200 protein-coding genes, 2 other RNA genes, 2 pseudogenes and 1 riboswitch (2 of these 205 running past the window's edge) are annotated in these 228,046 nt (G+C 64.1%); of the genes and pseudogenes, 118 read left to right on the top strand and 86 right to left on the bottom strand.

Translation table 11 applies throughout. From position 1 onward, the window contains the following. The 3 genes from BHMPCIPO_RS13955 to BHMPCIPO_RS13945 all read left to right on the top strand — a co-directional run. On the top strand, positions 1–930 hold the 3' end of the coding sequence (locus BHMPCIPO_RS13955) for a GcvT family protein (protein WP_173517305.1). 1,518 nt of this gene lie to the left of the window's left edge; 930 of the gene's 2,448 nt are visible here — the last part of the coding sequence; its start codon lies beyond the left edge, outside the window; it ends in the stop codon at positions 928–930. Continuing rightward, complete coding sequence (locus BHMPCIPO_RS13950) at positions 927–3,374, top strand: GcvT family protein (protein ID WP_173517304.1); 2,448 nt, start codon at positions 927–929, stop codon at positions 3,372–3,374. Before BHMPCIPO_RS13955 ends, BHMPCIPO_RS13950 begins: the two co-directional genes overlap by 4 nt. A 252-nt stretch (positions 3,375–3,626) precedes the next feature. Continuing rightward, positions 3,627–5,171 (top strand): trimethylamine methyltransferase family protein, encoded by a 1,545-nt coding sequence (locus BHMPCIPO_RS13945; RefSeq protein ID WP_173517303.1) that lies wholly within the window; start codon positions 3,627–3,629, stop codon positions 5,169–5,171. 50 nt (positions 5,172–5,221) lie between these two features. On the opposite strand, the gene BHMPCIPO_RS13940 is transcribed toward BHMPCIPO_RS13945, so the two are convergent. After that, a complete protein-coding gene (locus tag BHMPCIPO_RS13940) occupies positions 5,222–5,665 on the bottom strand; it encodes an Lrp/AsnC family transcriptional regulator (protein WP_246304317.1) in 444 nt (147 codons plus the stop codon). Between the two features lie 114 nt (positions 5,666–5,779). Here BHMPCIPO_RS13940 and BHMPCIPO_RS13935 point away from each other — a divergent pair, with 114 nt between their 5' ends. After that, positions 5,780–6,364 carry a cysteine hydrolase family protein gene (locus BHMPCIPO_RS13935; RefSeq protein ID WP_173517302.1) on the top strand — a complete coding sequence of 195 codons (585 nt, stop codon included), beginning with the start codon at positions 5,780–5,782 and terminating at the stop codon, positions 6,362–6,364. 118 nt (positions 6,365–6,482) lie between these two features. Here the strand turns inward: BHMPCIPO_RS13935 and BHMPCIPO_RS13930 are convergent, their stop codons facing one another. From BHMPCIPO_RS13930 to BHMPCIPO_RS13885, 10 genes are all read right to left on the bottom strand, one after another. Continuing rightward, a complete protein-coding gene (locus BHMPCIPO_RS13930) occupies positions 6,483–7,007 on the bottom strand; it encodes a hypothetical protein (RefSeq protein WP_173517301.1) in 525 nt (174 codons plus the stop codon). A 219-nt stretch (positions 7,008–7,226) separates the two neighbouring features. Further along, positions 7,227–8,327 (bottom strand): ABC transporter substrate-binding protein, encoded by a 1,101-nt coding sequence (locus BHMPCIPO_RS13925; protein WP_173518172.1) that lies wholly within the window; start codon positions 8,325–8,327, stop codon positions 7,227–7,229. 41 nt (positions 8,328–8,368) lie between these two features. Next, positions 8,369–9,124, bottom strand: coding sequence for a siderophore-iron reductase FhuF (gene fhuF, locus BHMPCIPO_RS13920; protein WP_173517300.1), 756 nt, complete (start codon positions 9,122–9,124; stop codon positions 8,369–8,371). A 240-nt stretch (positions 9,125–9,364) separates the two neighbouring features. After that, on the bottom strand, positions 9,365–9,859 hold the full coding sequence (locus BHMPCIPO_RS13915) for an ester cyclase (protein ID WP_173517299.1): 495 nt from the start codon (positions 9,857–9,859) through the stop codon (positions 9,365–9,367). Between the two features lie 51 nt (positions 9,860–9,910). After that, entirely contained in the window at positions 9,911–11,338 is a 1,428-nt protein-coding gene (locus tag BHMPCIPO_RS13910) for a gamma-aminobutyraldehyde dehydrogenase (protein WP_173517298.1), read from the bottom strand. Between the two features lie 25 nt (positions 11,339–11,363). After that, on the bottom strand, positions 11,364–12,179 hold the full coding sequence (locus BHMPCIPO_RS13905; RefSeq protein ID WP_173517297.1) for an ABC transporter permease: 816 nt from the start codon (positions 12,177–12,179) through the stop codon (positions 11,364–11,366). Then, entirely contained in the window at positions 12,169–13,119 is a 951-nt protein-coding gene (locus tag BHMPCIPO_RS13900) for an ABC transporter permease (protein WP_173517296.1), read from the bottom strand. Before BHMPCIPO_RS13900 ends, BHMPCIPO_RS13905 begins: the two co-directional genes overlap by 11 nt. Then, positions 13,116–14,114, bottom strand: coding sequence for an ABC transporter ATP-binding protein (locus BHMPCIPO_RS13895; RefSeq protein WP_173517295.1), 999 nt, complete (start codon positions 14,112–14,114; stop codon positions 13,116–13,118). The genes BHMPCIPO_RS13900 and BHMPCIPO_RS13895 overlap by 4 nt, the downstream gene beginning before the upstream one ends. Positions 14,115–14,306: 192 nt before the next feature. Further along, positions 14,307–15,467 (bottom strand): ABC transporter substrate-binding protein, encoded by a 1,161-nt coding sequence (locus BHMPCIPO_RS13890; protein WP_173517294.1) that lies wholly within the window; start codon positions 15,465–15,467, stop codon positions 14,307–14,309. A 160-nt stretch (positions 15,468–15,627) separates the two neighbouring features. Beyond that, positions 15,628–16,536, bottom strand: coding sequence for a LysR family transcriptional regulator (locus BHMPCIPO_RS13885; RefSeq protein ID WP_173518171.1), 909 nt, complete (start codon positions 16,534–16,536; stop codon positions 15,628–15,630). A gap of 176 nt (positions 16,537–16,712) precedes the next feature. Between BHMPCIPO_RS13885 and BHMPCIPO_RS13880 the strand changes: the two genes are divergently transcribed. After that, positions 16,713–17,612, top strand: coding sequence for an alpha/beta hydrolase (locus tag BHMPCIPO_RS13880; RefSeq protein WP_210266570.1), 900 nt, complete (start codon positions 16,713–16,715; stop codon positions 17,610–17,612). Positions 17,613–17,666: 54 nt separating this feature from the next. On the opposite strand, the gene msrA is transcribed toward BHMPCIPO_RS13880, so the two are convergent. Next, on the bottom strand, positions 17,667–18,386 hold the full coding sequence (gene msrA, locus BHMPCIPO_RS13875; RefSeq protein WP_376741640.1) for a peptide-methionine (S)-S-oxide reductase MsrA: 720 nt from the start codon (positions 18,384–18,386) through the stop codon (positions 17,667–17,669). 157 nt (positions 18,387–18,543) lie between these two features. Between msrA and BHMPCIPO_RS13870 the strand changes: the two genes are divergently transcribed. Then, complete coding sequence (locus BHMPCIPO_RS13870) at positions 18,544–18,945, top strand: ACT domain-containing protein (protein ID WP_173517292.1); 402 nt, start codon at positions 18,544–18,546, stop codon at positions 18,943–18,945. A gap of 31 nt (positions 18,946–18,976) precedes the next feature. Here BHMPCIPO_RS13870 and BHMPCIPO_RS13865 read toward each other — a convergent pair whose 3' ends face one another. The 7 genes from BHMPCIPO_RS13865 to BHMPCIPO_RS13835 form a co-directional block, all read right to left on the bottom strand. Continuing rightward, positions 18,977–19,396 (bottom strand): GFA family protein, encoded by a 420-nt coding sequence (locus BHMPCIPO_RS13865; RefSeq protein ID WP_173517291.1) that lies wholly within the window; start codon positions 19,394–19,396, stop codon positions 18,977–18,979. A 97-nt stretch (positions 19,397–19,493) separates the two neighbouring features. Next, on the bottom strand, positions 19,494–19,649 hold the full coding sequence (locus BHMPCIPO_RS13860; RefSeq protein WP_173517290.1) for a hypothetical protein: 156 nt from the start codon (positions 19,647–19,649) through the stop codon (positions 19,494–19,496). After that, the gene (locus BHMPCIPO_RS13855) at positions 19,633–20,097 is read right to left on the bottom strand and encodes an SRPBCC domain-containing protein (protein ID WP_173517289.1); all 465 of its coding nucleotides are present in this window, start codon (positions 20,095–20,097) and stop codon (positions 19,633–19,635) included. Before BHMPCIPO_RS13855 ends, BHMPCIPO_RS13860 begins: the two co-directional genes overlap by 17 nt. 156 nt (positions 20,098–20,253) lie before the next feature. Further along, on the bottom strand, positions 20,254–20,838 hold the full coding sequence (locus BHMPCIPO_RS13850) for a TetR/AcrR family transcriptional regulator (protein ID WP_173517288.1): 585 nt from the start codon (positions 20,836–20,838) through the stop codon (positions 20,254–20,256). Beyond that, positions 20,835–21,329: an HPP family protein gene (locus BHMPCIPO_RS13845; protein ID WP_173517287.1), complete on the bottom strand. Its 495-nt coding sequence runs from the start codon at positions 21,327–21,329 to the stop codon at positions 20,835–20,837. Before BHMPCIPO_RS13845 ends, BHMPCIPO_RS13850 begins: the two co-directional genes overlap by 4 nt. Positions 21,330–21,448: 119 nt before the next feature. After that, positions 21,449–23,443, bottom strand: a complete 1,995-nt coding sequence (locus tag BHMPCIPO_RS13840) for a CocE/NonD family hydrolase (RefSeq protein ID WP_173517286.1) — start codon at positions 23,441–23,443, stop codon at positions 21,449–21,451. A gap of 135 nt (positions 23,444–23,578) precedes the next feature. Then, a complete protein-coding gene (locus tag BHMPCIPO_RS13835) occupies positions 23,579–25,183 on the bottom strand; it encodes an ABC transporter substrate-binding protein (RefSeq protein ID WP_173517285.1) in 1,605 nt (534 codons plus the stop codon). Positions 25,184–25,455: 272 nt separating this feature from the next. Between BHMPCIPO_RS13835 and BHMPCIPO_RS13830 the strand changes: the two genes are divergently transcribed. Both BHMPCIPO_RS13830 and BHMPCIPO_RS13825 read left to right on the top strand, forming a co-directional pair. Next, positions 25,456–26,241 carry a helix-turn-helix domain-containing protein gene (locus tag BHMPCIPO_RS13830; protein WP_376741660.1) on the top strand — a complete coding sequence of 262 codons (786 nt, stop codon included), beginning with the start codon at positions 25,456–25,458 and terminating at the stop codon, positions 26,239–26,241. Positions 26,242–26,298: 57 nt separating this feature from the next. Then, positions 26,299–26,640, top strand: a complete 342-nt coding sequence (locus tag BHMPCIPO_RS13825) for a PAAR domain-containing protein (protein WP_173517283.1) — start codon at positions 26,299–26,301, stop codon at positions 26,638–26,640. A 59-nt stretch (positions 26,641–26,699) separates the two neighbouring features. Here the strand turns inward: BHMPCIPO_RS13825 and BHMPCIPO_RS13820 are convergent, their stop codons facing one another. Further along, positions 26,700–28,130, bottom strand: coding sequence for a LuxR C-terminal-related transcriptional regulator (locus tag BHMPCIPO_RS13820; RefSeq protein WP_173517282.1), 1,431 nt, complete (start codon positions 28,128–28,130; stop codon positions 26,700–26,702). 151 nt (positions 28,131–28,281) lie between these two features. Between BHMPCIPO_RS13820 and BHMPCIPO_RS13815 the strand changes: the two genes are divergently transcribed. Next, entirely contained in the window at positions 28,282–28,539 is a 258-nt protein-coding gene (locus BHMPCIPO_RS13815; RefSeq protein WP_173517281.1) for a DUF1127 domain-containing protein, read from the top strand. A 138-nt stretch (positions 28,540–28,677) separates the two neighbouring features. Here BHMPCIPO_RS13815 and BHMPCIPO_RS13810 read toward each other — a convergent pair whose 3' ends face one another. The 9 genes from BHMPCIPO_RS13810 to bcoG all read right to left on the bottom strand — a co-directional run bounded on the left by BHMPCIPO_RS13810 (position 28,678) and on the right by bcoG (position 41,282). Beyond that, positions 28,678–30,309, bottom strand: coding sequence for an ABC transporter ATP-binding protein (locus BHMPCIPO_RS13810; protein ID WP_173517280.1), 1,632 nt, complete (start codon positions 30,307–30,309; stop codon positions 28,678–28,680). Beyond that, a complete protein-coding gene (locus BHMPCIPO_RS13805; RefSeq protein ID WP_173517279.1) occupies positions 30,302–31,129 on the bottom strand; it encodes an ABC transporter permease in 828 nt (275 codons plus the stop codon). Before BHMPCIPO_RS13805 ends, BHMPCIPO_RS13810 begins: the two co-directional genes overlap by 8 nt. Beyond that, positions 31,126–32,238 (bottom strand): ABC transporter permease, encoded by a 1,113-nt coding sequence (locus tag BHMPCIPO_RS13800; RefSeq protein ID WP_173518169.1) that lies wholly within the window; start codon positions 32,236–32,238, stop codon positions 31,126–31,128. The genes BHMPCIPO_RS13805 and BHMPCIPO_RS13800 overlap by 4 nt, the downstream gene beginning before the upstream one ends. After that, entirely contained in the window at positions 32,238–33,827 is a 1,590-nt protein-coding gene (locus BHMPCIPO_RS13795; RefSeq protein WP_173517278.1) for an ABC transporter substrate-binding protein, read from the bottom strand. The genes BHMPCIPO_RS13800 and BHMPCIPO_RS13795 overlap by 1 nt, the downstream gene beginning before the upstream one ends. A 377-nt stretch (positions 33,828–34,204) precedes the next feature. Further along, positions 34,205–34,987, bottom strand: coding sequence for a carnitinyl-CoA dehydratase (locus tag BHMPCIPO_RS13790; RefSeq protein ID WP_173517277.1), 783 nt, complete (start codon positions 34,985–34,987; stop codon positions 34,205–34,207). A gap of 5 nt (positions 34,988–34,992) precedes the next feature. Further along, the gene (locus tag BHMPCIPO_RS13785; RefSeq protein ID WP_173517276.1) at positions 34,993–37,050 is read right to left on the bottom strand and encodes an acetate--CoA ligase family protein; all 2,058 of its coding nucleotides are present in this window, start codon (positions 37,048–37,050) and stop codon (positions 34,993–34,995) included. Between the two features lie 321 nt (positions 37,051–37,371). After that, the gene (locus tag BHMPCIPO_RS13780; RefSeq protein WP_173517275.1) at positions 37,372–38,532 is read right to left on the bottom strand and encodes an acyl-CoA dehydrogenase family protein; all 1,161 of its coding nucleotides are present in this window, start codon (positions 38,530–38,532) and stop codon (positions 37,372–37,374) included. Between the two features lie 140 nt (positions 38,533–38,672). Then, entirely contained in the window at positions 38,673–40,166 is a 1,494-nt protein-coding gene (locus tag BHMPCIPO_RS13775; RefSeq protein WP_173517274.1) for a carnitine 3-dehydrogenase, read from the bottom strand. Positions 40,167–40,379: 213 nt separating this feature from the next. Next, positions 40,380–41,282, bottom strand: coding sequence for a 3-dehydrocarnitine:acetyl-CoA trimethylamine transferase BcoG (bcoG, locus tag BHMPCIPO_RS13770; protein WP_173517273.1), 903 nt, complete (start codon positions 41,280–41,282; stop codon positions 40,380–40,382). A 108-nt stretch (positions 41,283–41,390) separates the two neighbouring features. Here bcoG and BHMPCIPO_RS13765 point away from each other — a divergent pair, with 108 nt between their 5' ends. Further along, positions 41,391–42,362, top strand: coding sequence for a GlxA family transcriptional regulator (locus tag BHMPCIPO_RS13765; RefSeq protein WP_173517272.1), 972 nt, complete (start codon positions 41,391–41,393; stop codon positions 42,360–42,362). 48 nt (positions 42,363–42,410) lie between these two features. On the opposite strand, the gene BHMPCIPO_RS13760 is transcribed toward BHMPCIPO_RS13765, so the two are convergent. Then, a complete protein-coding gene (locus BHMPCIPO_RS13760) occupies positions 42,411–43,643 on the bottom strand; it encodes a LysR family transcriptional regulator (RefSeq protein WP_173517271.1) in 1,233 nt (410 codons plus the stop codon). Positions 43,644–43,923: 280 nt separating this feature from the next. Between BHMPCIPO_RS13760 and BHMPCIPO_RS13755 the strand changes: the two genes are divergently transcribed. From BHMPCIPO_RS13755 to BHMPCIPO_RS13725, 7 genes are all read left to right on the top strand, one after another. After that, the gene (locus tag BHMPCIPO_RS13755; RefSeq protein ID WP_173517270.1) at positions 43,924–45,462 is read left to right on the top strand and encodes an aromatic amino acid lyase; all 1,539 of its coding nucleotides are present in this window, start codon (positions 43,924–43,926) and stop codon (positions 45,460–45,462) included. 29 nt (positions 45,463–45,491) lie between these two features. After that, positions 45,492–46,868, top strand: coding sequence for a hydantoin-5-propionate amidohydrolase (gene ertD, locus BHMPCIPO_RS13750; RefSeq protein ID WP_173517269.1), 1,377 nt, complete (start codon positions 45,492–45,494; stop codon positions 46,866–46,868). Further along, positions 46,868–48,151 carry a Zn-dependent hydrolase gene (locus tag BHMPCIPO_RS13745; RefSeq protein WP_173517268.1) on the top strand — a complete coding sequence of 428 codons (1,284 nt, stop codon included), beginning with the start codon at positions 46,868–46,870 and terminating at the stop codon, positions 48,149–48,151. The genes ertD and BHMPCIPO_RS13745 overlap by 1 nt, the downstream gene beginning before the upstream one ends. 1 nt (position 48,152) lies before the next feature. Continuing rightward, complete coding sequence (ertC, locus tag BHMPCIPO_RS13740) at positions 48,153–49,247, top strand: thiohydantoin desulfurase (RefSeq protein ID WP_173517267.1); 1,095 nt, start codon at positions 48,153–48,155, stop codon at positions 49,245–49,247. A gap of 12 nt (positions 49,248–49,259) precedes the next feature. After that, the gene (locus BHMPCIPO_RS13735; protein WP_173517266.1) at positions 49,260–49,589 is read left to right on the top strand and encodes a TfoX/Sxy family protein; all 330 of its coding nucleotides are present in this window, start codon (positions 49,260–49,262) and stop codon (positions 49,587–49,589) included. Positions 49,590–49,849: 260 nt separating this feature from the next. Next, positions 49,850–51,508 (top strand): thiourocanate hydratase, encoded by a 1,659-nt coding sequence (ertB, locus tag BHMPCIPO_RS13730; protein ID WP_173517265.1) that lies wholly within the window; start codon positions 49,850–49,852, stop codon positions 51,506–51,508. A 317-nt stretch (positions 51,509–51,825) separates the two neighbouring features. Beyond that, positions 51,826–52,632 carry a class I SAM-dependent methyltransferase gene (locus BHMPCIPO_RS13725; protein ID WP_173517264.1) on the top strand — a complete coding sequence of 269 codons (807 nt, stop codon included), beginning with the start codon at positions 51,826–51,828 and terminating at the stop codon, positions 52,630–52,632. Between the two features lie 228 nt (positions 52,633–52,860). On the opposite strand, the gene BHMPCIPO_RS13720 is transcribed toward BHMPCIPO_RS13725, so the two are convergent. From BHMPCIPO_RS13720 to BHMPCIPO_RS13700, 5 genes are all read right to left on the bottom strand, one after another. After that, positions 52,861–53,622: an SDR family NAD(P)-dependent oxidoreductase gene (locus BHMPCIPO_RS13720; protein ID WP_173517263.1), complete on the bottom strand. Its 762-nt coding sequence runs from the start codon at positions 53,620–53,622 to the stop codon at positions 52,861–52,863. A 4-nt stretch (positions 53,623–53,626) separates the two neighbouring features. Next, the gene (locus tag BHMPCIPO_RS13715) at positions 53,627–54,445 is read right to left on the bottom strand and encodes an ABC transporter permease (protein ID WP_173517262.1); all 819 of its coding nucleotides are present in this window, start codon (positions 54,443–54,445) and stop codon (positions 53,627–53,629) included. After that, complete coding sequence (locus BHMPCIPO_RS13710) at positions 54,445–55,311, bottom strand: ABC transporter permease (protein WP_173517261.1); 867 nt, start codon at positions 55,309–55,311, stop codon at positions 54,445–54,447. The genes BHMPCIPO_RS13715 and BHMPCIPO_RS13710 overlap by 1 nt, the downstream gene beginning before the upstream one ends. 275 nt (positions 55,312–55,586) lie before the next feature. After that, positions 55,587–56,747: a polyamine ABC transporter substrate-binding protein gene (locus BHMPCIPO_RS13705; RefSeq protein WP_173517260.1), complete on the bottom strand. Its 1,161-nt coding sequence runs from the start codon at positions 56,745–56,747 to the stop codon at positions 55,587–55,589. 66 nt (positions 56,748–56,813) lie between these two features. Further along, positions 56,814–57,896 (bottom strand): ABC transporter ATP-binding protein, encoded by a 1,083-nt coding sequence (locus tag BHMPCIPO_RS13700; protein ID WP_173517259.1) that lies wholly within the window; start codon positions 57,894–57,896, stop codon positions 56,814–56,816. 220 nt (positions 57,897–58,116) lie between these two features. Between BHMPCIPO_RS13700 and BHMPCIPO_RS13695 the strand changes: the two genes are divergently transcribed. The 19 genes from BHMPCIPO_RS13695 (at position 58,117) to BHMPCIPO_RS13605 (ending at position 78,623) form a co-directional block, all read left to right on the top strand. Next, positions 58,117–58,887 (top strand): helix-turn-helix transcriptional regulator, encoded by a 771-nt coding sequence (locus tag BHMPCIPO_RS13695; RefSeq protein ID WP_376741659.1) that lies wholly within the window; start codon positions 58,117–58,119, stop codon positions 58,885–58,887. A gap of 292 nt (positions 58,888–59,179) precedes the next feature. Then, positions 59,180–60,148, top strand: a complete 969-nt coding sequence (locus tag BHMPCIPO_RS13690; protein ID WP_173517257.1) for a sugar-binding transcriptional regulator — start codon at positions 59,180–59,182, stop codon at positions 60,146–60,148. A 121-nt stretch (positions 60,149–60,269) separates the two neighbouring features. After that, complete coding sequence (locus BHMPCIPO_RS13685; RefSeq protein ID WP_173517256.1) at positions 60,270–61,712, top strand: extracellular solute-binding protein; 1,443 nt, start codon at positions 60,270–60,272, stop codon at positions 61,710–61,712. Positions 61,713–61,946: 234 nt separating this feature from the next. Next, the gene (locus BHMPCIPO_RS13680; RefSeq protein ID WP_173517255.1) at positions 61,947–62,870 is read left to right on the top strand and encodes a carbohydrate ABC transporter permease; all 924 of its coding nucleotides are present in this window, start codon (positions 61,947–61,949) and stop codon (positions 62,868–62,870) included. Between the two features lie 10 nt (positions 62,871–62,880). Next, positions 62,881–63,738 (top strand): carbohydrate ABC transporter permease, encoded by an 858-nt coding sequence (locus tag BHMPCIPO_RS13675; RefSeq protein ID WP_173517254.1) that lies wholly within the window; start codon positions 62,881–62,883, stop codon positions 63,736–63,738. A 4-nt stretch (positions 63,739–63,742) separates the two neighbouring features. Then, positions 63,743–64,861, top strand: a complete 1,119-nt coding sequence (locus BHMPCIPO_RS13670) for an ABC transporter ATP-binding protein (protein WP_173517253.1) — start codon at positions 63,743–63,745, stop codon at positions 64,859–64,861. Beyond that, entirely contained in the window at positions 64,858–65,982 is a 1,125-nt protein-coding gene (locus BHMPCIPO_RS13665) for an ABC transporter ATP-binding protein (protein ID WP_173517252.1), read from the top strand. Before BHMPCIPO_RS13670 ends, BHMPCIPO_RS13665 begins: the two co-directional genes overlap by 4 nt. Beyond that, positions 65,982–67,559: an FGGY-family carbohydrate kinase gene (locus BHMPCIPO_RS13660; protein ID WP_173517251.1), complete on the top strand. Its 1,578-nt coding sequence runs from the start codon at positions 65,982–65,984 to the stop codon at positions 67,557–67,559. The genes BHMPCIPO_RS13665 and BHMPCIPO_RS13660 overlap by 1 nt, the downstream gene beginning before the upstream one ends. Beyond that, complete coding sequence (locus BHMPCIPO_RS13655; protein ID WP_173517250.1) at positions 67,556–68,593, top strand: 2-hydroxyacid dehydrogenase; 1,038 nt, start codon at positions 67,556–67,558, stop codon at positions 68,591–68,593. The genes BHMPCIPO_RS13660 and BHMPCIPO_RS13655 overlap by 4 nt, the downstream gene beginning before the upstream one ends. A gap of 67 nt (positions 68,594–68,660) precedes the next feature. Next, complete coding sequence (locus BHMPCIPO_RS13650; RefSeq protein ID WP_173517249.1) at positions 68,661–69,323, top strand: class II aldolase/adducin family protein; 663 nt, start codon at positions 68,661–68,663, stop codon at positions 69,321–69,323. Between the two features lie 31 nt (positions 69,324–69,354). Then, positions 69,355–70,869: a glycerol-3-phosphate dehydrogenase gene (locus BHMPCIPO_RS13645; RefSeq protein ID WP_312033031.1), complete on the top strand. Its 1,515-nt coding sequence runs from the start codon at positions 69,355–69,357 to the stop codon at positions 70,867–70,869. A gap of 12 nt (positions 70,870–70,881) precedes the next feature. Further along, the gene (locus BHMPCIPO_RS13640; protein ID WP_173517247.1) at positions 70,882–71,934 is read left to right on the top strand and encodes a class II aldolase/adducin family protein; all 1,053 of its coding nucleotides are present in this window, start codon (positions 70,882–70,884) and stop codon (positions 71,932–71,934) included. Beyond that, complete coding sequence (locus BHMPCIPO_RS13635; protein WP_173517246.1) at positions 71,931–73,217, top strand: FGGY-family carbohydrate kinase; 1,287 nt, start codon at positions 71,931–71,933, stop codon at positions 73,215–73,217. The genes BHMPCIPO_RS13640 and BHMPCIPO_RS13635 overlap by 4 nt, the downstream gene beginning before the upstream one ends. Then, positions 73,214–74,059, top strand: coding sequence for a TIGR01459 family HAD-type hydrolase (locus tag BHMPCIPO_RS13630; RefSeq protein ID WP_173517245.1), 846 nt, complete (start codon positions 73,214–73,216; stop codon positions 74,057–74,059). Before BHMPCIPO_RS13635 ends, BHMPCIPO_RS13630 begins: the two co-directional genes overlap by 4 nt. A 12-nt stretch (positions 74,060–74,071) precedes the next feature. Then, entirely contained in the window at positions 74,072–75,010 is a 939-nt protein-coding gene (locus tag BHMPCIPO_RS13625; protein WP_173517244.1) for a sugar phosphate isomerase/epimerase family protein, read from the top strand. 100 nt (positions 75,011–75,110) lie between these two features. Next, positions 75,111–75,890 carry a DeoR/GlpR family DNA-binding transcription regulator gene (locus BHMPCIPO_RS13620; protein WP_173517243.1) on the top strand — a complete coding sequence of 260 codons (780 nt, stop codon included), beginning with the start codon at positions 75,111–75,113 and terminating at the stop codon, positions 75,888–75,890. Continuing rightward, complete coding sequence (locus BHMPCIPO_RS13615; protein ID WP_173517242.1) at positions 75,887–76,654, top strand: triose-phosphate isomerase; 768 nt, start codon at positions 75,887–75,889, stop codon at positions 76,652–76,654. Before BHMPCIPO_RS13620 ends, BHMPCIPO_RS13615 begins: the two co-directional genes overlap by 4 nt. A gap of 42 nt (positions 76,655–76,696) precedes the next feature. Next, positions 76,697–77,140 (top strand): D-erythrulose-4-phosphate isomerase, encoded by a 444-nt coding sequence (derI, locus tag BHMPCIPO_RS13610; RefSeq protein ID WP_173517241.1) that lies wholly within the window; start codon positions 76,697–76,699, stop codon positions 77,138–77,140. A 214-nt stretch (positions 77,141–77,354) separates the two neighbouring features. After that, positions 77,355–78,623 (top strand): low temperature requirement protein A, encoded by a 1,269-nt coding sequence (locus tag BHMPCIPO_RS13605; RefSeq protein ID WP_173517240.1) that lies wholly within the window; start codon positions 77,355–77,357, stop codon positions 78,621–78,623. Positions 78,624–79,062: 439 nt separating this feature from the next. On the opposite strand, the gene BHMPCIPO_RS13600 is transcribed toward BHMPCIPO_RS13605, so the two are convergent. The 6 genes from BHMPCIPO_RS13600 to BHMPCIPO_RS13575 form a co-directional block, all read right to left on the bottom strand. Further along, positions 79,063–79,536 carry a 6,7-dimethyl-8-ribityllumazine synthase gene (locus BHMPCIPO_RS13600; protein WP_173517239.1) on the bottom strand — a complete coding sequence of 158 codons (474 nt, stop codon included), beginning with the start codon at positions 79,534–79,536 and terminating at the stop codon, positions 79,063–79,065. A 90-nt stretch (positions 79,537–79,626) separates the two neighbouring features. Then, positions 79,627–79,776: riboswitch (FMN riboswitch) on the bottom strand. A gap of 123 nt (positions 79,777–79,899) precedes the next feature. Continuing rightward, the gene (locus tag BHMPCIPO_RS13595; RefSeq protein WP_173517238.1) at positions 79,900–80,961 is read right to left on the bottom strand and encodes an ABC transporter ATP-binding protein; all 1,062 of its coding nucleotides are present in this window, start codon (positions 80,959–80,961) and stop codon (positions 79,900–79,902) included. Between the two features lie 11 nt (positions 80,962–80,972). Then, the gene (locus BHMPCIPO_RS13590) at positions 80,973–81,755 is read right to left on the bottom strand and encodes an ABC transporter permease (RefSeq protein WP_173517237.1); all 783 of its coding nucleotides are present in this window, start codon (positions 81,753–81,755) and stop codon (positions 80,973–80,975) included. Beyond that, on the bottom strand, positions 81,752–82,633 hold the full coding sequence (locus BHMPCIPO_RS13585) for an ABC transporter permease (RefSeq protein WP_173517236.1): 882 nt from the start codon (positions 82,631–82,633) through the stop codon (positions 81,752–81,754). Before BHMPCIPO_RS13585 ends, BHMPCIPO_RS13590 begins: the two co-directional genes overlap by 4 nt. 129 nt (positions 82,634–82,762) lie before the next feature. Then, positions 82,763–83,869 carry an ABC transporter substrate-binding protein gene (locus BHMPCIPO_RS13580; RefSeq protein ID WP_173517235.1) on the bottom strand — a complete coding sequence of 369 codons (1,107 nt, stop codon included), beginning with the start codon at positions 83,867–83,869 and terminating at the stop codon, positions 82,763–82,765. A 313-nt stretch (positions 83,870–84,182) separates the two neighbouring features. Beyond that, complete coding sequence (locus tag BHMPCIPO_RS13575; protein ID WP_173517234.1) at positions 84,183–85,061, bottom strand: MurR/RpiR family transcriptional regulator; 879 nt, start codon at positions 85,059–85,061, stop codon at positions 84,183–84,185. Between the two features lie 175 nt (positions 85,062–85,236). On the opposite strand from BHMPCIPO_RS13575, the gene BHMPCIPO_RS13570 reads away from it, so the two are divergent. The 8 genes from BHMPCIPO_RS13570 to BHMPCIPO_RS13535 all read left to right on the top strand — a co-directional run bounded on the left by BHMPCIPO_RS13570 (position 85,237) and on the right by BHMPCIPO_RS13535 (position 95,886). Next, positions 85,237–86,010, top strand: a complete 774-nt coding sequence (locus BHMPCIPO_RS13570) for an N-formylglutamate amidohydrolase (RefSeq protein ID WP_173518168.1) — start codon at positions 85,237–85,239, stop codon at positions 86,008–86,010. Positions 86,011–86,123: 113 nt separating this feature from the next. Beyond that, positions 86,124–87,677, top strand: coding sequence for an amino acid permease (locus BHMPCIPO_RS13565; RefSeq protein WP_173517233.1), 1,554 nt, complete (start codon positions 86,124–86,126; stop codon positions 87,675–87,677). A 187-nt stretch (positions 87,678–87,864) separates the two neighbouring features. Then, positions 87,865–89,229 (top strand): glutamine synthetase family protein, encoded by a 1,365-nt coding sequence (locus tag BHMPCIPO_RS13560; protein WP_173517232.1) that lies wholly within the window; start codon positions 87,865–87,867, stop codon positions 89,227–89,229. A gap of 205 nt (positions 89,230–89,434) precedes the next feature. Then, on the top strand, positions 89,435–90,820 hold the full coding sequence (locus BHMPCIPO_RS13555) for an aldehyde dehydrogenase family protein (RefSeq protein WP_173517231.1): 1,386 nt from the start codon (positions 89,435–89,437) through the stop codon (positions 90,818–90,820). Further along, on the top strand, positions 90,817–91,962 hold the full coding sequence (locus BHMPCIPO_RS13550; protein WP_173517230.1) for an iron-containing alcohol dehydrogenase: 1,146 nt from the start codon (positions 90,817–90,819) through the stop codon (positions 91,960–91,962). Before BHMPCIPO_RS13555 ends, BHMPCIPO_RS13550 begins: the two co-directional genes overlap by 4 nt. 339 nt (positions 91,963–92,301) lie before the next feature. After that, positions 92,302–93,048: an AAA family ATPase gene (locus BHMPCIPO_RS13545; RefSeq protein WP_173517229.1), complete on the top strand. Its 747-nt coding sequence runs from the start codon at positions 92,302–92,304 to the stop codon at positions 93,046–93,048. A gap of 185 nt (positions 93,049–93,233) precedes the next feature. Then, on the top strand, positions 93,234–93,953 hold the full coding sequence (locus tag BHMPCIPO_RS13540) for a ParA family protein (protein ID WP_173517228.1): 720 nt from the start codon (positions 93,234–93,236) through the stop codon (positions 93,951–93,953). 412 nt (positions 93,954–94,365) lie between these two features. After that, positions 94,366–95,886, top strand: coding sequence for a globin-coupled sensor protein (locus tag BHMPCIPO_RS13535; protein ID WP_173517227.1), 1,521 nt, complete (start codon positions 94,366–94,368; stop codon positions 95,884–95,886). Between the two features lie 192 nt (positions 95,887–96,078). On the opposite strand, the gene BHMPCIPO_RS13530 is transcribed toward BHMPCIPO_RS13535, so the two are convergent. From BHMPCIPO_RS13530 to BHMPCIPO_RS13520, 4 genes are all read right to left on the bottom strand, one after another. Beyond that, positions 96,079–96,609, bottom strand: coding sequence for a dihydrofolate reductase family protein (locus BHMPCIPO_RS13530; protein WP_173517226.1), 531 nt, complete (start codon positions 96,607–96,609; stop codon positions 96,079–96,081). A gap of 223 nt (positions 96,610–96,832) precedes the next feature. Next, a complete protein-coding gene (locus tag BHMPCIPO_RS33660) occupies positions 96,833–97,222 on the bottom strand; it encodes a cupin domain-containing protein (RefSeq protein ID WP_312033030.1) in 390 nt (129 codons plus the stop codon). A gap of 90 nt (positions 97,223–97,312) precedes the next feature. Then, complete coding sequence (locus BHMPCIPO_RS13525) at positions 97,313–98,602, bottom strand: NAD(P)/FAD-dependent oxidoreductase (protein ID WP_173517225.1); 1,290 nt, start codon at positions 98,600–98,602, stop codon at positions 97,313–97,315. A 489-nt stretch (positions 98,603–99,091) separates the two neighbouring features. Continuing rightward, positions 99,092–100,519 (bottom strand): L,D-transpeptidase family protein, encoded by a 1,428-nt coding sequence (locus tag BHMPCIPO_RS13520; protein ID WP_173517224.1) that lies wholly within the window; start codon positions 100,517–100,519, stop codon positions 99,092–99,094. Positions 100,520–100,686: 167 nt separating this feature from the next. On the opposite strand from BHMPCIPO_RS13520, the gene BHMPCIPO_RS13515 reads away from it, so the two are divergent. The 3 genes from BHMPCIPO_RS13515 (at position 100,687) to BHMPCIPO_RS13505 (ending at position 103,051) form a co-directional block, all read left to right on the top strand. After that, positions 100,687–101,529, top strand: coding sequence for a DUF4432 family protein (locus tag BHMPCIPO_RS13515; protein WP_376741658.1), 843 nt, complete (start codon positions 100,687–100,689; stop codon positions 101,527–101,529). 201 nt (positions 101,530–101,730) lie between these two features. Beyond that, positions 101,731–102,069: a protein tyrosine phosphatase family protein gene (locus BHMPCIPO_RS13510; RefSeq protein WP_173517222.1), complete on the top strand. Its 339-nt coding sequence runs from the start codon at positions 101,731–101,733 to the stop codon at positions 102,067–102,069. Between the two features lie 91 nt (positions 102,070–102,160). Beyond that, positions 102,161–103,051, top strand: a complete 891-nt coding sequence (locus tag BHMPCIPO_RS13505) for an endo alpha-1,4 polygalactosaminidase (RefSeq protein ID WP_173517221.1) — start codon at positions 102,161–102,163, stop codon at positions 103,049–103,051. Here BHMPCIPO_RS13505 and BHMPCIPO_RS13500 read toward each other — a convergent pair. Genes BHMPCIPO_RS13500 through BHMPCIPO_RS13490 form a run of 3 tightly spaced genes read right to left on the bottom strand, consistent with a single transcriptional unit; the run spans position 103,048 to position 106,625 of the window. Then, positions 103,048–104,694, bottom strand: coding sequence for a thiamine pyrophosphate-binding protein (locus tag BHMPCIPO_RS13500; RefSeq protein WP_173517220.1), 1,647 nt, complete (start codon positions 104,692–104,694; stop codon positions 103,048–103,050). The two genes, BHMPCIPO_RS13505 and BHMPCIPO_RS13500, sit on opposite strands and share 4 nt — an antisense overlap. Before the next feature lie 30 nt (positions 104,695–104,724). Beyond that, a complete protein-coding gene (locus BHMPCIPO_RS13495) occupies positions 104,725–105,678 on the bottom strand; it encodes a DMT family transporter (RefSeq protein WP_173517219.1) in 954 nt (317 codons plus the stop codon). Positions 105,679–105,689: 11 nt separating this feature from the next. Continuing rightward, positions 105,690–106,625 carry an alpha/beta fold hydrolase gene (locus BHMPCIPO_RS13490; RefSeq protein WP_173517218.1) on the bottom strand — a complete coding sequence of 312 codons (936 nt, stop codon included), beginning with the start codon at positions 106,623–106,625 and terminating at the stop codon, positions 105,690–105,692. A 185-nt stretch (positions 106,626–106,810) separates the two neighbouring features. Here BHMPCIPO_RS13490 and BHMPCIPO_RS13485 point away from each other — a divergent pair, with 185 nt between their 5' ends. The 4 genes from BHMPCIPO_RS13485 to metF all read left to right on the top strand — a co-directional run bounded on the left by BHMPCIPO_RS13485 (position 106,811) and on the right by metF (position 111,603). Continuing rightward, positions 106,811–107,593: a ribonuclease T2 gene (locus tag BHMPCIPO_RS13485; protein WP_246304316.1), complete on the top strand. Its 783-nt coding sequence runs from the start codon at positions 106,811–106,813 to the stop codon at positions 107,591–107,593. A 162-nt stretch (positions 107,594–107,755) separates the two neighbouring features. Then, complete coding sequence (gene ettA / locus BHMPCIPO_RS13480; RefSeq protein ID WP_173517217.1) at positions 107,756–109,405, top strand: energy-dependent translational throttle protein EttA; 1,650 nt, start codon at positions 107,756–107,758, stop codon at positions 109,403–109,405. Positions 109,406–109,630: 225 nt separating this feature from the next. Next, positions 109,631–110,650, top strand: coding sequence for an ArsR/SmtB family transcription factor (locus BHMPCIPO_RS13475; protein WP_173517216.1), 1,020 nt, complete (start codon positions 109,631–109,633; stop codon positions 110,648–110,650). A gap of 2 nt (positions 110,651–110,652) precedes the next feature. Continuing rightward, the gene (gene metF, locus BHMPCIPO_RS13470; RefSeq protein ID WP_173517215.1) at positions 110,653–111,603 is read left to right on the top strand and encodes a methylenetetrahydrofolate reductase [NAD(P)H]; all 951 of its coding nucleotides are present in this window, start codon (positions 110,653–110,655) and stop codon (positions 111,601–111,603) included. Positions 111,604–111,689: 86 nt separating this feature from the next. Here the strand turns inward: metF and BHMPCIPO_RS13465 are convergent, their stop codons facing one another. The 6 genes from BHMPCIPO_RS13465 to BHMPCIPO_RS13440 form a co-directional block, all read right to left on the bottom strand. Further along, positions 111,690–111,845: a hypothetical protein gene (locus tag BHMPCIPO_RS13465; protein WP_173514882.1), complete on the bottom strand. Its 156-nt coding sequence runs from the start codon at positions 111,843–111,845 to the stop codon at positions 111,690–111,692. A gap of 453 nt (positions 111,846–112,298) precedes the next feature. After that, positions 112,299–113,237, bottom strand: a complete 939-nt coding sequence (locus tag BHMPCIPO_RS13460; RefSeq protein WP_173518166.1) for a DMT family transporter — start codon at positions 113,235–113,237, stop codon at positions 112,299–112,301. Between the two features lie 295 nt (positions 113,238–113,532). After that, positions 113,533–114,762, bottom strand: a complete 1,230-nt coding sequence (locus BHMPCIPO_RS13455) for a lytic murein transglycosylase (RefSeq protein WP_173517214.1) — start codon at positions 114,760–114,762, stop codon at positions 113,533–113,535. A gap of 196 nt (positions 114,763–114,958) precedes the next feature. Further along, positions 114,959–115,744 (bottom strand): glycoside hydrolase family 25 protein, encoded by a 786-nt coding sequence (locus tag BHMPCIPO_RS13450; protein ID WP_173517213.1) that lies wholly within the window; start codon positions 115,742–115,744, stop codon positions 114,959–114,961. Positions 115,745–115,981: 237 nt separating this feature from the next. Then, positions 115,982–116,650 carry a class I SAM-dependent methyltransferase gene (locus BHMPCIPO_RS13445; RefSeq protein ID WP_246304315.1) on the bottom strand — a complete coding sequence of 223 codons (669 nt, stop codon included), beginning with the start codon at positions 116,648–116,650 and terminating at the stop codon, positions 115,982–115,984. 4 nt (positions 116,651–116,654) lie between these two features. Continuing rightward, positions 116,655–117,905: a BtaA family protein gene (locus tag BHMPCIPO_RS13440; protein WP_173517211.1), complete on the bottom strand. Its 1,251-nt coding sequence runs from the start codon at positions 117,903–117,905 to the stop codon at positions 116,655–116,657. A gap of 176 nt (positions 117,906–118,081) precedes the next feature. Between BHMPCIPO_RS13440 and BHMPCIPO_RS13435 the strand changes: the two genes are divergently transcribed. Then, the gene (locus BHMPCIPO_RS13435; protein ID WP_173517210.1) at positions 118,082–119,632 is read left to right on the top strand and encodes a putative bifunctional diguanylate cyclase/phosphodiesterase; all 1,551 of its coding nucleotides are present in this window, start codon (positions 118,082–118,084) and stop codon (positions 119,630–119,632) included. 262 nt (positions 119,633–119,894) lie between these two features. Further along, positions 119,895–121,250 (top strand): serine hydrolase domain-containing protein, encoded by a 1,356-nt coding sequence (locus BHMPCIPO_RS13430; RefSeq protein WP_173517209.1) that lies wholly within the window; start codon positions 119,895–119,897, stop codon positions 121,248–121,250. A 43-nt stretch (positions 121,251–121,293) separates the two neighbouring features. Here the strand turns inward: BHMPCIPO_RS13430 and BHMPCIPO_RS13425 are convergent, their stop codons facing one another. From BHMPCIPO_RS13425 to BHMPCIPO_RS13415, 3 genes and pseudogenes are all read right to left on the bottom strand, one after another. Then, on the bottom strand, positions 121,294–122,343 hold the full coding sequence (locus BHMPCIPO_RS13425) for a lytic transglycosylase domain-containing protein (protein WP_173517208.1): 1,050 nt from the start codon (positions 122,341–122,343) through the stop codon (positions 121,294–121,296). Positions 122,344–122,460: 117 nt separating this feature from the next. After that, positions 122,461–122,916: pseudogene (locus tag BHMPCIPO_RS13420) on the bottom strand (LysE family translocator); the annotation flags it as partial. Between the two features lie 157 nt (positions 122,917–123,073). Then, positions 123,074–124,288: a pyrophosphate--fructose-6-phosphate 1-phosphotransferase gene (locus BHMPCIPO_RS13415; RefSeq protein ID WP_173517207.1), complete on the bottom strand. Its 1,215-nt coding sequence runs from the start codon at positions 124,286–124,288 to the stop codon at positions 123,074–123,076. Between the two features lie 429 nt (positions 124,289–124,717). Here BHMPCIPO_RS13415 and BHMPCIPO_RS13410 point away from each other — a divergent pair, with 429 nt between their 5' ends. The 17 genes from BHMPCIPO_RS13410 (at position 124,718) to murB (ending at position 143,582) form a co-directional block, all read left to right on the top strand. Continuing rightward, the gene (locus tag BHMPCIPO_RS13410) at positions 124,718–125,425 is read left to right on the top strand and encodes a J domain-containing protein (RefSeq protein WP_173517206.1); all 708 of its coding nucleotides are present in this window, start codon (positions 124,718–124,720) and stop codon (positions 125,423–125,425) included. Beyond that, entirely contained in the window at positions 125,422–126,186 is a 765-nt protein-coding gene (locus BHMPCIPO_RS13405) for an N-acetylmuramoyl-L-alanine amidase (protein WP_173517205.1), read from the top strand. Before BHMPCIPO_RS13410 ends, BHMPCIPO_RS13405 begins: the two co-directional genes overlap by 4 nt. 224 nt (positions 126,187–126,410) lie before the next feature. Further along, positions 126,411–126,938, top strand: coding sequence for a lytic transglycosylase domain-containing protein (locus BHMPCIPO_RS13400; protein ID WP_173517204.1), 528 nt, complete (start codon positions 126,411–126,413; stop codon positions 126,936–126,938). 193 nt (positions 126,939–127,131) lie between these two features. Then, positions 127,132–128,322 (top strand): NAD(P)/FAD-dependent oxidoreductase, encoded by a 1,191-nt coding sequence (locus BHMPCIPO_RS13395; RefSeq protein WP_173517203.1) that lies wholly within the window; start codon positions 127,132–127,134, stop codon positions 128,320–128,322. 137 nt (positions 128,323–128,459) lie between these two features. Beyond that, an RNA gene (rnpB, locus tag BHMPCIPO_RS13390) (RNase P RNA component class A) lies at positions 128,460–128,860 on the top strand. 594 nt (positions 128,861–129,454) lie between these two features. Further along, positions 129,455–129,895, top strand: coding sequence for a division/cell wall cluster transcriptional repressor MraZ (gene mraZ / locus BHMPCIPO_RS13385; protein WP_173517202.1), 441 nt, complete (start codon positions 129,455–129,457; stop codon positions 129,893–129,895). A gap of 14 nt (positions 129,896–129,909) precedes the next feature. Further along, the gene (gene rsmH / locus BHMPCIPO_RS13380; protein WP_173517201.1) at positions 129,910–130,935 is read left to right on the top strand and encodes a 16S rRNA (cytosine(1402)-N(4))-methyltransferase RsmH; all 1,026 of its coding nucleotides are present in this window, start codon (positions 129,910–129,912) and stop codon (positions 130,933–130,935) included. A gap of 6 nt (positions 130,936–130,941) precedes the next feature. After that, positions 130,942–131,328: a cell division protein FtsL gene (ftsL, locus tag BHMPCIPO_RS13375; protein WP_173517200.1), complete on the top strand. Its 387-nt coding sequence runs from the start codon at positions 130,942–130,944 to the stop codon at positions 131,326–131,328. After that, entirely contained in the window at positions 131,328–133,076 is a 1,749-nt protein-coding gene (locus BHMPCIPO_RS13370) for a peptidoglycan D,D-transpeptidase FtsI family protein (RefSeq protein WP_173517199.1), read from the top strand. The genes ftsL and BHMPCIPO_RS13370 overlap by 1 nt, the downstream gene beginning before the upstream one ends. Positions 133,077–133,142: 66 nt before the next feature. Next, complete coding sequence (locus tag BHMPCIPO_RS13365) at positions 133,143–134,606, top strand: UDP-N-acetylmuramoyl-L-alanyl-D-glutamate--2,6-diaminopimelate ligase (RefSeq protein ID WP_173517198.1); 1,464 nt, start codon at positions 133,143–133,145, stop codon at positions 134,604–134,606. Between the two features lies 1 nt (position 134,607). Further along, entirely contained in the window at positions 134,608–136,047 is a 1,440-nt protein-coding gene (locus BHMPCIPO_RS13360) for a UDP-N-acetylmuramoylalanyl-D-glutamyl-2,6-diaminopimelate--D-alanyl-D-alanine ligase (RefSeq protein WP_173517197.1), read from the top strand. Positions 136,048–136,313: 266 nt separating this feature from the next. Then, a complete protein-coding gene (gene mraY / locus BHMPCIPO_RS13355) occupies positions 136,314–137,414 on the top strand; it encodes a phospho-N-acetylmuramoyl-pentapeptide-transferase (RefSeq protein WP_173517196.1) in 1,101 nt (366 codons plus the stop codon). 7 nt (positions 137,415–137,421) lie between these two features. After that, a complete protein-coding gene (gene murD, locus BHMPCIPO_RS13350; protein ID WP_173517195.1) occupies positions 137,422–138,813 on the top strand; it encodes a UDP-N-acetylmuramoyl-L-alanine--D-glutamate ligase in 1,392 nt (463 codons plus the stop codon). 103 nt (positions 138,814–138,916) lie between these two features. After that, positions 138,917–140,071, top strand: coding sequence for a putative lipid II flippase FtsW (gene ftsW, locus BHMPCIPO_RS13345; protein ID WP_173517194.1), 1,155 nt, complete (start codon positions 138,917–138,919; stop codon positions 140,069–140,071). Positions 140,072–140,074: 3 nt separating this feature from the next. Then, positions 140,075–141,199, top strand: coding sequence for an undecaprenyldiphospho-muramoylpentapeptide beta-N-acetylglucosaminyltransferase (gene murG / locus BHMPCIPO_RS13340; RefSeq protein WP_173517193.1), 1,125 nt, complete (start codon positions 140,075–140,077; stop codon positions 141,197–141,199). Beyond that, a complete protein-coding gene (gene murC / locus BHMPCIPO_RS13335; protein WP_173517192.1) occupies positions 141,196–142,605 on the top strand; it encodes a UDP-N-acetylmuramate--L-alanine ligase in 1,410 nt (469 codons plus the stop codon). Before murG ends, murC begins: the two co-directional genes overlap by 4 nt. Positions 142,606–142,607: 2 nt before the next feature. Continuing rightward, the gene (gene murB, locus BHMPCIPO_RS13330; protein ID WP_173517191.1) at positions 142,608–143,582 is read left to right on the top strand and encodes a UDP-N-acetylmuramate dehydrogenase; all 975 of its coding nucleotides are present in this window, start codon (positions 142,608–142,610) and stop codon (positions 143,580–143,582) included. Positions 143,583–143,672: 90 nt separating this feature from the next. On the opposite strand, the gene BHMPCIPO_RS13325 is transcribed toward murB, so the two are convergent. After that, complete coding sequence (locus BHMPCIPO_RS13325) at positions 143,673–144,983, bottom strand: MFS transporter (protein WP_173517190.1); 1,311 nt, start codon at positions 144,981–144,983, stop codon at positions 143,673–143,675. Between the two features lie 368 nt (positions 144,984–145,351). On the opposite strand from BHMPCIPO_RS13325, the gene aqpZ reads away from it, so the two are divergent. The 9 genes from aqpZ (at position 145,352) to ligA (ending at position 157,693) form a co-directional block, all read left to right on the top strand. Then, positions 145,352–146,038 carry an aquaporin Z gene (gene aqpZ, locus BHMPCIPO_RS13320; protein ID WP_173517189.1) on the top strand — a complete coding sequence of 229 codons (687 nt, stop codon included), beginning with the start codon at positions 145,352–145,354 and terminating at the stop codon, positions 146,036–146,038. A gap of 306 nt (positions 146,039–146,344) precedes the next feature. Continuing rightward, positions 146,345–147,271, top strand: coding sequence for a D-alanine--D-alanine ligase (locus BHMPCIPO_RS13315; protein ID WP_173517188.1), 927 nt, complete (start codon positions 146,345–146,347; stop codon positions 147,269–147,271). Next, positions 147,259–148,209, top strand: a complete 951-nt coding sequence (gene ftsQ / locus BHMPCIPO_RS13310) for a cell division protein FtsQ (RefSeq protein ID WP_173517187.1) — start codon at positions 147,259–147,261, stop codon at positions 148,207–148,209. The genes BHMPCIPO_RS13315 and ftsQ overlap by 13 nt, the downstream gene beginning before the upstream one ends. Beyond that, the gene (gene ftsA / locus BHMPCIPO_RS13305; RefSeq protein ID WP_173517186.1) at positions 148,206–149,537 is read left to right on the top strand and encodes a cell division protein FtsA; all 1,332 of its coding nucleotides are present in this window, start codon (positions 148,206–148,208) and stop codon (positions 149,535–149,537) included. The genes ftsQ and ftsA overlap by 4 nt, the downstream gene beginning before the upstream one ends. Before the next feature lie 106 nt (positions 149,538–149,643). Next, entirely contained in the window at positions 149,644–151,428 is a 1,785-nt protein-coding gene (ftsZ, locus tag BHMPCIPO_RS13300; protein WP_173517185.1) for a cell division protein FtsZ, read from the top strand. A 334-nt stretch (positions 151,429–151,762) separates the two neighbouring features. Then, a complete protein-coding gene (lpxC, locus tag BHMPCIPO_RS13295) occupies positions 151,763–152,716 on the top strand; it encodes a UDP-3-O-acyl-N-acetylglucosamine deacetylase (protein WP_173517184.1) in 954 nt (317 codons plus the stop codon). A 173-nt stretch (positions 152,717–152,889) separates the two neighbouring features. Then, positions 152,890–153,756, top strand: a complete 867-nt coding sequence (locus BHMPCIPO_RS13290) for an outer membrane protein assembly factor BamD (RefSeq protein ID WP_173517183.1) — start codon at positions 152,890–152,892, stop codon at positions 153,754–153,756. 37 nt (positions 153,757–153,793) lie between these two features. Next, positions 153,794–155,467, top strand: coding sequence for a DNA repair protein RecN (gene recN / locus BHMPCIPO_RS13285; protein ID WP_173517182.1), 1,674 nt, complete (start codon positions 153,794–153,796; stop codon positions 155,465–155,467). Positions 155,468–155,539: 72 nt separating this feature from the next. Next, positions 155,540–157,693, top strand: coding sequence for an NAD-dependent DNA ligase LigA (gene ligA / locus BHMPCIPO_RS13280; protein ID WP_173517181.1), 2,154 nt, complete (start codon positions 155,540–155,542; stop codon positions 157,691–157,693). Positions 157,694–157,841: 148 nt separating this feature from the next. Here the strand turns inward: ligA and BHMPCIPO_RS13275 are convergent, their stop codons facing one another. Continuing rightward, on the bottom strand, positions 157,842–158,249 hold the full coding sequence (locus tag BHMPCIPO_RS13275) for a VOC family protein (RefSeq protein ID WP_173517180.1): 408 nt from the start codon (positions 158,247–158,249) through the stop codon (positions 157,842–157,844). A gap of 235 nt (positions 158,250–158,484) precedes the next feature. Next, complete coding sequence (locus BHMPCIPO_RS13270; protein WP_173517179.1) at positions 158,485–159,414, bottom strand: LysR family transcriptional regulator; 930 nt, start codon at positions 159,412–159,414, stop codon at positions 158,485–158,487. Between the two features lie 110 nt (positions 159,415–159,524). On the opposite strand from BHMPCIPO_RS13270, the gene BHMPCIPO_RS13265 reads away from it, so the two are divergent. The 8 genes from BHMPCIPO_RS13265 to BHMPCIPO_RS13230 all read left to right on the top strand — a co-directional run bounded on the left by BHMPCIPO_RS13265 (position 159,525) and on the right by BHMPCIPO_RS13230 (position 165,082). Then, on the top strand, positions 159,525–160,274 hold the full coding sequence (locus BHMPCIPO_RS13265; protein ID WP_173517178.1) for a 3-oxoacyl-ACP reductase family protein: 750 nt from the start codon (positions 159,525–159,527) through the stop codon (positions 160,272–160,274). 122 nt (positions 160,275–160,396) lie between these two features. Further along, a complete protein-coding gene (locus BHMPCIPO_RS13260; RefSeq protein ID WP_173517177.1) occupies positions 160,397–160,996 on the top strand; it encodes an NADPH-dependent F420 reductase in 600 nt (199 codons plus the stop codon). Between the two features lie 77 nt (positions 160,997–161,073). Continuing rightward, entirely contained in the window at positions 161,074–161,457 is a 384-nt protein-coding gene (locus tag BHMPCIPO_RS13255; RefSeq protein WP_173517176.1) for a VOC family protein, read from the top strand. 256 nt (positions 161,458–161,713) lie between these two features. After that, positions 161,714–162,589, top strand: a complete 876-nt coding sequence (gene panC / locus BHMPCIPO_RS13250; protein ID WP_173517175.1) for a pantoate--beta-alanine ligase — start codon at positions 161,714–161,716, stop codon at positions 162,587–162,589. Between the two features lies 1 nt (position 162,590). After that, entirely contained in the window at positions 162,591–163,412 is an 822-nt protein-coding gene (panB, locus tag BHMPCIPO_RS13245; protein WP_173517174.1) for a 3-methyl-2-oxobutanoate hydroxymethyltransferase, read from the top strand. Positions 163,413–163,625: 213 nt separating this feature from the next. After that, complete coding sequence (locus tag BHMPCIPO_RS13240; protein WP_173517173.1) at positions 163,626–164,342, top strand: AzlC family ABC transporter permease; 717 nt, start codon at positions 163,626–163,628, stop codon at positions 164,340–164,342. A 2-nt stretch (positions 164,343–164,344) separates the two neighbouring features. Then, a complete protein-coding gene (locus BHMPCIPO_RS13235; protein ID WP_173517172.1) occupies positions 164,345–164,659 on the top strand; it encodes a branched-chain amino acid transport AzlD family protein in 315 nt (104 codons plus the stop codon). Positions 164,660–164,842: 183 nt separating this feature from the next. Then, entirely contained in the window at positions 164,843–165,082 is a 240-nt protein-coding gene (locus tag BHMPCIPO_RS13230) for a PA2433 domain-containing protein (RefSeq protein ID WP_173517171.1), read from the top strand. A 243-nt stretch (positions 165,083–165,325) separates the two neighbouring features. Here the strand turns inward: BHMPCIPO_RS13230 and BHMPCIPO_RS13225 are convergent, their stop codons facing one another. The 4 genes from BHMPCIPO_RS13225 to BHMPCIPO_RS13210 all read right to left on the bottom strand — a co-directional run bounded on the left by BHMPCIPO_RS13225 (position 165,326) and on the right by BHMPCIPO_RS13210 (position 170,032). Further along, the gene (locus BHMPCIPO_RS13225) at positions 165,326–167,161 is read right to left on the bottom strand and encodes an aminopeptidase P family protein (RefSeq protein ID WP_173517170.1); all 1,836 of its coding nucleotides are present in this window, start codon (positions 167,159–167,161) and stop codon (positions 165,326–165,328) included. Between the two features lie 750 nt (positions 167,162–167,911). Then, a complete protein-coding gene (locus tag BHMPCIPO_RS13220) occupies positions 167,912–168,787 on the bottom strand; it encodes a 50S ribosomal protein L11 methyltransferase (RefSeq protein ID WP_173517169.1) in 876 nt (291 codons plus the stop codon). A gap of 174 nt (positions 168,788–168,961) precedes the next feature. Further along, entirely contained in the window at positions 168,962–169,561 is a 600-nt protein-coding gene (locus BHMPCIPO_RS13215; protein WP_173517168.1) for an SCO family protein, read from the bottom strand. Positions 169,562–169,873: 312 nt separating this feature from the next. Then, entirely contained in the window at positions 169,874–170,032 is a 159-nt protein-coding gene (locus BHMPCIPO_RS13210; RefSeq protein WP_173517167.1) for a hypothetical protein, read from the bottom strand. Between the two features lie 363 nt (positions 170,033–170,395). Here BHMPCIPO_RS13210 and BHMPCIPO_RS13205 point away from each other — a divergent pair, with 363 nt between their 5' ends. The 3 genes from BHMPCIPO_RS13205 to BHMPCIPO_RS13195 all read left to right on the top strand — a co-directional run bounded on the left by BHMPCIPO_RS13205 (position 170,396) and on the right by BHMPCIPO_RS13195 (position 173,611). Further along, complete coding sequence (locus BHMPCIPO_RS13205) at positions 170,396–172,498, top strand: methyl-accepting chemotaxis protein (protein WP_173517166.1); 2,103 nt, start codon at positions 170,396–170,398, stop codon at positions 172,496–172,498. Positions 172,499–172,500: 2 nt separating this feature from the next. After that, positions 172,501–172,965, top strand: a complete 465-nt coding sequence (locus BHMPCIPO_RS13200) for a chemotaxis protein CheW (RefSeq protein WP_113540693.1) — start codon at positions 172,501–172,503, stop codon at positions 172,963–172,965. Between the two features lie 346 nt (positions 172,966–173,311). Further along, positions 173,312–173,611, top strand: a complete 300-nt coding sequence (locus BHMPCIPO_RS13195; protein WP_173517165.1) for a hypothetical protein — start codon at positions 173,312–173,314, stop codon at positions 173,609–173,611. 138 nt (positions 173,612–173,749) lie between these two features. Here BHMPCIPO_RS13195 and BHMPCIPO_RS13190 read toward each other — a convergent pair whose 3' ends face one another. Further along, complete coding sequence (locus BHMPCIPO_RS13190; RefSeq protein WP_173517164.1) at positions 173,750–174,247, bottom strand: CreA family protein; 498 nt, start codon at positions 174,245–174,247, stop codon at positions 173,750–173,752. Between the two features lie 164 nt (positions 174,248–174,411). Next, complete coding sequence (locus BHMPCIPO_RS13185) at positions 174,412–175,656, bottom strand: GGDEF domain-containing protein (RefSeq protein WP_173517163.1); 1,245 nt, start codon at positions 175,654–175,656, stop codon at positions 174,412–174,414. A gap of 399 nt (positions 175,657–176,055) precedes the next feature. Here BHMPCIPO_RS13185 and BHMPCIPO_RS13180 point away from each other — a divergent pair, with 399 nt between their 5' ends. From BHMPCIPO_RS13180 to BHMPCIPO_RS13170, 3 genes are all read left to right on the top strand, one after another. Beyond that, positions 176,056–176,724, top strand: a complete 669-nt coding sequence (locus BHMPCIPO_RS13180; protein WP_312033029.1) for a phosphoribosyltransferase — start codon at positions 176,056–176,058, stop codon at positions 176,722–176,724. A gap of 170 nt (positions 176,725–176,894) precedes the next feature. Continuing rightward, complete coding sequence (locus BHMPCIPO_RS13175; protein ID WP_173517161.1) at positions 176,895–177,530, top strand: cysteine hydrolase family protein; 636 nt, start codon at positions 176,895–176,897, stop codon at positions 177,528–177,530. A gap of 41 nt (positions 177,531–177,571) precedes the next feature. Beyond that, on the top strand, positions 177,572–178,033 hold the full coding sequence (locus tag BHMPCIPO_RS13170; RefSeq protein ID WP_173517160.1) for a GNAT family N-acetyltransferase: 462 nt from the start codon (positions 177,572–177,574) through the stop codon (positions 178,031–178,033). 26 nt (positions 178,034–178,059) lie between these two features. Here BHMPCIPO_RS13170 and BHMPCIPO_RS13165 read toward each other — a convergent pair whose 3' ends face one another. Then, on the bottom strand, positions 178,060–179,310 hold the full coding sequence (locus BHMPCIPO_RS13165) for an adenylate/guanylate cyclase domain-containing protein (protein WP_173517159.1): 1,251 nt from the start codon (positions 179,308–179,310) through the stop codon (positions 178,060–178,062). Between the two features lie 514 nt (positions 179,311–179,824). Between BHMPCIPO_RS13165 and BHMPCIPO_RS13160 the strand changes: the two genes are divergently transcribed. Further along, complete coding sequence (locus tag BHMPCIPO_RS13160; RefSeq protein WP_173517158.1) at positions 179,825–180,181, top strand: aldehyde dehydrogenase family protein; 357 nt, start codon at positions 179,825–179,827, stop codon at positions 180,179–180,181. A gap of 55 nt (positions 180,182–180,236) precedes the next feature. On the opposite strand, the gene BHMPCIPO_RS13155 is transcribed toward BHMPCIPO_RS13160, so the two are convergent. From BHMPCIPO_RS13155 to BHMPCIPO_RS13145, 3 genes are all read right to left on the bottom strand, one after another. Then, positions 180,237–182,834 carry an ATP-dependent helicase gene (locus BHMPCIPO_RS13155; protein ID WP_173518164.1) on the bottom strand — a complete coding sequence of 866 codons (2,598 nt, stop codon included), beginning with the start codon at positions 182,832–182,834 and terminating at the stop codon, positions 180,237–180,239. A gap of 187 nt (positions 182,835–183,021) precedes the next feature. Then, positions 183,022–183,429 carry a carboxymuconolactone decarboxylase family protein gene (locus BHMPCIPO_RS13150; protein ID WP_173517157.1) on the bottom strand — a complete coding sequence of 136 codons (408 nt, stop codon included), beginning with the start codon at positions 183,427–183,429 and terminating at the stop codon, positions 183,022–183,024. Positions 183,430–183,487: 58 nt separating this feature from the next. Next, the gene (locus tag BHMPCIPO_RS13145) at positions 183,488–184,309 is read right to left on the bottom strand and encodes a cyclase family protein (RefSeq protein WP_173517156.1); all 822 of its coding nucleotides are present in this window, start codon (positions 184,307–184,309) and stop codon (positions 183,488–183,490) included. Between the two features lie 308 nt (positions 184,310–184,617). Between BHMPCIPO_RS13145 and BHMPCIPO_RS13140 the strand changes: the two genes are divergently transcribed. Together BHMPCIPO_RS13140 and BHMPCIPO_RS13135 are read left to right on the top strand one after the other, a co-directional pair. Then, positions 184,618–185,799: an efflux RND transporter periplasmic adaptor subunit gene (locus BHMPCIPO_RS13140; protein WP_173517155.1), complete on the top strand. Its 1,182-nt coding sequence runs from the start codon at positions 184,618–184,620 to the stop codon at positions 185,797–185,799. Continuing rightward, positions 185,796–188,933, top strand: coding sequence for an efflux RND transporter permease subunit (locus BHMPCIPO_RS13135; protein WP_173517154.1), 3,138 nt, complete (start codon positions 185,796–185,798; stop codon positions 188,931–188,933). The genes BHMPCIPO_RS13140 and BHMPCIPO_RS13135 overlap by 4 nt, the downstream gene beginning before the upstream one ends. Positions 188,934–189,028: 95 nt before the next feature. Here BHMPCIPO_RS13135 and BHMPCIPO_RS13130 read toward each other — a convergent pair whose 3' ends face one another. After that, positions 189,029–189,463: an anthrone oxygenase family protein gene (locus BHMPCIPO_RS13130; RefSeq protein WP_173517153.1), complete on the bottom strand. Its 435-nt coding sequence runs from the start codon at positions 189,461–189,463 to the stop codon at positions 189,029–189,031. Positions 189,464–189,977: 514 nt separating this feature from the next. Here BHMPCIPO_RS13130 and BHMPCIPO_RS13125 point away from each other — a divergent pair. The 3 genes from BHMPCIPO_RS13125 to BHMPCIPO_RS13115 all read left to right on the top strand — a co-directional run bounded on the left by BHMPCIPO_RS13125 (position 189,978) and on the right by BHMPCIPO_RS13115 (position 197,055). Continuing rightward, positions 189,978–191,384 (top strand): FAD-binding oxidoreductase, encoded by a 1,407-nt coding sequence (locus BHMPCIPO_RS13125; protein WP_173517152.1) that lies wholly within the window; start codon positions 189,978–189,980, stop codon positions 191,382–191,384. 207 nt (positions 191,385–191,591) lie between these two features. Further along, complete coding sequence (locus tag BHMPCIPO_RS13120) at positions 191,592–195,347, top strand: AsmA family protein (protein ID WP_173517151.1); 3,756 nt, start codon at positions 191,592–191,594, stop codon at positions 195,345–195,347. Between the two features lie 370 nt (positions 195,348–195,717). Then, positions 195,718–197,055 (top strand): TadE/TadG family type IV pilus assembly protein, encoded by a 1,338-nt coding sequence (locus tag BHMPCIPO_RS13115; protein WP_173517150.1) that lies wholly within the window; start codon positions 195,718–195,720, stop codon positions 197,053–197,055. Between the two features lie 80 nt (positions 197,056–197,135). Here the strand turns inward: BHMPCIPO_RS13115 and BHMPCIPO_RS13110 are convergent, their stop codons facing one another. The 5 genes from BHMPCIPO_RS13110 to ssrA form a co-directional block, all read right to left on the bottom strand. Beyond that, positions 197,136–197,924 (bottom strand): hypothetical protein, encoded by a 789-nt coding sequence (locus BHMPCIPO_RS13110; protein WP_173517149.1) that lies wholly within the window; start codon positions 197,922–197,924, stop codon positions 197,136–197,138. A 174-nt stretch (positions 197,925–198,098) separates the two neighbouring features. Then, complete coding sequence (locus tag BHMPCIPO_RS13105) at positions 198,099–198,335, bottom strand: ribbon-helix-helix domain-containing protein (RefSeq protein ID WP_173517148.1); 237 nt, start codon at positions 198,333–198,335, stop codon at positions 198,099–198,101. Positions 198,336–198,554: 219 nt separating this feature from the next. Next, positions 198,555–198,767 carry a DUF4169 family protein gene (locus BHMPCIPO_RS13100; RefSeq protein WP_173517147.1) on the bottom strand — a complete coding sequence of 71 codons (213 nt, stop codon included), beginning with the start codon at positions 198,765–198,767 and terminating at the stop codon, positions 198,555–198,557. Positions 198,768–198,888: 121 nt separating this feature from the next. After that, positions 198,889–199,401, bottom strand: a complete 513-nt coding sequence (locus tag BHMPCIPO_RS13095; RefSeq protein ID WP_173517146.1) for an SspB family protein — start codon at positions 199,399–199,401, stop codon at positions 198,889–198,891. A gap of 134 nt (positions 199,402–199,535) precedes the next feature. Next, positions 199,536–199,895: a transfer-messenger RNA gene (gene ssrA, locus BHMPCIPO_RS13090) on the bottom strand. Between the two features lie 144 nt (positions 199,896–200,039). Here ssrA and BHMPCIPO_RS13085 point away from each other — a divergent pair. Next, entirely contained in the window at positions 200,040–200,348 is a 309-nt protein-coding gene (locus BHMPCIPO_RS13085) for a DUF2853 family protein (RefSeq protein WP_173517145.1), read from the top strand. Between the two features lie 70 nt (positions 200,349–200,418). On the opposite strand, the gene BHMPCIPO_RS13080 is transcribed toward BHMPCIPO_RS13085, so the two are convergent. Then, a complete protein-coding gene (locus BHMPCIPO_RS13080) occupies positions 200,419–200,862 on the bottom strand; it encodes a DUF2267 domain-containing protein (RefSeq protein ID WP_173518163.1) in 444 nt (147 codons plus the stop codon). A 331-nt stretch (positions 200,863–201,193) separates the two neighbouring features. On the opposite strand from BHMPCIPO_RS13080, the gene BHMPCIPO_RS13075 reads away from it, so the two are divergent. From BHMPCIPO_RS13075 to BHMPCIPO_RS13045, 7 genes are all read left to right on the top strand, one after another. Further along, positions 201,194–201,988 carry a thymidylate synthase gene (locus BHMPCIPO_RS13075; protein WP_173517144.1) on the top strand — a complete coding sequence of 265 codons (795 nt, stop codon included), beginning with the start codon at positions 201,194–201,196 and terminating at the stop codon, positions 201,986–201,988. Between the two features lie 159 nt (positions 201,989–202,147). Further along, a complete protein-coding gene (locus tag BHMPCIPO_RS13070) occupies positions 202,148–202,753 on the top strand; it encodes a glutathione S-transferase (RefSeq protein WP_173517143.1) in 606 nt (201 codons plus the stop codon). Next, positions 202,746–203,282 (top strand): dihydrofolate reductase, encoded by a 537-nt coding sequence (locus BHMPCIPO_RS13065; protein WP_173517142.1) that lies wholly within the window; start codon positions 202,746–202,748, stop codon positions 203,280–203,282. Before BHMPCIPO_RS13070 ends, BHMPCIPO_RS13065 begins: the two co-directional genes overlap by 8 nt. Before the next feature lie 155 nt (positions 203,283–203,437). Beyond that, positions 203,438–204,541 (top strand): FtsH protease activity modulator HflK, encoded by a 1,104-nt coding sequence (gene hflK / locus BHMPCIPO_RS13060; RefSeq protein WP_173517141.1) that lies wholly within the window; start codon positions 203,438–203,440, stop codon positions 204,539–204,541. Continuing rightward, the gene (gene hflC / locus BHMPCIPO_RS13055; protein WP_173517140.1) at positions 204,538–205,461 is read left to right on the top strand and encodes a protease modulator HflC; all 924 of its coding nucleotides are present in this window, start codon (positions 204,538–204,540) and stop codon (positions 205,459–205,461) included. Before hflK ends, hflC begins: the two co-directional genes overlap by 4 nt. 7 nt (positions 205,462–205,468) lie before the next feature. After that, positions 205,469–205,654, top strand: coding sequence for a DUF2065 domain-containing protein (locus tag BHMPCIPO_RS13050; protein ID WP_173517139.1), 186 nt, complete (start codon positions 205,469–205,471; stop codon positions 205,652–205,654). 6 nt (positions 205,655–205,660) lie between these two features. Then, positions 205,661–206,047 carry an ACT domain-containing protein gene (locus BHMPCIPO_RS13045; RefSeq protein WP_173517138.1) on the top strand — a complete coding sequence of 129 codons (387 nt, stop codon included), beginning with the start codon at positions 205,661–205,663 and terminating at the stop codon, positions 206,045–206,047. Positions 206,048–206,161: 114 nt separating this feature from the next. Here the strand turns inward: BHMPCIPO_RS13045 and BHMPCIPO_RS13040 are convergent, their stop codons facing one another. Then, positions 206,162–207,439, bottom strand: coding sequence for an MgtC/SapB family protein (locus tag BHMPCIPO_RS13040; RefSeq protein ID WP_173517137.1), 1,278 nt, complete (start codon positions 207,437–207,439; stop codon positions 206,162–206,164). Positions 207,440–207,885: 446 nt separating this feature from the next. Here BHMPCIPO_RS13040 and BHMPCIPO_RS13035 point away from each other — a divergent pair, with 446 nt between their 5' ends. Both BHMPCIPO_RS13035 and BHMPCIPO_RS13030 read left to right on the top strand, forming a co-directional pair. Next, the gene (locus BHMPCIPO_RS13035; protein ID WP_246304314.1) at positions 207,886–209,409 is read left to right on the top strand and encodes a DegQ family serine endoprotease; all 1,524 of its coding nucleotides are present in this window, start codon (positions 207,886–207,888) and stop codon (positions 209,407–209,409) included. A gap of 596 nt (positions 209,410–210,005) precedes the next feature. After that, positions 210,006–210,908 (top strand): LysR substrate-binding domain-containing protein, encoded by a 903-nt coding sequence (locus tag BHMPCIPO_RS13030; protein ID WP_173517136.1) that lies wholly within the window; start codon positions 210,006–210,008, stop codon positions 210,906–210,908. Between the two features lie 218 nt (positions 210,909–211,126). On the opposite strand, the gene BHMPCIPO_RS13025 is transcribed toward BHMPCIPO_RS13030, so the two are convergent. Continuing rightward, positions 211,127–211,693: a GNAT family N-acetyltransferase gene (locus BHMPCIPO_RS13025; protein WP_173517135.1), complete on the bottom strand. Its 567-nt coding sequence runs from the start codon at positions 211,691–211,693 to the stop codon at positions 211,127–211,129. After that, positions 211,690–212,577 carry a phosphoserine phosphatase SerB gene (gene serB / locus BHMPCIPO_RS13020; RefSeq protein ID WP_173517134.1) on the bottom strand — a complete coding sequence of 296 codons (888 nt, stop codon included), beginning with the start codon at positions 212,575–212,577 and terminating at the stop codon, positions 211,690–211,692. Before serB ends, BHMPCIPO_RS13025 begins: the two co-directional genes overlap by 4 nt. On the opposite strand from serB, the gene miaA reads away from it, so the two are divergent. Continuing rightward, positions 212,576–213,487 carry a tRNA (adenosine(37)-N6)-dimethylallyltransferase MiaA gene (gene miaA / locus BHMPCIPO_RS13015; RefSeq protein WP_173517133.1) on the top strand — a complete coding sequence of 304 codons (912 nt, stop codon included), beginning with the start codon at positions 212,576–212,578 and terminating at the stop codon, positions 213,485–213,487. The genes serB and miaA overlap by 2 nt on opposite strands. A 22-nt stretch (positions 213,488–213,509) precedes the next feature. On the opposite strand, the gene BHMPCIPO_RS13010 is transcribed toward miaA, so the two are convergent. Together BHMPCIPO_RS13010 and BHMPCIPO_RS13005 are read right to left on the bottom strand one after the other, a co-directional pair. Then, positions 213,510–213,911 carry a VOC family protein gene (locus BHMPCIPO_RS13010; protein ID WP_173517132.1) on the bottom strand — a complete coding sequence of 134 codons (402 nt, stop codon included), beginning with the start codon at positions 213,909–213,911 and terminating at the stop codon, positions 213,510–213,512. A gap of 348 nt (positions 213,912–214,259) precedes the next feature. Then, positions 214,260–216,332 (bottom strand): ATP-binding protein, encoded by a 2,073-nt coding sequence (locus BHMPCIPO_RS13005; RefSeq protein WP_173517131.1) that lies wholly within the window; start codon positions 216,330–216,332, stop codon positions 214,260–214,262. Positions 216,333–216,680: 348 nt separating this feature from the next. Here BHMPCIPO_RS13005 and cax point away from each other — a divergent pair, with 348 nt between their 5' ends. After that, entirely contained in the window at positions 216,681–217,781 is a 1,101-nt protein-coding gene (cax, locus tag BHMPCIPO_RS13000; protein WP_173517130.1) for a calcium/proton exchanger, read from the top strand. Positions 217,782–217,803: 22 nt separating this feature from the next. Here the strand turns inward: cax and BHMPCIPO_RS12995 are convergent, their stop codons facing one another. Next, on the bottom strand, positions 217,804–219,537 hold the full coding sequence (locus tag BHMPCIPO_RS12995) for an adenylate/guanylate cyclase domain-containing protein (protein WP_173517129.1): 1,734 nt from the start codon (positions 219,535–219,537) through the stop codon (positions 217,804–217,806). 98 nt (positions 219,538–219,635) lie between these two features. Here BHMPCIPO_RS12995 and BHMPCIPO_RS12990 point away from each other — a divergent pair. Next, positions 219,636–219,779, top strand: a pseudogene (locus tag BHMPCIPO_RS12990) (alkene reductase); the annotation flags it as partial. Positions 219,780–219,848: 69 nt separating this feature from the next. Here BHMPCIPO_RS12990 and BHMPCIPO_RS12985 read toward each other — a convergent pair. Together BHMPCIPO_RS12985 and BHMPCIPO_RS33460 are read right to left on the bottom strand one after the other, a co-directional pair. After that, a complete protein-coding gene (locus tag BHMPCIPO_RS12985; RefSeq protein WP_173517128.1) occupies positions 219,849–221,048 on the bottom strand; it encodes an NAD-dependent formate dehydrogenase in 1,200 nt (399 codons plus the stop codon). Between the two features lie 47 nt (positions 221,049–221,095). After that, positions 221,096–221,224: a hypothetical protein gene (locus tag BHMPCIPO_RS33460; RefSeq protein WP_282439034.1), complete on the bottom strand. Its 129-nt coding sequence runs from the start codon at positions 221,222–221,224 to the stop codon at positions 221,096–221,098. Positions 221,225–221,607: 383 nt separating this feature from the next. On the opposite strand from BHMPCIPO_RS33460, the gene BHMPCIPO_RS12980 reads away from it, so the two are divergent. The 3 genes from BHMPCIPO_RS12980 to BHMPCIPO_RS12970 all read left to right on the top strand — a co-directional run bounded on the left by BHMPCIPO_RS12980 (position 221,608) and on the right by BHMPCIPO_RS12970 (position 225,306). Then, entirely contained in the window at positions 221,608–223,386 is a 1,779-nt protein-coding gene (locus BHMPCIPO_RS12980; protein ID WP_173517127.1) for an acetolactate synthase 3 large subunit, read from the top strand. Positions 223,387–223,407: 21 nt separating this feature from the next. Beyond that, a complete protein-coding gene (ilvN, locus tag BHMPCIPO_RS12975) occupies positions 223,408–223,980 on the top strand; it encodes an acetolactate synthase small subunit (protein ID WP_173517126.1) in 573 nt (190 codons plus the stop codon). Between the two features lie 303 nt (positions 223,981–224,283). After that, the gene (locus BHMPCIPO_RS12970; protein ID WP_246304312.1) at positions 224,284–225,306 is read left to right on the top strand and encodes an NADP-dependent oxidoreductase; all 1,023 of its coding nucleotides are present in this window, start codon (positions 224,284–224,286) and stop codon (positions 225,304–225,306) included. A gap of 22 nt (positions 225,307–225,328) precedes the next feature. On the opposite strand, the gene BHMPCIPO_RS12965 is transcribed toward BHMPCIPO_RS12970, so the two are convergent. After that, a complete protein-coding gene (locus tag BHMPCIPO_RS12965; protein ID WP_173517125.1) occupies positions 225,329–226,174 on the bottom strand; it encodes an aldo/keto reductase in 846 nt (281 codons plus the stop codon). A 239-nt stretch (positions 226,175–226,413) separates the two neighbouring features. Here BHMPCIPO_RS12965 and BHMPCIPO_RS12960 point away from each other — a divergent pair, with 239 nt between their 5' ends. The 3 genes from BHMPCIPO_RS12960 to nthB form a co-directional block, all read left to right on the top strand. Continuing rightward, on the top strand, positions 226,414–227,007 hold the full coding sequence (locus tag BHMPCIPO_RS12960; protein ID WP_173517124.1) for a LysE family translocator: 594 nt from the start codon (positions 226,414–226,416) through the stop codon (positions 227,005–227,007). A gap of 196 nt (positions 227,008–227,203) precedes the next feature. After that, positions 227,204–227,842, top strand: a complete 639-nt coding sequence (gene nthA / locus BHMPCIPO_RS12955) for a nitrile hydratase subunit alpha (RefSeq protein WP_173517123.1) — start codon at positions 227,204–227,206, stop codon at positions 227,840–227,842. Then, positions 227,839–228,046, top strand: the beginning of a protein-coding gene (gene nthB / locus BHMPCIPO_RS12950; RefSeq protein WP_173517122.1) for a nitrile hydratase subunit beta. It continues 452 nt past the right edge of the window; only the first 208 of its 660 coding nucleotides appear in the window; its start codon is at positions 227,839–227,841; its stop codon lies off the right edge, out of view. The genes nthA and nthB overlap by 4 nt, the downstream gene beginning before the upstream one ends.

The raw sequence follows: 228,046 nt of genomic DNA, 5'->3' as shown, positions 1-228,046 counted from the left end.
GAGGGGGCGACCGCCTGGCTTTCGAGCCTCATCACCGGTCGCGTGCCGAAGCCCGGGCGCATCGGTCTTGCCTATTTCGCCGACGACAAGGGCCGGATCGTCACCGAGATGTCTGTGATGATGATCGACGAGGACTTCTTCTTCCTGATCACCGCGGCGACGGCGCAATGGCATGATTTCGAGTGGCTGATGAAGCACCGACCGGCCAATGCCGCCTTCGCCATCGACGACGTGACGAAGTCCTTCTCCTGCCAGATCCTCACCGGCCCGAAGTCGCGCGCCATCCTCGCCGAAGTCAGCGACGCCGATCTTGCCAAGGGCTGGCTCACGCATCAGACGGCTGAGATCGCCGGGCGCTATTGCCAGCTCGTGCGCGTCTCCTTCGCCGGCGAACTCGGTTGGGAGATCCATACGAAGGTGGAGGATACGGCCCCGATCTTCGACGAGGTGTGGGCGGCCGGGCGGAAACACGGGCTCAGGCCCTTCGGCATGGAGGCGCTCGACAGCCTGCGCATCGAGAAGGGCTACCGTGCCTGGAAGGGGGATCTTTCGACCGACTACACCGTCCTGCAGGGCGGGCTCGAGCGTTTCGTCGACTGGTCGAAGCCGGGCTTCAAGGGCAAGGCGGCGCTGGAGCGCGAGAAACAGCAGGGGGTTTCCAAACGCTTCGTGATGTTGACGGTTGCCGCCGACGGCTGCGATGCGCCTTACATGTCGACGCTCTGGTCCGACGGCCAGGTGGTCGGCGAGACCACCTCCGGCAACTGGGGGTACCGCGTTGGCAAGTCGATCGCGCTCGGCATGCTGCGCGCCGATCTCGCCGTGCCCGGTACGGAGATCGAGGTCGAGATCTTCGGCGACCGTTTCAAGGCGACGGTCGAGGCGGATCAGCCGCTCTGGGATCCCTCCAACGAAAGACTGCGCGCATGACGAAGCCCATTCCCTCGAAAGCTCGTGCGGTCATCATCGGCGGCGGCGTTTCCGGCTGCTCGGTCGCCTATCATCTGGCCAAGCTCGGCTGGACCGACGTGGTGCTCTTGGAGCGCAAGCAACTGACCTCGGGCACGACCTGGCATGCGGCCGGCCTGATCGGCCAGCTTCGCGCCTCGCAGAACATGACGCGGCTGGCGAAATACTCGGCCGACCTCTACGTCAAGCTCGAGGCCGAAACCGGCATTTCCACCGGCATGCGCCAGAACGGTTCGATCACCGTGGCGCTGACGGAGGAACGCAAGGAGGAGATCTATCGCCAGGCCTCGCTGGCGCGCGCCTTCAATGTCGATGTGCGCCAGATCACGCCCGACGAGGTGAAGGCGATGTATCCGCACCTCAATACGTCTGATGTGAAGGCGGCGGTGCATCTGCCGCTCGACGGCCAGTGCGACCCGGCCAACATTGCCATGGCGCTGGCCAAGGGTGCCCGCCAGAACGGCGCGACCATCATCGAAGGCGTCAAGGTGACGTCCGTTCTGAAGAAGGATGGCCGGGTGACCGGCGTTACCTGCGAGCAGAACGGCGAGACCTATACGATCGAGACCGATCATGTCGTCAACTGCGCCGGCATGTGGGGACGGGAGTTCGCGCGGCAATCGGGCGTCACGGTGCCGCTGCACGCCTGCGAGCATTTCTACATCGTCACCGAGGCGATCCCGAACCTCACGCGCCTGCCGGTGCTGCGCGTGCCGGACGAGTGCACCTATTACAAGGAGGATGCCGGCAAGATGCTGGTCGGTGCCTTTGAGCTGAAGGCCAAGCCGTGGGGCATGGAGGGCATCCGCGAAGACTTCTGCTTCGACCAGTTGCCTGACGATTTCGACCACTTCGCGCCGATTCTGGAGATGGCGGTCAACCGCATGCCGATGCTGGAAACGGCGGGCATCCATACCTTCTTCAACGGCCCGGAGAGCTTCACCCCCGACGACCGCTACTATCTCGGCGAGGCACCTGAGGTGAAGGGCTACTGGGTGGCGGCCGGCTACAATTCGATTGGCATCGTTTCCTCCGGCGGCGCCGGCATGGCGCTGGCTGAATGGATGAACGACGGCGAGCCGCCCTTCGATCTCTGGGAGGTGGATATCCGCCGGGCGCAGCCATTCCAGAAGAACCGCGCTTACCTTAGGGATCGGATCTCGGAAACGCTCGGCCTGCTCTATGCCGACCATTTCCCCTATCGCCAGATGGCGACGGCCCGCGGCGTGCGGCGTTCGCCGCTGCATGAGCACCTGAAGGCCCGCGGTGCCGTCTTCGGCGAAGTGGCCGGCTGGGAGCGGGCCAACTGGTTTGCGAAAGAAGGCCAGGAGCGCGAGTACCGATATTCGTGGAAACGGCAGAACTGGTTCGAGAACCAGAAGGCCGAGCATCTCGCCGTTCGCAATGGCGTCGGCCTATTCGACATGACCTCCTTCGGCAAGATCCGGGTGGAGGGGCGCGATGCGCTTTCGTTCCTGCAGCGGCTCTGCGCCAACGAGATGAATGTCGAGCCCGGCCGGATCGTCTATACCCAGATGCTGAACGCCCGCGGCGGCATCGAGAGCGACCTGACGGTGACGCGCCTTTCGGAAACCGCCTTCCTGCTGGTCGTGCCCGGCGCCACCTTGCAGCGCGACCTTGCCTGGCTGCGCAAGCATCTCACTGATGAGTTCGTGGTGATCACCGATGTCAGCGCCGGCGAAAGCGTGCTCTGCGTCATGGGGCCGAAGGCGCGCGAACTGATGCAGAAGGTCAGCCCCAACGATTTCGGGAATGCCGCCCATCCCTTCGGCACGGCGCGCGAGATCGAGGTCGGCATGGGGCTGGCCCGGGCGCACCGCGTCACCTATGTCGGCGAACTCGGTTGGGAGCTCTATGTCTCGACCGACCAGACGGCGCATGTCTTCGAGGCGCTGGAAGCGGCGGGCGAGGGGCTGGGGCTGAAGCTCTGCGGTATCCATACGCTGGATAGCTGCCGGATCGAGAAGGCCTTCCGCCATTTCGGTCACGACATCACCGACGAGGATCATGTGCTCGAGGCCGGGCTCGGCTTCGCGGTCAAAGCCGACAAGGGTGATTTCATCGGCCGCGAAGCGGTGCTCGCCAAGCACAATCGCGGGCTGTCGCGGCGGCTGGTGCAGTTCCGGCTGGCCGATCCGGAGCCGCTTCTTTTTCACAACGAGGCGATCGTTCGCGACGGCAAGATCGTCGGCACGATCACCTCAGGCAACTACGGCCACCACCTCGGCGGCGCGATCGGCCTCGGCTACGTGCCTTCGGAAGGCGAGAGCGCAGACGACGTGCTCGGTTCGCGCTTCGAGATCGAGATCGCCGGAACGCGGGTGAAGGCGGAGGCGTCGCTGAAACCGATGTACGACCCGCGGGCGGAACGGGTGCGGATGTAGGACGAGAGTTTGTGGCTGCCCTCATCCGGCCTGCCGACCACCTTCTCCCCGCGGGCGGGGAGAAGGAGACGCGGGGTCGGCCGCCCACCCGGACGGCAAGGCGGCAATCTGAATGAATAACGGGCTCTTTCCCTGAGTGGTGAAGAGGGGATGAGCGGGAGCGGCAAATCGCTTCTCCCCGTCAAAACGGGGAGAAGGTGCCGGCAGGCGGATGAGGGGCGAAAAACACACCCGCCCCATTGGGAGATGATGATGGCTGACGATTGCGCAGTTGTGGCTTCGAGACGGTCCGGGGGGCGGGCGGCGCGGGTGGCGCTGCGCGCCGCGCCACTTGCCGAAAACATCCGGCCGGTTCGTCCTGGTCTTTCCGGCGGCCAGTACAAGCCACTGACGGAAGCCGGCGTGAGACGCATCCATGAGGCAGCCCTCGACGCGCTGGAGCAGATCGGCCTTGCCAATGCACCGAAATCGGGCATCGAGATCATGACCGGCGCCGGCGCCATCCTCGGCGATGACGGGCGCATCCGCTTTCCGCGCGCGCTGGTCGAGGACATGCTTTCGATCGCCGCGCGCGACATCACGCTCTATGCCCGCGACCCGAAGCAGGATCTCGAGCTCAGTGGCACGCGCGTCTATTACGGCACGGCGGGTGCGGCGGTGCATATCGTCGACGTCGAGAAGCGCGAGTATCGGGAATCCACCGCCAAGGACCTGTTGAACGCGGCGCAACTCGTGCATCACCTCGACAACGTGCACTTCTTCCAGCGCGCCATGGTTTGCCGGGATGTGGCCGACAACTTCCTGATGGACGTCAACACGCTCTATGCCTGCTGCGCCGGAACGACGAAACATGTCGGCACGAGTTTCTCCGATCCATCGCATGTCGATGGCTGCTTCGATCTCATTCACATGATCGCCGGCGGCGAGGACAAATGGCGGGCGCGGCCCTTCGTTTCCAACTCGAACTGCTTCGTCGTTCCGCCGATGAAGTTCGCGGAGGAAAGCTGCATCACCATGGAGAAGTGCATCCGCGCCGGCATGCCAATCCTGCTGCTCTCGGCCGGCCAGGCGGGGGCCACCGCACCGGCGCCGCTTGCGACCGCGATCGTGCAGGCGGTCGCCGAATGCCTGGCGGGCGTCGTCTATGTCAATGCCATGGCGCCGGGGCACCCGGCGGTCTTCGGCACCTGGCCTTTCGTCTCGGACTTGCGCACCGGGGCGATGTCCGGCGGCTCCGGCGAACAGGCGCTGCTGACGGCCGGCTGCGCGCAGATGCACCAGTTCTACCGCCTGCCGGGCGGGGCTGCCGCCGGCATTGCCGACGCGAAGCTGCCGGACATGCAGGCCGGCTGGGAGCAGGCGATCTCCAACGTCATGGCCGGGCTCTCGGGCCTCAACATGGTCTATGAGGCCGTCGGCATGCATGCCTCGCTGCTCGGCTTCTGCCTTGAGTCGCTCGTTCTCGGCGACGACCTGCTCGGCCAGGTCCAGCGCTGCATCCGCGGCATCGACGTGACGGAGGATTCGGTCTCGCTCGACACCATGCGCTCGGTGTGCCTCGATGGCCCCGGGCATTATCTCGGCCATCCGCAGACGCTCGGGCTGATGCAGACGGAATACATCTATCCGGCCGTCGCCGACCGCACGAGCCCGAAGGAATGGGTGGAGATCGGCCGACCGGATCTGGTGGCAAAGGCGATCGAGAAGAAGAACCGCATTCTGGCGGAAGCCGCACCCTCGGTGATCGCGCCGGAGATCGACCTGATGATCCGGGAGAAGTTCCAGATCTACTGCTGAGCTTCGTCGAGGGGCCCAATCCTCGCTCCGGTTCCGGCGGAGGGGGTCGCCTAATCCCGCCGGTCGAAATGGGTCCGGAGCGCCACGTGCGTCTGCACCGTGGCGACGCCCGGGATCAAGGAGATTTGCCGGCGGATCGTGTCGAGGTCGCCGTTCGTGGCGCATTCGACGAGCACCATCAGGTCGGTGGCGCCGGCGAGCGACCAGCAGGTGACGACAGGCGGCATGGCGGAAAGATGCGGCACGATATGGTCGCAGTTCTTGCCGGACTGGAACGAGATGGCGACCAGCGCCCTGACCGTCGGGTTCTTGTCCTCGACGCCGAGGCGGATCGTGTAGCCGGCGACGACGCCCTTGGCTTCGAGCCGCCGCAGACGCTCGTGCACGCCGCTGCGCGAGAGGCCGGCGTGACGGGCGAGCGCTACCAGGCTCTGGCGCGAATCCTGGCGAAGCGCTGCCAGCAGCAGCCGATCCTTGTCGTCGAGTTCCGTCAAATTGTATCTCCTTTTGCGCCAAGTCCGGACAATTGTCCGGTGTGGCGCCATCTTGTCCAGTGAAACCGGACGATAGGACAGATAGCTTCCTTCTCGCAACGAAGGAGCTTTGCCATGAAAATACCAGTCGTGCCCGACAATGCTGTGCTGCTGCCGATCGACATGCAACAGGCTTTTGACAGTGCCCCCTGGCCGCGCCGCTGGAACGCCGATATCGACCGGAACGGTCTCACCCTGCTTGCCGCCTGGCGCGCGGCCGGCCGGCCGGTGATCCATGTCCGCCACGACAGCGTCATGCCAGGCTCGACGCTTGGATCCGGTGCAGCCGGCAATGCCTTCAGGCCCGGCTTCGAGCCACAGGCCGGCGAACCGCTCGTCACCAAGAGCGTCAACGCGGCCTTCATCGGTACCGATCTCGACCTCAGGCTTCGACGTCTCGGCGTCGATACAGTCGTTACCTTCGGCATTTCGACCGACATGTGTGTCTCCACCTCGGTGCGCGTCGGCGCCAATCTCGGTTACCGCATGATCCTCGTCGAGGATGCGTGCGACTGCTTCGATCAGCCGGATGGAGACGGAACGATCATCGCTGCCCGGGACATCCACCGGGCCCATGTCGCGACCCTGCGCGCCGAGTTCGCCGAGGTGACGTCGACGGTTGCCTTCGTCGAAGCCTTACGCCGTGCGGACGCCGCCTAGAATATCCCACTCTCCTGTCGAAATCGCCGAGCGCGCGCTGTTCACAAGCGATTCCTGATAAAATCTGAAAGTGGTTTCCGCCGGAATTGTGTCGCATTCCGGGCACCGGAACCGCTGTTCACCGGTTTGTGCCGCGGACCTCGACGATCTCGGTCGTCCATTTCGGCGCCGTCAGGCTCTGGCCTTCGCGGTTCGGAAAGGTGAGGAAGGTCTCGAATGGCCGACTCTGGCCGGCCGGCACCCGGGCGAGAATCAGGGCCGCATCGTCGCCGATCGTCTGGCAGGCGTCGCCAGGGCAATCTTCCAGCGTGACGGAGAGACGGAAATATTCGAGCAGGATCCGACCCTTGTTCGTCACTGTACCGCGCAGCCGGAAGCTTCGTTCCGGCTGGCTTTGTTCGAAGGTCAATCCATCCAGTGCAATGTCGGCGGCGGTAAGGCTCGCGGGCTGTGCCGTCTGGGTCGGCTCGGGTGCTACGGGCTTGCGGTCCTCGCGATCGCCGAACCAGATGATGAAGGCGACGAGCAGGCCGACTGCCACGGCAACCGAGAGGATCGGTTCCGCCCATTGGCGAAAACGGCTGAAGCGCGTTGCCAGATACACAACGACAAGACCCAGCGGTAACGCGATCAACCAAAGCATCCAGATCCTCCTCACCGCATCATTCCTTGAATCGGGTTCGATGCAAGAGGGAAACCATGCCGCCGATCAAAGCGTTAGACGGCCTTTCCCTGATGAGGCAAGGCCGTGACGACACTTATATAGGGTGCCCGACGGCTGACGACACGCGACTATAGGCAGCAGCCGCCGGTTCCGGTGAACCAGGGATGGGTCATGTTTCGGCTGAGGACAGAGCCGAAGCTAGTCCGCCGGCTTCAGATCCACCCAGTAGCTGCCCTCGAATGGCACCGCGGCGAAACGTTCGTTGATTTCGTCAAGGCTCTTCTTCGGGTCGAGATCGCCGAAGAGGTCCGGCCGGATCCAGGTGGCGAAGGCCTCGGCGGCGACGATGTTGAGCGGGATGGCGTTGAAGAAGTTCCAAAGTCCGTGAACGCGCTTTTCCTGCACGGCGCGGATGCTCGCGAGCGCCGGCGCTTCGATGGTGCGGGCGAGCGTCTCACGCGCCTCGTCTTCGCTGACTCCGGGGCCGATCGACAGCGTGCCGTATTTGCCGCCGGGCGAGGAGGTGGCGATGTAGATATCAGGGTTTGCCGCCATGATCGCCTCGGCGTTGACCGTGCCGCCCGGCCGCGGCAGCACGCCTTCGGCGATGTTGCGGCCGCCGGCCATCGTCAGGAACTCGCCGAGGCCGCCGGTGCCATAGGCCCAGCAGCAGCGGTCGGCCTGGGGGAAGGCGTCCATCAGCACCAGCGGGCGCGGCTCCGGCTTGGCGGCGATGCGTGACCGGATCAGCGCCAGCTTGTCCTCGTAGAACCGGGCGAAGGCTTCGGCCTGTTCCTCCCGCTCGAAGATCTGGCCGAGAAGGCGCATCATGCGCGGCGTGCCGGTCAGCGCGTCGTTGTTGAAGTCGACGACGATCACCGGCACGCCGATGCCGGTCAGGTATTCGATGGCGCGCTTGCCGGACTCGGTATCAGATTGCCAGTTGTTGAGCAGCGCGAGATCGGCCTTCACCGTCAGCAGCGTTTCGAAGGAGAGGCCCGGGCCGGTGCCGTCGTCGATCTGCGGCACGTCGGCGATCGCGGGGAACTTCCGCCGGAAGCTCTCGTAGATCTCCGGATTGTCGCCCTTCATGTCGCCGGACCAGCCGGCGAGCAGGCTGACGGGATCCGGATGGATCAGCGACAGGGCGACGAGATTGAAGCCGCTGCCGAGCAGGATCGCCTTCGGCCTTGCCGGTATGGTCACCTCGCGACCGACCGCATCGGTGACGGTCATCGGCCATGGGCCTTCGGCGCGGGCCGCGGTCGCGAGCGCCAGAGCGGCAACGAGAACGAGCATGAGCCGCCGGGCGGCCGGGAGAATGCAACGATGAAGCAAGCCTATTGGTTCCTTTGGCTGGGGAGGGCGCAGAGGCTGCCGCAGCTGGGGACCCCGGGCAGCAGGTAGCGCAGGCAGCAGATCTTGCGGCGGCAGACGCGGGCGCCGTCTTCCTCCTCGTGGCGCAGGCAATCGAAGAAGGGATTGGGCGAACCGTCGGGCATCGACCTGTTGCCGATCAACGCGTCGGCCTGGGCGCTCAGCGGCTCGATTCCGGAAGCGCGCAGCGCATAGTCGATATAGACGAGCGCATTGTTCCAGGCGAGTTTCGGGGCGATGCCGCCGACAGACTTGAGATAGCCGACCACCTCGCGCAAATGCCCGTGCATCAGGGGGCCAAGGGTGGCGAAAACGTCGGCGTCGTCAACCTCTTGCCAATTGCCAGATGTCGCGACGCCGAAGGTCCGGGGCAGGCCATCCTCTGCGAGCGCCATCTTCATTTCGTCGAAAGCGACGGGCAGCACCTGATGGTCGAGTACGCGTGCCACCAGATAGGGGATGGTGAGGCTCGAGAAATAATAGAGCGACCACATGGAGGCGACGGCGCGCCGGTCGCTGGCTCCGGATTTTTCCGTGTAGACGTCGAGCGCTCTGTCGAAGGCGCCGGAGGCGAAGAAGTCCGGCAGCGCCATGCCGTCGGAGAGCTCGTCCGAGAGCACCATCTTCTCGTTGCACCAGGCATGGGTGCCGGCAAAGGCCGCCGACAGTGCCTTGGGACCTCCGGTCGCGACGACCGGTTCGCAAACGCCAGCCGTCATGGCGTCATCCGCGCACGGGTAGGCCCGATCGGAAACACAGCCGTGAAAGAACGCCGTCCTGCAAGCATGCGACACCTTCTGAGCGCAGTCAGATACTCATAAGGTGATCGTGTTACTCAAGATTTTTCCCGGCGCAAGTCATTTATGAGTTTTATAATCATGATTTGTCGGCAAAGATGCGAGACGCCGCAAGCCGGAGCTTGCGGCGGTCGAGGCGTCGAGACGCAGGCCAAGCGCCGCCTATTGCATCAAGCCGAGCTGTTTGTAGAAGCCGAGCGCGTCGTAATAGTCGCTTTGCCCGGCGATCTTGCCACCCTTGACGGTAAAGACCGAGGCTCCGGTGATCTTGAAGCTCTTGCCGGTTCCCTTCGTGCCGTCGCTCCAAGCGCCGGTGTTGGTGCCGGAGAACTCCCATTCGAAGGATACCTTGTCGCCGGCGGCGATGGGGTCGCCCTTCATGGTCCAGACTGCATCTGGGACCGCGTTCAGGAAATTGTCGATGACGCTGGTCTTGGCGGCATCTTTCCCAGTCACCGGCTTGCCGACGGACGCGTCGTAATAGGTCACGTCGTCGGCGAAATAGGAGGCTGCCTTGCCCGAGTCATGGGCGTTCCAGGCCGCGACATAGGCCGCGACCACATCCGGCGGCGCGTCGGCGGCAAGGGCCGCCGGCGTGAGCACGAGGGCACTGAGGCCGAGGGCCCCAGCGGCAGCAAGCAATTGACGACGGTACATGGCAAACTCCTCCCGATTTTTCCGTTTGCATGCGATGTCCGACCACAGGTTTCAGCCGTGGTTGATCATGATGTGGCGAACGGCGGTGTAGTCCTCGAGCGCGTAGACCGACATGTCCTTGCCGTAGCCCGACTGCTTGACGCCGCCATGCGGCATCTCGTTGGTCAGCATGAAGTGGGTGTTGATCCAGGTGCAGCCATATTGCAGGCGCGAGGCGGCCTTCATCGCCTTGGAGATGTCCTTGGTCCAGACGGAGGACGCGAGGCCGTAATCGCTGTCGTTCGCCCAGCCGATCGCATCGTCCTTGCCGGTGAAGCGGGTGACCGAGACGACCGGGCCGAAGACTTCGCGCCGGACGATCTCGTCCTCCTGGGTTGCGCCAGCGACCACGGTCGGCTGGAAGAAGAAGCCGTCCGAGCTGCCGGCGCTGCCGCCGGTGGTGATCTCGATATGCTTCTGGTCGGCGGCGCGCTCGACGAAGCTTGCGACACGATCGCGCTGGCGGCGCGAGATCAGCGGGCCGATCTCGTTTTCCGTGTCGTCGGCGAGGTTGTAGCGGATGGTCGAGACGGCCGAGGTGAGATCGGCGACCAGCTTCTCGTAGATGCCGGCCTCGGCATAGATGCGGCAGGCGGCGGTGCAATCCTGGCCGGCATTGTAGTAGCCGAAGGTGCGGATGCCATTGACGACGGCTTCGAGGTCGGCGTCGTCATAGACGATGACCGGGGCCTTGCCGCCGAGCTCCAGATGGGTGCGCTTGACGGTCTTGGCCGCCGCTGCCAGCACCTTCTTGCCGGTGGCGATGTCGCCGGTGATCGAAACCATCGAGATCTTCGGATGGTTGATCAGCGCATTGCCGACGGTCTCGCCGCGGCCGGTAACCACGTTGACGACGCCTTCAGGCAGGATATCGGCGAGGATGCGCGCGAGCTTCAGCGCCGTCAGCGGCGTCTGTTCGGAAGGCTTGAAGACGACCGTGTTGCCGCCGGCGATCGCCGGCGCCAGCTTCCAGGCCATCATCATCAGCGGATAGTTCCAGGGCGCGATCGAGCCGACGATACCGATCGGGTCGCGGCGGATCATCGAGGTGTGGCCGGGCAGATATTCGCCTGCGGTCGGTGCGTGCAGGTTGCGCACGGCGCCGGCGAAGAAGCGCCAGCAGTCGACGATCGCCGGCAGTTCATCGTTCTTCACGGCGTTGATCGGCTTGCCGCAGTTCAGCGCTTCGAGCGCCGCAAAGCCGTCGGCCTCCTTCTCGATCGCATCGGCGATCTTCAGGAGATAGTTGGAGCGCTCGGCCGGTGTCGTCTGCGACCAGGCGGTGAAGGCGCTTTCGGCGGCGTCGACGGCCGCCTCGACCTGAGTGTGCGAGGCTTCGGGCAGGTCGACGATCTTGCCGCCCGTCCGCGGGTTCAGGATATGCTCCTCGGCCTCGGTGCCGGCCACGAAGCGCGATCCGATCAGCAGTTGGGTGTCCATGTCTGTTCTCCCTTGATAGTCGAGTTCATTTGCCGGCGCCGGCGATCTGGTCGCCGTCGCGGGTGAGGTAGTAGGCGCCGAGGATCGGCAGGAAGGTGACGAGCACCACGACCATGGCGACGACATTGGTCACCGGCCGCTGGCGCGGGCGGATCAGCTCTTCGAGCATCCAGATCGGCAGGGTCGATTGCTGCCCGGCGGTGAAGGTGGTGACGATCACCTCATCGAAGGACAGCGCGAAGGCGAGCATGCCGCCGGCGAGTAGCGCCGTGCCGATGTTCGGCAGGATGATGTAGCGGAAGGTCTGGAAACCGTCGGCGCCGAGATCCATCGAGGCTTCGATCAGCGAGCCGGAAATCCGCCGGAAGCGGGCAACCGCATTGTTGTAGACAACGACGATGCAGAAGGTCGCGTGGCCGAGCACGATGGTCCAGAAGGAGAAGGGGATATCGGCCATCGAGAAGGCGGAGCGGAGCGCGATGCCGGTGATGATACCGGGCAGCGCGATCGGCAGGATGACGAGCAGCGAGATCGTCTCCCGACCGAAGAAGCGCGTCTGGCTGACGGCGGCGGCGCAGAGCGTGCCGAGCACAAGCGCCATGGCGGTGGCGATCGAGGCGACCTTCACCGAGAGGGTCAGTGCCGCCCAGACATCGGGCCTGTTCCAGGCAACCGCGAGCCATTGCGCCGTCAGTCCCGGCGGCGGGAACTGGTAGCTCTTCTCCTCGGTCGTAAACGCATAGAGGAAGATCAGGAGGATCGGCAGGTGCAGGAAGGCGAGGCCGGCGGCGGCCGCGATCTTCAGGCCCATTGGCGAGCGGTTCAAGCGATCAGAGCGCATCGAAGGCCCCCATGCGTTTGGCCATGAAGAGGTAGGCGCCCATGATGACGATCGGCACGACGGTAAAGGCGGCGGCGAGCGGGATGTTGCCGGCCGTGCCCTGCTGGGCATAGACGGCCTGGCCGATGAACAGGCGTGACGAGCCGACGATCTGCGGGATGATGTAGTCGCCGAGCGTCAGCGAAAACGTGAAGATCGATCCGGCGACGATGCCCGGCAGCGCCAGGGGAAAGAGTACGAAGCGGAAGGTCTGCGCCGGCGTGCCGCCGAGGTCGGAGGAGGCCTCGATCAGGTTGCCCGGCACGCGTTCCAGCGCTGCCTGGATCGGCAGGATCATGAAGGGCAGCCAGACATAGACGAAGACGATGAAGGTGCCGGTATAGCTGACCGAGAGCGAGTTGCCGCCGACGACGGGCAGCGACAGCCAGCCGTCGAGCAGCCAGATGAGGTGCAGCTTCTCGAAGATCCAGGTGAGAATGCCTTCCTTGGCGAGGATCAGCTTCCAAGCATAGATCTTGACCAGATAGCTCGACCAGAGCGGCAGCATGACGCCGAGATAGAAGAGCACCTTCCATTTTCCCTGCGCATAGCGGGCCGCATAATAAGCAATCGGGAAAGCGATGACGGCGGAAGCGACGGTCACGGTCGCGGCCATCAGCACGGTGCGCAGGATGATGTCGAGATTGGTTTCGCTGAGGAGCTGGCGATAGGTCGAAAGCGTGAACTCGTAATTGATCAGGCCGGAGAAATCGTCGATCGAGAAGAAGCTCTGCAGCAGGAGCGCAAAGAGCGAGCCGAGATAGACGATGCCGAGCCAGAGCAGCGGCGGGGCGAGCAGCACCGTCAGCAGCAGATGTGGGTGGCGCCAGAAGAAGTCCGACAGGCGGCTGGCAGGGCCGCGGCGTTCAGGCAGCACGAGGGGTTCGGCAAAGGCGGTCATGCGTCCTCCATCGGGTGCAGCTCGTTAGCGGCGAAGCTGATGGTGACGGGGCTGCCGACCGCAGGCACGGCGAGCGCCGCAGGGCTGGCGACGGCAACACGGGCGCCGTCGACATCGACGACGACGCGGTTGACGGCGCCGAGGAAGCTATGGGCGGAGACGGTGCCGGAGAGGCTGAGCGCGCCGTCAGCGGGTGCGGCGATGGCGATCGCCTCCGGGCGGAGGCTCGCAAAGGGCGTCTTCAGCCCCAGCCGCTGGCAGAGCTTTGGCGGCAGCACGTTGGAGGAGCCGACGAAATCGGCAACGAACCGCGTCTTCGGCTGCTTGTAGACGTCTTCCGGGCGGCCGAGCTGCTGGATGCGGCCATCGTTGAAGACGGCGATGCGATCGGCCATCGACAGCGCTTCGCCCTGGTCGTGGGTGACGAAGACGAAGGTGATGCCGAGCGACTTCTGCAGGCTCTTCAATTCCTCCTGCATCTGCTCGCGGAGCTTCAGGTCGAGCGCGCCGAGCGGCTCGTCGAGCAGCAACACCTTGGGCTTGTTGACGAGCGCGCGGGCGAGCGCCACGCGCTGGCGCTGGCCGCCGGAAAGCTGGCCGGGGCGGCGGGTGCCGTAACCCGGCAGCTTGACCATGGCGAGCGCGTCCTCGGCGGCCTTGCGGCGTTCCTCGCGGTTAACACCCTTGACCATCAGCCCATAGGCGACGTTGTCGAGAATCGAGAGATGCGGGAAGAGGGCATAGTCCTGGAAGACCGTGTTGACGCTGCGGCGATAGGGCGGCACGCCCTCGGCCGTTTCGCCGAAGATCTCGATATGGCCGCCGGTCGGCTGCTCGAAGCCGGCCATCAGGCGGAGACACGTCGTCTTGCCCGAGCCGGAGGGGCCGAGCATGGCGAAGAACTCGCCCTCGGCGATTTCGAGGTTCACGCCATCGACGGCGCGCACGGCGCCGAAGTGGCGGGAAACATTGTCGAAGAGAACGGCGGTGGTCATTGAGATACTCCGGAAGGTGTGCCCCTCATCCGCCCTGCCGGGAACCTTCTCCCCGCATGCGGGGCGAAGGAGACTCGTGGCGGGCGTCTTGCCTCAGAGGTTACGCCCAAGGCTTGGCCGGGGCGTTCCCTCTCCCCGCATGCGGGGAGAGGGCCAGGGTGAGGGGCGATGCTTGCGATATGTCGCGACGGCTCAGCGGCCGCCGATTACGCCGATATAGTCGGAGACCCAGCGGTGATAGGGCACGCATTCGCCCTGGCTTGCGCACTTCGTCACCGGCGTCTTCCAGAACTTGACCTTCTCGAAGTCGTCGTAGCCATTGGTCTTGCAGCCGGCATCGGTCAGGAGTTCGTTGCCCTTGCAGGCCGCACCGACCGACGGGTTGGCGCCGAACCAGGCGGAGACGTCACCCTGGACCTTCGGCGACAGCGAGTGCTCCATCCACATATAGGCGCAGTTCGGATGCTGGCTCTCGGCATGCAGCATGGTGGTATCCGCCCACCCGGTCACGCCTTCTTCCGGAATGGTCGAGGCGATCGGCAGCTTCTCGGCTTCCATCAGGTTCACCTGGAACGGCCAGGAGCCGGAAGCGACGACGCCTTCGTTCTTGAAGTCGTCGATCTGGATCATCGCGTCGTGCCAGTAGCGGCCGACGAGGGTGCGCTGGGTGCGAAGCAGATCGAGGGCCGCCTTGTACTGGTCCTCGTTGAGCTCGTAGGGATCCTTGATGCCGAGTTCCGGCTTGTGCTTCATCAGGTAGTTGGCGGCGTCCGCAACATGGATCGGGCCGTCATAGGCCTGGACGCGGCCCTTGTTGGACTTGCCGTCGGGAAGTGTCATTTCCTCGAAGACGACGTTCCAGCTCTTCGGCGCTTCGCCCTTGAAGGCGTCCTTGTTGTACATCAGCACGTTCGGGCCCCAGACATAGGGCACGCCGTAGTGGACGCCGTTGACCGTGTGCCAGGGCGCATTCTGCATGCGCTCGTCGATCGTCTTCCAGCTCGGGATGAGATCGGTGTTGATCGGCTGGACGCGCTTGCCGGCGACGAGGCGGAGCGACGCGTCGCCCGAGGCGGTGACGAGGTCGAAGCCACCTTCGTTCATCAGCGCCACCATTTCATCCGAGGTCGCTGCCGTCTTGACGCTGACCTTGCAGCCCGTCTGCTTTTCGAAATTTGTGACCCAGTCGTAGTTCTTGTCGGTCTCGCCGCGCTCGATGTAGCCGGCCCAGGCGACGATGGAGAGTTCGCCTTCCCCCTTGCCAAGTTCCTTCAGCGGCTCCTGCGCGAAGGCCGGGGCGACAAGGCCGAGCGTCAGGGTCAATGCCGTGCAGGATTTGAGCATCTGCTTCATCTGAATTCTCCCAGTTTTGAGCCGCGTTTTGCGGCTTCGTTCCCAGGATGAAGCGTGCCTTGGTTTCACCGTATTCGCAAATTCATTAATCAGAATGCCGCTTTCGGATTTTCCGATAGAATCTCATCAGGGGCGCTCGAAACCAAGCAGGAACAGCGGGTTACCGGGGACGGGCGCTTCTGAGCGCCTCGGCGATGCCGACGAAATCACGCGCCGATTGCGGCAGGCTGGAGCCCTTGCGCCAGACCATGCCGACCTGCACCACCGGGAGCGCGCCCGAGACGTCGCGGCTTTCGATGCGGTCGCCTTCCAGCGACCAGGGGCGGTAGACGAGATCGGGCAGCAGCGCGATACCGGCGCCGGTCGCGACTAGGCTGCGCACCGCTTCCACCGAACGGGTGCGGAAGGCCACATGCGGGCGGGCGCCGAGTGCCGTCAGGAGCTTGCCGGTATTCTCCTCGATTTCATCGACCGTCAGCATGATCAGCGGCTCCCTGGCGATATCGCCGACGGAGATGATGTCGGCGCTGACCAGCGGATGGCCGATCGGCAGCCACAGGCGATAGGGCGAGGTTTCGAGGATTTCCGCCTGCAGCGCCATGCGGTCGCGCAGGTTGGAGATGACCATGACGGCGACATCGAGCTCGCCGCCGATCAGGAGATGTTCGAGATAGGAGCCGTTGTCCTCGATGGCGCTGACCTCTACGCCGGGGCAGGCGCGGCGATAGCGGGCGAGCAGATCGGAAAGCACATAACCGGCAACGAGCGAGGTGACGCCGAGATTGAGCTTGCCGCCGGTCTCCTCCCGGCTCTCGGAAAAGCTGCGCCTGGCGTCCGAGACATTGGCGAGGATCTTGGTGGCGTGGCGCAGGAACTGGTGGCCATTGTGGGTGATCGACAGGCCGCGCGGATGCCGATCGAAGAGCTCGACGCCGAGATCGCCTTCGAGCTCCTTGATCGCCTCGGTGATCGAGGATTGCGAGATCGAAAGGTTCTGCGCCGCGCGGGTGATCGAACCCTGTTCGGCGACGGCGACGAAATACTGCAACTGTCGAAACGTGAAGGCCATGGCGCGAGTTAATAGCTGCGGGGCGGCGCTGGCAAGCGGCGAAACGTAAGCGGATCGACTGGTCATTTTTTCCAGCCATGTCGGTTTTCGGACAGGGAGCGGGGGCGGCGGTGATAAGCTTGCGCGCAAGAGCGGGATCAGTGGAGGATGACGTGGACCAGGCGACCAAGCGGCCGATGCCGACGGAGGAGGGGATACTCGCCTTTCACCGCCGCTGCGAGGACTTCTATCCCGCCGACGCGGTCGATGCCTCGATCGAGCAGCAGCGCAAATGGTATGATGCGCTCTGCGCCGAATTCGATGCGCTGAGCCCGGGCGGTCTCACCCGCGAGGACACGCTCGTCGACGGCCGCATCCCGATCCGGCGCTACCGCCCGGCGACGGTCTCGGCCGAGACGCGCATCTATTACATTCACGGCGGCGGCTTCGTCGTCGGCTCGCTCGACAGCCACGATGCGATCTGCGCCGAGCTTGCGGATTTTGCTCGGGCCGAGCTGGTGTCGGTCGACTACCGCCTGGCGCCGGAGCATGTCTGGCCCGCCGCTTTCGACGATTGCTACGCGGTGCTGAAGGAATTGCTGTCCGACGGCCGCCCGGTTGTCGTTGCCGGCGACAGCGCCGGCGGCAATCTCACGGCAGGCATCGTGCTCAAGGCTCGGGCGGAAGGGCTCACCGGCATCGTCGGCCAGGTGCTGATCTATCCGGGGCTCGGCGGCGATCTGATCTCCGGCTCCTATGTGGAAATGGCCGAGGCGCCGGGGCTGACGACCGCCGACACGATCTACTATCGCAAGATCCTGCAGGCGCCCGCCGACAATCCGTTCGCCGCGCCCTTGGAGGAACAGGATCTCTCGGGCTTGCCACCCGCCTATATCACCGGTGCCTTCTTCGACCCCTTGCGCGACGACGCCCGCATCTATGCCGGGCGCCTCGCCGCGGCGGGCGTGAACGTGACCTTCCGCGAAGAGCCGCAGATGATCCATGCCTGGCTCAGGGCGCGGCACATGAGCGAGGGCGCGCGCGAAGGGTTCCGGCGGCTGGCCGAGGGGGTTGCGGTTCTCGTCGGTACCCGCTGACGCCGCGATCTGGTACGACGCATTTGCGGCCGCTACACGGTTCTTGTGGAATGCTCAGCTCTTCGCCTTGAACACCAGCGCCGGATCTGCCCGGAAGGCCTGTGGGAAGAGCGCCCGCAGGTTCTCGATCTTGGGCAGGTCGTTATAGACGATGTAGGGATGCGTCGGGTTCCGCGTCAGGAAGTCCTGGTGATAGTCCTCGGCGGCGTAGAAGCCCTTGAACGGCGTGACCTCCGTGACGATCCTTGCCGGGAACGCGCCTGACTTGGCGAGCTCGGCAATATAGGCATCGGCGATGTGCTTCTGCTCGGCGGTAACGGTGAAGACGGCCGATCGATACTGGGTGCCATGATCGGGCCCCTGATAGTTGAGCTGCGTCGGATTGTGGGCGACGGAGAAGAAGACCTGTAGCAGCCGCCCATAGGTCACCTCACGCGGGTCGTAGGTCACTTCCACCGATTCCGCGTGGCCGGTCTTGCCGCCGCTCACCGTCTCGTAATCGGCGGTCTCGCGGCTGCCGCCGGAATAGCCGGAGACAGCGTTTCTGACGCCTTTGACATGCTGGAAGACGCCCTGCACGCCCCAGAAGCAGCCGCCGGCGAAGACGGCGATCTCCGTCGTTCCGGAGATCTTCTCATCGAGCGAGGGCGGCGGGATGACCACGGCCGGTTCCTGGGCGGCGGCGATCGGCGCCGACGCCAGCAGCGCGGCGAAGGCGGCAGCCCGCATTACGAGTCCGCGAGAGATGTGTCTCGATTGACTGTAAGTCACCATTTTCATCTTCTCCGCCACCTGGTTTCCGCTTCCGGCGCTTGATGACCTCATGTTTTCACGGGAATGACAATGGTCAAATCGCGATCGCGTGCTTCACGCCAACGTGACGATCCGCTACCAGTTCATTCGAAGAAGCGGTTCGATACAGGGGAACGTCATGGCCGGAGAAACGGATCTCGCGAAGCTGCTGGCGACGATGAGCCCGGTGCTGTTTCCGCAGACCTACGTCTATTGCACGGTCGCCTATCGCGATGTTGCGCGCTATCAGGCGCTGGAGCCGCTGGCCACCTATCGCGAGGATGAAGGGTTGACGCTGGTGCTTGCCCGCAGCGATGCGGACGAGGCGGGGCTCGACTACGGTCCGCTGCTTCGGCGCATCACGCTCAACGTGCATTCGGCGCTGGAAGCCGTCGGCCTGACTGCGGCCGTCTCGGCGGCGCTGACGCGCGAAGGCATCAGCGCCAACGTGATCGCGGCCTATTATCATGATCATATCTTCGTGCCGGAGGCGGATGCGGAGCGGGCGCTCGCGGCGTTGCGCGCACTCACGATCGCCTGATGTCCCTGCGCCTGTTTCGAGACGGGCACCGTCACATGAAGCGCGTGTCGGCCGGCGGTTTGAAATAGTCGTCGGCACGGCCGTTCTCGTAGATCAGTGGCGCTTCGCCGAGTTCCGCGTCGCTGACGCCATCCAGGCAGGCGACGTTGACCGCGTAGAAATGCCCGAGGAAATCCTCGAGATAGCCGCGCGAGAAAGGCCTGACGCCGCAACGGCTGCAGAAATAGTGATCGACGTCGCCCTCGCGCCAGTTGGAGTTTTCGGCGCGATAGGTCGAGAGCCTGTCCTTGCCGGCGGTGATCTCGAATTCCTCTCGAAGGGCAAACGCTTTCTGCATCCGTGTCTTGGCGCAGAAGGAGCAATTGCAGCGGCGGATGCCCTCGGCGAGATCGAGCTGGCACGCGAAGGTGACGGCGCCGCAATGGCAGCTGCCGCGATAGAGCTTTTTCATCACTTCCTCCCTGAGGTTGGGCGTACGGCCTCGTTCGCCGGCTGGGTGGCCGGCGCCGGTGGGCGCAGCATTGCTTTCGTATCGATGCCGCGGCGCGTTATCCGACGTTGCCCGATGGCGTCGCCTTATCGACGAGCGCCAGGTCGCCGCCCGTGTCGCCATCGCCCGCCTTGGCCAGCCCGATCCATTCGCACCGGGTTGCCTTCAGGCCGAGCCCGCTTGCGTCTTGCGCGATCTCAGATGTGTTCGACATAGTCCCTGAGCCTGTCGAGGCACTCGCCCCAGCCTTCCTGGTGCGAGTCGCGCTCTTCGACGGTCTCGAATGGTGTTTGCTGGAAGACCAGCCGGGTCTTGCCGCCGATATCGGCAAAGGAAACGGTAACGAGCGTATCGCTGCCGGGCTCGCCCTCTTCGTCCCATGCGAAGGTGAAGACGAGCTTCTCCGGCTCCCGCACTTCGCGATAGACACCGCCCATCCAGTAGTCGCGGCCTTCGGGCGAGCGGATGCAGGCGCGCCATGCGCCGCCCGGACGGAAGTCCAAGTTGACCGAATGCGGGGTGAAATCACGCGGTCCCCACCAGCGCAGCATGTGCTCGGGCGTCGACCAGACCTTGAAGACGAGGCTCGCAGGCGCTTCGAAGTCGCGCACGATTTCCAGGCCGATTTCCTTGCGTCTTGCGTTCGCGGTCGCCGCTGGCATGAATCCTCCTCGCTGGGCGCCCCAATGCACCCAGTCTTTAACCTTAGAGTTATTTAACTTATCGGTTAATATGCGGGCACGGAGGCGTTTGTCAAGGCAGGCTCAAGCGGCGATCTGATTTTTGTCAATTGATGCGAACGGGCGATACGCGGGCGGCTACCCGCTCGTATCTCGCTTTTCACGATAAGGCAGGCACCGGGTCTGCAGCCGAGCGAGCACTCGGCCGAAAGCTCCGGGGTCGTCGAGACTTCGAGCGAGGATCAGCGCACCCTGAATGCCGCCGATGATCTCCTCGGCAAGCGCTGCGCACTCGGCCCTAGGGGTGCCGTTGCGCTCGAGCGTGACGGCGAGGTCGGCGCGCCAGTCGGAGAAATAGCCGTTGAGTTCGCGCGCGAAGCGGTCATGGGCGCCGCTGGCCGCGATCACTCCCATCAGGCAGAGCCTGCGGCCCTGGCGGAAGTAGCTATCGACCGCGGCAAACATCACCTCCAGCGCCTGCTCGGCATTTTCCGTGTTGCGCAGCGCGTCGAAGATGTGGGTGCGGAACCAGGCGGCGATGTCGCCAAGCACGGCTTCGGCCATCTCCTCCTTCCCGCGGGGGAAGAAGTGGTAGAGGCTGCCTTTGCCGAGGCCGGTCTTCTCGGTGATCAGGCTGAGGCTCGCGCCGTCATAACCATGCTCGCGGAAGATCTCGGCCAGCATGGCGATGACGTCCCGGCGTTCGGCGACAACGCGGCTCATGCCGGTTTCCTCACCAGCGGATATTCGACCTTGGCGAAGCGGTGGAACAGCGCGCCGACGGCGACGAGGATCAGCGAGCCGGTCAGCACCGGGAAGAGCAGGAACTCGAAACCGGGATCGGCCGAGAAGACGACGAGGGGATTGGCGCCGGCCGGCGGGTGGGTGATGCGCAGCGCCGCCATCAGCGCGATCGCCGCGCCGACGGCGATCGCCACCGCCCACCATTCGTTGGGGGAGACAGTCCTCAGAACGAGACCGACGAGGGTGGCGACGAAATGGCCGCCGACGACGTTGGCCGGCTGCGACAGCGGGCTGGCGGCGACGGAGAAGATCAGCACGCAGCTCGCCCCGAACGGCGCCATCAGCAGGGGATGGCCGACGAGATTGGTGAGCGCGCCGACGGCGGCGATGGCAACAAGGCCGCCGATGCCGGCGATCAGGCCGCGGGAGATGTGAACGGGAGGCTGATGACGAAAGAAGAAACGACGCATGATTATACCGATCAGTAAATTGTTTACCGATCGGTACAATGCTTTTGCGGTGGTGTCAAGCAGGCGGCTGGAAACCGGACGCGGCGGCGACCCACCGCACGCCTCTTCCCCTGCGCGTTCTACATGAGATCGCGGCGGATCCGCTTCTTGAAGTGCTTCTCGAAGATCTGGGTCCCGCCCTCATAGGCGACGACCTCGGCTTCTGTAATCCATTCGCTCTCCGTGCAATGGAGCGTCGAAGTCGAAACCGTCCGCACCGACCAGCCCTCACGCCTGGCGACGCAGGTCCAGGTCGAGGTTCCGATCATCGACAGCGGATCGTCAGGCGCGATCGACCAGGTTTCGTCGCGGATGTCCTGGGTGGCGAGGCCCGTATCCGGATGTTCGGAAAGGCCGGTGTCCTCGTAGATCCGGTAGTGCGTCATGCCGTGGGTCATGTCGCGCTCGACCGTCCGGCTGGTGCTGCCGCGCGTCAGTTCGCGGTACTTCGGCAGCGGGTCCGGGTTTGCCGGCTCGGGCACGACAATCTCCTTGTGTGCACCGAGCAGGGGCAGCGCCAGCGACAGGCTTGATGTATCGATCGTCAGGCCCGGATCCGTGGGCGATGGCAGGATCAACGGCCAATAGGAGGTGGAGAGCGACACGCGAATACGGTTGCCGGCGCGGAAGCGATAGCCGCAGGCGTCGAGCACCAGCGTGATCCGCGTCTTGCGGCCCGGCTCCATCGGCCGCGGCTGGGCGTTGCCGTCGCGATGCGCCAGGTTGAGCACGCCGAAGGCGACGCGGGTCGCGGCTCCATCCGGATGCACATCGACGAGGCGGACGGCGAGATTGGCGGTTGCCGCCTGGCAGGTGACCTCGACCGTCAGCGTCGGCTGACCGAGATAGTCGGCGGCTTCGAGCAGCGGTGCCGTCTCGAAGGTGAGCGAACCGGCATCGTCGATGCGCTGGTCGCCGGCCATTTCGGCGTCGGGCTTCAGCGTGAAATATTCGCCGGAGGCCGTGCCGGTATCGAGCGGCGATTTCAGGTAGATCTCGCCGATGCCGGTGCCGCCGGCCGAAGGCGTCAGCCGGCCGTCATGGGCGATGCCGAAAAGCTGCATTTCCGGAGACGCCCAGGCATTCTTCGCCACCCAGCGGCCGGGATCGCTGTCGCGCCTGAGCGACGGGCGCGGACCGTCGAGAAGATAGGCGCGCACCTGCGGCCCATCCTCGGCGCCGTTCTTCTCGTCGCGCAGCCAGCGGTTCCACCAGCGGATCGCCTCGCCATGGAAATCGGCGCGCGGCTTCGGGAAGGCGAAATGCGGATACTTGTGTACCCAGGGGCCGATCAGCGCCTTCGCCTTGTCGCCGAGACCCTCGACCGCCTTCAGCGGCGTGTTGCGGTAGCCGTCGGCCCAGCCGGCAATGACGAGCGCCGGGATCTCGACGCTTCCGAAATCGTCCGAAATCGAGCCGTGCTGCCAGAAGGCGTCGCGGCGCTGGTGTTCCAGCCATTCCTCCATGAAGAAGGGCTCGTTCTCCAGCCGCTCCAGCCACATTTCCTTCCAGCGGTCGCCGACGATTGCGGGGTCCGGCGAGCGCGACTGGTAGCCGAGCATGGTCGCTGCCCAGGAAAGCTGGGCCGAGAGGTGGCAGCCGTTCTTGTAGTGGATATCGTCGTTGTAACGGTCGACCGTCGAGGCGATGGAGATGACGGCCTTCAGCGCCGGCGGCTTGAGGGCGGCGACCTGCAGGCAATTGAAGCCGCCCCAGGAGATGCCCATCATGCCGACCTTGCCGTTGGACCAGGGCTGCGCGGCGATCCATTCGATGATCTCGCAGCCGTCGGCAAGTTCGCGCGGCGTATATTCGCCGTCGATGACACCATCGCTTTCGCCGCAGCCGCGGATATCGACGCGCACCCCGGCAATGCCGGCGGCCGCGAAGACCGGATAGGTGGATTCGTCGCGCAGGCTCGTGCCGCCCTGTTTGCGATAGGGCAGGTATTCAAGCACGGCCGGTACCGGATCGGCTTCGGCGCCGGCGGGCATCCAGATGCGGGCGGCGAGCCGGGTGCCGTCCTTCAGCCGGATCCATTCGTTCTCGATCAAGGTGAATTCACGTTCGGACATGTCGTTCTAACTATCTCTTCGTTCGTTCTCTCGGGCAATTCGGGACGCGAAAGCGCGCCCCATTTTCACTGGAATTGCTCCATTGCTTTTCGCAATTCCTGACGCGAAACCGCGTTGCACTTTCGCTGGAATTGCTTAGCTGTCGAACCAGACGCGGCTGGCGACGTAACCGTTGGAAAGATCGTTGCCGATGTCATCGACGAAGCCCTTCAGCGAGGCCGAGGCGGCGTTCACATAGTCGTTGAAGACGGGCAGGATCAGGCCGCCTTCGTCGCGCACCGTCATCGCCATGGTGCGGTACATCTCCTTGCGCCTGGTCTCGTCGAGCTCGGAGCGGGCCTGGAGCAGGAGCTTGTCGAAATCCGCGCGCTTGAAGCGCGTGTCGTTCCATTCGGCAGTCGAGAGATACGAGGTGGAATAGCGCGCATCCTGTGTCGGCCGGCCGCCCCAATAGGAGGCGCAGAAGGGCTGGACGTTCCAGACGTTCGTCCAGTAGCCGTCCTCCGGTTCGCGGCGCACTTCGATTTCGATGCCGGCCTTCTTGGCACTTTCCTGGAAGAGGACCGCAGCATCGGCAGCGCCGGGGAAGGCGGCGTCGGAGGTGCGCAGAAGGATCGGCCGGTCGTGGCCGGACTTCTTGAAGTGGAAGGCGGCCTTGTCGGGGTCATAGGCCCGCTGCTCGATGCCTTCGGGCGCCAGCGCGTAGTTGCCGTTGACGGGATAGTCGTTGCCGAGCGTGCCGAAGCCGCCGAGAACCCGGTCGAGGATCGCCTGGCGGTCGACCGCATATTTCAGCGCAAGCCTCAGATCGTTGTTGTCGAAGGGGGCGGTGTCGCAATGCATCAGGAAGCTGTAGAAGCCCTTGCCGGCGGTGCGCAGGATCTCGACGCGCGGCGCCCGCTTCAGGAGAGGCACGGTCTTCGGGTCGATGTTGTTGATGAAGTGGACCTGGCCCGAGGAAAGCGCCGCGATGCGCGCCGTCGTGTCGTTCATCACGATGATCTCGACCGAATCGACGAAGCCGCGGTCGGAGCGCCAGTCATCGGCGTTCTTCTCGAAGGTGGCGCGCAGTCCGGCCTCGTAGCTTGAAAGCTTGTAAGGACCGGTGCCGATCGGCGAGGCCGGATTGTCGACGCCGCCCTTCGGCTGGATGATCAGGTGATAGTCGGTCAGCAGCAGCGGCAGGTCGGCATTGCCTTCGGTCAGCGTCAGCACCAGTGCGCCGGCCTTTTCCTCGATCGTCTTGATCGAGCGCATCAGCCCGAGGGCGCCGGACTTCGAGCCTTCGTCCGCATGGCGCTTCAGCGTGGCGACGACGTCGGCCACGGTCAGCTTGCTGCCGTCATGGAAGCTGACATCGCTGCGGATCTTGAAGGTCCACTCGGACGCATCGGCCGAGGGCTCCCAGGATTCGGCAAGTGCCGGCAGCGGCGCGCCGGTCTTCGGATCGGATTCGACCAGCGTGTCGCCCCAGAGGTGACCGATGACGAAGGAGACCGAACCGCTATAGGCGGCGGGGTCGAGCGAATCGGTGGTGGCACCGCCCTTGAGACCGAGCTTCAGGTGGCCGCCGCGCTTCGGCTCCTCGGCACGCGCGTCCTTGGCCGTCAGCGTGCCGCCAAGTCCGGCCGCAAGGCCAAGCACGGCGGTGCCGGCCAGAAAGCCGCGCCGGCTGATGCCAGCCGCGGCAAGGCCAGCCGGGACAAGAAGGCCGTCGGGTCGCTTCGTGAAGTCGGTCATTTCCAGGTTCCCTTTTTGTATGATGTTTCTCCCGCATGTCCCTTCAATCGTCGCCGATGGAAGGGAAAAACATGCAGCAGATCAAGGTGCTGCAGCGATCTACGCGCGTTTCAAGACGCGTGGCGCTGTGGGGAAAACCTAGCGCCTGCGGGGTCGTGCACAATTTCGCGACTTGACGCTGATTTACGCTCTTTTACGCTATCTCTCGACTGCTCCGGGCCGCAGCGGCCGGCGCGACGGGAGCATATGTTTGGGGGAGTGGCGTGCAGGACATCGAAATCTTCTCGGCCAATCTGCGTTTTGCCTGCGCAACCAGGCGTTCGATTTCGCAGATCTGCCGCGAGATCGGCATCAACCGGCAGCAATTCAACCGCTATATCGGCGGCGAGGCGCGGCCGTCGCCGCACAATGTCGCGCGCATCGCCCGCTTCTTCGGGCTTGCCGCCGAAGACTTTTCGCTTACCCCGAAACAGTTCGAGGCCCGGATGGTGCGGCCAGACCGTGATCGCTCGGATGCCGGCCTGCTGCTCGAAGGTTTTCCGGGCGATATCGTCGGTCTCCGGCGTCACATCGGCTACTATCAGACCTATCACGTCTCGCCGTCCTGGCCGGGGCTCGTCGTCTGCTCCTCGGCCCGGATCTACGAGGAGGCGGGCTCGATCCGGGTGAAGTCGATCGAGCGCATCCGCGATCCGATAAACGAGATCCAGCAATTCTCGAAATATGTGGGGCTCGTCACCTTCTGGCGAAACCGCATCTTCATCGCCGAGCGCAGCATCGGGCGGGAGCCGATGCTGGCGCAGACGATCCTTCTTCCGTTCGAAGTGCACCAGCGGGTCTATCTGCGCGGCACCACCATGGGGGTCTCCTGGCGCAAGGAGAACCTGCCCTATGCCTCGCGCATGATCTGGCGCTCTCTCGGCCAGCAGCCGGACCTGCGCCAGATGCTCTCGCGTTGCGGCGTGCTTTCCTTCGGCTCGCGCCATATGCCCCAGACCGTCCGCGCCTTTCTCGATACGCCCGATGCCGAGCTCTTGACCGTGCCCACCGAATATTGAGGCGGGGGCGCGGCCTTGTGATAGGTTTCGCCGACGCGGATCCATGGAGGAGGGATCATGAAATCTGCAGTGGCCGTCATCGCCTGCCTTTCGTCCGCTCTGCCGGCTCCGTCGGCGATGGCCGAGGAGGCGCGGGCGCCGATCCCGTCCTGTGCGCTTTCGGGCGCCTCCAGCGTCATGATCGGCGGCCAGCCGGCGCTTAGGCTCTCCGACGTCGCCAATTGCCCGCCGGAACTTTACGAGGTGGTGCCGAGCATCATGATCGAGGGCCAGCCGGTCGTGCATTTCCGCGCCGGAAGCGGCGCCACGGGCGATTGCTCGGCAAAGGGCGAGGCGACGGTGACCTTTGAAGGCGAGGCGGCGCAACGCCTGGGCGATGTCGACTGCCGGCAGAGGTAACGGAGCACACAGTTGCCAGAGCCGAGCGGCGGCGTGCGTTCAGTTGAACGCACGGCGTTCTAGTCGAACATCGCCAGCCGGGATCCTTCCTGAACTGCTTGCAGCGCCGGAGGGTTGGTGACCGGATAGCCGGCGATGAACCGTTCGACCGAGAAAAGCGGGAACTCGGTCTTAAGCCTCAGCGCGGTGCTCGCCGCTTCGGATGATTGCCCGACAAAAGCCTGGGCCATCGCCTGGAACATGAGGGTATTCGGCGATTCCTGTGAACTGTGTTCCAGCGCCGAAAGGCTCTCCGCGTGGCGTCCGGTGACGAAGAGGGCGCGGCCGAGCATGCCGTAATACCAGGGCGGCGCCAGGGGATTGAGGGACAGCGCCTTCTCGATCAGCGCCATCGCTTCGTCCGGGTCTCCAGCCACCAAAGCCTTGCTTCCGGCCAGCAGCGCCAGCGTGTCGGCACTGTGTTTGCCGTGCTGGAGCGCCATTGCCTGGGCGTCGGCCGCGCCTTTGAGATCGCCCAGGCATGCCTTGAGATCGCCAAGGCAGGTGTGGGCGAAGGGGTTCGTCGGATCGAGCCGCAGGGCCTGTTCTATCGCCGATCGCCAGTTCCCGATGGTCGTGGCTAGGTCGACGCCATAGCCGTTGCAGGCCTGGACGGAATAGGCGTAGGCCAGTTCGATCCAGGCCCTTACCCGTGCGGGGTCCAACTGGAGCGACCGCGTGAGAAGCTCAATTGCCGCGGCGTTTCCCTCCGCGCTGAACCGGTTGAGCTGCTCGACGCCGAGAAGATAATAATCGTAGGAGTGCAGGTTCGAGCGTGTCTTCTTGCGGCTGGCGCTACGTACGAGCGCGGCCAGCTTGCCGAAGCATCCTGCCAGCGCGTTGACAACGCTCTCGGTCAAATTGTCCTGAAGCGCGAGTATGTCTCCGATCGGCCGGTCATAGCGTTCGCTCCAGAGCGTCAGACCGGAGCGCGTTTCCGAGAGCTGGATCGTCAGCCGCACCTGCCGGTCGTCTGCGCGCACCTGGCCCGTCACCGCGTAGGTCGCGCCGACGGCCTGGACGTGGTCATCGTAGTTCTCTGGATGGTTGCCAAGCAGCTTCATGGTGTGAAAGCCGATGACGGGCAGGTCCGCATAGCGTGCGAGATCAACGCAGATATCCGACGAAAGGCCATCGGCAAACCGACGCCAGCGCTGCTCCTCGTTGAGGCTTTCGATCGGGAACAGGGCGAGCACCGGTGGTCCTTGCTCCGTCGCAGCCGCGGTCGTTCCCTCCGCTGGCCGGGCTATCTCCGACGCCAGCTCGATCTTGTTGCGAACGCCGAGCTTGCCGTAGATCGCCGCGAGATGGCTGCGCACGGTCGAGGGCGCAATGCAGAGCGCTTCGCCGATCTGGCGATAGGTCAGGCCGGCGGCAAAGCGTTCGGCAACCGCACGCTCGCGATCCGACAGGACCGCAGGCACAAAACGAGGCGTCAGGATGCGGGCCATACCTGCCTCCTCCTTGCCGTTCTACCGGTTCGTTCTGCTGCGGCTCCAGCAAAATACTACAAATGCTGGAAGCAAAACACCGCACATGTGCGATTGCCGCATAGCTCTATGAGGCTAGAGTTTGCGCTGAACATCACGTGGGAGGACGACCATGAGCAAGCTTCTGTCAGGCATGTCCGACTTCTACCACGCCGTATCCGAGGACGTCGAGCAGACGTCCGAGCCCGGCGACGGCCGCATCGCCAAGTGGTTTCACCCGAAGCGTCTCTTTGCCATGTGGGACGATCGCCAGCACTACCGCGATCAGCTTGCCCAAATGGCGGCCGATGCGCCGGAGCTGATCGATGACATCGGCCTGACAGAAAAGCAGGTCGATGTGGAGATCAAGAAGCATTTCTGGGAGCATTGACGCGAGCCCACGCGAAGCGTGAATGCGCCCGTCGCGTCGAGACGCGGCATTGGGGGCAGGGAAGCCGAACGCCTGTGCGCGGGCGGCTTCCCTTCAAGTTGCGCTCCACGACGGGCACGCATGTTTTCCGGCGCCGCGTCAGTTTCCGGCGCTTTCCATCCTTCGCGTCTTCAGGACGCGCTCCAACCAGCCGATCTCCATCTCCGGAACCGACTTCAAAAGCAGGTCGGTATAGTCGTCGAAGGGTGGCGACAGCACTTTCGACTTCGGCCCGAAGCGTACGAGGCGGCCGCGGTGCATGACCGCAACGCTGTCGGCGATCGCCCGGACGATGGCGATGTCGTGGGTGATGAAGACATAGGAAACAGCGGTTTCCTCCTGAAGCTTCAAGAGCAGGTTCAGGATGCCTTCGGCCACAAGCGGATCGAGAGCCGAGGTTGGCTCGTCGCAGAGGATGAGCTCCGGTTTGGCGGCCAAGGCGCGAGCGATAGCCACGCGCTGCTTCTGCCCGCCGGAAAGTTCGGCCGGATAGCGATCGAGGAAGCGACTGCCCATCTCGATCTGGTCCAAGAGCTCCTTGACCCGCTCCGTCTTCTTCTGGCCGCGCATGCCGAAATAGAAGGAGAGCGGCCGGCCGACGATGTCGCGCACCGTCTGGCGCGGGTTCATCGCCGTGTCGGCCATCTGGTAGATCATCTGGATGCGCCGGAGCTCGTCATTGCTGCGGCCCTTCAGGGCGCGCGGCAGTTCCTTGCCCTCGAAGGAGATGCGCCCCTCGGTCGGCGGCAAGAGGCCGGTGATGACGCGGGCAAGGGTGGATTTGCCCGAGCCGCTTTCGCCGACGATCGCCAGCGTCTGCCCTTTCGGCAGGTGCATCGAGACATCGTGCAGCACCTTGAAGCCATTGGCATAGCCGGCGCTGATATGCTCGATCTTCAACTGCGCTCCGGTCTGGTCGGTTGCCTCGTCGCGCTTGGTTTGCCGCACGCTGACGAGCGCACGGGTGTAGTCTTCCCGCGGCGCCTCGATCACCTGTTTGGTCGTGCCGTATTCGACGGTCTTGCCGTGTCGCAGCACCATGATGTCGTCGGAGATCTGGGCGACCACCGCGAGATCGTGGGTGATGTAGAGCGCGGCCGTATGCGTCTCCTCGATCGCGTGCTTGATTGCTGCCAGAACGTCGATCTGGGTCGTGACGTCGAGTGCGGTCGTCGGCTCGTCGAAGACGATCAGTTCCGGATTGGGGCAGAGCGCCATGGCGGTCATGGCGCGCTGGAGCTGGCCGCCGGAGACCTGGTGCGGATAGCGGTCGCCGAAGGTTTCCGGATTGGGCAGGCCCAGCACCCGGAAGAGATAGAGCGCCCGCTTCTTTGCCTCCTCACGGCTCATGATGCCGTGGCGGAGCGACGCCTCGATCACCTGGTCGCCGAGCCGGTGGGCCGGGTTGAAGGCGGCGGCGGCCGATTGCGCGACGTAGCAGACGCGGGCGCCGCGGATCGAACGGATGCCGTTCTTTTCGAGCGTCAGGATGTCCTGGCCTTCGAGCAGGACCTGGCCGCCGGTGATACGCACGCCGCCGCGGCCATAGGCGAGCGCCGAAAGGCCGATCGTCGACTTGCCGGCGCCGGATTCGCCGATGAGGCCCAGCACCTTGCCCTTCGCGACATCGAAGGACACGCCCTCGACGAGGGTGACGACCTTGGGCGGTTCGCCCGGCGGGTAGCTGGTCGCTTCGATCTTGAGGTTCTTGACGGAGAGCAGTTCAGGCATCGCCGCGTCCTCCCTTGAGGCTGGAGGTTCGTTTCATCAGCCAGTCGACCACGAGGTTGACGCAGATCGCGAGCGTGGCGATCGCTGCCCCCGGGATCAGCGCCGCCGAGATGCCGAAGATGATGCCGTCCTTGTTGTCCTTGACCATGCCGCCCCAGTCGGCGGCCGGCGGCTGGATGCCGAGGCCGAGGAAGGAGAGGGTGGAGAGGAACAGGATCGAGAACGCGAAGCGCAGGCCGAACTCGGCCAAGAGCGGCGACAGCGTGTTCGGCAGGATCTCGCGGAAGATGATCCAGAGCGAGCCTTCGCCGCGCAGCCTTGCGGCCTCGACGAACTCCATGACCGCGACATCGAGCGCAACGGCACGGCCGATGCGGAAGACGCGGGTGGAATCGAGCACCGCCATGACGAGGATCAGGATCCACAGATGCTGCGGCAGCACGGCGAGCACGACGAGGGCGAAGATCAGCGTCGGGATCGCCATCATCAGGTCGTTGAAGCGGGAGAAGAGCTGATCGGTGAAACCGCCGACGACGGCCGCCGTAAAGCTCAGGAGCATGCCCAGCGAGAAGGAGAGCACGGTTGCTGCCAGCGCCACGAAGATGGTGGTGCGGGCGCCGTAGATCAGACGCGAGAGCAGGTCGCGGCCGAGATTGTCGGTGCCGAGCAGGAAGTCGCCGCCGGCGGGAAGCCAGATGTCGCCGACCACGTCGCGCTCGCCGAAGGGGGCTATGAGCGGTGCGAAGACGGCACAGAAGATCGCAATCGCGATGCCGGCGATGCCGATCCAGGCGCTCAAGGGGATGGATCTCAGGTTCATCGCGGGTGCCTCAGTCTCGGATTGGCGATGATGGCGAGAATGTCGGCCGCCATGTTGAGGAAGATGTAGAAGGCCGCGAAGATCAGGCCGCAGGCCTGGACGACCGGCATGTCGCGCACGGTCACCGCATCCACCATGTATTGCCCCATGCCGGGATAGACGAAGACGACTTCGACCACGACCACGCCGACGACGAGATAGGCGAGGTTGAGCGCGATGACGTTGATGACGGGCGCCACCGCATTGGGGGCTGCGTGCCGCGCGATGATGCGGAACATGCTGAGCCCCTTCAACTCCGCCGTCTCGACATAGGCCGACGACATGACGTTGAGGATCGCCGCCCGGGTCATGCGCATCATATGGGCGAGCACGACGAGAACGAGGGTCGCGACGGGAAGCGCGATCGCCGAAAGCCGTTCGGTGAAGCTCATGCTGTCATAGACGGTCGCGGGGAAGGTCGCGATGCCGAATTTGACGGCGAAGAACATGATCAGCAAATAGCCGACGAAGAACTCCGGCAGCGAGATGGCCGCGAGCGAGATGACGTTGATGATCTTGTCGGGCAGCCTGTTGCGGAACTGCACCGCCAGCATGCCGAGACCAACGGCAAGCGGCACGGATATGAGTGCTGCAAAAAAGGCGAGGAACAGCGAGTTGCCGAGGCGCTTGGAGATTTGTTCGCCGACCGAGTTCTTGCTCGCCCAGGAGGTGCCGAAATCGCCCTGGATCGCGCCGCCGAGCCAGGAGACGTAGCGCTCGGTCCAGGGCTTGTCGAGGCCAAGGTCCTTGCGGATGTTTTCGACCGCCTGCGGCGTTGCCGACTGGCCGAGATAGGTGGTGGCGAAGTCGCCGGGAAGCGCCTCGATGCCGCCGAAGATCATCAGCGATACGGCGAAGAGCAGGCCGACGCTCAAGCCGAGGCGCTGCAGGATCAGCGCCGCGAGAGGGCGGCGGAAGGTGAAGCGCCGCCAGAAGGTGCCGGCGATTTCACCATTGGCGGCAGGGTTGGGTTTTGCTGGTACTCCGGTAGGTTCGGCAGACCGCGGATGCGATGCATCCGCGGTCCCATCCGTCGGAACCGGACCAGTGAGCGGTCCGCTTTCCATCATCATGCGTCCAGCCACACTCGGGTCGCGACATAGCCGTTCGACATGTCGTTGCCGATATCGTGCACGTAGCCCTTCACCTGCTTGGTGGCGGCGTTCACGAAGTCGTTGAACATCGGCAGGATCAGGCCGCCTTCGTCGCGCACCATCATCGCCATGGTGCGATACATCTCCTTGCGCTTGGCTTCGTCGAGCTCGGAGCGGGCCTCGAGCAGGATCTTGTCGAAATCCGCACGCATGAAGCGGGTGTCGTTCCAGTCGGCAGTCGACAGATAGGCGGTCGAGTACATCTGGTCCTGGGTCGGACGGCCGCCCCAGTAGGAGGTCGAGAAGGGCTGCACGTTCCAGACGTTCGTCCAATAGCCGTCGCCCGGCTCGCGCTTGACCTCGATCTCGATGCCCGCCTTCTTGGCGCTTTCCTGGTAGAGCACGGCCGCGTCGACCGCGCCCGGGAAGGCGACGTCGGAGGTGCGCAGAAGAACCGGGCCACTGTGGCCGGACTTCTTGTAGTGGAAGGCCGCCTTGTCCGGGTCATAGGCGCGCTGCTCGATGCCCTCGGGGAAGAGGGCATAGGTCTCGTTGATCGGGAAGTCGTTGCCGACCTTGCCGTAGCCGCCGAGAATGCGCTCAACCATGGTCTCGCGGTCCATCGCGTATTTCAACGCCATGCGCAGGTCGTTGTTGTCGAACGGCGCGGTGTTGCAATGCATGATGAACACGTAATGGCCGCGGCCCGACGTGTTGAGGATCTCGACCGTCGGCGCCCTCTTCAACAGGTTGACCGTCTTCGGATCGACACGGTTGATGAAGTGCACCTGGCCGGAGGAGAGCGCGGCGATGCGGGCGGTCGCATCGTTCATGGCGATCAGTTCCACCGAATCCACATAGCCGCGGTCGGTGCGCCAATCGTCGGCGTTGCGCTCGAAGGTAGCGCGAACGCCGGGTTCGAAGCTCGACACCTTGTAGGGGCCGGTGCCGATCATCGCGTCGGGATTGTCGATGCCGCCATTCGGCTGGATGATGAGGTGATAGTCGGAAAGCAAGAGCGGCATGTCGGCGTTGCCTTCCGTCAGCGTCAACACGAGCTTGTCGCCGTCCGCCTTGATTTCCTTGATCGATTTCATCACGCCGAGGGCACCGGACTCCGATTTGTCGTCGGTGTGACGCTGCAGTGTCTTGATGACGTCGTCGACCGTCAGTTCCTTGCCATCATGGAACTTGACGCCTTTGCGGATCGTGAACGTCCAGGTCGACGCGTCGGCCGATGGCTCCCAGGATTCGGCAAGCGCCGGCACCGGCGCGCCTGTTGTCGGATGGCTTTCGACGAGCATGTCGCCCCAGTTGCGGCCGACGACGAACATGAATTGCGACAGCGCCTTGGCCGGGTCCTTCGAGTCCGTGGCGGCCGCGCCTTCGAGGCCGAGCTTCAGATGGCCGCCGCGCTTCGGCTCCTGCGCCGCCGCACTGGTCGCAAACAGCGTGCCTGCCGTCGAGGCGAGAATGCCGGCAGCAGCCGCGCGGCCGAGAAACTCGCGCCGGTTCATCTTGCCGAGCATGACCTGTCGTGTGAGGTAATCCTTGTAATCGCTCATTCCCCTGTTCCCTTCTCTGTCGGCATTCGCCGTTCGTTGTGGTTGGTTAGAGATTGCTGCGTACAGCCATTGTATCGATGGCTTCGGATCGGCCCAAAGCGGCCGCTTCTTGTTCTTTCGGTGGCTTGTTCTCCTTCCCTCGGCCGGGGCGTCCTTCGTTCAGATCGATAAGCGTAATCTCTGGAACACTTCTTGTAACGCCCTAAATTACAATTTATTTCCATAAGCTTGGCTTATGGATGCGTGTTTCGCGGCGCGCGGTCTCGTCCGCGCGTCCTGCCACGTCATCCTGCCGGTCCCCCGGCTCTGTTTCCTGCGCCGCCATGCCTGGCGGAGTCTGTTCAAAGCGGCGGAAAACCGCGCACATTCATCCGCCTTCAGCGGCCCTTCCAGACCGGGTCGCGCTTCTCGGCGAAGGCACGCACGCCTTCCAGCTGGTCTTCACTCGAATAGAGGATGTCGACCGTCTTGAACTGCCGTTTGGTGATCTTGTTCATGGTCGTCTGGAAGGCCTCGCCTTCGGCGTTGCGGACCACTTCCTTGATCGCGGCGTAAACCAGCGGCGGTCCGCTTTCGAGCAGGCGGGCGAGCTCCCAGGCGCGTTCCATAAGCTTGCTCAATGGCAGGATCTCGTTGACGAAGCCCCAGCGGTGGGCCTCGGCCGCATCGAGCCAGCGGCCGGTCAAGAGCATGTCCATGGCGATGTGGTAGGGGATGCGCTTCGGCAGCTTGATCGAGGCGGCATCGGCGACGGTGCCGGAGCGGATCTCGGGAAGCGCGAAGGTCGTGTGCTCGGCAGCAAGGATCATGTCGGTCGAAAGCGCGATCTCGAGGCCGCCGCCGCAGCAGATGCCGTTGATCGCGGCAATGATCGGCTTGTTGAGGTCGCGCAGCTCCTGCATGCCGCCGAAACCGCCGACGCCATAGTCGCCGTCGACCGCGTCACCGGCGGCGGCAGCCTTCAGGTCCCATCCCGGACAGAAGAATTTTTCGCCCGCCCCGGTGATGATCGCGACGCGCAAGTTGTCGTCGTCGCGGAAGTCGCGGAAGATCTCGCCCATCACCCGGCTGGTCGCAAGGTCGATGGCATTGGCCTTTGGCCGGTCGATGGTGACTTCGAGAATGCCGCCTTCGCGGCGTGTGCGGATCGGTCCGGTCATGCGCGTCATTTCCTCCGGCGGATCAGGGCGTCGGCGGCAACGGCACCTTGGCCGTTCGGCAACACCATCAATGGATTGATATCGAGTTCTTCGAGCTTGGAGGCGTTTGAAACGACATAGGATGCCGCTGCGGCGACAGCCTCGGTCAGGGCGGCGAAATCAGCGGTCGGGCCGCCGCGATAGCCGTCCAGGAGCTTGCGGATCTTCAGCCCTCCGATCGCCTCGCGGATCGCTTCCGGCGTCGTCGGCAGCGTCAGGATGGCGGAATCGTCGAGCAATTCCACCAGGATGCCTCCGGCGCCGATCGTCAGCACGGGGCCGGCGACGGGGTCGCGCATGGCGCCGATGATGAGTTCGGCGACGGGCTTGCCCACCATCTTCTCGACGAGATAGCCCGATGCGACACCGGCCATGGTGCTTGCCGCCGCAAGGACCTCCTGGCGACTTGCGAGGTTGAGCTTCACCGCTCCTGCTTCGGTCTTGTGGGCGACGCCGAGGCCCTTGAGCACGACGGGGAAACCAAGGGTTTCGGCAGCCGCTGCGGCCTCCTCGGCGGTCGCGGCCGTCTTGCCCTCGGGTACCTTCAGACCCGAAGCGGCAAGCTCCACCTTGGCCTCGTGTTCACTGAGCGTGATCGCGTCCCCGGCGGCGACACCGCTGCCATCGAGCAGGCGGGGCGAGGCGGGTTTCTTCCAGGCGGCGCCGATGTCGGCGGCCGTCTCGATCGCATCCAGCGCCTCCTCGATACCGAAGAAGGGCACGATGCCCGCCTTCATCAGGAAAAGCGCCGTCGCCTCGGGCATGTTCTCGCCGAGGCTGGCGACGATGCCGGCGCGCGCACCGGTCGTTCTTGCCGCCTCGATCACCGCTTGGCAGGTGGTTTCCCAGTCGGCGGCGTCGCAGCGGTCGAGCCGCGGGAAATCGAGCACGACGAGGTTGATCGCGTAGCCGCCCTTCATCATGGCGGCAAACGCAGTCGCCTGTTTCTCGCGGTTGCCCCAGACGAAGGTGTGGTAGTCGAGCGGGTTGGCGATCGTCACCATCTCGCCGAGCGCGTCCTTGAGCGGCTTGCGCTGCTCGTCGCGCAGAGGTCGGTAGTTCACCCGGTAGCGCTCGCCGGCGTCTGCCATCAGGGAGGCCTCGCCGCCGGAGCAGCTCATCGAGGAGATGTCGTTGCTTTCAAGGGGGCCGGCCACATGCAGCAGCTTCAGCGTTTCCAAGAGCGCCGGCAGCGTGTCGACGCGGCCGATGCCAAGGCGGGCAAGCAGGGCTGAGGAGACGCGGTCGTTGCCGGCAAGCGAGGCGGTGTGCGAGACCGTCGCAAGCTGGGCGGCTTCGGATTTGCCGACCTTGAGTGTCACGACCGGCTTGCCGAGTTCGCGCGCCCGCGTCGCCAGGCGTTCGAGCGCTGCGACGCTGTCGAAGCCTTCGATATGCAGGCCGACGGCGGTGACGCGCGGGTCTTCCAGCACGGCGCAGGCGATGTCGGAAAGCCCGGTCTGCGCCTGGTTGCCCGCGGTCATGACATAGGCGAGCGGCAGGCCGCGCGTCTGCATCGAGATGTTGCAGGCGATGTTGGAGGATTGCGTCAGGATGGCGACGCCCTTTTCGACGCGCAGCATGCCGTGCTGGTCCGGCCAGAGCAGGGCGCCATCGAGCATGTTGATGAAGCCGTAGCAATTGGGCCCGACGATCGGCATGTCGCCGGCAGCCGCGACCAGCGCCTCCTGCAGGTCGTTGCCGTCGTCGAGTTCGCTTGCCGCCTCACGGAACCCGGAGGCATAGCATACGGCGCCGCCGGCGCCGCGGGCGGCGAGATCGCGGATGATGTCGATCGTCAGTTGCCGGTTGACGCCGACGAAGGAGGCATCCGGCGCTGCGGGCAATTCCGCCACGGAGCGGTAGCACTTGCGACCGAGGATATCGGTCTCGCGCGGGTGCACCGGCCAGATCTCGCCGGAAAAACCCATCTTGTCGCATTGTTCGATAACGCGCCGGGCTTCCTTGCCGCCGAAGACGGCGATGGTGCGCGGGCGGATCAGGCGGTCGAGGGAGCGCGTCATGCGGCGGCTCCCGCGATGGCGCGCGTCGAGGGTGCGGGGGATACCCCCCTCTGCCCTGCCGGGCATCTCCCCCACAAGGGGGGAGATGCGATGGGGCGCCGTTGTCGCCACGCATTGACCGTTGAGGAGTTGAGCACGATCAAGCCGTGTTGAGTCGCAGGATTGGTATGACGGATCGCGCCAACACAGTCAGCGGCGCGATCAGCAGTCTGGGAAGCATCAAGGGGAACCGAGGTGGACGCCTCTAGCCGATCTCCCCCCTTGGGGGGGAGATGCCCGGCAGGGCAGAGGGGGGTAACTTCCGTAAACGCTCCCATCCCGTCACGCCCCCAACGGCCTGAGCAGATCGCGGCTGATGATGTGGCGCTGGATTTCAGACGTGCCGTCCCAGATGCGCTCGACGCGGGCGTCGCGCCAGAAGCGGGCGAGCGGCAGGTCGTCCATCAGGCCCATGCCGCCGAAGATCTGGATCGCCTCGTCGGTGACACGGGCGAGCATCTCGGTGGCGAAGACCTTGGCGGATGCGATCTCGCGGTTCGACGGCAGGCCGTTGTCGAGCCGCCAGGCGGCCGAAAGCGTCAGCAGGTCGGCGGCGTCGATGTCGGTGATCATGTCGGCGAGCTTGAAGGAAATGCCCTGGTTGGCGCCGATCGGCTTGCCGAACTGCTTGCGTTCGGCGGCGTAGTTCAGCGCATAGTCGAAGGCGCGCCGTGCCCGGCCGACCGAGGTCGCCGCCACCGTCAGGCGGGTGGCGTAGAGCCAGTCGTTTGCGAGGTCGAAGCCCTTGTGCACTTCGCCGAGGATCTGGGACGAGGGCAGGCGGCAATCGTCGAAGGTCAGGATGCAATTGTTGTAGCCGCGATGGGAAACGGAATTATAGCCCTTGCGGATCTCGAAGCCGGGCGTACCGCGGTCGACGAGGAAGCAGGTGATCTTCTTCTTCGGACCTCGCGGTGTGTCTTCCTCGCCTGTCGCGATGAAGACGATGACGAAGTCGGCGATATCAGCATGGCTGATGAAGTGCTTGGTGCCGTTGACGATCCAGTCGTCACCGTCCTTGCGGGCGAAGCATTTCATGCCGCGCACGTCGGAGCCCGCATCCGGCTCGGTCATGGCAAGCGCATCGAATTTCTCGCCCTTGACCGCCGGGATGAGATACTTCTCGCGCTGTTCGGCATTGCAGCCCATCAGGATGCCCGAGGGGCGACCGAAGAAGACGGTGAGGCCCATGGAGCCGCGGCCAAGCTCGCGCTCGACCAGCGTGAAGGAGGTGTGGTCGAGGCCGGCGCCACCAACTTCTTCCGGAAAATTGCAGCCGAAGAAACCGATCTCCTTGCACTTGCGGGCGATTTCCTGGCCGAGCTCGCGCGGCACCACGCCGGTGCGCTCGACCTCGTCCTCATGCGGATAGATTTCCGTTTCGACGAAGCTCCTGACCGTATCGACGATCATCTGCTGTTCTTCGGTCAGTGCGAAATTCATTGTGTCGTTCCCCTCGCTTTCGCGCCGCTGACGTCCGTGCCGGAGCCTTGGTCCACCTCCTCAAGCGGGCCTCGGCTGCGGCCTGCAATTGCGCCGTCAGGTCGGCGAAACTGCCTGTTGATGGCCTGCCGCTGTTGCGGTCAGGCGCGCTTTTGGCCGACGAAGCGTCCGGCGCCTTCCGGGGCCGGCAGCTTCGCATGCGCTTCGGTGATCGCACGGAGCTTGCTCAGCACGTGTTCCGGTGCAGGCACCGACTTGCCGGCCTTGCTGTCGACATGCAGCGCCATCTGTTCGGCGGTCGCGACGGCTTCGTTGGTCTGCGCATTGTAGATCGTCGAGAAGATGTGCAGGCGTTTCTCGTCGGAGGAGAGCACCTGGCAGGTCGAATAGAGCGTGTTGCCGAGCTTGGCCTCGCCGAGGTTCCGGATATGGGTCTCGACGGTGTAGTAGCTGTGGCCGTCGCGCACATAATCGAGATCGACGCCGATCAGGCGCAGCAGGCCGTCGGTCGTGTCGCCGAAGACCTGAAGATAGCGATGCTCGGTCATGTGGCCGTTGTAGTCGACCCAGGCGGCGCTCACCTTGGTGTCGACGATGCGCAGCGGCTTGACGTCGCCGAGATCGGCTTCCGGCTTCCTGGCATTGGCCCAGAGCCTGGCCTCGAAATCGGCGAGCAGCTTGCCGGCGCCCCAGCCTTCGCCGCCATTGCCGGCTTTCAGCGCATGCATAATGCCGACGAGGTTTTCGTCGCGGATGCGCTCGAGCTCGCGGATCGAGCGGCCGGCGGCCTGCGCGTCCGACTGGGCGCCGATCTTTTCGACCAGTGCGTCGTCGAGGTCGACGACATCGGTGAACTTCGTCCACGGCCATTTGAGGCAGGGGCCGAACTGGGCGAGGAAGTGGCGCATGCCGGCTTCGCCGCCGGCGATGCGATAGGTCTCGAACAGGCCCATCTGCGCCCAGCGCATGCCGAAGGAATAGCGCATGACGTTGTCGAGCGTCTCGGTATCACAGATGTCGTCCTGAATCAGCCACAGCGCCTCGCGCCAGAGCGCTTCGAGCAAACGGTCGCCGACGAAAGCCTCGATCTCCTTGGCGATGACGACGCCCTTCATGCCGATCTGCTCGACGCCCTGCATGGCGCGCTCGATCGTCGCCTTCGTCGTCTTCTTGCCGCCGACGAGCTCGACGAGCGGCAGCAGGTAGACCGGGTTATAGGGGTGCGCCACGAACATGCGCTCGGGATGGTGCATCTCCGATTGCAGGTCGGAGGGCAGCAGGCCCGAGGTGGACGAGCCGATCAGCGCATCGGCGCGTGCGGCCGCATCGATCTTGGTGATGACACCGCGCTTCAGCTCGAGCCGCTCCGGCACGCTTTCCTGAATCCAGTCAGCATCTTGGACCGCTTCCTCGATGCTCTTGCAGAAGGTGAGCTTTCCCTTCGGCGGCAGCGGCGCCATGGTCAGCATCGCATAGGCGCGCTCGGCATTCGCCATGACTTCGCCGATGATGCGCTCGGCTTCCGGATGCGGATCGAAGATTTTCACATCGATGCCGGCGAGCGCGAAGCGCGCCACCCAGGCGCCGCCGATAACGCCACCGCCGACGCAGGCTGCTTTCTTGATTTCGGTCATTCCTCACCTCGACTTCTTGAATTGCAAACTGCCCCTCTCCTCGGGTCAGACCCGAGGACCAGCTTTCCCCCGCCCGCGGGGAGAGGGGACTGAATGCCCCAGGCTTGCGGCCTTCTCCCCGACTTACGGGGAGAAGGTGCCGGCAGGCGGATGAGGGGGCGCTTCCCCTCACCGCGCGGATGGGGGGCACTCTCCGGGACTACCAGCTCGGGCTCAGCGCTTCGTCAACTTCAGTTTCTTGCGGACTTCATCGGGGCCGATAATCTTGGCGCCCATGCCTTCGATGACGCCGACCGCCTTTTCGACGAGCTGGCCGTTGGTCGCGAGCTGGCCCTTGCCGATATAGAGGTTGTCTTCGAGGCCGACGCGGACGTTGCCGCCGGCAAGGATCGCCGCTGCCGGATAGGCAAGCGCGTTGCGGCCGATGGAGAAGGCTGAGAAAGTCCAGTTGGCAGGCACGTTGTTGACCATGGCCATGAAGGTGTTGAGGTCGTCGGGCGCGCCCCACGGAATGCCCATGCAGAGCTGGATCAGCACCGGATCCTCGATCAGGCCTTCCTCGACGAGTTGCTTGGCAAACCAGAGGTGGCCGGTATCGAAGGCTTCGATCTCGGGGCGGACGCCGAGCGCGGTCATCTGGCGGGCCATTTCTCTCAGCATCGACGGCGTGTTGGTCATGACGTAATCGCCGAGCGAGAAGTTCATGGTGCCGCAGTCGAGCGTGCAGATTTCCGGCAGACATTGAGCCACATGGGCAACGCGCTCGGTGGCGCCGGCCATGTCGGTGAATTTCTCGTTGACCGGGAAGGGGCTTTCAACATTGCCGAAGACGAGGTCGCCGCCCATGCCGGCGGTGAGATTCAGCACCATGTCGACATCGGCGGAGCGGATGCGGTCGGTCACTTCCTTGTAGAGATCGAGCCTGCGAGAAGGCGCTCCGGTCTCCGGATCGCGGACGTGGCAGTGGACCACGGCAGCCCCGGCCTTGGCCGCCACGACCGCCGCTTCGGCGATCTGTTTCGGCGTGATCGGAACATGGCTGGACTTTGAAACGGTGTCTCCCGAGCCGGTGACGGCGCAGGTGATGAATACCTCGCGGTTCATGCTGAGCGGCATTGCTGTCTCCCTTTTATTGAGCCCATTACGAGCCAAGAAAGACCGCGCTGCTTTTCATTATCGGCTCTATCTTATACATTATCGGCGGCACGGTGGAGAAGTTTGGCCATGGATCAGAACGTTTCGCAGGTGCAGCACGTCGATATCCTGGTGCTGCCGGAGACCAATCTGATCCTTGTCGCCTCGGTGATCGAACCGATGCGTGCCGCCAACCGCATCGCCGGGAGGCCGCTCTACGATTGGACGATCTACAGCCCCGATGGCGCACCGATCGAAACGAAGAGCGGCATACCCATTCCGGTCGCCGGCATCTTCCGGCCGCAGCGCGAAACATCGCCGCTCTTCATCCTGTCGAGCTACAACTGGCAGCGCAGCGCCACCTCGCAGCTGAAGATGCTGCTTTCGCAGACTGCCCGGCACAGGGAGCTGATGGCAGGCATCGAATCGGGCTCCTGGCTGCTCGCCGAGACCAGCCTGCTCGACAATTTCAAGGCGACGACCCACTGGGAGGATTTCGAGGATTTCACCACTGCTTACCCGCAGGTGACGATGGTGCGCGAACGCTTCGTCATCGACGGCAAGCGCATCACGACAGGCGGTTCGTTGCCGACACTCGACCTGATGCTGGAGCTCATTCGCCGGGCGCACGGCTATTCGCTGGCACTCGAGGTCTCGCGGCTCTTCATCTACGAGCAGGAGCGCACCCGTGGCGACCTCCTGCAGATGCCGGCGATCGGCAACATGCGCATCCTCGATCCGCGCGTCGGCGCCGCCGTGAAATTGATGGAGGAAACGGTGGAGGCGCCGTTGACGCTGGCGCGGCTCGCCCGCCGCATCGGTGTCAGCACGCGCCACCTGCAGGATCTCTTTCGCGACACGATGGGGGTCGCGCCGCACGAGCACTACCTGGCGCTCCGTCTCAATGCCGCCCGGCGCAAGGTGATCGAGACGCGGCTGGAGTTTGCCGACATTGCGGCGATTTCGGGCTTCAACTCGTCGTCCTCATTCTCGCGCAGCTACCGGGCGCATTATCGCGAAAGCCCGAGCGAAACCCGCAGGCGCCTGAAGCTGAAGGCCTGAGGCCGCACTTCATGAAGTGATTCAAGAAGGGTGATTTGTCGATTCGTTTCAGGCGTTTGGCGAGGAAAGGTCGGAAAGTGAATCCGTCGAGGACGGCCGTTCCGAGGCCTGTGCCGGCGCTCGCATCATTGAAATCATCAGCTCGCCGATCTCGCCGGCAAAAGTCCCTCGCGGCCAGACGAGTGTCAGGGACTGCCGGTAGGCCGGGCCGAGCCGGATCATGGCGGGCGGGCGGTGCACGCGGGCAAGCGAGGATTCCGGCAGCACCGAGAGATAGCCGTGCTGGCCGACGAGGTTGATGATGACCGGGATGGAGTCGACCTCGACGAGGGTGATGCGCCGCCGTTCGGCCTCGCTGAGCGTGTCGTCGAGGAAACGGGCGGCCTCACGGCGCAGGCCGCTCCTTGCGCTGGGCACGGCGATCGGGCAGGCGGCGAGCAGCCGCGGCAGGTCGCCGCCGAGATCGGACAGCGCTGCGGCGGGGCCTGCCAGCACCAAGGGTGTTTGCGACACCAGCCGTCCGTCGCAATCGGCGGGGATCTCGGCGAGATCGAGCAGGGCGGCATCGAAGCGCCGGCTGCGGAGGCCGGCAAGGAGGTCGTCGGCCGTGGTGCTGGAAATGAACAGCGGCTGACGTGGGCGGGTGCGGTGCCAGTTGGCGGTCAGGCTCGCAAGCATGCGGGCGATCTCGCTTTCGGGACCGAGCGGCATGACGGCGCCGAGCCGCCAGGTGGCGACATCGCGGCGGAAGCGATCGGCGGAGGCATGCGTCAGCCGCGCCCATATGTCGAGCGTCGCCTCGACGAGCGGAATGATGCGCTCGGCGGTTGCGGTGCAGAGGATGCCGCTGTGGGAGCGCTCGAACAGTCGGCAGCCGAGGTGGCGTTCGAGATCGGCGATCTGCCGGGTCAATTGCGGCTGGCCGAGGCCGAGCGCCTTCGCCGTGGCGCGGATGCTGCCGGAGCGGGCGATCCGGACGAAGCGGTCGAGTGCGACGAGGCCGATCGGGGGCACCGGTTCGGCGGGCTCTCTTCCCGCCGCATCGAGGATCGCAGCGATCCTCGCCATCGCCTCACGGACAGCAGGCGCGCGGGCGCGCGCCTCCAGCGTCAGCACGATTACAGTCTCCTCCCGCCGAAAGAGTGGCATGGAGAGCGCCTGCTCGAACCTCTTGACCGCGGCGCTGACGCTCGACGGCGCCCGGCCGCAGCGGGCGGCAGCGGCGCGGATGCCGCCTTCGCTAAGCACCGCGTCGACGATCACGATCGTTGCCAGGTCCATTCGGCGGTCCTTCTCGCGCGGGATGAGGAAATATGTGCGCGGTTTTCCGCCCGCATCCCGCTCTACCTTTAGAATCGATCACGTGCAGCCGCATGCGCCGATGCTGTGTTCATAATTCGGCATTGCCCGTTCGAGAATTGGGATATAGCACGAGCGGGCGATAAGCGCATAGCATGTATTCAGCAATCCGGCGTTTGCGAGCCGCGGTTGCGTGAAAATCAGGCATCCGCGCATACAGCCTCGACGTCGAGGCAGGCCGCGCGGAAAGGTTCGTGTCGGCATGCTGCATCAGGTCAAAAACATCGTTCTCTGTGGGAAACCGCTGGACTTCGCGACGCTCGAGGATATCGGGGCGGGAAGGGTGCGGCCGGTGGCGGACGACGGTGGCATGGAGCGGGTGGCCGCAGCCCACAAGGTGATTGCCGACCGCATCGCGATGGGGCTTCCCGTCTATGGCACCAACACCGGTGTCGGCTCGATGAAGGATCGGCTGTGGACCGCCGGCGATCTCGACGAGTTCAACAATTCGCTGGTCAGGGCCCACCACTTCGGCACGGGAGAATTCTTCGCGCCGGCAATCGTGCGCATGGCGATCGCCATTCGCGTCAACACCGCGATGCGCGGCCATACCGGCTGCAGCCCGGAGCTGATCCGGGCGTTTCTGGCCTTGATCGAGCACGACATCATTCCGGCCGTGCGCCGGCACGGCTCGATGGGCTGCGCCGATATCGGCCTGATGGGGCAGATCGCGTCGGTGCTGACCGGCGTCGGCGAGGCTTACTTTCAGGGGCGCCTGGTCTCGGCCGAGACAGCGCTCGCCGAGGCCGGCCTAAAGCCGCTCGTCATGCAGCCGCGCGACGCGCTGGCGGCCTTGAGCGTCAATGCCATTGCCTTTGCGGCCGCGGCCGACGTGCTGCGCGAGGCGGCTGCGGCAATCCGGGTGCTGCTCGTCACCGGCGTCATGTCGTCGCTGGCGCTCGGGGCATCCGCCGATCCCTGGCGGGTGGCGGCGACGCTGTCGACGCGCGGCGAGGCGCTTGTCGGGTCCTGGCTCTATGGCCAGTCCGGCATCTCCGACTGGCCGGTGCCGACGGCGATCCACGATCCCCTGAGCCTGCGCATGACCGCCCAGGTCTTCGGCGCCGTGGTCGATACGCTGCTGGTCGCCGCCGGTCGGCTGGTGGAGCAGACCTATCTTTCCGACGATAATCCCGTCGTGCTCGGTGGGCAGGTCCATTCTTCCGGCGCATCGCTGCCGTTGACGACGACGCTCTACATCGAGGCGGCGCAGGTCGCCTTTTCCCATGTGGCGCGCAACGTGCTGAACCGCTGCATCCTCTTGTCGAACGGCGGGCGCCGCAACCTTTCGGTCAATCTGGTGGCACCGGGCGAAGTGGCGACCGGGCTCGGCCCGCTGATGAAGCTGGCAGTCGAGCTCTATATGCGCGTGCAGTCGCTGGCCGTACCGCTCTCGGCTCAGTCGATCGTGGTGGCCGGCGGCCTCGAAGAGGAGGCGACCTTCCTGCCGCTGATCGTCGAGCGCATGGAGACCCAGGTGCGGGATCTCCGCCAGCTTGCCGCGATCGAGGCGATGCTCTCGGCGCAGGCGATCGATCTCGTCGGCGACCAGCCGCAGGGCATCGTCAAGCGCGCCTATGACCAGACCCGGTCGGTCAGCGCGATCTATCTCAAGGACCGGCCGCTTTCGAAGGAGATCGAGGCGCTGCAGGAAGCCTTCACCTGTCATGATCTCTTGCGCTCCTTCGTCGCCACCGCGCCGATGCCGGAGTTCGACGACTTCTTCGCGCTCGGCAAGTGATCGAAGACTGATCCAATTGGGAGAACAGCATGTCCGATTTCGATCTCGTTCTGAAAGGCACCGTTGTTCTTCCACGCAGGATCGTTGAGGGCGGCCATGTGGCGGTGCGCGACGGCAAGGTCGTGCATGTCGGCCAGGGTGCGGCACCGGCGGCGCGCGAGCGGCATGATCTCGGAAACGCGCTGATCCTGCCCGGCGCCATCGACGCGCAAGTGCATTCGCTGTCACAGAAGAACCAGGAGGATTTCGTCTGGTCGACGCGCTCGGCTGCCGCGGGCGGCGTCACCACGATCGTCGACATGCCCTATGACGAGGGCAATCTCGTCTGCTCGGCCGAGGCCGTGCGCCGCAAGATCGACCATGCAGGCCCGCAGGCGCGCGTCGATTTCGCGCTTTATGGCACCGTTGACCCGGAGGAGGGGCCAGCGCGGATCGGCGAAATGGTGGAGGCCGGCGTCGCCGCCTTCAAGTTCTCCACCTTCGGCACCGATCCGAAGCGCTTTCCCCGTATTCCGGCGGCGCTGCTCGAAGATTGCTTCCGCGCGATCGCGCCGACCGGCCTTGCCGCCGGCGTGCACAACGAGGACGACGAGGCGGTGCGGGCCGCGATCGACAAGGTCAAGGCGGCCGGGATCACCGACTATCGCGCCCATGGCCTGTCGCGTCCGCCGCTGACGGAACTGCTCGCCACCAACCAGATCTATGAGACGGGCGCGGCCACGGGGTGCCCGGCGCATGTGGTGCATTGCTCGCTCGGGCGCGGCTACGAGATCGCCGCCGCCTACCGCGCGCAGGGTCACGCCGCGACGATCGAGTGCTGCATCCATTACCTGACGCTCGACGAGGAGAACGACGTTCGCCGCCTCGGCGGCAAGGCCAAGATCAACCCGCCGATCCGGCCGCACGCCGAGGTGGAGAAGCTCTGGCGGCATGTGGCCGACGGCAATGTGACGATGGTTTCGACCGATCATGTGAGCTGGTCGGAAGACCGCAAGACCAATCCGGACATGCTGGCGAATGCCTCCGGCGTGCCGGGACTGGAGGTCATGGTGCCGCTCTTCGTCATGGGGGCGCTGGAGCGCGGCATTCCGCTGACGCGGGCGGCCCAGCTGATGGCGCTCAACCCGGCGCGGCATTTCCGTATCGACCACCAGAAGGGGGCGCTGGAGGCCGGCAAGGACGCCGATATCATCGTCATGACACCGGAGCCCTATATCTATGACGCCGCCGCAAGCGGTCATAACGTCGTCGGCTGGTCGCCCTATAACGGCATGAGCCTGCCGTGGCGGGTGGCCGCGACCTATCTCCGGGGGCAGCTTGCCTTTGATGGCCGCGCGGTGCTGGCCGAGCCGGGCACCGGCCAGTTCGTCCGGCCGCTTGCGACCTTGACCCTGCAGGAGGTGTGATGAGCAAGACTGCCCGCGACAAAGTCCCCGCCAACCTGCCTGTCAATGCCAGCCGGATTGCCGGCATCGTCAACGGTCTGGCCGGGATCACCGAGCCGGACCGGCCCTATACGCGCCGGGCCTTCACGCCGCTGTTCCTCGAAGGCCGCGCCTTTCTCGATAGACGTTTTCGTGCGGCTGGGCTCGAAACCCGGATCGACGCTGCCGGCAATCTGATCGGCCGGCGCAAGGGACGCAAGTCGGCGCTCGGCACCATCCTCGTCGGCTCCCACTCCGATACGGTACCGGATGGCGGCCGTTTCGATGGCATCGCCGGCGTGGCGGCAGCGCTTGAAGTGGCGCGGGCGCTCACCGACAATGGCATCGAGCTCGACCATGATCTGGAGATCGTCGATTTCCTGGCCGAGGAGGTGTCGATCTTCGGCGTCTCCTGCGTCGGCAGCCGCGGCATGGCGGGCGTGTTGCCGGATGGCTGGCTGAGCCGCACGCAGGGAGACTTGAGCCTGCGGCAGGGTATCGTCGAAGTGGGCGGTGATCCCTCCCGCCTTTCGGGCTCGAAGCGCTCCGACATCAAGGCTTTCCTGGAACTGCACATCGAGCAGGGCCCGGTGCTGGAAACCGGGCGGCTCGATGTCGGCGTCGTCACCGCCATCTCCGGTATCACCCGCATCGAGATCATCGTCGAGGGACAGGCGGACCATGCCGGCACGACGCCGATGGGGCATCGCCGCGATGCGCTGGTCGCCGCCTCCCGGCTGGTGCTGGAGATCGAGAGGCTGGCGACGGAATTTTCCAGGGGCGAGGGGCATTTCACCGCCACGGTCGGCGAGTTCTCGATCGAGCCGAATGCCGCCAATGTGGTGCCGTCCCGCGCGCGGTTGCTGATCGATGCGCGCGCCGAGTTGCGCCCGCAGATGGAGCGGTTCCTCGCCGCACTCGGGCCGCTGTGCGAGGGCGTTGCCGAGGCAACGGGCGTTACGATCGCGCCTGCCAATGTGATTTCCGACAACCACCCGACGCCGGGCGATGCGCTGTTGCTTTCGACGCTAGAAGAAAGCTGCGACGCGATCGGTGCCAAACACCGGCGCATGGCGTCCGGCGCCGGCCACGACACCGCCTGGATGGGGCGCATCACCCGCTCGGCGATGATCTTCATTCCGTGCCTCGGCGGGCGCTCGCATGCGCCGGAGGAATGGGCCGAAAACGACGATATCGCGCTCGGCGCCGCCGTGCTCTTCGATGCGGTGAAGAGACTCGACAAGAAACTGCAGGAAAAGGTGTGAGATGGGCCGGATACTGAAGGAGAAGGACGTCGAGGCGGCGGTCAAGGGCGGTTCCGTCTATGCGGCCGGCGGCGGCGGCTGGGCCGACCATGGCCGCATGCTCGGCTATGCCGCGGTGTCGATCGGCAAGCCTGAGCTCGTTTCGATCGACGAGCTCGACGCCAACGACTGGGTGGCGACGGCAGCCGCGATCGGCGCGCCCGCCTCGACCACGCCCTGGGAAATGCGTGGCGTCGACTACGTCAAGGCCGTGCAACTGCTGCAGGAGGCGCTCGGCGAGAAGCTCTCGGGCCTGATCATCGGCCAGAACGGCAAGTCCTCGACGCTGAACGGCTGGCTGCCCTCGGCGATCCTCGGCACCAAGGTGGTCGATGCGGTCGGCGACATCCGCGCGCATCCGACCGGCGACATGGGCTCGATCGGCCTTGCCGGTTCGCCCGAGCCGATGATCCAGACGGCCGTCGGCGGAAACCGCGAGGAGAACCGCTACATCGAGCTCGTCGTGCGCGGCGCCACCGCCAAGGTCTCGCCGATCCTGCGCACGGCCTCCGACATGTCCGGCGGTTTCATTGCCTCCTGTCGTAATCCGGTCAGGGCATCTTACGTCAGGGACAACGCCGCGCTCGGCGGCATCTCGTTGGCGCTGGCTCTGGGCGAGGCGATCATTGCGGCGGAGGCCAAGGGCGGCAGCGCGGTGATCGATGCGATCGTCAAGACCACCAACGGCGCAATCCTCGCCGAAGGCACGATCACCGACAAATCGGTCGTCTATACCAAGGAAGCCTTCGACATTGGCACGGTGACGCTGGGGAAGGGCGCTGACTCGAGGGTACTCCACGTGATGAACGAATATATGGCGGTTGACTCTGCGGAAGGCCGGCGGCTGGCAACCTTCCCCGACGTCATCACGACGCTGTCGCCCGAAGGCGAGCCCTTGAGTGTCGGGCAGTTGCAGGTCGGCATGAAGATCTTCGTGCTGCATGTGCCGAAGACGGTGATCCCGCTTTCCTCCAGCGTGCTCGACCCGACGGTCTATCCATCGGTCGAAAAGGCGATGGGCATCGAGCTTGCCCGTTACGCGCTTTCCGGAAATTGATGGAGCGATGTCATGGCGCGCGATGCAGGATTGGAAGAGCTGATCCGGGAAGAACTCGGCGACCGATCCGGGCTTTCGGAGAAGGCGATGTTCGGCGGCTGGGCCTATCTGCTTCACGGCAATCTGCTGCTCGGCGCACGTGAGGGCTCGCTGCTGGTCAGGCTCGGCAAGGGCAATGACGGCTGGGCGCTCGCGCTTCCCGATATCGAACTGATGGTGATGAACGGTCGGGCGATGCACGGCTGGGTGCGCGCCGGGGCCGATGCCTATGGCAACGATGGCTTGCGCAAACGCCTGATCGATGGCGCGATTGCGTTTGTGGAGACGCTGCCGCCGAAGTGAACGATGGAGGCGGGTTTGCCCCTCACCCTAACCCTCTCCCCGCTTGCGGGGAGAGGGGACGAGATCGCATCGTATGTCGCGCGTGTGGCAAAGGGTGAACTGTTCCAATCTCCAGAGTGGGGAAGGAAACGGCGACAATCGCATTCGACGCTCGCGACACGCACAACGCATCCCCTCTCCCCGCAAGCGGGGAGAGGGCTAGGGTGAGGGGCCATGCGCCAGCGGCGCCTCCCGCTGACATAACAAAGAGGAACGAGACGATGCCCAAGGCCAATCCGCGTCATCCGAATTTCCCGATCCCCGGCGGGCCGCAGCTGCGCGCCAAGGGCTGGCGGCAGGAGGCGCTGCTGCGGCTCCTCGAAAACGTGCTTTCGGTCGGCGAGGATCCGGACAATCTCGTCGTCTATGCCGCACTCGGCAAGGCAGCGCGCAGCTGGCCGGCGCATCGCGCCATCGTCAAGGCGCTGACCGAGATGGACGAGGACCAGACGCTGGTCATCCAGTCGGGCAAGCCCGTGGGCCTCTTGAAGACCCATGCCAAGGCGCCGCTCGTCATCATGGCCAATTGCAACATCGTCGGCCAATGGGCGAAAGCCGAGGTGTTCTACGAGCTGCAGCGCAAGGGGCTGATCTGCTGGGGCGGGCTGACTGCCGGCGCCTGGCAATATATCGGCAGCCAGGGCGTGATCCAGGGCACCTACGAGATCTTCATGCGCATCGCCGAGCGCCGCTTCGGCGGCGATCTCTCCGGCCGCTTCGTGCTGACGGCGGGGCTTGGCGGCATGGGGGGCGCGCAGCCGCTCGCTGGCCGCATGGCGGGCGCGGCGATCCTCTGTGTCGACATCGACGCAGAGCGGGCGAAGAAGCGGCGGGAGATCGGTTATCTCCAGGAGATCGCGCCCGATCTCGATGCGGCGCTGGCGATGATCGACGCGGCGGTGAAGGAAAAGCGGGCGCTTTCCGTCGGCCTCGTCGGCAATGCGGCGGAGATCTATCCCGAGATCGCCCGGCGCGGCATCGTGCCTGATGTGGTCACCGACCAGACTTCGGCGCATGATCTCGTCTACGGCTACGTGCCGAAGGGCATGAGCCTCGATCAGGTGAAATCGTTGCGCGACTATGGGCAGGGGCAGTTGATGGCGGCAAGCCGCGCCTCGATCGTAGAGCACGTGACGGCGATGCTCGACTTCCAGAAAAAGGGCGCGGAAGTCTTCGACAACGGCAACCTCATCCGCACCCAGGCGCGCGAGGGCGGCGTCGCCAACGCCTTCGACATCCCGATCTTCACCGAGGCCTATCTGCGCCCGCTCTTTGCCCGTGCCATCGGCCCGTTCCGCTGGATGGCGCTATCCGGCGAGGAGAGCGACATCGCCCGCATCGACGATCTGTTGCTGGAGATGTTTCCCCACAACCGGATCATCACCAACTGGATCAAGCTCGCGCGGCAGCATATCCCCTTCGAGGGCCTGCCGGCGCGCATCGCCTGGCTCGGCCATGGCGAACGCACGGCGCTGGCACGGCGCGTCAACGAGCTGGTGGCATCCGGCGAACTCAAGGGGCCGGTTGCGTTCTCCCGCGACCATCTCGACGCCGGCGCGATGGTGCATCCCAACATCATGACCGAGCGGATGAAGGACGGCTCGGACGCGATCGCCGATTGGCCGCTGCTCGACGCCATGCTGCTCTGCTCGTCGATGGCCGATCTCGTCGTCGTGCATTCCGGCGGCGGCGGCTATGCCGGCTACATGACGAGCTCCGGCGTGACGGTCGTTGCCGACGGCACGGCCGCCGCCGACGAGCGGCTCGACCATGCGCTCACCAACGACACCGCGCTCGGCGTCATCCGCTATGCCGATGCGGGGTATGACGAGAGTTTCGAGGAGATCGCCGCCAAAGGCATCGGGCATGTGAAGGTGTGAGGCGGCGCTTCCGACTTCTCTTTTTGGTGGCGACGTTAGACTTCGCCCTCATCTCTGTGCTTGTCACAGAGATCCAGCAGCGCCGCATCGGCGGTGCGAGAGACTCTTTCGTTCCGGCTTCGGGCGGGAGTCATGCACGGCGCGGATGCGCCGTGGCTGGATTTCTGTGACAAGCACAGAAACGAGGCAGGGAAGGAAACGTTTCGCAGCCGCAAGCGAACTCACCGTCGAGGCAGGATCGTCGACCTCACACGGCGCCGTCTTGGTCCGCCGCCTGCCGCACGTTACAATGGGCGCTTTGCCGCCTGGAGGCGATCATGACATCGAGCTTCAATGTGCAAAGTGCTGATGGTTACGAGCAACTGATGGGGCGCTGGAGCCGGCAGCTTGCGCCGCTCTTCATCGATTTCGCAGGCGTTGCCGACGGCGAACGGGTGCTGGATGTCGGCTGCGGTACCGGCAGCCTGACCTTTGCGCTGCCGCATGCGGCCAATCTCAGCGAGATTGCCGCAATCGACTTTTCGCCCGTCTTCGTCGAGGCGGCGATCCGGCGCAATACCGATCCCAGGATCCACATCCGGCAGGCTGACGCCTGCGATCTGCCATTTCCGGAGGGCTATTTTGATCGGGCGCTGGCACTTCTGGTTCTGCATTTCGTGCCGGAAGCGGGAAAGGCCGTTGCCGAAATGCGCCGTGTCGTGCGGCCGGGCGGCGTGGTTGCCGCTGCGGTATGGGATCATCTCGGCGGCATGTCGGGCATGCGGATGGTGCTCGACACGGTCGCGATGCTGGATGAAGGCGCAGCTCAGGTCCGCAGCCGCTATTGTTTCCAGCCGATGATGCGGCCGGGCGAGATGAAGCAGAGTTTTGAAGCGCATGGCCTGGTGGACGTCGAGCAGACCTCGCTCCTGATCCGGATGGACTATCGGTCGTTCGAGGATTTCTGGCAACCGATCGCTGCGGGCGAGGGACCGCTCGGCAAATATGTCGGCTCATTGGATCCCGGGCTGCGGGCGAAGGTCGATGCAGCCGTAAGGGCCGCCTACGAAGCCGGCCAGCCGGATGGCCCGCGGTCCTTCGCGTCGGTCGCCTGGGCGTGCCGGGGTATCGTTCCGACGGTGTGACGGGTTCCTCATTCGCCGCTCTCATCTCTTCGCCTGTCACAGAGATCCGGCGGCGCCGCGTCGGCGGCGCGAGAGACTCTTTTGTGCTCGGGCGGAGTCTTTCACGGCGCGGACGCGCCGTGGCTGGATTCCTTTGACGAGCACAGAAATGAGGGAGGTTGGGATCTTTGGGCTCGTGAGCACCGCGGATTGGCAGATCTGCGTTGGCTATCCCTCAACGCCTGATCTTCACACCACCGTTTCGCCGCCATCCACCACGAGGATCTGGCCGGTCATGTAGGACGAGCGGTCCGAGACGAGGAAGAGGATCGACTCGGCGATCTCGTCGACGCTCGCCCAGCGGCCGAGCGGCACCTTTTCGCGGATATAGGCTTCGATCGCGCCGCGGCCGCCCATCTGGGCGATGAAGGGCTCGTTGAAGGGCGTGTCGACCCAGCCGGGGCAGAGCGCGTTGACGCGGATGCCATGGCGGGCGTAGTCGCCGGCCATCTGCTTGGTCATGGCGATGACGGCGTGTTTCGTCGTGGTATAGGCGATCATCTCGCGGTCGTAGAGCACGCCTGATGAGGACGAGGTGTTGACGATGACGCCGCGACCGGCGGCCCGCATCGACGGCATAACCAGGCGTGCGGCCATGAAATGGGCGCGCACGTTGAGGTTCCAGGAGCGGTCGAAGCCAGCAACCTCGACCTCTTCCAGATCGCCCGCAACCTGAGCGCCGGCATGGTTGTGCAGGACGTCGATGCGGCCGTGGCGGTAGAGGATATCGGCGATGCCATCGGCGAGCGCCGCATCATCCGTCACGTCGATGGCGAGCGCCTCGGCGCTGCCGCCCGTTACGGCAATGCCATCGACGGTGGCGCTGGCGGCCGCAAGGCTGCGATCGACGACCACGACATGGGCGCCCTCGCGCGCCATGATTGAGGCACCCGCCTGGCCGATCCCGGAGCCGGCTCCGGTCACGATCGCGACCCGGTCTTTCAGGATCATGGTTTCACTCCCCGGATTTCGTTTTCTTTTCCCGCATCAGGATGCGGGCGGTCAGGATCAAGAGCAGCGAGGCGACGAGCACCAGCGTCGCGATCGCGTTGATCTCGGGCGTCACGCCGCGGCGGATCGAGGCGAAGACGTAGATCGGCAGGGTGGTCTTCGAGCCCGCGACGAAGAAGGCGATGATGAAATCGTCGAAGGAGAAGGTGAAGGCCAAGAGGAAGCCCGCGAGGATCGACGGCAGAATCTGTGGCAGCACGATCAGCCGAAAGGTGGTGAGCGGTGTCGCGTAGAGATCGCTCGAGGCCTCGACGATATCGCGGCCGAGGCTGGCGATGCGGGCCTTCACGATCATCGTCACCAGAGCCATCGAGAACAGGCCATGGGCGGCGATGATCGAGCCGTAGCCGAGGCCGAGCTGCGGCGGCTGCTCGCCCGGCCAGATCGCTGCCAGCGCCGGATTGACGAAGGAGAAGACCGCGACCAATGCCACCAGCGTCGCGATGCCGATGACGACGCCAGGCACGACGATCGCCGCGGCGAACAGCGCATCGAAGATCGCCCGGTTGCGCGGCGTCAGCCGCTCCATGCCAAGCGCCGCCATGGTGCCGAAGATCGCGGCGAGGGTGGCGCTGGTGAAGGCGATCATCAGGCTGTTCTGCAGCGCCGAGACCAGGAAGGTGTTCCCCAGCGCCTTGCCGTACCAGGCGGTCGAAAACCCGGTGAACTCGCTCGCATTGCGCCCCGCATTGAAGGAGAACAGCACCACGAGCGCAATCGGCGCGTAGAGGAAGAGATAGACGGAAGAGATGAAGGCGCGCATCAGACGAGATCCACCTGTCTTGTGCCGGCGACACGGAAGGCGATGCGCATCGCCACCATCAGCACCACGACGACGACGGCAACGAGTGTCACGGCAATCGCCGAGCCGAAGGGCCAGTTGCGCGATTGCAGGAAGAGATCGACCAGCGCGTTGCCGATGAAGAACACCTTGCCGCCGCCCAAGAGCTGCGGGATCAGATACTCGCCGAGCAGCAGGATCGTCACCAGCGCCACGCCGGTCATCACGCCCGGCAGCGACAAGGGCAGGGTGACGCCGAAGAAGGTCGAGACCGGTTTCGCGCCGAGATCGGCAGAGGCTTCGAGCAATCGGCGATCGAGTTTTTCGAGGCTGACATAAACAGGCATGATCATCAGCGGCAGGTAGCCGTAGACGATGCCGAGCAGCACTGCGCCCGGCGTGTTCAGCATCCTCACGTCCTCGATGCCGATCATCGATAAGAGGTTGGGGATGCCGCGCGAGCCGAGGATGTACATCCAGGCATAGGTGCGCACCAAGAGGCTGGTCCAGAAGGGCACGACGACGAGCGAGACGAGGATCAACCGGTAGCGCGGGTTCGCCTTGACCGCGAGGTAATAGGCGACCGGATAGGCGATCAGCAGGCAGGCAAGCGCGCCGATCGGCGCGAGAATCAGCGTGTTCCAGAAAGCCGCCGCACGCGTCGGCAGGTTGGCGAACTGGGCAAAGGTAAAGGCCGCCTGATAGCCGCCTTCCGGTGCGCGCTCGCCGAAGGCGAAGACCAGCATGGCGATGAAGGGCAGCACGAGGAAGATCATCAGCCAGGCGGCGGCCGGCGCCACCAGCGCCGCCGTCACCAGGTTTCTCTTCGTGTTCGTTGCCGCGGTCATAAGTTCTATCCGTCAAATTTCATCGAGTTCTGCCCCTCATCCGGCCTGCCGGCCACCTTCTCCCCGCAGGCGGGGCGAAGGGACTCGTGGCGCCCGCTCCCTCCCACGCGTGCGAAGCGGGAGATAGGAGCGGGGAGCCCGCCGCTTGTCCCTTCTCCCCGTCAGAACGGGGAGAAGGTGCCGGCAGGCGGATGAGGGGCGTTTCCTTTACCGCGCGGATGAGGGGCATTTTCCTCATCCGCGTGGATCAGGCGCAGTCACGTTTGGAGCGTCGATCAGGCCGACTTGAAGCGCGCCATCAGCTCGGCGCGGCCGGGGTCGGTGAGCGTGACGGCGGCGCCGAATTCGAGTGGCGTCAGTGATGCCTCGTCCGGATAGACGATCTTGTTGGAGGTGACCTCGGCCGGAAGCAGCTTCATCACGCGGCTGTCGGTGGTCGGCGCGCCGTTGGCGATGTGTTCCTTGACGGCGTTTTCCGGCGTCATCAGGTAGTTGAGCAGCGCGTAGCCGGCCGCCTTGTTCGCCGCACTCTTCGGGATCGCGTAGAAATCCGACCAGATCTCGCCGCCGTCCTTGCCGAGCACGAACTGGATTTCCGGCATGTCACGGTTGAGCTGGGCACCGTCATTGGTCCAGCACATGGTCATCCAGGCATCGGTCGCGCGCATCGACGGCTGGTAGTCGCTGTTGATGGCGTAGAGGTGCGGCTTCACCCTGATCAGCAGTTCCTCGGCTTTGGCGAGTTCCTCCGGCTTGATCGAGTTGAAGGAATAACCGAGCGAAACCAGCGCGTTGCCGATGGTGGTGAGCTGGTAGTCGTGGACCATGGCGCGGCCGTCGGCCTCGGTCATGGCGATCTCGAAAAAGTCCTTCCAACTGGTCACCGGCTTCTTGATCTTGGCTGAATTGAGCGCGATGCCGGTCGTGCCCCAGTTCTTCGGCACGGCATAGGTCTTGCCATCGACGACGCCCTCGTTGGTGAAACGCGCCGTCTCGGTGGAGGCGTCGTAATTCGGCACCTTGGAAAGATCGAGTTCGTCGATGAGACCCAGCTTCACATAGGTGGAGATCGTGTAGTTGGTGGGCACGAAAAGGTCCCAGCCGGTGCCGCCAGCCTGCAGTTTCGCCAACATCTCCTCGTTGGAGCCGAAGACGTTGACCTCGACGGCGACGCCGGTTGCGGCCTGGAAGGCCTCGAAGGTCGCGGGGTCATGATAGTTCGGCCAGGTGGCGATCGACATCTGCGTGCCGAGATCGCCGGCAAAGGCGGTGGAGTTGAAGAGGCCCGGCTGGCGCGCCAGCACGGCGGTCGCAAGGCCGAGGCCGGTGACGCCGAGGAAGTGGCGGCGCGTGACCGAGCCGCGCTTCAGGCGCATCAGTTCATCCGAGAGCTGATCGGCGGTGATAGGGGCATTTTCTCTGTACCATTTGCTCATGACGCTGTTCCCTTTATCGTTTGACGTTCATGCGAGGTGGCAGAACCGGCTTGGTGGAGCCGGATTTCAGACTGGAAAGACGTGCAGTGCATTCGGATCGAAGGCGAGGCCGACCTTTTCACCGGGTTCGACGAGCTCCCCGTCGCCGAGCGTGCGGCGGTCGGCCGTGACAAGGAAGTCGCCGAGCCCGTCGACCGCGACCGAATATTCGACCGCCGAGCCGAGGAAGATGCGGTGGGTGACGGTGCCGGCGAGCGTGTCTGCGCTGGCGGCGCCATTGCGCGTCAGGTGGATCGCCTCCGGCCGCAAGGCCACCATGGCGGCGCCCCTGGTGCCGTTGACCGCCGGGGCGGAAAAACGGGCGCCGTTGGCAAACCGGACCGAGGCATTGCCGTCGACGGTGGCTGAGATGCGGTTGGACTTGCCGACGAAATCGGCGACGAAGAGGCTCGCGGGGCGGTCGTAGATTTCCTGCGGCGGGCCGACCTGGACAATGCGGCCGGCATTCATGACGCAGACGAAATCGCTCATCGACAGCGCTTCCTCCTGGTCGTGGGTGACGAGCACGAAGGTAATGCCGAGATCGCGCTGCAGCGTCTGCAGCTCGATCTGCATGGCGGTGCGCAGCTTCTTGTCGAGGGCGGCGAGCGGCTCGTCGAGCAGCAGCACCTTCGGCTTGTTGACGATGGCGCGGGCAAGCGCCACGCGCTGCTGCTGGCCGCCGGACATTTCGTGGATGCGCCGCTTGCCGAAGCCGCCGAGCCGCACCATTTCCAGCGCTTCCTGGGCGCGCCGGGTGATCTCGCCGGCGGCGATGCGCGGCCGCATCTGCCTCAGGCCGTAGGCGACGTTCTGCTCGACATCGAGATGCGGGAACAGCGCATAGTGCTGGAACACCATGTTGACCGGGCGGCGGTAGGCGGCAACGCCGTTCATCGGCTCGCCGCTGATGAAGACGGTGCCCTCGCTCGGCTGTTCGAAGCCGCCGATCATGCGCAGACACGTGGTCTTGCCGCAGCCGGAGGGGCCCAGCAACGCCATGAAGGCACCGCGCGGCACCTCGAGATTGATGTCCGATACGGCCGTCACGGCGCCATAGCGTTTGGCGACCGAACGGAATTCGATGTCGTTCGTCGAAGCGGATGTCACGTCTGTTCCCTGCGGTTGTTATCGGATGTCGCCAGGAATCTCCCGTCCTGGCACTCCACCGTCATTGACACGCAGCCTAGTCACCGCGTGGCCTGCCGGTATATACCCCGAGAGAGGTATTTCAACACGGATTGCTCTGTGTGAGGAGTATACCCCTGAAGCAGCAGGCATGGACCGGGGGAGCGGTTTGAGCGTCGATCTCGAAGGACTTTTTCAGGTCATGGCGCCACTGGTGACGGGCGCGCCGCTGGAGGACGAGGCCGTCGGCACCACCTATCGGCGGTTGATGTCGATGTTGATGACGTTCGATTATGTCGTCGTCTTCGCCTATCGCGGCAAGGAACGGCCGATCGATCTCTACAGCACCTTCAACGCCAAGGATCATGTGCTCTTCGTCAGCCTCTACCAGGCGGGGCCGTATCTGCTCGATCCGTTCTACCACGCGGCGTCGCAGGGCAAGCCCGGCGTCTGGCGGATGCGCGAGCTCGCGCCCGACCGGTTCTTCTCCAGCGAATACTACCGCACTTATTACGTGCAGACGGGGCTTGCCGAGGAGGTCGGCTTCTTCGTTCCGCTCGACGAGCAGATCACCGTTGTGCTCTCCTTGATGCGGCGCGAGACGACGGGGCCGTTCAGCGCGGCCGAGTTTGGGCTGCTGAAGAAGGTCGAGCCCTTGGTCTCCGGGCTCGTGCGCCACCACTGGGCGGGTCTTGGCCGGCGATTCGACGCGGCGCTGGCGAAAACCGGCCGCAGCCGCCGCAAGGCGACTCATCCGCCGGCCGATGGCGTCTGGCAGCATCTGAACCTGACGGAACGGGAATCTTCGATCATCGAGCTGGTGCTGCAGGGCCATTCGTCGGAATCGATCGGCCTCCGGCTCGGCATCTCCACCGGCACGGTCAAGGTCCACCGCCGCAACGTCTACCGCAAGCTCGGCATTTCCTCGCAGACGCAATTGCTGTCGCTGTATCTCAGAAACCTCGGGCAGTAACGGGCGCGCTCTTGCGCCTCCGGCGGCCGTCCCGGTGAGGGGACGCGGACCGCCAGTGGGTCGCGTGCATTCCCGTGACCATTCCAAAGTCTCTTTCCCGGCCGGCTCTTTGATGCCCCACGGTCGTGCGGCAGCGCGCTTCCATCCACTCTCCTCCACAAACGTGAACGGTCACCTTGCCGATCGCTATTGACATTTTTTTCACGCTATGAAATTTCTTTCATCAACGGATAAAAATATCACGCGATGCAAAAAATATCATGCAGCGCAACAAGAGACGCGGGTGGAGACAATGACGATCATCGGTGGGGCAGGCATTCGGGATGACGAGACCAGCATGGCGACGCGGGCGGCCTGGCTGCACTATGCCGGCGGCCTGACCCAGGCCGAGGTTGCCAAGCGGTTGGGTCTCACCTCGCTGAAAGCCCATCGGCTGATCATGAAGGCCAACCAGGAAGGGCTGGTGAAGGTCTATATCGACGGCGAAGTCTCCGAATGCGTCGAACTGGAACAGACGCTCTCGGCGCGCTACGACCTCGACTACTGCGAGGTGGTGCCGGACTTCGATTCCGACGACCTGCCGCTGAAGGCACTCGGCATTTCCGGCGCGCAGTTCCTGAAGCGCGAGATCGAGCGCGGCGAGACCGCGCTGGTCGGCGTCGGCCATGGCCGTACGCTCGCGGCCTGCGTCGAATATCTGCCGCGCATGGCGAGCGGCAATACCCGCTTCGTCTCACTGCTCGGCGGTCTTACCCGCAAGTTTTCGGCCAATCCGCATGACGTGATCCACCGGCTCGCCGAGCGCACCGGCGCGGAGGCCTATGTCATGCCGGTGCCGTTCTTTGCCAACACGGTCGAGGATCGCGACGTGCTCTTCAGCCAGCGCGGCGTGCGCGAGGTCTTCGATCTCGCCAAGACCGCCGACCTGCTGATGGTCGGCATCGGCACCGTCGAGCGCGAGGCGTCGCTGGTCTCGACCGGCATGATCGAGACGAGCGAGATCGAGGAGATCCAGAAGGGCGGGGCGATGGGCGAACTGCTCGGCCACTTCTTCGACGAGGATGGGGCGCCGGTCGAAACGGCTCTCTCCGACCGCACCTTCACGCTCAGCCGCGAGGACCTGAAGAACCGCCGCACCGTCGCCGTCGCCGGCGGCAAGATCAAGGTACCGGCCATTCGCGCGGTGCTTGGCAGCGGACACCTGAGTGGCCTCATCACCGATGAGCGGACCGCACGGGCGCTGGCCGCCCACAGCGCATGAGGCGCTGAGACGTTCGGGGCCATGAGGAGGGCAGGGAGGATCTGCCGTCCAGGTCTCAAAGGGAGGAATACCGGTGGGGTAGCCGGCACTGCAATCATACCCGCAACGGAGGAGAAGACGAATGTACGAGAAGGAGAAGGACCTCATCAGCGCGTTCCTGCGTGGGGAGGTGGACCGCCGCGGCATGCTCAAGGGATTGGGCGCGGCAGGCTTGACGGCCGGCACGGCCGGCACGTTGTTCAACATGATGTCGACCCGGGCGCTCGCCGCCGATTTCGACTGGAAGGCGCATTCCGGCAAGAAGCTGAAGCTGCTTCTGAACAAGCACCCTTACGCCGATGCGATGATCGCCAACCTGCAGGCCTTCAAGGATTTGACCGGCATCGAAGTCACCTATGACGTGTTTCCGGAAGACGTCTATTTCGACAAGGTGACCGCGGCGCTGTCGTCGGGTTCGGCCGAATACGACGCCTTCATGACCGGCGCCTACATGACCTGGACCTATGGTCCGGCCGGCTGGATCGCCGACCTCAACGAATGGATCAAGGATCCGACCAAGACCAATCCCAACTACAATTGGGACGATTTCCTCGCGGGCGTGAAGAACTCCTGCGCCTGGAACGGCCAGCCGGGCGGGGCGCTGGGTTCGGAAGACGCCAAGCAATGGTGCATCCCGTGGGCGTTTGAGCAGAACAACATTACCTATAACCGCGAGATGTTCGACAAGGCCGGCGTCGAACTGCCGAAGAACCTCGACGACATGATCGCGGTCGCGGCCAAGCTGCAGAAGGATATCGGCGGCATCTACGGCATCGGCGTGCGTGGCTCGCGCTCCTGGGCGACGATCCATCCGGGCTTCCTGTCGGGCTATGCCAACTTCAACCAGAAGGACCTGAATGTCGGCGCCGACGGCAAGCTGTCGGCGGCGATGAATACCGCCGAATCCAAGGCTTACCACGCCAAGTTCGTGCAGATGATCCAGGAAAGCGGCCCGAAGGACTGGTCGACCTATACCTGGTACCAGGTCGGCACCGACCTCGGCGCCGGCGCCTCGGCCATGATCTTCGACGCCGATTGCCTCGGCTACTTCATGAACGGCGGCGACAACAAGATGGCCGGCAAGCTCGGCTATGCCGCCTTTGCTGCCAACCCGGAAGCCACGGCCTCGACCCCGAACATCTGGATCTGGTCGCTCGCCATGTCCAACTTCTCCAAGGACAAGGACGCCACCTGGTACTTCCTGCAGTGGGCTTCCGGTCCGGAACATGCGCTGTTCGGCGCCACCAAGATGGATTTCGTCGATCCGGTTCGCCAGTCGATCTGGAAGGACGAGATCTTCCGCGAGAAGCTGAACAAGAGCTATCCGGGCTATGTCGAAATGTTCGACGCTTCGGCCGCCGGCGCCTCCATCAAGTTCACGCCGCAGCCGCTGTTCTTCGACGTCACCACCGAATGGGCGGCGACGCTGCAGAAGATGGTCGCCAAGCAGGTGCCGGTCGACGAAGGTCTCGACCAGCTCGCCGAAAGCATCAACCGCCAGCTCCAGGAAGCGGGTCTCGGCTGATAGGCCTCCCAAGCCACGCCCGGCGCTTTTCGGAGCGCCGGGCATCCGAGACGCCAGCGATGGCTGGCCTGACGATCCCGTGGTGACGGGGATCGCACCGGAATTCAAAGCGATGGAGCCGATCTGGCGCGAGGCGCCGTGCTCCAAAGACAACCTGAGATGCCGAGGACTGGCGCGGGCTCGAGCTTCCGCGTGCCGCGTGCTTTCTTCAAGACTTCAGGAACGGAGCTCGACATGGCTTCAACAGAAACCCTCCGCAGACCGGCCTCCGGCTTCAGGATCAGCAGGAAGATGCTTCCCTATGTGCTGAGCCTGCCGGCCTTGCTCGTCTGCATCGGCATCCTCATCCCGTTCTTCACGGCGGTGGTCTATTCCTTCCAGCGCTACCGGCTGAGCCAGCCCTGGAGCCGCCAGTTCAACTGGGGCGAAAACTACCTCAACTTCTTCACCGATCCGGCCTTCTGGAACACGCTGAAGGTGTCGCTGCTCTATGCCGGCATCACCGTGACGCTGGAGCTGCTGCTCGGTCTCGGCATCGCGCTGCTCTTGCAGCGCCGCTCGGCGGTCAACAACTTCATCTCGATCATGCTGCTCCTGCCGCTGATGATCGCGCCGGCGCTCGCCGCGCTGATGTGGAAGCTGATGACCAATCCGAGCTTCGGCATCCTCAGCTATCTTGCAAGCCTCATCGGCCTCAATGATTTCCGCTGGGCGTCCTCGCCGGACACGGCGCTCTTGACCGTCGTGCTCGTCGACATTTGGGTCTATACGCCCTTCATCATGATCCTGTTGCTTGCGGGCCTGCGCTCGCTGCCGACCCAGCCCTTCGAGGCGGCGGCGCTCGACGGCGTGCCGCGCAGCTTCGTCTTCTTCCGTATTACGCTGCCGATGCTGACGCCCTACATCCTGACGGCGACGCTTTTCCGGCTGCTCGACAGCATCCAGCAGTTCGACATCATCTATGCGATGACGCAGGGCGGGCCGGGCAACACGCTCACCGTCTTCCAGGTCGAGGCCTATCTCAACTTCTTCCAGTCAACCAATGTCGGCCGTTCGGCGGCACTGCTGATCATCCTGTGGGCGATCACCTACACGCTGTCCAACGTCTTCATCAAGAACTGGCTGCGCCTGCGCGAACGCGCTCGCGGCGAAGCGTAAGGAGGTTCCAATGGAAACCATGTCTCCGCTCGAACGGGCCTTGCGCGGTCTCGCCCTGACGCTCGTCGTCGTCTTCTTCATGTTCCCGATCTTCTGGATCTTCCTGATGTCGTTCCAGACGAACGAGACGATCCTCGCGATCCCGCCCTCGGTCATCTTCACGCCGACGCTGTCGAACTATGCGGCGCTGATCACCGGCAAGCTGCAGACGGCCGCCGGTACGCTCGACATCGCCTTCATGAGCAATCTCGGCAACTCGATCTTCCTGTCGGTTGCCTCCGTTGCGGTCTCGCTGGTGCTCGGCGTGCCCGCGGCCTATGCCTTCGCCCGCCACAAGTTCCGGGGCTCGGAAGACATCGCCTTCACGCTTCTGTCCTTCCGCTTCGCGCCGCCGCTCTTGGTGCTGCTGCCGCTGACGCAGTATTTCCAGTGGCTCGGCCTCTCCAACACCTATTTCGGCCTGATCTGGGTCTACCAGCTCATCTGCCTGCCACTCATCCTCTGGATCGTGCGCGGCTATTTCGAGGATATCTCGGCCGACGTCGAATATGCCTATCGCATTGCCGGTCACTCCTGGTTCGCGACCTTCCGCAAGATCGCCCTGCCGCTGGCAGGACCCGGCATTGCCGCTGCCGGCCTGCTCGCCTTCATCTTCGCCTGGAACAATTTCGTCTTCGCGCTGGTGCTGGCCTCCGCCGACAAGCAGCCGGTGACGGTGGGCGCGCTCGCCTTCGTCACGTCCTCGGGCATCCAATACGGGCAGATCGCCGCGGCCATCGTGCTCTCGGTCACGCCGACGCTCGCACTTGCACTCTACGCCCAGCGCTACCTCGTCGAAGGCCTGTCGCTCGGCGCGGTGAAGGGATAAAATCATGACCACGCTGCAACTGAAGAATATCGTCAAGCGCTACAAGAGCCAGACGGTTCTCGACGACCTGACGCTCGACGTCGCCGATGGCGAGCGGCTGGTGCTCTTCGGGCCCTCCGGCGCCGGCAAGACCGTGCTGCTGAGATTGGTGGCCGGCGTCATCGAGCCGGATGAAGGCCGGGTGCTGATCGGCGGCGAGGACATGACCGATGTCGATGCCGAACATCGCGGCGTCGGCATGGCCTTCCAGAACTTCGCGCTGTTCCCGCACATGAGCGCCTTCGACAATATCGCAAGCCCGCTGACGGCGACGAAATCGCCGAAGGAGAAGATCGCGGCCGGTGTGCAGAAGGTCGCCAAGCTGCTCAAGATCGACCATGTGCTGAGCCATCACCCGAAGGCGCTTTCCAACGGCCAGAAGCAGCGCACCGCACTTGCCCGCGCGCTGGTCGGCTCGCCGCCGCTGCTTCTGCTGGATGATCCCCTGCGCAACGTCGATGCCAAGCTGCGCTTCGAGATGCGGCTGGAATTGCCGCGGCTCTTGGCAGCCGAAGGGGCAACGGTCGTCTACGTGACCCAGGACTACAAGGAGGCGATGGCGCTCGGCGACCGGATCGCGGTCATGGCCGCCGGCCGCATCCGCCAGGTCGGCACGCCGCAGGAGATCTACAATGCGCCCGCCGATATTGAAATCGCACGGCTCTTCGGCGACCCCACCATCAACCTGCTCGATGTTACGCCGCAGCGTGGCGGCGAGGGCGTCTTCGTCGAGCTTTCCAATGTCCGGGTGCGGCTTGCCGACTACGGTGGCGATGTCGTCGGCAGGCAGCGCGTTCTCGGCCTGCGTCCGGAAACGATCAGCTTCGTCGATGCCGCGGCACCCGGCGCCATCCCGGTAACGGTGGAGGCGGAAACACCGCTCAACGAAAAGACCGTGACCCTGGCGCTGACCGCCCGCGGCCGCGAAATCCTGGTGTCGCGCCCGGCCGGCACGCCTGGTCCCATCGCCGGTCCGGCTCATATTGCCGTCAATGGTAGCCAGGCCTTTCTCTTCGACAAGGCGAGCGGCGTTCTGCTGCCGCGCGCCGACCTCGCAGCCAAGCGCAATGGAGAAGCGGCATGACCGACACCGCTCTTTTGATCAAGGACGTCGACAAGTTTTACGGCCCCGTCGACTATGGCGTGCACGCCGTGAAGAAACTGAACATGGATGTCAGGAAGGGCGAGATCATCGCGCTGCTCGGCTCGTCCGGCTGCGGCAAGACCTCGACCTTGCGGATGATCGCCGGCTTCGAGGCAGTGTCGCGCGGCACGATCTCGCTTGCGGGCCGTGAAGTCCAGACCCTGCCGCCGGTTCGCCGCAACGTCGCCATGGCCTTCGAGGGCTATTCGCTCTATCCGCCGCTGACCGTGCGCGAGAACATCGCCTTCGCGCTGAAGGCGTCGAAACTTTCGCAGAACGTCGTCGACGAGAAGGTGGCTGGTATCGCCAAGCTCTTGGAAATCGAGGACATTCTCGGGCGCTATCCGAGCTCGATCTCCGGCGGCCAGCAGCAGCGCGCCTCGCTCGGCCGGGCGCTGATCCGCGACGCCAATTTGCACCTGCTCGACGAGCCGATGGGGCAACTGGAGCCGCAGCTTCGGGCGCTGCTGCGCGGCCGCATCAAGCATTACATTAGGGAGCGTGGACTGACGGCGATCCTCGTTACCCACGACCAGACCGAGGCGAACGCGCTCGCCGACCGCATCGCGGTCATGGAGGGCGGCGTGCTGCAGCAGTTCGATACGCCGCAGAAGATCAAGGAGCGTCCGGCCAATCTCTTCACCGGTACCTTCGTCGGCGAGCCGCCGATGAACGTATTCGAGGCCAGCGTTTCCGGCTCGGAAAGCAAGGTCGCCTTCGGCCTCAAAGACGGCGTGCGGCTCGAATACCCGGCCTCCGACTTCTCGCATGCGGTGCGCGATGCGCTGGTCAAACGGCAGAAGGTGGTGCTCGGCATCCGGCCCTATTCGGTGCGCCGCAGCGCCGACGGCGTGACGGGCCGTGTCGCCGTCAACCAGTGGCTTGGCGACCAGACTCATATCGCGGCGGATTTCGCCGGCGGTACCATGGTGCTGGTCGAGCACGACCGCACCGAACTCGATGTCGGCCAGCCGATCGGCATCCATCTCGATCCGTCGAGCCTGCATGTCTTCGATGGCGAGAGCGGCCAGGCGATCAGCCATGGACAGGAGCTTGCCTGATGCGGGACATCCTCATCGGCATCGATGCGGGCACCTCGGTCATTAAGTCGGTGGCCTTCGACCTTCGCGGCCGGCAGATCGCCATGGCGGCGCTGCCGAACGCCTATGAGGCCGTCGGCCGCGCCGGCAGCGTCCAGGATCTCGAGCGCACCTGGGCCGATGCGGCAACGACGCTGAAGCGGCTCTCCGACAAGATCGAAAACCTCCCCGGCCGCGTTGCCGCCATCGCGGTCACCGGTCAGGGAGATGGCACCTGGATGATCGACAAGGCGGGGGCGCCCGTCGGCAAGGGCTGGCTCTGGCTCGATGCGCGCGCCGGCGAGACGGTGGAGCGGCTTCGCGCCGACAGTGGCGATATCGCCCGCTTCGAGAGCACCGGTGCGGGCCTTGCCGCCTGCCAGCAGGGGCCGCAGCTTCGCTGGATGAGCGACCATGCGCCCGAGATGTTGAACGGCGTCGCCACGACGTTCCATTGCAAGGACTGGCTCTATTTCAAGCTGACCGGCAAACGGGCGACCGATCCGTCCGAGGCGAATTTCAGCTTCGGCGATTTCCGCACCCGCACCTACAACGACGACGTCATCGCCTTCCTCGGCCTCGAAAAGCTGAAGCATGTGCTGCCCGAGATCGTCGATGGTGCCTCGACCCATCACCTGCTCTCGGCTGAAGCGGCAAGGATCACGGGCCTCATGGAGGGTATGCCTGTCGTGCTCGGCTACGTCGATGTCGTCTGCACCGCGCTTGGCGCCGGGCTCTACGATCCCGGTACCGATACCGGCTGCTCGATCATCGGCTCGACCGGCATGCACATGCGGCTTGCCAATGGCGCCGACGATGTGCGTCTCAATCGCGATCTCACCGGCTACACCATGTGCATGCCGATCCCGGGCACCTATGCGCAGATGCAGTCGAACATGGCAGCGACGCTCAATATCGACTGGATCCTGTCGGTCGCATCCGGCCTGCTGAAGGGAATGGGGGTGGAGAAATCGAAGAGCGAATTGCTCGCCCATGTCGATGGCTGGCTGGCCGACGCCAAGGACACGCCGCTGATCTTCCAGCCCTATATCTCGGATGCCGGCGAGCGTGGACCGTTTGTCGACGCGACGGCACGCGCTTCCTTCGTCGGGCTCTCGATCACCCACGGTTTCGGCGACATGGTAAAGGCGGTCTTTGACGGGCTCGCGATGGCGGCGCGCGATTGCTACGCCGAAATGGGGCCGCTGCCGGCGCGTATCCGGCTGACGGGCGGGGCTGCCCGCAGCGCAGCGCTCCGCCGCATCCTCGGAGCGGCGCTCGGCGCCAGCGTCCAGACGAGCGAGCGGGAAGAGGCGGGTGCCGCGGGTGCTGCGATGATCGCCGCGGTCTCGCTCGGCATCTATCCCTCGATGGCCGATTGCCTCGGCGATTGGGTCACGCCCTATCAACGACCGGCGGAAGCCGCCGATCCGGGGCTTGCCCGCCGCTTTGACGAACTCTTCCCCGCCTACCAGCAGTCGCGAACAGCGCTCAGACCCGTCTGGCACGCACTCTCCCAAGGTGCTGACGCCGGAGACCAACAGGAAAGACCGAAATGAAGAAGATAGCCATTATCGGCGACCGGTTCATGCTGCCGGACGTCTTCCGCGACAAGATTGTCGAGGCGACCGGCAACGGCCATGACATCCGCACGCTCGAACTGCCCTGGCCGGATGTGCCGATGGAGCACGGTTATGCCGTCGAAGGCCTGGACGGGCTGAAGGAATATCTCGGCAAGCCCGAGGATATCGTCGAATTCATCGGCGACGCCGAAATTCTGGTGACGCAGCTTGCGCCGCTCTCTCGGGGAATGCTCCAGGCGCTGCCCGGCCTGAAGCTCGTGGCTGTCTCGCGCGGCGGCCCCGTCAACATCGACATGGGTGCGGCGCGCGATGCCGGCATTCGCGTTGTCAACACGCCCGGGCGCAATGCCAGCGCGGTTGCCGAATTCACGCTCGGCGCCATCCTCGCCGAGACCCGGCTGATCCGCACCGGCCACGAGGCTCTGCGCAAGGGCGAATGGCGCGGCGATCTCTACCGCGCCGACCGCACCGGCCGCGAGCTCTCGGAAATGACCGTCGGCGTCATCGGCTACGGCAATATCGGCACCAAGGTGGTGCGCCTGCTTCGCGCCTTCGGCACCAAGGTGCTGGTGCACGATCCCTATGTGCAGCTTTCCGCCGATGATCTCAACGCCGGCGTCGAGCAGGTGACGCTCGACGATCTTCTCTCCCGCTCCGACCTCGTGACGCTGCATCCGCGCGTGACCGAGGAGACCCGCAACATGATGAATGCCGAGACCTTTGCGAAGATGAAGCCGGGCGCGATCTTCGTGAACACAGCGCGCGGACCGCTGTGCGACTATGACGCGCTCTACGAAAACCTGGTGAGCGGCCACCTCTCTGCGGCGATGCTGGAGACTTTCGCGGTTGAGCCGGTGCCGGCGGATTGGCCGCTGCTTAAGCTTCCGAACGTGACGCTGACGCCGCATATCGCCGGAGCCTCGGTGCGCACCGTGACCTTCGCCGCCGAGATGGCGGCCGAGGAAGTCCGCCGCTACATCGCCGGCCTGCCGCCGGTTCATCCCTGCTAGAGCGGGATGAGGAAAAGTGTGTGCGGTTTTCCGCCCGCATCCCGCTCTAATCTCAGAGGAATTCGTCATGAGCGAACGCGAACTGCGCCAGTCGATCGTCGACCATTGCCGCTACATGAACGCCATCGGCCTCAACCAGGGTACGTCGGGCAATATCAGCCTGCGCCACGGCGACACCATGCTGGTCACGCCCTCGAGCATCCCCTATGGCGAGATGACGGCGGACATGATCGTCGCCATGCCGATCGAGGGCGAATACGGCGCCTGGTCGGGACCGAAGAAACCCTCGGTCGAGTGGCCGTTCCACCTGGATATCCTGCGCGCTCGGCCGGAGGTCGGTGCCGTCGTCCACACCCATGCGATGTATTCGACCATTCTGGCGATCGCCCGCAAGCCGATCCCGGCCTGCCACTACATGATCGCGGCCTTCGGCGGCAACGACGTGCGCGTTGCCGACTACGAGCGCTATGGCACCAAGGCGCTTTCCGAAAGCGTGCTGCGGGCGCTTGCGGGCCGGACGGCGTGCCTGATGGCAAATCACGGCATGATCGCGACCGGCGTAAGCCTGGAGAAGGCGATGTGGGCGGCAGTCGAGCTCGAGACGATCGCCAAGCAATATTACCACACGCTCTTGATCGGCGGCCCGGTGGTCCTGCCGGACGCGGAAATCGCCGGCGTGATCGAGGGCTTTTCCACCTATGGCCTGCAGGACAAGACGAAGGCGGCCTGAAGTGCGACGTGAATTCGAAGGAGTGACGACCGTGAATCCCGAGACCGGAGTATATGATCTGTTCGTCGTCGGCGGCGGTGTCAATGGCGCGGGCATTGCGCGTGACGCTGCCGGGCGGGGGCTCTCGGTTCTCTTGTGCGAGAAGGACGATCTGGCGCAAGGGACGAGCTCGCGCTCGGGCAAGCTCGTGCATGGGGGCCTTCGCTATCTCGAATATTACGAGTTCCGCCTGGTGCGGGAGGCGTTGATCGAGCGCGAAGTGCTCTTGGAATCTGCGCCGCACATCATCTGGCCGATGCGCTTCGTGCTGCCGCACAATCCGGCGGACCGGCCGGCCTGGCTGGTAAGGCTCGGCCTCTTCCTCTACGACCATCTCGGTGGGCGCAAGCGCCTGCCGGGGACCCGCAGCCTCAACCTTGCGACCGCGCCCGAGGGCGCGCCGATCAAGCGGGAATATCGCAAGGCCTTCGAATATTCCGACTGCTGGGTGGATGACGCGCGCCTCGTCGTCCTGAACGCGCTCGACGCCCGCGCCCGCGGCGCCCGGGTGCTGACGCGCACCGCCTGCAGCGCCATCCGCCGGCGGGACGGGCTCTGGCATATCGAGATGACCGATACGCGCACGGGCGTGAAGACCGAGGCGAGGGCGCGCTGCGTCGTCAACACCGCCGGCCCCTGGGTCAACGACGTGATCGGCCGGATCGGCGGGCTGAATTCGAGCCGCAGCGTGCGCCTCGTCAAGGGCAGCCACATCGTCGTGCCGAAATTCTGGGAGGGGCGGCAGGCCTATCTCGTGCAGAACCCGGACAAGCGGGTGATCTTCATCAATCCCTATCAGAACGATCTGGCGCTGATCGGCACGACGGACATCCCCTATGAAGGCCGGCCTGAGGACGTGGCCGCCGACGACAAGGAGATTGCCTATCTCTTGAAGTCAGTGAATCGCTACTTCAAGCAGCAGCTCACGTCAGACGATATCGTCTACAGCTTCTCGGGCGTCCGGCCGCTCTATGACGACAATGCCGAAAATCCTTCGGCCGTCACCCGCGACTATATTTTCGAGGTCGATGCTGCCAACGGTCAGGCGCCGCTGCTCTCGGTTTTCGGCGGCAAGATCACCACCTTCCGTAAGCTTTCCGAACATGCGCTGGAGCGGCTGGGGCCCTTCTTCCCTCACATGGGGCCGGCCTGGACGGCGAAGGCGCATCTGCCCGGCGGCGACATGGCGGATGCCGATTTCGAGCAGTTTCTGAGCGATCTCAAGGCACGCTACCGCTGGCTGCCGGCCGATCTCGCCAAGCACTATGCGCGGCTCTATGGCACGCGGACGCATGCGTTGCTTGCCGGCGCTTCCGCGCTCGAAGATCTCGGGCCGGCCTTCGGTCCGCACCTTCGCGAACGCGAGGCGCGTTTTCTCATCGAAAACGAATGGGCGCGGACGGCGGACGACATTCTCGACCGCCGGACCAAGCACGGCCTGCACATGACGTCGGCCGAGCGGCAGGCCTTCACCCATTGGCTCGAACATCAGCAGGCGGCGGCCTGAAGGAGGACCGGGATGCGAAGTCTGGAATTTGAAGCGCTTCTCGATCTTTCGGCCCGTGTCGGATCGGATCCGCTGCTGGTGCAGGGGGCAGGTGGCAACACATCGATCAAGGAGGGCGGCACGCTCTGGATCAAGGCCTCGGGCCTGTGGCTGGCACAAGCCCGCCAGCGCGACGTCATGGTGCCGGTGGCGCTTGATCCATTGCTCGATGCGCTGGAGCGCGACGACCCGGCGACCGAGAAGGCCCAGGATTTCGTCATTGCCGAGCGCAACCCCTCGGGGTTGCGCCCCTCGATCGAAACGACGGTGCATGCGCTGATGCCACAGAAGGTGGTGGTGCACGTGCATTGCGTCGAGACGATCGCGACGGCGGTGCAGACGAATGGGGCGGCGATTGCCGCCGAGCGGCTTGCCGGTTTTCCGCATGTCTTCGTACCCTATGCCCGGCCGGGACTGCCGCTTGCCAAGGCAATCAGCGAACGCCTTGAGGACAATACTTCCGTGCTGGTCCTCGGCAACCATGGTCTCGTCGTCGCCGCCGAAACCGTGGCGGATGCGGCGAGCCTTTTGACCGACATCACGCGCCGCCTGGCCGGGCCGAGGCGGCAGGCGCCGACGGCCGATCTGGCGGCGCTTTCGCGGCTTGCCGTCGATAGCGACTATCGGCTGCCGGAGGATCCTTTTCTGCATGCGGTCGCGGCCGATCTCGACAGTTGCCGGCTCGCCGCCGGCGGTAGCCTCTACCCTGACCATGTGATCTTTCTCGGCAGGGGCGTTGTGGTGGCCGCCCCCAGCGACACTGCCCTTTCGATCGAGGCGAAGCGGCGTGCGGCCGGCGAGAGCCTGCCGCCACTCCTGCTTTTCCCCGGCAAGGGCGTGCTGGTGCAGAAGGAAGTTTCCGCCGGAGCCCTCGCCATGGCGCGGTGCCTTGCCGATGTGACGGCACGCATTCCGGCGGATGCGCGGCTGCGCTACCTGACGGAAGCGGAAAACGCCGAGCTCCTCGGCTGGGACGCGGAAAAGTATCGCCAGCAACTCAACCGCGCCGGGCAGGTGCTGCAATGAGCGGCGACGATCGCAAGCTCGTTGTCGGCATCGACATCGGCACCTCGGGTGCGCGTGCCGTCGCGATGGCTTCGAATGGCGCCGTCGTCGCGTCGGGTGCGGCGAAGCTCTCGTCCTATTCCGACGACCATCGCGACCCCAGCGGTTGGTGGAAGGCGGTGCAGGCGGCACTCGGGGAAACGCTCGGCGGCATCGACAGACAAACGGTTCGCGCTCTCGCGATCGACGGCACCTCGGGCACGATGCTGCCGGTCGGCCAAAGCGGCGCGCCGCTGGCGACGCCGATGATGTACAACGACCCGGTTGCCGATCGCGCTTTTCTCGATGCGGTTTCTGCCCATGCGCCGCGGGAGAGTGCTGCGCATGGGGCCACATCCGGGCTTGCCAAGCTTCTCGCCTTTCAGTCCGTGCCCGGCACTTTCAGGGTGATCCACCAGGCGGATTGGCTCGCCGGACATTTCACCGGGCTTTATGACGTCTCCGACGAGAACAACGCGCTGAAGACCGGCTACGATCCGGTATCGCGGTCGTGGCCGGAGTGGATCGAAAAGACCGGTGCGCGTGTCGATCTGCTGCCCGATGTGATGCCGGCCGGAGCGCCGGTCGCTGCGATCAGTCCCGCGGCTGCCGAAGCCTTCGGCCTATCGGCCGATCTCGTGGTCGTTGCTGGCACCACGGACGGATGTGCCTCGTTCCTGGCAACGGGCGCCGATCAGCCGGGTGACGGCGTCAGCGCCCTCGGCACGACCCTGACGGTGAAGATGCTCTCGGACCGCCCGCTGTTTGCGCCGGAATATGGGCTTTACAGCCACCGCATCGGCGAGATGTGGCTTGCGGGCGGGGCATCCAATACCGGCGGCGTGGTACTGGCCGAACATTTCTCGCCGGAGCGGATCGCAGCGCTTTCGGCCGGGATCGATCCGTCCGTCGATACCGGGCTCGATTATTATCCGCTGGTGAACCCCGGTGAGCGCTTCCCGGTCGCCGATCCCGATTTTCCGCCGCGGATGAGCCCGCGGCCGGCCGACGATGCAGCCTTTCTCAAAGCGATCTTCGAAGGCATCGCCGGGGTCGAGAGCCTTGCCTATCGGCGGTTGACCTCGCTTGGCGGGCCGGCGCTCCGGTCGCTGCGCAGCGTCGGCGGCGGTGCGAAGAATGCGGCCTGGACGGCGATCCGGGCGCGCAAGCTCGGTGTGCCGTTCTTGCCGGTTCTCTCCGAGGAGGCGGCCGCCGGGACAGCGCGGCTGGCGCTGGTCGGCGCCAGAAAGGCGGGTGTGCTGTGACGGAAGCCCAAGCCATCGACAGGCTGAGCGCCATTGCCGAGCGCTATGATGCCTTCCTGATTGACCAGTTCGGGGTGCTGCGCGATGGCCGCGCGCCCTATCCGGAAGCGGTCGAAACGCTGGTGCGGCTGAAGGATGCGGGAAAAAGCATCATCATCCTCTCCAACTCCGGTAAGCGCTCGGCGGAAAACGACCGCCGCCTTGTCGATCTCGGTTTCGTCTCGGGGAGCTGGGACTGGTTCCTGACCTCCGGCGAAGTCGCCTGGCAGATCTTGAAACGGGAAGGCGAGGACGTGAGCGACGGTCGGCGCAAGTGCCTGCTGATCAGCCGCGACGGTGATCTTTCGCCGCTGGCCGGGCTCGATCTCGAACGCACGGCGAGCGGCGCGGACGCCGACTTCGTGCTTCTTGCCGCGAGCGAGGGCGATGTCTATCCGCTTTCCCACTACGAGGCGCTGCTGGCGCCGGCGGCAAAGCGCGGCGTTCCGTGCCTCTGCACCAATCCCGACAAGGTGATGCTGACGAAGATGGGCACGGCCTTCGGCGCCGGACGCATTGCCGAACTCTACGAGGAACTTGGCGGCAGCGTGCGCTGGATCGGCAAGCCCTTCGCCGACATCTATGCGTCAGCGCTCGATTTCCTTGGTCACCCCGATCCAACGCGGGTCTGCGCCATCGGCGACAGCATCGAGCACGATATCGCCGGTGCGGCGAAGGCAGGGCTCCATTCCGTTCTGGTGACGACGGGGATACTCGAGCACGCCTCGGACGAGGAGCGCCGCAAGCTCTTTGCCGAGCACGGCGCCAGCCCCGACTTCATCCTTCCGAAATTTACCTGGTAAGAGGAGCCGATCGTGGCCTTCACGCTGTCGCTCAACACCAATCCGCTGGTCAACCGCTTTGCCGAGCCGGACGACCTGATCGACACGATCGCCGAGAAGATCCGCATCGGCTACGTGCAGCTCACCCATGAATTCGTCAATCCCGGCTGGCCGGCGGCAACGATCGCCAAGACCGTCCGGCAGTTCCGCCGGGCGCTCGACCGCACCGGCGTGAAGATCACATCGGGCATGACCGGGCCCTATGGCCGGCTCAACCATTTCGGCCATCCGGACCCGGACGTGCGGCGCTACTATGTCGACTGGTTCAAGACCTTTGCCGATATCTCCGCCGAGCTCGGCGCTTCCGGCATGGGCACGCAATTCGCGATCTTCACGCTCAGGGACTACGACGATCCGGCGCGGCGCGAGGAGATGATGCGGATCGCCATCGACTGCTGGCGTGAGGTGGCCGAGCACGGCAAGGCGGCGGGCCTCTCCTATGTGTTCTGGGAACCGATGTCGGTCGGCCGCGAGTTCGGCCACACGATCGAGGAATGCCGGAGGCTCGACCGGCGGCTGGCGGAGGCCCAGCTCCCGATCCCGATGAAGATGATGGTCGATATCGACCATGGCGACGTCACCTCCGACAATCCTGACGATATCGACCCCTATGCCTGGGCAGGCGCCTTCCCCCAGCGTTCGCCGATCATCCACATCAAGCAGTCGTCGATGAACAAGGGCGGCCACTGGCCGTTTACCGCCGCCTATAACCGGGACGGCCGCATCACGCCCGAGAAGCTGATCGGCGCGGTCAGGGCCGGAGGCGGCACCGATAACGAGATCTGCCTGGAGCTTTCCTTCCGCGAGCGCGAGCCGACCGACCACAACGTCGTCGCGATGATCCGGGAGTCGGTCGAGTTCTGGGAGCCCTACATCGACACGGGCTTCAATCGCACAGAAAAATCACATTGAAAGATAACAAAATCACGCGTTATAAATTGAAATATCACAAATAGGTGTTATCTTCTCACGGTGGGCGTGGCCGGGGCTGCGTGAAATCGGGACCGAGACGATGAAGCCGGAAGACAGGCGACAGGCGATCATGGATGTGCTGATGGAGGCCGGAACGGCGTCCGTCGAAGACCTGTCACTGCGCTTCGGCGTCAGCAAGATGACGGTGCATCGTGATCTCGACGACCTCGAACAGGCGGGCCTGCTGCGCAAGGTTCATGGCGGCGCCTCGATCCAGTCGAGCCCGCAATTCGAAAGCGACTTCCGCTACCGCGAAAAGATCGCCACCGTCGAAAAGCGGCGGATCGCCGAATATGCGGCCGGGCTGGTCGAACCGGGGCAGAGCATCCTGATCGACGACAGTTCGACGACGGGCGCGATCGCCGACTGCATCCGCGACATCCGCCCGCTGACGGTCATCACCAACAACCTCGGCGTGATCACCAGCCTCTCGGGTGCGGCGGGCATCAACGTCATCGCGCTCGGCGGGCAGTACAGCAAGAAGTTCAACGGCTTCTTCGGCATCGTCACCGATGAGGCGCTGCGGTCGCTGCGTGTCGACATCGCCTTTCTCTCGAGCTCGGCGATCGAAGGGACCACCGCCTTCCACCAGGACCAGGAAGTGGTGCAGGCCAAGCGCCTGATGGTGAAGGCGGCCAAGCGCAAATACCTGCTGGTGGATCACGACAAATTCGGGCGCTCGGCGCTCCATTTCCTGACCGGGCTCGATGCCTTCGATGCGGTGCTGACCGGCGCTGAAGTTGCGCAGGAGCATGCCGCACCGCTCGACGAAGCCGGTATTCGGCTGGTCAGGGTCGACAATCGCAAGGAGAAGGCATGAGCAAGTCCGGGCTCTGGGTCGGCACCAGTTGGAAGATGAACAAGACGTTGGCCGAGGCGATGACCTTCGCCGACGGTCTCAAGACTGCGGACGCGGCGCGTGACGAACGCATCCAGCGCTTCGTCATTCCGCCCTTCACGGCGGTGCGTGAGGTCAAGGCGCGGCTTGCCGCAACCAGCGTCAAGGTCGGCGCGCAGAACATGCATTGGGACGATGCCGGCGCCTGGACCGGCGAGGTATCGCCACTGATGCTGAAAGACTGCAACCTCGATGTGGTCGAGCTCGGCCACAGCGAGCGGCGCGAGCATTTCGGCGAGACGGATCGCACCGTCGGCCTGAAGACGGCGGCCGCCGTGCGCCATGGCCTGGTACCCTTGATCTGTATCGGCGAGACGCTTGCCGAGCGCGAGGCGGGCGAGGCGGATCAGGTGCTGAAGCGCCAGGTCGAGGGCGCTCTGGCGCTCATCGAAGGCGAGGCGAAGGCGGCGACGATCCTGCTTGCCTACGAGCCCGTCTGGGCGATCGGCGTCAACGGCATTCCGGCGACATCAGACTATGCCGACGAGCGCCACAAGCGCATCGCGGATGTGGCGGAAGCGGCGCTCGGCAGGCGCGTGCCGGTTCTCTACGGCGGCAGCGTCAATCCCGGCAATTGCGAAGAACTGATCAGTGAGGCGCATATCGACGGCCTCTTCATCGGCCGCTCCGCCTGGGACGTCACTGGCTATCTCGACATTCTGCAGCGTGTCTCGAAGGCGATCTGAGCCTTCGGCAGCGGCAGATCCTCAAGAACGGAAGGAACAGTCATGAAGATTGCAATCGGGGCGGACAGTGCCGGCAAGCCCCTGCTGGATGTGATCGCCGCCCATCTTGCGGGCAGGGACGACGTGGAGATCGTGGACCTCAGCCAGGCCGGCTACTATGCGGATCTCGCGCAGAAGCTGGCGCAGCAGGTCGTCGAGGGCAAGCACGATCGCGGCATCCTGTTCTGCGGCACCGGTATCGGCGTCTGCATCTCCGCCAACAAGGTGCCGGGTATTCGCGCAGCGCTGACGCACGACACCTATTCGGCCGAGCGTGCGGCGAAGTCGAACAACGCCCAGATCATCACCATGGGCGCCCGCGTCATCGGCCCGGAACTGGCGAAGTCGATCGTCGATACCTGGCTCGCGTCCGAATTCGACCCGAACGGCCCTTCGGCCGGCAATGTCGAGGCGATCGATCGGCTGGATGCTGCCAGAGCGGGATAGCAAACGTGTGTGCGGTTTTCCGCCCGCATCCCGCTCACGTATATCAAGGCATAACTGATCTCGCGACGCCCGTTGATCCTCCCTCAGGCATCGTGACGAGACGCCCGGCAGCAATGCCGGGCGTTTTCATGTTCGGGGGCTGTCCGTCGTCTTGACGAAGCTTCGGCAAATATTTGAACATTCTTTCGGATCGTCAAATGAAAGGCGCCGCTGCATGACTGAAACAACCTCGACCGGGCCGCATCAAGGCGCGCACCACCATGTCTCGCGCATGAGGGGCCGTGACACGCAGGAACACCACAGGACGGCGACGACGCTCGAACTTCTGTTCGACCTGACTTTCGTCATCGCCTTCAGCCTTGCCGCCTCGCAGCTGGCGCATCTCTTCGCCGAGGGCCACTTCATCGCCGGGCTGATCGGCTTCGGCTTCGCCACCTTCGCCATCTGCTGGGCCTGGATCAATTTCAGCTGGTTCGCCTCGGCCTACGACACGGACGACTGGATCTTTCGCAGCGTCACCATGGTGCAGATGGTCGGCGTCCTGATCCTGGCGATCGGCCTGCCGCCGATGTTCGAGTCGATCGACAAGGGTGAGCACCTCAACAACGGCGTCATGGTGCTCGGCTATGTCGTCATGCGCGTGGCGATGGTCTCCCAGTGGCTGCGCGCCAGCCGGCAGGATCCGGCGCGGCGCGAGGCGTGCATGGTCTATGTGAAGGCGATCAGCGCCGCCCAACTCGGCTGGATCGTGCTGATCTTCTTCGACTTCTCGCTGGCGGTGACCTTTGCCATGGTCGTCGTGCTGACGGCGATCGAGATGCTCGGTCCCTATATCGCCGAGACGCGGTATGGCGGAACGCCCTGGCATGCGCATCACATCGCCGAGCGCTATGGGCTGCTTGCGATCATCGCACTCGGGGAGGGGGTGGTCGGCACGGTTGCCTCAATCTCCGCCGTGGTCGAGGGCGCGGGCTGGAACCTCGACGTCGCGCTCGTCTGCCTCGCGGGTACGGGCCTCACCTTCGGCATGTGGTGGATCTATTTCCTGCTGCCGAGCGCCGAGATTCTGCACCACCACCGTCTCAAGCGGTCTTTCGTCTGGGGCTATGGCCACATGCCGATCTTCGCATCGATCGTCGCAACCGGCGCCGGGCTGCACGTGGCGGCCTATTATATCGAACAGAAGGCCCATATCGGCTCGGTTGCAACGGTGCTGACGGTCGCGGTGCCCGTCGCATTCTACATAGGCCTTTTCTACGCGATGTACGCCTATCTGCTGCAGCAGACGGATCGGCTGCATCTCTGGCTGCTCGCGGGCACGGCGCTGGTGCTGGTGACCTCCGTGGCCGCGGCGATGGCCGGACTCGACATGGCGGCGTGCCTGATCATCCTGACGCTGGCGCCTGTCGTCACCATCGTCGGCTACGAGGTGGCAGGGCACCGGCACCGCATGGCGGCGCTGGAGCGCAGCCTGCATGGGTGAGCTGGTGCCGTAGGCGGGATTCGGGAGTCGAAACAAGGGTTTGTTGGCTGGAGCTGCCGGATTGATTCAGGCGCTTCAGAGGTTGATTCAAGCAGGGGGCGGCCGTTCAGCTTTCGCGTGGGATTGCCCCTCACCCGACTGCATAATTCCTTAAATCGGAATCGATTTAAGGACAAAATTATGCAGCGATTCAAAGTGCTACAGCGACCTTAGCGCGTCTTAAAAGACGCGCGGCGCTGTAGCCCTCTCCCCGCAGGCGGGGAGAGGGGACGCGATCCACCGCTGGCCGGGATGGTTGTGGTTGACGCCGTGAATGCGGCTTTAACGGTTGCCTACCGGGAGGCGCCGAGCGCGCCAAGCGTGTCCTTCTCCCCGCTGGCGGGGAGAAGGTGGCGGCAGCCGGATGAGGGGCAGCCGCACGTCTGGCGATCTCGCCCTGTCAGGCGTTGACCAGTGCCAGCTTGGCGCGGGCGTCGAGGATCTGGGCGCAGGCATTGGCCGCTTCCGTGCCCTTGACGACGAAGTGCTCGCGGAAGAAGGCGATCAGCGGTTCGCTTTCCTGGAAATTGTGCGGTGTCAGCACCGCGGAAAGCACCGGCACATCGGTGTCGAGCTGTACGCGCATCATGCCGTCAAGCACGGTGCCGGCGACGAAGTCATGGCGGTAGATGCCGCCGTCGACGACGAAGGCGGTGCCGAGGATTGCGGCGTAACGGCCGGTCTTCGCCAGCGCCTGCACATGCAGCGGGATTTCGAGCGCGCCCGGCACGTCGAAGATCTCGACATCGGCGGCCGAGCCGCCGCGCTTCGTCCACTGCGCGACGAAGGCATCGACGCAGCGGTCAACGATATCGGCATGCCAGCGGGCACGGACGATCGCGATCTTGGCGGCGGGGTGGGAAAGAATGGTCATGGTCTCAAGCCTTTCAGGGTTTGGCGTTTCCAATGATCCCGTCGGGCGAACATGCATGCGCGTGGGTCCCGTCGCGGGGCCCACGTTCCTGCTTGCTCTCTTCCATCCGGACTGTGACCGTCGGCTCCGGAATTCGACCGGATCTGCTGACCCCCAGGGTAAAACCCTAAGGCGCTCGCGGGCTCCGGCCTTTCGGCCGCTACCGCCGGTGGGGAATTTCGCCCCGCCCTGAGAACATCGCGACTATATAGCTCGGCCGTGCGCGGTCAAACGCAGGTCGCGACGAAAACAGCGGAAATCACGACAGATTTTTCCAGAGACCGACGTCATCGGAAGAAATCGTTCCGGTGACGTCCGGCTCGCTCACTCGCGAATGACGAGCAGATCCTTGGCGGCGAAGCGCAGCGTGACGTTGTCGCCGGAGACGGGCGGGGTGACGCCCGGATTGTTGAACATGTCGAAGGAGATGACGTCGCCGCCGACGCGCAGCCGCGTGCGGATGACCGAGCCGAGGAAGCTGGTCGAGACGACCTCGCCGGCAAGTGCGGTATCGCCCTTCGCGCCTTCGGCGATCGAGCCCGCTTCGGGACGCAGCGCCAGCGAGATGCTGTCGCCGCCCTTCATGCCGGCAATCGGGTCCTTGAGCGCCACCTGCTGGTTGCCGATCGTCACGGATCCGGAAGCGGGATCCGTGACCTTGCCCTCGATGATGTTCAGCGTGCCGACGAAGGACGCGACGAAGCGCGTTGACGGCGTGTTGTAGATCTCGAAGGGGGTGCCGATCTGGTCGGCGCGGCCGGCATTCATGACGACGATGCGGTCGGAGATCGACAGGGCCTCTTCCTGGTCATGGGTGACGAAGACGGTGGTGATGCCGAGCTGCTGCTGGATCTGCCGGATTTCCTCGCGCAGCGATACGCGGATCTTGGCGTCGAGCGCCGAAAGCGGCTCGTCGAGCAGCAGCACCTGCGGCTTGACCGCGATGGCGCGGGCAAGGGCCACGCGCTGCTGCTGGCCGCCGGAGAGCTGGTAGGGGAAGCGGTCCGCCAGATGCTCGAGCTTGATCAGCCCGAGCATCTGCTTCACCCGTGCCTCGATCTCCGACTTGTCGACGCCCGCGACCTTCAGGCCGAAGGCGACGTTGTCCTGCACGTTCATGTTGGGAAACAGCGCATAGGCCTGGAACACCATGCCGATGTTGCGCTGGTTGGGCTTCAGCGAATTCTGGTCGCGGCCGTTGATGACGATCTTGCCGCTGGTCGGCGTCTCGAAGCCGGCGATCATGCGCAGCACCGTCGTCTTGCCGCAGCCCGAAGGCCCGAGGAAGGAGACGAACTCGCCTTTCTCGATGTCCATGTTGAAATCGTGCACGACCTGAACGGGGCCGAAGGATTTTTTTAAGCTGGTGAGTGACAGGAAACTCATGGGTGTGGTCCTCAGGCCTTGGGAGGCGCGCTTTTCTGGAAGCGCGAGACGAGCTGGATGAGGCCGAGGCAGCCCCAGGTGATGCCGAATGCGATGACGGCGAGTGCGGCCGGCTCATAGGCGCGGTTGGCGCCGAGAAGCTGCATGTACGGGCCGAAGGCCGGCCGGTTCAAGAGCGCCGCCATGGTGAACTCGCCAATGACGATGGCGAAGGTCAGGAAGGCGCCTGACAGTACCGCGACGAGCACGTTCGGCAGGATGATCTTTGCCAGGATGGTGGCCCATCCGGCGCCGAGGCTCTGGGCGGCTTCGGTAAGCGTCGCGACATCGATGGTCCGAAGCCCGGTATCGACTGCGCGGTACATGTAGGGCAAGGCGAGCGTCGCATAGCCGAACATCAAGAGGATGTTGGTACCGGTGACCGTGCCGGTCAGCGGCAGCCAGCTCGAGGTGTTGTAGAGCCGGATATAGCCGAAGACGATGACAATCGCCGGAATGACCAGCGGCAACAGCGTGATGAACTCGATAACGGGGCGCAACCGCGGCAGCTTTAGCCGGACCCAATAGGCGGTCGGTACGACGAGAAGCACGCCGAAGACGATGGTGAACAGCGCCTGCATCACCGAATAGGTGAAGGTCTCCTGGAAACGCGGATCGGTGAAGACCTTGCCGTAGGCGTCGAAGGAATATTCGCCGCGCCGCATCTTCAGCGAGAAGTTGGTCATGCCGATGAGCGGCAGGGTGAAATAGAGGAGGCTGAAAAGGAGGGCGCCCCAGGCCCAGATCTTCTTCATTTCAGCCACCTTTCGCTGCGGGCGCGGAGCCAGATGTAGATCGCGTTGGCAATGCCGGTGACGACGATCATGCCGAAGGCGAGCGCGTAGCCGAGATGCGGATTGCCGAGCACGTCGCCGCGGATCTGGGCGAAGAGCAGGATGGGCACGATCGAGAGCGACGAGCCGGTGAGCGCGATGGCGGTCGCAACCGCGCCGAAGGCATTGGCGAAGAGGAGCGCCAGTGTGCCGAGCAACGACGGCAGCAGGATCGGGAAGGCGACCATGCGCCAGTATTGCGGGCCGGTGGCACCGAGGATTTCGGCGGCCTCGCGCCATTCGCGCTTCAGTCCGTCCAGCGCCGGCGTGATGATCAGGATCATCAGCGGGATCTGGAAGAAGAGATAGGTGATCGTCAGCCCCCAGAAGGACAGGAGGTTGAAGCCGAGCATCCTGAGGTCGAAGCCGAAGTTCGAGCGCAGGAAGACGGTGAGGATGCCGACTGGACCAAGGGTCGCGAGAAAGGCGAAGGCGAGCGGCACGCCGGCAAAGTTGGAGGCGACGCCGGAAAAGGTCAGAAGCGGGCCACGGATGCCCTTCGGCAAGCCGCCGAAGACGATGGCCGAGGCCATGGCAAAGCCGATCAGGCAGCCGAGAAGCGCCGAGGCGATGCTGATCTTGATGGAGATCCAATAGGCAGCAAGAATGGATGGCGTGAAGAGGCCCCGGATGTTGTCGAGGGTGAAGCTGCCGTCCGGCGTCTGAAAGGCACCGACCACGATCTTCATCGTCGGCAATATCAGAAACAGCGTCACGAAGGCGGCAAAGGGCACGATGCCCAGCCAGTGAAGCGGCAGGCGACGCGCCGGCGGGCTGGCGTCGGGTTTAGCAGATGACATTCCGTTCGCGCCCCTGAAGCCGCGTTGTCGACGCGGGCGTTATTGGTGTTCTAAGAAGTTGAATTCCTTACGAATAACGTAAGTGCCCCGACCGGAAAACCGGTCGGGGCGACATCTCTGTGGAAAGGCTTACTGGACGTTCGTGCCGACGACGGCGTCCCAGCCGCCGGTGACGGCAGCCTTGTTGGCGTCGACTTCTTCGAGCGTCGGGAAGTAGGCCTTTTCATAAGACGCAGCCGGTGGCAGGGCGTCGATCAGTTCCTGCGGAACCTTGCCGGCCTTGACCATGGCGTTGAAGCGAGCCGGGTGGCAGAAGCCCTTCAGCCAGCCAAGCTGGCCTTCGTCGGAATAGAGGTGCTCCATCCACAGCTTGGCGGCGTTCGGGTGCGGCGCATAGGCCGAGATGCCCTGAACGTAGACGCCGGCGAGAACGCCGCTGGCCGGAACGACGACTTCGGTCGGCGGGTTGCCGGCAAGCGTCTTGCCCCAGCCGAGGGCGTTGTAGTCCCAGGCGACGATGATCGGGGTAGAGCCCTGGGCGAGCGTGCCGGACTTGCCGATGACAGGAACGAAGTTGCCGGCCTTGTTCAGTTCGGCGAAGTAGCCGAGACCGGCCTCACCGGCTTCCTTGCCCGCCTTCGCGCCCTTGGCGAGACCGGCGGCGAGAACGCCGAGGATCGCCTGGTTCGAGGCACGCGGATCGCCGGCGAGAGCGACCTGACCGGCATATTCCGGCTTCAGCAGGTCAGCCCAGTCCTTCGGCGTGTTCTGGACGAGGTCCTTGTTCACGAGGAAGGACATCACGCCGTAGTAGTCGCCGTACCAGTAGCCTTCGGCGTCCTTGACGGTATCGGGGATTTCGTCCCAGGTGGAGACCTTGTAAGGCTGCAGCAGGCCTTCGGCCTTCATCTGCGGACCGAAGGCGAGACCGACGTCGACGACGTCAGGAGCCTGCGGACCCTTGTTGTCCTTGTTGGCCTTGACGGCCTCGACTTCGTCAGCGGAGCCGGCGTCAGGGTTCAGTTCGTTGACCTGGATTTCCGGATACTTGGCCTTGAAAGAGGCGATGACGTCGCCATAGCCGCACCAGTCGTGGGGCAGGGCGATGGTGGTCAGCATGCCTTCCTTCTTGGCGGCTTCGATGAGCTCGGCGCTCGGCTCGGCTGCGGCAATTGCGGTCGTCGCCAGGAAAACGGCGGTGGAGAGCGAAAGCAGGCGATGGGTCTTTGAAATCACTGGTGTTCTCCTTATGGGTTTAGTCAATTTCGTTGGGTTTTCAGTCGATTTCGGCTACAGCGACCTTTGCGCGTCTTATCAGACGCGCAAAGGTCGCTGTAGGACTTTGATTTGCTGCATGTCTTCGTCCTTAAATCGAGGTCGATTTAAGGAGACATGCATTAGGCTGTTAAAGAGATGCGATGAAAGTAATGTGACAGCGATTTTTCCGTTCGCGCCGCCTATGTCGTTGGAAGAACATTTGTTTTTTTTGATCCGGCGGGCCACTGTCGCACAACTGTATGAAATTCCGTGAACGGGTCGGCGAGCTCTCCTAGACAGGTTTGCGAAAGATGCGGGTGGAATCGAACAGGCCCTCGAGCGTCTTCATCCGATCTCGGGTTTCCTCCCAGTTCGAACTCTGCACGGCCTCGATCAGCGCTTCGATCAGGAACAGGATCACCACCGAGCTGTCCCAGGCCGAGGGCACTTCGATCTGCGAGCGGAACACGCGGGAGGCGGACTTGGCGACCGGCGAGGTCCAGCGATCGGTGAACAGGACGATCTCGACGCCACGCTCGCGGGCGGATTTGGCGAGCGTCGCCATCTCCTGCTCGTAGCGGCGAATGTCGAAGAGAATCAGCACGTCGCCGTGGCGCATGTCGAGCACGTAGTGCGGCCAGGCGCTGGCATTGGAGGCGATTTCGGTGACGCCCGGCCGGATGACCTGAAGGTGGGTGAAGAGATAATCGGCAAGGGCGTGGGTGATGCGTCCGCCGAGCAGATAGATGCTGCGCTTGCGGTCGGCGATCAGGGCGGCGGCCTCGTCGAAATCCTGCGGCTCGATCTGTGTCAGCGTCTCGCGCAGGTTGCTGGTGATCGCATCGGCGAAGCGATTGAGCGTATGGGTGCCGGGTGCATTGGCGGCCCAGCGGTCATGCTTGGCGATCGGGTTGGAAATCGTCGCTTCCAGTTCCTGGTGCAGCCTCGCCTGGAAATCCGGAAAGCCGCGGAAGCCGAGCTTTTGCACCATGCGTGCGACGGTGGGGGTCGAAACACCGGCGTTCTCGGCGACCGTGGTGATCGAACCGAGCCCCGAGACGGGATAATTGTCGAGAAGCGTCTCCGCCAACTGCTTCTCCGCGCGGGTCAGCGCAGTGAAGTGGGCAGTGATCACATCCGACACCGTCGTGGATGCAGCCTTGCTGGTCAAATTGTCTCCCCTGAACCGATCTAGAGCCGGTTTATGACAGATTAAACATCGCTGTCACAATTGGAGTCAATCGCAATTTTGAAGAGATCGTTTCAGATTTCGATTGACACTCGTCAGACTCTGAAGAATTCTTTTCATTAACGAACGTCTAACGGGGCAATAGGGGATGCCGGTGTTGACGCGACTTTTGACCGAAGCAGATGGCGATCCGGTTGCGATCGAAAACGCCGCCGGGAAGGGTGATGTCGTGCTCGTCTGCGAGCACGCCTCACGCCGTCTACCGGAGCGCCTGGGAACGCTGGGCCTCACCGAGCAGGCGCTCGAAAGCCACATCGCCTGGGACCCCGGCGCGCTCGCCGTTGCCAAGTTTCTCGCCGCCAAGCTTGATGCGGCGCTGATCTATCAACGCTTTTCACGGCTTGCCTATGATTGCAACCGCCCGCCCGAGGCCGAGGCGGCGATGCCGGTTATGAGCGAAATTTACGAGGTCCCGGGAAACCGCACGATGTCGGCCGAGGAGCGCCAGGCGCGCGTGGACGAGATCTACCGGCCGTTCCATGACGCCGTCGCGCGGTTCGTTTCCGAACGCAAGGCGGCCGGCAGGCCGCCCGTCCTCGTGACCATGCACAGCTTCACGCCCGTCTATTTCGGCAGGCCGCGGGCGGTCGAGGTCGGCATCCTGCACGATGCCGACAGGCGCCTCGCCGACCACATGCTGGGGCTCGCAACGAAGGGCCAGGTTTCCTACGACATTCGTCGCAACGAGCCCTACGGGCCCGCCGACGGCGTCACCCATAGCCTGATCGAATACGGCGTCCACAACGGACTGCCGAATGTGATGATCGAGATCCGCAACGATCTCATTCGCAACGAAATCGGCCAAAGGGTCATGGCCGATTACCTGGAAGGATTGCTCCGCAAAGGCGCAGCGGCACTTTCAGCACAATAAAAGACCCTGGGGAGCGGCATGGCCGCGGTCCTGTTCCGGCTCTCCGGACCAGGTGGTTGATGGGACCCAGCCGCAATGGGGCGGCCTGGTCTGAAGAAATCAGGGGAAGAGCAATGTCAGACTACAGTGAATTCGACAAAAAGCAGGACCTGAGCGTCTTGCACTCGATGGGCTATGCCCAGGAGCTCGAGCGGCGCATGAGCCAGTTCTCGAACTTCGCGGTGTCGTTCTCGATCATCTGCATTCTTTCGGGCGGCATCAACTCGCTGGCCCAGGCGACGGCCGGCGCAGGGGGCGCCGCGATCGGCATCGGCTGGCCGCTCGGCTGCTTCATTTCCCTGGTCTTCGCCGTCGCCATGGCGCAGATCAGCTCGGCCTATCCGACAGCCGGCGGTCTCTATCACTGGGGCTCGATCCTCGGCAACCGCTTCACCGGCTGGCTGACGGCCTGGTTCAACCTGCTCGGCCTCGTCACCGTTCTCGGCGCGATCAACGTCGGCACCTACTACTTCTTCATGGGTTCCTTCGGCGCACCCTATTTCGGGCTGGAGGACACGATCACCACGCGTGTCGTCTTCCTGGCTGCTATCACCGGCGTCCAGGCGCTCGTGAATCACATGGGCATCGGGCTCACCGCCAAGCTCACGGACTTCTCCGGCTACCTGATCTTCGCAACGGCGATCCTGCTTGCCGTCGTCTGCCTCGCCGCTGCCGACAGCTATGACGTTGCAAGGCTCTTCACCTTTTCCAACTATTCCGGTGAAGCGGGCGGCAACGTCTGGCCGCAGACGTCGGGCACCTGGGTCTTCCTGCTCGGCCTGCTCATGCCGATCTACACGATCACCGGCTACGACGCTTCGGCGCATACCTCGGAAGAAACGGTGAAGGCCGCCCATTCCGTGCCGCGCGGCATGGTCTCGTCGGTGCTCTGGTCGGCGCTTTTCGGCTACATCATGCTCTGCGCCTTCGTGCTGATGATCCCGAACATGGACGAAGCCGCCAAGCAGGGCTGGAACGTCTTCTTCTGGGCCATGGACAGCCAGGTGAACCCTGTCATCAAGGACATCCTCTATCTCGCCATCCTCGTCAGCCAGTGGCTGTGCGGCCTGGCGACGGTAACCTCGGCGTCCCGCATGATCTTCGCTTTCTCGCGTGACGGCGGCCTGCCGGCCTCCAAGGCGCTCGCCAGGGTCAGCCCGACCCACCGCACGCCGGTCGCGGCCATCTGGACGTCTTCGATCCTCTCGGTTCTGTTCGTCTGGTTCACCTCGCTCGATTTCATGAAGATCGGTGAGACCCCGGTTTACACGATCGTCGTCTCGTGCACGGTCATCTTCCTCTTCTTCTCCTTCGCGATCCCGATCACGCTCGGCCTCTTCGCCTGGGGAACCTCGAAGTGGGACAAGATGGGGCCGTGGAACCTGGGCGAGGCCATGTTCAAGCTCTTCGCGGTGCTGTCGATCATCGCGATGGTGCTGATCTTCGTCATCGGCGTGCAGCCGCCGAACGATCTGGCCCTCTACGTGACCGTCGGCTTCCTGATCCTGACCGGCATCATCTGGTTCGGCTTCGAAACCCGCCGCTTCCGCGGTCCGCCGATCGGCGACGAAGTGGCACGCCGTCAGGCTGAAATCGCCGCTGCCGAAAAGGCAGTCGGTGAAGTCTAAGCAACAACCAATGGGCGGGAGCGCGACCGCGACTTCCGCCTTTTCTTTGCGGGCTGGAACGGGATGAGGAAAAGCGTGCGGTTCTGCCGCATCCCGCTCCACCTATTCGAACAGAGCACGTTCATGCGGTCCAACAATATCGTCACTCAAGGGAACGGCCGCGTGACCAAACATGGGATGGAAGTTGATGAGCTATACGTTTGATGAGTTGAAGGAAGACGTCGCTGCCGCCCGCATCGATACGGTCCTCGCCTGCCAGGTCGACATGCAGGGCCGCCTGATGGGCAAGCGCTTCCACGCGCAGTTTTTCGTCGACGGCGCCTGGAAGGAAACGCATAGCTGCAACTACCTGCTGGCGACCGACATCGAGATGGAGACCGTTCCCGGTTACAAGGCGACGAGCTGGGAGAAGGGCTACGGCGACTATACGATGAAGCCGGACCTTTCGACGCTGCGTCGTATCCCCTGGCTCGAAGGCACCGCACTCGTGCTCTGCGACGTGCTCGACCACCACACCCATGAGGAAGTGGCCCACTCGCCGCGGGCGATCCTGAAGAAGCAGGTCGCGCGCCTCGAGGCGATGGGGCTCAAGGCCTATATGGCGAGCGAGCTCGAGTTCTTCCTGTTCGACCAGTCCTATGACGATGCCCGCCATTCCGGCTACCGCGACCTGCAGCTCGCCAGCGGCTACAACGAGGACTACCACATCTTCCAGACGACCAAGGAAGAGGACGTGATGCGGGCGATCCGCAATGGTCTTCAGGGCGCTGGCATCCCGGTCGAGAATTCCAAGGGCGAAGCCTCCGCCGGCCAGGAAGAGATCAACGTGCGCTATGCCGATGCGCTGACGATGGCCGACCGCCATGCGATCATCAAGAATGGCTGCAAGGAAATCGCCTGGTCGCGCGGCAAGGCCATCACCTTCCTCGCGAAATGGAACTATTCGGCCGCCGGCTCCTCCTCGCATATCCACCAGTCGCTCTGGAGCCTCGACGGCAAGTCGTCGAAGTTTTACGACGAGGGCGGCAAATACGGCATGTCCGAGATGATGCGCCACTATGTGGCCGGCCTGCTCACCCATGCGAGCGAGATCACCTATTTCCTGGCGCCCTACATCAACTCCTACAAGCGCTTCATGGCCGGCACCTTCGCACCGACCAAGGCGGTCTGGAGCAAGGATAATCGCACGGCCGGCTATCGCCTCTGCGGCGAGGACACCAAGGCGATCCGCATCGAATGCCGCGTCGGCGGCTCGGATCTCAATCCCTATCTCGCCTTCGCGGCTTTGATCGCGGCCGGGATTTCCGGTATCGAGAACAAGATGGAACTGGAAGCGCCCTTCGTCGGCGATGCCTATGGCGGCAAGGATGTGCGCGAGATCCCGCGCACGCTGAGGGATGCGACCGTGGCGCTGTCGGAATCGAAGATGCTGCGCGCCGCCCTCGGCGACGACGTCGTCGAGCACTATGCGCGGGCCGCACGCTGGGAACAGGAAGAATACGACCGCCGTGTCACCGACTGGGAGGTCGCGCGCGGCTTCGAAAGAGCGTAAGGAGGGCGCGAGATTTGCCCCTCACCCTAACCCTCTCCCCGCCTGCGGGGAGAGGGGACCTGCCCTGCGAATCGGGCTTGGTTGGGAGAAACGGCGCGGCATATTTCCTTCGCCCCGCTTGCGGGGAGAAGGTGGCCGGCAGGCCGGATGAGGGGCGGCCGCAGCACCGAACGAGAATTCCGATGGAACAAACAGGAAAACGATCATGAGCATGATCAAGTGTATTTCGCCGGTGAACGGCGAGGTCTATGCAGAACGCCCGGCGATGCCGCTGGACATGGCAAAGCAGGTGGTCTCCCGCGCCCGCCAGGCGCAGAAAGCCTGGGCGCGCCGGCCGCTCGACGAGCGCGTCAACCTGGTGCTGGCAGGTGTCGCCCGGCTGAACGAGATGGTCGACGAAGTGGTGCCGGAGCTTGCCTGGCAGATGGGCCGGCCGGTGCGCTACGGCGGCGAGTTCAAAGGATTCAACGAGCGCTCGAACTATGTCGCGGCGATTGCCGCCGATGCACTGAAGCCGCTGGTGATCGAGGAGAGTGATCGCTTCGAGCGCCGCATCGCCCGCGAGCCGCACGGCGTCGTCTTCGTCATCGCGCCCTGGAACTATCCCTACATGACGGCGATCAACACGGTCGCGCCGGCGCTGATGGCCGGCAATACCGTCATCATCAAGCATGCGAGCCAGACGATCCTCGTCGGCGAGCGCATGGTCCGTGCTTTCGACGAAGCCGGCGTTCCCGCCGACGTCTTCCAGAACATCTTCCTCGACCATGAAACGACGGCGGCGCTGATCGCCGCCAAGAGCTTCGACTTCGTCAACTTCACCGGTTCGGTCGAAGGCGGCCGGTCGATCGAGCGCGCGGCCGCCGGTACCTTCACGGGGCTTGGCCTGGAGCTTGGCGGCAAGGATCCGGGCTATGTCATGGAGGACGCGGACCTCGACGCTGCCGTGGACACGTTGATGGATGGCGCCACTTACAATTCCGGCCAGTGCTGCTGCGGCATCGAGCGCATCTATGTGCATGAATCGCTCTATGACGCCTTCGTCGAGAAGTCGGTCGCCTGGGTTTCCAACTACAAGCTCGGCAACCCGCTCGATCCGGAAACGACGCTCGGGCCGATGGCCAACAAGCGCTTTGCCGCGACCGTGCGCGAGCAGATCGCCGATGCCGTCTACAAGGGCGCCAAGGCGCTGATCGATCCGAAGCTCTTCCCTGAGGATGACGGCGGCGCCTATCTCGCGCCGCAGATCCTCGTCGACGTCGATCACTCCATGGCCTTCATGCGCGAGGAGACCTTCGGGCCCGCCGTCGGCATCATGAAGGTGAAGAGCGACAGCCAGGCGATCGAGTTGATGAACGATTCCCAATATGGCCTGACGGCCTCGCTCTGGACCAAGGATGCCGAACGCGCCGCGCGCATCGGCGCCGATATCGAGACCGGCACGGTCTTCATGAACCGCGCCGACTATCTCGACCCGGCGCTTTGCTGGACGGGCGTCAAGGAGACCGGCCGCGGCGGCTCGCTCTCGGTCATCGGCTTCCAGAATCTCACCCGCCCGAAATCCTACCATCTGAAGAAAGTCACGGCATGACCATCACCGCCAACTGGAGCTACCCGACCGCCATCAAGTTCGGTGCCGGCCGGATCAAGGAGCTTGCCGACCACTGCAAGGCGGTCGGCATGAAGAAGCCGCTGCTGATCACCGACCGGGGCCTGGCGCCGATGGCGATCACCCAGAACGCGCTCGACATCCTCGACGCCGCCGGCCTCGGCCGCGCGATCTTCGCCGAGGTCGATCCGAACCCGAACGACGTCAACCTCGAAGCCGGGGTGAAGGCGTTCAAGGACGGCGGCCATGACGGCGTCGTCGCCTTCGGCGGCGGCTCGGGCCTCGACCTCGGCAAATGCGTGGCCTTCATGGCCGGGCAGACGCGCCCGGTCTGGGACTTCGAGGATATTGGCGACTGGTGGACACGCGCGAGCGTCGAAGGCATCGCGCCGATCGTCGCTGTTCCGACGACGGCCGGCACCGGCTCGGAGGTCGGCCGCGCCAGCGTCATCACCAATTCCGCAAGCCACGTGAAGAAGGTGATCTTCCATCCGAAGTTCCTGCCGGCAGTGACGATCTGCGACCCGGAACTGACGGTCGGCATGCCGAAGGTGATCACCGCCGGCACCGGCATGGATGCCTTTGCCCATTGCCTGGAAGCCTATTCCTCGCCCTTCTACCATCCGATGTCGGCCGGTATCGCGCTCGAAGGCATGCGGCTCGTCAAGGAATACCTGCCGCGCGCCTATAAGGACGGAGCCGACATCGAGGCGCGCGCCAACATGATGAGCGCCGCTGCCATGGGGGCGGTCGCGTTCCAGAAAGGGCTCGGCGCCATCCACTCGCTGTCGCATCCGGTCGGCGCGATCTACAACACCCATCACGGCATGACCAACGCGGTGGTGATGCCGCCGGTCTTACGCTTCAACCGCCCGGCGATCGAAGACAAGATCGCCCGCGCTGCTGCCTATCTCGGCATTTCCGGCGGCTTTGACGGGTTCTACGACTATGTGCTGAAGCTGCGCGAGGAACTCGGCGTTCCGGACAAGCTCTCGGCTCTCGGCGTCGGCACCGACCGCATCGACGAGATGTCGGAAATGGCGATCGTCGATCCGACGGCCGGCGGCAACCCGGTCGAGCTGACGCTCGACGCCGCAAAGAAGCTCTTCCGCGAGTGCATCTGATGTAAACTTCCCGGCGCCTCCGGACCAAGGCGCCGGTTTCTCCTACTGCATGTCTCCTTAAATCGACCTCGATTTAAGGACAAAGACATGCAGCAGATCAAAGTCCTACAGCGACCTTTGCGCGTCTGATTAGACGCGCGGCGCTGTAGTTTAGATAGCTCAAAAATACCACTTGCCATTGCAGGCGATTTGTCACCTAATCGTCACGGAACTGTCATGATTTGGTTCCGTGAAGCGCTCCGTTTACCGTTCGTTTACCTCCATCTGGAACGCTTCCATTAGGATGTGCGTATGTATTCGGCCGCCGTGTTTCGCGGTCGTGGCGAGTAGGGTCGACCGATGGCAATTATTTCCCTCGCGAATGCGAAGGGGGGAGCCGGCAAGACGACGGCAGCTTTGCTGCTGGCCTGCGAATACGCCCGGCGCGGCGACCGGGTCGCGGTTCTCGATTGCGATCCACTCGCCTGCATGACCGACTGGTTCCGACATGGGCGCCATGACGGCAATCTCTCCATCATCTCGGGCGTGACGACGACGACGCTCAGCGATCATCTCAGGCGGTTGCGCGGTCGGGCCGACCATGTGGTCATCGACCTCTCCGGTGCCGCCGACGTGCTCGTGGCGCTTGCGATCGGCCTTTCCGACCTGACGCTGATCCCGGTGCAGGGCTGCATCATGGACGCGCGTGGCGCCACGCATGTGCTCGAACTGATCCGCAATATCGAGAACAATGCGCGCGCCAACATCAACCACGCCGTGCTGCTGACGCGCGTCAACCCGATCGTGACGACCCGTGCCATGCGCAAGGTCAAGCTGGTGTTGGCCGAGAGCCGGATCCGGCTCGTCGATACCCCGCTGGTGGAGCGCACGGCGTTCCGCGAAGTTTTCGAGCAGGGCGATACGCTCCATTCGCTCGACGCGACCAGGGTCAGCAATCTGGCGAAGGCCCAGGCGAATGCGCGCGAATTTGCCGACGACGTGCTGGCGCTTCTCCATCCGGCGGGGGAGGCGGTGCGGCATGGCCCGTTCTCGTCGATGTGCTACCGCTCGGGGCGGACAGCCGACCCGGTCGTGCTGCCGGCGTGAGGGCCGGACCTCGGCTTTTTCCATCGAAATCGCAGGCGCCGGCGTCTCCCGGCAGGGTGACTGTCAGGTTTCGCGTTCCCGCGTTACCAATTCGTTAACCATGATCTGAAAGGTTTCGTTAAGAAGCGAACCGCCGGCCATGGCCGTCCGGTTCAGCGCGGAACACGCATAGAATGAGGAGTATCATGGCGGTCATTACTTTCGCCAATGCAAAGGGCGGCGCGGGCAAGACGACGGCAGCGTTGATCCTGTCGACGGAACTAGCGAGGCAGGGACATCGCGTCGTGGTTCTCGATGCCGATCCGCAGCGCTGGATCACCAGCTGGGCGGAAGTTTCCGGCCACATCGCCAATCTCACGGTCATCTCGCATATCACGCCCGGCTCGCTCGAATGTCATATCCGCGAGATGAAGGACGAGGCGGACTACATCGTCATCGATCTCGCCGGCGCGAAAGACCAGATCGTTGCTCTGGCCCTGGCCGTTTCCGACCACGTGCTGATCCCGGTGCAGGGCTGCGCGATGGATGCGAAGGGTGCCGCGCAGATCCTCGAACTGATCCGCCAGATCGAAGACCGGTCCGGCCACCGCATCAACCATTCGGTCGTGCTCACCCGTGTCAACTCGCTGGTTACGACGCGCGCGCTGCAGACGATCAAGGCGATGCTCGCCGAGCGTGGCGTCTCGGTGCTCGATACGCCGATCGTCGAGCGCGTCGCTTACCGCGAGATTTTCGATTGCGGCGGCACGCTGCAGTCCATGGATCCGACCCGTGTCAGCAATCTCGACAAGGCGCGCGAGAACGCTTTTGCGCTCGCGAAGGAAGTGCAGGCGCTGATGCCGGTCAAGACCCGTCGCTCCTGGGCCGCACGCGTTCCATCCTGGGCCTCGCGTCGCGCGGCCTGACCAGGCAAGGCGAAATAACCGCTGAAACAACGACGCAGTTGCGGACGCAAAACCGCTGGGGATTGTTCCCGCTCAACCGGAGTTGACGTTTGTCAGTTCCGGTTGAATCGTTGTTCAGTCTTCGCGAAAAAGCTGTCTCCTGTAAGGCTTCCTTTACCCTGGGCTCCTAACAGTGACTGAGGATACAGCTTGCCCTCAGCGATCATCGCAATCGGGCAATCGGCCGCCATGACTGCGGCCATGATCTGAGACGCGTCGCGCCGCCGATCCTGTCGCCATGATCCGCTACAGCGCCGCGCGTCTTATCGGATGCGCAAAGGTCGCTGATCACTTTGAACTGCTGCATGCTTTTGTCCTTAATTCGAATGTGAATGACGGAAACATGCAGTAGAGCATGCAGGGAAGTTCGTGCATGAAAACGGAACACGCCGCTGCCGGCACGCAAGACATTGCCGGTCGTCTGAATTTCATGGCGCTCGATGACGCCGCCAGAACGCGCCTCAAGGCGCTGAAGCCGATCCTGGAAAAGGAGCTCAAGCCGGCGCTCGACAAGTTCTACGGCAAGGTCAAGGCGACGTCGGAGACGAAGCGTTTCTTTTCCTCCGACGCGCATATCGACCGCGCCAAGGGCGCCCAGGTCGGCCATTGGGCCAATATCGTCGATGCCAATTTCAACGAAGACTACAGCGCCAAGGTGCGCACCATTGGCCAGGTGCACGCCCGCATCGGCCTCGAACCGCGCTGGTATATCGGCGGCTATGCGCTGATCGCCGAACACCTGATCACCGAGATCGTCAGGGCGTACTGGCCAAAGCGTGGCCTGTTCTCGCACAAGGCTACCTCGGCCGACGAACTGGGCGCCATGCTGTCGAGCCTCGTCAAGGGTGTCTTCCTCGACATGGACCTGTCGATCTCCGTCTATATGGACGCGTCCGATGTGACCAAGCAGCGCGCCGTCCAGGAGGAAGTTCTGGCGGCCGAGCGCGCACTGATCAGCAAGACATTCGGCGCCGCCTTGAAGAAGATCGCCGAGGGCGACCTGACCGCGCGCATCGGTGCCGATCTGCCGGCCGCCTATCAGGAGCTTGGCGAGAACTTCAACCACGCGATCGGCGAGCTCTCGCGCGCCATCGGCGGCATCGAGGCCGGTGCCAGCCAGATCCACACCAGCGCCAAGGAAATCGCGGCGGCCGCCGACGATCTTGCCAAGCGCACGGAGCGCCAGGCGGCAAACCTTGAAGAGACCGCGGCTGCGGTCGAGCAGGTGACGCGGACCGTCAAGCAGACCGCCGAAGGCGCCGATCGGGCGAATTCGACCGTCATTGCGGCGCGTGCCAATGCCGAGCAGAGCGGCGAGATCGTCAGCCACGCGATCGAGGTCATGCAGGAGATCCAGACGTCTTCCGCCAGTATCGCCCGGATCGTCGACGTCATCGACGAGATAGCCTTCCAGACCAATCTCCTGGCGCTGAACGCCGGTATCGAGGCGGCGCGCGCCGGCGAAGCGGGCAGGGGCTTTGCCGTGGTCGCTTCCGAAGTGCGCGCGCTTGCCCAGCGCTGCGCCGAAGCGGCCAAGGACATCCAGGACCTGATCGCCAAGTCGCGCGGCCAGGTGGACGACGGCGTGAACTCGGTCAACCAGGTGGCCCAGTCGCTGCAGCAGATCGTGGCGCAGGTGGTGGAAGTCAGCTCCGTCTTCGGCGCGATCCGCGCCAGCACCGCCGAACAGGCAACCGGCCTGCAGGAGGTCAACACCGCCATCGCGCAAATGGACCAGATCACCCAGCAGAATGCCGCGATGGTCGAACAGGCCAATGCCGCGAGCCAGGCACTGACGGGCGAGGCCGAGCACATCGCCATGCGGCTCAAGGCGTTCCGTACGTCGGGGCAGGTGCAGGTCAGCGCCGGCTCGGGTTATCGCGCCGCCGCGTGACGGTGCATTCCGCAATGACGAACGACGCCTCGGGTCAGTGACGGCCCGGGGCGTTTTTGTTTGTCACCCTAGACGGGGCGCGAGGTTAAGGCATGTCGCGCAAAAGTGCGCAGCAGCGGTTTTGCAATAGCGACACGCGAAACATCAAAAGCTTAAAGGGCAAGGAGCGAATCTGAACGATCGCGATCCGCTTTAGGCAGGAACGTAGGTGAGCCTCACCACATCCTCGTCAATCCGATCATGACCTACAAGGCGGAGCCGCGGCCGGGGGCCGGCGAAATAGGGGTTGCCGTGACCAAGCACGACGGGGTGCAGGTAGATCCGATATTCATCGATCAGGCCGAGTTCCGTGAGGCTATGCGCCAGGACCGGGCCAGCAACTTCGATCTCACCGTCGTGCTCGGCCTTCAACGCGCGGATCGCGCCTTCGAGATCACCCGCGACGAGCCGGGCATTGGGGCCGACAGACGTCAACGAGCGCGAGACGACCCATTTCGGCTGCTTGCGCCACGCCGCCGCAAAGGCCCGTTCGTCCGCATCCCATTCGGGATGCTCATCGTCCCAGTAGCGCATGATCTCATAAATACGGCGGCCATATAGGCTGCCCGCCTGGCGCCCAGCCTCCTCGATGAAGTGGCGGAAGAGCTTGGGACCTGGCGCAAACGCCATATGGTCGACATAGCCGTCGAGCGACTGGTTCATTCCGAACACGAGCTTAGCCATGGCCGCTTCCTTCCCTCGAATGGCACGTTCGCGCGGATCTGATTGCGATATGCAATCGGTTCAAGTTAAGCCGACTGATCTCAAATCACAAGTGGTTTTTGAAATGCGCATGAGGTGGCCGCACGGCTGCGTGAAGCGCATCGCATCTCGAGAGATGGGGCCTCGGGCCAGACATAATCATGGGCGTCGTGTTGCCCGCAATGCTGGCAGCCTGCCAGGACGGCTATGCCGAGGGTATCTCAAGACCGTTTGGTAGCGAAATCCAGATGACGGTTTGTGCCTCCGGGGAGTGGCGCGACAGATGGCCTCTGCCATGCGTGTCCTCAACCAACACGAAGTTCCCCGCCTGAACGTGGCGGATTTCTCCGTCGCTCGTCTCGTACTCTACTGCGCCATTCAGTCTGACCGTCAGCACGGGCTCAGGCACCGTATGCCAAGCAACCTCGCGCATGCCAGCCGGAATGTGGGTTATGCGGACGCGAGACGCAGGATAGCTACCCGTAATTTCGAATGGAGCGGCATCCGGATGCACTGATATCTCAGTCGTTGGCAACTCGATTTCATCGAAATGTGACTCGCCATCCGCGGCGGCATAAATGCGAAGGCACTTCATGCGGTTGGCTCCATCTCGTTCGCTGGGCTAAGGCGAAAGGTTGTCGTCGGGTGTTGGACCGGCTGACCGGCCCAACCCTCCAAGACCCGTTCAAAACCGCCGGTCGATGAAATGCTTGGCCTGGGCGCCGGCGTGGTAGAAGGCCGACTTTACGCCGCGCCAGGTGTCCGGGATTACCGGTGTTTCGGCGAGCGGGATCGCCGAGGTCTCGCCGGTGACGTGGTTGGCAAGCGCGCGGCCGAAGACCGTGCCAGGCGCAATGCCGCGGCCATTGTAGCCGCTGACGGAGATGACGTTCGGCGCGAGCGTGTGCATGGCCGGCAGGTTGTTGGTCGTCATGCCGATACGGCCGTCCCACCAGTATTCGAAGCGGAAATCGCCGATATAGGGGAAGAGCTTGCGCACCGAGCGGGCGGCAAACGCACGATGCGTGCCTTCGGCGATGGCGTCGAGCCGGCCGATCGAGCCGAAGATCAGCCGGTTCTGCTGGTCCATGCGGAACGAGGTCATGACGAGGCCGGTGTCCCATGCGCCCTGGCGTTCCGGCAGGATGCGGCTGGCGACCGAATCGGGCAGCGGGTTGGTGGCGAACTGGAAGTAGGGCAGGATCGTCAGCTCCTGCGTATGCGCCTGCCACGGCGTCTCGGCGAAGAGGCCGCCATAGGCGTTGGTGGCGAGGATCACTTGCTTGGCGCGCACGACGCCATTGCCGGCCTTCAGCACCCAGCTGTCGCCCTGACATTCGGCGCCGGTGAGCGGCGTATCGGTGTAGATCTCGGCACCGGCGGCAAGGGCAGCGCGGGCGAGCCCACGGGCGTAGGCGAGCGGCTGGATCGTGCCGGCGCGGCGATCGAGCAGGGCGCCGGCAAAACCCTCGGCGCCGGTCAGCGCATGCGCCCGCTCGGCCGAAAGCGCCTCGACCGGGGCGCCGCGCTTCTGCCATTGCGCTTCGCGATCCTTGATTTCCGTGACACCTTCGCTGCCGACCGCCATGTGCAGCGTGCCGTTGCGCACCGCCTCGCAGGCCATTCCGTGCTTTTCGACCAGTGCGTAAACCATCGACGGGCCGTCACCAAGCTCGGCGAGCAGCCGGTTGCCGGCCGCCGGACCGAGGGTCGAGATCAGGTCGTCGGGCTTCACCCACATGCCGGCATTGACCAGGCCGACATTGCGGCCAGAGCCGCCGAAGCCGATCATCTTTGCTTCGACGACCGTGGCCTTCACGCCCTTCTCGGCGAGGTGCAGGGCTGCCGAGAGGCCGGTAAAGCCGCCGCCGATGATGGCGACATCGGTCGACACATCGCGTCCAAGCGGCTTCGTGTCGGGCGCGGCCGGTGCCGTCGCATGCCAGAGGTTGGGCAGGGTACGCTCCGTCGCCATCGGGCAATCCTTCAAGTGCGGCCGGATGTCGGCCTATGGGTCGAGGTTTCTCGGTGATAGCCGATTGCGGGGAAAATTCTCATGACAATGTTTCATGAAGTCATGAGGCAAGGCCGGGCCTTGGCGGCATCGGAGCGCTGTGCGGTAGGGCGATGGAGAAAAACCGCAGCTGGGTCGTCGGCAGCTGCGGTCTCGTAAATGTATACGTCTGAAAAGTCTTTGCCGAAACCTCGTCTCGCTTCGGCGATATATCTTTAAAAACGCGCCTGTCGTGGATGGTCCATCAGGCAATCCCATCTTCTACGGCGTTTTGCCGAAGTCACTCACCCAATTGGGGGAAAGAGAGCAAAAAACGCTTTCGGCAGCGCCGCTTGGCCTACAACGCCGCCCGTCTTGCGCAGAGCTCGCTTCAGCACATTGAACTGCTGCATGTTTGTCCTTCGATCGGCTACGATTGAAGGAAACATCCAGTAGCCGAAGGCAAAGGCGTCAATCCACGAACTCGACGGTCACGCCAGGGCTGACCATCTTGGCGAGTTCGGTCGCATCCCAGTTGGTCAGGCGCACGCAGCCATGGCTCTGGGTCTTGCCGATCTTGGAGGGATCCGGCGTGCCGTGGATGCCGTAGGTCGGCTTGGAAAGCGCGATCCAGACGGTGCCGACCGGCCCGTTCGGACCGGGCTGCAGCGTGAGGATCTTGTCGTTGTTGCCCTGCTGGAAGTTGATCTTCGGGTTGTAGGTGTAGCCCGGATTGAGGGCGATGCGCTCGACATTGACGGTGCCCGAAGGCGATGGCGTGTCGGACGAGCCGATCGTTGCCGGATAGGCGGCGATCAGCCTGCCGGCGTCGTCATAGGCGAGCACCTGCTTGCGCGCCTTGTCGGCGAGGATGCGGGCGACCTTGCCGGTCTTGTTCGCACCCGGATTGATCACCTTGATGATCGTGCCCGGGATGGTGAAGTCGACGCCGGGGTTCAGCTCGCGCAGATAGGCCTCGTCCATGTGGAACTTCTCGCCGAGCATTTCCGTGGTCGAGGTGAAGGACATATGCGGCAGCATCGCCTTGTGGGCGTAGTCCTCCGGGATCGAGGCGACATAGGGGCCGGCGGCGTCGGCCGCGGTGATCGTATAGCTGGTGATCGGCATGCCGCCGTTCATGCGCAGCCGCTCGAGAATGTCCTCGGTATTGTTGGGGTCGAGCGTCTCGCCGGTCGACTGCTGCCAGGCCTCGATCGCCTTGGTGACGTTCGAGCCCATCTTGCCGTCGATCACGCCGGGCGAAAAGCCTTCGCGGTCGAGGAAGACCTGCAATGCGGTGATCTCGGCGCGCGACTTGCTCTTGACCGTCATTGCCGGCGGCATCGACGGGCGCATGGTCTCAGTGTCGTTCGGATCGATCGCAGCCTCTTCGGTGCCGTCGATCAGGCCCGGCAGGCTGTTCGGCAGCTCGTTGCCGTCGGTGGACGGCGGCACCACGTCGCGGTAGTCGGGGATGGAGCCGGTGACTTCGCCAGGCTCGGAATAGCCGTAGCCGCGCTCGGTGTCGCGGTAGCGCCGGTTCGAATAGATGTCGACGTCGCCCTCGCGGCGATAGCCGCCATAGTCACTTTGGCGACGGCGATTGGGCACCACGGTCGCGACCACGTTGCCCCAGCCATCGATCAAGAGCGTGCGCCCGCGGCTGTCGCGCATGGTCTGCACCTCGTCGGCGCGCGGCACGTAGTCGAGGATCTCGCCGTCGGGCGTGACCAGCATGACGTCGTCGCCATAACGGTTCCTGCCGCGATAGTCCTGCGCGAAAGCGGCCGCCAAATCCACGGCGAGAAAGCCGGCTGCGGCGAGAAGCGAGAGGCCGATGCGGGTCGCTGACGTCACGTGAGAACCTGTTTTCTTTGTAGTGAATGTGGCGCGGTACATTTGGATTTCGACGTTAATGTGAAAAAAATGAATTCATTATGAACAAGCGGTTAAATTCTATCTAGGCGGAGCAGACTTCGGCTTCAACCAAAGAAATGGGTCTCTCCTCAGCTATCATCTCCTGGTGATTGCAGTGATTCTGCGGCCGATGTGAGGAAGAGGATATGCTGAGAACGCTTGAAGAACCTGCGGATGGCCGAGAGAATCATGTGCTGTTCGACCGTCGGTCTGCGCTCGACATCGCCGCCTTCGTCGTCGATGGTGTCGACCTGTCGCCAGGCACTGCGATCCCCTCCGATGGCGATATCAGGATCGACCGGGCGCTCGCCGGATTTCTCTTTACCTGCGGCCCGGAACATATCCGCCATCCGGAAGCGGTCGAAGGTGGTGTGGAAGGTGCGCGCTACCCGCTGCATGGGTCGCTTGCCGGAACGGCGGTCAGCCGAACGGAGATGGCAACTGACGGAGCGGCGTGCACGGCGATGATCGAGGTGGCGCTTGCCGATGGCGGGCAAGCACGGGTCGAGCGGCGGTGGCGGATCGACGCCGGGCGGAACGAAGTCGTGCTCGAGGATCGCATCGTCAACGTCGGGACCGCGGCCTTTCCACCGATGATGATGTATCACGTCAATATCGCCGGCCGGCTGCTTGGGCCGCAAGCCCGTATCGTCAGCGCTTCGCTGGAAGGCGGGGAGAGCGCCTGGCGCTTCGGCAATGGCGAGAGCGCGCATTTCTGCCTGCTGGCGGCCGTTGGTTCCGATGGCTGGTCGGCCGCCACCCTTGCGGACGTTGCCGGGCTTGGCGGGCGAAATCTCCAGGTGCGGTTCCGGACCGATACGCTGCCGTTTCTGCAGATGTGGCGCTGCCAGCGCGGCGGAGCGGACGTGATCAGCATCGAGCCCGTGTCGCACCGCATAGCCAAGCGTCCGGAGCTTGCGGCGGCCGGAGAACTGATTCCACTTCAGCCGGGTGAGGCACGCAGCTACACGATCGCCTTCTCGGTCTTTTGACCTTGCTTCCGACCTGCAGCGCCGCGCGTCTAATGAGACGCGCGGCGCTGTACCACTTTGATTTGCTGCATGTCTTTGTCCTTAAATCGAGGTCGATTTAGGGAGACATGCAGTAGGGCCCTTGAGGCGCGGCTTTTGAATTGACGCGGAGAAGTGCTGCGCCTACATCAGAGACCACCACATTTCCTGAGGAAGACGACCATGGACATCCGCCAGATCAACGACGAATACTCGGTCTCCGGCCAGATCACCGTCGAGGATCTCGACCAGATCAAGGCGCTCGGCTTCAAGTCCATCGTCTGCCACCGCCCGGATTTCGAGGCGCCGGATCAGCCGACCTTCGATTCCATCGCCGCACGTGCCGAAGAGCTCGGCATCGAGACCATGCACATCCCCGTCGGCCCGATGGGCGTAACGGCAGAGGCCGTGACGCGCATGGTCGATGCACTCGACGAGTTCCAGCGGCCGATGCTCGGCTATTGTCGTTCGGGTGCGCGCTCGACGGCCGTCTACCAGCAGACCCAGCATATTCGCGGCTGAGCCCCGAGCGAACCCAAGCTCTCGCGCGCTCGTCTGTATCGTTCGACCTGCATGCGGCCGATGCGTTCTCGACGGAGTGGCTGGAAGACTGATGCCAGGTCTGCGGTACGGCAATTTTGCTCGCTTTGGAGCGTTGCTGCTCATGGCGCCGATCGTGAGCGCGGCCATCGGATACAGCGCGCCAGCCCGAACGTTCAGCAAGCCGCCGGCGAACGGGCGGCTCGACTATCAACTTGGCGGCGCCTACCCACCAGTGGCCGATGTGGCTATCGTCATTCGCGACCGTTTGGAAAAGCCCGCGGCGGGCAAATATAACATCTGCTATGTCAATGCCTTCCAGTCCCAACCTGGCGATGCCGGGTGGTGGCGCAAGAACCATCCCGATCTCTTGGTCAAGAAGGATGGGCAGTATGTGGTCGACCCGAATTGGCCGGACGAACACATCCTGGACACATCCACGAGTGCGAAGCGCGCGGCTCTCATGGACGTCGTTGGGCCGTGGATCGACAAATGCGCTTCGGACGGGTTCAAGGCAATAGAGCCCGACAACCTCGACTCCTGGATGCGCTCGAAGGGGGGGCTCACCCGGGCCGCAAACGTTGCGTTCGCTGAGTTGCTTGTCCAACGGGCCCACAAAGCCGATCTTGCGATCGCCCAGAAGAATGCCGCCGAATTGGCAGGGATCGGCGCTTCGCAAATCGGTTTCGATTTCGCGATCGTCGAGGAATGCCAAGTGTGGTCTGAATGCCATGTCTACACCAAGGCCTATGGCAATCAGGTCTATGAGATCGAGTACGATGACAACGATAAGGATTCCAACGGCAATGCGGCCGACCCGGTGAGTTTCTTCAACGCTGCGTGCCGGGCGCGGGGCAGCACGATTTCGGTCATCTATCGCGACAGGGATGTCGTTCCAGCAGACGCATCGGGATACGTCTACAAGGCTTGTAACGTTTATGGAGCTGGAGCGGCTTCCGATTAGCCGTTGCGGATATCCGTCAGCGTGCGCGTCGGCGTGATCGCTTCGGGGTCGAGCTTGATCTCGATGATCGACGGCTTGCCACTGGCGCGCGCCCTGAGGAACGCGTCGGCAAACTCTTCCGTCTTCTCGACCGTTTCGCCGTGGCCGCCATAGGCGCGGGCGAGCGCCGCGAAATCCGGATTGGTGAGGTCGGTGGCGCTGACGCGGCCGGGATACTCACGCTCCTGGTGCATGCGGATCGTGCCGTAGATGCCGTTGTTGACAACGACGGTGATAACAGGCAGGCGGTAGCGAACGGCGGTGGCGAACTCCTGCCCATGCATCAGGAAACAGCCGTCGCCGGCAAAGCAGATGACCTCGCGATCCGGATACAGCTGCTTGGCGGCGACCGCGGCCGGCAGGCCGTAGCCCATCGAGCCGGAGGCGGGCGCTGCCTGCGTCGCATAGCGGCGGAAGCGGTGGAAGCGATGCACCCAGGTGGCATAGTTGCCGGCGCCGTTGGTGAAGATCGCATCTTCGGGCACGTTCGCCTCGATCCAGTTCATGATCGGGCCCATCTGCACCGCGCCCGGTCCGGTTTCCGGCGGGGTCGACCATTTGAGATAGGCGGCGTGCATGGCTTCCGTGCGGGCGGCCCAGGCGGGTTCGCCTGCGGGGGCAAGGCCGTCGAGGGCGGAGACGAAGTCGCGCGGGCTTGCGGCGATCGCCAGTTCCGGCCGGTAGACGCGGCCGAGCTCGGATGTGTCCGGATGCACATGCACCAGCATCTGGCGCGGATAGGGGCTGTCCATCAGCGTGTAGCCGGACGACGGCATTTCCGAGAAGCGGCCGCCGAGAAGCAGCACCAGGTCCGCCTCCTTGATCTCCTTGGCAAGCGTCGGGTTGATGCCGATGCCGACATCGCCGGCATACATCGGGTGCATGTGGTCGAACAGCATCTGCCGGCGGAACGAGCAGCCGACGGGCAATTTCCACCGCTCGGCGAAGCGCTGGAATTCCGCAACGCTTGTCTCCGTCCAGCGGGTGCCGCCGAGGATGGCGATCGGCCGCTTGGCCGTGCTGAGCATCTCGCCGAGCCGTTTTACCTGCGCCGGGCCCGGATGGCCCTCGACCGGCTGGTAGGCCTTGGCGGCCGGCGCCTCGGCGCTGCGGGTCAGCATGTCCTCCGGCAGGGTTAGCACGACCGGGCCGGGACGGCCGGAGGTGGCGACGGCGAAGGCGCGGGTGACGAATTCGGGAATGCGGGCGGGATCGTCGATCTCGCCCACCCACTTGGCGACCTCGGTGAAGGCGCGGCGATACTCGATCTCCTGGAAGGCCTCGCGCTCGCGCGCTTCGCTCTGCACCTGGCCGATGAAGAGGATCATCGGGATCGAATCCTGCCTTGCGACATGCAGGCCGGCGGACGCGTTGGTCGCGCCGGGGCCGCGGGTCACCATGCATATGCCGGGCTCGCCCGTCAGCCGGCCCCAGGCATCCGCCATCATCGCGGCGCCGCCTTCCTGGCGGCAGACGAGCACGTCGATGTCGGTGTCGTAGAGCGCATCCAGCACCGCCAGGTAGCTTTCCCCCGGCACGCAGGCGATGCGCTTGACGCCATTGGCGACGAGGGCGTCGACGACGAGCTGTCCTCCAGTTTTCATGATCTTCCTCCCGATGGACTTTCTTTGTTGTCAGATGGCCGGCGACACCGCAGCGACGCTCGTGTCCTTGTGCACGCGGCGTTCGCGCCAGATGATGTAGAGGCCGGAACCGATGATGATGGCGATGCCGAGCCATTTCAGCGCGTCGGGCAGATCACCGAAGACGAGCCAGCCAAAAATCGTGGCCGAGACGATCTCCAGATATTGCAGCGGCGCCAGCACCGAAGCGGGGGCGGCACGATAGGCGTAGACGCCGAGCACGCCCGAGATGGTGGCGGTGACGCCGACTCCGAGCAGGTAGGCCCAGGTGTAGCCTTCCGGCCAGACCGGATCGAAGATGCCGGAGCCGGTGCCTTCGCCGAAATAGAGGAGCACGAGGCAGAGGAGGCCGCCCCATATGCCGGCATGAAACTGCATCGACCAGGGGTCCTCGTTCTGCGCCACCATGCGGGTGACGAGCAGGAACACGGCGAGGGCGAAGGCCGCGACGACAGGCAAAAGCGCGATCGGCCCGACCTCCTGCATGCTCGGCTGGATGACGAGCAGCGCGCCGAAGAAGCCGACGCCGCAGGCGGTATAGCGCCGCCAGCCGATCGTTTCCTTCAGGAAGACGCTGCCGAGGATCGTCAGGATGATTGGTTCGACGAAGAAGATCGCAATCGCGTCGGCGACCTCCATCACCTTCAGCGTGGTGATGAAGGAGAGCATGGTGACGACCAGGAGACCGCCGCGCAGCGCATGGAGCCCGGTCTTGCGCCAGGTGAGATCGAAGAGGCTGCCGCGGACGAGCACGATCGGCAGGATGAAGACGACCTGCAGCAGGAAGCGGACGGCGGTAATTTCGGCCGAGGGAACGGTGGTGATCGCCAGCTTCGCGAAAATATCGATCAGCGGCGACAACAGCACCGAGATCACCATCAGCGTCAGCCCGTAGGAGATGCGATTGTGGTCCGCCGCGATTTTGGGAAGGGATATGTCGGTCATGGGATTTCCGGTCAGCGCTTGCCTGCGACGACGCCCAAGCACCAGGCGGCAAAGTCCGCGGTCGCCTGTTCCCGGCCGAGTTCGTTCAGGGTCTCGTGGCGCATGCCATCATAGATGGTGACGGTGACGTTGCTCAGGCCTGCCGCTTTCATCCTGGTGCCGAGCCAGCGCACGGCGTTGCCCATCTCCGTGGACGGGTCGGCGCTGCCGCCGACGAGGTGGATGGGCAGGTCCTTGCGGAGGCGTGCCAGACGGTCGGGCCGGGCGCCGCCGAAGGACAGGCGAAAGAGGTCGAGCCAGAGCGAAACGGTCGCATCGAAGCCGCAAAGCGGATCGGCTACGTATTTCGCGACCTCGGCATCGTCGCGCGACAGCCAGTCGAGATCGGTCTTGCGATCCTTGATGGCGCCGCCCCACATGCCAAAGGTGAGCTTGGTCAGAAGCGGGCTCGGCACGTCGGACCCCTTCAGCGCCTTCTCGATCTTGAGGATCATCTGGCCGCCGCGGCCGGCAAGGCCGGGACGGAAATTGGAGTTCCAGACGGCGAGCGCGTCATAGAGGCCGGGGTCGGTCTCGGCGGCGTTGAGCGCGATCAGCCCGCCCATGGAATGGCCGAAAAGGATGACCGGCAGATCCGGATGTGCCGCGGTCGCCAGTGCCCGCACGGCCCGGATGTCGGCGAACACCTTGTCGAGACCCTCGCGGTTCGAGAACATGCCGAGCGGAGCGTCCGGCGCCCGCGTTCCGCCGTGACCGCGATGGTCATGGGCATAGACATGGAAGCCGTGCGCGGCCATGGCTTCGGCGAAGCGGGCGTAGCGGCCGGAATGTTCTGCAAGGCCGTGGCTGACGAGAAGGATGCCGCGGGCATCGCCGGTCGCCGGGAAATGGCGCCAGCTCAAGGTGGCACCTGTCGGGCTCTGATGTGTCTTCACCTGCCCGAACACGATTTCCCCCGGCAACAACGACAGACCATTTCGATATCAAATCGATTTGCAAGGCAAAGGCAATCGCCGCTTGTTGCTCGTTGCGCATGAGGTCACAAGAGAATGTGCATTCATCGTAATTATGAGTTGAAATTTTCCCGTTTTGAGCGATATTCGTTCCCGGTTTGTTTCCGTAGGAGGATATCATGATGAGTTTCTGCAAGGCGATATCGGGTCCGATGGCAGGACTGCTGGCGGCATTGGCACTGCTTCTTGCGCCGGCTGCCTTTGCCGCCGGCGAGGAAATGTCGGATCAGGGGGCGCCCGAAGGCGCGGGTTCGCGCACGGAATATGTGCTGGCAGTGAGCTGGCAACCCGGCTTCTGCGAAACCCGGCCGCAGCGCAAGGAATGCGAAAGCCAGACGACAGAGCGTTTCGACGCCACCAATCTCTCGCTGCATGGCCTTTGGCCGCTGCGCAAGAGCTATTGCGGGGTAGCGGCTGACGTGCGCACGAAGGATCGCAAGGGCAACTGGCTCGATCTGCCGAAGCTTGCCATGGCCGACGACACGGCGGCGCGGCTGCTCATCGCCATGCCCGGCGTGCAATCCGGGCTCGACCGGCACCAGTGGCTGAGGAGCGGCACCTGCCAGAGCGGCTCGGTCGACGATTATTTCTCGGCGCAGCTGCGCATGCTGGAGGAGCTCAACCGCTCGGCGGTTGGCGCGCTGTTTCGCCAGCGCATCGGTTCCGAGCTCGATGAGGCGACGATCAAGCAGGCCTTCGACCAGAGTTTTGGCGCCGGCGCCGGCGATCGGGTGCGCATGCGCTGCCAGACGGTTCAGGGACGCAGCATCATCACCGGGCTGACGGTCGGGCTGACCGGCGACGTCTTGAAGGCATCGAGCCTCGGCCCGCTGATCCAGGCGGCCGGGCCGACCGAGTTCAAATGCGCCAAGGGCATTGCCGATACGGCCGGGCGAAGCTGACCCGCCCGCAAGGGCTCCGGCGGCAAGAGCGCTGCCGGGGCAGGGCGGCCGCATGGGATAGGTTAAGGGGACAAGCCGGCGCGAATGCCTTTGATCATTGCCCCCTTCCTATAATTCGCCTACATAGCGGGCAAATTTCCTTTCCCTGCGGAGCATTTCCTTATGGCACGTCAGTTCATCTATCATATGGCCGGACTTAATAAGTCCTACGGCGCGAAGAAGGTCCTGGAGAACATCCATCTGTCGTTCTACCCGGACGCGAAGATCGGTATCCTCGGCCCGAACGGCGCCGGTAAGTCGACGGTGCTCAGGATCATGGCCGGGCTCGACACGGAATATACGGGCGAAGCCTGGGTCGCCGAAGGCGCCACCGTCGGCTACCTGCCGCAGGAGCCGCAGCTCGATCCGACGAAGACGGTGCTCGAAAACGCCATGGAAGGCGTTGCCAAGAAGAAGGCGATCGTCGACCGCTACAACGAACTGATGATGAACTACTCCGACGAGACGGCGGAAGAGGGCGCCAAGCTCCAGGACATCATCGACAGCCAGAACCTCTGGGACCTCGAAAGCCAGGTGGAAATGGCCATGGAGGCGCTGCGTTGCCCCCCGGGTGACGCGGAAGTCACCAATCTGTCCGGTGGTGAAAAGCGCCGCGTCGCGCTCTGCAGGCTCCTGCTCTCGCAGCCCGACCTGCTGCTGCTCGACGAACCGACCAACCACCTCGACGCCGAGACGATCGCCTGGCTCGAAAAGCACCTGCGCGAATATCCGGGCGCCGTGCTGATGATCACCCACGACCGTTACTTCCTCGACAACGTCACGGGCTGGATCCTCGAGCTCGACCGCGGCCGCGGCATTCCCTATGAGGGCAACTACTCGGCCTATCTGCAGGCCAAGGCCAAGCGCATGGCCCAGGAAGGCCGCGAGGAGGCCACCCGCCAGAAGGCGATCAGCCGCGAGCAGGAGTGGATCGCATCGAGCCCGAAGGCGCGCCAGGCGAAGTCCAAGGCCCGTATCCGTGCCTATGACGAACTGGTCAAGGCAGCCGCGGACCGCCGCCCGGGCGATGCCCAGATCATCATTCCGGTCGGCGAGCGCCTCGGCCAGGTGGTCATCGAGGCCGACAACATTTCCAAGGGTTATGACGATCAGCTGTTGATCGAAGGCCTCTCCTTCAAGCTGCCGCCGGGCGGCATCGTCGGCGTCATCGGCCCGAACGGCGCCGGCAAGTCGACGCTGTTCCGCATGATCACCGGCCAGGAAGAGCCGAACGAGGGTTCGTTCCGCATCGGCGACAGCGTGCAGCTCGGCTATGTCGACCAGAGCCGCGACTCGCTCGACGGCAACAAGACCGTCTGGGAGGAAATCTCCGGCGGCAACGACATCATCAAGCTCGGCAAGCACGAGGTCAACTCGCGCGCCTATTGCTCGTCCTTCAACTTCAAGGGCGGCGATCAGCAGCAGAAGGTCGGCACGCTGTCCGGCGGTCAGCGCAACCGCGTTCACCTCGCCAAGATGCTGAAGTCCGGCGGCAACGTCATCCTGCTCGACGAACCGACCAACGACCTCGACACCGAAACGCTGGCAGCGCTTGAAGACGCACTGGAAAACTTCGCCGGCTGCGCGGTCATCATCAGCCACGACCGCATGTTCCTCGACCGCCTGGCGACGCACATCCTCGCCTTTGAAGGCGACAGCCATGTCGAGTGGTTCGAAGGCAACTTCGAAGACTACGAGAAGGACAAGATCCGCCGCCTCGGCCCGGACTCGGTCAACCCGAAGCGCGTCACCTACAAGCGCCTGACGCGCTGATCAAAGCCAAGGCGCCGCCCTGTTTGCGGCGCCCGATGCCTTTGCGGCCGCGAATACGGGTATTGGAAGTCCATTGTCATGGAAACGGGCGTAGCGCAGGCTCCGCCCGTTTTCCTTTGCAAGGCCTGTTCCGCCGACGCCATTGTTTGGCCGTTCCACGCAAATCCGCTTGCGCCGATCTCGCAAATCACATAAACATATCTTTATGTGTTGATGGGGATCGCGATGGCTGTTCAGAAAGAGCTGGGTCTGGATGCGCTGGTAGACGTGTTGAAGGCGGCGGGAGAGCCGACCCGCATGCGTCTCGTCGCTTTGCTCGCCGCCGGCGATCTCACCGTCACCGATCTTACCGAAATTCTCGGACAGTCGCAGCCGCGCATTTCGCGGCACCTGAAGCTGCTTGCCGAGGTCGAACTCGTTGACCGTTATCAGGAAGGTGCCTGGGCCTATTTCCGCCTCAGGCAGGATGGCGCCCGCGTCGCGCTGGTGCGGGCGATGCTGGCGTCGGCGTCCGCTGACGACGCGGTGCTTTCGCGCGACGCGGCGCGGCTGGCGACGCTCAAGAAGGCCAGGGCCGAGAAGGCCCAGGCCTATTTCAGCCGCAATGCCGCCGGCTGGGACGAGCTTCGCCGCCTGCATGTCAGCGAGCGCGACGTCGAAGCGAAGCTGCGTGAGATGGTCGGCGACGAGCCGGTCGAAAGCCTGCTCGACCTTGGTACCGGCACCGGACGCATCCTGCAGCTCTTTGAAGGGCTCTATCGCCGCGGTGTCGGCGTCGATGCCAGCCGCGACATGCTCGCCGTGGCGCGGTCCAATCTCGACCGCGCCGGCATCACCAAGGCGTCGATCCGGCACGGCGACATCTTCAACCTGCCACTCGATGGCCACGCCTTCGATCTCGTCACCATTCACCAGGTGCTGCATTTCCTCGATGAGCCGGAGGCGGCGATCGCGGAAGCCGCGCGCATGCTGATGCCGGGCGGTCGCCTCGTCATCATCGACTTTGCGCCGCACGGGCTCGAGCATCTGCGCGACGAGCATGCGCATGCGCGCCTTGGCTTCTCGCACCAGGTGATCGCCGATTGGCTCGCCAAGGCCGGCCTGGTGCTCGAAAAGACCACGGACCTTTCGCCGGAAGCGGCGGAGGAGGAAAAGCTGACGGTGACGATCTGGCTGGGGCGCGATCGGCGGGCCGTGAATGAGAATGAAACGCCGCGGCCGCGCGTTCATGCAGGGGGAGTTTGAGAATGACGGCACAGACGCTTTATCCGGCCGAGCGCGGCAATCTGAGACTCTCCTTCGAATACTTCCCCCCCAAGACCGACGAAATGGAAGCGCAGCTCTTCCAGACGGCGGAAGATCTTTCCGTCTTCGGTCCCGCATTCGTGACGGTGACCTATGGCGCCGGCGGCTCGACGAAGGCACGCTCGCTGACGACCGTGCGGCGAATGATCGAGGAAATGGGTTTTGCCAATACGGCCGCGCATCTGACCTGCGTCGGGGCGCCGAAGGCGGAAGTCGATGCCGTCATCGACGAATATATCGACTATGGCGTCCGCCATTTCGTGGCGCTGCGCGGCGATCCGCAGGGCGGCATCGGCAGCACCTATCAGCCGCATCCGGATGGCTATGCCAGCAGCACCGATCTGGTGCGGGCGATCCGCGCGCGTGGCGACGATATCGAGATTTCCGTATCCTCCTATCCGGAGAAGCACCCGGAGAGCCCTGACGTGGCCGCCGACATCGATATGCTGAAGCGCAAGGTCGACGCGGGAGCCAACCGGGCGCTGACCCAGTTCTTTTTCGACAATGACGATTTCGAGCGTTATCTCGAACGGCTGCGCCGCGCCGGCGTCAACATCCCGATCGTGCCGGGCATCCTGCCGATCAACAACCTGGCGCAGGTGCAGAAATTTGCCGGCCTCTGCGGCGCGAGCGTGCCGGAGGCGATCGTCACCCGGCTCGAGCATCTGGAAGACCAGCCGGCCGAACGCTTCAAGGAGGCGACCCACATCGCCGCCGAGCAGATCGTCGATCTCGCCCGGCGCGGCGTGCGCGATTTCCATCTCTATACGATGAACCGCTCGCCGCTGGTGACCGCCGTCTGCGATCTCGTGGGTTTCGAGCGGGTCTTGGCGGAGCCGAGTGTGGTGCTCCCCGGTCAGCGGCTCCAGGTGGCGGCCGGAGCGGCTGCCTGAATTGGTGCGGTAAGCCGGGCCCGCAGCGCCCAGCGCCTGCCCGACGCGCAAAGGTCGCCGCGGCGCTTAAAGCGCGTCGCGATCTTTCAGATTCGCTCCTTGCGCTTTAAGTTTTTGATATTTCGCATATCGTTATCGCAAAACCGCTGCGGACTTTTGCGCGACATGCTTTGATCCGCCGCACGTCTCTTCAGCCAGGCGATGCCCGAAAGCAGAGAAAGCGCATGAAGGCCGACCTTCATGCGCTTTCTTTTCTGTCGCAGCAATTAGACCCTGTGCTCTCTTGGCGGTCTAGCTTGCTTGGTGCTGCAAAATGGGTTTCCGGAAATTTAAGTCCCTATTCGGTTTGGACTGTCAGCGGCCGCTCATCAGATGAAGAGCATCGTGGCCACGAATACGAACGCTGCACTTATCATGAGGACATTCAGCGAATGTGTAAGGCCCATGGAAGACCCTCCCTGCGTTGACGCGTTAAAACATAGGGCGAAATCACGATGTGTTAAAGCGAAACTTGTGCTGCAGTGCGAAACCCGTGAGGGGGAGCGCGGTTGTTCACAGGGCTATACTATTGAGATATTTATCTTTTTCAGGTTGCCACAATTTTTTCACAATCGCTTCAGCAAGGTTAATATAAACGTTTGTAATCGTGCGTGAGCGCCTCGGAAGAGGACGAATTGGCCGGTTCGATTCCTCGTTCAGACGGCGTGTCTGAGCCGTAGAATGCGGCCGTCGAGCACTGCGAGGCCGAAAGCGATCAGCGCCATGCCGGCGATGTCGGCTGCCTGCAACGTTTCCCCGAGGAAGAGATAGCCGAGCAGAATCGCGCTCGGCGGCACCAGCAGGGTGACGAGGGAAGCATTGGTGGCGCCGGCTTCCGCCATGATCCGGAAGAAGAGAATATATCCATAGGCGGTTGAGACGAGTGCGAGGCCGAGGATGGCAAGTGTCGCCGCCATTGGCGGCATCGGCAAGGTCCAGGGCGCATCGGTGAAGGCGGCAACGGGCAGCATCATCAGCGTCGAAGCGGTCAGTTGGCCGGCGGCGGTCACCGGCGGAGCGAGATTTCGAAAACGCTTGCCGTAGGTCGCTGCGAGGCCATAGCTGACGGCGGCCAGCACCGGCAGGACGAGCGCCCAGAGCGGAATGCCGCTCGTCGTGCCGAACAGGCCGGCAAGCGCGCTCGGCCCGATCAACACCACGGTACCGGCGAGGCCGAGCAGGCAGCCGGAGATCTTGGCGGAGCTCAGCTTCTCGTCCTCGGTCGCCATATTGGCGATGATGACGGTCCAGACCGGCGTCGTGGCGTTGAGGATCGCCGCCAGCCCGGCGCCGATCTGGGTCTGGCCGAGGAAGATGAAGGCATGCGGAATGGCGTTGTTGATCAGTCCCATCAGCGCGAACTCGCGCCAGCGTCCGGAGAGTGCCTGATACATGCCGAAGCGGCCGCGGATATAGAGATGCAGGGCAAGGGCCGCGAGGCCCAGGCGCAGCACCACCAGCGTGAATGGCGGCACATGGGCAACGGCCACGCGCGCGAAGAAGAAGGAGCCGCCCCAGATGAGACCGAGCAGGGCGAGCAGCGCCCAGGTTCTGACGCTCATCTGATGGCCGTCGATTGTGGTTCGCGCATTCATGGTGATTGCCCTGTCCGTGTTGATTGCCTCACCCGTCAGCTTCGTCCAGGCGGGAGAATGGGGATCGCTGCGCAAGGTCGCGAGCGACATTCCCGGACCGGTTGTGATCTGACGACTGTTTCATAGCCCGGCGTCTTTGCGGGGGCCACCCGGTTCTTGCGGTATTCGTGGGAGGGGTGGCGCTCAGCCCGCCGTGGCGCATCTGGATGCGCAAAAGAGAAACCCCGGAGATCGGTTCCGATCCCCGGGGTGATAGATCTTCACGCATGAGCCACGCCCGTGGCCCGCGGTTCGCTCAGAGCGCGTTCAGGAGTTCCAGCGTCGCCCAGCCGTCGGCCGGGCGACCGAGGCGGAGCTGCTCCTTCTGGAGTGCGGCGCGGGTGCCGGAGCCGAGGATGCCGTCGATCTTGCCGACGTCATGGCCGAGCGTCTGCAGCTTGGTCTGCAGCGCCTTCATGCCGACATCGTCGAGGCCGGGCTCCGGGTTGCCGCCTTCATAGGCGGGCGCGCCGGCGAGGCGGGTTGCGAAATAGGCGGCTGAGGTCGTGTAGATGAACGACTGGTTCCACTCGAGATAGATATTGAAGTTCGGGTAGGTGAGGAAGGCCACGCCCTTGCGGCCTTGCGGCAGCACCAGCGAGGCTTCGAGGTTGCCGTTGGCGGTGTTGCCGTCACGTGGGCTGACGCCGAGCGCGAACCAGTCGGAAGCCTTCATCCCCGCCTGCAGGCCGGTCTTTTCCCAGGGAAGGTTTTCGGGAACGGTCACTTCCTGGATCCAGGGCTGGCCGGCCTTGAAGCCGAGGCTCTGGATGAACTTGGCCGCGGTCAGGATCGCGTCGGCCGAGCTCTTCTTGAGGTTGACGTGACCGTCGCCGTCGCCATCGACGCCATAGGCGATGATGTCTTCCGGCAGCATCTGCACCTGACCGATCTCGCCGGCCCAGGCACCGGTCGTGGTCGCGGGGTCGAGGTCGCCATGCTGCACCATCTCGATAGCGGCGAGGAGCTGCGGACGGAACATTTCCGGGCGGCGGCAATCATGTGCGAGCGTTACCAGCGCATTGCGCGTGTTGAAGTCGCCCTGAACCGCGCCGAAGTCGGTTTCCATCGCCCAGAAGGCGGTGATGACGGGGGCCGGCACGCCGAATTCCTGCTCGGCCCGGGCGAAGACGTCGGCATATTCCTTCATCTTCTGGCGGCCGAGATCGAGGCGCGACTTGCTGACGGTTCGCTTGGAGAATTCGGTGAAGGTCTGCTTGAAGACGCCCTGGGTGCGGTCACGGCTCAGGACCTTCTGGTCGATCGCGGCACCGGCGAGCGCACGATCGGCGACATCGGCCGGAACGCCCTTGGCGACGGCTTCGGCCTTCACGCCCTCGAGGAATGCGCCGAGATCGCCACCGCAGGCCACAGCCGGAGCGGCGCTCTGCGTGCCCGTCTGGGCCGCGGTCTGGGCGAAGGCAGTGGAGGCGGTGAGGGTCAGGAGGGCGATGGAGGCCAGGGCGTGCCGGGCTATGCGGTTCATCATAATTCCTTTCTGCGGCCGCGTGGTGAGGGAGGCACCACCACGGACAACAATTTGCTGTTTAAAGTGCTGCAGCGACCCTTGCGCGTCTTAAGAGACGCGCGGCGCTGCAAATCTGCCGTTGCTCTTTCAGAGCATTATGACCGAATGAAGAAAATGGGGTTCCTTGCCACGCCTGGCGGCAAGAATGGCGGCCTTACTTCGGCTGTGAGACCGCCGCGACCCAGTTCTTCCAGTTTTTCGCCGAACCGGCGAAGACGTTGATATCCGTGGCGCCGTCGATGCCGGGGATCACACCGGTGCTGGTGTATTGCCAGAACGCCCAACGGCGCTCGACATAGATTTCACCCGGGTGCTTCGCGACCGAGCGGACCCAGAAATGGTGTTCCTTGAACTGGTCGACGAGATTGTCCCGGTGGAAGTCGACCGAGGTGTAGATGATCGGCCGCTTGCCGTAATGGGCTTCGAGGCGATCCATGAAGCGCTTCATCTCGGCGCGCACTTCGTCCGGCGTCGGGCGGTGGCGGCAGGTCTTCGATTCGCCGTTCCACTCGACGTCGAGAACCGGCGGCAGGTAGACCGCGGTCTTCGGCACATTGGCGATGAACCAGTCGGCCTGTTCGTCGGCGGTCGAGCAGAAATAGTAGAAGTGATAGGGCGCATAGGGGATGCCGGCGGCACGCGCCTTTTGCCAGTATTCGTTGAAGCGGGTATCGACCCGGTCCTTGCCTTCCGTCGCCTTGATGAAGGCGAAGGAGACGCCTGAGTTCTTGACCTTCGTCCAGTCGATATCGCCGTTCCACTTCGAGATGTCGATGCCGTGGATGTTGTGGTTCTGCGGGGTGCGATCACCGAAGTCCTGCGGATCGGTGTCCTGGAACCGCGGCGGGATCGATGCCGTCTGGATCAGGTCGTAATCGGTCGACGAACAGGCGGAAAGGAGGGTGGCAATGGGCAGTAGAGCCAGGAGAAGCCGGCGCATGAGGTACCTGTCTAGAGACGATCGACGATCCTGCCTCACACGATGGCTTTCATATCGGTGATTTCCCCCGCGAGGCGTGAACCTCATCTTCACCATATCATCGTAAAAATTGGGTTAGCTCAAGCGGGAATTGCAGATGGAGCGGAGCACTCCCCAGCCGAAAAAGAGCCGAAATCCCGAGGCGATTTCGGCTCTCGCCGAGCAATGAACATGGGGACGATCGCGCCGCAGGCCCGATCAGGCGGCAACCGCGACGGCCGGACGGTGATAGACCGCCAGCCAGGCATAGCCGCGGCCAATCGCCCGGCGTTCGAGGTCGGCACCGTTTGCTCTCGCCTTCTCGCGCAGAACGTCGAAAAGGTTTGCACGTGGCGTGACGTGGAAACGGTCCAGCCAGCCGTGCAGCACGCGGCGGAAGCTCGCCGGCAGGCGCTCCTGCTGGCCGAAATCGGCGATATGCAGCGATCCGCCTGGGTTGAGCGCGGCTATGGCCGCATCGATCGCCTTCTGCCAATCGGGGATCATCGACAGCGAATAGGAGATGACGATGTGGTCGAAGCCCCGTTCGCCGAAGATTGCCGGATCGAAATCCGTTGCATCGGCGACCTGAAGCACGGCGCGGCGCTTGCCGCCGCGATTGAGCTTGGCATCGGCGGAAGTGAGCATCTCCGAGGAGATGTCCAGGCCGAAGAGACGGGCCGAAGGGAAGCAGCGGCCTATGAGCGCCAAGTTACGCCCGGTGCCGCAGCCGACTTCGAGCACCGAGGCCCCGGAGGCCGGGTTCATTTCCCGGATCAGCGTGTCGCGGCCGAAGAGGTAGTATTTTCGCGTCACGTCGTAGAAGTGCCGCTGGTAGCGGTACATGTGGTCCATGCGCCGCGCGTGGGAAATCCCGGCCTCACGCATGGGCTCAAGCCTTCTTCCGGTAGATGTGGAACCCGCCATAGATGGCGGAGCGATCTTCGGCGCCGAGCCTGGCCGATGCCTCGGCATCGTAGTGCCACTGATCGAGCAGGGCCGAAGAGACGCGCCCCGGCAGGATGCTGTCTTCAGCCGCGGTGCGGAAGATGACGACGGCGCTGCTGTCCGCGGTGCGGGTGATCTCGGTCCAGAGGTCGTTGAGCTGCTGGTCGGTCATCCAGTCCTGGGCATCGAGCAGGATGTAGCGGTCGACGGAAGCGGCCGGCTTGCTGGCCAGGAGCTCGGTGTAGCTTGCGTGATGGACCTCGACGCGCTCGGCATTGTTGCGGATCGCCTCATAGGCGCGGGCATTGAGGTAGGGCGGCAGTTCGCCTTCGTGCGGCAGCGGATAACGGCGACCGAAGGCCTGCCAGGCGAAGTAGTTTTCCCTAAGCGGGAAGTGGCAGGTGAGCTTTTCCAGGCGGTGACGCAAGACGGCTGCGAGCGATTTCTCGCTGCTGAGGCTGGCAAGCTCGTCGAACTGCTGCGGCGGGATGCCGAGCCCGAAGAGCGAGCTCTTGCGGCTGGTGATCCAGCGGATGACGGGACGATCGAAAAGCGGCGCAAGGCGCTCATCGAAGAACTGGCGTTGCTCGCGCATCGAGCGCGCCTGGACGAACTCTTCCGGGTTGACGCCATGCAGGCGGGCGAGCAGATGGCTTGCGGCGATGAAGCGGCCGAGCAGGCCGGTGCGATAGATGTTGCGGCCGAAGACGCCGATGCGCCGGCGACCGGTGATGTCGCGGCCGTTCCAGTAGCTGCGCGTGGCGGTGTCGAGCTTCGGAGAGAGGAAGAGGTCGAAGGCCTGGACGTTGGTCGCCGTGCCCTGGGTTGCCAGGAAGCGCGTGACATCCTTGTGGCTCGGCAGGTGGCGGAAGGCCGCGAGCTTCAGGCGGTTCAGCGCGATGTGGTGCGGGTTGAGATCGACGACGTCGATCTTGCGCGGGCCGGCCGACAGGTAGGTCAGCATGTTGCAGCCGCCGGAGCCGATGGTGACTATCCGATGCTCCGGGCTAAGCTGCATCGCCTCCATGTCGACGATCGGATCCTCCCAGATCTGCGGGTAGACGAGCCCCGAGAAGAGCAGGCCGAAGAGACGTTCTGAGAGGCCGGCGAGGGAGAAGGTCTTGTGCTGGAGCAGGGCGGTTTTCAGCTTCGGATTTTTTCTGCCAAAGCCAACATCGGGGGCTAGTTCGGTCATCTCTGCCGGTCATCCAGTTGAAACTTAGCCGCTTCTAAAGTGACTCCGCTACACTTTGATGACGGGGTTTCCACAGCCCCGGAAGGCCCTTGAACGGCCGCCATACAATTTTTCACCCATAAGAAATCATTAAACCCTAGCGTGCTAGGCACCGCCTTACATTCGGGGGCGTCGACATGATGTTAAGAACGTTTCTGCCGAAGCCCGAGCAGCGATTTGCGGCTGCCGGCGCGGCATTGGGGGCTCTGGTTTCTGCGGCGTGGCTGGCGACGGAAACCGTGCTTGCAAAACAATCGCATTGGGATGTTCCCGCAATGCTGGCGGCTGGCGCCATGCCGTTTCTCCTCGGCGGATCCTTCTATCGCTGGCGTTACCTGCGGCGGCTCGAACATGAGCTGCATGCAGCGCGCCGTGCGGAGCGGCGCTTGCGCCACGAAGTCCACCGCGACAAGCTCACCGGGCTTGCAAACCGCGCCGCTCTGGAAGCGGACATTCACCAGGCGCTTTCAGTGGAAGGGGCCACTTTCGAGCGCAATGCGCTGCTCCTTCTCGATCTCGACCGGTTCAAGGCGATCAACGATACGATGGGCCACGATGCCGGCGACCGGCTGCTGGCGCTCTTTGGCGCGCGCCTGAGGCGCGCCTTCTCCGGGGAGGCGAGCCTCTACCGGCTGGGGGGAGACGAGTTCGTGCTCGCAGCCGCCGGCGCGTCTTCGCAGGCTGAGGCGGAAATGCTCGCAATGCGGGTAAAGGCGCTGTTCGAAGCGCCGTTCGATCTTGGTGATGCACGGGTCGCTTCCGGCTGCAGTATCGGCATCGCCTTCATCGAGCGAAGCGATACGGCGACGGGCGACGTGCTGAAGCGTGCGGACCTGGCGCTCTACGAGGCGAAGGCGGTGAGCGGCAACAGCCACGCCTTCCACTCGGAGACGCTGACCCGCGCCGCCAGGCAGCGGGCGGAGGCCGAGCGTGACGTCGCACGCGGGCTCGAGGCCGATGAATTCTTCCTCGAATTCCTGCCGACGGCCGGGACGGCCAGCGGGGCCATCCGTGGTTTCGAGGCGCTGCTGCGCTGGCGACATCCGCTGCGCGGCGTCATCGGTGCCGAAGATTTCATAGAGCCGTCAGAGAAGAGCACGAGCACGCTCTCGCTAGGCTATTGGACACTTCGGGTGGCCTGCGCGCAGGCTGCCCGCTGGGCTTCGCCGACGGGGCTGACCGTCGCCCCCTTTGCTCCGCAACTCAAGGATCGCGATTTTGTCGCGCAGGTCGAGCAGTGCCTCAGCGAAGCGAGCTTGCCACCGGGACGCCTGACGATCGAGATCGCCGGGGACTTTTCGACCGAGGATCTTGCCCTGATCTCCGGGAATCTCCAGGGGGTGCGGGCGCTTGGTGTGCGGATTGCGCTTGGCGGCGGCGCCGGCTCATCCTTGCCCCTGAACCTGATTGCCGAACTGCAGCCCGATCAGGTGACCATCGATCTTACCGCCATCCGGGCTACCCACGGCAGCGAGCGCAGCCTTGCACTGCTTGCCTGCCTCATCAAGACCGGCCAGGTGCTGCGCCTGCCGATCGCCGTGCGCGGCATCGAAAAGCAAAGCGAGATGGATTGCGCGCGGGCCAGCGGCGCCGTGGAAGTCAGCGGTCCGTGGATATCGCCGGCGCTGACGGATGTGGCGGCATTGCTCGAGACAGGCGAAGCGGCGGATTTGCGACGCTCGGCCTAGCGCGCCGTGTGTCGATGGCGCACAAGGGCTCCAGGCTGCTGCGGGCCTGCGCTGCCACGGTTCCCATTCCCCGGTGGAAACCTGCAATTTCCGGGCTTTTCCCGGCGGCGAAATGCTGGTTCTCTCTCTGCAACTCGACAGCGCGTTTGCGCCCAATCGGACGCGAGGGTCGCTGTAGCACCTTGAAATGCTGCGGGTATCTGTCCTTGGTGTCCTTGGCCGGCACGGCTGCAAGGAAACGTGAGACGGCTGGAGGGAACGCATGGGACGCATATTGAGGAGATCAGCTGCCGCGTTGGCATTGGGCATCGTCGCCATCGGCGGCTGGCTTGCGATCGCGCCGCCGGAACTGCTCAAGGTCGGCGATGGCTATGCGGCGAAGATCGTCTGCTCCAATGTCTTCATCGCAAAACGGGACGCCCAGTCGGTGCTGGCCGATGACGTCCAGGCGCCGGGCCACCCCTTGCTGAAGCTGGTGAAGGTTGCCGTCGATCCCGAGAGACAGACGGTGACCGCGCAGATCCTCGGCTTTGCTGCCGCAGGCTATGCTGCCTACAGACCGGGCGCGGGCTGCGCGAGCCTGCCGGACGGCGACGGCACGCGCTTGCCGCCGGTCAGGACGGCTGCGGCCGTGGTGGACGCACCCGCCTCCGAAACACCCTGGCCGGACGGCGAAGGGGCCGCGATCGATCCCGCCTTGCAGAAGCTTGTCGAGGATGCCGATCTCGCCGGTCCGGGCGTGCGGGCGATCGCCGTCATCCGCGATGGTCGCCTGGTCGCCGAGACCTATGGCCAGGGCTTCGACCGTTCGACGCCGTTGCTCGGCTGGTCGATGACGAAATCGGTCACGGCGACGCTGATCGGCCTTCGTGTGGCTGAAGGCAAAATGGAGATGGCGCGCGCCGGGCTCCTGCCGGAATGGGCGAGCGACGAGCGGGCCAACATCACGCTTGCCGACCTGATGGGCATGCAGAGCGGCCTTGAATTCAATGAGAACTATGGCGATGTTACCGACGTCACGCGCATGCTCTATCTTGAAAAGGATATGGCGGGCTACGCGGCCGCAAAGCCGCTGACATCCGATCCGGGCGTGAAGTTCAGCTATTCCAGCGGCACGAGCACGCTGCTGTCGCGCATCTGGATGCGAAGCTTCGACGATCCGGCGGCAGCACTCGCCTTTCCGCATGATGCGCTGTTCGCGCCTTTGGGCATGAGCAGCGCCGTGCTCGAAACCGATGCCAGCGGCACCTTCGTCGGCTCGTCCTACATGTATGCGACCGCACGGGACTGGGCGCGTTTCGCGCAGTTCCTCTTGCAGGATGGCGTCTGGAAGGGGAGGGCGATGCTGCCGAAGGACTACGTCGCCTTCATGCGTGGGCCGACCAGGGCCTCGGAGGGCAAGTACGGCCAGGGGCAGGTGTGGCTGGAGGAAAACGGTGTCCGCGCCGGCTCGGGCCGCTTCCCGGCCGACGCTTTCTGGATGCTCGGCCATGACGGCCAGGCGATCATGCTGGTGCCTTCGCTGAAGCTCGCGGTGGTCCGGCTCGGGCTGACGCCCTCGCGCCTCGGCTACGACGTGCAGAAGCTCAACGCCAAAATAATAGAGGCGCTCGATTGAGCGCCTCGCAAAATCACCTGAGCTTGGCTCAAGCGGCCTTGGCTCACTTCATGCCGAGTTCTTCGAGAAGGCCCTTGCGCTTGGCGTGGTAATAGTAGCCGCTGGCATAGAGCTTGACCGCGCCGTCGTGCTGGTTGTCGGCCACCATCCAGGCGCCGTGCAGATATTTCGTCGCGTATTTGAGGTTGGTTTCGGCGTCGAACAGGCCCTCCGCCGGACCGTCGTAGCCGAGGCCCTTGGCGGTGTTGTAGCGGATCTGCATCAGGCCGTAATTGCCGTTGCTGTAGGCGCGCGGATTGTAGTTGCTCTCGCGCTTGACGACACGGTGAACCAGCTCGACCGGAATGCCGTTCAGATCGGCATAATACTTGATCAGCTTGTCGAGGTCGGGACGCGAGCTCGTCGGCGCCTTGCTGAGCTTCATCGAATCCGGAATGACGCTGGCAACGGCTGCGACCGTCGAGCCGATGACGCCTGTCTTCGGACGCTCGGTCGGCACGATCATGCGGTTGGCGACCAGCGTTTCGAGGCCGACGGGCTCGCCGGTATCGAAGTCCGATTCCATCGCGGCGGCAACCGCAAGCGTCGAAACCGGAAGATCCTGGACACGGCTGGTCTTGGTCGCAACTTCTGCAGAGGCCGGTGCCGGCACTTGCGAGGCATTGGCCGAAACCTGGGTAACGGCCGCGGCTGCCGTTTCTGCATTGGCGACGGCAGGCGTCGTCGGGGCGACCATGGCAAGCGCCATGGTGCTGCCCGGCTTGGAGGCGGGAACAGCAACCATCGCCGGGGCGGCTTCGGCGCCTTGTGCCAGGTCGGCCGCGACCGGATAGGTGACCGCGATGCCCGATGCCTGGACGGCTGTCTGTGCCGTCAGCGCGGCGCTCGTCGCGGTGGCCACACCGTCAGGCGTTGGCAGCGCGTAGGCCGTCATTTCAGTGCCGGGCTTTGCAAGCGGGGTGACCGTCTGTACGGCCGTCAATTCCTCGAGCGACGTGTGCTCTACCGTCGAGCATCCCGAGACGATGGTCGCCGACAGGATAGCTGCCACGCCAAACGTCTGTTTGGAAAGGGAAATACGGTACTTCGCCATTCTGTCACTTTCGTGCTTCTGGGCCCCGTCGCCCCCTGCAAATCAGCGGTTGCCAGCCGCCGAGAGTGAATCTCCATTAACCTATGAGGCTGGCGGCGGCAAGCGCAGGCGACAATTTCACGCCGAGGCGCGCTTCATCGTCGCCGTCAGAAGCCCCGCGCCGATGAGCATGGAGCCGCCGGCGCGGTTGACGATCCGGCGGATGTTCGGCCTGGAAATCGTGCTGCGCGCAGCGGTCGCAAGGGCTGCATAGAGGCTGGCATTGAGGATCGTGAGTGTCAGGAAGGTGAGCTCGAAAATCGCCATCTGGGTGAAGAGCGGCTGCGTCAGATCGAGGAACTGCGGCAGGAAGGCGACGAAGAAGACGATGCTCTTCGGGTTCAATGCGGTCACCGCATAGGTATGGAAGAAGATGCGCAGCGGCCGCTCGGTGGCGGTGGTCTCGAGGCCGGCGTCGCCTCCGCCTGCCACCGGTGCGCGCCAGAGCTTGATGCCGAGCCAGACGAGATAGGCGGCGCCCACCCATTTCAGCACGGTGAAGATCGCGGCAGAGGTCGCAAGCAGCGCGCCTACAGCGCCGCGCGTCCTTAGCGCGTCTTGAAGACGCGCGGCGCTGTAGGGTTCTCGACAATGAATTTGCCGAGCCAGCCACGGAAACGCGGAACCGTCAATCTCGAAATCAGGGGCCTTCGGCGCGCCGCAACAGGCGACGCGCCGAAGCCCATGAGTGTCAGTTCTGCGCCTGCCACTTCTGGCCGATGACGTCCATGACCTCACCGAACCACTTGACCGAGGTGTCGAAGTGCTTGCCGCCCTTGATGCGCGGGAACTCGATCGTGCGCAGCTTGCCGCCCTGGTCCTCGTCGTGACCGGTGACGCCCGAGACCTTGTTGAGCGCGCTTTCGACGGCGAGGTCGACCATGCTCTGGATCAGGCGCAGGTCGTCGCCGTTGGCCGGTGCGGAGCGGGCGTAGTAGCCGGACTTCTGCACCATCGAGCGCTCGGCGCCGAGCAGAGCGGCGAACTGCTTGGAGAACCAGTTGCCGACATTGATCGTGTCGATCTTCACGTGACCGAAGGCATCGCGCTTGATCGTTTCGCCGGCGGCTTCCCGTTCGGCGACGATCGCATCGAGGCAGGCGCCTTCACTGACGAACAGCGTGACGAAGCCGGTGCGGTCCATGACCTTGCGCAGGCGATCGGCTTCGGCCTGCAGATCGAATTTCATCTCCGGCAGATAAAGGCCGTCGATGTTCTTCATCTGGCGGTTCATCATGAAGCCGTCGACGAACTCCTTGTCGTCGACCGTCTGGATGTAGGAGCGGGCGGTGGCCGCGGTCAGCCAGCCGCAATGGCGGCCCATGACCTCGTGCACGACCAGCGTGCGCGGTGCGGCACTCTGCTCGTTGCTCACATTGTCGAAGAAGCGGGCGCCGTATTCGGCCGCCGTCCAGGCGCCGAGCGTCTGGCGGATCGGCACGACGTCGTTGTCGACGGTCTTCGGCAGGCCGACCACGGTCAGGTCGTAGCCATTGGCGCCGAGATAGGCGGCGAGGTCGGCTGCCGTCGTGTTGGTGTCGTCGCCACCGATCGTGTGCAGGATCGAGATGCCGTCATTGGCAAGCCGCTCGGCGGCGATGCGCAGCGGGTTCTCGCCATCCTTGACGAGGCCGCGCTTGACGCAATCGGCCGCGTTGGTGAGCTTGACGCGGCTGTTGCCGATCGGCGAGCCGCCATGGCGATGCAGGATGTGCGCCTTCTCGCGCATGTCGCGCGTGATCTCGATGCGGTCGGCCAAGAGCAGGCCCTGGTAGCCGGAGCGATAGGCGACCAGCTCGTATTCGGGCGCGATGTCCGTGTAGCGCTCGATCAGCCCCCCAACGGCGGATGACAGGCAGGGCGCGAGCCCGCCGGCCGTCAGCATTGCGACTTTTTTCTTGGCCATGTTTCCTCCTCGGGATTTTGGCATGCGATGGGTGGGGCCTCCATAACGCAAATCAGATGGAAATTAAATGACGGGCCTGTGGATGTTGTGTCGAGGCGCTGCCGCCAGGAGCCAATGAAGGCTGCAATGGCTGGGCAGGGCAGATGCGCGCGGATTGTCGCAGGCCGCGGTCCGGGTGGTTCTGCTCTGAGGCGGTCGCGAACGGTGCAGTTGCTGATTTTCAGGGCGGCGAGAACATCTCCTTTTTATTGAAAGCTGTTCCCGCGGTAACAGCTTTCTGTCGGCTGGCTGTCGCAAGTTCCAATCGATGGATTGACAATAGTGAGGGGCCATCACAAATTCGTCATCCTCGTGGTTCGGGCCGCGCACTGCTTGCAATTTGCCACCACATCGGTCCATGCTATAGGGTGGAGAGACAGGGAACCTCGCATGTCATTCTGGGACAGCCTCCTCAAGATCGTTACCGCCACCGGCAATGCGCTTGCCGGCGTGGTCGAGGCCGTGCGCACCCTGTTCGAGGGCGATCCGGAAACGCGGCGCAAGGTGGCCTTCTCCGTTGCCATGATCGCGCTTTCGGCCAAGATGGCCAAGGCCGACGGCGTCGTGACCGAGGCCGAGGTGGCCGCCTTCCGCGACATTTTCCAGTTTCCGCCGGATCAGGCGCAGAACGTCGCCCGTCTCTATAATCTGGCGCGCCAGGACGTCGCCGGTTACGAGGCCTATGCCGAGAAGATGGCGTCGCTGTGTTCGTCCTGCGAAAAGAACTGCCCGATCCTCGAGGATATCGTCGACGGCCTCTTTCATATCGCCAAGTCTGACGGGGCGGTGCACGAGCGCGAGCTCGCCTTCCTGATGCGCGTGGCCGATATATTCGGCATGGACGAGGCGCATTTCGCGCGGATCATGGCCCGTCACGTTCACGGCGACGGCCGTGACCCCTATCAGGTTCTCGGCGTTTCGCGTAAGGATGATTTCGCCGATATCCGCAAGCGCTACCGGGTGCTCGTCTCAGAGAACCATCCGGACATGCTGGTGGCTCGCGGCGTACCGCAAGAATTCCACGCGATCGCCAATGATCGCATGGCGGCGCTGAACGCCGCCTATGAGGCGATCGAGAAAGAACGCCGGGCCGCATGACCTCGAAATACTGCGATTATCCGGGTGCACGCTTCATGCCATCGCCCAATTTCGGCGACCGCGTCGGCCAGCGCGCCCCGGATATGATCGTTCTGCATTATACCGGCATGCCGACGGGAGCCTCGGCGCTCGAATGGCTCTGCCGCGAGGAGAGCCAAGTCTCCAGCCACTATTTCGTCCACGAGGATGGGCGCGTCGATCAGCTCGTGCCGGAGGCACGCCGTGCCTGGCATGCCGGCAAGAGCTATTGGAAGGGCGAGACCGACATCAACTCCTGCTCGATCGGGATAGAGATCGCCAACCCCGGTCACCCGGGTGGGTTGCCGGACTTTCCGGAGAAGCAGATCGCGGCGGTTGTAGAATTGTGTCGCGACTGTGGCCAACGCTGGTCGATCGCGCCGGAAAGAGTGCTCGCACACAGCGATATCGCCCCCATTCGCAAGGTCGATCCGGGAGAAAAATTTCCGTGGCACATTCTTCATCGCGAGGGGGTCGGCCACTGGGTGGAACCGGCCCCGATCGGCGGCGGGCGGTTTTTTCAGCGTGGCGACCGGGGCCAGCCGGTGGAGGCCATCCAGTCGATGCTGTCGCTCTATGGCTATGGCGTTGATGTGACTGGCGAATTCTGTGAGAAGACCGAAGGCGCCGTCGCCGCTTTCCAGCGGCACTTCCGACAACAAGGGGTCGATGGCATCGCCGATATCTCAACCATCGATACGCTGCACCGCCTGCTCTCCGGCCTACCGCAATTCACCGCCTGACGCGGAAGATTTTTTCGTCGTAACGGCGCTTCTGCAGAAATTCGGGGCACAAATTTTTAGCTTTGCCACATGTTTACCATGATGCGGCATTCATTTCCCGCTCCATTGGAACTGCAGGAGCATCAGGGCGCAACGCTCACTTCCTGTGAATGAAACGATCGGGAAGTGAGGCTCGAAGCGGGGTGCGCTTCGGTCCATTCCCCAGACCGGAGAATTCAAACTACATGAGAATATCGTCTGTTGCTGCGGTGGCGGCATGCCTTGGCATGTTCTTCGCCGGGATGGGTACGTCGTATGCGGGGAATGTCGACAAAACCATCAAGACCTCGTCCATCCAGTCCGTCACCCGTACCACAGGCTATCCCAAGCCGGATCTCCTCCAGAGCGCTGACTATACGGGGCTGATCAAGACCTACGCCAAGCAGTACGGCGTTCCGATCGACTTGGCGCATGCGATCGTCAAGGTCGAGAGCAACTTCAATCCCAAGGCGCGCGGCAGCGCCGGCGAAATCGGTCTGATGCAGATCAAGCCCGCTACCGCCCGCATGATGGGCTATTCCGGTTCCTCCAAGGGCCTCTACGATCCGGAAACCAACATCAAGTTCGGCATGAAGTATCTTGCCGTGGCGCATGAGCTGTCCGGTGGCACCACATGCGGCACGGTCCTCAAATACAACGCCGGCCACGGTGCCAAGCGCATGAACCCGGTTTCCAAGCGCTATTGCGGCAAGGTCCAGGACATCATCAACTGACCGATGGCATGACCGGCGCAGCGAGCCTTCGCCGCGCAGCCAAAGAGCTTCATCCGCCAGCCGCGCCCGGTGATGGCGGATGCTCCAGCCGGACAGGTCTCGCGTTCCGGCGCACACGGAAATCCCTAGAACCATCGTGCCATATCGGCGCCGGCGTGCTATCTCCCCTCGAGTAAACGGTGCGAGGAGCGGCATGTCGGAAAGCTTTGATTTCATTGTCGTCGGCAAGGGGATGATGGGCGCTGCGGCCGCCCGCCACCTGGCGCTTTCGGGGGCCAGGGTCGCGCTGATCGGTCCGGACGAGCCGGCGGACTGGGCCAACCATGCCGGCGTCTTTTCCAGCCACTACGACAATGCCCGCATCACCCGCACGATCGACCACGATCCGGTCTGGGCGCGTCTCGCCAGGCGTTCGATCGAGCGCTACGGCGAAATCGAAGGCGAAAGCGGCATCGCCTTCTACCACGAAGTCGGCTGCCTGATCGCCGGGCCGGCGCCCGGATCATCCTACGACTATATCGAAGAGGTCGAAAAGGCGCGCGATGCGCTCGGCGTCGAGGCGCCGCTCTATGATGGCGAAGCGCTGTCGCAGCGCTTTCCCTGGTTCCGTTTTCCGCCAGGCACCGCCGGCGTCCACGAGAGGCGCGGGGCGGGTTACATCAACCCGCGGGCGCTGGTCGCGGCGCAGACGGTATGCGCCGAGAAGGCGGGCGCCCGGATCGTACGCAGCGAGGTTGCGGCCGTAGCGGAGGTCCGCGACCGCGTGGTCGTCACGATGGTCGACGGGAGGCATTTCGCTGCCGGCCGGGTGATCGTTGCCGCCGGCGGTTTCTCCATTTCCGCCGCGCTCTTGCCGCGGCCGATCGACCTCACCGTCAAGGCGCGAACCGTGCTCTTTGCCGAGGTGGCGAACCAAGACCTGCCCGATTTCGAGGGAATGCCCTCACTCATCGGGGCGGCGCCGGAGCAGGAGAAAAGCTACTACCTGCTGCCGCCGGTCGGCTATGCGGACGGCAAACACTACATCAAGATCGGCGGCGATCCGACCGACCGGATCCTCGACGGCGAGCCGGCGGTGCGGCAATGGTTCCGCGGGCCGGGCGGTGCGGAAGCGGCAGAGCACTTGCGTGGGCTGCTGGCCGAGGTGATGCCGGGCTTCCGGCCGGCTTCCACCCATTTTTCGCCCTGCGTCACTTCGTTCACCCGGCATGGGCTGCCCTATATCGGCTTTGCCGAGGGGAGTCGCATCGCCGTTGTCACCGGCGGCAACGGCCAGGCGGCCAAGAGCTCCGACGAGATCGGCCGGCTCGGCGCGGCCCTCGTGCTTGACGGCCGGATCGACGAGGCCGAATACGACGCGGATTTCTCCGTCGTTTTCCGCTGATTGGGGATGATTGGGGTCGGTTCGATCCCCACATAAGGGCGGAGATAGAGCGTAAGCCTCCTTATCCTGCTCATGGTCGCTGCAAACCGCGCTGTTTTTTCTGGCGCGGGGCGGGGGCTTGCGTTAAGGAGCGCGTGCCAGTTGGCCGGGCAGCCGCTCTCCGCAAGCGCCGAAAGGCCGCGGGGGGAGGAAAGTCCGGGCTCCACGGAAGCACGGTGCCGGATAACGTCCGGCGAGGGTGACCTCAGGGAAAGTGCCACAGAAAGCAAACCGCTCCGCTTGGCGGAGTAAGGGTGAAAGGGTGGGGTAAGAGCCCACCGCGGACATGGCGACATGGACGGCACGGTAAACCCCACCGGGAGCAAGACCGAATAGGGATGACGCGGGCGCGCAAGCGCCCAGCCTGTTTCCGGGCCAGTCATCCGGGTGGGTTGCAAGAGGCTGCGTGCAAGCGCAGTCCCAGATGAATGGCTGCCACGTTCCGTTGCCTTCGGGTTGCGGGGCCATACAGAACCCGGCTTACAGGCCAACTGGCGATTTCTCTCCGCTGCAGATGTGTGCGGCAAACGCTGACAGGTTGCGCGTCAGCGGGTCCTTTCGTGACGATTTCTCTGCGGGTGCTCTCGTTGAACTCCCTGATCGGCGCTCGCAAATCGGGTCAGACACGCCTCATTTTTCGCGCCGGCGACGCCGTCGATGCACGCGGTTCTTTCGTTGCCGCTGTGCTTTTCCCTTTTGCGATGGCGCGCAAGCGCCGCTGCGCGGGCACATAGCTGCGCTCTTGCTCACATTCTGATTTTTCAACGATTTGAAGCCGTTCTGCCGTCGCATTCCCGGACGGTGGGGGTCTCTTCGTAACCCTTCGTTAAACTTAACAACCTATCAATATTTGATCAGTCCGATGGCTGTTTACGAGCCCAATCCCATTGACGCCCATATGGTCCCATGCTATCCCATAATGGCACTGCGCAGGGGCTGCTTCGCAGCCCAACATCGCAAGATTCCAGTGCCTTCCGGCTTCGGAGGGTGGGTGGACATTCCAGTGTCCTGCGGGGGTGTCTTGTGTGTGCGGTGACGTGTTTGCGCGGGTCGATGATCGTGGCCCGTCAGTCTTGGGCGGCCGTTTCGCGTTATGAACCGCTTCTTGTCACATGCTGCCAATCGGATCGATGCGAAGGGGCGGGTCTCCGTTCCCTCGGCGTTTCGTTCCGTGCTGTCGGATGGGGGTGTGCGGGAGTTATACTGTTTCCAGGATTTCGTCTTTCCGGCGATCAGTGTCGGTGGGCCGGAACTCCTGGATCGGTTCGAGAAGCAGATGGCGGCCGAGGACCCGTTTTCCCCGGAGGCCAACGAGATGTCGCTGCTCGTTCATGGCGGCGGCGTCTTCGTGAAGCTCGATCCGGAAGGCCGGTTGATGGTGACGGATTTCATCCGCGACTTCACCGGAATCTCGACCGACGTGATGTTCGTCGGGCGGGGCGATTATTTTCAGCTCTGGGAGCCGCAGGCCTTCATGAAGGCGCAGGCGGTGGCCCGGGAAGGGCGCAAGTCACGAGGGTTGCGTCCAGACTAGAATGGAGAGGCGGAATGGTGACGGAACAAGGCGGAGGTATTCCTGAAGCCGAAGGCGGACCGGTTCGTCACATTCCCGTCCTCTTGCCGGAAGTTCTTGCGGCGCTCGAGCCTCAGCCCGGCAAGGTCATCCTCGACGGCACCTTTGGTGCCGGCGGCTACAGCTCGGCAATCCTGAAGGCCGGTGCCGACGTCATCGCGCTCGACCGCGACCCGACGGCGATCGCTGCAGGTGAGAAGCAGGTTGCCGAGTGGGCCGGCCGGCTGAAGCTCATTCATGCGCAGTTCTCCGATCTTGCCGCCCATGCGCCGGCCGAAGGGCTCGACGGCGTCGTGCTCGATATCGGCGTGTCCTCCATGCAGATCGACGAAGCCGAGCGCGGTTTCTCCTTCCAGAAAAGGGGGCCGCTCGACATGCGCATGTCGGCATCCGGCGTTTCGGCGGCCGACGTCGTCAATCGCGCCAAGGTCTCCGACCTCATCCGCATCTTCGGCTTTCTCGGCGAAGAGAAGCAGGCGGGCCGCATTGCCCGCGCGATCGAGAAGCGCCGGGCCGAGCAGCCCTTCGAGACGACCCGCGACCTCGCCGGCCTGATCGAGGTGGTGACGCCGCGCAAGGCGAAAGACAAGATCCATCCGGCCACGCGCGTCTTCCAGGCGCTGCGCATTTTCGTCAATGACGAGCTCGGAGAGCTGGCCCAGGCGCTGTTTGCCGCCGAAAAGGTCTTGAAGCCGGGCGGTCGCCTTGTCGTCGTGACCTTCCATTCGCTCGAAGACCGCATCGTCAAGGCCTTCTTCCAGGATCGTTCCGGCAAGGCCAGCGGCTCGCGCCACCTGCCCATGGTTTCCGCGCGCGCCGCAACCTTCACGCCAGTTGGCAAGCCTATGGTGGCGGCCAGCGAGGAAGAAGCGTCCCTCAATCCGCGCGCCCGCTCCGCAAAGCTGCGCGCCGGGATCCGCACGCAAGCCGCGTCGCCGGGAAACGATCTATCCATTTTCAATCTGCCGGAACTGGCGAGCCTTGCAAGGTTGGGGGGCTGACAAGACATGCTTCGAACGCTCGATATCGTTCTGATCGTCGTCATGACGGCCGCTGCGACGGTGACCTATACGATCAAGCACCGCGCCGAAAACAAGCTTGAGGAAGTCCGCAAGCTCGACGTGGCGATCAAGCTCGAGGAAGACACGATCGACCTGCTTCGCGCCGACTGGGCGCTCTTGACGCAGCCGAACCGCCTGGAGCGTCTCGTCGGCGCTTTCGGGGCCGACCTGCAGCTGGCGCCGACGCCTTCGACGCAGCTCGCCCAGCCGCAGGAACTGCCGATGCTGAAGGCGGATCTGCCGGTGCCTGAAGACGAAAAGGCTGCGAAGGACGGCGTCGCGGCCATCATCAACAAGACCGATAACATGGCAACTGGCTCGGTGGCGCGCTGATGTCGTTTCTCTCCCGCATCATGGTATTGAAGAGCAAGGCGCATTTCTCGGCAGGCGGCAACAACCGCCCCGCGGAAAGCGGCCTCAACGTCACCTTCCAGGGGACGCGCAAGAAGACCACGAACCAGGCGAAGAACCGCGTCGCCATCGTGATCGCCAGTTTCGGCATCGTCTATGCCGTCATCGGCGGGCGCCTCGTACAATACGGCATGGCAGCGCCTGAAACGGTTTCGAGCATCGGCCGCGCCGACAACCTGATGGCCTCGCGCCCCGATATTCTCGACCGCAACGGCGAGATCCTCGCGACCGATATCCGCACCGTCTCGCTCTATGCCGAGCCGCACAAGATCGTCGATGCCGACGAGGCGGTCGAGCGCCTGTCGACGGTTCTGCCTGACATCAACGCGCGCGAGATCTACAACAAGCTGAAGTCGAAATCGCGCTTCCAGTGGCTGCGCCGCCAGCTCACGCCGAAGCAGCAGAGCGACATTCTGGCGCTCGGCATTCCCGGCGTCGGCTTCCGCCCGGAAAAGCGCCGCTTCTATCCCGGCGGCCACACCGCCGCGCATATCCTCGGCCACGTCAACATCGACAACCGCGGCGTTGCCGGCATGGAACGCTATATCGACAGCCAGGGTCTCGCCGATCTTGCCGCGATCGGCATGACCAGCGACGCCAAGCTCGAGCCGGTAAAGCTCTCGATCGACGTGCGCGTGCAGAACATCGTGCGCGACGTCATCGACGCCGGCATGAAGAACTTTCAGGCGCTGGCCGCAGGTGCCGTCGTGCTCGACGTCAACACCGGCGAAGTGCTGGCGATGGCCTCCGTCCCCGACTACGACCCGAACAAGCCGGCTGAAGGGGCGGAAGAGGGCTGGATGAACCGCATGTCGAACGGCACGTTCGAAATGGGCTCCACCTTCAAGACCTTCACCATCGCCATGGGCCTCGATTCCGGCAAGGTCACCCTGAACGACAGCTTCGACGCCTCGGCGCCGATCCGCATCGGCGGCTTCACCATCAAGGACTTCCATGGCAAGCGCCGCGTGCTCACCGTTCCGGAAATCTTCCAGTATTCGTCGAACATCGGTACCGCGAAAATCGCCGACCTCGTCGGCATCCCCGGCCACAAGGAGTTCCTGACGCGCATCGGCCTGCTTTCGAAGCTGCCGACCGAGCTGCCGGAGGTGAAATCCCCGACCCAGCCGCGCGAATGGAAGAAAATCAACTCGGTCACCATCTCCTTCGGGCACGGCGTCTCGACGACGCCGCTGCAGACGGCGGTTGCCGGTGCGGCACTCGTCAATGGCGGCAAGCTGATCCCGCCGACCTTCCTGCCGCGCACGGAAGCGCAGGCCGACGAGCTCGCCACGACCGTGGTCAAGAAGAGCACCAGCGACGACATGCGCTTCCTCTTGCGCTGGAACGGCATCGCCGGCTCCGGCAAGCGCGCGCTGGTGCCGGGCTTCAACGTCGGCGGCAAGACCGGCACGGCCGACAAGGTGGTCAATGGCCGTTATGCCAGCGACCAGAATTTCAACGCCTTCCTCGCGGCCTTCCCGATCGACAATCCGAAGTACATCGTGCTCACCTTCATCGACGCGCCGAAGACCGGCGAGGGTGGCGGGCGCACGGCGGGCTCGAACGCAGCTCCCATGGTTCGTGACATCATAAGCCGCTCTGCGCCGCTGCTCGGTGTCGAACCAAAGTTTGGAGAAGACGGTTCTGCCTTGCTTGTGTCTTATTAGACATGAAATGAGAAAGCGGACGATTCGCGATTCTTGCGGATCGAAATCGATGCGAGACGTGCGTTCATGAAGATCAAAGAGCTGGCGGGATCGAACTTCCCGGAACTTTCGGCGCAACTGGGCGGCGCTGCCGCCGAAATCGACGTTGCCGGACTGACGGCCGATAGTCGGCAGGTTCAACCAGGGGATCTCTTCGTTGCGGTTGCCGGCAGCAAGGCCAACGGCAACACCTATATCGCCGACGCGCTTAAGCGCGGTGCGGTCGCCGTCGTCACGGAAGCGGACTCGGACGTGGATGCCTCGTCGGTGCCGGTGCTGAAGCTCTCGGAGCCCCGCGCGTTCCTGGCGCGCGCCGCCGCGGCCTTCTACGGCCGCCAGCCGGAAACCATGGTTGCCGTGACCGGCACGGCCGGCAAGACCTCGGTCGCCTCCTTCACCCGCCAGATCTGGGCGCATTCGGGCTTCGCTGCCGCGATGATCGGCACGACCGGCGTCGTCGCCCCCGGCCGCAACGATTACGGCTCGCTGACGACGCCCGATCCGGTGTCGCTCCACAAGCTGCTCGCAGAACTTGCCGATGCCGGCGTCACCCATGCGGCGATGGAAGCTTCCAGCCATGGCCTCGACCAGAGCCGTCTCGACGGCGTGCGCCTTTCGGCCGCCGCCTTCACCAATCTCGGCCGCGACCACATGGACTACCATCCGACGGTCGAGCACTACATGGATTCCAAGATGCGGCTGTTCAATGCCCTGTTGCCGAAGGGCGCGCCGGCGGTGATCTTTGCCGACGACCAATGGTCGGACCAGGCGATTGCCGCCGCCCGCCAGGCAAAGCTCGACGTGCGTACCGTCGGCCGCAAGGGCGACTTCATCTCGCTGAAGCGCGTCGAGCATTTCCGCCACAAGCAATCGGCCGAAGTGCATGTCGGCGACGACATCTTCGAAATCCACATTCCGCTCGCCGGCGACTTCCAGGTGGCGAATGCGCTGGTCGCGGCGGGTCTCGCCATGTCGACCGGCATCGGTGCCAAGGCCGCCTTCTCCGCGCTCGAGAAGCTGCAGGGCGCCTCCGGCCGCCTCGAACTGGTCGGTCAGACCAAGGACGGCGCGCTTGCCTATGTCGACTATGCCCACAAGCCGGATGCGCTGGAAAACGTGCTCGCCTCGGTCCGCCCGTTCACGACCGGCCGCGTCGTCGTGGTCTTCGGCTGCGGCGGCGACCGCGACAAGGGCAAACGTCCGATCATGGGCGAGATCGCCACGCGGCTTGCCGACGTGACGATCGTTACCGACGACAATCCGCGCTCGGAGATCCCCGAGGTCATCCGGGCCGAAATAATGGTTGCGGCCAAGGGCGCGATCGAGATCGGCGATCGTGCCCAGGCGATCCGCACGGCGGTCGGCATGCTGAAGACCGGCGACACGCTGATCGTAGCCGGCAAGGGACACGAGGAGGGCCAGACGATCGGCTCGGTGACGCTGCCCTTCTCGGATCATGCGGAGGTCCGCAAGGCATTGGGAGGCTTGTGATTTGAACTGGCTCTGGACAAGCAGCGATCTCCTGGCCGCGATGAACGGCCGGCCGGTCGGCAGCCTGCCTGAAGGCATCAGCGGGATCTCCATCGACAGCCGTTCGATCGGCAAGGGCGAAGCCTTCTTCGCGATCAAGGGCGACCGGGTCGATGGCCACGACTATGCCGGCATCGCGCTCGCCAACGGCGCGGCGGTGCTCGTCGTCAGCGAAGGCAAGCTGCCGGCGCTCGGACGATTGAATGCACCGATGATCGTCGTCGACGACGTGCTCGAAGCGATGATCCGTCTCGGCTGTGCCGCGCGCGACCGCAGCGCCGCCAAGATCATTGCCGTCACCGGTTCGGTCGGCAAGACCACGACCAAGGAGATGCTGCGCCATGTGCTCAAGCCCCAGGGCCGCGTGCATGCTTCGGTCGCCTCCTTCAACAATCACTGGGGCGTGCCGCTGACGCTGGCGCGCATGCCCGAGGCAACCGATTTCGGTATCTTCGAGATCGGCATGAACCATCCGGGCGAGATCCGGCCGCTGACCGCCATGGTGCGGCCGCATGTGGCCATGGTGACGAGCATCGCCGCCGCCCATCTCGGCAATTTCGAGAGTCTCGACCAAATTGCCGAGGCCAAGGCCGAGATCTTCGAGGGCGTCGTCAATGGCGGCCATGCGCTGATCATTCATGACAGCCCGCAGTACAAGCTTCTGGAAAACGCGGCGGCCGCGGCCGGCGTCAGCCATATCCATTCCTTCGGTGCCAATCCAAAGGCTGAATTCCGGCTGGTCGAGTTCAGCGGCGGTCCGGAAGGCTCCATTCTCTGGGCGGGCATTGGCGGTCGCACGCTGGAAGTGGCGATCGGGGCGCCCGGACGGCACATCGCGGAAAACGCCGTTGCGGTTCTGGCGGCGGTGAAGCTTGCCGGTGCCGATCTCGACTATGCGGCTTCGGCGCTTGCGACCATGCAGGCCGAAACGGGCAGGGGCCGGCGCCATACGCTTGCGATCGGGACCGGCACGCTGAAGCTGATCGACGAGAGCTACAATGCCAATCCGAGCTCGATGCGGGCGGCGATTGCGCTGCTGCGCGACAGCGAACCGCCGGCCGGCGGCCGCCGTGTCGCCGTGCTCGGCGACATGCTGGAGATGGGCGAACATGCCGCCGAGGTGCATGCGGCACTCGCCCGTCCGCTGATCGAGGCCGGGATCACCGACGTCTGGCTTGCCGGACCTTTGATGGCGCATCTGCGTGATGCTCTGCCGCCGGAAGTCTCCGTGATCTACCGCGAGAGCGTCGAGGACCTGAAGTCCTACGCGCTGGCCGCAGTGGCGCCCGGCGACGTCGTCATGGTCAAGTCGTCGAAGGGGACCGGTTGCGCCAAGATCGTGCAGGCACTGATCGAAGCCTATCCGGCGGCGCAAGCCGAAGGATCCGGGGCCGAGGGATAGCCGGCGCGAAACAGTGCCGGCACTGCCGCCCATGACAGGCGCCGTAGATACGGCCTGGAGTTAGGCGGGCGCGCCCTGACACTTTCGCATGCTGCTGCATAATTCGTTAAATCGGAATCGATTTAAGGGCAAAATCATGCAGCGGACCAAAATGTTGCAGCGACCTTTGCGCGTCCAGTTAGACGCGCGGCGCTGTAATGCGTATCGTTTTTCAGATGATTCTGTTGGACGACGTGTATTACTAAACCTTTGGGGAAAGGTCCCTTATGCTCATATGGCTCGTGGAACTGGCGGACCACTTTCAGTTTTTCAATCTCTTTCGCTACATCACCTTCCGCACGGGTGCGGCGCTCTTCACCTCGGCCATGATCGTCTTCCTGTTCGGCCCGGCCATGATCGCCTCGCTGCGCATCCGCCAGGGCAAGGGCCAGCCGATCCGCGCCGACGGGCCGCAGACGCATTTCAAGAAGGCCGGCACGCCGACCATGGGCGGCCTGATGATCCTCGCCGGCATCGTCGTCTCGTCGCTGCTCTGGGCCGATCTTTCGAGCGTCTATGTGGTCTCGACCCTGCTCGTCACGCTCGGCTTCGGCGCCATCGGCTTTTATGACGACTACCTCAAGGTCACCAAGCAATCGGAGAAGGGCTTCTCCGGCAAGGCGCGCCTCGGCATCGAATTCGTGATCGCGGCGATTGCCGTGTTCTTCATGATGCAGGCCTCGCTTTCGAGCGGTGCGGCCGGTTCCACCTTCGGCTCCTCGGTCACGTTCCCCTTCTTCAAGGACCTCATCCTCAATCTCGGCTATTTCTTCGTGCTGTTCGGCGGCTTCGTCATCGTCGGCGCCGGCAATGCCGTGAACCTGACCGATGGTCTCGACGGCCTTGCGATCGTGCCGGTCATGATCGCGGCGGCCGCCTTCGGCCTGATCTCCTATCTCGCCGGTAACGCCGTCTTCGCCAACTACCTGCAGATCCATTTCGTGCCGGGCACCGGCGAGCTCGCCGTGATCCTTGGCGCCGTCATCGGCGCCGGTCTCGGTTTCCTCTGGTTCAACGCGCCGCCGGCGGCAATCTTCATGGGCGACACCGGTTCGCTGGCGCTCGGCGGCCTGATCGGCACCGTCGCCGTCGCCGTCAAGCACGAGATCGTCATGGTCATTATCGGCGGCCTCTTCGTCATGGAGACGCTGTCGGTCATCATCCAGGTCTTCTGGTTCAAGCGCACCGGCCGCCGTGTCTTCCTGATGGCGCCGATCCACCATCACTTCGAAAAGAAGGGCTGGACCGAGAGCCAGGTCGTGATCCGCTTCTGGATCATTGCCGTCATCCTGGCGATGATCGGCCTCTCCACCCTCAAGCTGCGGTGAGTGGACGATGATCCCGGTCACCACATTTAGGGGTAGGAAGGTCGCTCTCTTCGGTCTTGGCGGTTCGGGGCTTGCGACGGCCGAGGCACTGGTCGCCGGCGGCGCCGAGGTCACCGCCTGGGACGACAATCCGGATAGCGTCGCGAAGGCTGCGGCCGCCGGCGTGCCGACGGCGGACCTGCGCACGGTCGAGTGGGCCGCTTTTGCCGCCTTCGTACTTTCGCCCGGCGTGCCGCTCACCCATCCGAAGCCGCACTGGACGGTGGATCTCGCCCATGCAGCCGGCGTCGAGATCATCGGCGACGTGGAGCTCTTCGTGCGCGAGCGCCGGGCGCACTCGCCCGATTGCCCCTTCATCGCCATTACCGGCACCAATGGCAAATCGACGACGACGGCGCTGATCGCCCATATCCTCAGGGAAAGCGGCCGCGATACCCAGCTCGGCGGCAACATCGGCACGGCGGTGCTGACCCTCGAGTCACCGAAAGCCGGTCGCTTCTATGTGGTCGAGTGCTCGTCCTACCAGATCGACCTGGCGCCGACGCTGAACCCGACCGCCGGGATCCTGCTCAACTTGACGCCTGATCATCTTGATCGCCACGGCACGATGCAGCATTACGCCGACATCAAGGAGCGGCTGGTCGCCGGCAGCGGCACGGCCATTGTCGGCGTCGATGACAGCTTCTCAGCGCTGATTGCCGATCGGGTGGAGCGCGCCGGCACGAGGACGGTGCGCATCTCGCGCCGCCATGTGCTCGCCAATGGTCTCTATGCCGAAGGCTCGCGCATCATGAGAGCCGAAGGCGGCACGGCGAGCCTGTTCGTCGATCTCGACGGCATCCAGACGCTGCGCGGCGGCCACAATGCCCAGAACGCGGCGGCGGCCATTGCCGCCTGCCTCGCGGTCGGCGTCAGCGAGGCGGAGATCCGCGCCGGGCTCAAGAGCTTCCCGGGCCTCAAGCACCGCATGCAGCCGGTTGGACGCAAGGGCGCGGTCGTCTTCGTCAACGACAGCAAGGCGACCAATGCGGATGCAGCGGCCCCGGCGCTTTCGAGCTACGAGCGGATCTACTGGATTGCCGGCGGCCTGCCGAAAGAGGGCGGCATCACGACGCTTGCGCCGTTCTTCCCGAAGATCGTCAAGGCCTACCTGATCGGCGAGGCGGCGCCGGCCTTTGCGGCGACGCTCGGCGAAGCGGTGCCCTACGAGATTTCGGGCACGCTGGAGCAGGCGGTGGCACACGCGGCGGCCGAGGCCGGCAAGGACGAAGCCGGCCCTTCGGCGGTGATGCTATCCCCGGCTTGCGCAAGCTTCGACCAGTATAAGAACTTCGAGGTGCGCGGCGATGCCTTCGTCGGCCATGTGCGCGCGATCGAAGGCGTGACGATGCTGATCTGACGCCGCCCGGTCCAGCGCGCCATCCGGCGCGAGGGCCAAGCGGACGTGATGCCGAGGTTTCGGACGTGGGGCGCGACGGGCGCCGGAGAAGGGGACTGACAAGATGGTAAGCCGAGCCGAACGTGGCCCCGTGGCCGACTGGTTCTGGACGATCGACAGGTTCTTCCTGGCGACCTTCATCCTGTTGATGGGCGTCGGCTTCATGCTGTCCTTCGCCGCAAGCCCCGCGGTCGCCGAGCGCATCGGCCTCGACAGCTTCCACTTCGTCAAGCGCCACGCGCTCTTCCTGCTGCCTTCGCTTGTGGTGATGGTCGGCATCTCCTTCCTCTCGCCGCGCCAGGTCAGGCGCGCCGCGATCCTGCTTCTCGGCGGGTCGCTCGCGATGATGGTGCTGGTGCTCTTCATCGGCGAAGAGGTGAAGGGTTCGATGCGCTGGCTTTCGATCGCCGGCATTTCGATCCAGCCGTCGGAATTCATGAAGCCGGCTTTCGTCGTCGTCTGCGCCTGGCTCTTTTCCGAGCACGCGCGCCAGCCGGAAATCCCGGGCAATCTCTTTGCCATCCTGCTCTTCGGCATCGTCGCAGCGCTTCTCGTCGCCCAGCCCGACCTTGGCCAGACGATCCTGACGACCGCGGTCTGGGGCGGAATGTTCTTCATGGCCGGCATGCCCTGGCTCTGGATCATCCTGCTCGGCAGCGCGGCGCTCGGCGGCTTCTTCGTCGCCTATACGATGCTGCCGCACGTGGCGGCCCGTATCGACAAGTTCCTGACGGGCGAGGGCGATACCTTCCAGATGGACACGGCACGCGAGGCGATCATCCGCGGCGACTGGTTCGGGCGCGGTCCGGGCGAGGGCATCGTCAAGCGCATCATCCCGGACAGCCACACCGACTTCGTCTTCTCCGTTGCGGCCGAGGAATTCGGCATCGTCTTCTGCATGGTCATCGTGCTGATCTTCGCCTTCCTGGTGATGCGCGGCCTCAACCACGCTTTCCGCGAGCGCAACGACTTCAACCGGTTCGCCGTTGCCGGCCTGGTTCTCCAGATCGGCATCCAGTCGATGATCAACATCGGCGTGAACCTCGAACTGCTTCCGGCCAAGGGCATGACCCTGCCGCTGATCTCCTATGGTGGCTCGTCCATGGTGGCGATCTGCGTCACCGCCGGCTTCATCCTGGCGCTGACGCGTCACCGCCCGGAGAAGCGCGCCGTGGAGCGCAGCCTGTTTCGGTCCGGCATTGGCGTGCCGGCGGAGTAAAACATGACTAAAGGCATCATCCTGCTTGCCGCCGGCGGTACCGGCGGCCATCTCTTTCCGGCGGAGGCGCTGGCCCACGAACTGAAAGCCAAGGGCTATTCGGTGCATCTCGTCACCGACAGCCGCGCCGAGCGCTATGCCGGCAAGTTCCCGGCCGACGAGGTGCATGTCGTGCCCTCGGCGACGATCGGCTCGAAGAACCCGATCAGCGTGGCGAAGTCGCTGTGGACGCTTTGGACCGGCATGCGCGCCGCACGCCGACTGATCGCGCGGCTGAAGCCGAAGGCCGTCGTCGGCTTCGGCGGTTATCCGACCGTGCCGCCGCTGCTGGCCGCAACCGGCATGGGCGTGCCGTCCCTGATCCACGAGCAGAATGCGGTCATGGGCCGGGCCAACAAAGCGCTGGCGTCCCGCGTCAAGGCGATCGCCGGCGGTTTCCTGCCGGAGGGTACCGGCGCCTTTGCCGCCAAGACCGTGACAACCGGCAATCCGGTTCGCCCGGCGGTGCTCGCCGCGGCCAGCACGCCGTATGCCGCTGCAACAGGCGAAGCGCCGTTCCATCTCGTCGTCTTCGGCGGCAGCCAGGGCGCGCAATTTTTCTCCAAGGCGATCCCGCAGGCGATCTGCCGGCTGGACGATGCCGTTCGCCACCGGCTCAAGGTCACGCAGCAGGCGCGGCCGGAAGACAAGGACGGCGTGATCGCGACCTACGAGAAGCTCGGCGTGCCGGCCGAGGTCTCGCCTTTCTTCACCGACATGGCCGAACGCATTGCCGGCGCGCAACTCGTCATTTGCCGCTCCGGCGCCTCGACGGTTTCGGAGCTTTCGGTCATCGGCCGTCCGGCGATCCTGGTGCCCTATCCCTACGCGCTCGATCACGACCAGGCCGCCAATGCCGCAGCACTCGCCGCCAAGGGCGGCGCGCGGGTGATCGCCCAGTCCGAACTGACGGCAGATCGTCTCGCCGGCATCCTCAAGGATGCGGTCGACAATCCACAATCGCTCGCGCAGATGGCAGCAAACGCCCGGGAAACCGGCAAGCCGGACGCAGCGAGCTTGCTTGCATCCCTCGTAGAGGCTATTGCCAGCGGTTTGACAGTCGAGAAATTCAGGGAAACACGCTCATGAAAATGCCGAAAACCATCGGGCTGGTCCATTTCATCGGTATCGGCGGCATCGGCATGAGCGGTATTGCCGAGGTGCTGCACAATCTCGGCCATCGCGTCCAGGGCTCCGACCAGGCCGATAGCGCCAATGTGCAGCGCCTGCGCGCCAAGGGCATCGAGGTCTTCGTCGGCCACAAGGCCGAGAACATCGGCGACGCCGAGGTGATCGTCGTCTCGACCGCGATCAAGAAGAACAATCCGGAGCTGATTGCCGCGCGCGAAAAATTCCTGCCCGTCGTGCGCCGCGCCGAAATGCTCGCCGAACTGATGCGCTTCCGCAACGCGATCGCGATCGGCGGCACGCATGGCAAGACGACGACGACCTCCATGGTCGCGGCGCTGCTCGAGGCCGGCGGGCTCGATCCGACCGTCATCAACGGCGGCATCATCAACGCCTATGGCACCAATGCCCGCATGGGCGAGGGCGAGTGGATGGTGGTGGAGGCCGACGAATCCGACGGCACCTTCCTGAAGCTGCCGGCCGATGTCGCCATCGTCACCAACATCGACCCCGAACATCTCGACCACTACGGCAATTTCGACGCGGTGCGCGCGGCCTTCCGCCAGTTCGTCGAGAACGTGCCCTTCTACGGCTTCGGCGTGCTCTGCCTCGACCATCCGGAAGTGCAGGCCATGGTCGCCAAGATCGAGGATCGCAAGGTCGTCACCTATGGCGAGAACCCGCAGGCCGACGTGCGTTTCCACAACATCCGCATGGACAACGGCACCTCCATCTTCGACATCGAGATCCGCCGCCGCCGCACCGGCCAGGTGATCGAGATGAAGGATCTCACGCTGCCGATGCCGGGCCGTCACAATGTCTCCAACGCGACGGCCGCCATCGCCGTCGCCCAACGCCTTGGCATCAGCCCGGAGGCGATCGCCAAGGGGCTCGCCTCCTTCGGCGGGGTCAAGCGCCGCTTCACGCTTACCGGCAAATGGAACGGCGTGCGCGTCTATGACGACTACGGCCACCATCCGGTCGAGATCAAGGCGGTGCTGAAGGCAGCGCGCGAGGCCTGCCAGGGCCGGATCATTGCCGTGCACCAGCCGCATCGCTATAGCCGCCTTTCGAGCCTGTTCGAGGAATTTTCCTCCTGCTTCAACGATGCCGACACGGTCCTGATCGCGCCGGTCTATGCGGCCGGCGAAGACCCGATCCCGGGTGCAACCTCCGAGGAGCTGGTGGATCGCATCAAGGCCGGCGGCCATCGTGACGCCCGTTACGTCGCCGGTCCGGAAGCAATTGCGCCTGTTGTCAGCAAGATTGCGCAGCCCGGCGATTTTGTGGTTCTCTTGGGGGCTGGCAGCATCACCTACTGGGCGGCTGCCCTGCCTAAGGAACTCGCGGATATTTCAGGAATTTGAGCATGAAACAGGTCAACGGTCAGAAACTACTCGATGCGCTCGGAAGCGGTGTCAGCGCCGTTCGTGGCCGCATTACGCCCGATGCGCCGATGGATCGCGTCACCTGGTTCCGCGCCGGCGGTCTTGCCGAGCTGATGTTCCAGCCGCATGACACGGATGATCTCGTCACCTTCCTGAAGCTCGTTCCGGAAGACGTGCCGGTCATGGTCGTCGGCGTCGGCTCGAACCTGCTCGTGCGCGACGGCGGCATTCCCGGCGTCGTCATCCGCCTCTCGGCCAAGGGCTTCGGTGATCTGGAACTGGTCGGCGAAAACCGCATCAAGGCCGGCGCCATCTGCCCGGACAAGAACATCGCGGCCATGGCGCTCGATCACGGCATCGGCGGCTTCTATTTCTTCTATGGCATCCCCGGCTCGATCGGCGGGGCGCTGCGCATGAATGCCGGCGCCAACGGCTCGGAAACGCGCGAGCGCGTCGTCGAGGTTCATGCGGTCGACCGCCACGGCAAGCAGCATGTGCTGTCGAATGCCGACATGGGCTACGCCTACCGCCACTCGGCGGCGGCGAAGGATCTGATCTTCACCCATGCGGTCTTCGAGGGCTACGCCGAGGACAAGAACAAGATCCGCACCGACATGGATGCCGTGCGCCACCACCGCGAGACGGTGCAGCCGATCCGCGAGAAGACCGGCGGCTCGACCTTCAAGAACCCGGAGGGTCACTCGGCCTGGAAGCTGATCGACGAGGCGGGCTGCCGCGGTCTGATGATCGGCAGCGCGCAGATGTCGCCGATGCACTGCAATTTCATGATCAATACCGGACAGGCGACCGGCTATGAGCTCGAATATCTTGGCGAGACGGTGCGCCAGCGCGTGCTGGAACATTCCGGCGTGCGGCTCGAATGGGAAATCAAGCGCATCGGCAACTTCATGCCGGGCTACGAGATCAAGGAATTCCTCGGCCGCGGCATCGCCTGAGGTGGCGAGACGATCAGGGAAGGGCCGTGGCGGAGACGCTGCGGCCCTTCCTGTTTGTGGTCGGCCGCGCCTGCGCGGGCCGAGCCGAAATCAGGCGGAGACCTCTTCTTCGGTCGACAGCACCAGGCACAGCAGCGTGACGGCGGCGGCGGCCAGCAGGTAGTAGCCGACATAATCGAGGCTGTAGTTGGTGGCGAGCCAGGTGGCGATGTAGGGCGCCAGCGACGCGCCGAAGATGCCGGCGAGGTTGAAGGTCATCGAGGCGCCGGTGTAGCGCACCGAGGTCGGGAAGGGGGCGGCAAGCGCCGCGCCGATCGGGCCGTAGGTAAGGCCCATGAGACCGAGGCCGATGACCGAGAACAGGAAGGCGCCGCCGAGGCCGCCAGAAAGCAGCGGGGCCATGAAGATGCCGAAGACGCCGATGCCGATCGTCGCAAGGATCAGCACCAGGCGGCGGCCGAAGCGGTCCGAGAGGATGCCGGCAACCGGGATCATCAGGCCGAAGAAGACGACGCCGGTCATCTGCACGACCAGGAACTGCTCACGCGAATAACCGAGCTTTGCCGTGCCCCAGGAGAGCGAGAAGACGGTCATCAGATAGAAGAGCACGAAGGTTGCGAGCGCCACGAAGGTGCCGAGCACCAGGCTGCGCTTGTGCGAACGCAAGATCTCGGCGATCGGCACCTGCACGCGCTCGTGCTTGTCGACCGCTTTCTGGAACTCCGGCGTCTCGGTGATCTTCAGGCGGACATAGAGGCCGACGGCGACGAGCAGGATGCTGGCGATGAAGGGCACGCGCCAGCCCCAGGCGAGGAAGGCTTCGTCGTTCATCACTTCGCCGAGGACCAGGAAGGTGCCGGCCGAGAGGATGAAGCCGATCGGCGCGCCGAGCTGCGGGAACATGGCGTACCAGCTGCGCTTGCCCTCGGGCGCGTTTTCGGTGGCGAGCAGCACGGCGCCGCCCCATTCACCACCGAGGCCGAGACCCTGGCCGAAGCGGCAGAGCGCCAAAAGCAGCGGCGCGGCGACGCCGATCGACGCATAGGTCGGCAGCAGACCGATGACGACGGTGGAGATGCCCATGGTCATCAGCGCGGCAACCAGGGTCGCCTTGCGGCCGACCTTGTCGCCGAAATGGCCGAAGACCACGGCGCCGAAGGGGCGGGCGAAGAAGGCGATCGAGAAGGTCGCGAAGGATTGCAGCATTGCCGAAGTCGGATCGGCCGAGGGGAAGAAGAGGTGCGGGAAAACGAGCACCGCGGCTGTGGCGTAAACGTAGAAGTCGAAGAATTCGATGGTCGTGCCGACGAGGCTTGCGAACAGCACCCGGGCAGGGGAGTTCACTGCCGCGTGGCTCAACGCATTGTCCTTCGGCGACAGGATGGTTGTCGCGTCTGTCATTATCATGGTTCCTGATATGGATGTGGTGCCGTCCTGGGAGGCGGACTGCACTTCATAGTCTGCAGCGGCCTTTGCGCGTCTGGTCGGCCGCGCGGCGCCGCAGGCCTCTTAACGCAAGTTTTGGCATGGCGAAACCCTGATATTGTAAGAAATGCGAACGATCTTGGCGTCGTGCGCAGTATTATTCCGCCAACGCATGGCTCATCGGAAAAGTGCTTGGGTCTGCCTCTTCGTTAGGCGGGGCGATTTGTGAACCTCGCCTATTACGGGTGTCAGCTTCTTAGGACAACCGAGCTTGACCAGAATCAATTTGTGGCAAACTCTCGGCGGCCGAAGCGATCGGCTTCGTTTTCTTCAGGAGCGAATGCATGTTCAAAAGGCTTTCTGCGGAGTTTCTCGGTACATTCTGGCTCGTTTTCGGTGGTTGCGGCAGCGCGGTGCTGGCGGCGGCCTTTCCTGAGGTCGGCATCGGCCTGCTCGGCGTCTCCTTCGCCTTTGGCCTCACCGTGCTCACCATGGCCTATGCGGTCGGTGGCATTTCCGGCGGACACTTCAATCCGGCCGTCTCGGTTGGATTGATGGTTGCCGGCAAGTTTCCGGCGCAGAAGCTCGTCGGCTACGTCATCTCGCAGGTGCTGGGCGCCATTGCTGCTGCCGCCGTGCTCTATCTGATCGCCAGCGGCAAGGCCGATTTCCAGCTCGGCGGGTTCGCCGCCAACGGCTATGGAGAACACTCGCCGGGCGGCTATTCGCTGACGGCGGCGCTCGTCACCGAAGTGGTGATGACCTTCTTCTTCCTGTTCATCATTCTCGGCGCCACACACGGCCGGGTGCCCGCCGGTTTCGCGCCGATCGCCATCGGCCTGGCGCTGACCCTCATTCATCTGGTCTCGATCCCGGTCACGAACACCTCGGTCAATCCGGCTCGTTCGACGGGGCAGGCGCTGTTCGTCGGCGATTGGGCGCTGGCGCAGCTCTGGCTTTTCTGGGTGGCGCCGATCGTCGGCGCGGCAATCGCCGGCATCGTCTGGAAGATCGTCGGCGACGACGACTAAGCGCCTATCGCATCGTCGGAACGGAGCCCGCCGCCTCGTTTGCGGCGGGTTTTTCATTTTTTCGCTTGTTATGCATTTGATTCAGGATCGCTCCGCAACCCCTTGATCTCCCGCTAAAATGCCTCGTCGTATACGCGCGTGTGCATGTGATGCGCGTTTCATTTCCCGACTAAGGTTAACGAAAGTAAACGGTTCGTTAACCATAATGACGCTCTAGTGCCCCCAATGGCGTGGTGACTCGCGAAAGCCGGAATCAGCCAGACGCAAGGAAACCTTGCGATAGTGGCGTATTGTTTGGGGGTTTGAATGAGCGGCAAGCATGTGGCTGTCCTGATGGGCGGATTTTCTTCGGAGCGACCGGTTAGCCTGTCGTCCGGGACTGCCTGCGCGGATGCCCTCGATGCCGCCGGCTACCGCGTCACCCGAATCGATGTCGATCGCAACGTTGCCGAAGTGTTGGCGGCGCTTCGCCCGGATGTCGCCTTCAATGCTCTTCACGGCCCGTTCGGCGAGGACGGCACGATCCAGGGCATCCTCGAATATCTGGAAATTCCCTACACCCATTCCGGCGTACTCGCCTCGGCGCTCGCCATGGACAAGGCCCAGGCGAAGCACGTCGCGGCTGCCGCCGGCATTCCGGTGGCGGAGGCGCAGGTGATGGATCGCCACGCGTTTGGTCCGAAGCATCCGATGAAGCCGCCCTATGTCGTCAAGCCGGTCCGCGAGGGCTCGAGCTTCGGCGTCGTCATCGTCAAGGAAGATCAGTCCCATCCGCCGCAGGTGGTGACTTCGAGCGAATGGCGCTACGGCGACCGAATCATGGTCGAGCGTTATGTCGCCGGTCGCGAACTGACCTGTGGCGTCATGGGCGATCGGGCGCTCGGCGTCACCGAGATCATCCCGCAGGGCCATGCCTTCTACGATTACGACTCCAAGTACGTAAAAGGCGGTTCTCGCCACGTCATTCCGGCACAGATTTCACCAAATATTTACCAAAAAATACAAACACTCGCTCTGAAGGCGCATCAGGCAATCGGTTGCCGCGGCGTCAGCCGATCCGACTTTCGTTTCGATGACAGTTCCTCCGGTGAGGGCGAGCTGATCTGGCTGGAAATCAACACCCAGCCCGGCATGACGCCAACCTCCCTGGTGCCCGAGATGGCCGCGCATGCCGGCTATGGCTTCGGCGAGTTTTTGAGTTGGATGGTGGAGGAAGCGTCGTGTTTGCGTTGAGGGGCAGAAGGGGCAGGAGGGTTCGTCACCTCGATGGCGCTGCAGCCGTCGATGTGGACGGCGGCCGCGTACTGCCGCGCCCGCTCCGCCGGGTCGTGCGTTTCCTCGTCAGCCTCGGAACCGGCCGTATTCGCTTCCCGGCGCATACGGGCACGGTCTCGGCGATCGCGTTCTTCGCGGCGACCGGCTTCTACGGCATGTCGCTCGGCGGACACACGCAGAATTTCGCCCAGGTCTCGACCACGGCTGCGGGCTTCGCCATCGAAGACGTCAAGGTTTCCGGCAACGAGCAGACCTCCGAGATCGACATCCTCCAGCAGCTCGGCCTCGACGGCACGACGTCGCTGGTGGCGCTCGACATTGCCGAGGCGCGCAAGCTGATCGCCGAATTGCCCTGGGTGCAGGGTGTCACCGTCCGCAAGGTCTATCCGGGCACGATCGAGGTCAACCTGACCGAGCGCAAGGCCTTCGGCATCTGGCAGCACGGTTCCGATCTTTCGCTGATCGAAAGAAGCGGCAGCGTGATCGCGCCCCTGCGCGACAACAAGTTCGCGGCCTTGCCGCTGTTCGTCGGCCGCGATGCCGAAACGGCGGCTGCCGATTTCTACGACGAGTTTTCCCGCTGGCCGGAGATCCGCTCGCGGGTGAAGGCCTTCGTCCGCGTCGCCGGTCGCCGCTGGGACCTGCGCCTCGACAACGGCATCGTCGTCAAGTTGCCGGAGCACGACGTCGCACGCGCGATGCAGGTGCTCTCCGACATGGAAAGCCAGCACCAGCTCCTCGAGCGCGACATCGCTGCCGTGGATCTGAGGCTTGAGGATCGAACCACAGTTCAGTTGACGCCGGATGCAGTCGCCCGGCGCGAGGTTGCCTTGAAGGCGAGGGACAAAATGCTGAAGGCGCAGGAGACCGAGAAGAAGAAAGAGGGCCGCATATGAGTCTGTTCGGTTCCTCCAGCTTTGGCCTGCCGCGCCTGAAGCCGCTTTCTTCGAAGCGGTCTCATGTCGTCTCGGTGCTGGATATCGGTTCGACCAAGGTGGTCTGCATGATCGGCCGGCTGACGCCGCGCGCCGAGAGCCAGATCCTCCCGAACCGCACCCACAACGTCGAAATCATCGGCATCGGCCATCAGAAGTCGCGGGGCGTCAAGAACGGCGTCGTCGCCGATCTCGATGCGGTCGAAAGCGTCGTGCGGCTGGCGGTGGATGCGGCCGAGCGTATGGCCGGCCTTACCATCGACAGCCTGATCGTCAACGTTTCGGCCGGCCGGCTGCAGAGCGACGTCTACACCGCGACGATCGATCTCGGCGGCCAGGAAGTCGACGCCAACGATTTGCGCAAGGTTCTGTCGGCCGCCGGCCAGCAGTCGCTGCGCTCCGACCGGGCCATCCTGCACTCGCTGCCGACGGGCTTCTCGCTCGATGGCGAACGCGGCATCCGTGATCCGCTCGCCATGTTCGGCGACGTTCTCGGCGTCGACATGCATGTGCTGACGGCCGAACGGGCGGCGCTGAAGAACCTGGAACTCTGCGTCAACCGCGCGCACCTCTCGGTCGAGGGCATGGTGGCGACCCCCTATGCCAGCGGTCTTGCCGCGCTCGTCGACGACGAGGTCGAACTCGGCTGCGCCGCGATCGACATGGGCGGCGGCACGACGACGATCTCGGTTTTCGCCGAAGGCAAGCTCGTCCATGCCGACGCCGTCAGCCTCGGCGGCCATCATGTCACGACGGATCTGGCGCGCGGTCTTTCGACCCGCATCGAGGACGCCGAGCGGCTGAAGGTCGTGCACGGCTCGGCGCTGCCGAACAGCGCCGACGAGCGCGACATCGTCTCGGTTCCGCCGATCGGCGAGGACGACCGCGACCAGCCGACGCACGTGCCGCGCGCGCTCGTCTCGCGCATCGTGCGCGCCCGCATCGAAGAGACGCTGGAACTCATCCGCGATCGCATCCAGCGCTCGGGCTTCAGTCCGATCGTCGGCAAGCGCATCGTTCTGACGGGCGGCGCAAGCCAGCTCACGGGCCTGCCGGAAGCGGCGCGCCGCATCCTCGCCCGCAATGTTCGCATCGGCCGTCCGCTCGGGGTTTCCGGGCTGCCGGCGGCCGCCAAGGGCCCGGCCTTCTCCACGGCGGTCGGCCTGATGATCTATCCGCAGGTCGCCGACCTCGAGACCCATGCCTCCCACGGCGGCATGTTCGCGGGGCTCGGCGCCGGCAACGGCCGCATCGCCCGCATGGGCCAATGGCTGAAGGAGAGCTTTTGAGTACCGTTCGGCGCCGACAGGAATGGTGCCGGACGAAGACAAACTAAGACTTTGAGAGATTTGGCCGGCTCGGCAAGGCGGCCAGAAAACAGAAGGAACGGGTACAATGACTATCAACTTGCAGAAGCCGGATATCACGGAGCTGAAGCCGCGCATCACCGTCTTTGGTGTGGGTGGCGGTGGCGGCAACGCCGTCAACAACATGATCACCGCAGGCCTCCAGGGCGTCGATTTCGTCGTCGCCAATACCGACGCCCAGGCGCTGACCATGACCAAGGCCGAGCGGATCATCCAGATGGGCGTCGCCGTCACCGAAGGTCTCGGCGCCGGTTCGCAGCCGGAAGTCGGCCGTGCGGCCGCCGAAGAGTGCATCGATGAGATCATCGACCACCTGAACGGCACCCATATGTGCTTCGTCACCGCCGGCATGGGCGGCGGCACCGGCACGGGTGCAGCCCCGATCGTCGCCCAGGCCGCCCGCAACAAGGGCATCCTGACCGTCGGCGTCGTCACCAAGCCGTTCCACTTCGAAGGCGCGCGCCGCATGCGGCTTGCCGACCAGGGCATTGCCGAACTGCAAAAGTCGGTCGACACCCTGATCGTCATCCCGAACCAGAATCTCTTCCGTATCGCCAACGACCGCACGACCTTCGCGGACGCCTTCGCGATGGCCGACCAGGTTCTCTATTCGGGCGTTGCCTGCATCACCGACCTCATGGTCAAGGAAGGCCTCATCAACCTCGACTTCGCCGACGTCCGCTCGGTGATGCGTGAAATGGGCCGCGCGATGATGGGTACCGGCGAAGCTTCGGGTGAAGGCCGCGCACTGGCCGCTGCCGAAGCCGCGATCGCCAACCCGCTGCTCGACGAGACCTCGATGAAGGGCGCCCAGGGCCTGCTGATCTCGATCACCGGCGGCCGCGACCTGACGCTGTTCGAACTCGACGAAGCTGCAACCCGTATTCGCGAAGAAGTCGACCCGGATGCCAACATCATCCTCGGCGCGACGTTCGACGAAGAACTCGAAGGCCTGATCCGCGTCTCGGTCGTCGCCACCGGCATCGACCGCACGGCCGCGGAGGTGGCGGGCCGTTCCGCCGACTTTCGTCCGGTAGCGTCCAAGCCGGCCGTTCGTCCGTCCGCCGCCATTCCTGCCCAGCAGCCGCAGCCGGTTGCCCAGCACCAGCCGGCCCCGGTTCACCAGCCGGTCATGCAGCAGCCCGTCGCCCAGCCGGCGCAGCAGCCGGTGCAGCAGCAGCCATCCGTCGATCACATCGCCGCTGCCATCCGCGAAGCCGAAATGGAGCGGGAACTGGACATCGCGACCCGCGCCGCACAGGCTCCGGCTCCGGTTCAGCCGACGCATGAGGAAAACTTCCGTCCCCAGAGCAAGCTTTTCGCCGGTGCAGCACCGGTAGAGGCCGCTCCGGTGATGCGCCAGCCGCAGCCGCAGATGCAGCCGGCTCAGCCTCAGCCCCAGCCGCAGCCGGTGATGCGCCAGGAGCCCGTTGCTCCGGTCATGCGCCAGCAGCCGGAACAGGTTCGCATGCCGAAGGTCGAAGACTTTCCGCCGGTCGTGAAGGCCGAGATGGACCGCCGCGCCCAGCCGGCAGCGCCGATCGCGGAAGAGCGTGGCCCGATGGGTCTCCTCAACCGCATCACCAGCTCGCTGGGCCTGCGTGAGCGCGAGCAGACCCCCGCGGCAGCCGACATGACGGCTTCCGCACCGAGTGCTGCTTCCCAGCAGCGCCGGCCGCTCTCGCCGGAAGCGAGCCTCTATGCGCCGCGTCGCGGCCAGCTTGACGATCACGGTCGCGTTTCGCCGCAGGCGCGCCCGCACGAAGATGATCAGCTCGAAATCCCGGCGTTCCTGCGCCGTCAGTCGAACTGATTGGAAGGCCCGTACCTTCACCTTGCCGAATGCCCGGGCAACTGCCCGGGCATTTTTGCATTTTCTTCATCATTTCAGATGTTTGAATCAATGTTACGGACCGTCGCAAATGCGTAACAAAGCGAAACGAACAGTGATTTGGAATGGTGCCTCCAAACTCTTATTTTCAGACTTGGAATTGGGGACGCATGCGATTCGATCAAGCGCTGTCTGTTCGGAACGCAGAGGATCGGACTTTGTGCCGAGACTCTCGGACGCCTTGTTTGTGCCCTGAAGTTTGCTGCGTCCGCCAGCGGGTTTTGGCCATCGGCCACAGGTATTGAAAGTGACGAGAATGGGAATCGAATTGCTCGGGTTTCAGACGACGATTGCAAGCCCGGTAACGCTCAAGGGAATTGGCGTTCACTCCGGTGCGGAAGTGTCGATCACCTTCCATCCGGCGGAAGCGGATGCGGGCATCGTTTTCCAGCGCGTTCTGGCCAATGGCCGGGTCTGCGAATACAAGGCGGTTTCCTCGCAGGTCGGCAACACCGATCTCTGCACCGTTCTCGGCATGTCGCCGGCAGCGTCGATCGCCACGATCGAGCACGTGATGGCCGCGATCTACGCGCTCGGCCTCGACAACCTGACGATCGAAGTGCACGGCGCCGAAATGCCGATCATGGACGGCAGCTCCGAACCCTTCATCGACGCGATCGAGCAGGTGGGCGTTCGCGCCCTTGCGGTCAAGCGCCGCTACATCCGCATCATTAAGCCGGTGCGCATCGAATCGGGCGCCTCCTGGTCGGAGTTCACGCCGTATGACGGCATGCGCTTCGAGGTCGAAATCGACTTCGATTCCCCGCTGATCGGCCGCCAGTCCTGGAAGGGCGACATGACGCCGTCGGTCTTCAAGCGCGAACTGTCGCGCGCCCGCACCTTCGGCTTCATGCGTGACGTCGAGCGGCTCTGGGCCGCCGGTTTTGCGCTCGGCTCCTCGCTCGAAAACTCGGTCGTCATTTCCGACGACAACACGGTGATCAACGTCGAGGGCCTGCGTTACACCGACGAATTCGTTCGTCACAAGACGCTCGACGCGGTCGGCGATCTCTCGCTCGCCGGCGCGCCGTTCATCGGCTGCTACCGCTCCTATCGCGGCGGCCACAAGATGAACGCCAACGCCCTGAAGGCGCTCCTCAGCGACCCGACGGCCTATGAAGTCGTCGAGACCGCGACCCCGCGCCAGCGCACCCGCGCGCGCGATATGGTTGCAGTTGCAGTTCCGGGCTTCGCGCCTTGGTCCGCATAACAAAAAAAGTCATCATCTCCTCCAGTCGCCGGCCGAAAGGCCGGCATTTTCATGATAGGGCCGCCACAAATTTGCATGAATCACCGATCATGACGTTGCGGTCTCAAGGTAACTTGCTCTAAAAGCGCATGTCTGGCGGGGTCCATGCCCCCAGAGTGGAACGGGAATATCCGATGGTTCTTGCAGTTTCTGTTGATCTGAGAAAATCAGCGCGCGTCGTCGCCGTGATCGTCGCGGCCATTGCCGGCAGCGCCCTGATTACCGCCTGCCAGAACGATCCGGATATCGACATCACCAAGCTGACGGCGGAGACGGATCCGCCGGAAGTGCTCTACAATCAGGGCCTTGCCAACCTCAATGCAGGCAAGACGACGGAAGCGTCGCGCAAGTTCGAAGCGCTCGACCGCCAGCATCCGTTCTCGGAATATGCCCGCAAGGCGCTGGTCATGAACGCCTTCGTTTCCTACCGGAACGGCCAATACCAGGACGCGATCAACGCCACCGGTCGTTACCTCAATCTCTATCCCCAGTCGGAAGACGCGGCCTATGCGCAGTACATCCAGGGGCTGGCCTATACCAAGCAGATCCCCGCGGTGACGCAGGACCAGAAGCCGGCGCTGAAGGCGATCGAGGCCATGCAGGCGGTCGTCGACCGCTACCCGGACTCCGAATATGTCGATGACGCCAAGTCGAAGATCCGCTTTGCCCGCGACCAGCTCGCCGGCAAGGAGATGCAGGTCGGCCGCTACTATCTCGAGCGCAAGGAATATCTCGCGGCGGTATCGCGTTTCCGCGTCGTCATCGAGCAGTACCCGAACACCAACCAGGTGGAAGAGGCGCTGGCGCGTCTGACCGAGGCCTATTACGCGATGGGCGTGACCCAGGAGGCGCAGACCGCTGCCGCCGTTCTCGGCCACAACTATCCCGACAGCCAGTGGTACGCCGATTCCTTCAAGCTGCTGCAGTCCGGCGGTTTGGAGCCGCGTGAAAGCGGCAACTCCTGGATTTCGCGCGCTGCCAAGAACCTCATCGGCGCCTGATCCTTATCGGCGCCCGTCAAGGAAGATACGAACCCGGATGCTCGCCCAGCTTTCGATCCGCGATATCGTCCTGATTGAACGGCTTGATCTGGCTTTCGACGCCGGGCTCTCGGTGCTGACCGGTGAAACCGGTGCCGGCAAATCCATCCTGCTCGACAGCCTGTCGCTGGCCCTTGGCGGCCGCGGCGACGGTTCGCTGGTGCGCCACGGCTCGGACAAGGGACAAGTGACGGCGGTCTTCGACGTGCCCGCCGGCCATTCGGCGCGGCTGATGCTCAACGAGAACGGCATCGACGATGATGGCGACCTGATCTTCCGTCGCGTCCAATCGGCGGACGGCCGCACCAAGGCCTATGTCAACGACCAGCCGATCAGTGTCCAGCTCATGCGCCAGCTCGGGCAGACGCTCGTCGAGATACACGGGCAGCACGACGACCGTGCGCTTGTCGACATCGACGCGCACCGTACATTGCTCGACGCCTTCGGCGGCACCTCCGACGAGGCGCAACATGTCGGCAATCTCTTCCGGGCCTGGAAGGACGCCGAGCGCGGCTTGAAGAAGCATCGCGAACGCGTCGAGGCTGCCGCGCGCGAGGCGGATTTCCTGCGTTCCTCGGTCGAGGAGCTGGAAAAGCTCAATCCCCGCGACGGCGAAGAGGACGAACTTGCCGAGAAGCGGGCGCGGATGATGAAATCCGAGCGCATCGCCGGCGACATCAGCGAGGCCTCGGAGTTCCTGAACGGCAATGCGTCCCCGGTTCCGCTGATCGCGTCGCTGGTGCGTCGCCTGGAGCGCAAGAGCCACGAGGCGCCGGGCCTGCTCGAAGAGACGGTGGAGCTGCTCGACGGTGCGCTGAACCAGCTCTCCGATGCGCAGATGGCTGTCGAGCGTGCGCTTCGCAACACCGAATTCGACCCGAAGGAGCTGGAGCGGGTGGAGGAGCGGCTGTTCGCGCTGCGTGCCGCCAGCCGCAAATACTCGGTTCCGGTGACCGAGCTGCCGGCACTCGCCGTGCGCATGATTTCCGATCTTGCCGATCTCGATGCCGGCGAGGAAAGGCTGAAACAGCTCGAAGGCCAGGTCGGCGTCGCCAAGGCGGCTTTCGACGCGTCGGCGCGCTCGCTCTCGGAAAAGCGCCACCGCACGGCGTCGGCGCTTTCCGCCGCGGTCATGGCCGAGCTGCCGGCGCTGAAGCTCGAACGCGCACGCTTCATGGTGGAAGTCGCAAGCGATCCGGCGCAGGCGACGGCCGAAGGCATCGATCTCGTCGAGTTCCACGTGCAGACCAATCCGGGTACGCGGCCGGGGCCGATCATGAAGGTCGCCTCGGGCGGCGAGCTCTCGCGCTTCCTGCTGGCGCTGAAGGTGGCGCTTGCCGATCGCGGCTCGGCGCCGACGCTCGTCTTCGACGAAATCGACACCGGTGTCGGCGGTGCGGTGGCCGATGCCATCGGCCAGCGGCTGAAGCGGCTTTCGAGCACCGTCCAGGTGCTCTCCGTCACCCACGCGCCGCAGGTGGCCGCGCGCGCCGCGACGCATCTCCTGATCTCCAAGGGTCCGTCGGCCGAGAAGGCCGAGACGATCTCCACCCGCGTCGCCCGCATGGACGACAAGGCACGCACCGAGGAGATCGCCCGCATGCTGGCCGGCGCCTCGATCACCGAAGAGGCGAGGGCGGCAGCGGCGCGCCTGCTCTCGGGGAACGGTTAGCGCCAGCGGCGTTGCTCTTTTCTTTCCCGATAGTTGCTCTACAAAACGACTCCGAATCCGGAGTCGTCGCGCATGTCCAAAGAATTGAAACCCGTCGAGAATCTCAACGAAACGGAAGCGGCCGAAGAGCTCGCTTTTCTCGCCGCCGAGCTCGCCCGTCACGATGCGCTCTATCACGGTGAGGACGCGCCGGAGATTTCGGATGCGGACTATGATGCGCTGAAGCGGCGCAACGATGCGATCGAGGCGCGTTTTCCGGCGCTCGTCCGCGAGGACAGCCCGTCGAAGAAGGTGGGGGCGGCGCCTTCGCTCACCTTCCAGCCGGTCGTGCACGCCCGGCCGATGCTGTCGCTCGACAATACCTTTTCGGATGAGGACGCGCGCGATTTCGTGGCGTCGGTCTATCGCTTCCTCGGGCAGCTTCCGGACCATTCGATCGCGTTTACCGCGGAGCCGAAGATCGACGGCCTCTCCATGTCGCTGCGCTACGAAAACCGCCGGCTGGTAACGGCTGCGACCCGCGGCGACGGCACGACCGGCGAAAACGTCACGGCCAATATCCGCACCATCGGCATGATCCCGCAGACACTGCCGGCGGGCGCCCCCGATATCGTCGAGGTGCGCGGCGAGGTCTACATGGCGAAATCGGACTTTGCCGCGCTCAACGCCGAGATGGCGGCGCTCGGCAAGCCGCTCTACGTCAATCCGCGCAACACCGCCTCCGGCTCGCTGCGCCAGCTTGACGCCAAGGTGACCGCCAGCCGCAAGCTGCGCTTCTTCGCCTATGCCTGGGGCGAGATGTCGGCGATGCCGGCCGAGACGCAAATGGGCATGGTCGAGGTGTTCAAGTCCTGGGGCTTCCCCGTCAACCCGCTGATGCAGCGGCTCTCCTCGGCCGATGCGCTGCTCGAACACTATCACCACATCGAGCGCGAGCGGCCGGATCTCGACTATGATATCGACGGCGTTGTCTACAAGGTCGACCGGCTCGACCTGCAGGCGCGCCTCGGCTTCCGCTCGCGCTCGCCGCGCTGGGCGACGGCGCACAAGTTCCCAGCCGAACAGGCCTTTACCCGGCTGACGGCGATCGACATCCAGGTCGGCCGCACCGGCGCGCTGACACCCGTCGCACGCCTTGAGCCGATCACGGTGGGCGGCGTTGTCGTCACCAATGCGACGCTGCACAACGAGGATTACATCAAGGGCCTCGGTAACAGCGGTGAGCCGATTCGCGAGGGCAGGGACATTCGCATCGGCGACATGGTGATCGTGCAGCGCGCCGGCGACGTCATCCCGCAGATCGTCGACGTCGTCATGGACGAGCGCAAGGAAGGCGCCGAGCCCTATCGCTTCCCGACCACGTGCCCGGTCTGCGGCAGCCATGCGGTGCGCGACATCAACGAGAAGACCGGCAAGATCGATGCGGTGCGCCGCTGCACCGGCGGTTTCGTCTGCCGCGCACAAGCGGTCGAGCACCTGAAGCATTTCGTCTCGCGCAACGCCTACGACATCGAGGGCCTCGGTTCCAAGCAGATCGAGTTCTTCTTTGAAAGCGAGGATCCGACGCTGTCGATCCGCACCGCGCCCGATATCTTCACGCTGGAAAAGCGCCAGGCGGGTTCGCTGACCAAGCTCGAAAACATCGAGGGTTTCGGCAAGGTCAGCGTGCGCAAGCTCTACGAGGCGATCAATACGCGCCGCTCGATCGCGCTTCACCGCTTCATCTACGCGCTCGGCATCCGCCATGTGGGCGAGACGACGGCGAAGCTGTTGGCGCGCTCCTACGGCAGCTACGAGCACTTTCGTGCGGCGATGAGCGAGGCGGCGAACTACTCGGGCGACGCCTGGAACGAACTCAACAGCATCGACGGCATCGGCGAAGTCGTCGCCCGCGCGATCGTCGAGTTCTACAAGGAGCCGCGCAACCTCGAAGTGGTGACCCGCCTGCTGTCGGAAGTGACGCCGGAGGCGGCGGAAGCGCCGGTTGCGTCCGACAGCCCGGTTGCCGGCAAGACCGTGGTCTTCACCGGCTCGCTCGAAAAGATGACGCGCGACGAGGCCAAGGCGAAGGCCGAAAGCCTCGGCGCCAAGGTCGCCGGTTCGGTGTCGAAGAAGACCGACATCGTCGTCGCAGGGCCGGGCGCCGGCTCCAAGCTCGACAAGGCCCGCGAGCTCGGCGTCCAGACCATGGACGAGGAGGAGTGGCTGGCGCTGATTGGCGGGTAGGCGGCGCTTCTGGATTGAGTTTTTTTCGCGGCGCGGATGCCGCGCGGAAGACATCATAGATGTTCCGGGTTTGACTTCTGACGTTGCTGTCGCACAAAAAATCCGCCCGGTGGCGCCGGGCGGTCTCTTATCTGCAGTGATATGGCGATCAGCCCTGCTGCTGAGCCGCTTCCTGGTCCATCCACATGAATTCCCAGACGTGGCCGTCGAGGTCCTGGAAGGAGATGCCGTACATGAAGCCGTAGTCGAGCGCCGGTTTCCAGGGCTTGGCGCCGGCGGCGAGCGCCTTGGCGAGCATGTCGTCGCACTCGGCGCGGCTCGATGCAGAAAGGGCGGTGATGACTTCGGTGCCCTTCTTCGCGTCGCTGATCTCGCCGGTGATGAAGTCGCGGAACTTCGGCTCGGTCAGGAGCATGACGAAGATGTTGTCCGAGATCACCGTGCAGGCGGCGGTGTCGTCGGAGAACTGCTCGTTGAAGGTGAAGCCGAGCGCGGCGAAGAACGCACGCGAGGCCTTCAGATCCTTGACGGGCAGGTTTACGAAAATCATGCGCATGAAATGCTCCTTGGGAATGGATTTTGTGTTTGACGGATTAGATCACTTCATTGTTTCCGTGAAACCACGAAAAGACCTAACACTTTGAAATTACGCAATTCCGAACGAAAGAACCGGTTCACGCTTCTTCCGGAACTGCCCTAAGGACGAATGCCGGTCGACGATCCCGACATCGGCTCGAAACTTTTTTCGGGGCTGGCGGATATCGGGTGCAGCCTTGGGCTTTCAAGCGCCCTCAGCCGAGGCTGCCGGCGAAGCGCTCCGCCAGTTTATGGCGGCGGAAATGCTCGGCGACGAAGTCCACGAAGACGCGCGTCTTGGCCGGAAGCAGCGTGCGGCTCGAATAGTAGATCGAGATCGGCCCTGCATCGGCGTACCATTTCGGTGCCAGGCGGAGGAGGGCACCGGAGGCAAGATGCGGCAGCGCATCGGGCACGGTTATCAGCGTCACGCCAAGACCGAGGATTGCGGCCTCGCGCATGGCGGCGGGGTCGTTGACGACGATCGTCTCCTTCGGGGCCGCGGCCATCTCCTCGCCGGCGGCGTTGCGCATCGTCCAGCAGCGGATGCGCCCGGTGCGACTCGACCGCATGACGATGCCATCGAGTGCGGCAAGGCCAGCGGGATCGAAGGGCATCGTCCGGCTTGCCATATAGGTAGGGGAGGCGACGGCGATGATATGCGCCGGCGCGAGCACGCGCGAGACGATGCCGGGCGAAAGCTCGAAGCCGCCGCCAATCGCCGCGTCGAAGCCTTCGGCGACGAGGTCCACCTGGCGGTTGTCGAACTGCCAGTCGATGCGGATCGCCGGATATTTTTCGAGAAAGGCCGGCAGCAGCGGCAAGATATGAGCGGTGCCGAAGGTGGGGCTGAGACTGACCTTAAGTATGCCGGCCGGCTCGCCTTTCTCGCCGGATATGCCGGTAATGGCGCTTTGCAGACCGTCGAGATTGTCGCGGATCGCCGCGAGGAAACGCTCGCCTTCCTCCGTCAACGTCAGCTTGCGGGTCGAGCGGTGAAACAGCCTGACGCCGAGATTGCGCTCGAGCATCGCGACATTGCGGCTGACGGCCGCCGGTGTGAGGCCGAGCCGCCGCGCCGCGCCGGAAAAGCCGCCATGCTCGGCGCTGCGGGCGAAGGACTCGAGATTGGCGAGAGTTTCCATTCTGTGATATTCAAGTGATCATTGAAGATGATGAAAGCGATTGCCGACTTATATTAGCGGAATGAAATGGCAATATCCACTCCATCGAAACCTGGAATGGAGTGAACGTCATGTCTGAGAACAAATCCCTCACAGGCAAGGTCGCCCTCGTAACCGGCGGCTCGCGCTCGATCGGTGCTGCGGTCGCGAAGCGCCTCGCAAGTGACGGTGCCGCCGTCGCCATCACCTATCACGGCTCACCGGAAAAGGCGGGTGCGGTCGTTGCCGATATCGAAGCTGCGGGTGGCCGGGCCCTGGCGATCAAGGCGGATGCCGGCGATGCCGCCGCCGTGCGCGCCGCCGTTACCGAAACCTTCAAGGCATTCGGCGGTATCGACATCCTCGTCAACAATGCCGGCATCGCGCTCGGCGGCCCGATCGAGGAAATTACCGAGACCGACTACAACAGGATGATCGCCGTCAACGTCACCGGCGTCTTCGTCGCGACACAAGAAGCGGTGCGCAACATGAAACCGGGCGGCCGCGTCATCCATATCGGCTCGTCCATGGTGCGCTATGCTGCTTTCCCGACCGCATCGCTCTACACGCTGACCAAGGGGGCAGTCGCCGGTTTCAACCGCAGCCTGGTGCGAGACCTCGGCCCGCGCGGCATCACCGTCAATACGGTTCATCCCGGCCCGACCGATACCGACATGAACCCGGATGGCGGGCCGGTCTCGAAGATCGTCGGTCCCGGCATGGCGATCGGCCGTTATGGCAAGCCGGAGGAGATCGCAAGCGTCGTCTCCTACCTCGCAAGCCCGGAAGCCGCCTTCGTTACCGGCGCCGACATCGTCGCCGACGGTGGCTTCACCGCCTGATCGAGCACGACCGATGGGCGTCGTGATCCGCTCACCGGCGGCTCGCGACGCCCCAAACCTCAATTGGCGCCAGAGCCATCGCTAAGACCGCGGGGCTGGCGTGACGACGAAGGAGATCCATCATGTCCATCGGTATCATCGGTTCCGGCAATATTGGAGCAGCCTTCGCCCGGGCGCTCGCCAGGGCATCGATTCCCGCCACCATCGCCAACAGCCGCGGACCGGAAAGCCTGCAGGCGCTCACCGACGAGCTTGCTCCCTTCATCACCGCCGGCACGCGCGAAGAGGCGGCGAGCGCCGACATCGTGCTCGTCGCGGTCAACTGGTCGAAGCTGCCGCAGGCGCTGGCGGGCTTGCCCGCGTGGAACGGCCGGATCGTCATCGACGCCAACAACCCGATCGAGGCGCCGCTGTTCAAGCCGGCGGACCTCAACGGCCGGCTGTCGAGCGAGGTCGTCGCCGATCTCGTGCCGGGCGCCCGCGTCGTCAAGGCGTTCAACCACCTACAGCCGCACCTCGTCTCCGGCGACCCGCGGGCGGAAGGCGGCCGCCGCGTGCTGTTCTTCTCCGGTGACGACGCCGCGGCGAAAGGCGAGGTGGCACGGCTGATCGACCGCCTCGGATTCTTCGGCATCGACCTCGGTCCGCTCTCCGTCGGCGGCCGGCTGGTACAATTCCCCGGCGGTCCGCTGCCGGCACTGAACCTCGTCAACTTCGGGTGAGGGCGGCGCGGATGCGCTTCCCCCGACGTCTGCAGTCGTTAAGATCGGAAGCGACAACCGCTTGATGGGAGGATCGGATGCGCTTGAACCAGGTGACAGTGACCATGCCGGACCTCGATGCCGGCTGGGCCTTCTATCGCCGGCTCGGGCTCACGCCGATCGTCGATGCCCGCCCGCGTTATGCGCGCTTCCTCTGCCCGGACGGCGGCAGCACTTTCTCGTTGCATCAAGGAGATGTGAACAGCGGCGGCACGACTGTCTATTTCGAATGCGACGATCTGGACCAAACCGTCAGCCGGCTGATCGAGGGCGGCGTTCTCTTTGCCAGCGCCCCTGAGGACAAGAGCTGGCGGTGGCGCGAGGCCGAGCTTTTCGACCCGGGCGGCAACCGCATCGTGCTCTACTTCGCAGGTGCGAACCGCACCGATCCGCCCTGGAGGCTGGACCGGGCGCCCGAGTAAAGCGTTTACTCCGCTCTCCAGCGTGGGTTGCGGGTGGCATCGCTCTCCAACCGTGACGGGCTGTCGATGGACGTCAAACACGGCCGTGCGTCATCAGGCTGTCATCAATCCGATTGTTTTTTTGCGCTGCACAAGATAGAGGTTTGCAGCCGAATTTTGTGCAAATGCCCCTTGGCGAAGCAGGTCGTCATCATCCCAAGGGGCAGGGAGCCACCGTCCTGGAGGGGTGGCCCGTCGCGGATTGGAGGGTCCGGAGATGAAGACTTTCACCACCATCGCCGAACTGCGTTCAGCGCTCGCCGAAGAACGGCGGGCGGGCAAGACGGTCGGCTTCGCGCCGACCATGGGCTATCTGCATGTCGGCCATATGGAGCTGATGCGGCGCGCGCGGGAAGAAAACGACGTCGTCGTCGCCAGCATCTTCGTCAATCCGCTGCAGTTCGGCGCAAACGAGGATCTTTCCAAATATCCGCGCGATCTCGCCCGCGACCAGGCGATGCTGGAGGAGGGGCGCGTCGACTATCTCTTCGCCCCCGGTGTCGCCGACATGTATCCGCGGCCGATGGAAACGGTGGTCGACGTGCCGACGCTTGGCAGCGAGCTCGAAGGGTCGGTCCGTCCCGGCCACTTCGCCGGTGTTGCCACCGTGGTCACCAAGCTCTTCAACATCGTCCAGCCCGACCGCGCCTATTTCGGCGAGAAGGATTTCCAGCAGTTGCAGATCATCCGCCGCATGGTCGAAGACCTGGCGCAACCGGTCACCATCATCGGCGTGCCGACGGTGCGCGAGGCCGATGGGCTCGCCTGCTCGTCGCGCAATGTCTATCTGACGGCCGAGGAGCGCCGGGCCGCGGCAATCGTGCCGAAGGCGCTGGAAGAGGCAGAGCGTCTGGTCGCGTCCGGGGTCAGCGATGTGGCGGTACTGGAAAAGGCCGTCACCGAATTTTTGGCGAGCGAGCCGCTGGCGCGGCCCGAGGTCGTCGCCGTGCGCGATCCCGAGACGCTAGAGACCATCGAAACGATCGGCGACCGGCCGGTGCTGCTGCTGCTCTTCGTCCGCTTCGGCACGACGAAGCTGCTGGACAACCGCGTGATCGCCCCGAAATCCGCGCAATTTGCAAAGGTTGCCTGACATGAGCGTCCAGACCGCCAAGCGCCGGCTCAGCCCCGCCAATATAGAAGCGCTGAAGGGCGAACGGCCGATCGTCAGCCTCACGGCCTACACGACGCCGATCGCCAGGCTGCTCGATCCGCATGTGGACTTTCTGCTCGTCGGCGATTCCGTCGGCATGGTGCTCTATGGTCTCGATACGACCGTCGGCGTGACGCTCGAGATGATGATCGCTCATGGCCAGGCGGTCATGCGCGGCGCGGAGCGCGCCTGCGTCGTCATCGACATGCCTTTCGGCTCCTATCAGGAATCGAAGGAACAGGCGTTCCGCAGCGCCGCGCGCATCCTCAAGGAAACCGGTTGCAGCGCCGTGAAGCTCGAGGGCGGGGCGGAGATGGCCGAGACGGTCGAGTTCCTCGTCAGCCGCGGCATTCCGGTTCTCGGCCATGTCGGGCTGATGCCGCAGCTCGTCAACACGACCGGCGGCTATCGCTCGGTCGGGCGCAACGACAAGGAAGTCAAGAAGATCCGCCGCGACGCCAAGGCGATCGACGACGCCGGCGCCTTTGCGATCGTCATCGAGGGCACGGTCGAGCCGGTCGCCCGCGACATCACCGCCGAGCTGCGCTCGCCGACCATCGGCATCGGTGCGTCGCCCGCCTGTGACGGCCAGATCCTCGTCTCCGACGACATGCTCGGCCTCTTCAACGATTTCAAGCCGCGCTTCGTCAAGCACTTCGCCGAGCTGGCGCCGGCAATCTCCAAGGCCGCCGAGGACTATGCAAACGAGGTGAAGGCACGCACTTTCCCCGGCATCGAGCATACGTTCCAGGTCAAGAAGTAAGACGCGGCCCGCCTGGCAGGCTGCGGAAACGGGTATCAAACGCGCATCGGTTTCTCGACCGGTGCGCATTTCGTTCAAGCCTCGTTCGGGCAAGGCATCATAAAATTCAATCATTGTATCAGTTGATTTGAATTGTTGCCGGGGGCGCAAGCGCCTATCTGTCCGGCACCGGACGCAGGGCGCACTTGTTCGCCTCGGCCGGCGGAGGTTTCCATGACAAAAGACGAATTCTGGGAAGGCGTACGCGGCGGCTTTCCCATCATGCTGGCGGCGTCGCCCTTCGGTGCACTGTTCGGGGCGCTTGCGGTCGACAACGGTTTTACCATTGCCGATGCCGTGTTCATGAGCGCGAGCGTCTATGCCGGCGCCAGCCAGATGGTCGGCATCGAGCTCTTCGGCAACCACGTCCAGCCCTGGCTGGTCGTGCTTTCGGTCTTCGCCGTGAACTTCCGCCACGTGCTCTATTCGGCCTCGATCGCCAAATATGTGCGGCACTTCACCTTCGGGCAGAAGTTCCTGGCCTTCTTCCTGCTGGTCGATCCGCAATATGCCGAGACCGAAAAGCGCGGCGAGCGCGGCCTGCCGATCACCTTCGCCTGGTATCTCGGCTTCGGCCTCGTCATCTACATTCCCTGGATCTTCAACACGCTGGTCGGCGCGATCTTCGGGCAGATGATCGGCGATCCCAAGGCGATCGGCCTCGACATCCTGCTGCCGGTCTATTTCATGGGGCTGGTCATGGGCTTCCGCAAGCGCGACCGGTTCCTGCCGATCGTTGCCGTCTCGGCGCTCGCTTCGATCGCCGGCATGCATTTCGTCGGCTCGCCCTGGCACGTCAGCATCGGGGCGCTCGCCGGTATCGTGCTTGCAGCCTGTCTGCCGCAGAACGAGCGGACTCCGGCGCCGCGCGCGGTCGAGAAGGAGGCGTGACGATGGATCCGCAACACCTCAACCTCATCTACCTGATCATAGCCGCCGCGGTCGCGACCTTCTTGACGCGCGTCGGCGGCTATATCCTCATCACCCAGATGAAGCAGATCCCGCCGCGGCTGGAGGCGGCGCTGAACGCCGTGCCTGCAGCGGTACTGACGACGCTGGTCGCCCCCGCTTTCGTCTATGGCGGGTTCGATGTGACCATCGCCATGTTCGTCGCCTTCGCCATTGCGCTCGGGCTCAGCCTCTCGACGCTGCGCATGCTCGTCATCGGCTGGGTGGTGGTGATGCTGATCCGGCACGTGGTGATGTAGGTTATTCGCCTCCGTTCCGGCAGACATCGAAAGCCACACCGGGCAGGGCGGCGACCGGCATTGGCGACGCATCTCTCGTGGATTATCATCCCTTGGTTGCCGGAGGTACGGCAGCACCGCAGGTGCTGTCGGACGCGCGACGTCGCTGCAACAATGCAGAGCCCCGGCGGTGGAGGAACAACCATGTTGACCAGGATCTCGATTGCCCTCTTGCTGGCGCTCGCGCCGGCAACGGCCTTTGCCAATCAATGCCCGACCATCATGGCTGCGATCGACGCGGCCATGCCGACTGCGAAACTTTCCGAGGCCGACATGGCCAAGGTCAAGGAACTGCGCGCGAAGGGTGAGGAGCAGCACAAGGCGGGCGATCACGCCGCTTCGGAGGCGACGCTCGGAGAAGCGAAGAAGCTCTTGGGAATCTGAACGGAGAGGCCGGGATTTCCCGGCCTGTTGCCGCCCTGAACCTCGAAGCAAGCAAGCGGCTGCGGCGTGCAACGCCTGCCGCCTGACTCGACGGACGTCGGGTCGCCCACATCCCCGCCACAATGCGGGGATGTGAGAGAAGGGGGATTCTCATCCGCCAGACAAGCGCTTCGAGACTTGTCCAACGTCAAAGGCCGCGCCCTGAGAGCGCGACGTTTTCCCTTGTATCGCTCGACGCCTGACTCAGCGTGCGAGCGCTTCCGTTGCGGCCCTCAGCCAGTCGCGGGTCTCGTCGCTGGCGAGCAGCGGCATCAGCTTCTGCCGGGTCTCGGCGTGGTAGGCGTTGAGCCAGTCCAGCTCTTCGTCCGTCAGGAGTGCGGGCAAGATCAGGCGGCGGTCGATCGGGCAAAAGGTGAGGGTGTCGAAGCCGAGCATCGGCAGGTCGCCACCGTCGACCATCGTTGCCGGCTGCACCACCACGAGGTTTTCGATGCGAATGCCGAAGGCGCCGGGGCGGTAGTAGCCGGGCTCGTTGGAAAGGATCATGCCGGGCAGCAGTTCCTGGGTGGAAAGCCGGGCGATGCGCTGCGGGCCCTCATGCACCGAGAGATAGGAGCCGACGCCGTGGCCGGTGCCGTGGGCGTAGTCGGCGCCGGCCTTCCAGAGCGCGATGCGGGCCAACGGATCGAGATCGACGCCGCGCGAACCCTTGGGGAAGCGCGCGACGCTGATCGCGATCATGCCCTTCAGCACCAGGGTGAAGAAGCGCTTCTGCTCCTCCGGCACGGCGCCGATGGCGACCGTGCGGGTGATGTCTGTGGTGCCGTTGATGTATTGGGCGCCGGAATCGATCAGGAACATGGTGCCGGCTTCGATCGGCCGGTCGGTGGCGGTGGTGACGCGGTAATGCATGATCGCCGCATGCGAACCGGCGCCGGAGATCGTGTCGAAGGAGATGTCCTTCAGCGGGTTCTGCATGCGCTCGCCGACGGTCGCGCGGGCGGCTTCGAGCTGGTTGGTGGCGCCGATCTCGGTAACGGTACCGGGCTGCTGGTTATCCAGCCAGGCGAGGAACTCGACCATGGCGGCGCCATCCTGCAGGTGGGCGCGGGTCGAGCCGTCGATTTCGGCCTTGTTTTTCTGGGCGCGCGGCAGGCGGGCGGGATCGACCGCTTCCACCACCTTGCCGCCCTTGAAGCGGATCAGTTCGGAGATGGCAAAGGAGGCGAGATCCGGGTCGATCATCACGGCGGCACCGGCAGCGCCCAGCGCCCTCAGGCGATCGTCAAAGGTAGACGGCGCGACGATCTCGGCGATCTGGGTGAGATAGGCCTCCTGCTCGATGCCGGTCTTGCGCTTGTCGAGGAAAAGCTCGGCGCGGCCGTCGGCGTGGATGATCGCGCGGGCCAGCGGATGCGGCGTGTGCGGCACGTCGCTGCCGCGGATGTTGAAGGTCCAGGCGACGGAGGAGGGGTCGGTCAGCACCACGGCGCTGGCGCCCGCCTTGTCGAGGCCGGCGGCGATTTTTGCGATCTTGTCCTTGGCGAGTTCGCCGGCGTGCTCGATCGGCTGGATGCTGACCTTGCCGAGCGGGGCCGCGGGGCGGTTCGTCCAGATCTTGTCCAGCGGATTGTGATCGAGGAAGACCAGCGAGCCGCCGAGGGTGGCAAGCGCCTTCTCCAGCCGGCGCACTTCGGCGCCGGTGTGCAGCCAGGGGTCGATGCCGAGCTTGAAGCCCTTGGAACCATGGTTTTCCAGCCACAGATGCGGCGGCTCGCCGATGAGGTCGCCGCCGGTGAATACGCTGCCGTCGACCTGCTCCTTCAACTGCGTGACGTAACGGCCGTCGACGAAAATGACCGCTTCACGCCGCGTGATGAGGGCGACGCCGGCGGAACCGGTGAAGCCCGTCAGCCAGGACAGGCGCTCGGAGGAGGCGGGTACATATTCGCCCTGGAACTCGTCGGCGCGCGGCACGAGAAAGCCGTCGATGCCGAGGGCCGCGAAGGACGCGCGCAGGGCTTCGGTGCGCTCCTTGCCGAATTGCGGCGTGGAGGTGACTTCAAAAGACTGAAACATGGGGGATTTCCGGTAGATTGAGCGGTAAACCGCGGGAAAGATGGGGCCATGTTAGCGGAAATCGCCCTTGCCGGGAAAGAGGCGATATCCTGTAAGCGGCGGTGAACCCCACGGTTCTCGCAGTGCTTCCGGTTGTGTTGAGCTTCGAGGGCAATTGCCCATTGATCATACATATGCGCTCAGCGCATGGCACCCATGCCAAGAAGTCCCTTTCTCTATCGGAATAATAGTTTATAAGCCCGCTCAACGAACACGGACGAACATCCGGTGGTTCAAAAGACTGCGGTTCCGAGAATAGTTGGTCATTCTGTTCTCCTCCTCCCTCAAGGGTGGCCAGCTTCGGAACGGTAGACGCCCGCTCGAGCGCTCCTCCTCCTCAGGCTCGCGGGCATGGTTGGCCAAAAGCCAGCCAGCAGGCGATGCCCCTGGCATCGCCTTTGTTTCGAAAGGCCGCCCGTCTGATGGACGAGGCGGCCTTTTCGTTTTTTTCGATGTGTTTTGGTTTCGGCAAGAAATGGCGGCACGCTGAGGCGCTCTCGTTCGCTCCGGTAACCTAATTTCTGAAATTGCCCCTCACCCTAACCCTCTCCCCGCAGGCGGGGCGAGGGGACGTGCCTGAAAGCGGCCGTCGCGAGTCGGAGCTTGATCTGTGGTTGGGGCGGTGCCGCGTGTCCCTTCGCCCCGCTTGCGGGGAGAAGGTGCCGGCAGGCGGATGAGGGGCAGTCACGACCGCCTCCGCGGCGCCCTAGATTACTTCTCCAGATGAATCGTCACCCAGCCGTTGCGCCAGATGGTGCGCACGTGGCGCAGGTGCTGGCCGTTGTAATGGGCGAGCACCTTCCAGCGTTGTTCGGCGAGGATCCCTGAGAGAATGACCGAGCCGCCGGGGGCGAGGTTGGCGACGAGCTGCGGCGCCATCTTCATCAGCGGGCGGGCGAGGATGTTGGCGATGATGAGATCGAAGGGGCCGTTGGCGCTGAAGGCAGTCGAGTGAAAGCCCGGCGCGGTGGCAAAGGTCATGCCGGTGACGACGCCGTTGACCCGGGCGTTGTCTGCGGCGACGCGGGTTGCAATCGGGTCGATGTCGGTTGCGAGCACCGGCACGTGCATCAGCTTCCAGGCGGCGATCGCCAGCACGCCGCTGCCGGTGCCGAGATCGAGCACGTTACGCACGTTACGCGTGCGGGCAACCGAAGCAAGCACTTCGAGGCAGCCGGCGGTGGTGCCGTGATGGCCGGTGCCGAAGGCCTGGCCGGCGTCGATCTCGATGGCGATCTCGCCGGTCTTCACCTTGTCGCGGTCGTGCGAGCCGTGCACCACGAAGCGGCCGGCGCGCACCGGAGCAAGGCCCTCGAGCGACTTGGCGATCCAGTCGATATCCGGCAGCACTTCGCGCTCGATCGGAAGATGGGCGAAGTCCTCGGCGAGTGCCTCGGCGAGCCGTTCGTTCACGCTCTCCTCGTCGACGGCCATCATGTAGATCGAGGCTTCCCACACGTCGCGCTTTTCATCGACCTCCGTCGTGCCGATGGCATAGTCCTCTTCGCCGAAGACCTCGCTCATGCGGTCGAGCACGGCTTCCGCCTGCTTCTCGGTGGTGGTGACGAAAAGTCTGATCTCGCTCAAGGCTCTGTCCTTCGGGCTGGCAAATCCGCGCGTGCGCGCCCCGCATCGAGCCATGCCGTTGGGGCGGCGCGCGGGGCGGTGGCAATCGTGTGCTGTGCGCTATCACGATTGCTCCACAAACGCAAAGCGCCGGGCGGGGCCGGCGCTTGCAACGTCACGTCGAGATCGTAGGGGTCAGCCCTTGGTGAGGTTTTCCAGCTTCTTGACCGCCGTATCCGGGTTTTCCTCATAGGCGATCGTGCCGGAGAAATGGCCGTTGGCATCGAGCAGGAAGACCGATGCCGTGTGGTCCATCGTGTAGTCGCCGTCGGGTTTGGCGGCATCGACCGGCACCTTCTTGGCGTAGACGCGGAAGCCCTTGACCATCTCCATCACCTTGTCGGGCGGGCCGGAAATGCCGGTGATGCGTTTCGAGACGTTGGAGACGTACTGGCCGAGGACCTCCGGCGTGTCGCGCTCGGGATCGACGGTGATGAAATAGGCCTGCAGCTTGTTGCCTTCCGGGTCGACCTTTTCCAGCCAGCCGTTCAGCTCGAACAGCGTCGTCGGGCAGACCTCCGGGCAATGGGTGAAGCCGAAGAAGAGCGCGGTCGGTTTGCCGGTAAAGGCCTTCTCGGTGATCTCCTTGCCGTCCTGGGCGATGAGCGTGAAGGGCACGCCGAAGGGACCGGTGGCGGCCTGCTGCTTCGACTGGGTCATTTCATAGGTCAGCCAGCCGAGAATGCCGGCCATGACGACGACGGCGGCCCAGAGGACGATGCGGATGGTTTTCATGCGTGCTACCGATTTTGTTGCGGCCGAAGACGGCCATGTCCGGTTGATCGGCCCTTGATACCGCCTTCACCGGGACCGTGCAAATGGGACAATTGCCGCAGGTTGTGGTGGTGCGTTCAGATCAGGAGCTGCCCCTCATCCCGCTGCCGCGACCTTCTCCCCGCAGGCGGGGAGAAGGGGCCGTGTGGCGACCTTTCGCTCCAGCCATGAGTCGACTGCATGTTTAGCCGATAGGAGGACAAAAAGTGCAGCAATTCAAAGTGCTCCAGCGACCTTTGCGTGTCTGAAAAGACGTAAAGGAACCTGGCGGTTCTAAAGACACCAGGAAAGGCCGGACTGGGCGAGCGCCAGGAATATCTCCGCGCCGTTCTCCATCCAGCCGCGGAAGGCGAGCAGGAGCGCAAGCGCGATCGCCGCCGCAAGGCTTGCGGCGAGGGGGAGGCGGATCGAGCGCTGGGTCTTCGTGTTCATGGCGCCATCATAGCATCTGGCGCGGCGAGGGGAAGGCGCTGGGCGCGGCTGCGGCGCCCTTCCGGTCGGCACCGGAAAACGGTGGAAAAACGGGGCGGAGCACCCTGATGGATTGTGTCCGCAAATGCCGGAAAAACCGGGGCTTGCAGCGCATATGCGAAAACATGCAAATAGCTCATCTCCCTGGGGAGCGGCGGCCTGCCTTAGCGAATGTTTAAGGTCTGTTTGCCAGTGTTTTTTCCACGCGGGAGGAGCGTTCGTGCTCCGATATGACATGAGGTCAGCCGGTTTTCTCGGCCCCGGTTTTCCGTATCGATCGTAGGAGGATGCGCTTCCAAGCGCATCCGTGACCATGGACTCCCTATGACTGCCACATCTCCTTCCCTGAAGCGCAATCTTTCCGTGAGCCAGCGGCTGGCAACACTTGCCGGCGCCGCCATCGTCGGCTTTGGCTCCGTGCTCGGGGTTGGCTGGTACCAGGGCAGCCAAGCCAACGACGCCTTGCAGGGCGCGGTCGCAGCACAGAATGGGCTGACGACACTCGATGAGGTCCGGCTGGCGACGACCAATCTCGTGCTCAACGCGATGGATAGCATCATCGACCGGGAAGAGGGCGCGATCCAGCCGGCGCGCGCCGCCAGCATTGCCGGGATCCTGAAGCTGCTCGAAGCGAAATCGGCCGACATCAAGGCGCTTGCCGGGCTGCTCGGTCGGAGTGACGCGCTTTCGACCTTCGATGCGGATGTCGCGGAACTGCGCAAGGCGATCGGCACCGAGCTGAAGACGCTGATCGAAGGCAAGGCTTCCGTCGACGACTTCGGCAGGATCGACGACGCGATCGATGGCGCCGGCGAACGGGTCGCCACGGCGCTGGCGTCGCTCTCCGAAGCGGCAAGCGGGCTGGTACAGACGCGCGTTGCCGAGGCGCGTGCCGCCTCCGACCGGGCATTCCAGCTTCAGGTGGCCGCGGGACTGCTCGCAATGGCCACATTGCTTTATCTTCTCTGGTTCCACGGCAGCACGCTGCGCACCGGCATCCTTGGCCTGCGCAATGCCATGCAGCGGGTCCAGAATGGTGACCTGGCAACCAAGGTCGAGGCGCTCGACCGCGGCGACGAAATCGGCGCCATGGCGCGCTCTGTCGATCTTTTCCGGCTTTCGGCCATCGAGAAGCAGTCGCTGGAGCAGAGTGCTGCACTCAGCCGGCGCGAAATCGAGAAGGAACGCGAGCAGCAGCAGAACGAGCGCGAGGAGGCGGTGCGTCGCATCCAGACGGCGATCGACAGCCTCGGCCGCGCCTTGACCCAGCTTGCCGACGGCGACCTTGCCGTTGCCATCGATCGGCCATTCGACGGCAATCTCGACCAGCTTCGCCAGAACTTCAACCAGACGGTCGAGCGGCTGCGCGTGACGCTTTCGAGCGTCAAGGAGAATGCGCTTTCGATCGAATCGAACGGTCGCCAGATGCGTTCGGCCGCCGACGATCTGGCCCGCCGCACCGAACGGCAGGCCGCCTCGCTGGAGCAGACCTCGGCAGCGCTCGATGAAATCACCGTCACGGTTCGCACCGCAACCCAGCGCGCCGAAGAGGCAAGCCGCATGGTCGGCGAGACGCGCACCAATGCGGAGGAATCCGGTCGCATCGTCGGCGAGGCGATCGCCGCCATGGCGCGCATCGAAAGTGCCTCGAACGAAATCGGCAAGATCATCAACGTCATCGACGAGATCGCCTTCCAGACCAATCTCCTGGCGCTGAATGCCGGCGTCGAGGCGGCGCGTGCCGGTGAAGCCGGCAAGGGCTTTGCGGTCGTGGCGCAGGAGGTGCGCGAACTGGCGCAGCGCGCCGCCGGCGCCGCCAAGGACATCAAGGCGCTGGTCAGCCGCTCGGGCAACGAGGTCGGCAGCGGCGTCAAGCTCGTCCAGGCGACCGGCGAGGCGCTCGGCCGGATCGGCGCCGACGTGGCGCGCATCAACGAACATATGACCTCGATCGTCATGGCCGCGCGCGAACAGTCGACCGGCCTCAACGAGATCAGCACCGCCGTCGGCCAGCTCGATCAGATGACGCAGCAGAATGCCGCCATGGTCGAGCAGACCAATGCGTCGAGCCACACGCTGGCGCAGGACGCCGAGCGCCTGACCGGCCTCGTCGGCCAGTTCCGCGAGGGCCACACGATGCAGCGCGCCATGCCGACGTCGGCGCCGGCGCCGGTGGCGCCAGTGGCAAGGGCGGCCGTTGCTCCGGTGCAGACGAAAACAGCTTCGGCCCCGACCGCTCAGCGGCCGGCCGCCAAGGGTACCGGCGAGCCGGTGCCGCTGCGCAAGATCGGCTCGGCCAAAATGGCCTCGTTTCCAACTCCATCTCCCGCGAAGGCCCTGATGGGCAAGCTGGCGGGCGCATTCGGCAACAAACCGGGCTCCGTGCCGTCCGTTACGGCCTCCGGTGAAAACTGGGAAGAATTCTGATCATGACCAACGCAATCAAGCAGTCCGGTGCCTATCTCGAAATCGTGTCGTTCCATCTCGGCGACCAGGAATTCTGCATCGACATCATGGCGATCCGCGAAATCCGCGGCTGGGCGCCGGTGACGCCGATGCCGCACACGCCGCCCTACGTGCTCGGCCTCATCAACTTGCGCGGCGCGGTGATCCCGGTCATCGACATGGCTGCCCGCCTCGGCATGAAGATGACCGAGCCGTCGGAGCGCTCGGCAATCATCGTCACCGACATTGCCGGCAAGCTCGTCGGCCTGCTGGTCGAGCAGGTCTCCGACATGATGACGATCAAGAGCGAAGCGCTGCAACCGGCGCCGGAGATCATTCCGGAAGCGCAGCGCGCCTTCTGCCGCGGCATCGTCGCGCTGGAAAAGACGATGGTCTGCTTCCTCAACCTCGATACGGTCATTGCCGACGAACTGGCCCAGGCCGCCTAAGACCAATCGACGCACGCTTACCAAACGCCCCGGTGGGACTGTCACCGGGGCGTTCGGCGTTCCGGCAGGATTGTTCTCTGCCGTTTCGTGAAGCTGGGAAATGCTCTAAGTTCCTGAAAATACGCCGTTCTGGACGCAGGGCCTCGTTTCGAGGCCGGCCGGAACTGCTCTCGCCGGGCAGTTGAACCCTTCGGTCAAGTTAAACTTCAGCAATGATTTTCACGCCTGGGCGAGACCATTGTGACAAAACGTCATGTGGCGAGCCGGAATACTTGTACTAACTTACCGGTGTTGCAGGGTGCCCGATCGGAGGCCGGGTATCTATCGTCAAACAGGAGTTGGACCTATGTTTGTAAGGAAACTCATTGCAGCGCTCTCCGTAAGCATGCTGGTCGCTGGACCGGCGCTGGCCGACAGCTATTATCAGGGCATTGACCCGAACAATCCTCCCGGAACACAGAACCGCATGAAGGTCATGCCGCTGATGAACCGATCCACAGCGCCGGTTGACACGATGTCGACCGGCAGCATCGTCAGAGACGCGGCGCCTGCTCCCGTCTATCGCGAACGGGCTCCGTTCGGTGGCTATCAGGGTGGCGACGGCGACTATTATCAGGGCATCGTCCCGCCGACAGGGGCACACTGACTACAGCGCCGCGCGTTATGCAGTAGGCTCCGGAAGCGTCCGCGGAGGGGCGGGCGCTTCCCACTTTGACGACATGAGATACCCCGGGGCTGGCTTTGCCCGGGCGCGCTTTGGAGTCCTCGCGTCACGCGCGATGCTTCACTCGGGCCGGCCGTTCGTCCAGGTCACCGTCTGGCCGTAGAGCGGAATGGTGGTGATCGACATCTTCGCCGAGCCGTCGGTCAACTCACGCGAATGCGCAAGATAGATCAGCGTATCGTTCTTGCGATCGTAAATCCGTGTGACCAGCAGGTTCTTCCAGACAAGCGACAGCCCGGCGCGAAACACTTCCTCGCCGTCCTTTGAAAGATCGATGTCGCCGATCTCGATCGGGCCGGTCTGGCGGCAGGCGATGGAATTGTTCGACGGGTCCTCGAACCAGTTGCCATTCTTCAGCCGGTCGATGACGCTGCGGTCGAAATAGGTGACGTGGCAGGTGACGCCCTTGATCTTCGGATCGGTGACGGCATCGATCATGATGTCGTTTCCGAGCCAGTCGACGCCGACCTCGCCGACCGTTTCGGCGCGGGCGGGCAGGGCGGTCGCTGTAAAGGTGGCGAGACCGGCAACGAAAAGAGCGCGAACAGTACGCGACATGGATGTCCTCCTGCAGCGGCGCACGTCATTGAGACGCGAGGCCGCCGTGGCGTTTTTGACTGGCTGCACGTTCCTCCATGAACCGGTCGAGTTCAACGGGACATGCACTTGGCCAAGCTCACATAGGTTCGGGACGCGGCTTTACAAGACGATTGTCCTGCCGGTCAGCCGGTATCGCGCAGCAGCCTCGGCTCGAAGCTTCTGCTGTCGGCGGCGCGCAGTTGCGCGGCTGCGGCCGCGAGCGCCCGCGCGCTTGCGTCGGGCTGGAAGCGGCCGGCGATCGTGCAGCGGTCGCGCCCGTCGGCCTTGGCGTCGTAGAGCGCCATGTCGGCGCGGATCATGATGTCGCTGATCGTGTCGCCGGGAACGGCTTCGGCGAGGCCGATGCTCACCGTCAGCCGGATCGGCCGATCGAAGCGGCCGATCGGCGTGTCGCGCACCACGCGGCCGATCTCCTCGGCGAGCGTAAAGGCCGCATCTTCCGTGTGGTTGGGCAGCACAATGCCGAATTCTTCGCCGCCGATGCGCCCCAGCATGCCGCGGCCGGTGAGACAGGTGGCGACGGTGCCGGCGAAGTGGCCGAGGGCGGCATCGCCGACCGCGTGGCCATAGCGATCGTTGATCTTCTTGAAGTAATCGAGATCGAGCAGCAGGAAGGACAGCGGCTGTTGCCGTGCAAGGCTGGCGGTCAAGGCGCGCTGGCCAAGATCGAGCAGGGCGCGCCGTGACAGAACCCCCGTCAGCTCGTCGCGCGCGATCGCCGTCTTGAGATCGGTGATCACCCGGTTCTGGATCATCAGGATCACGCCCAGGAACAGCACCGGCAGATAGAAGTAGCGCATGACGGCACAGGCGAAATCCCAGCCGGCGGGTGCAGGCGGGACCGCTGCGGCCGCGTGGGCGGCGGGCGAGAGCACGACGACTGCAAGCAGGGTCGAGCAGCCGGTGGCCGCGCAGGCGATGACGCAGAGCCGCTCCACCGGCCCCGGTGCCTGGCGTCGGTGCTGCGAGCAGACGGCGATGATCAGCACGAAGGCGGCGGCGATGCCGATGACGGAAAGGGCATGCAAGGTCGTGCTCTGCGCGCCGAATGCGGCAGTAGACAGCGCGACGAACGCCATCGACGCAGCCGCGACAAGGGACGTCGAAGTGCGTCTGTGAACGCCGAGCGCGCGGTGAAAGCCGGAAAGCACGAAGAGGCAGGCGCCGGCCAGGAACACGAGGCCGATCACGGACAGCTGCTGGAGTGCCGGAAACTCGGAGAGCATCATGAACACGGTCGAGATGCTTGCCACCGCACTCGCCGCGGCGAAGTCCGTGCCGCCCTCGACCATCGAGGCCCGCAGCGAAATCAGGACCGGGAGCATCGCCAGGAGGGCGATGATCGATATGGCAGGGAGAAAGCTCATTTCGAAACGGCCTGTCGTGCTAAAATCAACAAAGGCGGCTTGCGTCTCAGCCAGATATGCAAGGCCAATTGGTAGCGAGGGCGCCTTAACGAAAGCCGGCGAATTCCGATGCAATTTTACCGATTGGCCGGTATTGGCACGGTTGTTCACATCAGCGCTCGGGCAACCGGTAGATGGTGGATTGTGCGGGGTCTTCGGGCCGCACCAGATGGATGGATGCAAAGATTTCCTCCGGCCGGCGCACGGGCCACGCGAAGCGACGGAAAGGCCGGGCTGACGGAAACGCTGGAGGTGGGCGGAACCCGACCGGGCCCTTCCTCATTCCGTGTCTGCGGGCCAATCCCTCCGCGTGCGGTGGACCGGATCCACCGGGGCGACGGCGAACCTGGGAGAGATGAGGTGTTTACGGGAACATGGCTCTTCGAGAACAGGGCGGATGCCGGACGGCAGCTCGCCGAGTCGATCGCAGACGAGACGCTTACCGATCCGCTGGTGATGGCGCTGCCGCGGGGCGGCGTGCCGGTCGCCTATGAGATCGCAAGTCGCATCGGCGCACCGCTCGACGTCCTGATCGTGCGCAAGATCGGCGCGCCCGGGCACGCGGAATTCGGGCTCGGCGCGCTGGTCGACGGCGAGGAGCCGGAATTGGTTCTCAACCGTCAGGCGATGCGGCTCGTGCGCCCGGCAAGGGGCTATGTGGAAGCGGAAACCGAGCGCCAGCGTGCCGAGATCCTGCGGCGCCGCGCGCTCTATTTCGGCGATCGCGCACCGATCTCGCCCAGGGATCGCGACGTGATCCTCGTCGACGACGGGATTGCGACCGGGGGTACCGTGCGTGCGGCGATCAGGGCATTGCGCCGGGCAAACCCACGCCGCCTCATCCTTGCCGTCCCGGTGGCGCCGAAAGGCGAACTCGCAGACCTCCGCAAGTCGGTCGACCGCGTCATCTGCCTCGCCACCCCTTCCGCATTTCGCGCCGTCGGCCTGCACTATCACGACTTCGAGCAGACGAGCGACGAGGAGGTGATCGCCTTGATGAAGAAGGCACGGCGGGAGGACGAGGGGTGAAGCGGCCGCCGGAAATAATGGCGGGTCGGTTGTTGCAATTGCTGCAACCCGTCCGAATAGTTGCATGAAGCGCACTGGGCCATATTGCAACGGCGGGCCTCAAGCGCCACATTCCCGGCGCGAGATGTTGGCGGAGTGGGCGCCGGAGGAGGCGACCCCGAGGAGAGGCTATGGCCGCGAAGCTGGAAATTGGAAAGACGCTCGAGGACTTCTGCCGTCCTGGGCGCATGGCGCTGGTCGTCTACGACATGCAGGTGGGCATTACCAGGCAGATGAAAAACGGCGCCGAAATCACCCAAAAGGTGCTGAAGGTGCTGGAGGCGGCACGGGCAGGCGGCTTTCCGGTGATCTTCATGCGACACCTGTCGATGCCGAAGCCGCTGATGGGCGCCTTCCAGATGCGTCAGGCGATGGCATGGCAGCGGACGGATGACCCGGATGCGGTGCATCCCTGGTTTCTGCGCGGCACGCCGGGCTTCGAACTCGTGCCGGAGTTGCAGCCGCGCGAGGACGAGGCGATCCTCGACAAGATCACCTTCTCGGCCTTCGAGGGCACGCCGCTCGCCATGATCCTGCGCGATCTCGGGCTCACCTCCTTTGCGATCTGCGGCATTGCCACCGAGATCGGCATCGACCCGACCGTGCGCCATGCCACCGATCTCGGCCTCGTGCCCATCGTCGTGCGCGACGCCTGCGGGGCGGGGCACCACGAAGCGGGCGAACGCTCGATGGAGAACATCGTCTTCATGGGCGATGCGATCATGACCGACGTTCAGGCGATTACATCAGCGATGAGCAAGCGTTAGGGCGGCAATACCCGTCCATCCAATCGATCACAGGACCGATAATGACCCACAATCTTCACATCCGCCCGCTTGAAAAGACCGACTACCCCCAATGGCTGCCGCTCTGGGACGGCTACAACGCCTTTTACGGTCGCTCCGGCGAAACCGCGCTCGATCCCGCGATTACCGCCATGACCTGGTCGCGCTTCTTCGACGCCTATGAGCCTGTGCATGCGCTGGTGGCCGAGAGGGAGGGGCGGCTGATCGGGCTTACCCATTACCTCTTTCACCGCAGCACGACGATGATCCAGCCGAACTGCTACCTGCAGGATCTCTTCACCAACGCCGAGGCGCGCGGCAAGGGTGTCGGCCGGGCGCTGATCGAGGGTGTCTACGAGGCGGCACGGGCCGTCGGCGCGCCGCGCGTCTACTGGATGACGCACGAGACCAACGAGACGGCGATGGCGCTCTATGACAAGGTGGCGGAGAAGTCGGGGTTTCTGGTGTATCGCAAGGCGGTTTGAGACGTCACTGGTCCGGTGTTCGCACGTCACGTTTCCGCCGGCGTCCTGCTTTCGACCTCGCTGGTATCGCGGCTCGGCGACTGCATGGTCCAGATTTCGATCGGGCCGAAACCCTTGATGTCTTCGTGGCCGGAGCAGACGAACTGGAAATGACCGTTTAATCGCTGCCTGACCTCTGCGGTCGTCGTGATGCAGTCGGGCTTGCCGACCGCTTCCAGGCGCGCCGCAAGGTTCACCGGCGCGCCCCAGACGTCATAGGCGTATTTCGTTCGCCCAAGCACGCCGGCCGTTACCGATCCCGACGCCATGCCCGCGCGCAGCGTCACGACGACGCCATAGCGCTCACCGATCTCGCGGGCGGCGGCGATGGCGCCGAAGCCGAACGCCGCCGCCGCCTTCTCGGGAGCCGGATGCCGCCTGGGCACGCCAGCCACGGCGAGATAGGCATCGCCAATCGTCTTGATCTTTTCGACACCGAGATTCGCCGCCAGGCGATCGAACGCGCCGAAGAGCTCGTTGAGCAGGCTCACGGTCCTTTCCGGTCCCAAGCCATTTGACAGGTTCACGAACTGGACGATGTCGGTCAGGACCACGGTCGCGTGCTCGAATTCGTCGATGATCGTTTCCCGTTCATTTCTGAGGAGGCGTGCCACGATCTCGTCCGGCATGATCGATGCCATCAGACGGGCGAGCCGCCCTTGCGCTTCTCTCGCCAGGTGGAAGGCGTAATAGATCGTGGCGAAGGACAAGAGCGTGAGGGTGACGATCGAGGAGGAATAGAGGAGCTGCAGGAAGCCGTTGGCGTCGTAGACGCCTGACCGCGCCTCCGGGAAGGCGATGGATGCGGCGATGACGGTGATCGTCGCCGCGGCGCTCAAGACCGCCACCAGGGCGATATTCTCAAATCCAAGGATCGCGAAGGCGACCGGCGTCACGCCGAGCAGGGTCAACAGGACGCCGGAGTCCCGGCCGACATAGGAGGCGATCCACACCAGGATCACGATGCAGATCCCGAATTCCCAAAGCCCCGACGCGATACGCCCGAAGCGATGAAAGAACGGCGTCAGTGCAGCGGCCGCTGCCAGAGCGAGATTGGCATAGACGAGCGGCACCAAGCTTGGCTCGCCGTAGAGAGCATAGATCAGTGCGAACGTCGTCGTGGTGACGACGATCACGCACGCCGCGACATTCGCGACGAGAATGCCTTCGCGGTCACCCTCGGCAGCGTTTGAGGCGCCCAGCTCCAGCAGGCTGCGAACGGCTTTTGTCCAGGACATGTCTCCATCCACTTCGCGTCGAGGGAGATCGGTACTACAGCGCCGCGCGTCTTATCAGACGCGCAAAGGCCGCTGTAGCACTTTGATTTGCTGCGTGTCTTCGCCCTTAAATCGAGGTCGATTTAAGGAGACATGCAGCAGGTTTCGTTTAAACGCGAGAATTGTGCCTGCAATTATTATTGCACTTCACCGGGCGACGCCATGAGACCGTCGGTTGCACGGTCAACGGGGGGGCGCGCGGGCAGGGCTTCGGTTGGGACCCGCTCCCGAGACGCCGGTCCAAATTTTTCTCATGTCTCGCCGTTGCATTCGTCGTTTGTCGGGCCTCTGCAGGTCTGACAATTTTCCGACGCTCATAGTGTACGAGGCGCCGTCCCGGCGTTTCGCAAGGAGGACGATGTTGCCCATGGACGAAAAACGGCGAGGTAGCGCGACCTCATCAGGCGCGACAGGCGGCGATCGGGTCCGCAGAGGGGGCCGCGCCCTCTTCGTGATTGGTCTTCTTGCGGGAACCATGGCTGCGCCTGCGATGGCCGGGGGAGACACCATTGTCGGACGGCGCGGCCTTGCCGGGGCGGAGGAGACGCCGGCCGAGGTCGCAAGCTGCGAACAGCTTGCCGAAACGCTCCGCGATTTCAAACTACCTGATGGGCGCGTAGACCTTTGGGCTACCGGGCCGCTCACCCTCGTCGAGACGGATCAGGTGCTCTGGTATCTCGCCATCTGCTCCGACCCGGGTATCCGGGTGATGTGTGTTACCTATTCCGACAACGGTTTGAAGGTGGGCGAACAGGCGACAATTCGCGGCGCCATGCGGATCGAGGACGAAAGGCACGTGGTGCTCGACCCCTGTCTTGCCTCTCGCGATTGAGGTACCCGGTGGTCGGCTGGCGTGGTGAAGGGCCATGCCGCTGGCCGAGCCCGCCTCACACCTTCTCCACAAACCCATCCAGCACGCGCTTCTGGCCGGCGCGGTCGAAGTCGATGGTGAGTTTGTTGCCTTCGATCGCGGCGATGTTGCCGTTGCCGAACTTCATGTGGAAGACGCGGTCACCGACCGAGAAGCGGGAGGGTTCGGCAGTCGTCGATTTCGCCACCAGCTCGCCGTCGATGGTGCGGCCGCGCGGGCCGCTTTCGCCGTAGCCGATGCGCTCGACCGCGTGGCCGGAGCGGGTGCCCCAGTTGTCGCGGGTGGCGTCGGAGCGGTGCTGCTGGGCGCGCTTCCAGCCGGGGGTCGCGTAGGAGTTCTGGAACGGATCGGCCTTGTCGAAGCGCGACTGGCCGTAACCGCCGCGGCCATAGCCGCCATAGGACTGCTCGTTCTCGGCCACGTCGACATGGGCGAGCGGCAGCTCGTCGAGGAAGCGCGAGGGCATGGTTGACTGCCAGAGGCCGTGTATGCGGCGGTTGGAGACGAACCAGATGTGGCAGCGGTGCTTGGCGCGGGTGATGCCGACATAGGCGAGGCGGCGCTCTTCCTCCAGGCCGGCGCGGCCGCCTTCGTCGAGCGCGCGCTGGTGCGGGAAGAGGCCTTCCTCCCAGCCGGGCAGGAAGACCGTGTCGAACTCCAGACCCTTGGCCGAGTGCAGCGTCATGATCGAGACGGCGTCGAGGTCCTCGTTCTGCTCGGCGTCCATGACGAGGGCGACATGCTCGAGGAAGCCGCGCATCGACTCGAAGGCTTCCATCGAGCGGATGAGTTCCTTCAGGTTTTCCAGCCGTCCCGGGGCTTCGGCCGTCTTGTCGGCCTGCCACATGGCGGTGTAGCCGCTCTCGTCGAGGATCTGCTCGGCAAGCTCGGTATGCACAGTCGTCTCCAGCAGGCTCTGCCAGCGGCGGAAATCGGTGACGACATCAAAGAGGGCCTTGCGCGCCTTCGGCTTCAGCTCGTCGGTCTCGATGATCTCCGAGGCCGCCGCGAGCATCGGGATATCGCGGGCGCGGGCATAGTCGTGCAGCGTGCGCACGGTGGTGTCGCCCAGGCCGCGCTTCGGCGTGTTGATGATGCGCTCGAAGGCGAGGTCGTCGGCCGGCTGGCAGACGAGGCGGAAATAGGCCATGGCGTCGCGGATTTCGAGGCGCTCGTAGAAGCGCGGACCGCCGATGACGCGGTAGTTGAGGCCGAGCGTGACGAAGCGGTCTTCGAATTCGCGCATCTGGAACGAGGCGCGCACCAGGATCGCCATGTCGTTCAGATTGTGCTTCTGACGCTGAAGCTGCTCGATCTCCTCGCCGACGGCGCGGGCTTCCTCTTCGGAATCCCAGGCTGCATGCACCTGCACCTTCTCGTCATCCGGATTGGTGCGGTCGGTGAAGAGCGTCTTGCCAAGGCGGCCCTCATTGTGGGCGATCAGGTGACCGGCGGCACCGAGGATATGCTCGGTCGAGCGATAGTTGCGCTCGAGCTTGATGACCTTGGCGCCCGGGAAATCCTTCTCGAAGCGCAGGATGTTGTCCACCTCGGCGCCGCGCCAGCCATAGATCGACTGGTCGTCGTCGCCGACGCAACAGATGTTGACGCTGCCGCCCTTGATCTCCCCCCTTGTGGGGGAGATGTCGGCGGAGCCGACAGACGGGGGTGTTTTCGCGCCGGTGCCTGTGGGGATACCCCCCTCTGCCCTGCCGGGCATCTCCCCCACAAGGGGGGAGATTGGCTTGCGGCCTGGCCGCTGCGCCAAGAGCCGCAGCCACATGTACTGTGCCGTGTTGGTGTCCTGGTACTCGTCGACGAGGATGTAGCGGAACTTGTCGTGATAGTCCTTCAGCACATCCGCATGCATGCGGAAGATGCGGATAGGGTGCAGGAGAAGGTCGCCGAAGTCGCAGGCGTTCAGCGTCAACAGCCGGTTCTGGTAGGCGGCGTAGAGCTCGCGGCCCTTGCCGTTGGCAAAGGCGCGAGCGTCACCCTCGGGGATCTGGGCGGGATCGAGCCCCTTGTTCTTCCAGCCGTCGATCATGCGGGCGAATTGCTTGGCCGGCCAGCGCTTGTCGTCGATGCCTTCGGCCTGGATGAGCTGCTTGATCAGCCGCACCACGTCGTCGGTGTCGAGAATGGTGAAATCGGAACGCAGGCCAACGAGCTCGGCGTGGCGGCGGAGCAGCTTGACGCCGATCGAGTGGAAGGTGCCGAGCCAGGGCATGCCTTCGACCGCATGGCCAACGAGCACGCCGATACGCTCCTTCATCTCGCGCGCCGCCTTGTTGGTGAAGGTCACGGCCAGGATCTGCGAGGGGAAGGCGCGGCCGGTGGAAAGGATATGGGCAATGCGGGTGGTGAGCACGCGGGTCTTGCCGGTGCCGGCACCGGCGAGCACGAGCACCGGACCATCAAGGGTTTCGACCGCTTCCGACTGTTCCGGATTGAGACCTGAGAGATAATCCGGGCGCGGCTGGGCGCGATCACGCGCCGCCATGGCGCGCGCGGCGATGCCGCCGGTGGCTGGGATACCTCCGGTGGCTGGCGGCTGCTTGCGCGGCGCCGGCTCCTCGTCGAAGAAAGGAATGTCGTCGAAACCACTCATCATGCGGCTCAATGTAGTGATTCGGTGGGGAAAGGCCAGAAAGGATGTTCTTCTTTTATTCCGTTTTCTGCGCCGGGCGCACCAAGCCTGTGGAAAGACAGGCGATTTCGAGACCGCTTATTCTCGGACGCTGTTTCGTCTCTCGCATGTCGTTATCGCAAAACCGCTGCACACTTTGCGCGACATCCTTTTAGTCGGATGTTTTATCGAAGACGGCATCGACCGGCACCTGCAGCGCGGTGGCAAGCTGGTTGGTGCGGGCGGCGAGCGAGATCACCCGGAGCAGATCCGCGTGCTGGGCATCGCTCATGCCTTTCGCCTTCGCTGCGGCCGTATGGGAATGGGCGCAGTAGTCGCAGCCATTGGTGACGGAGACGGCGATATAGAGCATCTCCTTCACCAGCGGATCGAGGGCTGACGGTTCCGCCATCACAGCCTTGACGTCGCGCCAGGTCTGCTCCAGCAGATCCGGGTCGAAGGCGAGCCACAGCCACATATTGTTGATGAAATCGGATTTGCGCGTGGCGCGGATATCGTCGAACACGGCCTTGACGCGTGGGTTCTCTTCCGGGTTCTTCGGCGGAGTAACGGTGCTCATGGGCTTCCCTGCGTGGCGGTTGCCGGCGGCCTTGCGCCGCCGGATTGATGAGTGGGGATCAAGCAAGGGCAAAGACGCGCGCCGGGCCGCCGGTGCCGCCGCGGTGCTTCGGCGCACCGAGGATGAGCGTCGCGCCCTTCGCCGGCAGCTTGTCGAGATTGGCGGCGGCCTCGAGGCCCCAGCGGCCCTCGGGCAGCCAGGCATAATGCGTGGCGAAATCGGGCGAGGGGCCGTGGTCCAGCGAAAGCGTATCGACGGCGATGCCGGCGGCCTTGCTCTCTTCGATGAGATATTTCGCGGCCTCGACGTGAAAGCCGGGAAAATGCAGCTTGCCGCCGCCATCGGCATTGCGGAATTTCTCCGTGCCCACATGCGCGCCCCAGCCCGAGAGCATGGCGACGCAGGCGTTTTCCGGGATCTCGCCATTGGCGGCGATCCAGGTCTTGAGATCGTCGGGCGTCACCTGCGCGTCTGCGTCACCGGATGCCTTTTCGCGGATATCGATGATGCAAAGCGGCACGACGAGCTTCTCCACCGGCAGTTCGGCGACGGAAAGGCCGTCGGCAGAAAAGTGCAGGGGCGCGTCGACATGGGTGCCCGTGTGTTCGTTCACCCGCAGTTCGAACAGGTTGAACTTGTCCTTGGCGTAGTTGAACTTCTGTTCGCGGAAGAACTGCTGTTGGCCGAAGAAGGTCGGGAAATCCTCATGCAGTTCATGGGTGAGATCGGTGACGCTTGCATGTCCCTGCGCCAAGGCCGGGGGCGCAATGCCGGTGCTCGCGGCGGCGAGGCCGGCGGTTCCAACGGCAGCGGCTTTGAAGAAGCTGCGGCGCGAGAGCATGCGCTCCTTCACCGTTTCCATCACACAGGCATCGCACATCGTTCTAGCTCCCCTTCAAGAAACTGAAAAAACCAGCGGGCGAAACCGCTCGGAAAAAGCGGCCGGCGGTTGCAGGATAGCGCAGTCGAAGCCGCTGTAAATGCCGGCTCATGCAGCAAATTGCGCTTCACGGTGGAGACCACTCGCGCGTCATCATGCCGCCACCAAATTCGCTTTTATTACAATTGCGTAATGATGCCATTCCGTCATTGCCCCGACGCGCGCGAACAGGGATACTCCGCGCAATCGGAACGAACCGCCGGACGTGCCGCGCTGGGGCGTGTTTTTTGCTTTATCTGGAGATTTGAATGCGGGTTTGGAAACAGCTTGCGGTGAGCGCCGCTGTGCTTCTCGTGGGCGTGACCGTCTGGGTGCGGTTCGTGCCTGGCGCGGGTGAAACGCTCGCCGCCATCGGCGTTTCTCACCCGCTGATCGATGCCCTGTCAAAGCCACAGACGGGCGGCGGCCAGGGCGGCGAACGCAATAGCGGGCGCGGCCAGGGCGGTGGTGCGATCCTGGTGATGGTTCGCCCCTCGGCAACCGCTGTCGTCAACGACCGGCTGAACGCCATCGGCAACGGCGAGGCAATCCATTCCGTCAGCGTCACGCCGACGGCGACCGGCAATCTCACCGAAATCCTCGTGCGCTCCGGCGACAAGGTGGCGGAGGGCCAGGTGATTGCCCGGCTCGACAGCGACGACCAGAAGATCGCCGCCGACCAGGCGCGGCTGACGCGCGACAGCGCGCGTGAAAAGATGGAACGCTATCGCAATCTCAGCACCGCGCGGGCGGTGACCGCTGTGGACGTGCGCGATGCCGAAATCGCGCTGCAGACGGCGGAACTGGCGCTGAAGACTGCCGAGCTTGACCTGAAGCGCCGCGATATCGTCGCTCCCTCCAAGGGCGTCGTCGGCATCATCACCGTCAATGTCGGCGACTACGTCACCACGACGACGCCGATCGCCGTCGTCGACGATCGCTCGGAGATCCTCGTCGATTTCTGGGTGCCGGAGCGCTTCGCCAGCAAGATCACCGTCGGCCAGCCGGTCACCGCCTTTGCCATCGCCCAGCCGGGCAATCAGCTCGACGGCGCGATCCACGCGATCGACAACCGGCTGGACCAGGCAAGCCGGACGCTCCGCGTGCGCGCACGGCTCGAAAACCCCGAGGATACGCTTCGGGCCGGCATGTCCTTCTCCGTCACCATGGCCTTTGACGGCGACACCTATCCGACAGTCGATCCGCTGGCGATCCAGTGGAGCTCGGAAGGCTCCTACATCTGGCGCGTTGTCGGCGACAGGAGCGAGAAGGTGCCGGTGAAGATCATCCAGCGCAATCCGGACAAGGTGCTGGTCGATGCCGCGCTTTCCGAGGGCGACGAGATCGTGACCGAAGGCGTGCAGCGCCTGCGCAATGGCGGCGAAGTCCGCATCGCCGGCCGCGAGCGCAAGCAGGATGCCGCCCAGAAGGTTGCGGAGGAAACGAAGTGAGCGGCGGCGAAGGGCACAGCAAAGCGTCCGCCCGCGAACGCGGCAAGACCGGCTTCACCGCGCTTTTCATCCGCCGGCCGATCTTTGCGCTGGTGGTGAATACCCTGATCGTCGTGGCCGGCCTTGCCGCCTGGAACGGCATCGAGATCCGCGAATTGCCGCAGGTCGACCAGCCGGTTATCTCGGTGACTACTACGCTCGACGGTGCGGCACCGGAAACCATGGACCGCGAGGTGACGTCGGTCGTCGAGGGGGCGGTCTCGCGCGTGCAGGGCATCCGCGACATCTCCTCGACCTCGACCTTCGGCCGCAGCCGCGTGACGCTGCAGTTCTCTGACACCACCGATATCGGCCAGGCCGCCAACGACATTCGCGATGCGCTCGGCCGGGTGCGCAACCAGTTGCCCGATGATGTCGACGAGCCGAGCATTGTGAAGGCCGACGCCGACAGCCAGCCGATCATGCGACTGGCGCTGACCTCCGACACGATGAGCATGGAAGACATGACGCTGCTCGTCGAAAACGAGATCAGCGACCGGCTGGCGGCGGTGGAAGGCGTCGCCGACGTCGCGGTCTATGGCGACCAGGAGAAGATCTTCCGCATCGACCTCGACCAGGCGAAGCTCGCCGGGCGCGGGGTGACGGTGGCAAACCTGCGCACGGCGCTCGCCAACGCCTCCTATGACGTGCCGGCGGGCAAGCTGACCAGCGCCAGCCAGGACATCTCGGTGCGCGCCACCGCCGACCTGCAGACGCCGGAGCAGTTCGAGAACCTTATCCTCGTCAACAATGTGCGGCTGCGCGACGTCGCCACCGTGACGCTCGGTCCGGACACGGGGACGACGGCGCTGCGCTCCAACGGCCGCCAGGGCATCGGCCTCGGCATCGTCCGTCAGGCGCAATCGAATACCGTCGATATCTCCGAGGGCGTCCGCAAGGTCGTCGATACGATCCAGAGTGAGATCCTGCCCGAGGGCACGCAGCTCCGGATCACCAGCGACGATGCCGTCTTCATCAACGGCGCCATCCACGAGGTGGAGATTGCGCTGGTTGTCGCCGTCTTCATCGTGACCTTGGTCATCTACCTGTTCCTGCTCGACTGGCGGGCGACGCTGATCCCGACGATCAGCATGCCGATCGCGCTGATCGGCACGGTGGCGGCGATCTATCTCGCGGGCTTCTCGATCAACATCCTGACGCTGCTGGCGATCGTGCTGGCAACGGGGCTCGTCGTCGACGACGCGATCGTGGTGCTCGAAAACATCGTGCGGCGGCGCGCCGAAGGGCTCGGCCCGCGGGCGGCTGCGGTGCACGGCACGCTCGAGGTGTTCTTCGCGGTGCTGGCGACGACGGCGACGCTTGCCGCAGTCTTCGTGCCGCTCTCCTTTCTGCCGGGGCAGACGGGCGGTCTCTTCCGTGAATTCGGCTTCGTGCTGGCCTTCTCGATCCTGCTTTCCTCCTTCGTGTCGCTGACGCTCTGCCCGATGCTCGCCTCGCGCATGCTGACGAAGGAAGCGCACACGGTGCCGGGGCCGATGGCGCGGTTCGGGGCACGGGCTGCCGGTTTCTACCGGGTGACGCTTCGCGCCTGCCTCAACTCGCCGCTGATTGTTTTCGTCGTTGCCGCCTTCTTCACCGCCATGGGCGCGGCCGGCTTCCTGACGCTGAAATCGGAACTGACGCCGAGCGAGGACCGCTCGCAGGTGATGATGCGGATCAACGCGCCGCAGGGCGTCTCGCTCGAATACGCCCAATCCCAGATGCGCCGCATCGAGGACGGCCTGCAGCCGCTGGTCAAATCCGGCGAGATCGACAACATCTTTTCGATCTCGGGCCAGGGCGGTTCGGTCAACAGCGGCTTCATGGTGCTGACGCTCGCCTCTTGGGAAAAGCGTGACCGCACCCAGCAGGAGATCGTCGCCGACATCAACAAGGTGACGGCGCGCATCCCCTCGGTCCGCGTCTTCGCCATGCAGCCGAACAGTCTCGGCATTCGCGGCGCCGGCAGCGGCCTGCAGGTGGCGCTGGTCGGCAACGACTACAACAAGCTCGGCGACGCGGCGGCGAAGCTGGTGCGCCAGATGGAGGACAGCGGCCGCTTCGAGAACGTCCGCCTCAATTACGAGGCCAACCAGGCGCAGCTCTCGATCACCATCGACCGCGAGCGCGCTTCCGACATGGGCGTCGACATCGGCGGCCTCGCCTGGGCGCTGCAGGCGATGCTCGACGGAAACAGTGTCGTCGACGTCTATGTCGATGGCGAATCCTATCCGGTGAAGCTCTTATCCTCGACCAATCCGGTCAACGACCCGACGGATCTGCAGAACATCTTCCTGAAGGCCGGAGACGGCAAGATCGTGCCGATGTCGACGATCGCCAGCGTCGAGGAAATGGCGGTGGCGCCGCAGCTCTCGCGGGAATCGCAGCTTCGCGCCGTGTCGCTCTCGGCCGGCCTCAAATCGGACCTGGCGCTCGGCGAGGCGCTGACCATGGTCGAGCAAATGGCCGAGCCGCTCTTGCCGCCGGGGTCGCGCATCATGCCGCTCGCGGAAGCGGCGACGCTCAACGAAAACACCAATGGCCTCTTCGTCACCTTCGGCTTCGCCCTCGTCATCATCTTCCTGGTGCTGGCGGCGCAGTTCGAAAGCTTCGTCAGCGGCCTCATCATCATGTCGACGGTGCCGCTTGGGCTCGCCTGCGCGGTCTTCGCGATGATCATGACCGGCAACACGCTGAACATCTACAGCCAGATCGGCCTGGTCATGCTCGTCGGCATCATGGCGAAGAACGGCATCCTGATCGTCGAATTTGCCAACCAGTTGCGCGATCGCGGCCAGGACGTGCGCTCGGCGATCGAGAACGCCGCCAATATTCGCCTCCGCCCCGTGATGATGACGATGATCGCCACCATCGTCGGCGCGGTGCCGCTGGTGCTGGCGAGCGGCGCGGGCGCGGAAGCGCGCATCGCGCTCGGCTGGGTGCTGGTCGGTGGGCTCGGGCTGGCGGTGATCGTCACGCTCTACCTGACGCCGGTCGCCTACCTGGTGATCGCCCGCTTCACCAAGCCGCATGCGGACGAGGAGCGGAAACTGCATGAGGAAATGGAAGCTGCAGCGGCGCTCGAGGCGCACTGAGCTACTGCAAAATACAAGGTGCTACGGCGACCTTGTGCGTCCGATAGGACGCGCGGGACTGTAGAGGCCAGCGAACGCCGTTGGCCTCTTCCACGCTACATTTCGAGCCCGGCGGCAATGAGAAAGATCGCTGCCGCCAGGCCACCGAGCGCGCTTCGTCCGGCATGGAGCCTGCCCCAGCGCTTGAGCAGGCTGCGGCTTTCCTCGCCGGTCTCATCCGGCCGCGTTGCCTCCAGCTTGCGATTGACCGGCATCACGAAGAACAGCGTATAGGGCCAGTTCAGGATGATGATGGCGGCACCCAGGCCCCAGAGCACATGGCCGGTTCTTCCCCAGGCGGCGGCGCCGAGCAGGCCCGAGATGAGGGCGAGTGTCGCCTGCATCTCGAAGGCGCGGCGGTAGGAAGGAACCCATTGCGCCAATGCGGCGCGATCGTCGAGATGGAGCCTTGCGGGCTGTTCGGCGAGATTGATGTAGATGGCGGCGCCGAAAAAGATCGACGCGGTAAGCAAAGCGAGCAGACCCAGCATTGCCTCTCTCCCTTCACGCCAACATGATAATCCAACGCCGGCAATTTGAGCAGGTGTTTTCTGCGCTCTCGCCCTCATAGGTGGACCCAGACGCTTTGAAACTGATTCCGATTTCGCTGGCAGCGCCTTGAAATCGAATCGCTTTCGGTTCTGTTGCGCCGGGTCGAACGCCAGCCTGGCGTCAATTGTCGGCCCGCTGCTCCCATCGACCTCTATTCGCCGACGCTCGCCGCCTGGGACGGCTGGGTGTGGATTGCAGGCATCGCGCTCTACCTCCTTTGCGTGGCGGCGCTGAGGCATCTGCCGCGTTGAAAAATCGGCTGTTTTCCCCGCTCTGATACGGTCTTGTGACGCTCCGGTCTCACGTCAGGCGTTTTCCTGCGTTAGCCTGACGGTCAAGGGCGCGAGCGTCTGGACAAAGTGATTCCGATTTGCACAGTAGCGCCTTGAAATGACTGCGCTTCCGAGGCATCGCTTCGGGAGGGCAGCGTATGCAACAGGAAGGGCGTTTTCCGTGGCATTGAAGGCAATCAGGGCTGGCGTGAGGAACGAGGCCGGCATTTCGGCGGCGAAGCAGGAATTGGCCGCCCGCTTCGGCGACCGGCTGCAGACGGGCGAGGCGATCCGCGCCCAGCATGCCCACACCACCACCTACATTCCGGCGCAGCTTCCCGATGCGGTGGTGTTTGCCGAAAGCGCCGAAGAGGTGCGCGAGATCGTTCAGATCGCCGCCCGGCACAAGGCGCCGCTGATCCCCTTCGGCACCGGGTCGTCGCTCGAGGGCCATATCAATGCGCCGCATGGCGGCATCTCGGTCGATCTCGCCCGCATGAACAGGGTGCTGGAGGTCAATGCCGAGGATCTCGACTGCCGGGTCGAGCCGGGCATCACCCGCGAGGAGCTCAACACCTATCTGCGCGACACCGGCCTGTTCTTCCCGATCGACCCCGGCGCCAACGCCTCGATCGGCGGCATGGCCTCGACGCGGGCTTCGGGCACCAATGCGGTGCGCTACGGCACGATGAAGGACAACGTGCTGGCGCTGACGGTGGTGACGGCCGACGGACGCGAGATCCGCACCGCCCACCGGGCACGCAAGTCTTCGGCGGGCTACGACCTGACGCGGCTTTTCGTTGGCGCGGAAGGCACGCTCGGCATCATCACCTCGATCACGCTCCGGCTGCAGGGTATCCCGGAGGTGATTTCCGGCGGCGTCTGCCCGTTCCCGACGATCGAAGACGCCTGCAACGCGGTGATCCTCACCATCCAGTCGGGCATTCCGGTGGCGCGCATCGAGCTTCTCGATGCGCTGCAGATGAAGGCCTGCAACGGCTATTCCGGCCTCTCCTATGCCGAGACGCCGACGCTCTTCGTCGAGTTTCACGGCAGCGCCGAAAGCGTCGAGCTGCAGTCACGCCAGTTCGGCGAGATCGCGTCGGAGTTCGGCTCGACCGGCTTCCAGTGGACGACCAATCCGGAGGAGCGGGCGCGGCTCTGGAAGGCCAGGCACAATGCCTATTGGGCGCAGAAGAGCCTGATCCCGGGTGCGGCGATCCTGTCGACCGATGTCTGCGTGCCGATATCGCGGCTCGCCGATTGCGTCGCGGCGACGCAGGAGGATAGCGTCGCCCATGGCCTGACCGCGCCGATCGTCGGGCATGCGGGCGACGGGAACTTCCACGTCGGCTTGCTGTTTGACGACACGGACGCGGCCGACGTGGCGCGGGCCGAGGCTTTCGTCGAGCGGCTGAATGCCCGGGCGCTCGAAATGGATGGAACCTGTACCGGCGAACACGGCATCGGCCAGGGAAAGATGCCGTTTCTCGAGGCCGAGCTCGGCGACGCGCTGGACCTGATGCGGCAGGTCAAGCGTTCGCTCGATCCGGACAATATCTTCAATCCGGGCAAGATCTTCGCCTGAAGCGGCTCCCGCGCGAGGGCGTCAGGTTTTGGCCCAATTTTTCGGGCAATGCGCCGGCGCCAAAGTGTGGTACTGCATAGTTCCGAAGTCGGAATCGACCCCGAACGAATTATGCGGCAAACCAGAGTGCCAGGGCGCGAGCCACTGGCGCTCAACTGACGTGCGGCGCGCGGACGCGCCGATGAACTGAATGGGAATGTAGGCACGGTGCTTTCGCGAATTCTGCTTGCCGTCGGTGGACTTGTGGTCGTTGCGCTCTTCGCGGCGCTGATCGCCCCGTGGTTCATTGACTGGACGGATTTTCGCAAGGAGTTCGAGCGCGAGGCGAGCCGCATCATGGGCAAGCCGGTGGTCGTGCATGGCAGCGTCGATGCGCGGCTGATCCCGTTCCCCACCGTGACGCTCAACGATGTGCGCGTCGGCGCCAGCCAGGACGGCGAGCCGCTGATCCAGGTGGCGCAGTTTTCCATGAGCGCGGAACTGGCGCCGTTCCTGAGCGGCGAGGCGCTGATCTTCGACATGCGGCTGGACCGGCCGAAGGCCAAGGTGCGGCTGCTGCCCGACGGTACGCTCGACTGGGCGCGCGGCCGCCGCACTTCTATCCCGGCCAAGACCGTCGTGCTTGAAAACGTCGAGATCAGCAATGGCCAGATCGAGTTCATCGACGAGCAGACCGGCCGCACCCGCCGCGTGAGCGGGCTTGCCGCCGATGTTTCCGCCCGTTCGCTCGCCGGTCCGTGGAAAGTGGAGGGGCGGGCGGCGCTCGACGGCGAAGCCGGCAGCTTCTCCCTCACCAGCAACGAAGTGGACGCAGCAGGTGCGCTGAGCCTCAAGGCCCGGGTAACGCCCGACAAGCGCCCCTTCGGCGTCGAGACCGACGGCGCATTGAAGATCGTCGATTTCAAGCCGGTCTACAGCGGCCGCTTCACCCTGACGGAAAACCGGCAGGGCGAAAGCAAGGAGGACGATCGGGCGCCGTTGCGCATCAACGGTGACTTCCAGCTTACCAATGAAAGCATCCGCGTTCCGGATTATCGCTTCGAGGTCGGTTCGACGGATGATCCCTATGTGGTCACCGGCGAGGCGACGCTCGATACCGGCAAGGATCAGAAGTTCCTGCTGATCGCCGACGGCCAGCAGATCGACGTCAGCCGGATCGGTCCCAATCGCAACGCCAAGACCGGCCGTGATCCGGCGATCTCCATGCGCCAGCGGCTGGAGGCGATGCTGACGATTGCGGCCGAAATTCCCATTCCGCAGGTGCCGGGCCGCGCCAGCCTGAAGCTGCCGGCGATCGTCGTCGGTGACACGACGGTTCGCGACGTGCGCATCGACGTCCAGCCCGATGGCGCGGGCTGGGTGATCGACAACGTCGTCGCGCTCCTGCCGGGCCGCACGCAGCTCGAGGCCAAGGGCCGGTTGAACCTCAAAGGCCAGCGCAGCTTCCGCGGCGACCTGCTGCTCGCCTCCAACCAGCCGTCCGGTCTGGCGAACTGGCTGGCGGGCTCGGTCGATCCGGCGATCCGCAAGCTGAAGACCGCCGGCTTTTCGGCCAAGGTGAACCTCACCGATACGCTGCAGCAGTTCGAAAACCTCGAAGTGGCGGCGGGCGAGGCGAGCCTGAAGGGCCGGCTCGAACGGCAGTCCTTTGCCGAGCAGAAGCCGAACCTCTCGCTGCAGCTCAAGGGCAACCGCATCGATTTCGAGGCGCTTCAGGCGCTGACCGGACTGGTGGCGGGCGACGCCTCCACCGATACGCTGCTGCAGCACGCCATCGCTGCCGACCTTTCGGCCGACGAGTTCTCCGCCTTCGGCGAAGAAGCCAAGGACGTGCAGGCGGTGCTGACGCTGAAGAACGGCCAGCTCCAGGCCGAGCGCGTGGCGATCGGCTCGCTCGCCGGCGCCCAGCTCGCCTTCTCCGGCCGGGCCAGCGGCGATCTGGAAAAGCCCGTCGTCTCGGCCAAGATGAAACTCGCCGCCAAGAACCTCACGCCGTTCCTGGAAATGATCGGCCGGCACGCGGTCGACCATCCGGCGCTCAGGCAATTGATCAAGGCCGGCCCCTATTACAGCGACACGGCCTTCGACGTGACGCTGACGGCCGGCAACAAGGAAGGCAATGCGCCGGCAACCTTCGGCATCTTCGGCACGGCGAACGGCACCAAGATCGCGGCCAGCTACCAGGCGCCGGATATGGTGCAGGCGCTGACCGGCAAGGCGATGCTGCTGGAAGCGACGCTCGAAAACCCCGAAACCCGCCTGCTTCTCGGCCAGACCGGTTTCGATCCCTTGCCGTTCGATGCGGACGCCAACGGCATTCTCTCGGTCAAGCTGCAAAGTACCGATGGTTCGAAGGCAAACGGCACGGTGACCTTCACCACTGAGAAGTCGTCACTGGCGGCCAAGGGCAATGTCGATCTTTCGCGCGACCACTTCCTCGAAGGCCAGGTGAAGATCACGCTCGAGACGCAGGACATCGAGCCCTATCTGCTGCAGCAGGGCGTGGCGCTGCCGCAGATGGGCAGTGGCCTGCCGCTGACGATATCGGCCGACGTCGCGGCAAGCCCGGAGGCGATCGCGCTGACGGCGGTCGAGGGCAAGGCGGACAACAACGGCTTTACCGGCACCTTGACGGTGGACCGCAAGGCACCTGGGGCTGCCACCGGTCAGCTCACCGTCGACACGCTCGACCTCGCCTGGGTGGGCGAGGGGATCCTCGGCCCGGTCGAGGATGCGAACGGCGCATTCTCGAAGAGCGCCCTAGCGCAGCCGGCCTGGACGGGTCTCAACGTCGCGCTCGACGTGCAGGCGGGAAAATTCTGGCCGGGCGTCTATGGTGCGGTCACCAGCTTTGCCGGCAAGATGGAATGGAAGGGCGACGAGATTTCCCTGACCGATGCCACCGGCGACTGGCTGGGCGGCAAGCTCGCCGGGCGCGTGCAGGTCGGGAACGCCAACGGCTCCGGCTTCCTGCGCTCGCGCCTGGACGTCAAGGGCGGTGACCTGACGCAGGCGGGTTGGACCCGTTCCGACGCTCCGGTGGCGACCGGAACGTTCGATCTCTCCGTCGCGCTGGAAGCATCCGGCGCGACACCGGAGGCGATGGCGCATTCGGCCAGCGGCTCCGGTACGGCGACCTTCAACGGCCTGACGCTGAACGGCATCAACAGTGCGGCCCTGCCGCAATTGATTGCCGCCGCCGATGGCCAGAAGACGCAGATTTCGGCCGATAGCATCCGCAGCGCGGCGGAAGCAGCCGTGTTCTCCGGTCAATCCGTGGTCGGCGTCGTCAAGGCTCCCTTCAGCGTCGCCGGCGGCGTGCTGAGGGTGCAGAACGTCACGGCCGGCGATGGCAATGCCGCCTTCATGGGGGCAGCAGCACTCGACCTTGCGGCCGGCCGGATCGATGGCGGCATCGACCTGACCTTCCGCCCGGGCGAGGAGGCGCTTGCCGGTGCCGAACCGCGTGTGCGGATCGGCTATGCCGGCCTCATGGAGGCGCCGGGCGTCAGCCTCGACGTCGCCGATCTGGCCAATTTCCTTTCGCTGCGCGCCTTCGAGCGCGAGCGCCGGCGGGTGGAGATCCTGCAGGCGAACGTGCTGGAGAAACAGCGGCTGCGCCGTGAAGTGGCGCTTTACAAGGCAAAGGCGGAGGCACGCGACCTCGAACGGCGACGTGCCGTTGCCGAAGAACGCCGGCGTGCCGCGGGGGCTGCGGAAGCTGCCCGCGTCAAAGCCGAACTGGAAGCGCGCGCCGCGGCTGAGCGAAAGGCCGAAGCCGAACGGCAGGCCGAAGCGGCACGCCGGGCGCAACAGGCGCCGTGGGGCATGCGCGGTGCCGGCGGGGAGCAGCAACCGATCGCGCCGCAAAGTGGGCCCGACGATACCCAAGGCGGCAGCGCCGGGCGGCCAGCCGGCCAGAAGCTGAACTTCGAAGTGCTGCCCGACATCACGGTGCAGTAACCGGCGCTCAAATCCGAACCGATCTGCGCGCCCTCGGCGGCGCCTTTCACGCCCCTGCGCGCGCGCCAATCCGGCGTTGCGTGGCGGGCCTCCTATGTCCGGACATGCGCTCGCGGATGAATTTCGTCGATGCTTTCGGACGCCGCTGGGGATTAAGGCCCTCACAGCAGCGATTTCGACAAAGTTTAACGATTTCTGAAGCCATTTCGCTACGTTTTCTCGCTAAATTAGCAAGATGTTTTGGAGCGCAGGGAGGGGCGCGGCCGATTGGCCGCTTCTAGCTCCAACTCATTGGAATCGATGACGTCTCTTGCTTCGGGGCCATGTGGCTCCGAAGTCGTCGTGATCTGTTGAGGGGCAACGAAGCAAGATGCTAAACAAACGGAAGAACAAGCTCGTCCGCATGCTCGAGGACGAAAGCGGCAACTTCGCCGTCATGACAGCCCTGGTGATGATACCGCTGTTTACGGCTGCTTCCATCGCCATCAATCTCGCCCGCATCAATCTCGAGTCCGCCAAGATGCAGGACGCGCTCGATGCGGCCGCCTTCTCCGCGGTCAAGTCCTATGGAGAAGGGGAAGATGAAGCCCAGGCGAAAGACCTGGCGAACAATACCTTCTTTGCCAATTTCGGCATGCCGGAGATCGTCGACGAGATCGGGTCGGGGGAAAGTTCGACACCGGCGGCGGCACAGGCAATCACGGTCGCTTTCGGCACGGCCGGCGTGGAGAGCACGGCGACGGCCACCTATGAGCTCACATACGCTCCGCTCTTCTGGGGCCTTCAACCCTATACGATCGACCGCGCAAGCGTCGCGGCGCGCATGCCGGGAAGGGAAGCGTGCATTCTGGCGCTTCATCCGACCGCAACCCGGGCGTTCGAAGTGAGCGGCAGTGCCAGCGTCGATACGTCCGGCTGTACCATCACGTCGAATTCGAGCGATGCCCAGTCGATCTATCTCAGTGGTTCGGCCAGCTTGAAGGCCGAGTGTCTTTATGCCACCGGCAAGGTATCGGCGACGCTGGCCCATCTCGAGCTCGCCTGCGGCAAGGCGGTGGAGGATGTTCCGCCGATCCTCGACCCGTTCCGGTTCAGGAAAATGCCGACGACGGGGAGCTGGGTGAACCTCGCCGGATGCGGACAGAACTTCGTGGCCGGCGGTGGCGGCAATGGCGACTGCAATGGCACCAGCAAAACGCCGAACAACGCACCCGTCGGCTACACCGTCGAATTGAAGCCGGGCACCTATGGCGGTCTGGAGATCAAGGGCAAGGTCCTCTTGCGGCCGGGCTCCTACATCATCGACGGTGGTGTCCTGAAACTTGCCAGCCAGTCGGTGCTCACGGGTGAGGGGGTCACCTTCTTCCTGATGAACGGCGCCCAACTCGACATTCACGGCGGCTCGACCTTCAACATCACACCATCCCTGACGGGGGACTGGGCAGGTTTCGCGATCGTCGCCGCCCGGAACAATACGGCGACCGCGACGATCAACGGCAACAGCGCCTCGTCGCTTGCGGGCATCATCTACATGCCGGCATCACGCGAGATCCAGTATGCCGGCAGTGGCTCCACCGGCGGCGAATGCGTGCGCATCGTCGCGCAGGAGATCACCATGATCGGCAACAGCAGCTTCAAGCTGGATTGCAAGGCGGAGCTCGCGAACAACACCATCAACAACCCCGGTGCCATTCGTCTGGTCAGATAGGCTGCGACCGATCTCGCCATACGACGTTAAACCCGGTTGCATGGCAACCGGGTTCTTTTTGCGCGAAGGCTCAAGCCGTTTCAGAAGCGTATGGAAAGGCCGAGGATCGGGCCCTGTTGAACCACGTCGAAGATAAAGCCGTCATTGTCGTAGTCGACGCCGAGTGCACGGTAGCCGGCAATCGCCGAGATCGTGTCGTTGAAGCGGTAGCCGAGGCCGAGGGCCACATCCCAGTCGATGTCGGCACCGCCGCCGCCGACGAGGCCCCAGCCGGTCAGGTAGATTTCCGGCGTCAGATAATAGGCGCCGCGCAGGCCCACCATGCCGTCGACCCAGGTCTTGCCGTCTTCGCGGCTGACACCGTCAAGCGGACCGCCATGGAAGGAGATGGTGGTATCGACCGACCAGACCTTCACGCCGCCGATCACGTCCAGGTTTGATTGCTGATCCTGGAACACCGTGTAGCCGACGGCGGCGAGGCCGACGAAGGTCTCCGAGTCGACATCCACCGTGTCGGTGAAAATCCCGCGCGCCTTACCGTCGCCGGAAAGCTTTGAGTAGATCAGATCGGTGAAGATGCTGAAGCGATCGTTCCGCGCTTCGCCGATCGCCATGGCGGCGAAATCGAGATTGCTCCAGATGTCGCCGAAGTCGGAATCGATGTGGACGGTCGGCAGGCCGAACTGTGCCGTGTCGCCGGAGAGCCCGGCAATCCAGAAATAGGGGGCGAAAGTGAATTGCCAGCCGCTCTCGGTTTCCTGGACCGGTGCCGAAGGGGCCATCAGCGGTGTGATGTCTGCCGCATTGGCCGACAGAAAGGGCACCAGGCTCAGGCAGGCCGCAAGGCCCAGTCGCGTAGAGATACTCATGAAACGCTCCCCTCTGAGACGGCAGCACAAGCCGTCTCTCTATGGGACATTTTTATATAAGTCTGCCCGAAAACAACTGATTTCAATCGACGATGGGGGTCGTGAAGGACAAAACCCGCCGGGCTGTTGCAGGGCGCACACAATCAGGCCGTGCGCGCAGGCGATTTTCCGCTGTCAGGCCTCGCCCGGCGAAGACGCCAGGATCTTCGCCTTCAACCATTCGAGCACATAGACACGCAGAGCCGAGGAAAGATTGCTGTCGGGGCCGCGCTGGTCGTCGATCTCGGCGATGAGCTGGGCAAGCGGCATCGCCCTTGCCACGGCGATTTCCTTCAGCTCCTGCCAGAAGGCATCCTCGAGCGAGAAGCTGGTGCGGTGGCCGTGCAGGGTCGCGGAGTGCTTACGGATCATCGTCCGGTCTCTGGATCAGAATGACTTTGGGGCGGATTGCGCACGCCCTATGAATGGAGCGGGACGCCGGCGGAAAACCGCCACACGCGGCGCTCCCAAATCGCATGTCGTTATCGCAAGCCGCCACGCGCCTTTGCGCGACATGCTTCGGTTGGCATTTCGATTCGGAAAGCGGCCGCAACTCCTTGTTCCGGAATCGTTTTTCTTGAGGAGGGCGGCTCAGTCCTTGCCGTCGCCGCCTTCGCCCTCGACCGGCCGCTCCAGGCGGCCCTGGTCGAGGCGGGTGTCCGCCTTGTCGTTCAGCGCCTTTGTCAGGGACTTTTCGGCCTTGGTGCGGCCGAAGGAGATGCGGTTCTGCTCGGCCTGCTTTTCCTTTTCCGTGCGCTCACGGCGCTTGCGGAACTGGCGCAGATTGACGACGTCGCCGGTCATGACCCGAGGCTCCTTCAGCGCCGCGCGTCTTGCACGCGCAAAGGTCGCTGTAGCTCTTTGAGTGGCTGCATGTTTGTCCTTCAGCCGGTTGCGATCAAAGGAAACATGCAGTCGGTGGTGATCAGTTCTTCTTGCGGAAGGAATCGAGCGAAACGACGGAGCCGCCGCCGTTTTTCGGTTCGGTCGGCTTGTCTTCCTTGGCCGCGGTCTCGCCGTTTTCCTCCGGGACCGGATAGGCGGTGATTTCGGCCGATTCCACTTCTTCCTCCTCGCCGGCGGCGACATCGAACTCCAGCTCGAAATTGACCGAGGGGTCGTAGAAGCCGCGGATGGCGTTGAACGGGATGACCAGCCGTTCCGGCGTATCGGAGAAGGAAAGCCCGATCTCGAAGCCGGTCTCGGTTACCTTCAGTTCCCAGAACTGATGCTGGACCACGATGGTCATCTGCTCGGGATACTTCGCCTTGAGGTGCTGCGAGATGCGCACGCCCGGCGCGCCGGTCAGGAAGGTGATGAAGAAGTGGTGCTCTCCGGGCAGATGGCCTGTCGTGGCGACCTCGGTCAGGACCTTGCGGATGACGCTGCGGAGCGCGTCCTGTGCCAGAATGTCGTAGCGGATGTGGTCCTGGCCCATGGGTGTCCCGTCTTTCCTCGAACTCAATCTTACTGCTTTTCCGTCGGCGATCCGCCGTCGACTTTTCATTGCCCATCCACAAGGAACGAGTCAATTATTTGAGCATCTATAGACCATTTCGAGCCGGGGGAGAAGGTGAAGGCTTCTGTTGCCAGGTGCCTTCGGACCCCGCCTTACGGTGCTACCCGGAAGGGCTTGATTTGAAGTGCCGCACCGCCGTTAGGCAGCGAGACGTGCTTCAGCATAGTTGTCGTTTGCAACTATAAGTTTAGCCCGATAACGGTGGTACAATGCCGAGCAAAAAGTCGATCTTTACGCCCTTGTCGATCCTATTTCGCCCCCATCAAAAGCCGATCCTCGAAAGATCGGTTTTTGGTGGAGGCGCCGGGTACCGCCCCCGGGTCCAATGGGTTTATTTCATCGCCCGTTTATTGCCATAGCCGCCCGAAGACGGCACCGTTCATATAGGTCTTTCCGGCCTCCAAGAAAAGGGGGATGTGTCGGATATATGACTTTCTCTTCGATCGCTTTCCCTCGACCGGGTTGACTTGCCCGACGGCCATGAAAGACTCCCGCGGCTGTACGGGGCCGGCCAATTCCGGCCGCGCTTTCTGAAGCAAGAGCAACCTGGAGGCATCATGGCGGACTACCTCGCAGATGTGCTGAAATACGACGGCGGTGCCGACGAGGCGATCGTGAACAAGATCGTGCGCCACCTCGGCATTGCGTTGCGCAACAAGGACTCCTCGCTCGTGTCGGTGACCGACCCGAAGGAGCTCGAGCGCATCAAGCAAAACTGGTGCGAGAAGAAGTTCGGGGTCGAGGGCGCGGCAGCGGATGCGGCCATTGCCGCCACGGCCAAGACGATGGCCGCCGACCGCTCGAAATCGCGCGTGACCTTCTATTATCTGGTCGCCAAGGAACTCGGAAAGCTGCAGGCGCTCTGATTCCTCCGGCTTCGGCCGGTGGATCGCGCCGCAGCGGCGCGCGCCTTTAACCAACCGCGCGACTGCGGTTCTACTCCTTGGCGCCGAGGCTTTCCGGCCAGAGTGCGCGGATGTCCTTCGGCAAGGCGTCGCGGATCTTTGCCGTCTGGCCGAGATCGACATGGCGCGCGAGCACCCGGAACACCGATTGCGTGACCGTAGCCGGGTTGACAGGGCGGCTGCCTTTCAATCCTTCCTCGACTTTGTGGAGAAAGTCCTCGAGCGAACGCGCAGACTTGTCCGGCAGAGAGGGGCGGTATTGGTCGTAATAGGCGCCGCGGATGAGCAGCGGCAGTTCTGCGCCGAGATGGGCGGCCAATTCTGGCGGGAGCCTGTCGCGCAAGGCATGCAACACGGCACTCAATATGTGCCATGCCTCTTTCCGATCGGGCCCGTGCCGCTCCATGATTTCGCTGAGCCAGATATGAGTCGTTTGCAGGGTCTTGTCGAAGACGTCGAGACCTGTTGCGCTCATGGCCGCTTCCCTTTCCGTTTTTTTCTGAACATTCGATTCGCTTCCGAGTTCCCAACAACCGTCCTCCGAGATTGTTTCCTCCTCGCCGAACAAAACGAGGCGCCTACAGCGCCGCGCGTCTTCTGAGACGCGCAAAGATCGCTGTAGCACTTTGATTTGAGGACCACGCCGCCAGTCGCCGCCCGGCCAAATGAGCGGGTGCTGATCGGCCTCTGCCCGGCGGACAACGCTCCTCATGTCGGCAAATCGCGGGGAAACAGGCAGCCAAGCATTGGTTCGGCGCGCGGTTCGTTCTATTTTCAGGATCGTGACGAATCGGCAGCGAAGAACCATGCGGCAATATCTCGACCTTCTCGATCATGTGATGACCAACGGAACCGACCGGGGCGACCGGACGGGAACGGGCACGCGCTCGGTCTTCGGCCACCAGATGCGCTTCGATCTCGCCGAGGGCTTCCCGGTGCTGACGACCAAGAAGCTGCACCTGCGCTCGATCATCCATGAGCTGCTCTGGTTCCTGAAGGGCGATACCAATATCGCCTACCTCAAGGAAAACGGCGTCACCATCTGGGACGAATGGGCCGACGAGAACGGCGACCTCGGCCCGGTCTACGGCTACCAGTGGCGCTCATGGCCGGCGCCGGATGGACGCCATATCGACCAGATCGCCGGGCTCGTCGAAAGCCTCAAGACCAATCCGAATTCGCGCCGCCACATCGTTTCGGCTTGGAACCCGGCATTGGTGGACGAGATGGCGCTGCCGCCCTGCCATTGCCTGTTCCAGTTCTACGTGGCGGATGGCAGGCTTTCCTGCCAGCTCTATCAGCGCTCCGCCGATATCTTCCTGGGCGTGCCCTTCAACATTGCCTCCTACGCGCTTTTGACGATGATGGTGGCGCAGGTGACCGGCCTCAGACCAGGCGATTTCGTCCACACGCTCGGCGACGCGCACATCTACCACAACCATTTCGAACAGGCCCGGCTGCAGCTCGCCCGCACGCCGAAGGCACTGCCGCGGATGGAGATCAATCCTGACGTGAAGGACCTGTTTTCTTTCCGCTTCGAAGACTTTACGCTCGTCGGCTACGAAGCTGATTCAACGATCAAGGCGCCGATCGCGGTCTAAGGCAATCGAGCGCGGCGGTACCCTGTCCGCACAGATATGTCTGCATGTTCAGTTCGGCGTCGTCGCGGCGGCAGGCACCGGAGCGGCCGTGAAGCCTCGTCGGTCATGGCAGCGGCGACGAGTGGCCGGGGAGGGCTCGCCGTCCAAGGGAGGTATGATGTGCTCACACTGATCCATGCGCCCCTGTCGCGGTCGTCGCGCATCGTCTGGCTGCTCGAGGAACTGGGCGCCGAATACGAGATCCGTTACGTCTCGATCCGCCGCTGGGATGGCTCCGGCGCGCCAGACGACAACAATCCGCATCCGCACAAGCAGGTGCCGGCGCTGCTGCACAACGGCGCGCTGATCTGGGAGTCGGCGGCCGTCGTGCAATATCTCACCGATCTCTATCCCGATTGCAGCCTCGGCCGCCCGCCGGGCCACAAGGATCGCGGCGCCTACCTCTCCTGGCTTGCCTATTATGCCGGCGTGATCGAGCCGACGGCGCTCGCCCATATTTCCGGAGCCACCATCAACAATCCGGCCCAGGCACGGCTCTACAACGACATGTGCGCGCATGTGATCGACGTGCTCACCCGCCAGACCTATCTGCTCGGCGAGACGATGAGCGCGGCCGACCTGCTCTTGGCAAGCGCGCTGCAATGGATGCGCAAGATCCTGCCCGAGAGCACCGTGGTCGACCGCTACATTCGCGTGGTGACGGACCGGGCGGCCTATGACCGGGCACGGGAAATCGACAGCAAACCGAACGGATTCCATGACTGAGACGAAGAGCACACACCCGAAGATATCGATCGTCGTGGCGGTTGCCGCCAACGGCGTCATCGGCCGCGACGGCGATCTGCCCTGGCGGCTTTCGACCGACCTCAAGCGCTTCAAGGCGCTGACGATGGGCAAGCCCGTGATCATGGGGCGCAAGACCTGGGCTTCCCTGGGGCGACCGCTGCCCGGGCGCGCCAATATCGTCATCACCCGCAACGCAGATTTTGTCGCGGAGGGAGCGAGCGCCGTGCCGTCGCTCGAGGCTGCGATCGCGCTCGCGAAGCGTGAGGCTCAGGCGACGGGCGCCGACGAGATCTGTGTGATCGGCGGCGGCGAGATCTATCGCCAGTCGATCGGCATGGCCGATATCCTGCATGTGACCGAGGTGCAGGCGACGGTGGAGGGCAACACGCGCTTCCCGGATATCGACGCGCAAGTCTTCGAAAAGGTATACGAGGAAGACCTGCCGCAGGGCGAAAAGGACAGCCACGCCATGCATTTCGTCACCTTTAGGCGGCATGTGACGGCCTGATGCGCCGGATCGTCAACTATTTTGAACCATTTACGGTGAACTCGGTCCTATCGCGTTGAAAGCGGTGCGGGTGATACCTATAACGGTTTGACATCGTAGACGACCGTGCGGTGGCGCGGCCGTTTGGCGTGGGAAGTTTCAATAGAGAGGTTTTGATGCCCTGGAGCAATCAGAATGGCGGCGGCGGCCCGTGGGGCGGCGGCGGCGGCAATCAGGGGCCATGGGGCCAGGGGCCAAACCGGCCGCGCGGCAAGGGCGGCCCGCCGGATCTGGAAGAGATCATTCGCCGCGGCCAGGATCAGCTTAAGAACGTCGTTCCCGGCGGCTTCAACGGCGGCGTCTTTGCCATTGTCGGCCTGCTGATCGTCGGCTTCATCCTGATCAATTCGATCTACACCGTCCAGCCGGACGAGCGCGGCGTCGAGATGCGCTTCGGCAAGCCGAAGGACGAGATCTCGATGCCCGGGCTTCACTACCACTTCTGGCCGTTCGAGACCGTCGAGTTCGTGAAGATCACCGAGCAGCAGCAGAACATCGGCGGGCGCGGCAGCGGCCAGTCGAATTCCGGCCTGATGCTGACCGGCGACCAGAACATCGTCAACGTGCAGTTCTCGGTGCTGTTCTCGGTCACCGACCCGAAGGCCTATCTGTTCAACGTCGAGAACCCGTCCGACACGCTGCAGCGGGTGGCCGAAAGCGCCATGCGCGAGGTCGTCGGCCGCCGTCCGGCGCAGGACATCTTCCGTGACAACCGTCAGGCGATCGCCGCCGACGTGAAGAGTACGATCCAGGCGACGATGGACACCTACGGTGCCGGCGTTTCCGTCAACACGGTCGCGATCGAGGATGCGGCGCCACCGCGCGAAGTGGCCGACGCCTTCGACGAGGTGCAGCGCGCCGAACAGGACGAGGACCGCTTCGTCGAAGAAGCCAACCAGTATGCCAACCAAGTACTCGGCAAGGCCCGCGGTCAGGGCGCGCAGATCCGCGAAGAGGCAGCCGCCTACAAGGGCCGCGTCGTCAAGGAAGCACAGGGTGAGGCGCAGCGCTTCATCTCCGTTTACGACGAATATTCCAAGGCGCCCGACGTCACCCGCAAGCGCCTTTATCTCGAAACGATGCAGGGCGTTCTCGGCAAGTCGAAGAAGGTGATCATCGACGAGAAGAACGGGCAGGGCGTTCTACCCTATCTGCCGCTGAACGAAATCGGCCGTCCTGCCCAGTCGGGAGCAGCAGCACAGTCGGGAGCAGCACAGTGATCAACAATCGTACCTCAATCATCCTGATCCTGCTCGCCTTCGTCTTTGTCGGTCTCTATTCCTCGATCTTCGTGGTCAACGAGCGCCAGCAGGCGATCGTCGTGCGCTTCGGCGAGATCCAGGACGTCAAGCGCGAGCCGGGCCTCTACTTCAAGCTGCCCTTCGCCTTCATGGATGCCGATCGTGTCCAATATGTCGAAGACCAGGCTCTGCGCTTCGACCTCGACAACATCCGTGTCCAGGTCTCGGGCGGCAAGTTCTACGAGGTCGACGCCTTCGTGATCTACAAGATCGCCGATCCCCGCCGCTTCCGCGAAACCGTTTCGGGCGACCGCGACTCGGCCGAAGCCCGGTTGCGCACCCGTCTCGACGCATCGCTGCGTCGCGTCTACGGTCTGCGTGGCTTCGAAGCGGCGCTGTCCGACGAGCGCGCATCGATGATGCGGGAGGTTCGCGCCGATCTGAAGACCGACGCCGAATCGCTTGGGCTCAGCATCGCGGACGTTCGCATCCGTCGCACCGACCTGACGCAGGAGGTCTCGCAGCAGACCTACGACCGCATGAAGGCGGAGCGTCTGGCGGAAGCCGAACTGATCCGCGCCCGCGGCAACGAAGAGGGCCAGCGCCGTCGCGCCATCGCCGACCGCCAGGTCGTCGAGATCGTCGCCGACGCCCAGCGCGATTCGGAAATCCTGCGCGGTGAGGGCGAAGCCGAACGCACGAAGACCTTTGCCGACGCCTTTGCGCGCGACCCGCAGTTCTTCGAATTCTACCGCTCTATGGCGGCCTATACCCAGTCGATCGGTAGCGCGGACACGACGCTCGTGCTTTCGCCGCATTCGGAATTCTTCCGTTATTTCAACGAGTCCACGGGCGCTGCACCGGCCGGTCCCGCGCCGCAACCAACGACTGGGAACTAGGCGAGAGATGTCAGATTTCCTGATGGGAATCGCGTTCTTCCTGATCATCGAGGGGCTAGTGTACGCACTGGCCCCTTTGGTTTTGGTGGAAATGGCGAAGCGTTTGCCGTATGTCCCCGAACATCAGCTTCGACTGGCGGGGGTCGTTTCCGTGGCTGCCGGGGTCGGACTTGTATGGTTGCTTCGAGGATAATGCGAAATGCCACATAAACTGCTGATCCGGCTGGTCGATGCCGAATACGCCATCACCCGCCTCAATATCGGCTCCAGCATACCCGAATGGTTGCCGGGGCCAGGCTTCTGGACCGTATCGAGCTCGCGCGAAGAAATGACGCTGGTCTGCCGTGCCGCCCGCGTGCCTTCCAACGTCCAGAGTTCGCTCGGCTGGCGCTGCTTCCGTGTCGAACAGCATTTTGCCTTCGATGTACCCGGTGTACTGTCTTCCGTGCTCCGGCCGCTTTCGGCCGCCGGCGTCGGCGTCTTCGCCAACTCGACCTTCAGCACCGACTACGTCTTTGTTGCCGGTTCCGATCTCGACAAGGCGGTCCAGGCCTTGAAGGAACACGGGCACGACCTCACCACCTGAGCGAGAGAGCGGCGTGCGTTCGTACAAAGGACGCTCTGCTTGCTAAATCGTTGCCGATTTAAGGATAAGACCTTTGCGCGTCTGATAAGGCGCGCGGCGTTGTCAGAAAAGTGCTCAGGTTACCGGCAAGATGGAACCCAGGATGAAATGGGCGAGCGCGCCCGCCGCGATTGCAACCAGCGTCGCCAGGGCGAGCGTGATCGCGTAGGGGCCTTTGCCGCCAGCGGTGAAGGCCAGGACGACTTTCGTCAACAGATTGACGACCACCGCGATCAGGATCGCGGTCACAGCAGTGGCGATGTCGACGGTCGTCCCAGTAAGCTGCGCCGTTGAGAGCGTGATAGCGTCGAGATCCATCAGGCCAGATACCGCGGCGACGACAAAGAGCATGGTCTGGCCGATCCTGTCGACCAATACCTTCGACACCACGATCACGCCACCGAGCAGGGCGCCGAAGCGCAGCACTTCGCCAAGTTCGAATGGATTTTCCAGCTGAAGATCCGGCGCGTCCTGCTTTTCATCGCTGCGGAAGACGATCATGGCACTGGCTGCCAGAAAGACCAGCACGGCCGGCGTCAATGCAATCGCCAGCGGTAGGAGGAGGACGGGTGCCAACGCGGCCGCGATGACGCCGACGCGGATAAGCGACAGGGCCCCGGCGATCGCAGCGCCGGACGCCAGCTGTCGGGCACTCTTCGGCGCCTCGGCGGCAAAGCGGGCAAAGGTAAGTGTCAGCGCCGTGGAGGAGGCCAGTCCGCCGGCGGCACCGGCAAACAGGATCCCGCGGCTGGGCCCGGCAACCCGGATGGCGACATAACCGGCAAACGAGATGGCGGCGATCGTGATTGTCAGAAGCCACAACTCGAAGGGGTTCAGCACATCCCAGGGGTCGACGGTCTCATTTGGCAGGAGCGGCAGCGCCACCAACGTCATGGCGAGAAGAACGAGGGCTGCCCGGACCTCCAGCCAGGTCAATTGCCGCAGAAAACCATGCAGGCTGCGTTTGGCCGCAAGCAGTGCCGTGGTCGCGACCCCGCCGGCCGCGGCGAGCCGCAAGTCGCCGAGAACGGCCAGCGCACCCAGCGCGAAAACGACAAAACTCGCGACGACGGTCGTTACGCCATAGTCATCCGCTTCCTTCGCCTCGCGCTGTCTGAAAATGATGAAGGCAGCGCCATAGAGCAACAGCAGCACCGCCGGCACGACGGGGCCGGAGAGCGTCTGGAGATAGCCGGCAAGCCCGCCGAGGAAACCCGAGAGCCCAAACGTGCGGATGCCCGCGGTTCGACCGCCGGATGGCTCGTCACGCTCCTGCCAACCTCGCTCGCAGCCCACGAGCAGGCCGATTGCGAGCGACACACCGAGGCGTGGGAAGATATCGACAAAGTCCATGCGTAAAGGATAGGCTTCCTGCTCAGCTGGACAAGGTCCGCCCCAGATCGGCCATCTATCCCGCCACCAGCGACTTGCTGCAGCACTTGCGCCGGGATCAGGAAATCGTGTTTGGACGCTTCCGAATTCCGCCTTATCTTCAGATAAGATCGGATGTTGACCGGTTTGCGGATTGCGTCGACGGTTCGTACCGCATAAGCGTTCCTGCCGGTTCCGATCGACGCAGAATTATGCGAAGAATCAAAGTCCTATGGCGTCTCAACGCCGTAGGCGAGAGCGGGATGAGGAAAGGTGCATGTGGTTTTCCGCCCGGATCCCGCTCTAACTTATGACAAACGATCACGCTATGATCATGGGTCGGTTGGACCTGAGATCATCGGGATCCAGGAAAGGTGGCGGCCAGGAGAACCGGCCGATCATCGCGCATCGAGAGGAGCCTAAGCGACTTGTCCACGCGTACGAAATCCCGAGCTTATTCGCTTGGCACCTCCTTGGGCATTCTGGCGCTCGCAGGCGCGCTTGCCTTCAGCAATACGGCACTCGCCCAGACGGCCGCGGTACGCCCGCCGACCAACGGTCCGGCTTCCGTTGCCGATCTCGCCGCCGGCCTGCTCGACGCGGTCGTCAACATCTCGACCTCGCAGAAGGTCAAGAACGACGACGATGCGCCGACGCCGCAGGTGCCGGAGGGCTCGCCCTACCAGCCCTATTTCGACGAGTTCTTCAAAGGGCAGGGTGGCCAGGGTAACCGCCAGCGCACCGTCGATTCCCTCGGCTCCGGCTTCGTCATCGACCCGACCGGCTACATCGTCACCAACAACCATGTGATCGAAGGCGCCGACGATATCGAGATCATCTTTGCCAATGGCAGCAAGCTGAAGGCCAAGCTCGTCGGCAAGGATACCAAGACCGACCTGGCCGTGCTGAAGGTCGAGCCGAAGGCGCCACTGAAGGCGGTGGCCTTCGGCGATTCCCGCAAGATGCGCATCGGCGACTGGGTGATGGCGATCGGCAATCCGTTCGGGCTCGGCGGTTCGGTTTCCGTCGGCATCATTTCGGCGCGCGGCCGCAACATCAATGCCGGCCCCTATGACAACTTCATCCAGACGGACGCGGCGATCAACCGCGGCAACTCCGGCGGGCCGCTGTTCAACATGGCCGGCGAAGTGATCGGCATCAACACCGCGATCATCTCGCCCTCCGGCGGCTCGATCGGCATTGGCTTCTCGGTGCCGACGGAGCTTGCCGTCAATGTCGTGCTGCAGCTCAAGGATTTCGGCGAGACCCGGCGCGGTTGGCTCGGGGTCCGCATCCAGCCGGTGAACGACGATATCGCCGAGAGCCTGAAAATGGGTACGGCGCGCGGCGCGCTCGTCTCCGGCATCATCGAAGGCGGGCCGATCGCCCATGGCGAGATCAAGGCCGGCGACGTCATCGTCAAGTTCGATGGCCGCGACGTCACCGAGGTGCGCGACCTGCAGCGTGCCGTTGCCGAAAGCCCCGTGGGCAAGGCGGTCGACGTGGTCGTGGTGCGTGACGGCAAGGAGCAGACGGTCAAGGTCACCCTCGGTCGCCTGGAGGACGGCAGTGAAGTTGCCAGCGCGCCGGCGGCGACGACCGACGACGAGACGCAGAAGCCGGACAAGCCCGAGGCCGCCCCGCTGCCGGCGACCGACGTCGTGCTCGGCATGAAGCTTGCGACGCTGAATGAGGAGACGCGCAAGAGATACGGCATTGCCGACGACGTGGATGGCGTTGTCATTACCGAGGTCTCGCCGAATTCGGCGGCGGCGGAACGGCGCATCGAGCCGGGCGACGTCATCGTCGAGGTCGGGCAGGAGGCAATGGACACGCCTGACGACGTTGCCCAACGGGTCGAGGAACTGAAATCGAACGGCCGGCGCAATGCGCTGCTGATGCTCTCCAGCAAGACGGGCGAACTGCGCTTCGTCACGGTGGGGGTGGAGTAGGGCTGCCGCGATGATTTGCGGCCGCGGCATCTGTGTGGTGTCGCGGTGCCCTGACGGCGCGATGGGCAATTGCTGAGTCTTTTCAGGTCCATCGCCTGGTGGGCTGACAAGCAGAATCCGCTTCTTCAGGTTTTGATTCAAGCTCCCGGTCGCCGCGCCCGTTCGGAAAGCGACGTCCGGTCCGGCTATCTTCTGCCCGAACTCTCCATTCTTGGACGGGCGGTGGCCGGGCACGTCCGCTCGCCCCGCGGGCGGGGAGGGCTACGGCGTGGCGCGTCTTTTGAGACGCGCAAAGGTCGCTGTAGCGCTTTGATTTGCTGCATGTCCTTGTCCTTAAATCGAGGTCGATTTGAGGAGACATGCAGGCAAGTCCGGAGGGTGTCACGTTTGATGTCAGCAGTCGTCGTCACTCGCCGACCGTGCCGGCTTGTAGGGTGCCTTTTGCGCTGGCTGGAAGGTCACCAGCCGCAGGGCTTCGAACAGGATTTCGATGATCGCAAGCATGGCTGAACCTCCTTCCGGGTTCCCATTTCACCGCACTTGCCCGCGCCCCTCAAACGAGTTTACTATCGCTCTCGGATGACTTGAGGTTATGCATGAAGCGCGGCCGCTTGCCCCTGACAGCGTTGCGGAGTTTCGAGGCGGCCGGGCGACTCGAAAGCTTCACGCTGGCTGCCGCCGAGCTTTTCGTCTCGCAGGCGGCGATCAGCCGGCAGGTGCGCGAGCTCGAGGATTTGATCGGCCGGCCGCTGTTCGAGCGGCATCACCGCAGCGTCCGCCTGACCGCCGATGGCCGCGCCCTGCTCGGCGTGTTGACGGCGGCGTTCGACATGGTGGGCGAGCGCCTCGACATGCTCTCGGGGTGGCGGCTCTCGCAGACCCTGAAGGTCAGCGCCGAGCCGTCTTTCGCCGGCTGCTGGCTGGTGCCGCATCTGCAGGAGTTCCAGGAGGCGCATCCGGAGATCGATCTGATGATCGATGCCGATACCCGGCTGGTCGAGTTTCGCGGCGGCGATGCGGATATCGCCATCCGCCACAGCGCTACCGCCCGTTCCTGGCCGCGGGTCGAGGCGCGACCCTTGGCGAAGGTCGAGATGTTCCCGGTGATCGCGCCGGCGCTGGCCGCCGCCGGAAGGCCGCTCGATCGGCCCGAAGACCTGTTGCAGCACGCGCTGTTGCACGAGGAAAACTGGCAGCTTTGGGAACAATGGTTCGCGGCCGCCGGCGCCGACCCGGTCAAGCTGGAGCGCGGCGCCATCTTTGCTGATGGTTCGATGGTGCTGCAGGCGACGCTCAGGGGCAGCGGCGTCGGGCTGATCGACCGCGACCATGCGCGCGACGACATCGCCGCCGGCCGGTTGATCCAGCCCTTCGACGTGTCGGTGCCCTTTGGCGCGTTCTTTCTCGTGGTGCGGCGCTTCGAGGCGCTGTCGGACGCGGCGCAGGCCTTTGTCGCATGGGTCGAGCGGAGATATCCGGGGGCGGGGCGGGAGAGGTGAGGCGGGGTATCGGGCGGATGGGGATCGGCCGCAACGCATGCCCCTCATCCGGCTGCCGCCACCTTCTCCCCGCTCGCGGGGAGAAGGACGTAATCAGCGAGCGCCCGGCATTCCTCAACGTTGAAGTGGGCAGGCGCCTTGCTGCTGGCAGATCTCTCCCCGCGTGCGGGGAGAGATGTCCGGCAGGACAGGGAGGGGCTACGCCAAATGGCCGATTGTTAAGCGCCAGCCCTAAAACGCCACTCGCTGGCGCTGATGGCGTAGAGCACATGGCGTAGCAGTGCCGGCTGGTCGACGGGAACGCGGGGGTGGTCGAAGTCGCGGTTCATGTCGCAGCGCATGCCTAGCCGTTGCATCACCGCCGTCGAGCGAGTGTTGGCGGCGACGGCGAAGGAAACGATCTCGCCCAGACCTTTTTCCTCGAAGCCGTAACGCAGTAAATCGGAGGCAGCTTCGGTGACATAGCCTTTGCCCCAAAAGGGAACCGCCAACCGCCAGCCGATCTCGACCGTGCCATCGGGAAAGTGCGGTTCCAGATCCGTCAAGGCAAGGCCGCAGAAGCCGATCGGGCGGTCGTCGGCCCTCAGCGCTATGGCGAAGAAACCGAGGCCGGTTTCGGCGATGCCGCGGCCGACACGATCGAAGAGCGCGTCCGCCTCCGCGCGATTGCGGCGGAAGGGAAAGAATTCCATGACCTTGGCGTCGCTGTTGATCTCGAAGAAGAGATCGCGATCGCTGTCCTTCCAGGCGCGAATGCGCAGCCGGTCGGTCTCTGAGATGATCATCCGACGAAGTCCGTCTTGCGATAGCCCTGGAGATAGAGAAGGGCGGTCAGGTCGCCGTGGTCGATGCGAACCTTGGCCTGTTCGGCGACCACGGGCTTGGCGTGCAGTGCGACGCCGGTGCCGGCGAGCTGGATCATGCCGAGATCGTTGGCGCCATCGCCGACGGCGAGGGCTTCGCCCGTCGAGATGCCGAGGCGAGCGGCGATGTCGATGAGGGCATCAACCTTGGCCTGTTTGCCGAGAATGGGGTTGGCGACCTCGCCGGTCAGGATACCCGCTTCGGCAAGCAGCGTGTTGGCGCGGTTCTCGTCGAAGCCGAGCATCTTGGCGATCGGCCCAGTGAAGACGGTGAAGCCGCCGGAGACGAGCGCGGTGTAGTGGCCCTTGCTCTTCATCGTCGCGATCAGTTGTCGCCCGCCTGGCGTCAGCGTGATGCGCTTGGCGATCACCTCGTCGACGACGCTGAGCGGCAGGCCCTTCAGCAGTGCGACGCGTTCGATCAGGGCCGGCTCGAAGGCGATCTCGCCGTTCATGGCGCGGGCGGTGATGGCCGCCACCTTATCCTTGAGGCCGACTTCGGCGGCCAGTTCGTCGATGCATTCCTGACCGATCATCGTCGAATCCATGTCGGCGATCAGCAATTTCTTGCGGCGGCTCTCGGCGTCCTGCACGGCGACGTCGATGGCAGCGGTGCCGATTTCGGCACGCAGCAGCGCTTCGGCCGCATCCGGATCGGTGCCGTCGGTCAGCGCGATGTCGCAGGCGACGCCATCGGCCAACCAGTAGAGGCCGGACGCCTCGACGGCATCGGCAGCCGCTTCCGCGAGCGCGGGCGTCAGAACAGGATTTGACGGATTGGCGATAAGCGTGGCAACGAGAGCCATGGACAATAACCTTGAAACCGAGAGCGACGCGATCCTGATAACCGGGCCGACGGCCAGCGGCAAGTCTGCGCTTGCCGTCGAGCTGGCGCGCCGGCATGACGGCGTGGTCGTCAATGCCGACAGCATGCAGGTCTATGACACGCTGCGGCTGCTGACGGCGCGACCCGACGATCGGGATATGGGCGGCGTGGAACACTACCTCTACGGCCATGTGCCAGCGGCCGCGGCCTATTCCACCGGCGCCTGGGTGCGTGAGGCGCAGGCGCTCGTTGCCAGGCTCAGGCAGGAGGGGCGGCTGCCGGTCTTCGTCGGCGGCACCGGGCTCTATTTCAAGGCGTTGACCGGTGGCCTCTCGGACATGCCCGAGATCCCGGCCGCGATCCGCGAGCGTCTGCGTGAACGGCTGAAGGCGGAAGGGCCTGAAGCGCTGCATCGCGCGCTGAGTGCCGAGGACCCGGAAACGGCGGCGACGTTGAACGTCGGCGACGGCCAGCGGATCGCCCGCGCGCTCGAAGTGGTGGAGGCGACCGGCAGGCCGATCCGCTTCTTCCAGCGGCAGAACGGCCCCATGATCGTCGATCCGGACCGGGCGGAAAAATACGTGGTTCTGCCGGAGCGCAAGCTCCTGCACGATCGCATCAACCGCCGCTTCGCACTGATGCTTGCCGGCGGCGCGATCGATGAAGTGCGGGCGCTGCTTTCGCTCGACCTGCCGCCGGAAATGCCCGTCATGAAGGCGATCGGCGTCAGCCAGATCGCGGCACTTTTGAGGGGCGAACTGGGCGAGGCCGAGGTGATCGAGATGGGTGCCGCTGCCACGCGTCAATATGCCAAGCGCCAGATGACCTGGTTTCGCAACCAACTCGACGAGAGCTGGCGGCGCATCGAGAGCGCCGAGGCGGTGCTGTAGGGCAGGCGGCGGCCAGGATGGCTCAGTCGGCGAGGTTCAACTGCCAGGACACGCCGAAGCGGTCGTTGACCCAGGTAAAGCGCTGGCTGAATCCGTAATTGTCGAGCGGCATCAGCACGGTACCGCCCTCGGCCAGCATGGTCGCGAGCGTGATGATCTCGTCCTCGCTCTGGCATTCGACGAAGAAAGAGAAGGACGGGGTAAAATCGAAGGCGTGCTTGATGGGGCTGTCGATGCACCTGACCCTCTGTGCGCCGAGCCGGAAGAGTGCGACCTTGATGCTGCCTTCAGGGCCCTGTTCGCCCGGGCCGTAGTGCTCGATCTCCAGGACCTCGGCATTCGGGAACAGCGAGATGTAGAAGGCCATGGCCTGCTCCGCCACGCCATCCTGAAACATCAAAAAAGGGGTAACGCTTGCGACCATGGCGGCCTCCTCACTCCACTTTCGTCGATTGCTTGAAGATCCGCCGGCTCTCCGCGCCACAGGATCGCGCAGACCAACGGCGCGGCGTCGTAAAGGTTCCGTGGCATTCCAAGGAGTCTTTTGCCGCCGAGCAAATGAGGAATCGCGGCTTGGTCGACAGGGGATCACGAGACAATCATAACCTGTATTCTAACGGCGGCCCAATTTCCCCGACAAGGCCAGGTGCGCGCCAGCATGGCCCCGCGTGAGCGCTAACGCGTCGCGACCCTCGGATTCGCTCCTTGCGCTTAAGTCTTTGATATTTCGCATATCGTTATCGCAAAACCGCGCACTTTTGCGCGACTTGCGTTAGGTCTTGCGGATGATGCTGCCGAGCGGCCGCTTCAGCAGGCTTTCCCGGAGCGACCCTTCGCGGGGTCGGTCGCCGGCGGCCGGGGTGCCGGGGCCGGTCGGCGCCGCCGCTCCGAAGCGGGGCGCTGGCTGCTCGGCCGCGGGCTTTTCGTTCAGAAGCTGTTGGCGGATCTGGTTGAAGCGCTCCAGCTCGGGATTGGGGGAAATGGTGCTGCGTGGAAGCATGTCCGGGCGGTAGGGCTCGACAGCCAGAGCCGAGTCCGCGAAGCCTTGCTCCGTCTCGCTTGCGGATCCGGCCCCGAGTTCGCTGTCCCAGAGACGCTCTTCGCTGCCGGTCGACGCTGCCATGTAGCTCTGCTGGAAGGAGGAAATATCCGGCCCGTTGATCGCCCGCATGCGGCTGACGATCGAACGCAGATCGACGGTTGGCGGCGCATCCTCGTCGATCCGGTCGACGATGCCGTGGGCGCGCGGCAGGCGCTCTTCGGAGACGCGGGAAAAGCGCATGCGCATCGGCACCGCGACGGCCTCACCGAAGGCGATCGCTTCGCCGTTGCCGATCGAGGAGATGAAGCTGGTGGTCGAGGTCGAGGAGTTCGGAATGGCCGAACGGATGATCTCCTGGTCGCGGTCGTTGGCAAGCCGCATGGCAAACACCGTCGAGCATTGCGAAAGGATCGTCGGGTCGAGCTCGCCGGGGCGCTGGGTGATGACGCCGAGCGAGACGCCGTATTTGCGGCCCTCCTTGGCGATGCGGGCAATCGCCTGGCGGGTCGGCAGGAAGCCGAGCGAGGGATCGGCCGGCACGTAGCGGTGCGCCTCCTCACAGACGACGAGCATATGAATGCCGCCATTGCTCCACAGGCCGATTTCGAAGGCCATGCGGCAGAGCACCGAAGCGACGGAATTGACGACTTCCGAGGGAATGCCGGCAAGCTCGAAGGTGGCGATCGGCTTCCCATCGCCGGGAATGCGGAAGATCTTGGCGATCGTGTCCTGGATGGTGTCGGTAATGGTGTTCGAGGAGAACATGAAATGGTAGCGCGGATCGTTGATCGCCGAGACGATCTTGACCTTGAGGGAACGCAGATGCGGCTTGTCGTTGCGCCCCTCGAGCCTGCCGATGCGTTCGTCGATCAGGGCCAGGAGGTCGGCGATGCGGTAGGGCACCGGTGTATCCGCGGTGATCGAGCTTTTCTCGGTCTGGCGCCGCATGAGGCTGGATTCGCCTCCCCGGAAAGCCTTCTTCGCTTCGGGAATGATGTCGCGCAGCATGTCGAGCTCGTCCGGCGGCGCCGGGCGGCCGCGGAAGATCACCTCGGCAAATTCCTCGAGGCGGAAGAACCAGAAGGGCAGGTCGAGCGTGTCGGTGTCGATGACGACCGCAAGCTCCGGGAAGGCGGCGGCGAACTCGTTGTGCGGGTCGAGGATCAGCACGCGCAGCTTCGGATCGGAGGCGATCGCCTTGTTGAGCAAGAGCGTGACCGCGGTCGATTTGCCGACGCCGGTCGTGCCGACGATGGCGAAGTGCTTGGCGAGCATCGAGGGGACGTGGATCGTCGCGTCGAGGCTTTCATCCTGGGTGAGCTTGCCGATGATGCAGCTATCGCTGCGGCCGGAATCGTAGATGCGGGCAAGGTCGGCAGCGCGAATGCGGTGCACGAGGGCGCCGAGATAGGGATATTGGCTGATGCCGGCGGAAAACTCCTCGCGTCCATCGGGCCCGATGTGGACCTCGCCCATCAACTCGACTTCGATGCGGAAGGTGTTGTTGGCTTCCTCGCCCCATTCGGCCGAGGCGGTCTGCATCGAATAGACCAGAGCCACGACACGGTTTCTGCCGACGGAAATCGAGATCAGCCGCCCGACCGACCAAAGTTCGGTCAGCGACGTCTCGCCGTTTTCGGCGACGGCCGCGATGGTGGCGCGCGCGCCGTTGCACGCAACGACACGCCCCAGGAACCGGTTGCCGGGCTTCAGCCCGTCACGGCGATCCTGCTCTCCTGCGCGGATCGAGGAATGAAGTTCATTGTTCAGCAACGCAAAACCCCCGGCATCACAGCCGCTCATGTTAGCCGGGGGGATTTAACAAGTGGTTTCGCGGAGCTGCAGGCGGAGTAGTACGGGCTGACGCGGCTCTCGAAGACTGGCGTCCGCCATTTACAGGACGCGGCGTCTGCCTCATCGCGCGTTGTCTCTGAGATCTCGCTTCCTCGCTGGTGCTGCGCGCCGAGCCGCCGAAGCCGATCGGGCGGGCGCCGGTCCAACGTGTGACTTGATCAAAGTCAATGCGGTCCCGTGCCCCATACGGAATAGTCGCTGGTGACCAACCGCATTCGTCGCTCTCCCGGCCGATCGGACGACCGTGAGGCGTGTGCAGATCACCGGCGCCTGCGGGGTTGGCGAGGGGGAACGATTATGGCCAATGCGTTTGAATATGTTCGCCGGACACCCATTCTGTGGCTGCTCGTTTTCGTGCCCGTGGCAATCGCGGGAGAGCATATCTGGCCCGGCGCACACACCTTGCTCTTCCTCTTGTCGGTGGCCGCGATCGTGCCGCTTGCGGCGCTTCTCAGCCAGGCGACGGAGGCGGTCGCGGCACGAACCGGCGATACGATCGGTGCTCTCCTCAACGCCACGCTCGGCAACCTGACGGAACTCGTCATCGCGCTGATGGCGCTCAATGCCGGCCAGTACCTGCTGGTCAAGGCATCGATCGCCGGTGCGATCGTCACCAACACGCTGTTCATGCTGGGCGGCGCATTTCTCTTCGGCGGACTGCGCTACCATCTCCAGGAGTTCAACCGGGTGAATGCACGCTTCCAGGCGAGTCTCCTGTTCCTGGCGACCGTCGCCGTGCTGGTGCCATCGCTGATCGGCAGTGCCGACGGCCTGCCGGAAACCGCCTTTACCCAGCAGCTGAGCGCCGGTCTCTCCATCGTGCTGATCGTCGTCTATGGGCTCTGGATGCTGTTTTCGCTCCGCACCCACCGCGAGCTCTTCACCTCTGCCGGCTCCGAGCATGGCGAGGATGGCGTGCACTGGCCGCTGGCGACGGGCATCGGCGTGCTGCTGGCGGTCACGGTACTCGTGGCGCTGGTCAGCGAGGTCTTCGTGGGATCGGTGCAAGTGGCTGCCGAGGAGCTCGGCATGACGCCGGCTTTCGTCGGCTTCGTCGTGGTCGCCCTTGTCGGCGCCGCCGCCGAAATTGCGACGGCCTTCTCGGCGGCGCGCAAGGACCGGCTCGATTTGAGCGTCGGCGTCGCGCTCGGCAGCGCGGCCCAGATCGCGCTCTTCGTCGCGCCGCTGCTGGTTCTCCTGAGCTACGTGATCGGCCCGCGGCCGATGGACCTGCAACTCTGGCCGGGCGCGGTGGTCATGATGCTGATCGCGACCATGGCAGCGACGCTGCTTTCCAACAGCGGTCGCTCGGCCTGGTACATGGGCGTTCTGGCGCTGACGGTCTATGTGATTTTCGGCATGACGCTGTTTCTGCTGCCGCCGCAAGTGCAGCCGTGAGGCGGTGTTAACGGCCGTCGCTTCATTTTGGCAGTCCCGCCCTCAGCAGGCCTTGGCGGAACAGGTCACGGTGCTCGTCTCGCTCGAGCAATAGGCCGCGGTGGATGAAGCCTTCTGTCGAGAAGTCCGGACAGACTCGCAGAAGCTGGGTCTTCGTTTCCTCGGCGGCGGCAGTGTTGCCGGCCTGCGCATGGCAGGCGACAAGGCGGGCGAGGGTGAACGGGCCGGGATTGGGCAACTCCTTCAGCGCTGCCGCGGCCTCTTCGTAACGACCGAGAATGTAGAGGGCATTGCCCAGGGCCGCGTTGTACCAGGGCGGTGGGAACGGGTTCAGCCGGAAGCCCTCGTTGATCCACTCCATCGCCTCATCGAGCTTCCCGCGCCGGGCAAAGAGTCCGCCCATCTGCACCAGCGTATTGGCGTCGTTCGGGTTCAGCAGATAGGCGCGGCGGTAATGCCGCTCCGCCAGGTCGAATTCGCGGCGATTGACGTGAATAAGCGCCAGCAAGCGCTGGCAGCCGCCTTCACCCTCATCGAGCGAGACGGCCTTTCGCGCCAACGCCAACGCCTGATCGAGAACGTCCGTCGGCGCGTTGCCGTAGCCGCGCTCGGCGATGATGGCGAGCGCCAAGTAGGCATGAGCCAGCGCAAACTGCGGGTCGCGGTCGACAGCCGCCTGGAACATCGCATGGGCCAGCTGATTGTCGTCGGGCTCGTAGCCGCGGATGTGCACAAGTCCCCGCAGGTAGAACTCGTAGGCCGCGAGGCTGGTCGTCGGCTTTCGCAGCACCTGGTGCAGATCGGCGGTTTCGATCTGCCCGATTAGGGTCGACACGATCGTCCGCGTCACCTCGTCCTGCACCGTGAAGATATCCGTCAGGCTGCGGTCGTAATGCTCCGACCAAAGGTGCGCTCCGCTGGCAGCTTCAACCAGTTGCGCGGTGATGCGAATCCGTTCGCCGGCGCGACGGATACTGCCCTCGACGAGGTAGGTAACACCAAGCTTCCGGCCGATCTCTCGCATGTCGGCATGCTTGCCGCGAAAGCTGAAGGACGAACTAGCGGCGGTGACGGAAAGCGAGCGGAACCGCGCGAGGCCGCCGATGATATCCTCGGTGATCCCGTCGCTGAAGAAAGTCTGGTCCGGCGAGCCGCTCAAGTTCTCGAAGGGCAGCACCGCGATCGAGGGGCGCGCGCAGGCCTGCGATGCCGCCGGCCCGATCGCCGGCGCGTCCGTCCAGTGCCAGACGTGGATGGGGCGGGTGATGTTCTTCAGTGCGATCTCGCCACCGTCGAGGAAGGCCGAACGGCACTTGGCGCCGAGTTGCCGATGGACGACATCGGCGATGCAGATGCCGCCGGGGGTGGCCGAGGCCTGCAGGCGGGCGGCGACGTTGACGCCGTCGCCGAGCAGATCGTCGCCGTCGATAACGACGTCGGCAAGGTTGATGCCGATCCTGACGAGGATGCGATCCTCGGTCGGCTGCTCCTGCTGGTCGCAAGCCAGCGCCTCTTGCAGCGATATGGCACAATCCACCGCATCGACGGCGGAGTTGAAGACGACCAGCGTGCCGTCGCCCATCAGCTTGACGATCCGGCCGCCGCAAGCCGTGATGCCGGGCGCAAGGATGGACGTCTGCAACCGCTTCATCGTGTCGAGCGTGCGGGTTTCGTCGGCCTCCGTCAGACGGGAATAGCCGACAATATCGGTGGCCATGATGACCGCAAGTCGCCGCTCGACGCGCCCGTTTGCCATCCCGCTCTCCGCCTGTCACGGATACTTTAGCGTGTTCTCATGAGGGCCGGAAGATGATCGCCCGCGTCGGGTGCGCGGCGGACCGGCCCATCTAAGCCTATGGCCAGATGGTGCTGGCCAACCCGGACTTCGTTCATCGGCCGAAGGCCGATGCGCCGATGAACGAGGCCGACCGCATGACCTACTTCGGCGGCACCGAGAAGGGCTACATCGACTACCCGGCGCTGGCCGTCTCCGCCTGAGGCGGGGTACGGCCGGAGCCGATCGACCCCGAGATCCGGGAGACCCGGAGCGCGCCGGAAACTGCGACTTCAGCCCTTGAAGCGCGCCGCCTCCTCGGATCCGCGCGTCGCATCGCCTGCGCTATAGGAGTGCGCGCCGGTGCCGGCGAGCTTGCCGCCCGAGACGATCAGGTATTCCTCGCGGATCGGCCTGCCTTCGAACCAGCATTCCAGTATCTCCCGCGTGCCGGCGGCGTAACGCGCCTGGGCGGACAGCGACGATCCGGAAATATGGGGCGTCATGCCGTGATGCGGCATCGACCGCCAGGGATGGTCCTTCGGCGGCGGCTGCGGGAACCAGACGTCGCCGGCATAGCCCGCGAGCTGGCCGCTTTCCAGCGCCTGCGCAACGGCGTCACGGTTGCAGATCTTGCCGCGCGCCGTGTTCACCAGATAGGCGCCGCGCTTCATCCTGGCGATCATCGCCGCATCGAAGAGGTCTTCCGTCTCCGGGTGGAGCGGCGCGTTGATGGTGACGACATCGCAGACGGGCACCATCTCCGCCGCCGTCTTGTGGAAGGTGACGCCGAGCTCCTTCTCGACCGCGTCGGGCAACCGGTGGCGGTCGGTATAGTGCAGCTTGACGTCGAACGGCTTCAGCCGGCGCAGCACGGCGCTGCCGATCCGCCCGGCGCCGACCGTGCCGATCTCCATGCCCTCGATATCGTAGGAACGCGCGACGCAATCGGCGATATTCCACCCGCCCTTCACGACCCACTGGTAGGAAGGAATATAGTTTCGCGCGAGGCTGAGGATCATCATGACCACGTGCTCGGACACGCTGATCGAGTTGCAATAGGTTACTTCGGCGACGGTGATGCCGCGGTCGATCGCCGCCTGGAGATCGACGTGGTCCGAGCCGATGCCGGCGGTGATTGCGAGTTTCAGCTTGCTCGCCTTGGCGATCCTTTCGGCGGTCAGGTAGGCTGGCCAGAAGGGTTGCGAGATCACGATCTCGGCGTCGACGAGCTCGCGCTCGAAGGCGCTGTCGGGACCGTCCTTGTCGGAGGTGACGACCAGGCTGTGCCCCAGGTTTTCGAGAAACGGCCGCAAGCCCAGTTCACCCGAGACACTGCCCAGCAGCATCCCCGGCTGAAAATCGATCGCCTTGGGCGTGGGAAGCGTCTGGCCGCCAGGGTAGCGCTCGAGCTTCGGCAGCCCGTCCCGCGCGTAACTTTTGGGATATCCGTCGACCGGATCGTCGTAGAGGACGCAAACGACCTTTGCCATTTTCATCTCCCTTCATCGAGAAAACGAAGGGGAGGCCCTCGACGCTCTCAGCGCTGCCGGTCAACGCGGACGAACAGCAGGGCGATGTGCTCTGTTGAAATATCTGTGGCCAGCAGGCCGCTGTAACGCTTGGCTTTCTGCACGTCCTTCGATCGGTCTCGATCTTCCGGAAACATGCAGCAGGGCTCCCACGTTCGTAGCGTTGGCAACACCCTTATGAAAGTGGAGGAGCAGGGCAAGCTTTCAAGGGAAGCGACCCGAAAGCCGCGTGCGAACAGGCGTCGCAGGAAAAGGGTATCCCTGCGCTACCTTCGCTTCGGCACAGATGCCAACATGCCCGCCAGCCCCGAAAAGCCGTTGACGCATGGGGGTTTTGTGTTTATCAACTCGCCCCATGAAAAATTTCGCGGTTATTCTTGTGGTGGGACGGCGCATGGGCAGGATGGTGTAACCATCCGGCGATAGCCACCCATGCGCTGAACGAGGCTCCTGACGGGGCCTTTTTTTATGCCTTCAAACAAGCTAAGCACCCAACTGGAAAAGGGATGGAAGCAGGTCAATGAGCGGAACAGAAAACCAGATGACAGGTGCGGAGATCGTTCTCCAGGCACTGAAAGACAACGGCGTCGAGCATATCTTCGGCTATCCGGGCGGCGCCGTGCTTCCGATCTATGACGAAATCTTCCAGCAGGAAGAGATCGAGCACATTCTCGTCCGCCATGAGCAGGGCGCCGGCCACATGGCCGAAGGCTATGCCCGCTCCACCGGTAAGGTCGGCGTCATGCTGGTCACATCCGGTCCCGGCGCCACCAATGCGGTGACGCCGCTGCAGGATGCGCTGATGGACTCGATCCCGCTCGTCTGCATCTCCGGCCAGGTTCCGACAGCGCTGATCGGCTCGGACGCCTTCCAGGAATGCGACACCGTCGGCATCACCCGGCCGTGCACCAAGCACAACTGGCTGGTCAAGGACGTCAACGATCTCGCCCGCATCATCCATGAGGCCTTCCGCGTCGCCCAGTCCGGCCGCCCGGGCCCGGTCGTCGTCGATATCCCCAAGGACATCCAGTTCGCGACCGGCACCTACACGCCGCCGTCTGCCGTCCCGACCCAGAAGAGCTATCAGCCGAAGACCCAGGGCGACCTCAAGAAGATCGAGGAAGCGGTCGAACTGATGAAGGGCGCGCGCCAGCCGATCATCTATTCCGGCGGCGGTGTCATCAATTCCGGCCCGCAGGCCTCGCATCTCCTGCGTGAACTGGTCGAGCTCACCGGCTTCCCGATCACCTCGACGCTGATGGGGCTCGGCGCCTATCCGGCCTCCGGCAAGAATTGGCTCGGCATGCTCGGCATGCACGGCACCTACGAAGCCAACATGGCGATGCATGATTGCGACGTCATGGTCTGCATCGGCGCGCGCTTCGACGACCGCATCACCGGCCGCCTCAATGCGTTCTCGCCGAACTCCAAGAAGATCCACATCGACATAGACCCCTCGTCGATCAACAAGAACGTCCGCGTCGACGTGCCGATCCTCGGCGATGTCGGTACGGTTCTCGAAGACATGGTTCGCTTGTGGCGCGCGGCCTCCAAGTCGGCCGACAAGGCGCGTCTCTCGGACTGGTGGGAGACGATCGCCAAGTGGCGCGCCCGCAACTCGCTCGCCTACACGCCGAACGACGAAGTCATCATGCCGCAATACGCGATCCAGCGGCTCTACGAGCTCAGCAAGGACCGCGACACCTACATCACCACGGAAGTCGGCCAGCACCAGATGTGGGCGGCGCAGTTCTTCGGCTTCGAGCAGCCGAACCGCTGGATGACCTCGGGCGGCCTCGGCACCATGGGTTATGGCTTCCCGGCGGCGATCGGCGTTCAGGTCGCTCATCCGAAGAGCCTCGTCATCGACATTGCCGGCGACGCCTCGATCCAGATGTGCATCCAGGAAATGTCCTGCGCCGTTCAGTACGGCCTGCCGGTCAAGATCTTCATCCTCAACAACCAGTACATGGGCATGGTGCGGCAATGGCAGCAGCTCTTGCATGGCAACCGCCTGTCGCACTCCTACACCGAGGCGATGCCTGACTTCGTCAAGCTGGCGGAAGCCTATGGCGGCGTCGGCATCCGCTGCGACAAGCCGAGCGAGCTCGACGAGGCGATCCGCCAGATGATCGACACGCCGCAGCCGGTCATCTTCGATTGCCGCGTCGCCAACCTCGCCAACTGCTTCCCGATGATCCCCTCGGGCAAGGCACACAACGAGATGCTTTTGCCCGACGAGGCAACGGACGAGGCGGTCGCCAATGCGATCGACGCCAAGGGCCGCCAGCTGGTTTGAGATAGGGACAGGAACAATAGAATGAGCGCACACCTTCAACCGACCGGCTCCGCCTATTTCATTGCCAAGGAAACCGAGCTTGCCGAAACCCACACGCTTTCGGTTCTCGTCGACAACGAGCCGGGCGTCCTTGCCCGCGTCATCGGCCTGTTCTCGGGCCGCGGCTACAACATCGAAAGCCTCACGGTTTCGGAAACGGAACACGAGGCGCACCTGTCGCGCATCACCATCGTGACGCGCGGCACGCCGCACGTGCTCGACCAGATCAAGAACCAGCTCGAGCGGCTGGTACCGGTGCACCGCGTCGTCGACCTGACGGTGCGTGCCGCCAGTCTCGGCCATGACCGGCCGATCGAGCGCGAACTGGCGCTCGTCAAGGTCCAGGGCTCGGGCGAACACCGTGTCGAGGCGCTGCGTCTCGCCGACGCCTTCCGTGCCTCGGTCATCGACGCCAACATTGAGCACTTCGTCTTCGAGATCACCGGCAAGCCGTCGAAGATCGAGCAGTTCATCGCCATCATGAAGCCGCTCGGCCTCATCGAAGTCTGCCGCACCGGCATCGCGGCGATGAACCGCGGCCCGCAGGGCATGTGATTGTTGAGCAGGTGAGAGGGAATTGCCCCTCACCCTAACCCTCTCCCCGCAGGCGGGGAGAGGGGACGACGCCGAGCGTGCCGCGGCTTTCCTGATCTCCCAAAACCAATATGTGCAGGTAGCACTCGGTGTCTTTGTACCGGGCGGTTGCTGCGCGTTTCCTTCTCCCCGCAGGCGGGGAGAAGGTGGCCGGCAGGCCGGATGAGGGGCAGGCGGAAGCTGTTACACCATTCGCTCGGTTGACTTCGCCGGCATTTCTCGTCGACTTATCCCGGATGGAAATCCGAAGATATCGGGTGCCGGATGAGCTCCACGATGCGGGCATTGGTTCTCACACGATATGGCGGTCCTGACGCCGCGCATTTGCGCGACGTACCGCGTCCGCGACCGGCGCGCGGCGAACTGCTTGTCCGGGTGCATGCCGCAGGTCTCAATCCTGTCGACTACAAGACGCGCGAAGGTGCTCTGAGGATCGTCCAGCGCTATCCATTGCCGATCGTCATGGGCAACGAACTCGCCGGCGTGGTGGAGGAACTGGGAGAGAACGTCACGTCCTTCACGCCGGGAGACCGTGTCTTTGCGCGCATGCCCAAGGATGCCATGGGCGGCTTGGCCGAGTATGCGGTCGTTCCCGAAAAGTTTCTGGCGAAGATGCCCGCATCGATCGATTTCTGCGCCGCGGCTGGCGTGCCACTCGCCGGTCTCACCGCATTGCAGGCACTTCGCGACGAACTCGACGTCAAGCAGGGCAACAGGATCTTCATATCCGGCGGCGCTGGGGGCGTGGGCACCTTCGCCATTCAGTTGGCAAAAAGGCTGGGGGCAGAGGTGACGACCACGGCATCGCCTCGTGGCCGTGCGCTGGTCGAAGAGCTCGGCGCGGATGTGGTGATCGACTATACGACACAACGGTTCGAGGAGCGGTTGCACGAGATGGACGGCGTCTTCGATCTGCTTGGCGGCGAAGCGCTCGAAAGGTCGTTCGGCGTGGTCAAGCGCGGCGGAAAGGTGGTTTCCATTGCCGGCATGCCCGAGCCCGAGACCGCGCGGAAGGATCTCGGCGGTGGCGTGTTCCTGACGACGCTTTTCTGGCTTGCATCCTACAGGATACGCGCCGTCGCCAGGAAACATGACGTCACATACCGCTATCTTTTCATGCATCCTGATGGGACCGAGCTTGCCGAGCTTGCCGATCTCATCGAGACTGGGGCGGTCCGGCCCGTCATTGACCGGGTGTATCAGTTCAAGAACGTTTCGGAAGCCTTTGCCTACCTGGAATCCGGCCGCGCCAAGGGCAAGGTGGTGGTGGAGATCGAAAGCCGATAAGGCTCGCTTGCGCGGCCAACCCTCAAATCATCTCCAGCGAGCGCTTGCGCTTCGGCGGCGGGAAGGCGCGGTCGAGGTCGGCGAGGTCGTCCGCCGTCAGGTGAATGTCCATCGCATCGCGGTTTTCGCGGGCGCGTGTCACCGAGCCGGTCTTCGGGATCGAGATCACCCCGGGGCGGGTCTTGAGGAAGGCGAGGGCGATCTGGGCCGGGGTCGCCTGGTGCGCCTTGGCAATGTGGATGAGATCGGGATTGCGCAGCAGCCGACCCTCGTCGAGCGGCGAATAGGCCATGATCGCGATGCCACGCTGCTGGCACCAGGGCAGAAGGTCGAACTCGATGCCGCGGCGCGAGAGGTTGTAGAGCACCTGGTTGACTGCGACGTGTCGGCCGTCCGGCACCGACAGAAGTTCCTCCATGTCGTCGACGTCGAAGTTGGAGACACCCCAGGCGCGGATCTTGCCGGCCTTTTTCAGTGCCTCGAAAGCCGCAACCGTTTCGGCCAGCGGATAGCCGCCGCGCCAGTGCAGCAGATAGAGGTCGATATGGTCGACGCCGAGATGCTTCAGGCTGCGCTCGCAGGCGGCCTCGGTGCCGAGCCGGCTGGCATTCGACGGCAGCACCTTGCTGACGATGAAGGCCTCGTCGCGCCGGCCGCGCACCGCTTCGCCGACGATCCGCTCCGAGGCGCCGTCGCCGTACATTTCCGCCGTGTCGATCAGCGCCAGGCCGAGATCGAGGCCAAGCTGCAGGCTCTTCACCTCGTCGGCCGCACGCGCGGGCGCGTCGCCCATGCGCCATGTGCCTTGCCCCAATACGGGCACGCGGCGGCCATCGGGCAGCGTCGTTGTCGGGATCGGGTCATGCATGCTGTTCTCCTCGCAGGCGCATAGGTCGGACGGCGGTCGTCCGGTCAGATCGCCAATCTAGCGCAAAGTCGCGCGCTTTCGAGCCCACGTCCTCGAGCAAGGCTCTCTTGCGCTGCAGGCGGCTAATCTCGCGTGAAAGTCGTTGAAGATGGCCTTCGTCAATTTGTCATGGTGACAAGTTCGCGGCTGGTGCCGGCCAATAGGTCAATTATGTTGACCCAATTAGACGGGAGGAACCCATGCAGGCCGATACGCTGCTGGCGCTGTTTTTGTTCGCATTTACCACATCGATCACGCCGGGGCCGAACAACATGATGCTCTTCGCATCGGGCGTGAATTTCGGCTTCGTGCGCACCGTGCCGCATATGCTGGGCATCGGCGCCGGTTTCTTCGTGCTCCTGATCGCCGTCGGCTTCGGCCTCGGTGCGCTGCTGCATTCCGTGCCGCTCATCTACACCACGCTGAAATTTGCCGGCGGCGCCTATCTCGTCTGGATCGCCTGGAAGATCGGCACCTCGCGTTCCCTAGGTGAAGGCAAGGCCGGTGCACAGCCCATGACCTTCCTTGCCGCCGCCGCCTTCCAGTGGGTCAATCCCAAGGCCTGGGTCATGGCGGTTTCGGCCATGGCGACCTATACCAGCAGCGAGAGCTATCTGATAAGCGTTCTCGTCGTTGGTCTCGTCTTTGCGCTGGTCAACGTGCCGAGCGTCTCCACCTGGGCGGGCTTCGGCTCGGCGCTGCGCCAATGGCTGTCCGAGCCGTCACGGCTGAAATGGTTCAACATCACCATGGCGGTGCTGCTCGTCGTCAGCCTCTGGCCGATGCTGAAATAGCGAAAGGCCGGAAGGCGTGGAGCTGCCCGCCGGTTTCGGCGAGCGTGATTCTGCACTACAGCGCCGCGCGTCTTCTGAGACGCGCAAAGGTCGCTGTGGCCCTTTGACTTGCTGCATGTCTTTGTCCTTAAATCGCGCTCGATTTAAGGAGACATGCAGTAGTAATGACAGCGATTTCCCGGCGGAGGAGCCAGGCATGTCCGAACACCATCACGGCCACGGCCATCACCATCACCATCACGACAACCATTTCACCGACATGGAAGCGCGGGTGAAGGCGCTGGAGACGGTGCTGACGGAGAAGGGGCTGATCGATCCGGCGGCGATCGATGCGATCGTCGAGACCTACGAGATGAAGATCGGCCCACGCAACGGCGCGCGCGTGGTGGCGAAGGCCTGGGTCGATGCCGATTTCGCCGAGTGGCTGAAGCGTGACGCCACGGCAGCGATCGCCAGCCTCGGCTTTACGGGCCGCCAGGGCGAGCACATGCGCGCCGTCTTCAACACGGCCGACACCCATAACCTCGTCGTCTGCACGCTCTGCTCCTGCTACCCCTGGTCCGTGCTCGGCCTGCCGCCGGTCTGGTACAAGGCGCCGCCCTATCGTTCGCGCGCCGTCATCGATCCGCGCGGAGTGCTTTCGGAGTTCGGCGTGACGCTGCCGGAGGCGACCCGTATCCGTGTGTGGGATTCGACGGCGGAACTGCGCTATCTCGTGGTGCCGGAACGGCCTGCGGGCACCGAAGGCTTCAGCGAGGAGGAACTGGCTGGCCTGGTGACGCGCGATTCCATGATCGGTACCGGTCTGGCGCTTTCCGCGGAGGCGGTCCGATGAACGGCCCCCACGATCTCGGCGGCGCACACGGCCTCGGGCCGGTGGCGCCGGAAAAGGACGAGCCCTATTTTCATGCGGAATGGGAGAAGCGGGCGCTCGGCATCACGCTCTCCTGCGGTGCCTTCGGCGCCTGGACGATCGACGAAAGCCGGCATGCGCGCGAAAGCCTGCCGCCGGCGACCTATCTTTCGGCGAGCTATTACG

The sequence above is a fragment of the Ensifer sesbaniae genome, assembly GCF_013283665.1.
GTDB lineage: Bacteria > Pseudomonadota > Alphaproteobacteria > Rhizobiales > Rhizobiaceae > Ensifer > Ensifer sesbaniae.
The sequence above is the reverse complement of the archived record's forward strand: the minus strand, read 5'-3'. Positions and strand labels throughout refer to the sequence as shown.

Coding starts and splice junctions, on each gene's coding strand:
- BHMPCIPO_RS13695 (WP_376741659.1), top strand. CDS start 58,117: ATGGCGCCACTGGTGACGGGCGCGCCGCTGGAGGACGAGGCCGTCGGC.
- BHMPCIPO_RS13150 (WP_173517157.1), bottom strand. CDS start 183,429: ATGAGCACCGTTACTCCGCCGAAGAACCCGGAAGAGAACCCACGCGTC.
- BHMPCIPO_RS13910 (WP_173517298.1), bottom strand. CDS start 11,338: ATGGACACCCAACTGCTGATCGGATCGCGCTTCGTGGCCGGCACCGAG.
- BHMPCIPO_RS13410 (WP_173517206.1), top strand. CDS start 124,718: ATGTCATTCTGGGACAGCCTCCTCAAGATCGTTACCGCCACCGGCAAT.
- BHMPCIPO_RS13650 (WP_173517249.1), top strand. CDS start 68,661: ATGAGCGAACGCGAACTGCGCCAGTCGATCGTCGACCATTGCCGCTAC.
- BHMPCIPO_RS13145 (WP_173517156.1), bottom strand. CDS start 184,309: ATGTGCGATGCCTGTGTGATGGAAACGGTGAAGGAGCGCATGCTCTCG.
- BHMPCIPO_RS13885 (WP_173518171.1), bottom strand. CDS start 16,536: ATGGCCTTCACGTTTCGACAGTTGCAGTATTTCGTCGCCGTCGCCGAA.
- BHMPCIPO_RS12980 (WP_173517127.1), top strand. CDS start 221,608: ATGAGCGGAACAGAAAACCAGATGACAGGTGCGGAGATCGTTCTCCAG.
- aqpZ (WP_173517189.1), top strand. CDS start 145,352: ATGTTCAAAAGGCTTTCTGCGGAGTTTCTCGGTACATTCTGGCTCGTT.
- BHMPCIPO_RS13235 (WP_173517172.1), top strand. CDS start 164,345: ATGGATCCGCAACACCTCAACCTCATCTACCTGATCATAGCCGCCGCG.
- BHMPCIPO_RS13835 (WP_173517285.1), bottom strand. CDS start 25,183: ATGACCGACTTCACGAAGCGACCCGACGGCCTTCTTGTCCCGGCTGGC.
- ftsZ (WP_173517185.1), top strand. CDS start 149,644: ATGACTATCAACTTGCAGAAGCCGGATATCACGGAGCTGAAGCCGCGC.
- recN (WP_173517182.1), top strand. CDS start 153,794: ATGCTCGCCCAGCTTTCGATCCGCGATATCGTCCTGATTGAACGGCTT.
- BHMPCIPO_RS13590 (WP_173517237.1), bottom strand. CDS start 81,755: ATGAAGAAGATCTGGGCCTGGGGCGCCCTCCTTTTCAGCCTCCTCTAT.
- BHMPCIPO_RS12965 (WP_173517125.1), bottom strand. CDS start 226,174: ATGCATGACCCGATCCCGACAACGACGCTGCCCGATGGCCGCCGCGTG.
- BHMPCIPO_RS13500 (WP_173517220.1), bottom strand. CDS start 104,694: ATGAAAACTGGAGGACAGCTCGTCGTCGACGCCCTCGTCGCCAATGGC.
- BHMPCIPO_RS13935 (WP_173517302.1), top strand. CDS start 5,780: ATGAAAATACCAGTCGTGCCCGACAATGCTGTGCTGCTGCCGATCGAC.
- BHMPCIPO_RS13260 (WP_173517177.1), top strand. CDS start 160,397: ATGTCCATCGGTATCATCGGTTCCGGCAATATTGGAGCAGCCTTCGCC.
- BHMPCIPO_RS13485 (WP_246304316.1), top strand. CDS start 106,811: ATGATGAGTTTCTGCAAGGCGATATCGGGTCCGATGGCAGGACTGCTG.
- BHMPCIPO_RS13925 (WP_173518172.1), bottom strand. CDS start 8,327: ATGCTCGTTCTCGTTGCCGCTCTGGCGCTCGCGACCGCGGCCCGCGCC.
- fhuF (WP_173517300.1), bottom strand. CDS start 9,124: ATGACGGCTGGCGTTTGCGAACCGGTCGTCGCGACCGGAGGTCCCAAG.
- BHMPCIPO_RS13445 (WP_246304315.1), bottom strand. CDS start 116,650: ATGCGTGAGGCCGGGATTTCCCACGCGCGGCGCATGGACCACATGTAC.
- BHMPCIPO_RS13115 (WP_173517150.1), top strand. CDS start 195,718: ATGCTAAACAAACGGAAGAACAAGCTCGTCCGCATGCTCGAGGACGAA.
- BHMPCIPO_RS13620 (WP_173517243.1), top strand. CDS start 75,111: ATGAAGCCGGAAGACAGGCGACAGGCGATCATGGATGTGCTGATGGAG.
- BHMPCIPO_RS13585 (WP_173517236.1), bottom strand. CDS start 82,633: ATGTCATCTGCTAAACCCGACGCCAGCCCGCCGGCGCGTCGCCTGCCG.
- BHMPCIPO_RS13820 (WP_173517282.1), bottom strand. CDS start 28,130: ATGGCCCGCATCCTGACGCCTCGTTTTGTGCCTGCGGTCCTGTCGGAT.
- BHMPCIPO_RS13460 (WP_173518166.1), bottom strand. CDS start 113,237: ATGAATGCGCGAACCACAATCGACGGCCATCAGATGAGCGTCAGAACC.
- BHMPCIPO_RS13075 (WP_173517144.1), top strand. CDS start 201,194: ATGCGGCAATATCTCGACCTTCTCGATCATGTGATGACCAACGGAACC.
- BHMPCIPO_RS13130 (WP_173517153.1), bottom strand. CDS start 189,463: ATGCTGGGTCTGCTCGCTTTGCTTACCGCGTCGATCTTTTTCGGCGCC.
- BHMPCIPO_RS13660 (WP_173517251.1), top strand. CDS start 65,982: ATGCGGGACATCCTCATCGGCATCGATGCGGGCACCTCGGTCATTAAG.
- BHMPCIPO_RS13290 (WP_173517183.1), top strand. CDS start 152,890: ATGGTTCTTGCAGTTTCTGTTGATCTGAGAAAATCAGCGCGCGTCGTC.
- miaA (WP_173517133.1), top strand. CDS start 212,576: ATGGACAATAACCTTGAAACCGAGAGCGACGCGATCCTGATAACCGGG.
- BHMPCIPO_RS13025 (WP_173517135.1), bottom strand. CDS start 211,693: ATGATCATCTCAGAGACCGACCGGCTGCGCATTCGCGCCTGGAAGGAC.
- BHMPCIPO_RS13535 (WP_173517227.1), top strand. CDS start 94,366: ATGAAAACGGAACACGCCGCTGCCGGCACGCAAGACATTGCCGGTCGT.
- BHMPCIPO_RS13845 (WP_173517287.1), bottom strand. CDS start 21,329: ATGCGTCGTTTCTTCTTTCGTCATCAGCCTCCCGTTCACATCTCCCGC.
- BHMPCIPO_RS13805 (WP_173517279.1), bottom strand. CDS start 31,129: ATGAACCTGAGATCCATCCCCTTGAGCGCCTGGATCGGCATCGCCGGC.
- BHMPCIPO_RS13170 (WP_173517160.1), top strand. CDS start 177,572: ATGACCCACAATCTTCACATCCGCCCGCTTGAAAAGACCGACTACCCC.
- msrA (WP_376741640.1), bottom strand. CDS start 18,386: ATGGTGACTTACAGTCAATCGAGACACATCTCTCGCGGACTCGTAATG.
- BHMPCIPO_RS13435 (WP_173517210.1), top strand. CDS start 118,082: ATGATGTTAAGAACGTTTCTGCCGAAGCCCGAGCAGCGATTTGCGGCT.
- murB (WP_173517191.1), top strand. CDS start 142,608: ATGAAACAGGTCAACGGTCAGAAACTACTCGATGCGCTCGGAAGCGGT.
- BHMPCIPO_RS13265 (WP_173517178.1), top strand. CDS start 159,525: ATGTCTGAGAACAAATCCCTCACAGGCAAGGTCGCCCTCGTAACCGGC.
- BHMPCIPO_RS13365 (WP_173517198.1), top strand. CDS start 133,143: ATGAAGATCAAAGAGCTGGCGGGATCGAACTTCCCGGAACTTTCGGCG.
- BHMPCIPO_RS13705 (WP_173517260.1), bottom strand. CDS start 56,747: ATGAGCAAATGGTACAGAGAAAATGCCCCTATCACCGCCGATCAGCTC.
- BHMPCIPO_RS13520 (WP_173517224.1), bottom strand. CDS start 100,519: ATGTACCGCGCCACATTCACTACAAAGAAAACAGGTTCTCACGTGACG.
- BHMPCIPO_RS13400 (WP_173517204.1), top strand. CDS start 126,411: ATGAGAATATCGTCTGTTGCTGCGGTGGCGGCATGCCTTGGCATGTTC.
- BHMPCIPO_RS13495 (WP_173517219.1), bottom strand. CDS start 105,678: ATGACCGACATATCCCTTCCCAAAATCGCGGCGGACCACAATCGCATC.
- BHMPCIPO_RS13550 (WP_173517230.1), top strand. CDS start 90,817: ATGACCATCACCGCCAACTGGAGCTACCCGACCGCCATCAAGTTCGGT.
- ftsA (WP_173517186.1), top strand. CDS start 148,206: ATGAGTCTGTTCGGTTCCTCCAGCTTTGGCCTGCCGCGCCTGAAGCCG.
- mraZ (WP_173517202.1), top strand. CDS start 129,455: ATGAACCGCTTCTTGTCACATGCTGCCAATCGGATCGATGCGAAGGGG.
- derI (WP_173517241.1), top strand. CDS start 76,697: ATGAAGATTGCAATCGGGGCGGACAGTGCCGGCAAGCCCCTGCTGGAT.
- BHMPCIPO_RS13720 (WP_173517263.1), bottom strand. CDS start 53,622: ATGATCCTGAAAGACCGGGTCGCGATCGTGACCGGAGCCGGCTCCGGG.
- BHMPCIPO_RS13105 (WP_173517148.1), bottom strand. CDS start 198,335: ATGATCCGTAAGCACTCCGCGACCCTGCACGGCCACCGCACCAGCTTC.
- BHMPCIPO_RS13045 (WP_173517138.1), top strand. CDS start 205,661: ATGCCACATAAACTGCTGATCCGGCTGGTCGATGCCGAATACGCCATC.
- BHMPCIPO_RS13275 (WP_173517180.1), bottom strand. CDS start 158,249: ATGCGCATGATTTTCGTAAACCTGCCCGTCAAGGATCTGAAGGCCTCG.
- BHMPCIPO_RS13395 (WP_173517203.1), top strand. CDS start 127,132: ATGTCGGAAAGCTTTGATTTCATTGTCGTCGGCAAGGGGATGATGGGC.
- BHMPCIPO_RS13160 (WP_173517158.1), top strand. CDS start 179,825: ATGGCTGCGCCTGCGATGGCCGGGGGAGACACCATTGTCGGACGGCGC.
- BHMPCIPO_RS13795 (WP_173517278.1), bottom strand. CDS start 33,827: ATGAGCGATTACAAGGATTACCTCACACGACAGGTCATGCTCGGCAAG.
- BHMPCIPO_RS13565 (WP_173517233.1), top strand. CDS start 86,124: ATGTCAGACTACAGTGAATTCGACAAAAAGCAGGACCTGAGCGTCTTG.
- BHMPCIPO_RS13775 (WP_173517274.1), bottom strand. CDS start 40,166: ATGACCGAAATCAAGAAAGCAGCCTGCGTCGGCGGTGGCGTTATCGGC.
- BHMPCIPO_RS13440 (WP_173517211.1), bottom strand. CDS start 117,905: ATGACCGAACTAGCCCCCGATGTTGGCTTTGGCAGAAAAAATCCGAAG.
- BHMPCIPO_RS13615 (WP_173517242.1), top strand. CDS start 75,887: ATGAGCAAGTCCGGGCTCTGGGTCGGCACCAGTTGGAAGATGAACAAG.
- BHMPCIPO_RS33660 (WP_312033030.1), bottom strand. CDS start 97,222: ATGAAGTGCCTTCGCATTTATGCCGCCGCGGATGGCGAGTCACATTTC.
- BHMPCIPO_RS13555 (WP_173517231.1), top strand. CDS start 89,435: ATGAGCATGATCAAGTGTATTTCGCCGGTGAACGGCGAGGTCTATGCA.
- BHMPCIPO_RS13800 (WP_173518169.1), bottom strand. CDS start 32,238: ATGATGGAAAGCGGACCGCTCACTGGTCCGGTTCCGACGGATGGGACC.
- BHMPCIPO_RS13905 (WP_173517297.1), bottom strand. CDS start 12,179: ATGCGCTCTGATCGCTTGAACCGCTCGCCAATGGGCCTGAAGATCGCG.
- panC (WP_173517175.1), top strand. CDS start 161,714: ATGAAGACTTTCACCACCATCGCCGAACTGCGTTCAGCGCTCGCCGAA.
- ftsL (WP_173517200.1), top strand. CDS start 130,942: ATGCTTCGAACGCTCGATATCGTTCTGATCGTCGTCATGACGGCCGCT.
- BHMPCIPO_RS13430 (WP_173517209.1), top strand. CDS start 119,895: ATGGGACGCATATTGAGGAGATCAGCTGCCGCGTTGGCATTGGGCATC.
- BHMPCIPO_RS13825 (WP_173517283.1), top strand. CDS start 26,299: ATGAAATCTGCAGTGGCCGTCATCGCCTGCCTTTCGTCCGCTCTGCCG.
- ertD (WP_173517269.1), top strand. CDS start 45,492: ATGTCCGATTTCGATCTCGTTCTGAAAGGCACCGTTGTTCTTCCACGC.
- BHMPCIPO_RS13225 (WP_173517170.1), bottom strand. CDS start 167,161: ATGTTTCAGTCTTTTGAAGTCACCTCCACGCCGCAATTCGGCAAGGAG.
- serB (WP_173517134.1), bottom strand. CDS start 212,577: ATGGCTCTCGTTGCCACGCTTATCGCCAATCCGTCAAATCCTGTTCTG.
- BHMPCIPO_RS13505 (WP_173517221.1), top strand. CDS start 102,161: ATGCCAGGTCTGCGGTACGGCAATTTTGCTCGCTTTGGAGCGTTGCTG.
- BHMPCIPO_RS12985 (WP_173517128.1), bottom strand. CDS start 221,048: ATGGCAAAGGTCGTTTGCGTCCTCTACGACGATCCGGTCGACGGATAT.
- BHMPCIPO_RS13560 (WP_173517232.1), top strand. CDS start 87,865: ATGAGCTATACGTTTGATGAGTTGAAGGAAGACGTCGCTGCCGCCCGC.
- BHMPCIPO_RS13240 (WP_173517173.1), top strand. CDS start 163,626: ATGACAAAAGACGAATTCTGGGAAGGCGTACGCGGCGGCTTTCCCATC.
- BHMPCIPO_RS13065 (WP_173517142.1), top strand. CDS start 202,746: ATGACTGAGACGAAGAGCACACACCCGAAGATATCGATCGTCGTGGCG.
- BHMPCIPO_RS13545 (WP_173517229.1), top strand. CDS start 92,302: ATGGCAATTATTTCCCTCGCGAATGCGAAGGGGGGAGCCGGCAAGACG.
- BHMPCIPO_RS13205 (WP_173517166.1), top strand. CDS start 170,396: ATGACTGCCACATCTCCTTCCCTGAAGCGCAATCTTTCCGTGAGCCAG.
- BHMPCIPO_RS13005 (WP_173517131.1), bottom strand. CDS start 216,332: ATGAGCGGCTGTGATGCCGGGGGTTTTGCGTTGCTGAACAATGAACTT.
- BHMPCIPO_RS13840 (WP_173517286.1), bottom strand. CDS start 23,443: ATGTCCGAACGTGAATTCACCTTGATCGAGAACGAATGGATCCGGCTG.
- BHMPCIPO_RS13080 (WP_173518163.1), bottom strand. CDS start 200,862: ATGAGCGCAACAGGTCTCGACGTCTTCGACAAGACCCTGCAAACGACT.
- BHMPCIPO_RS13890 (WP_173517294.1), bottom strand. CDS start 15,467: ATGAAGCAGATGCTCAAATCCTGCACGGCATTGACCCTGACGCTCGGC.
- BHMPCIPO_RS13270 (WP_173517179.1), bottom strand. CDS start 159,414: ATGGAAACTCTCGCCAATCTCGAGTCCTTCGCCCGCAGCGCCGAGCAT.
- BHMPCIPO_RS13895 (WP_173517295.1), bottom strand. CDS start 14,114: ATGACCACCGCCGTTCTCTTCGACAATGTTTCCCGCCACTTCGGCGCC.
- BHMPCIPO_RS13210 (WP_173517167.1), bottom strand. CDS start 170,032: ATGAACACGAAGACCCAGCGCTCGATCCGCCTCCCCCTCGCCGCAAGC.
- BHMPCIPO_RS13760 (WP_173517271.1), bottom strand. CDS start 43,643: ATGGACCTGGCAACGATCGTGATCGTCGACGCGGTGCTTAGCGAAGGC.
- panB (WP_173517174.1), top strand. CDS start 162,591: ATGAGCGTCCAGACCGCCAAGCGCCGGCTCAGCCCCGCCAATATAGAA.
- BHMPCIPO_RS13665 (WP_173517252.1), top strand. CDS start 64,858: ATGACCGACACCGCTCTTTTGATCAAGGACGTCGACAAGTTTTACGGC.
- BHMPCIPO_RS13195 (WP_173517165.1), top strand. CDS start 173,312: ATGTTTGTAAGGAAACTCATTGCAGCGCTCTCCGTAAGCATGCTGGTC.
- BHMPCIPO_RS13670 (WP_173517253.1), top strand. CDS start 63,743: ATGACCACGCTGCAACTGAAGAATATCGTCAAGCGCTACAAGAGCCAG.
- metF (WP_173517215.1), top strand. CDS start 110,653: ATGACGGCACAGACGCTTTATCCGGCCGAGCGCGGCAATCTGAGACTC.
- BHMPCIPO_RS13640 (WP_173517247.1), top strand. CDS start 70,882: ATGCGAAGTCTGGAATTTGAAGCGCTTCTCGATCTTTCGGCCCGTGTC.
- BHMPCIPO_RS13040 (WP_173517137.1), bottom strand. CDS start 207,439: ATGGACTTTGTCGATATCTTCCCACGCCTCGGTGTGTCGCTCGCAATC.
- BHMPCIPO_RS13010 (WP_173517132.1), bottom strand. CDS start 213,911: ATGGTCGCAAGCGTTACCCCTTTTTTGATGTTTCAGGATGGCGTGGCG.
- BHMPCIPO_RS12960 (WP_173517124.1), top strand. CDS start 226,414: ATGCAGGCCGATACGCTGCTGGCGCTGTTTTTGTTCGCATTTACCACA.
- BHMPCIPO_RS13725 (WP_173517264.1), top strand. CDS start 51,826: ATGACATCGAGCTTCAATGTGCAAAGTGCTGATGGTTACGAGCAACTG.
- bcoG (WP_173517273.1), bottom strand. CDS start 41,282: ATGCCGCTCAGCATGAACCGCGAGGTATTCATCACCTGCGCCGTCACC.
- BHMPCIPO_RS13255 (WP_173517176.1), top strand. CDS start 161,074: ATGCGCTTGAACCAGGTGACAGTGACCATGCCGGACCTCGATGCCGGC.
- BHMPCIPO_RS13655 (WP_173517250.1), top strand. CDS start 67,556: ATGAAGAAGATAGCCATTATCGGCGACCGGTTCATGCTGCCGGACGTC.
- hflK (WP_173517141.1), top strand. CDS start 203,438: ATGCCCTGGAGCAATCAGAATGGCGGCGGCGGCCCGTGGGGCGGCGGC.
- BHMPCIPO_RS13880 (WP_210266570.1), top strand. CDS start 16,713: ATGCCGACGGAGGAGGGGATACTCGCCTTTCACCGCCGCTGCGAGGAC.
- ertB (WP_173517265.1), top strand. CDS start 49,850: ATGCCCAAGGCCAATCCGCGTCATCCGAATTTCCCGATCCCCGGCGGG.
- BHMPCIPO_RS13475 (WP_173517216.1), top strand. CDS start 109,631: ATGGCTGTTCAGAAAGAGCTGGGTCTGGATGCGCTGGTAGACGTGTTG.
- BHMPCIPO_RS13110 (WP_173517149.1), bottom strand. CDS start 197,924: ATGAGTATCTCTACGCGACTGGGCCTTGCGGCCTGCCTGAGCCTGGTG.
- BHMPCIPO_RS13745 (WP_173517268.1), top strand. CDS start 46,868: ATGAGCAAGACTGCCCGCGACAAAGTCCCCGCCAACCTGCCTGTCAAT.
- BHMPCIPO_RS13735 (WP_173517266.1), top strand. CDS start 49,260: ATGGCGCGCGATGCAGGATTGGAAGAGCTGATCCGGGAAGAACTCGGC.
- ftsW (WP_173517194.1), top strand. CDS start 138,917: ATGGTAAGCCGAGCCGAACGTGGCCCCGTGGCCGACTGGTTCTGGACG.
- murD (WP_173517195.1), top strand. CDS start 137,422: ATGATCCCGGTCACCACATTTAGGGGTAGGAAGGTCGCTCTCTTCGGT.
- BHMPCIPO_RS13465 (WP_173514882.1), bottom strand. CDS start 111,845: ATGAAGGTCGGCCTTCATGCGCTTTCTCTGCTTTCGGGCATCGCCTGG.
- BHMPCIPO_RS13200 (WP_113540693.1), top strand. CDS start 172,501: ATGACCAACGCAATCAAGCAGTCCGGTGCCTATCTCGAAATCGTGTCG.
- ettA (WP_173517217.1), top strand. CDS start 107,756: ATGGCACGTCAGTTCATCTATCATATGGCCGGACTTAATAAGTCCTAC.
- BHMPCIPO_RS13425 (WP_173517208.1), bottom strand. CDS start 122,343: ATGGCGAAGTACCGTATTTCCCTTTCCAAACAGACGTTTGGCGTGGCA.
- BHMPCIPO_RS13540 (WP_173517228.1), top strand. CDS start 93,234: ATGGCGGTCATTACTTTCGCCAATGCAAAGGGCGGCGCGGGCAAGACG.
- rsmH (WP_173517201.1), top strand. CDS start 129,910: ATGGTGACGGAACAAGGCGGAGGTATTCCTGAAGCCGAAGGCGGACCG.
- BHMPCIPO_RS13690 (WP_173517257.1), top strand. CDS start 59,180: ATGACGATCATCGGTGGGGCAGGCATTCGGGATGACGAGACCAGCATG.
- BHMPCIPO_RS13755 (WP_173517270.1), top strand. CDS start 43,924: ATGCTGCATCAGGTCAAAAACATCGTTCTCTGTGGGAAACCGCTGGAC.
- lpxC (WP_173517184.1), top strand. CDS start 151,763: ATGGGAATCGAATTGCTCGGGTTTCAGACGACGATTGCAAGCCCGGTA.
- cax (WP_173517130.1), top strand. CDS start 216,681: ATGGCCAATGCGTTTGAATATGTTCGCCGGACACCCATTCTGTGGCTG.
- BHMPCIPO_RS13870 (WP_173517292.1), top strand. CDS start 18,544: ATGGCCGGAGAAACGGATCTCGCGAAGCTGCTGGCGACGATGAGCCCG.
- murG (WP_173517193.1), top strand. CDS start 140,075: ATGACTAAAGGCATCATCCTGCTTGCCGCCGGCGGTACCGGCGGCCAT.
- BHMPCIPO_RS13405 (WP_173517205.1), top strand. CDS start 125,422: ATGACCTCGAAATACTGCGATTATCCGGGTGCACGCTTCATGCCATCG.
- BHMPCIPO_RS13950 (WP_173517304.1), top strand. CDS start 927: ATGACGAAGCCCATTCCCTCGAAAGCTCGTGCGGTCATCATCGGCGGC.
- BHMPCIPO_RS13685 (WP_173517256.1), top strand. CDS start 60,270: ATGTACGAGAAGGAGAAGGACCTCATCAGCGCGTTCCTGCGTGGGGAG.
- BHMPCIPO_RS13600 (WP_173517239.1), bottom strand. CDS start 79,536: ATGACCATTCTTTCCCACCCCGCCGCCAAGATCGCGATCGTCCGTGCC.
- BHMPCIPO_RS13165 (WP_173517159.1), bottom strand. CDS start 179,310: ATGTCCTGGACAAAAGCCGTTCGCAGCCTGCTGGAGCTGGGCGCCTCA.
- BHMPCIPO_RS13140 (WP_173517155.1), top strand. CDS start 184,618: ATGCGGGTTTGGAAACAGCTTGCGGTGAGCGCCGCTGTGCTTCTCGTG.
- BHMPCIPO_RS13510 (WP_173517222.1), top strand. CDS start 101,731: ATGGACATCCGCCAGATCAACGACGAATACTCGGTCTCCGGCCAGATC.
- BHMPCIPO_RS13790 (WP_173517277.1), bottom strand. CDS start 34,987: ATGACCGGACCGATCCGCACACGCCGCGAAGGCGGCATTCTCGAAGTC.
- BHMPCIPO_RS13815 (WP_173517281.1), top strand. CDS start 28,282: ATGAGCAAGCTTCTGTCAGGCATGTCCGACTTCTACCACGCCGTATCC.
- BHMPCIPO_RS12970 (WP_246304312.1), top strand. CDS start 224,284: ATGAGCTCCACGATGCGGGCATTGGTTCTCACACGATATGGCGGTCCT.
- BHMPCIPO_RS13900 (WP_173517296.1), bottom strand. CDS start 13,119: ATGACCGCCTTTGCCGAACCCCTCGTGCTGCCTGAACGCCGCGGCCCT.
- BHMPCIPO_RS13215 (WP_173517168.1), bottom strand. CDS start 169,561: ATGAAAACCATCCGCATCGTCCTCTGGGCCGCCGTCGTCGTCATGGCC.
- BHMPCIPO_RS33460 (WP_282439034.1), bottom strand. CDS start 221,224: ATGTTTCCGGAAGATCGAGACCGATCGAAGGACGTGCAGAAAGCCAAG.
- BHMPCIPO_RS13860 (WP_173517290.1), bottom strand. CDS start 19,649: ATGTCGAACACATCTGAGATCGCGCAAGACGCAAGCGGGCTCGGCCTG.
- BHMPCIPO_RS12995 (WP_173517129.1), bottom strand. CDS start 219,537: ATGGCAAACGGGCGCGTCGAGCGGCGACTTGCGGTCATCATGGCCACC.
- BHMPCIPO_RS13525 (WP_173517225.1), bottom strand. CDS start 98,602: ATGGCGACGGAGCGTACCCTGCCCAACCTCTGGCATGCGACGGCACCG.
- BHMPCIPO_RS13780 (WP_173517275.1), bottom strand. CDS start 38,532: ATGAATTTCGCACTGACCGAAGAACAGCAGATGATCGTCGATACGGTC.
- BHMPCIPO_RS13765 (WP_173517272.1), top strand. CDS start 41,391: ATGGATCAGAACGTTTCGCAGGTGCAGCACGTCGATATCCTGGTGCTG.
- BHMPCIPO_RS13680 (WP_173517255.1), top strand. CDS start 61,947: ATGGCTTCAACAGAAACCCTCCGCAGACCGGCCTCCGGCTTCAGGATC.
- BHMPCIPO_RS13855 (WP_173517289.1), bottom strand. CDS start 20,097: ATGCCAGCGGCGACCGCGAACGCAAGACGCAAGGAAATCGGCCTGGAA.
- BHMPCIPO_RS13050 (WP_173517139.1), top strand. CDS start 205,469: ATGTCAGATTTCCTGATGGGAATCGCGTTCTTCCTGATCATCGAGGGG.
- BHMPCIPO_RS13715 (WP_173517262.1), bottom strand. CDS start 54,445: ATGCGCGCCTTCATCTCTTCCGTCTATCTCTTCCTCTACGCGCCGATT.
- BHMPCIPO_RS13030 (WP_173517136.1), top strand. CDS start 210,006: ATGAAGCGCGGCCGCTTGCCCCTGACAGCGTTGCGGAGTTTCGAGGCG.
- BHMPCIPO_RS13455 (WP_173517214.1), bottom strand. CDS start 114,762: ATGAACCGCATAGCCCGGCACGCCCTGGCCTCCATCGCCCTCCTGACC.
- BHMPCIPO_RS13155 (WP_173518164.1), bottom strand. CDS start 182,834: ATGATGAGTGGTTTCGACGACATTCCTTTCTTCGACGAGGAGCCGGCG.
- BHMPCIPO_RS13785 (WP_173517276.1), bottom strand. CDS start 37,050: ATGACGCGCTCCCTCGACCGCCTGATCCGCCCGCGCACCATCGCCGTC.
- BHMPCIPO_RS13315 (WP_173517188.1), top strand. CDS start 146,345: ATGAGCGGCAAGCATGTGGCTGTCCTGATGGGCGGATTTTCTTCGGAG.
- BHMPCIPO_RS13810 (WP_173517280.1), bottom strand. CDS start 30,309: ATGCCTGAACTGCTCTCCGTCAAGAACCTCAAGATCGAAGCGACCAGC.
- BHMPCIPO_RS13530 (WP_173517226.1), bottom strand. CDS start 96,609: ATGGCTAAGCTCGTGTTCGGAATGAACCAGTCGCTCGACGGCTATGTC.
- mraY (WP_173517196.1), top strand. CDS start 136,314: ATGCTCATATGGCTCGTGGAACTGGCGGACCACTTTCAGTTTTTCAAT.
- BHMPCIPO_RS13945 (WP_173517303.1), top strand. CDS start 3,627: ATGGCTGACGATTGCGCAGTTGTGGCTTCGAGACGGTCCGGGGGGCGG.
- BHMPCIPO_RS13605 (WP_173517240.1), top strand. CDS start 77,355: ATGACTGAAACAACCTCGACCGGGCCGCATCAAGGCGCGCACCACCAT.
- BHMPCIPO_RS13675 (WP_173517254.1), top strand. CDS start 62,881: ATGGAAACCATGTCTCCGCTCGAACGGGCCTTGCGCGGTCTCGCCCTG.
- ilvN (WP_173517126.1), top strand. CDS start 223,408: ATGAGCGCACACCTTCAACCGACCGGCTCCGCCTATTTCATTGCCAAG.
- BHMPCIPO_RS13085 (WP_173517145.1), top strand. CDS start 200,040: ATGGCGGACTACCTCGCAGATGTGCTGAAATACGACGGCGGTGCCGAC.
- BHMPCIPO_RS13850 (WP_173517288.1), bottom strand. CDS start 20,838: ATGAGCCGCGTTGTCGCCGAACGCCGGGACGTCATCGCCATGCTGGCC.
- BHMPCIPO_RS13450 (WP_173517213.1), bottom strand. CDS start 115,744: ATGCGCCGGCTTCTCCTGGCTCTACTGCCCATTGCCACCCTCCTTTCC.
- ligA (WP_173517181.1), top strand. CDS start 155,540: ATGTCCAAAGAATTGAAACCCGTCGAGAATCTCAACGAAACGGAAGCG.
- BHMPCIPO_RS13190 (WP_173517164.1), bottom strand. CDS start 174,247: ATGTCGCGTACTGTTCGCGCTCTTTTCGTTGCCGGTCTCGCCACCTTT.
- ertC (WP_173517267.1), top strand. CDS start 48,153: ATGGGCCGGATACTGAAGGAGAAGGACGTCGAGGCGGCGGTCAAGGGC.
- BHMPCIPO_RS13370 (WP_173517199.1), top strand. CDS start 131,328: ATGTCGTTTCTCTCCCGCATCATGGTATTGAAGAGCAAGGCGCATTTC.
- BHMPCIPO_RS13710 (WP_173517261.1), bottom strand. CDS start 55,311: ATGACCGCGGCAACGAACACGAAGAGAAACCTGGTGACGGCGGCGCTG.
- BHMPCIPO_RS13185 (WP_173517163.1), bottom strand. CDS start 175,656: ATGAGCTTTCTCCCTGCCATATCGATCATCGCCCTCCTGGCGATGCTC.
- BHMPCIPO_RS13095 (WP_173517146.1), bottom strand. CDS start 199,401: ATGGGCCAGGACCACATCCGCTACGACATTCTGGCACAGGACGCGCTC.
- BHMPCIPO_RS13930 (WP_173517301.1), bottom strand. CDS start 7,007: ATGCTTTGGTTGATCGCGTTACCGCTGGGTCTTGTCGTTGTGTATCTG.
- BHMPCIPO_RS13415 (WP_173517207.1), bottom strand. CDS start 124,288: ATGGCCAAGAAAAAAGTCGCAATGCTGACGGCCGGCGGGCTCGCGCCC.
- BHMPCIPO_RS13325 (WP_173517190.1), bottom strand. CDS start 144,983: ATGACAGACGCGACAACCATCCTGTCGCCGAAGGACAATGCGTTGAGC.
- nthA (WP_173517123.1), top strand. CDS start 227,204: ATGTCCGAACACCATCACGGCCACGGCCATCACCATCACCATCACGAC.
- murC (WP_173517192.1), top strand. CDS start 141,196: ATGAAAATGCCGAAAACCATCGGGCTGGTCCATTTCATCGGTATCGGC.
- BHMPCIPO_RS13595 (WP_173517238.1), bottom strand. CDS start 80,961: ATGAGTTTCCTGTCACTCACCAGCTTAAAAAAATCCTTCGGCCCCGTT.
- BHMPCIPO_RS13100 (WP_173517147.1), bottom strand. CDS start 198,767: ATGACCGGCGACGTCGTCAATCTGCGCCAGTTCCGCAAGCGCCGTGAG.
- BHMPCIPO_RS13230 (WP_173517171.1), top strand. CDS start 164,843: ATGTTGACCAGGATCTCGATTGCCCTCTTGCTGGCGCTCGCGCCGGCA.
- BHMPCIPO_RS13635 (WP_173517246.1), top strand. CDS start 71,931: ATGAGCGGCGACGATCGCAAGCTCGTTGTCGGCATCGACATCGGCACC.
- BHMPCIPO_RS13915 (WP_173517299.1), bottom strand. CDS start 9,859: ATGTACCGTCGTCAATTGCTTGCTGCCGCTGGGGCCCTCGGCCTCAGT.
- BHMPCIPO_RS13175 (WP_173517161.1), top strand. CDS start 176,895: ATGGCCGCGAAGCTGGAAATTGGAAAGACGCTCGAGGACTTCTGCCGT.
- BHMPCIPO_RS13865 (WP_173517291.1), bottom strand. CDS start 19,396: ATGAAAAAGCTCTATCGCGGCAGCTGCCATTGCGGCGCCGTCACCTTC.